Here is a 230686-nt window from a genome sequence, read left to right as displayed (position 1 = left end):
GCAAACATAAAGCCATAGTAGGCACGTAAATTAGCGAATTGCTGCCAATCGTCTCCTGGCATTTTGCTTAGTAGCGCACCTTTGCCATGTACCACTTCATCGTGACTTAATGGCAAGATGTAATTTTCAGAATAGGCGTACACCATCGAAAAGGTCATTTCATGGTGATGGTACTTGCGGTGAATTGGGTCTTTGGACATATAGTTTAGCGTGTCATTCATCCACCCCATATTCCACTTATAACCAAAACCCAAACCATCGTGTTCAACACTGCGGGTAACACCGGGCCAAGCTGTGGATTCTTCAGCGACCATCATAATACCTTCGTCAACACCATAGCATTTGGTATTGACTGATTTGAGGCACTCTATTGCACCTAGGTTTTCACGACCGCCATATTGATTTGGCACCCACTCCCCATGTTTACGGCTGTAATCCAAATAAAGCATCGATGCCACAGCATCCACTCTTAAACCATCGATGGCGTATTCTTTTATCCAATACATTGCATTAGACAGCAAAAAGCTTTTTACTTCAGCGCGATCGTAGTTAAAAATATAGGTGTTCCAATCTGGGTGAAACCCTTGACGCTTATCAGCATGTTCGAATAGATGTGTGCCATCAAATTTATGTAAACCATGGGGATCTGAAGGAAAATGTCCCGGCACCCAGTCGATAAGTAACCCGAGTTCTTCACAATGACAGCGCTCAACGAAGTAAGCAAAATCCTCAACGCCACCAAAGCGACTGGTTGGCGAGAATAGCCCGACAGGTTGGTAACCCCAAGAGCCATCAAAAGGATATTCACTGATAGGCATAAGTTGCAGATGGGTAAACCCAAGTGACTTTACATAGGGGATCAGATCATCCGCTAACTCCCGATACGTGAGATAGCGATTGCCTTCTTCCTCTCGGCGCTTCCAAGAGCCCAAATGCACTTCGTAAATACTAATTGGCGCATCAATTTTATTACGCAGCGCCTTTTTAGTATGCTCAACTTGGCTCAATGTGAAAGGGGCTGGTCGCGCCTGAGTTATACTCGCAGTGCCTGGTGCTTGTTCCATTTTAAATGCAAAAGGGTCTGCCTTTTCTATACGCTCACCCTCAAATGTGGTGATTGCAAATTTATAGCAGCAGTCAACATTCAGTGCAGGTATAAATAGCTCCCATACACCACTGGCTGGATGTAAACGCATCGGATGCTGCACGGCCTGCCAATGGTTAAACTCTCCTATCACCGAAACAGACAACGCATTTGGTGCCCAAACACCAAATCGAAACCCTGTTACACCATCTATCTCTACTTGATGTGCACCTAAATGCAAATAAGCTTGGGCTTGTGTTCCCTCATTAAATAAATACAGAGCATCATCAGCCAAACAACTATCAAAACTATATACGTCCCTCGCAGTAACTGTCTGCTCTGGATAATGCACTTCAAGCTGGTAATCTTTGCTGATGTCGTCCGTTTTAAAATCTAATGTGAATAGCGCACTTTTGCGAAACCGTTTAAGAACATAGCTGCTATTGTTTGTAAGCACCTTAATTTCTGTCGCGCCTGGGATAAAACAGCGTACGACTGAGCGCTGCGGATCTAGCTGGTGTAGCCCTAAAAAGGAAAATGGGTCGCGACATTTACCCGCTTCCAAAGCGGCTAATTGACTGATGTAGTCATTTACTTGGGCGTCTTCTATTTTTGCTTTTGTATTCATCTATTCATTCCTGCTGCTTACTGCATCTCGGATCAGCGACCGAGATCTTGCAATAATTTCATCTGATGTCTGATTAAGTCGCCTTCTCCAATTTGGATACTCTTTGTCGGTGCCAGGAATATTCACTGGTAACTTCTGTTCGTTGAGGTCATCAAACTGAATTGTCAGCATTTTTGCAGGCGACTTTGCAAGCACATTGATTAGCGCTTGATACACATCACGCGCTTCGCTCTGAAGACTCACACTCACATCACCATAACGACTGAGCCAATGACAAAGCTTCTCTCGCTCAGATACTCGCTCTTCATCCGCTTTTGCTAGTTTTGGTTCGCTCAATAACAGGTATTCACGCTTCAATCTAAGATCATCATGGTTCCACCAACCAAAAAATGGGGGTACGTCATGGTTAGCAACCATCAGTAAAGCGTTTTCCTTATAATGCATGGGTGGTAAAAACTGTCCGTGATAGTCTTTCTCGAAGTAAAAAAGAATATTGCTATATATGTGAGACTCAGACATTGCCGCTTTGATTTCTATTGGAACAACCCCTAAGTCTTCACCAATTATCATCACTTGATGTTTGACGGACTCAATTTTGAGGATCGCTAAGAGGTACTCAAATGGATAATATACATAGCAACCTGTTTGCTGCTGGTCTTGAAAAAAGCACCACCACAACCTTCTTAGACCCATCACGTGATCAATTCTTAACGCCCCGACACCGGTTATGTTCGCTTGAATCAACTGTTTAAAAAATGCAAAGCGCTGCGCTTTTAACTTAACTGGGTTTAACGCTGGTAGTCCCCAGTTTTGACCGAGCTCTGCCCAAGGGTCTGGAGGCGCGCCCACGCGAGCATGTTTGGTATACAAACTTTTATTGCTGTTATATTCACTTGAGCCGTCGGCACAGCCAACGGCTAAATCGTTGATTAAGCCTACAGCCATACCGGCATTCAGTGCCGAGGATTGGCATTGAGTGAGTTGCTCAAACGCAAGCCACTGCAGAAACTTTGCAAAGTCATCCTCCTCAAATGTCCTAAGCTCTTGCTGCTTATTCTGGCAAAATCGGGCAAAGTCTGTACGCCAGGCTCCACTTTGTTCACTCAATAACTGCCACGCAAACCGTAACGCGTTAAGCTTGTTTTCCATACAGTGAGTCATATCAAGATATGTCGAGTTTAAGTTACGCTTTGAGACGTCTAAATAGTCGGCGAACACACTCACATCTAGGCCAAATTGTTCACACAAAAGCTCTATAGAAATGTAAAAAGGGTGCAGTAGGCGGCGGTCATTTGGGCTGTACGGGCTTGCTTTTTCAGGTTCATCAACAAACAACAAATGCAGTGGGTTTAACAAAATGTAGTCAACTCCTTCAGCTGCACTTGCCTCAACTAATTGCTTTAGCTCATAAAAATCCGCACTTAGCTTGCTGCCAGCAGGCTTTAACGAATATAGCTGAATAGACAATCCAAGGAGCTTTTTATGTTGTTCAATCGGGTCATAACACTGCCTAGGGGTAACCCAAAGCTCTGTCTCAAACCGCACACCATTTAACATTACCTCAGCGCTATGATAACCGACTTCAATCACGTTTATTGGCACTTCAAGTTGTACATAACGTGTATCTTGATAGAGGTAGTCTCCAATCACTACTTGCTTGTTTGGATCGCAAACACAGTAATAACATAAAGCGGGGATCGACACAGTTAATTCGTTAATTTGCAGACCAGCATCCACTCTTATTGTGATCTTTGGCGCCTCTTGGCAAAGCAAAGTTATGGCTTCGACCGGCGTTAACCACTTGGCAATATCCAGCTCAAAATTGAGTGTATCTATTGCATCTGGGTTACTGACATCAACACCGCACTCCTGCAGAGCCTGTAAGCGAGTTTGGTGATCAAATACCACGTGATCACCGGTGTATTTATGGTACTCGTAACCAATACCATAGAGATAAAGAAGCTGCGCAATGTTGTCCATTTATAATGTTACGCTCTCGCTGTGGACACAACGCTGTTATCTTCTCCAAAGCCGTTTGGCACATAGTCATCCGCTTGATGATCATTGTCCCAAACTTCACCATCAATCAAATATCTGAAGTGGTAATCTTTATCAGTTGGTAAACGGTGTTTAAGCTTAAATGCACAATCTTTTTTGATGAATTTCATCGGCTCTGGCTGCCAGTCATTAAAATCACCAGCAAGTTCCACCGTTTTCGCTTCTGGGTGTGAAAATGAAAATGTAATTTCTGCTTCGTCTTTTGTTTTAAAAAACCGTTTAGTGAGCATATAACCCCATTTACCTTTTGTGAGTCCTTATTTCACAGTGACGTACGCTAATACTGCAAACGACTGGTAACTGTGTACGATTTATGTCGAGCCTATTGAGATTTAAGTGAAATTTAAGTGAAATTAAATTGCAAGTAGATGGCAACTTACCGTTCGCTTTCAAAATCAACAGCTCTAAGTACAGCAAACAAATATTGAGTTTGTATGACAGTACAAATTTGGTGCAATTTTGCACCGTTTTGGCGCAATCTAAATCAGATAAGCAGTGATTTCGGTTTGCTATGAGTTCCTTGCAATCACTGAGCCAATCACATGAAGAATCAACAAGAAAGCTAGTTAAGAATGCTTATCATGTAAAGTGAATTTAACTAATAATTGATCCCGCTCATATAAAGCAGTTTGCATAGTGAAATTTTTAGTACTTTTGCATGACGAAGTTTGCAACTAAATGCTAAAGTGTGTAAAAAACTGGGTTAGCAACTAAAATTTCAGATTACATTTTTTACGATGAAGATGTCATCTACGTACTATTACTTCGTAATATGCAAGAGTCTGAATTACTAAGGAAAGCCTATTCATGCCAAATGCGATAAGACTAACAAGTACCCTACTTATGGGCACATTATTTGTTGTCATATTGCTGCACCTGTCTTTTAAAGCCCATGTGCTTGAGCTGCTCGCAACAACCTCGGCAAAAGAAAACCTTACAGCATCAATAGTATCACCTTGGTATTCCTCACTACTTCACGGTTTGAACTTTGCCGCAAGTGGAAGCCACACCTATGTTGCAGTTGAGTCAACGCTCGGAATCCCCAAATATCTGGATGTAAGTACAGTTTGGTATGCCGTGTTCACCTCTCCAATCACACTGATTGCAATCACAACGTTACTCGCGGTTATTGGATATCTTTTCAAATCAGAGCGCAGATATCGTAATCAAGACGATGACATCAGCGAGGTGAATAAGGACGTTGGAGGAATATTGACGCGTTTAGAAGTCGACAGTGCGCCACTGCATCACAAGTCTTCTCTTGCCAAGCTCAGCCATGCGATCCACGATTTGTCTAGCCATCTTGCACGAGTAAAACGCCATTCAGAATCACAAATTTTTCAAGATAAGCTCACTAAGCTAATAGATAGACATGCGTATATTGACCATATTGAAGCAAAATTAAAGCAAGCGGAATTAGCGCGACAAAAATGTGGACTGCTATTTATTGATTTGGACGGCTTTAAACAGGTCAATGACTCCTTTGGCCACAGTTTTGGCGACGAAATTCTGATCCAAGTTGCCGCTCGGCTCTCAAAAGTGGTTCGCCAATATGGTTTAGAAGATTGCCACCCTATTCATGGCCTTGAACAAAACCTTTCAAGACTCGGCGGCGATGAATTTTCGCTGTTTATTCCCGAATTAAACAATCCAAGTTTGTGTATAGAAATCGCACAGTCCATTCTTAGTGACATAGAGCGTGATTTCTTGCTTGGCAATAAGCTTGTCAAAATTGGGGCAAGTATCGGCATCGCGGTATACCCAGATAGTGCAGCAACACCGAACTCGTTATTGCAGATGGCTGATGTTGCCATGTACAGAGCAAAAACGGATGGTCGTGGGATTTTTAAAGTTTATTCCCCGAAATGGGTTCGAAGATGCGACGTTATCATTACCTCTTAGAAGAGTTACGACTCGCCATCTCTGCGCAAAGCTTTTATCTGTCATTCCAACCGATAGTGCATGTTGAAGATTGTGCTATCGACTATTTTGAGGCGCTTATTCGTTGGAATCACCCTATAGAAGGGCAAATTCCACCGGCCGAATTTATTCCGATCGCAGAGGAATCTAATTTAATTTTAGAGCTTGGTGATTGGATCCTACTTGAGTCGTGTAGGCAAATGTGTGCATGGCATAATGCAGGGATGAAAAAGGTAAAAATCTCAGTTAATGTTTCTGGAATACAATTAAAACACAGAAAGGTCTTTGAATGGGTAAATGCGGCCCTAGAAAAAACCGGCTTACCAGCCACTGCTTTGATGTTGGAGATCACGGAGTCCACTCTTATTAAGGCCAGTGGTGAAACTATTTCACAATTGCAACAATGCCGAGATGCTGGAATAAGTGTCGCAATTGACGACTTTGGCACAGGTTTTAGTTCACTAAGCACCCTCGCCGATTTACCTATTGATGTGATAAAAATCGATAAGCTGTTTATCACTCAAGCCAATAGCAACCCCAAGTACCGAAAAATCCTCAATTCAATCAGCGAACTTGGACAGCAGTTAGAATTAAAGATTGTTGCCGAGGGCGTTGAACAAACCGAACAATTTGAGTTAGTTAAAAACTTAGGGATCAGCTGTGTACAGGGGTATTTAGTTAGCCGACCCGAAAGCTCAAATAATGTGGGTAGCAAAGTGCTAAATGGCAATGTGAATCATATCGCAGCCACCGGCACCAGCATTTGGTTACCAGAACAAGTTGGATAGGTGTTGTTAATTGTAAAGCGGAGTACTTAACAAGTCGTGATAAACACCCAAAGTATTTAGCCAGAACTCGAGGTCAGGTTATTTATCGCTTAAATTTGGTCTCTAGGATAACTGACGAGTTGGTACGCTCAATCCCTTCTAAATTACCGATTTCATCTAGCAGATGGCTCAATTGCTCCAAACTCTGCGCTTCAACAATGGCAATCAAATCATACTCACCACTAATGGCATAAAGCGCAGAAACATTTGGCAACTGCTGCAATGCCAAATTAGCCTTTGTAGTGAGTTTTTGTTTTACCTTAATAGAAACGTGTGCCGCTACTAAATCGTCCATGTACTGTTCAGCGAACTCTACGCGATAGCCTTTAATTATGCCATTTTGCTCTAATTTTGCGATACGATTTTGTACTGTGGTCCTAGAGAGATCTAATTTACGTGCCAACTCAGAGATGCTCTCTCGTGCGTTATTACGCAACAGTGCAATCAGCTTTTCGTCTTGTGAACTAATCATTTTGCAATTTAACCATGTTAATTTGACATAAATGATAGCAAATATGTGAATTATTGCACTGCAAATTATTGCAAAAGCGCGTAATAATGAAGAAATAACAAGTTGGCTGTGGGCAGAACAACAAATAATCAGCTCCTGCCCGACAGTAAGTAATACCGCACAATGATAACAATTTAGGAGAAAGCGTCATGCAAGCAAATCGCGAATTATTCGATGAAGTCATGGTTCCAAACTACAACCCGTCAGCCGTTATTCCAGTTAAAGGTGAGGGCTCTCGTGTTTGGGATCAGACAGGTAAAGAGTTCATCGATTTTGCAGGCGGTATCGCCGTGAACTGTCTAGGACATTGTCACCCTGCGCTTGTCTCTGCACTTAAAGAGCAAGGCGAAAAGATTTGGCACCTATCAAATGTGATGACCAATGAGCCGGCGCTTCGCCTGGCAAAAAAATTAACGGATGCGACATTCGCAGAAAAAGTCTATTTCGCAAACTCAGGCGCTGAAGCAAATGAAGCGGCACTTAAACTTGCGCGTCGTTGGGCACTAGATAAGTTTGGTGCAGAAAAAACGCAAATTATCGCATTCAACAAAGGCTTCCATGGTCGTACTTTCTTCACGGTAACGGTTGGTGGTCAAGCTGCCTATTCAGATGGCTTCGGCCCTAAACCTGCTGATATCACTCACATCGACTACAACGATTTAGCTGCTTTTGAAAAAACAATCTCAGACAACACTTGCGCAGTCATGATGGAACCGCTCCAAGGTGAAGGCGGGATCATTTCTCCAAATGCTGAGTTTGTGCAAGCTGTGCGCGAACTATGTGATAAGCATAACGCGCTACTTATTTTTGATGAAGTACAAACGGGTGTTGGCCGAACTGGTGATCTATATGCTTATCAAGGACTAGGTGTAACGCCTGACATCCTAACTAGCGCAAAAGCACTAGGCGGCGGTTTCCCGATTGGCGCGATGCTAACCACCACAGAAATTGCAGCTCACCTTAAAGTGGGCACCCATGGCTCAACTTATGGCGGTAATCCACTAGCCTGCGCGGTGGCAGAAGCGGCATTTGACACGGTAAATACAGAATCGGTGTTAGCTGGCGTAAAAGCCAAAGAACAACTATTCAGAGATGGCCTAAATGCTATCAACAACAAATACAATGTATTTTCTGAAGTTCGCGGTAAAGGTCTGCTTCTTGGTGCGGTACTCAATGATAAATTTGAAGGCCGTGCACGTGACTTTCTTGTAGCAAGTGCAGAGCACGGCTTAATGTCGTTAGTTGCCGGTACCAACGTAGTTCGTTTTACGCCTTCTCTAGTGATCACTGATGAAGAGATCCAAGAAGGTCTAGCACGCTTTGAACAAGCGGTTGCTGCAGTAGTAAACGGCTAAGGAGCTGGGGACCTCGGTCTCCTCTTTCTCATGTTAGTATTAAGACCAATACAAAAAACTGACTTCGACGCGCTAAAAACCATTGCGGTTGAATCTGGCCATGGGTTTACCTCACTGCCAGTAGATGACGAATTGTTGTCTAATAAAATTAACCGCTCAGTTGAAAGCTTTGCAAAGTCAGTGTCAAAACCATACGACGAAGGCTATTTATTCGTTCTTGAAGACACACGCACGGGCGAAATCATAGGCACCACTGCGATTGAAGCTGCGGTCGGTATGTCTGTGCCGTTATATCACTATCATCTTGGCAAAACAGTACATCACTCAAGAACTTTGGGTGTCTATAATACCGTTGATATTCTGTCGATGTGTAACGACTACACCGGTAGCTCTGAGATCTGCACGCTATTTTTACGTGAAGGTCATCGTCAGGGATTAGCTGGTCGCTTTCTTTCAAGAAGCCGTTTCTTATTTATGGCAGAACATGCAGAACGCTTTAGCGATACCGTTATTGCAGAGATGCGTGGTGTAAGTGACGAACATGGCCATTCGCCATTTTGGCAGTGGCTGCAAGAGCACTTTTTTAGCATCGAATTTCCGCAAGCAGATCACTTGGTCGGTCTCGGGGACAAAGTGTTTATTTGTGAACTTATGCCCAAGTATCCAATCTATGCAAACCTACTAAGTCCAGAAGCACAAGCTGTGATAGGTAAAGTGCATGAGAAAACCAAGCCTGCTTTGCGTTTGTTACAAAAAGAGGGGTTTGAACACCGTGGCTATGTTGACTTGTTCGACGCAGGTCCAACGGTGGAAGCCAAACTAGACAACATTAGAACGGTTAGAGAGTCGTTTAAAGGTGAAGTTGAAATAGTCGCTTCACTACCTGACAAGCTCCCTAGTCTCGCTATTTCAAATGGTCGATTAGACGCGTTTAAAGCCACGTTTACCGATCAGGCTTATCTGTGCGAAGCGGAAGAAAAAATTCAGCTGACCGCAGAGGTAGCCAATGCGCTTGATGTCACTCAAGGTGAACTGATAAACGCATTTAAACTATAGATTTCAATGTCGTGCTGATACCAATTGGTATAAAGTTTAACAAACTGTCACCAAGACAAAAAATTAGGAAACCATTATGCACAGCAACGTAGATACACTATTTGAACACCTGTGGGATAACTACCTAGAAGTAACACCTTCTGCCGTTAAAGTTCATGAACTACTCGGCTCAACGCAAAAAGACGACGTGATCAATGACCACATTGCATTGCGTACCTTTAATATTGAAAAAGTAGGCCTAGAAAAGCTCGCTGCACATTTTAAAGCAGTGGGTTATACAGAGTGTGGCGAATACCATTTTGAAGCGAAAAAGCTATATGCTAAGCACTATGAACACCAAGATCCAACTAAACCAAAGGTGTTTATCTCTGAGCTGCTCGTTGAAAAATGTTCAGAAGAACTACAAGCTATCGTTAAAGACATGGTTGAGCAAATCGACGAGTCAGCAGTAACAGCTGAAAACTTCCTGTATTCTGGCACCCACTGGCGTGTTTCTCACGAGACATACAAAAAGCTACTCGCTGAGAGCGAGTATGCCGCATGGATGTCTGCATGGGGCTACCGTGCAAACCATTTCACGGTAAGCATCAACTACCTGAAGAACTTCACCACAATTGAAGCTGTAAACCAAGCACTCAAAGACAATGGTTTTGAACTAAACACCTCTGGCGGCGAAATCAAAGGCTCTCCAGAAGTGTTACTGGAGCAATCTTCGACGCTTGCTGATCACCAAAACGTGCAGTTTAACGACGGTGAATTTAGCATTCCAAGCTGCTTCTATGAGTTTGCTCTGCGTTATGCCAAGCCTGACGGCGAGATCTATACTGGTTTTGTTGCAGCTTCTGCTGACAAAATCTTTGAAAGTACTAACGCAAGATAATCGCGTTTAAAATCAGTGCTCGCCAAAGCACTCTGCCTAAATTGTAAAGCAGCCTTACTGGCTGCTTTTTTATACCAATTTGCTTAATTAAGTGAGCTATTTTGAGGCGAGAAAATCTTGTCGATAACTAGGCTAAAATTTTGCGATTTAGTTGTTCTAAATAAGAAATTTTTAACGCCGTTAGCGTCAGATTTACTCCTTCAAATTGAGCAAGTATTAAGATAAATTGGTATTAGTTAATATTAGCCACAACCCCAATCAAACTCGCGGTTTACCAAATCAAGCATACCTATCCCTCCGGCAAAGTTATGCCCACCTAAGATCTCTTCGAATTCAATGTAGTAAGGGGTAAGAAAATCCGGGATCCCTTGACCATTTAAACTCGTCCCGTCCAAATGATTTGGCGAAATACTCTCTAACCACTCAGGGTCGCCTTCGTACGGATCAATATAACCTGTATCTTCATATTCGCTTGGCGTCTTGCCCGCATTAGGATCACTAGGGTTGGCGACAAGCTCAATTGCACGGTTAAAACTCAGTGCTTGTGGAGGAATACCACCAAGCTCACGATCTATTCTGTACTCTTCAGCAGGCAAACTTAGATACTGGGTATAATTCATTTTCCAAAAGCAATAATTTTGGCAGTAGACACCGCGGATATTTTCACTCCAAAACTGGAGATATTTGGCAGTGTGGCATTATGATGTATTCTTATTTGTTCACCTGACATGTGCTTTTTGCAATGTGTGGTATGGGCATCCGCCACTAATGTAACTGCATAACCCAAACCCGCGGCTCGCCGACTCGTTGTATCAACACAAAACTCTGTAGCATAACCACAAACATAAATATGTTGAGCTCCATGTTCTTCAAGTATGTTAGACAGATTTGTGTTTAAAAATGAATCAGGGGTGGTTTTACGCACGAACAGATCATTGGCGTCAACTTGAAGTACCGATTGTAATTGCCAACCTTCACTACCATACTCAATCGCAGTACCGTTTTGCTCATGTTGAATATAGATCACTGGCACGCCTTGCTTTCGAGCCCAATCTGTCACTAAGTTAATTTGGCTTAACACCTCTTCACTTGCATACGGTTTGGGCTCTGGGTCGAATAAAAGGCTCTGTACATCAATTACCAATACTGCAGATTTCATAGCATACTCTTTTTGGGCATAATCTTGCTTATAAACTCAAAAGCCGCCAACACCTTGAACAGCATTCATTCTTTCAAGGGTTGTAGTGCCCAAGCAATATAAATTACAAGCGTTATATTGTCATTTTAATATTTATACATTGGTCTTACTGCCACATTAGCTATGTCTCAATACAGCTAAACAAGTTATGATAAATGTGTATGCAAAGACCTTATGGATAGCACACTTATGGACAAGATTGATCATCAGATAATACCCCCTTTAGCGACATTACTATGCTTGGTCATAAGCGGGTGTGACGACCTTGGCCAACAAATAGACGCGCTTACTGGCGAGCAAGACAAACAAGTGCAAGCACTTATTGAGCGCACTAAAGCCCAAATGGTGTTTGTTGAAGGCGGCAGCTTTATGATGGGCGATGGTGGAGGTCCTAATAACTTGCCTTGGACCATAGCCCGCGATAATAAACCCGCTCATAAGGTGACCCTTACCAGCTATTCGATGGGCGCTTATGAGGTAAGCTATGGAGATTTTGATTTATATACCGCGGTAAACGACCTACCAAGAACCATGTGGACAAAATGGGATAAAGATGAAATTTGGCGTGCACCTGAATTCCCTGCTGGAGTGAGTTGGTATGGCGCAAAAAACTATTGTTTATGGCTCGCTGAGTTAACCCAGCTACCCTTTGATTTACCCACAGAGGCGCAATGGGAATTTGCAGCACGAAACCGTGGCGAGAATATTCTTTTTGCCACAGATAATGGGTGGATAGAAGAGGGTCGTAATTATGAACTAAACACTGATTATGCGGAACCTTCTGGCACATACCCCTCTAACCCATTGGGATTCTATGATTTAAGTGGAAACATGATTGAATGGGTCAATGACTGGTGGGCTGAGGATTACTATCAACACTCACCAGAGCAGGATCCTAAAGGGCCAAACGAAGGCAGAAAAAAGGTTATGCGAGGAGGAAGATTTTTAGAGTCTCCTCGCGGTAGTAATGTATATACACGGCAAGAGTCAGATGAGCTTGATGAAGCGTATCGTGCTAAAGGATTTCGCTGCGCGCTAAATCAAGCGAAGCCACTTCCAGTTCAATCTGTTAACTAGTGCATTATCATCACATTTATCACCGTAAAAGTCAGCGTTTATTCAAGCTACTTACTTTATGCTGTGGCAATTTTGATTTCGCCTGTACGCTTGGTATGCTTGAGCAGCACTAAGGATAAATAACATACGGAAAGTCACCATATGGAAAATAAACGGATACATTCACTCTCCCACTTTGCCAACATTAACCGGCGCAATATTATCACCAATAAATACGCAACCGTTCCCAGCCTCGCAGTACTGTGTTTGGTAATGACCGGGTGTGACGACCTTGGCCAACAAATAGACGCGCTTACTGGCGAGCAAGACAAACAAGTGCAAGCACTGATTGAGCGCACTAAAGCCCAAATGGTGTTTGTTGAAGGCGGCAGCTTTATGATGGGCGATGGCGGTGGTCCTAATAACTTGCCTTGGACCATAGCCCGCGACAATAAACCCGCTCATAAGGTGACCCTTACCAGCTATTCGATGGGCGCTTATGAGGTAAGCTATGGCGATTTTGATTTATATACCGCAGTAAATGACCTGCCAAAAACCGTGTGGGAAGAATGGGATAAAGATGAATTCTGGCGCGCTCCAGAATTTCCGGCAGGCGTGAGTTGGTATGGCGCAAAAAACTATTGTTTATGGCTCGCTGAGTTAACCCAGCTCCCCTTTGATTTACCCACTGAGGCACAATGGGAATTTGCAGCCCGAAACCGTGGTGAAAACATTTTGTTTGCCACCAATACTGGTATGCTTGAACTCGGTGTAAATTACTCTCTCGCCGAAGAGCCTGAACCGCATATTAGTGGCACCTATCCACCTAACCCATTGGGGTTTTATGACTTAAGCGGCAACATGATCGACTGGGTCAATGACTGGTGGGCTGAGGATTACTATCAACACTCCCCAGAACAGGATCCTAAAGGGCCAAAAGAAGGCACAAAAAAAGTGATGCGTGGCGGAACTTTTATGGAATCTCCACGTGGCAGTAATGTTTATACACGGCAAGAGTCAAATGAGCTAGACACTAGCTACAGGGACATCGGGTTTAGATGCGCACTAAATCAACCTACACCACTAGACATGCAACCAAAGTAGCTAACCTTGGTTGCTATTACGCTGTTATGCCAGTGCAACAAATGGACTAATATTAAGCATTGCGACGGCAACCGAGCCGGAGCGTGCTCGGCTTGGTAGTTGGCGCCGCCATGCGTCAAACTCATGCTGCTGAGCGCCTTCTAAAATACTATTAAGCTGAGATAAGCCCTCTTCTCGGCTACATTTTTCGCCGCCCTCCCCCATATGCTGCAATACTTCGTCTAATTCCTCAGTGCAAAGAATATGCTTAAGTATAATAATAATCGCATTTTCACGCCGCTCATTTAAACCAGACCAACTGTAGGTACCCGAGTCAATTAAACTCGCTAAATTAGGATTAGCAAGTAAATTTAACATTGCTCCCTTAGCTTCAGGCACCGTAAATTTTAACATTTCGGGCTCTTGTAGAATATTATCCATCATATCTTTCGCGCGTTCATGGATTAAAACAGTTCCCCGCCACCATGTATCGACTTGACGGGCGCTAGAGCCCACATAATTAATTATCTCATTACCTGTTGCTATATGCATGGCTACTGCTTTATAAAGCACGTTAAATGCCAATGGCTGTATAAATTCAAGGTAATCATAATCATTATTTTTAAGCTGGTGATAAACAAATTGGGCAAGCGTGACAATTTCATCTACACCTATCTCACAGACCAACTCTCCGCCAGCACCTACGCCCCAGATAAGTCCCAACTTCGCGCGAAGTATAAACTTTCCGTCTTCATAACCAATATAACATCCTGCGTGTGCACCGGCGCCAAATGCACCCTCTGCCTTTCCACCTAGTTTAGCTAAATCACAAAAACTAGATTTACCAGATTTTTCTGGGTTATCCCATTGCAAAGCACCTGTTAACTCACAGCCTGCGGATACCCCAGCAAATGCACTGAGCTCACCTTTTACAGGTTCAAACTTGCGATCAGCGCGGCTAAGTGCTTTTACTTGTTCAGGGGTTAATCCCTCAAGCATCATTTTACCTTGCTTTACTGTACAGCCTACATTTGCCGCTGCTTGTAATTTAGCGCCTGCATAGCCAAAAAAGGCAATGGTCGCATTTAATCGGAGCGCGCCTAAGTTTATCTCACGCTCTTTGGTCGTATTTTTAAGCGGCATCATAAACTTAAATTCATACCCATTTTTATTAGGGTAGTAACCACTCATTGCAGCTTTTGCTTCACCGACAGCAAAATCGACTTTGGCATCAGCTTGAAATGAAAAGACACCATCCTTTGGGCTAAAGTTTGCAGCAATGCCTGCACCATGGGTGTAGCGCATTAATCGCGCATCTGCACTGGCATCAAAATAGTCGCTTTTTTCAAACCTTTTTATATTTAGATCTTTATTAAGCTCCCGAGCCCATTCGCCCCATATGGTTGTATACGTGTCGACAAGCTTCTTATCATACTTAAAATTGACCTTTAGCTTGCTCAAATCATTTTTAAGCGCTTTGTTCAGTTTGCTACGGTCTAAGTTGCCATTCGCATCGCTAAAACGACGACCGTTTCGAATGTCCGTATCAATTTTATAGCGTCTAGTATGATTGGCGATTTTATCACTCCGCACATAGGTATACTTTCGGCCTTTAAAGCCAATGACTTCGGTAATTTTATTAGCGGTAGGGCCTGAAACAAGTGGTTTTAGGGTCTCGTTTAACGCCTTTTTTGCGTCAATTACTTTATCATCTTGCTTCGAGAGGTCTTGTTGTCCAGCCAGCGCTTGCTTTAGCTGCTCCATGGGAGGGTTAAGTACTTCCATTTCTTGCTCTAAAATATCGGCAAGTGACTGGGTGACCGCTATAAAGCTGTTATCTTCTGGAATATATATAAAATCAATAATTTCCTGTTGGTCTTCAGATTCTTCAACCGAAAAACTCACGGAGTGCGTCGCACCTCCGGCTTCAGCGGTTAATGTGTATTCCCCCGCCACAAGCGGTAGCGCCAACTCCCAATCGTAGCCTCTGTCTGGTAGATATTTGCCATTCACTTGCTCCAATATGGCTGATTTTGAACCCGACGTTGGCCCTTTCCAGATTAGGTTAACGCTATTGCTGTTATAAAATTGCCCTTTAACGAGTACATCAAAGCCGGTATTCACCCTGACTTTATCACCCGCTTTGGGAGGATTTTTTATAGTAAACTGAGGATGGTTGAAGCCATATATACGGCTTTCATTCGGTGTGCCAGTATACTGCTCGACAACACTCGCAGCAGTTTCTCCCGGCCCTAATACATGATTTGCAAAACGTCTTTTAGTGGCTTGGTTTTGCTCTAGTTTTACGATTTGCTTTGGGTTTGGTTGACCAATAATGACAGATGGCGCAATAGTATCTATGGGTTGTGCTGTACTTTCTAGCTTAGTGGGTGTTTTTTTAATGCCAGCGTTATTCTTACCCATTGACGGTCGCGTTGTACCTACTCCTTGGCTACTATTGAAGCCCACACCATCATTTTTTGAGGCATCGCTTGTAGCAGCATATTTAACTGCAGCACCTAAATGTGCACCGTTTTGGCTTAACTCTCCCGCCCCACCCGAGAAGCCTTTACTGCCACCAGAAATGAGCTGACCTTCCACGTTAGCCTCAAGCGTTGACTTTTTAATAAACGCAAAGATCTCCTTTATATTGCCTTGCGAAACCGTTTTGAGACGTTGTGCTTGGTTATTTGAAATAACAAGTAGTTGTCTATCGTCATGATGATGAAGTCCACCATGCCAGTAACGAGCGTCTTTTGGATCAATACGTATATAGTCAGTGTGATGGGGGTTAAGTGCTTTAAGAATGATGGTGGGCACTTTAGCCATCGGCAACCTGGTTGGTTGTGCCAAATTTTTTACGTCTGAATCTGACTGAAAAAGTGAATCATCGAATGTACCTTGCTGTGCGTCTTGCACAAGCGCAGGCCACTTGTCAAAAGGCTTCATGCCAATCCTTCCTTGTTTATTCCGGTTGTTCCTCATCAATGCAATTTGCTACTCATCAATGAGCGCGAGATATTATTCGGGGTAGATTTTATACCGATGGAGTCAGTTATTCAATCAAGGAAAAATTTTGCTATTTGCCTGTTCTAAATGATGAGAAATTTTTAACGCCGTTAGCGCCTGATTAGCTCCCTCAAATTAAGGAAGTGTAAGACAAAATGGTATGACATATCATTGTCAAAAAGTCCCTGTAGAGTTTAATCTAGGTTACTCTAACACGCTCAAAAGTTAGTTGGTGCGGTAATATTTTCGCGTTGAAAAGCACTTTGATAGCAACAGGGCCAACTTAACCAAAGGCGATTAAAGGAGTTAGCATGACCAGTTATGTATCAGAAATAAAGGCGCTAAATCGTGGGCTAAGTGTAAAGCCTCCCATGACACACCCCGCTATTGATTCAAAAAAACACTACAAAAGCGAGTTAAAGTACTGGCAAACCCAACTATTACATGTGCAACAAGCCTATTTTCATCAAGGGAAGCGCGCTATTTTAGTGTTTGAAGGCTGGGATGCGGCTGGTAAAGGAGGCGCTATTCGCCGCATGACAGAAAAGCTCGATCCGCGGGGCGTTAAGGTCTACCCAATCGCAAAACCAACGCCTGAGGAACAAGGCCGGCATTACCTTTATCGGTTTCAAACAAAGCTACCTCCTCGGGGTACTATGACTATTTTTGACCGTTCATATTACGGCCGAGTGTTGGTAGAGCGGGTTGAAGCATTTGCTAGTGAGCAAGAGTGGCGCCGCGCCTATCAAGAAATCAATGAATTTGAGCGTCTGCTGACGGATGATAATGTCCGCATCGTTAAGCTATTTTTACACATTAGCGAAGACGAACAACTCAAACGCTTTACAGAGCGTTTAAATAATCCTTATAAGCGCTGGAAACTAACGGAAGAAGATATTCGCAACCGCCAAAAGCGACAAGATTATGAGCAAGCAATTGATGATATGTTTGCTAAAACCGATACGAATTTAGCGGGATGGCATTTGATCCTCGCGGAACATAAATGGTATGCCCGCGTACAAGTGATGAAAACCATTGTCGAAGCGTTAAGCAGGGGGGTTGATATTAGTCCCCCACCTATCGATAAAGCCGTTGTAAAACTGGCAAAATCTCAATTGGGTATTGTTCAAAGGGGGGACTAATCCATGAATCGTCACGACTATCTTGCATCTTACTTTAATGAGCGTGAAGGCATTCACGTAAGCAATGAGTGCAGTAAATTTGACAAAATGAGACTCAGTCCATTTCGGTTCTTCCGTGGTAGTGCCGCGCTTATGTATAAGGACTTACTGGAGCAACAACTGCAGTTACCTGAAGCGGCCACCAGCCTGCCACTCACCTACGTAATGGGCGATTGTCATACGGGCAATTTTGGCTTTCATAGTGAAGAAGGCAGCCACGGCGATACCTTAATCTTTGAACCTAATGACTTCGATGATGCCTGCGTCGGACACGCAGTGTGGGACCTGTTTCGCTTTTTAGTGAGTTTACCGCTTACCCAACTAGAAGGTGGGCGTATTCAAGAGCAAGCTCAGGATATTAAAGACCGAAGTAAACCTCTGGTCAGTAAAGAGCTGGTTGCCCAAGCACAATTGGACTTTTTACACAGCTATCTAAAAGCTTGTCAGTTGTCGCTAGAACATAAGGTCGATAGCAACACTGGCTTAACCGAGTTTGATAATAACCATATATTGCATAAACGATGGCAAAAAGGGTTACAAAGAATGTCGGGTGGTGCCGCGTTTACGATAAAAAGCACGCTCGCAAAGGAAATCGACCTCAGCATTAAGCCGCTACGTTTTCGCGAAGACAAACTGAAGTTTAAGCAACTTGACCCCGATTTAAAAGAAAACCTTATTCATCACTTTGCGCCCTATGTTGATGACGAAGTTTTAGATTGTGTTGAGCGTATAGACCAAGGCACAGGCTCACTGCATCTAAGCAGATATTACTTGTTGGTTGGCCCAAACGTACAAAAGCCCACTAAAGATATTTTGCCGCTATGCCACATTGTTGAGGTAAAACAACAACAGCTCGCTTCGCCTCTTGCTTACTTTGCAAATCTAAGCCCAGTGAATCGCTTAGATCCCGCACACTTAACCGTCAACAGTCAAAGAAAAATGCAGCGCCGTACCGATCTCATTTTAGATAATGCACTGTGGCAAGGCAGTCACTGGCTGGTACGCTCGCGCCATCATGCTCGCGTTGGTATAGACCCAGAAGACATCACCATTGGTAAACGTGCAGCGACTAAGTCGGGCTTTAGCCAATATGCAGAAGCTTGCGGTGAAGCCCTTGCCCTTTCACATATGCGAGCAGATAGACGATCCTTACAATTTCAAGAGGATGCCGTAGCCATTTTACCTAGTCTCATTGATGAATTGGTCAAATCGGCCAATCATTACAGCGAGCAAGTCGTAGCCGATTGGCGTTGGTTTTGCGAGCAATGCCAGAGCTAAGCGGTTGCGTACTCAACTTGCTTTTGCTTTGGCATGTCTACAATGAGGCCATCCTCTGCGATGATGAGTGCATTGCTAAAGTGCAACTTAGCCTCTTCAATAAGAGGCTGCAGCATGCCCTCGCCATGATAGCGCACGCTAAAATGAGTGAGCGCGAGCATGGGCACTTGATGTAATTGTGCAAATTGAGCGATGCGCTTGGCATCGCTATGCCCTGTATGAAAGCCCACTTTATGAAGATCTGCAGCGGTAAAGGTAGCTTCATGAACAAGCAAATCGACCCCTTTTATCATCTGCGATAGCAAGCCGGGCTTTTCGTTATCACCACAAACTATTGCAACACGAGGTTGCCAACTATAAAAACTGTAGTCATCCGAGGTCAAAAGTCGGCCTTGGTATTCCACATCTTGGCCCTTTTGCAACAGGTTGTAGTGGCCGCCAGACGCAATGCCATCTTGCTGAAGTTTGTCTATTTTCAACTTGCGAGGAATGCACTTTTCCGTGAGTTTATAGCCAACACTGGGCACTCTGTGTTGTAGCGCTATGATGTCGATGTCGCAACATTCAAGTTGTAACTTAGCGTTTATTTCTTCAAGGGCAATGGTAATTAGGTCAAAACTCAGCCTCACCTCTGTCAGTGTAAAACAGCTTTGCACAAACTGAATAACAGCCCTCGGCGCAATTAATTTTAGCGGCGCTTTGCGAGAGTTTAACGCCATGGATGAAACGAGTCCGGGTAATCCATAGCAATGATCCCCATGAAGGTGAGTAATACAAATTGCTTCGAGATGATATAGGGTTAACTCACTGTGTAGCAGCGCATGCTGGGTCGCTTCGGCGCAGTCAATTAGTACCCAGGCTTTGGTATTTTCAAAGCTTACTGCCGCTGCCGACATATTACGTTGCTTAGATGGGCTACCTGAAGAAGTGCCAAGAAAATGTACTTTCACGCCAAAACCGTTTACTTTTTAAGTGTGTATGCCATTGTAACGAATAAATAATGTAATAGCGAAGCGCCAGTGCTCGCCTTGCAACGTAATCTCTAAGGAGAAGATGATGAATTTGATACCTTCGGACAGCATGATCTTGGTAATTGATATCCAAGAAAAATTTCGCTCTCATATTGAAGTATTTGGCGATGTCGAGCGCCAAGTAAATACTTTGCTACAAGCCGCAGAACATTTGTCTATTCCTGCATTAATCTTTGAGCAATATCCAAAAGGGCTCGGTCACACTGCGCCAAGTTTACTTGATTTCAATCTACCGGTTATCGAAAAAACCGCGTTTAGCGCTTATCACGTTGAAGCATGCAAACAAGCTGTTCAAGAATATAAACGTGACACCATCGTCGTGGTTGGCCTCGAAAGTCATATCTGTGTACAACAAACCGTCAACGACCTGCTTGCGGATAATTTTAACGTTGTGATAGTTGCCGATGGTATTTGCTCACGTAATCCAAAGCACACTGATTGGGCCTTAATGCAAATGCAGGCAGATGGCGCACGCTTTTTGGCTTTAGAGTCTATTTTATTTCAGTGGCTAAAATCGGCCAAGAATGAGCAATTTAAGGCAATTTCAGCGTTAGTTAAGTGATCGGCTATCACAGTGAAAGCGTATTCCAAGTATCGAGGTGAACAATGAAAAATGAATTAGATAGCAAGTTATTGTTAACGGTGTTCGAGCACATCCAAAAGCACGGTGAAGTAACCGAAGAAGGCAAACGCTATGAGGGCATAGTGGCCTATTCAGATCCAGATGGCTACACCATATACCTGCAAGGCAGTGGCGTGTTGCTGCGCTCAGGGTTTCACAATACTTATCACTTGGACTATGAACACGATAAGCACAAAGACGATTTTATCAAGAAGCTAGATTACATTTTTAAAGAGGCGAATGAGTAGCTTATATCCAAATACCAACCGAGGACGTCGCGTTAGACGTCCCCGCCCCGAAAGCAAACAAACCCGCGCATACGTAAACAAGGTAGTCGAAGCGCTTAGGGAAAATCCTAACAAACTTCAGATAATCAAACATAATTGTGATGAATTTCGCCAGCAACGCTTTTTAAAACGTGGCTTTTTGGTCGCCATTGAACGCTTTGATTGGGTGTTTGCGGTAGACGATGATGTAGAGCGAGTTTGCCAGCAGATCCTCGCCGACGACTACATAGGCAAACGCCTACGCCGTTACCCTTTATTGTTTAAGGGTGTGTTAGATGATTAATCTCGTTTGGCTCAAGCGTGACTTAAGAGTGTTCGACCATAGACCACTTTACGAAGCGTGTAATAATGGCAGACCAACCCTGATCTTGTATGTTGTTGAGCCCGAATATTGGCAACTCCCCGATACCAGCGAAAGACAATTTCAATTTGTGAAGGAGTCGCTGCTAAGTCTTGCTGAGCAGGTGCAGCTTTTAGGTGGCACGCTGACGGTTCGTCAGGGCGATATCATTGAAATACTTGAAAAGATCCATCAGCACATCGCGGTCGCAACCCTTTATTGCCATCAAGAAACGGGGAATACATGGACATTTGAGCGCGATTTGCGTGTTATTGCTTGGTGCAAAGAAAGACACGTGTCATATGAAGAATATCGCCAGCAAGCCGTATTTAGGGGAAAAGTTAATCGTGATAAGTGGCATCAGCAAGCCGAAGACTGGTTGCAAAGCGACTGTCTACCAACCCCTTCTAAAATCAATCCTCTGCTGCAACAGCATAGTGGCATTGCACTTTTAAATGACTACCCAGGGAATGACAGCAACTCAGCCCCAAAGCCACAATTAGGTGGACTCAAAGCCGCGCAGCAAACCCTGAATAGCTTTTTTAACCATAGGATAGACAACTACCTATTTGGTATCTCAAGCCCGGTAAAAGCTGTAAACAGTAGCTCCAGACTCAGCCCGTATTTGGCCTATGGCGTGCTAAGCCTCAGGGATGTTTTGCAACAAACTCTTGCATTAAATGTTGACTCAAAACGTAATAAGAACGGTTTTTTATCAAGGCTTTACTGGCATAGCCATTTTGTGCAAAAGCTCGAATCAGAGCCGCTTTATGCAGAGCGTGCTGTGCATGCATCCTTAATTGATATGCGGGCTAGTGAATTTAATCCACAACGTTATGAACTTTGGGCTCACGGCAACACGGGCGTTCCCTTTATTGATGCCTGTATGCGAATGCTGATCACCACAGGCTGGATAAATTTTCGCATGCGCGCCATGTTGATGGCGTTTTCGAGCTATCACCTATGGCTTGATTGGCAACAACCAGCCGCAAGACTCGCCACTCTTTTTGTCGATTATGAACCTGGGATCCACTATCCTCAGGTACAAATGCAGTCAGGCACTACTGGGATAAATCCGTTTCGTATCTATAACCCCATAACTCAGGGGCAAAAATATGATCCTGAAGGCCAATTCATTCGCCGCTACATTCCTGAGCTTGATCATGTTCCTACGCATTACTTGCATACACCTTGGCTTTATACTGGTTTAAAAGAAGACCAATATCAGCGCCCTGCCATATTACCCGATGACGCAGCAAAAATTGCCCGTGAAAAAATCTCTACGTTTTATAAACAGCATCTAGATAAAGATGAAACAGGCAGAGTGCGTCACACTCACGCTTCAAGACGTCGTTCATGGCGTGGGCGCAAAAAACAAGCAAGTTCTGATAAAAATCAGCTTAAGCTATTCTAACTGATCCGTTTTTGCACAATATTCCGCCTTTCACCCTAAAAAGAGGACAAATAGCCGCTTAAGCATGACCTCATATAAAAAAAATGCTAAGGTTGCGCCATTTTTTGGAACTGAGAATTTAGCTATGTCAAATGCTGTAGAGACGCAAGCTGATAGTCAGGACCAACAGGGGCAAAAAGGGGATTATTTAATCGCTTCTTGGCAACTGTTGAGTTCTTAGGGAATATGCTTCCCCACCCTATTACTTTGTTTGCAATGTTTTGTATCGCCATCGTGGTATTTAGTGGTATTGCCGATTGGATGGGGTTATCTGCCATCGATCCTCAATTAGAAGGCTCCGCTGGTCGCGATCCCGACGGTGTCATTGAAGTCGTAAGCTTGATGAGTGCTGAGGGCTTGCGATGGATAGTTACCCATCTTGTCACTAACTTTACTGGCTTTGCACCACTTGGCACCGTACTTGTGGCACTACTTGGGGTTAGCGTTGCTGAACACTCAGGTCTGCTATCTTCAGCAATGCGTGGCATGGTTATGGGCGCTTCAAAACGTCTTGTAACATTTATGATTGTATTTGCCGCTATCTTATCGAACACCGCTTCAGAACTCGGCTACGTTGTACTTATTCCGCTCGCCGCAATGATTTTCCATAGCCTTGGTAGACACCCTCTTGCTGGTTTAGCAGCCGCATTTGCAGGCGTATCTGGTGGCTACAGCGCAAACCTATTGCTTGGCACCATCGATCCACTATTAGCTGGTATTACCACGCCTGCAGCGCAGATGATAGACCCAACATACCAAGTTGGCCCAGAAGCAAACTGGTACTTCATGATAGTCTCTGTATTCCTAATTGCCATTTTAGGCACAATAGTTACTGAGAAAATCGTAGAGCCACGTTTAGGAAAATATGACCCGAAGGAGGCCAGTGTTGATTTAAGCGAAAACAATATAGAAAAGCTTTCTGCAAAAGAAAAGTCAGGTCTTAGATGGGCTGGTTTATCGCTACTCGTAGTGAGTATTCTACTTGCATTAACCATAGTACCTGAAGATGGTATTTTACGTCATCCTGAAACAGGCGAAGTGGCAGGCTCACCATTTCTAAAAGGGATCGTGGTATTTATCTTTGTAACTTTTGCAATTCCCGGTTTCGTGTATGGCCGCGTAGTTGGCACCATGAAAAATGACCGCGATGTTATTGATGCAATGAGTAAAAGCATGAGCTCTATGGGCATGTATATCGTGTTGGTATTCTTTGCCGCCCAATTTGTTGCCTTCTTTAAATGGACAAACCTAGGTACCATCCTTGCCATTAATGGCGCAGCACTATTACAGGCGCTAAACCTAACTGGCCCTGAAGTATTCGTACTGTTTATATTCATGTGTGCACTCGTGAACCTAAGCCTTGGTTCATCATCAGCTCAATGGGCTGTCACGGCACCGATATTTGTTCCAATGCTGATGCTTATCGGCTATGCGCCAGAAACCATACAAGCAGCGTACCGAATTGGAGATTCAGTTACTAACCTTATCACTCCGATGATGAGTTACTTTGGTTTGATATTAGCGGTTGCGACTAAATACAAAAAAGACATGGGTATAGGTACTCTAGTGGCCACGATGTTGCCGTACAGCATGTTCTTCTTTATCGGCTGGGTTGCACTATTCTACGTGTGGGTATTTGGCTTTGGTCTACCTGTTGGACCTAACTCTCCTATCTACTACAATCCGTAGCTAATACTTTAAAATTATCTAAATGCCAGCATTTGCTGGCATTTTTATTTGTGAAAACCTCAACCCTCACCTAAGGTTGAATAGGAGACAGCGAAGAAGGAGCCGATTTTGGATACCAATAACGTTGCACTTATTACATTGGTATTAAACTAACTTCACGTGATCACTGTTATTTTATGCCCTGTTCCTGAGTGATACACGTGACCTAACATTAGGTGAATTATGTATACACTCTTTTACTATCCACAAAGTGCGAGCCTTGCGCCTCATATTTTATTAGAGCTCATCGGTGAGCCTTATCAACTTGAACTGGTGGATATCAAAAAAAATGGCAACCGCAGTGCACAATACTTAAAACTAAGCCCTGCCGGACAAGTACCAGCCCTCGTTGACGACGACTTTACCTTATTTGAAAGCGCTGCAATTTCTCAGTACCTTGCTGAAAAGCACATCGACAAGCAGCTTATCCCAACTGAACTAAAACTAAAATCACAGTGCCTGCAATGGATGCATTTTATGAGCGCTTCTATTCACAGCGACTTATTGATGTACACCTACCCAGAACGACACACCCAAAGTGCTTTGATGTATGACGACCTTATCCGCTCGCAGCAAGGCCGACTAGAACAAGGGTTTGGTATTATTGATACCTTACTTGCAGACAATCATTATCTGTTTGCAAATCAATTTACGCTATGCGACAGCTATTTATTTATGCTTTGTGAGCGTGCGAAGACATTTTTAGAAAAAACGCCTTCGCTTAAGAATTTACGCCGCTATTATCGCCAAATTGCGGCAACACCAGCTATTAGCAAAGCCTTAGAAATGGCTGAGTTTTAGCCTGAACGATTAACGTTAATAAGTACAATACCGGTCAGCACAGCAATCACGCCCACGACTTTTTGCAGGTTAATAGGCGTATAAGGTACACCAAAGAGACCAAGCTGACCGATCGCCATGGCAACCACCATTTGACCACACAAGTAATAAGCCATTAGATTACCTATACCCATTTTAGGAATTAAAAAATAACAGAGTCCCACCCCAGTTGCACTTAACACCCCACCCAAACACCACAAGTACCAAGGCACCGCTTTTAGCTCTGAGGTGGCTGGCAGCACGTTATCAGATACCCGAAAGGCAATAAAGGCATATAATGCGCTGACGGTAAACGCCACTCCTGCAGCCAGTAGCGGACTTTTTAATAAGCCGCCAAGTTGTGCATTCATGCTTGCCTGCACCGCAATTGCACCACCTGCGAAAACGGCTAATATGGCAAAAATCATCGTCACACCTCAATATGCAGCAAGTCTCTAGACTTCCTTACTTTGCTTGTATTCGCGTTCACATCCGTACTGTCACGAATGCCAATTGGCGCAATTAATACCGTGCGTAAGTTTAAGGATGAAAGACCCAACACGCCATCGAAGGCAACCTTATCGATGCCGGTCATCGGGCAAACATCAATTTCCATACTGGCGGCTACCAGCAGTAATGTACCGAGGGCCAAGTGAGCCTGCTCAGAACACCAGCTATATTGAGACGCACAGTCCATGGTGTGTAGCGCGTCTTTCATACCCAATTCCATCTGTGCATAGATAAGCTCATCAAGGTTTCGATTCGCCTGAAAGTCTTGAATGTAGCGCTCTACTTGGCTATCTAAAGGTGACATATCCGCAGCAAAAACCAATAGATGGCTATTTTCAAGCACTTTTTGTTGTCCATACGAATGCGGTAGTAATGCTTTTTTTATCGATTGCTTGGATATTTGAATAATCTTATAAGGCTGTAAGCCAAATGCTGAAGCACTCAACCCCGTCAGTTCGATTAACTTATCGACTTTGTCCTGCGCAATGGTTTGCTCAGAAAATTTGCGAACGGCGTAGCGCCAATTCAATAACGATTCTAGTTGTGACGTATTCATAAGTTGCTCTCCATTATGTGTGAGGCAACTTTAACAAGGTGGAGAGCTTGGCTCATTTACCTATGTAAACGAACCCGAATTTTTTAACGATTTTCTTATTCGGCTTAACTGTGTAGGAGTGATCCCAAGGTGTGACGCTAAATGGTATTGCGGCACACGCTCAGCAAGTTCTGGCTGCTCTTTTAAAAATGCGAGATAGCGCTCCGTGGCATCTAACTGCACCATATAAAGCTCTCGCTTATCCTTTTCTAACAACCAGTTCTTTTCAAGATACTGTATTTGAAATCGCATTAATTCCGGATTATCCATTAATAGTGCTCTAAACTGTTTAAAATTGATTAGGACTACCTGTGATGTTTCAAGCGCTTGGATCCCTTGATTGGCAGGCTCTTGGCGATGTAGCGCACGCATTACACCAGGAAATTCCCCCGCCACAAAAAAACGCTTATTGTATTCCTGCCCAGCAGCATTGGTGTTTACTAATCTAACTAACCCTTGATGTAAAAATGCAAAAGTAGTCAGATACTCTCCTTCTTTGTAAAGCCACTCATTTTTCACAAGTAGTTTGATGCTCGTGATCGCAGCAATAGCGGACCAGGTTTCTTGAGAAAGTGGATAATAGGCGTCTACCGCTTGTTTTAATCTTGTTAGTGCATCCATGAGTTCTAGCTTTATGATATTATTCGGATTAACTATTCCTATTTGCAGTGTCTATGTCAATCTCTAGCCATTACCAAGCACAAATTGAATGTGGAAATCTTACTCCTGACGCAGCGCAGCAAGCTGCAATTTCAGCCTTAGATGCCCTTTCTCATTCGCTCGCTAGTGGTCACTCGAATAAAGGCATATACTTTTATGGCCCTGTCGGGCGTGGCAAGACAATGCTGATGGATTGGTTTTATGAATTCACTGACGTCACAGACAAAACTCGCCTACACTTTCATCACTTTATGCAACAGGTGCATAAAGAGCTCAATCAAATTCAAGGTGTGAGAGATCCTTTAAAGCGCATCGCCCAAAATTGGGCAGAGCAAACATCGTTATTGTGTTTTGATGAATTTTTTGTCACCGATATTGGCGATGCCATTATTATGGCGAGATTGTTTGAAGCCCTTTTTGAAGATGGCGTGACCTTAGTTGCAACCTCCAATTGCCACCCAACCGAGTTATACAAAGATGGACTACATAGAGACCGTTTTGAGCCAACAATTGCGCTGCTTATAAGTCACTGCGATGTCATATCTGTATGTGGTGAGACGGACCATCGATTTAGCAAAGGTACAACGGCAAACCACTACTTCGTCAACGATAAACAAGCGTTTTGGAACGCCTTTACTAATGTAGGTGGCATATTCAAACCGGGCATCCTTGAAATTAATCATCGTCTAATTAAAGTGCTTGGCGCAAATGAAAGTGTAGCATGTTTTGATTTTATGGAGATCTGCTCAAGCCCTCGCGCAATCAATGACTATATTGAGCTTGCAGAGCAATTTAGCTGTATTTTCATCTCAGAGTTACCGCTACTGGGTGTCACCCCTGAAAACAGAGATGTAGCACAAGGGACAGAGGAAGGCTATATCCGCCCAAGTGATACAACACAAACCAGAATTGGTGATGATGAGGCCAGACGCCTGATTGCGCTTATCGATGAATGTTACGAAGCCAAAGTACTGGTTGCTTTTTTGGCCGCTGCGCCCATATCGCAAATCTACCAAGGTGAGCAACTGGCATTTGCTTTCGCTCGCTGCATTAGTCGAGTGACAGAAATGCAAAGTTGGTCTCTTTAAGCTTAAGCTTGCTAGCCGTTATGGTGCGTGTTGTAGCTCAGCGCGACTCTACTGCATATAATCTGACGGTCGCATTGTGCTATGAGCGGACGGTGGTAAAGCCGCATTAAGCGGAAATGACAGTTGGCTTAAATGTTTAATGAACGAACAAAGCCAACTATTTTTTGTCTGCCCTTTTAATTTGCTTTCTTAACTAGCTATTAGCGATTTACTGTAATTTACTTAAAAAGGGTTTCTACTCAGGGTGAGTAGCTGGCTTTGTTTTGTTTTGTTTAAAAATAAATGGACTGCTTGAGTAGCGTCTCGTAGTCCATCTTTACATGACAAAAAATCAAAATGTAAATATCAAAATTATTGTCAGTTTGGCATATCTCATACACAAACCGATAGTCACCCTTAACTATTTCTCTGTATTCAGGAACGTCGAAGTATTGGCACGCTTTACCGCATTCAGGAAACGTTTTCAACTGAGTTTGAAAGTCTGTTATTGTCGACTTTATTTTGTCCCTCGCTATCTGTTCACACTCATTATGAGCGCGCCATTTGATTGCGTCTTTAATTTGGAATTGTGCGTTTTCAGTAATTTTAAAATTTACATTCTTCATAATCTACATGTTTTATATTGAACTTAAAAAGTCATCTAGCGGCGCGGTCTTACCTGCTTCGATGTCTTTTCGCGATTGTAATAGTAGCGTCATGAATGCCATCTTTTCTTGCTGATGCTGGTAAGCCTCATGTGTTTGCACCACTAATGACTCTTTGCCATTTTGTGTTACAAACAACGGACTAAAACCAAGTTCATCGGGCAAGTTTGCCGCATTGGCCTTCATTTGGCTTATGGTTGCTAGTTTCATCTATCCAAATCCCAAGTTGCTCATAAATGTACGTTGTATTTCCTAATAATATCGGTCTATATTTAGACCGCGAACTAAATATAGACCGATATGGTTTAGATTGCAACCTTCGAACCAAATTTAGACCGGTTATTTCATTCTGATATTTGCGCCTGTTCTAGTGTTTAATTTCAAGCTCAAGCGAAGAGGTGTAACCGGCACTGCTGAGTGAATGGGTAACTTGCACTAGTATCCAATTACTATTATCGACCTGTGACTTAAAGCCGCTTACTGTTATTGGTATTTCTGGGAAGAGTGTTGAGTTGCCTTCAGCTAGTATGAGGCTAAATGTGGCGATGCCGCGTTGAATACACTCCCACATGGCTTTGGCAGCTCAGGTGGCCGTAATTTAACCCAGACACCCATCACTAATTTGCACCTTCCAAAGATCCCCCTTAAGCTTTTGTTCTGCACTCAAAGGATTGAGGAAACCAAACTATGGCAACTGCCCTTAAAAGACAAATCAGTTTAACCGACACCAAATACTACCACTGTATCTCCCGTTGCGTAAGGCGCGCATTTTTATGCGGTGAAGATAAGTTTACTGGCAAATCATACGAACACCGACGGGATTGGGTTGAAGAAAAGCTCCTAATGTTGGCAACCGTATTTTGCATCGATGTCTGTGCTTATGCTGTGATGAGTAATCACACCCACATTGTTTTATATGTTGATGATAGAAAGGCTAAGCGCCTGTCTGATAAAGCAGTTGTGATACGATGGCACAAGCTATTTAAAGGCAATTGGATAAGCCAAAAATTTATCGAAGGTGAGCCACTCAGTGAATCGGAGCAATTTATACTCAATGAGCTGGTTGATAAGTACAAAGAAAGACTGGCAGATATTAGCTGGTTTATGCGAGTACTCAACGAAGACATCGCCCGCAGAGCAAATAAAGAAGATAACTGTACAGGTCGGTTTTGGGAAGGACGATTTAAATCCCAAGCGCTGCTGGACGAGGCGGCATTGGCTGCTTGTCTCGTTTACGTAGACCTAAACCCCATTAGAGCCAAAATCGCAGCAACGCCTGAGACCTCAGACTACACCAGCATCAAAAAACGCATTGACCATACGAAATTAGGTAAACAACCAAAAAGCCTACTACGCTTTGCTGGCAGCCCACGAAAACATATGTCTAAAGGCCTGCCTTTTGAACTCAAGTCCTATATTGAGTTGGTTGAACTCACAGGCCAATGTATTCGCGCCGATAAACGCGGGTATATCAATGAAGCACAACCCATTCTTACTCGATTAAATATAGAGCCTGAGAACTGGATAAAACTCACCACACAATTTTCTCGGGTATTCCATGGTGCAGTTGGTCGAGAGCGAACAATAACCGCTTACTGTGAAACACTGCAAAAACGACGACGGACAAACCTAACAAACTGCGAGCGCTTGCTGACTTAGCAAGACGAACACGATTAACTCGAAAATCCATAACTGTTGTATTTACAGATCTCTGTGGTGCCTAGCGAACAGGCTTTGATGTAAAGTAGCACCAAAAGGTCCAAATCAACGTGCTTCTATATGCGTTATGCGCCCGTTGTTACATCGTTTACAAACAGCAAACTGTTCTAGCTATGTTCAAAATAGCAATGGGTGTCAGCGTTGTTGCATTAGCTGATATTTTTTAGTATTAACTAGTTCCTTTTCCTTCACCTACCTCAAAGTATACTTTTTCCCCAGCTGTAAATATTACTGTGATTTGGTGAATTCCTTCCCCTATTGATACAGTTTTACTTTGACCATTTGAGATTTGGCATCCATAGTTGTGTACATTTTTGATATGATCTATTAGTTCCTCACCTTCTCCATTCGCTTGATCTCCAATCCAATTACCTTGGCTCAAACTTACCCCTGCGTAATAATCCCCACCGGGCTTTTTTTTAAGATAGCAAGCAACTGACAGTTGATCACCATACTTATCTTCATCAATATCGAATACCGCGAGCGACTCGCCACCAATTCCATCTCCTTTCAAATTAAAAACACAAGAAAGGCTCTCTTGGTCAGCTTTAGACGCATTAACTATCAGAGCAGCTTCTAGAGGAGTTTTTCCATCTTCTATTAATTTCTCCAATGTTGGTCCAGCAGATTTTACACTACTTGGTGTTTCTCCCCAGTGGCCATGAACTGGCAGATTGCAGTTGTTCCTGGGTGAAAAAGACCATTGTGTTCTATTAATAAATACACCTGTCGGTTCCCCACTAACTGACGATGCTGCACTTTCAGCGATACCTTTTGCAGCCTCAGTTGCTGAAGCTATAATTGCTGCGATAATAGCAGGATTAACTGTTTTAGTATTTTCAGAGTTCATAACAATCCTTTGGATAAGTTAGTATATAAGTCAGCTCATTGATGATGTTTAGTCATCCCTTTTCCCGACTCATTTTAGGCTGTTATAACTGGCAAATACATTACAACACATTACGACTACTTTCTTAATAAAGAGCGTTAACATCCAAATTGAGCCGCTTTGCAAACTAAATATTATTTATGTTTAAATCAGCCGAAGCCTTGTGCGCAGGTGAGTATTGTAGACAAAACAAGCTATTTAGCCCTATCATGCGTGTTCCTTTATAGATTACTTTCTTTTTTGGTCGATAGATCTGATCTTGAAACAGGCTTATAGTTCCCTAGTTTTTAAATTCTTATCCCGAGCCGGGGTTAAATTAAGGAAAATCATAATGAAAGTTCGATATGCACTGCTGCCACTCATGCTGGTTTCAAGTCTTTGCTCTGCAGAAGCACTGAGTAACAAGGTTAACGCTTACTTCGAGGCACAAAAAGCCGTTGAACACCAATATTCAAAAGAGTCTGATGTTACCCACCTACTGACGCTTTTAACGCCAGACGCCTCATTCGAGCATCCTCGCTTTAATGCCGTGTTGTCAAAAGAAGAATACAAAAAAGGCCTACTCAGTTATCTGGGCCAATATGGCAAATGTGATATCCAAATAACAAACATCATTGAAGGCCTTAATGCCGTGACCGTTGAGTATTTGCATCCTTGCGTTGATCAGCAAGGCAACAAGGATGAAAAAGAAAATAAGCAAAAGCTTATGACACTGTTTGAGTTTAACGGCGAAAAAATAAAGCGTATTCGCCACTATTTTTAAGTGGCATTAAATACCCAACAAATAGACCACATCGATTACCTCAGTGGTCTATTTACACATGTTGATTATCACTCACCCAGTAATTTAGTTAGCCGCTCTTTACGAGCAACAAAGACATCGTAGCCACCATCACCCTTCGATGACAATGCCAGCGCTTTGTTTACTTGCTCTAAAGATGCTTGGTATTGTTTGTCGGTTTCATAGCCATATGCTAAGCCGTTGTAGGCATCTGCATTATTTGGATAGCGTGAAACGCCAAACTTAAACAACTTAATTGCTTCTTTCACGTTACCCATGCTTACGTGGTAATAGCCAAGTTCTCTGATCACTGCTTCCTGTGGCTCAAAAACCTCGCCATATTGAGCAGACAGTTGTTGATAATACTTAGTTATAGAGCTCAATTCACCGGTATACGCTCGAGCAGGCATTTGGGTTGGCAAAAACAGCTTTTGATACGCGCTAAAAATACCAGCTGCAGACACAAGTCCATGAGGAACATTGTCGTAAGCCTCGCTGAAAAATCGCAAATCATGTGGTTGATTTTCTGCTAGAAAGCGCGCCATATCGTCATATCTTTCGCGCATCACGCCGCCTTCCTCACCAATTGTTATATATAGAAAGTTATCTAACTGCTTCGTTTTGGAAATAAACGCTTTAGTACTCTTTGCTGTCGCGCCAAAGTTCCACCATACCGCTGGACTATAAGCAATATGCGCTTGAAATAGCTCAGGCTTTGCCTGCAAAGCATAAAGAGCAAAAGTACCCGCTGCAGATGCACCGGCAATGACTTTAAAATCATGAGTGCGGTAGGTCTGGTTCACATAAGGAATAAGCTCAGTCTCGATAAACTCTAAAAACTTGGGTGCCCCGCCGCCGATATCCATAGGTCCAGCAGGTTCTTTATTCTTAGTTGGATAGAGATCTCTTAACCTGTCAGTATTTTCGATTGCAACAATGATAACTTCAGGTGCCGCAGAAACGTTTGCTTGTTGCAAACGCTCAAGCACTGCGGTCATCAACGGGAGATTGCCTTTACCATCAAGGCGATAAATAACAGGGTATTTTTTATTGGTGTTTGAGTGATAATTTTTGGGTAGTTGAATTGTAAAAGTTCTCTTTTCATCAAGCACTTTTGACATCAAGGTTTTTGTTTGTTGCTCATATCCTTGATTTGTCTTTCCTTCGGACTCTGCCATTGCTGAATCCGAAAAGAAAGCCGCTAAAGTCACAGCAAACAAACACTGAACTGCCTTACCAATTCTCATTATTATTATTCCATTTAGTTGATTTCACTAACAAAACTAGCATACTGGCTCAGGAATTGATAGCACCACAAGTCCCTCTTTTTGCTAGCTTACTTTCTAGATAATCAGTGCATACTCTTAAACAGAGAAATACAGCAATGCGGCAATCGCAAAGAAAACAACCCAATCATCACGCTGCTGCAACTATCATTTATGCCACTTCCTTTTATGATTTGACTTAAAAAAGCGCTCAACTAACGCGATAGTTACTTAACTAAACCATCGATGTTTTTATCCAATACACTATAAATGGCCTTAATAGCGGGATCGACACCATTGAAGTAGCTTGTAGCGTCTGGCAATACCGGCATATGTGGTGCAATCCAAATACGGTGGTCTTCCGCGCGAGAAGTTTGATGAAACTGCGACGAAACGAGTCCAAACACCCCACTAAACGGTAAACGGAACCTTCCAGCTTCACCAATATGGTTTGGCCGAGAACCACTTGGCTCTCCAACCAATATGGCATTGGTAAAACTATCAATATTGGTTAAGAGGTTTTGCGCTGCTGAAAAGGTATTGCGTCCCATCACTACAAATAACTTGCCTGCAGGCTTTGCCGCTTCAAAATAAATCAGTGCCTTTAGTAATGGAGGTAAGATGGATCCATTGCCGCCACTATTGTGTCGTAAATCCAGCACCAAGTGGTTTACTTCACCGTGTTTTATTGTCTCTATCAACTCAGCACTAAATTGCGCTAACGACTGCGTTTTCATCTGTGCAACGGCATTAAATTGTACGTACAAAACCCCATTGCTTTTATCCACTTCGTACCAATAAGGTTTGGTGGCGTTTTGCAGATATTGTGGGCTTTTTTTATGATTTACTGGCAAGGTCGGAAAGCCGCGAAATTCAAATGTTCGACCACTAAGGCGAATGGTCTTTTGCATGTTCTGTGCATTATCTACAGTGATAGACACTTCATTTGACGCATCGCTCAACTCTAGTCCAGCGAGTACTTCGGGCATAGCGAGATAATAAGGCGCAAGCCAAAGCTGCTGCATTTCATTATCTCGCGGATTAATCTTGGCAACTTTCGCCATTGCTTGTGCGGTTGGTGTTTGCCCAAAGGCTGTGACTTTATAGCCGATTAAATCACTAAACTCAGCTTCGGCGTCAACAATATACAGACCATCGGTAAAGGCATAAAACTGCACTGGCAAACGAGTGAAATTCCCTTTTTCTCCGAAAGTCGGCACGATAAAGTTATGTCCGTTACCAAGCGTGCCTATCATTCGCATCATACCGAAGACAATTTGCTGATCAGTTAACTTGGGTATATCTGAGCGCAAATTATCTGCCAACGTAATTAAATCGGGGTTGTGACTTGCCTGCTCGTTAACATGTAACCGCTTAATTTCTGAGAGCAAGAAATCTAAATCAGCGTTCCACTGTTGATCTCTGGTGAGCGAAGTGTCTTTATAACTACCTGTAAGTATCTGAAATTGCAGATTATCTTTAATGGAGTCGAAAACACTTTTAGTTGCTAAGCTACTGCGTTCGTCGTACCGCGCTGACAAGGACTTACTCAGCCACTCATTAGCTTCATCCACTTTACCCAGTGCAGCATACGCGCCTGCAATTTTTATCATAATGTCATTTGAGGGGCGCGAACCGGTAGGAATATTGGTTAGGTTAACACCCAGTGACAACGCCTTTTTCAACGCAATGATAGCTTGCTCATAATGCATTAATTGTATTTGCGTTAATCCCAATAAATACCAAGTATCTCCGTCATCTTGATACGATTTAGTAAGCTTTTGCAGTTGTGGTAACGCCTGTTGCCAATTTTTGCTACGTACCAACGCGAGTGCGTTGATCCGTGTATTTAGGTAATCCACTGGGGATTTAACAGTTAGTTGCTGTGCAACATGCGCTTGTTCGCTCGTTGGCGTCAACACCCGAATAGGCTCTGCAACTATGGTTTGTGCAACAAACACACAGCCCAAAGTTAAGCTTGTTCTCATGTGGACTAAAAAACTGAGATACGTCATCATTTTCCCTTTTTGTTGATTTAGCGCTGGGTTTTGCATAAGTTAAGATCAGCATGCATGTTTTAGCTGCGAAAAGCGTCGAAATAATATATGTACCTTATCCTCGTTTGAGCTATAACCCCTATAAAAAGAGCTCGGTTATGCTCGCTTTTTTCTACTATATGTTGGTTAAGAATAATACTTAATTGAGTTCTACATACCTAACAAGTATTAACAAATTTAACTCCACACCCTATTACTATTTGCTGTATCTATTGGATAGATTCACAGCTCTAAAACATACAAACCGAGATACACCATTGATATTGAGCGCTTTGCTTAGCAAGATAGCTGTTGCTGTATGATCGTATTATGAATTGACAGAAATACTTAGTTAGGTTTTTACCCAATTAATTTAACATTACAACGTCTCTTAGCTATAGCAAACCTTGCCCATGTATACTTAAACAAAGGTTTAACTATAAACAGTCTACGTATTGATCTCAGCCTTCTGTGTCTTTGAAATAATCAAAAAGTATCGTAAGAGTAGAGGCTAATAGCTCTAGCTTACTGGAACTCAATAACTGTACGCCACATTCGCTAAAAACAACAACGCCAGCGTGCTAGCTGGCGTTGTAAATAAAGCAAAAAAACAATTTTACTTCTTCTTTTGCTGCTTACGTACATTTGCAATACGAGAGCGGTTTTTTAATCTTGCTTCTGCACTTGCTTGATTCGAAGGCTTATTCACCCGCGCCTTACGACGTTGATGCGCAGGTTTCTTCTGGATAGTTTCAACCAGTCTTTCACGATTTGCCACTTCGTAGCCCGGCAGATAATAGCGTGAAATTTGCTGCTCAATTAACTGTTCAATATGAATAAGATCAGATTCTTCTTCGCGGCTTACAAAAGTGATCGCATAACCAAACTGACCTGCACGACCAGTTCTTCCGATGCGGTGAACATAATCTTCGGCAAGATAAGGCACATCGTAGTTAACCACGCGTGGCAGGCCAACGATATCCAATCCGCGAGCTGCGACTTCGGTTGCAACCATAACGCGTACTTTGCCTTCGGTGAACTCTCTTAAAGCGCGACGACGAGCGCCTTGCGTTTTGTCACCATGACATACATTTGCATCTATGCCATCAAGCTTTAACTCTGCAACTAGCTTGTCTGCGGTTTCTTTCATATTGACGAACACCAGCACTTGTTGCCAATTTTTGGTTCCGATCAGCTCAGATAGTAACTCACGCTTACGTTCTTCCTTAACAGGATAAACAACGTGGCGAACCGTGTCGGCTGTACTATTTTCTGGCGCAGCTTGAATCAACTTAGGATGATTCAACACTTGTTTCGCGAACTGCTTCATTGCCGACGGGAAAGTTGCAGAAAACAACAATAGCTGCTTTTGCTTATCCACCAGCTCAATGATTTTTTGCATGTCGGTGATAAAGCCCATATCTAACATGCGGTCAGCTTCATCTAACACTAAGTGTTTAACGTTACTTAACGTGACATTACCTAAGCGGATATGATCTAACAAGCGTCCAGGGGTCGCTACTAAAATATCCACGCCCTGCTTTAAGCGCTCAGCTTGGCCATTGGCGTTAACCCCACCAAACAGTGCCTGCACTTTCAAGTCTGTGTACTTAGCAAATGTCGCACAGTTGTTGGCGATCTGCTCGGAAAGCTCACGCGTTGGTGCCAAAATCAACGCTCTTGGCGTCGACTGCGCTTCAGCCTCAAGCAATTTTTGGATGATAGGTAATGCAAAAGCTGCGGTTTTCCCTGTTCCAGTTTGCGCTGTTGCGAGCACATCACTACCTTGACGGACAGCTGGGATAGCCGCCTGTTGAATTGGCGTTAATGTATGAAAATTGATGTCTTGCAGCGCATCTAAAAGAGGCTGTGCGAAACTAAATGAAGAAAACGTTGCCATAATAACCTACGACCGAGTCAAAAACGGTCGCAGATTATAAATGACAAACCGACTTTTAACAAAACTTAAGCAAGGTTTCGTCAATTAATTTTGGTGTCGAGCCGACAAAGTCACTTTCTTTTAACTGAGAGAGGAGTTCAATTCCCTCTTTTTGTTGAGCTTGCGACAGTGGCACATAAGGTAATCTAAATACCGGTTTGACCGCACCGGTCATAATCAAAGCCGAATTGATAGCGATTGGATTTGGTTCGCAGAAGAGCCAGTTCATTAACGGTTGCAATGACTGGTTAAGCGCTTGGTTAGGCGTGTCCATCAATTGTCTGAATAAGCCCGGAATGATGTTTGAAGCAACAGAAATAACGCCATGAGATTGGCTGTTGTGACGGCTATCGTGGGCTTGATCATCGTTGCCGGACCAACAGGCAATGCCTTTCGCTTCATAGTGCGTGATACGCTCATCACCCGCACATTCTTTCATGCCAACAAAATACTTGTGGCTGGCCAGCGGTTCAATGATATCAGGCGTAATGTCTTGTCCTGTTCTACCTGGCACGTTGTAAATAAAGCCGGGACCGATTTCTAATACTTCTTTCAGGTGAGCCTTTACACCCGCAATTGACGTTTTGCCATAATATGGATTTATTTGTAGTGCACAGTGCATACCCGATGCAAACCCATATTCAGTCGCTTTTATTGCTTCTCTGGTGTTATTGCTGCCAGTGTTACCAACAATGAGCAATTTATCGCCAAACTTATTCGCAGAATGGGCAATGAGCATTAAGTGCTCTTCCCAATTCATCAATTGGCCTTCACCTGTTGTGCCACCGACAACAATACCATCGACACCGCCTGCAATTTGCGCTTCGACTAGCTTGTCGTAAGTATCTAAGTCAATTTCACCCGCCATTGTGTAAGGGGTTTTAATAGCGGTAATTAAGCTTGCTTTTTTTATTGATTGGATCTGATGCATGGTCTTTCTATTACTCTTCCAGTTGACAGCCATTTTTACCATAAATCTGACTGAGATCCGACCCATAAACCTGAGTAAATCGGTAAAATCTAATGAAATTTAACTTTAGTGCTTGTTATTTGCGTAAAGATCCAGCAAAATCCAAAACACTGTATATTTATCCAGTTTAATTTTATGGGACTGACACATTTTCTAAATACGCACTTTTATACCACTTTGGAGCTGAGCAGGAGCTTAAAGATACCTGAAGAACAGCTCTTAGAATGGCAACAAATGAGCCTATTCCCAAATCCGAGTTATAGTATTCAAAATCAAATTAAGTGTAGTTCATACTTTGGCCTGTACGAATGTGAAGAATATACTGATTTTTATGCCCGAGGCCTACTCAATTGGGGGCAACTTTTACTTAAACATAAAGTAGATCAATCAAGTAGTGCATTTGAGTTATTTCAACAGCGGTACTGTGAAGCACTTGCGAAATGTATTGAAAAAGGCTTTTACACCGAAGACCCAAGCTTTAGTGATGACCTTACGGAACATGTACAACAAGTTTGGCAACAGTTTTTATGTGGAAAATATGGGGTGATCAGCCAAAATGGCCTTGTAGAGGAAGCGCTTTATATCGACCTCGGTCGCGCGATTATCGACGATATAACAGAAGCAAGAACCGCCACTAGCATTGCCCCTGAGCAACGCAGTCAGGTTCACAGCGCCATGAAGCTACTAAACAAAGCACTAGCAGCCAATACCCAAGCGGAGCAAACAGAGTCGTTACGCACTCGATACATTGACCAATTGATTAGTAAGTACGACTTATCAATCAAATAATCTGTTGTCTGGCGCACAGCGGTTCTGCCAGACAATCTATACTAACTATCTGCGTATTTATATTTGCTGTTCAATGTGCGCACGTATTATCTCAAATGCTTTTAAGACCTTTAACTGATCTTTACATAAGCTGTCGTACCAAGCATCGAACAGTTCATCATCTTGCTCACTAAGCGTTTGGTACTGCGCCAGTAGTGTCACTATGTCACTATGTGTACAAGAGAGTGTATCTAACTCTTGTTGTAACGCGCTGTCATCGCTGCTGTGAAGCTTAGCCAAAATTGAGTTATCTAACTCAGCATGTTTATCCATAATAAATGCTCTATATCTGTATTGCGTTGGCGAACAAAATACTTTCGCGAACGTACTAGGTTTTAATTATTTGCTAGGCCTCTCTCATTTAGTGAAGATTATTAACCGTTAAACCAGCCTCAATTGGATCTCACTCTTTTATCTCATATCTATCAAGCCAACAGGCTTACATCGATAGTTATATTCCAAAAAAGTCTATTCGCTAATATTCAGGTTAAGTGCCAACACCAATATGACTACTTGAGAAACTATCTAGAACTAGTTATATCAGGCAATTTTAAGGAAAGTAAGCCCCTTTTAATCAACTGCTCAAGATGCATTCAGTTTAGTTCCGCATGCGTCGACAAATTAGGCGTATCGCGCAAAATAGCGGCAACAACAAATTAGTTGTTGAGAATAGTTTTTATTTGATTTATATTTACGCAAGTGTTGATACAATATAACAAAACAATTTTAGGAGTCATTGTTGTGAAACCCAATATCCACCCTGATTATCAACTTGTTGCCTTTCATGATACATCGGTTGATAAGTACTTTATTGCCGGTTCAACCATTAAATCGGATAGAACCGTTGAATTAGATGGTAAGACTTACCCTTACTTCCCAATTGACGTCTCAAGTGCGTCTCACCCTTTCTACACTGGTAAACAGAAGCTGGTGGCAAGTGATGGTCGCGTTGCGCAATTTAACCGTCGCTATAAAAATCTTGCGACTAAAAAAGGATAAACCTGATGAAAGTACTGAGCTCGCTGAAAAGCGCTAAAAATAGACCTGGATGCCAAGTCGTAAAAAGACGCGGTCGGGTTTATGTAATTTGTAAATCTAACCCGCGATTTAAAGCGGTTCAAGGTAAGAAAAAGAAACGTTAAAGGTCAAAATGAGTACGTTTTAAAGGTGGGCATTGCCTACCTTTAGTCTATTTAAGGCTAGGACCTGTTTATCTTTCAAGTTTGTTTTTGCAGCAGTTTGATTGGTATTTATACAAGGCGGAGCCTGCGTAGCATAGTTGTTCTATGTGAGCCAGGCGATAAAGACTTTGTGCTCCTGGAAAGTCACCTTACCCCCTCATCCTTGTGGGGTAACACAGAAGAAATGCCAATCAAGCGCTGCCCTTTGGGTTCACCTGAGTGCGCTTTGTTCATTGTTGCTCAACTTTTACCTAGATTACTAGGCGGCAAGTCGAGCGTCGCGGCCAAAACACACTTAGGGGAACAAAAATCAAACAGCAAAGGTCAACAGGCCCTATTCTTTTGCTTCCCACAATGAGAATTCGCCTAGTTGAATTAGGCGTCCGCTAGCGCCGCCAATTCCACCGCCTTCACGGGTATGCTCAAGTTCCAACCGATACTGGGTATACGCATTTGGACTCTCGATAGCAAAGCTATAGTATTCCATCGTATTAGGTAATTCGCTGAACTGTTGAGTATCTAGCGTAATCCAATTAATGCCGTCATTTGAGCCCTGTAGCTGCCACGCATTAGGAAAGCGATGAGGGTTGTCTCCCGCTGTCGCTAATGAGTAGTATTTTGCTGTTTTAGCGCTGTCGAACACATAGTTAACCTGAGCCTTATTAATCTGTTTTATCGGCAACAAGTCAGGCGCATATTGTGCAAGCCAAGCGGGGGCTTCCAACACCACATTAAATTTAGAGGTAATATTTCTATCGTTAAGCTTATCTGCTCCCTCATTAAAAGGCACAAGTGCAGTACCGTTTGTTGTTACCTGAGTGCTAGTGGGTGCAAAGTTCTGATACCCAAGTGGTACTGGTGGTAACTTACCGACGCTTGCAAGATAGACTTGATACTCTTCAAATACCGCATCAATCCCACGCTGTTCACCAAATATGGATTTAAAAGCTTCGTCCAAACTCCACGCTTCAAGTGTTTTTGCTGCCGCGTTAAACTTGCGGATAAAATCCGTGTTACGATGACTTTTTTCTACCCACTCAAAGAAGAACGCCGTTTGATCGTAAGCATCAACATTGTAGTGTTCCATCCAGCGAACTCCACCGCGTCTATGCTCTAAGTAACCAGCATCTACTCGAATAAAGTTAGCCAGCGCTTCAAGATAGGTATGATAATCTGTGCCCGGACGATATTCTCCTTCAGCTGGAACATTATTGTAACCATGGGTCAGCTCATGCCACAGCACGCCAATGACTTCGTTACGGATAGCCTCATCTCCAAGACCCTCTAGGTTGGCGATGTGCTTAACATCAAACCTAAGCTCCATAGATTTGCCTTCACCCGCTTTTGATGCAGGCGCATCAAAGTCTCCAGTGATAAAAGTAACATGCTCAAAAATGTTGATTTCGGTTACATTATTAAATAAGCGCTTGGCAATCTTCAAAGAGATCTCATGAACAAGGGCATTTAGGTCTGGGACCGCACGTTCAAGCGCCAGCTGCCCTGGGTGCTCTGGTAGTTCCTTTTTCACTTCAATTATAGGCTCTGGAAACCCTGCCCATGGCGAGGCCGGGTCCCACACACGGATAAAGTCTTGCTGAACTAATGTCGCTTCCCCTTTATCGTTACTCGCAACCAGTGTAATGGTTTTTGGCCCTAATGCTTCAAACTTAACTAATGGATTTTGCTCTGTACTTGTCGCAGGAATACCACCTTCAAATGTCCACTGCCAGTGAGTCGGGTTAACTAACGACTCATCTCTAAAAACAATATACTCAGAAACTTCAGGAGTCGTGTTTGTCGCATTAAATGCGACGATAGGAATATCCGATATCGTTTTGATTTCGAGTTCCGCTAGTTGCGTAATATCAGCACCATAACTATCTGTACCACCATGTACTAAATCAAATTTGAAGTAGCGATACTTTTCGCCGCTTTCGGCCAGTTCAAAATTGCGAGTCAGTCCTCGAGCAGAGAATACTTCGCCCGCTCTCGAGTCCAGTTCAACCCACTCTTCTTTATCATTTGAGCCGTATACGACCCACTGTTTAGGATCTCGGTTTGCTTCGTCATTTGCTGACGTAAAGCTATATTCTCTGAGTTCAATCTCTGTCGCTGCTTTAAACACTACAGAGACGTTTGGCGCAAAAGCGAGGAATTTTGTGCTCGTGTTAGCGTCGATAAGTTTATCGACACTTTCACCTGCGGGCGACGCCTGCACACCATCCGCTAAGATAGCCTCTATTTCAACCCCAGTATCTGTGGTGATATTACGCAATGCACCAGAATCTAGCTGTGCAGATGATTGTGTTTGTTCAGGCTTATCACGTTCAACAAATTCAGAACCATCATTACAGCCTAGTAGTGTCGCAGCGACAGCCATTGCCACCGCTGATAGCATTAATTTTCTCATTTCGTTACCCTTTATTATTAAAATTGGTAGTTAACTTTTATTAAGAACTCGCGACCGTTCGTATCATAGTTACCCGCCTTGTAGAATGGGTAACTTCTGAACGAGTCGTCCTGAGGCGGCATCGCATTTAATAAGTTTTGTACCGTAAACATCACTCGAGTGTTGTCGTTGATATAATGACCAACGGTTAGGTTATGTTTTATCCATGCAGGTAACTTTTCTCTCTGACCAAAATCAGCACCGTTCCAATTTTTTCCTTTATAATTTACTTGCCATGAAATTGCGGTCTTTTCCAGTTGCCAAGTCAGGTTGAAAGATGCCATATCTTTGAAGTTATAGTTGTCTTGGCTGTCTAACACATCTGCAAGCGGATCTTCGGGACGAAGCTTTTCTTTTTTCTTTAAAACATGGCTGTAATCAAGCTTATAAATAAACTCGCCAAGTTCTGATTCAAGCGTTCCCTTGACACCAAAATTGACGCCGCCATGCTGCCTTTCTGCGGCATTTATATAACCTTCTCTGATAATGGCTGCGGTGTACGGTAATCCTTTTTTAGTGTTGCCTAACCAGTCTGTTGCCAAACCATCTTGATCGAAACGCTGTACTCTGTCTTGCATATTGGCGCATTTGGCTGAGGAAGGATCAATTAAGCCGTTTTCACACTTCCAGACATTATCAAGAATTTCGCCAGACCCAAGTCGAGTAATTTTGTCTTTCAGAACGATGTCATAAACGTCAACATTGAATGACAACTCAGGGGAGTACTCATACACAAGACCAAAGGTTAATGAATGACCAGATTCTTCTTTTAATGTTGGATCGCCCGCTGAAATCGTCTCATAATCGGCATTTAGCTTTGGCTCATTGATATTTGTTGTGTCTAAGTCTGCGCAGCTGATAGTTAATGCATCAGCATTATATTGAGCAGGATCTCCTGTGGTTTGGAAGCGTAGACAAGCATCGGCAATCACTCTGTCTGAGCCGCGTCCAAAGTTACCAGCAAACCCTTGATATACCGAGCTCATGCTTGGACCACGGAATGTTGTTCCATAGGCACTTCTTAGCATCAACGCGTCAGTGGGAGAATATTTAAAACCAACTTGATAAGTGAATGCACCACCAACATCAGAAATATCATCATAGTGGTCATAACGCAGTGCAATTTCACTAGAGATCTGTTCAGTAATTGGGATCATAAATTCTGTCGCCGCCGCATAACGGTTACGCTCACCATCCGTGATAACACCAGTCAGACCAACGAATTCTTTATTTAAAATACGACTATCCGGCGTTGCTCTTGTCCCTTCTTTCATCAGCTCAATATATGCTGCAAAAGACACAAAGCCAGCAGGGAGTTCAAATAAATCCCCAGACAAATCCGCAGTCAATGTTTCATTGAACGATAACCCATCATAGGTTGCCCAATCAGCCATGTTATACATATTGTCTTGAGTTAGAGGCGCGAAAAAGGCTTGGTAATTTGGACGGTAGATTGGCATGCCATCAACCTCACCCAACTTAGGCCCTTTTAGCCAGTTATTCCCCTCAACCGTGTGATGCAAGTATCTATCAGAGAAATCATATTGAGAGCGACTGAATCCAACGGAGTAATAGTAATCCGCTATCTCCCCTTCAAGACCAAAACTATATGAATAAGATTTATCGTCGTATACTCGACCTAAGCCATCATCCGTATATTCTGAATCATTCACTATCCGCCACATATACTTAACGGGTGCGCCGTATCCGCCGGCATTATTTTTGATATCAGGATCCCAAAACATAGATCCGTGAATGGACTCTGCATGAGCAAAGAAGAATGGATTTCGTGCGCCCTTTTTCTCTTGATCGATATAAAATCCGTTAACAAAGAAGCTGTGCTCGTCGTTAATGCTGTAAACCGAGTTAATATACAAACTCATGGTTTCGACTTGGTTACGTAGCAAATTGTTGCCAGTTTCATCCCAGCCACAGCTTAGGCCGTAATCATTACGGCTAATAAAGTGTTGAACTGCTGTCGGGTGTGGGTTGTTATCGGTGTTGCAGTACTGTGCAGAATATTGATTTTTGAACTCGGTGTTCTCGGCCCATACGGTAATCGAGCGATTTAGCTCTCGCTTGTTCGTTGGATCTGGATTATCCCAAACACTATCATGAAAAGGTCTGTCAGCACCGGTAAGCGCTTCTTCAGTTTTATATTCTAGCGAGTAGTCAAACGTAAAGTCGTCTTGCTCAAAACCACCAACAAACGACAAGCCTTTCTTATCACCCGTACCATAGGTGTCTTGGCCGTAGAATGCTTCAACAACATGCTCGTCCATCCCTTTTTTGGTGATAATATTTACAACCCCAGCCATTGCATCTGAACCGTAAATTGCTGAGCCACCGCCAGATTGAATATCGATGCGCTCAACCATTGCAGTTGGTAACATATCTAGATTAACAAAATTAGTTTGACCACCGTAAGGCATTGGGTAATAAGCCAAACGCTTACCATTAACAAGAATAAGAGTGTATTCAGGTCCAACACCTAATAGGTTTAACTCTTTCGCCCCCGGTGTATAGGAGCCTGTTTCTACTTCACCGAGAACGGCACCACTAGCGGCGGAAATACTACTCAGTGCATCATATACTGTGTTGAATCCACTTCTGACCATATCCGCAGAAGAGAGGCTTTGAACATTGGTAACGCCTTCAATGGCGATACGTTTAATACGAGAGCCTGTCACCTCAACACGTTCTATTTCTTCTACTTGCTCATCTGTTGCGGCTGTTACTGAATTGGTTGCTACTGCTGAAAGAACAGCGGCTGCAATAAGGCTATGTTTATACATTATTGTTGTCATAAGACCCCCATGATTTAAAGGAACGTTCCAATTTATAATTAAAATGTTATTCCACCTTTTGCAAAACCAACAAAGCAATAGGCAAAAACAATAAAAGGGAACGTTCCAATTATGAGCAATAAAACTATCCTGTCAACAAATTATGTACATTTATGGCATAGTGATGACAGATTGTAATCATCTAGTTCTTGCTAGTTAACTGCAATTTCTTGGCATTTAGTTCACTTTGGTAGCGAGACCAGAGCTTATTGAGAGACTCGCCGGTAACCGCTTTTATTGCATCTTCAAATGACCAGTTTTCTATTTCTACCGCAGTTTGATTAAAACGATAGGCAAAATCTGGATGAGACTCAGAAAGCCATGCGAGAAAGAATCCCGTGTTCGTGTATCCACCAACCCAAGAGTCCGACGGCTTAGGTGAGCGCGTTTTATGAAATCCAGCTTGAATGCGAATAAGATCCGCCATTCCTTCAATAAACGCATGTACATCGGGCTCAGAATAACTTCTCTCTTTTGGGAATAGCTGATACCCATGGGTAAGTTCGTGCCAAAGTACACCAAGGAGTTCGTACTCAACCTGCTCGTCTGGTTGTGCGGCCAGTTTTTCAGTGATGTACTTTGAGCTAAACACGATTTCCATATTCGTTTCATCCCCAGAGCGGTACGCTATTGTGTCCATCCACTTTAGCCTGAATGTGACTTGCTCAAACTCTGGCAGCTCTGCAAAGTGTTTATACAGCCTTGGTGCCAGTTGACGAGTAACTTCATTAACTGTACTGGCTATATCAGGAAATAACGCTTGAAGGCGTTTCGAACCTGCCGACTCTGTATCTTCAATAACCACCTTGACCTTTGGTGGCTCAAAGCCTTTCCAAGGGTGATTTGGATCATAGATTTTTAAATAGTTCGCACGGGTTTTAAGGTCCGAACCATACGCATTTTTAGTGGCTAGAGTGACATCATAGTTACCAGGCTTGTCATAAACTACTTCAACACTTTTTGTGGTTGGCAATATTGCTTTGCCCTCAGCCTTCCAACTCAATTTTGTCGGTGAATTTTCAGATATCGACTGCAGAGAAATTGGCTCATTGATCTTGGCAACCGTTTTATCTGCAGTAAAATTCGCCAGAGGTAAGTTTGTTTGTGCATAGAGCGCCAAATCAGCGATTTGCAAAAACCGGTCGCCCCATTGAGTTTTACCTTCTTGTGCCACAGTAAAGCGCACGTACCTCGCATCCGTTGTTTTGGGTAGGTCGAAAGCGAGCGTTTCACCCCGCCTTGAAAATACGATATTGTTGCGTTTATCAGCCTCTTGCCAAAGCTTACCATCTTTAGATACGGCTACAGTCCAATGCTTAGGGTCTCGGGCGGGGGCATCTTGCGCTGAAGTGAGACGATACTGTCTAAGCGCTTTTACGTCTTTCAGATCAAATACAATCTCTGCGCTAGATTGCTTAGATAAGAATTTGCTTTTTAGCGACCTATCAACAAGTTGCTCTATCCCCTCTCCTTGGATTTGCTCCTTTACGTCACTCGTTACAGAGAATACATCGCGTTCGGTGATGTCGTAGAGTGCATTGGCATTCGCCAACGAGGAGCCACAAAGTGAAAGTAAAATTAGACTAGCTATTGAGGAGGTTTTCATCGAAATTTCCCAGATTAAAAACAGATATACTGGATCGTTCCAATTGATAATGCAACTTCTTTTGAGCAGATTTTTACGTAACTTCTAAATGCGAAAAAGGATATCGCTATTTCACCGCTTTTGGATCTTATGGAGAACTAGCGAGCTTGAAAGGTCAAGCCACGACTCGCTAGTCTTTTGTCATGCTCAACTAAAGCCAAGACAGATGAGCAAAGCCGCTGTGATAGAACAAGGAGTAACCACAGCGATAGGATAAGTTAACTACCAAATAGTAATTCCCAAAAGCTCGGTGGCTCGTGTAATTTGTGGTATTGCTTTCTCAACTCATCAATTTTTAATAGCATTTCACGGGCTTTCTCGACCCTTCCCGAGTCTATTTCATGGCTCGCCTTAGTAATGGTTTCGAGTACTTTATTCAAGCCCTCAACTGACTCGGCTGACACCTTTTGCTTAAACTTAAATTGTTTGCTTTCTTTAACGAGTGTTGTCAGTTCGGTTAAGTACGCTTGCATTTCTTGAGCAGATTGAGATTTCACAGCCAGCTTATAGATATGGCCCATTTCCTTCATGGTTTTATTCAGTTCGCTTGACTCTTGCGCAACCCCTGACATCGAAAACAACAACACGAATATAAATACGATTTTTCTCATCAAAGTCCCCTTACTATTTGCGCGCTAGTATAAAGCAATTAACGCATGAGCTAAATTCAATGCTATGAAAAATATGCTAGATCCGAATAGCAACCAAAAAACAGGCAGATAGCGCAACGATTCTAGCGTAAACTATACTTATAATTAACGATGTCGCGTAATTAGCAACACACTTTTTGAATATCAAAAATGTAGAGACTTATGATCCGAAAATTGTTGTTCATCTTTTTATTTTTATCGCCGATGGCCGCGCTATCTGCACAACGATTCAACGTTCAATTTGTAAACCCCGGCTTTGCAACAAAAAACCCTACAGGGGACTTTTGGTATAACGTCAGCAACGTGATGATTGCGGCCGCTAATAACATGAATATTTCTCTCAAAATTAGTTATGCGCAGCGCAACCATATTTTGATGAAGTCGCTCGTAGAGCAAGCCTTGAAAAGTGATGCTGATTACCTTGTGCTGGTTAACGAAAAGTCGAGTGTCATTCCCTATTTATTAAACACCAAAGCCACCAACATTAAGATTATTTTCTTGCTCAACGGACCGACCAAAACAGAGGAGGTGGCTTTGTTAAAGGCAGGACACCAAATCATTGGCACCATTGAGCCAGACAATTTCCAAGCCGGTTTTAAATTAATGCATCAACTTGCGCGAAAAGCGCTTAGATCCTCCAATCCATCGCAACATGTATTAGCTTTGCTAGGTGACGTGGCGACGACTGCGGCATTGGACCGACAAAAAGGCATGCGTGCTTATCTTGAGCACCATAAAGAGCTGGAATTAATTGCAGAGGCAAATTGTCAATGGTCTCAGAATGAAGCTTATCGCCTCACTAAAGCGTGGTTACAGCGAGATCCCGCAATCACAACAGTTTGGGCTGCCAATGATCCTATTGCTTATGGCGCATTACTCGCTGCTAAAGAGTTAAACCATAAGATCGTCATAGGTGGGATTAATTGGGATGAAGGTATTGCGCCTAAGTTAGATGTTTCGATTGGCGGGCATGTGTTGCTTGGCGCCTACACCTTAGCTCGGCTAGCACAATATCATAGAGACTATACGCCAATAGACAGTGTGACCTTGCCTATTTTCGAATCGCTGGATGACGCAAACTTATCTTTGTATCATGCCATACATGGAAACTTTCCTGAACACCTGGACTTTTTACGTTACATTAGCGATCCAGCACAATTTACAATTACAGAACTAACTCACTCACTTAATGAAAATAAATACAATAATAATATAAAGAATTGAAGATTTAAGAAAAATTAATTAATGCATTAAATAAAACCCAGAAAGATAATGCAATTTAAACCTGTCTAAACTTTACACATTGACAGCGATGTCAACACCTGTTTTAGTAACAAACGTAAACAACATGTAAAACAGGTGAAATATGAAAAACAGAAATACAGTAGCAAAACTTCTTAAACTTTCGACCCTTAGCGCCTGCGTTTGTGCAAGCCTTTCAGTTGCTCATGCAGATACCCAGCGCGTTATTGTCACGTTAAAAGACAGTGCGACACCAAAAACTCTGCCAGTGCGCTTAAATCAAGCAGAAACAGCACAATTTAAAGCACAGGCTTTGTCTGAAGCAGCCTACTCAACCTTAGGTACTTCTGCTGTCAACACATTGCCAAGCATTAATGCATATGTTGCCGAAGTTTCTACTACACAAATGCAACAACTACAAACAAGCGATAATGTTGCTCACGTAGAGATTGACCCTAAACGTTATTTGCCAAGTGTGGAAACCTCTGCAATTGATTTACTTGCTGAAACCACACCTTACGGTATTAATATGGTGCAGGCTAACCAAGTGTCAGACAACTACAGCGGTAACCGTAAAGTATGCATTATGGATACAGGTTATACACTAGGTCACCAAGACCTACCTAGCACAGGCATTACTGGTAATGACGGCTATGGTAACAACAACACAGGAGTATGGAGTAACGACGGTAACGGCCACGGTACTCATGTTGCCGGCACAATCGCCGCTTTAGGTGGTAATGGCACAGGTGTAGTCGGGGTAAACCCATCAGGTCAATTAGGTCTTCATATCGTTAAAGTGTTTAATGACCAAGGCCGCTGGGCTTATGGTTCTGACCTCATTAAAGCAATTGAACAATGTGAGCAGGCTGGTGCCAATGTGACTAGCATGAGTTTAGGTGGTAGCGGCAGCTCAACAGCAGAACGCAATGCGTTTGAGCAGAGTTATCAGCGTGGCATGCTTCATATTGCAGCCGCTGGTAATGCGGGAAATAGCTCTTTAAGCTACCCAGCATCGTATAACGCAGTTGTGTCTGTGGCAGCGGTCGATAGCTCTGAGTCAAAAGCCTCTTTCTCTCAATACAACAGCCAAGTAGAAATTGCAGGCCCAGGTGTTGGTGTAAACTCTACATGGAACAATGGCGCGTATCGCAGTATTAGTGGCACTTCAATGGCGACGCCGCATGTCTCTGGTGTTGCTGCATTAGTGTGGAGCCATTTCCCGCAATGTACTGCTCAGCAAATTCGCCAAGTGTTGAATACAACAGCAAAAGACAAAGGCCAAGCAGGTCGTGATACTTCTTACGGTTATGGTATCGTGCAAGCAAAAGCAGCAGTTGATTATCTAACAAATAATGGGTGTGATACGTCAGGTGCAGTCGATGCAAACTTTAACTTCAGCGTATCAGGCCTCACTGCGACATTTAACAACCAATCAACCGCAGGTAGTTATCAGTGGGAATTTGGTGACGGTGCGACAAGCTCACAAACCAACCCATCACACACCTATGCTAACACTGGCACGTATCAAGTGACACTCACCGTCACAGCTTCAAATAACAAAACTGCATCTAAGACATTAGCAGTTACCGTTAGTGATGCGCCAGCTGGGTGTAATGGTATTCAAGAGTGGAATGCAACTAAGTTCTACAATACGGGCGACCGCGTTTCATACAAAGGCTTTGAATATCGTGCTACGTTCTGGTCACAAGGTGCAAATCCTGAGATCTACTCAAACGTTTGGACTAAAGTCGCGCAGTGTAAGTAAGTTAGTCATTTTCAGTGGCGCTTAAGCGCCACTATTTAATGCCAGCACTGCACTACAACACAGAATAACAGTGATCATCAGCCATTCTTTTGTTGAAATTGCCTCTTTAAAAAACCACATCCCAAGCATACTCGCACTGACTATCCCAATGGCCCTTTTCAATCCTTCAACAAGCCCCGGTTGAATTTCAGTCAACGCCTGCATTTGGAAGATGACGGCAGCGGCGAATACCACAGAAGAAGTAGCCCAGAGTAGCCAATGTGCGCGAAAATTTTGATTTTTAAACTGCGGTCGCAACAAGATTAGATTAACAAAAAATACCATAAAGGTTAGAAACCCAGCATGAAAAGACAGCGAGCTGTATTGCAAAGCCTGCTTATCGAACACGATACAAAGCCCCAGCAAAATGAGGTGATTACAACTTGTTTTGCGCCAGGTTCTTGAAAAGAGAATCTGCCTCCTTGCAATAAAAACGAAGCGAGGACAATAGCGGCGATCAGCATTGACTGCAGTGTGGTTAAGCGCTCTCCGAGTAGCAGCCAAGCAAACACGCCTGCAAGTGCTGGTGTGATGGATAAAAGAGGTAGGATCACTGCCATTCGTCCAAGCGCAAGCGCCTGAATAAAGTTTACGCTACCAATAGCAGCCAAAATTCCGCTGGCTATTGCTGGAGCAAGATAAGCGGAGCTTGGTAGTTGTTTGTCAACAACCAGCCAATAGCCAATGTATGCAGGTAAGACTAGCAGGCTAAATATCACCGACATTTGCGCGGCTGAATAATGGCACGCTAGCCTTTTTCGTAAAAAATCAAATACCGCCCAATTTAACGCACTGAATAAGGCTATGGCCATTTATTATCCCTGTTGTAGTGCAATTTCCGTTTGAAACTTCATGTAATCATTGATTTTTACATGGTCCGATTTCCAGCCGAGCAGAAAGCGATAAAAGTCAGCCCACACCACAGGCCACAACGATTCCCACTCAGAAAGGATCTGAGCAATATCAATAGAGGCTGCTTTGCCCAATAATTCTATTCTCAACATATCTAAATACAACTTGAGATACTCGTCGGCATGCAGGAGCTGTTCTTTTTCGTCTAAAACCGACGTTATAAACAGCATTAAGTCTGACACACCAATACCCTTTCCGACATACTGAAAATCGAATCCCAGTGCTTGGTCGCCATTAAAAGCAAAATTAGCTAGCTTGGCGTCGCCATGGATCCAAGTATGCCAATGGCTATTCTTGATACGATCTCGTAATCGAGGCGCCGCTTGTTTAATGCTACTGTTTTGCATTCGCTCAAGCTCATCTGGTCGGGTATCCAAGTGCCAATAGTTTCCTTGCTCCCAGACGTGCTCTGCGGGGCTTTGTAAAAAGTGAGCATGAAATTTAGCTAACCACCCTATCACCGCTAATATTTGTGATTCGGATGGATTAGCGGTTTGCGAAAAACCTTGAGTTGAGAAGTCTCTGAAGACGATGTATTCCATTCCTTCACTTACCCTTCTCCTAAATAACTAGGTGTGTTACAAGGTGAAAGTAACTCGCATGCATGATGCTTGTAAAAATGACGTTCTACTTGATAAGACTTAACCTTACGCGCAAGCGCCACTGAGGATTGCTCAATTCGCCGATGTACAATGTCACTAGGCACTTTGGTGCGCTTAATTGCGAGCTTCCCAGCATCATGATTGATAAATAACATATCACCACAACCGCTCCATAATTGTTGCTCTTGCTGTGTTGACATAGGCGCAGAAATTACATCGTTCGGAATACTTATTTTCACTGTGTTACACCTTTTTTGTTATTTAACCTGAAATAGGGATGAGCAGTTTTGAAAGCAGCCGTCACATAACATCATTCAACTCTAGCTTGATGTCTTTTAATTCAGGTTATAAGCACAGTACAACGCTTTACTTACTTTTACGAATACCAATTTGCAGACCGTTTTACAGCGCTCGATAATTATAGCTGCTGTTATTATCCTTACCCAACATGAAAAAGCCCTTAACCAAATGGTTAAGGGCTTTTACTTTTACAGAAAAGTTATCTGTTTAACTCACTCATTCACGGCTTGCTTGACTGTTTCTTTCGCGCTTTGTGCATCTAACAAGTTTAAATCGAAGTCGAACTCATCCACTCGGATTGCTTTTTCACGCTTGCGATTGTAATCAACCAGTTTTGCGTACTCTTCTTCGTTGATAAGGTTACCAACGAGTGCATTATCTAATGTTTGCTCGAAACGAACACCAGGTTGGATCTCGCGCTTACGAACTGCCTTTTTAACTTTGGCAAGTAGGTCAAGGCAACCCATCTTAGCTTTATATGCTTGCTCATTGATATCATGACCATCACCTGCGGTAGGCTTCACAAGATGAGTAAGCTGCGCTTTGATTGGCGTATCCATTTGCGCTGCGGCGGCTAACTCTCTGATCATATCATCATTAATTTTAGGCATTTGTTTGCCACTAAACTGCATCGTGATCAAACGCATAAATTTACGAGTACCACTTGCCGGGAAGTTATCTAAGAACTTATGGAGCGCTTCTTCTGCACTGATAAGTGCATGCCTTGTCGCATAATGGAAATAAGGCGCTGCTTGCTCACGCTCTGCTACCGCTACTTTTTGCTCATAATATTTGATTGAAGCCATCGCTGCATATAAGTGACTCATTACATCACCCAGGCGTGCTGACAGCATTTCTGCTTGTTTCAGTTTTCCACCTAACACGAGCAACGAAAAGTCTGCGTATACCGCAAGCTTAGCTGCTAATCTATGCGCGGCTTTTTCATACGCACGCACTTCAGGTAATGGTGATTTTGCATCCGCGGTGAAAGGCATAAGGCCATATTTGAAAGCACGCAAACTATTTGCAACGCTGTAGCTAACCGTTTTTGTCAAAATACCACGGAATTTACTGTCGGCGTCTTTCTCTTCGCTGTGAATAGATTCAACCATCGACTGTAAATATGGGTGACAACGCATTACACCTTGACCAAAGATCATCAAGTTACGCGTTAGAATGTTTGCACCTTCTACGGTAATCGCTATTGGCTGGGCAACATAGCCGCTTGCAAGGGTATTCTGAGGACCATTTTGAATAGCCTTACCTGCTAGGATATCCATTGCAGAGTCCAATACATCACGCCCAGTTTCAGTCATGTGGTATTTTGCGATTGCTGTTACAACTGATGGCTTAAGGCCCATACCTAAACCTTCTGTTGTTAATACCCGCATCGCCTCTTGCATATAAGCTTTACCTGCAATATCCGCAAGCTTTTCTTGAATACCTTCAAACTGGCCGATCGAAAGGCCAAATTGCTCACGTACCGCTGCATATTCAGATGCCGACTTCAGTGCGACTTGGCTAGTTGATACACCTAGTGCTGGTAAAGAAATACCACGTCCAGCACCTAAGCAGCTTACCAACATCTGCCAGCCGCGACCGATATTCTTCTGGCCACCGATGATAAAGTCCATCGGAATAAAGACTTTCTCACCACGAGTTGTACCATTATAAAAACGGATCCCCATCGGGTCGTGACGGTTTCCAAGTTGTACACCCGGATGGTCATGTGGAATTAACGCACAGGTGATACCGAGCTCTTTCTTACCGCCCAGTAACCCCTCAGGATCCAATACTTTAAATGCTAAACCTAGTACCGTCGCAATCGGCGCAAGTGTGATATAACGTTTGTCCCATGTTACTTCAAGACCAAGTACTTCTTCACCGTTGTGCATGCCTTTTTTAACAATACCTTGGTCCGGAATGCCACCGGCATCAGAACCAGCTTCAGGGCTTGTTAGCGCGAAACACGGAATATCACGACCATTTGCTAAGCGAGGAAGGTAGTGTGCTTGCTGCTCTTTAGTACCATAATGTAACAATAACTCACCCGGACCCAAAGAATTAGGAACCATCACCGTTACCGCTACCGCAGAGGATTTAGTCGCAATCGTACCTACAATCGTCGAGTTTGCATAAGGGCTAAACTCAAGACCACCGTACTCTTTTGGTATGATCAAAGAGAAAAATCGCTCTTTTTTCAAAAATTCAAGCACATGCTCTGGCAGGTGTTTACCATTTTGAATTTCCGAGTCATCAATCATACCCATTAATTCTTTAACTGGACCTTCTAAAAAGGCTTGCTCTTCTGCACTGAGCTTGGCTTCAGGTACAGCACGTAGCGCCGAAAAGTCAGGCTTACCTTGATAAATTGACCCTTCTAACCAAACATCTCCAGCATCTAATGCTTCTTGTTCTGTGATTGAAATGCTTGGGAGGATCTTTCTTAAATTCGTTCTTAGGCTCATAATTAACTCATCCGACCAGATAGATATACCTACATTACGGCATAAAAATTCGTTTAGATCAATTACTCTACTTAACTTTTTAACGGCTTTTTTATTGAGTTATCGAGTGATTAATATAAATGACTGCGAAATTAATGGCTTACATCTGTAAGTCGAAAAAAGTAAATTACTGTTCTTAGGGGAAAAATAGGAGTGAACGAGGAGCTTTGACAGCCTGAACAGTTCTAGACTGACATTTTATCTATAATCAAGATGATTCTTTGACGCGAGCACTGCCTTTAAAACAGTGCGATTTTTGCTTTACATAACTGTTCTATCGTAGCCGGTGAAACAGCGACTTCGACTCCGCGTTTGCCTGCACTAACGTAAATTTGCTCAAATGCTAAAGCACTTTCATGTAATAATGTAGGCAGCTGTTTTTTCTGCGCAAACGGGCTTATGCCACCAATTAAATAACCGGTTACCTTTTGCGCGTTCTGCTGATCTGCAAGCTGTGCTTTTTTACCCTTACATGCTTTAGCAAAAGCTTTTAAATCCACTTGTTGTGTGGCAGGAGAAACTGCTACATGCAATTTACCATCAACTTCAATCAACAGTGTTTTGAATACTTTTTCTCGCTCTAGGTTTAGCTTTTTCGCCGCTTCATTAGCAAAGTCTTGGTCGTTAGGGTCGTGCTCAAATTGCAGCACTTGGAACGCCACTTTCGCCTTTTTAAGTAGGTTAATTGCAGGTGTCATTACAAACTCCTTTTACCAGAGATCGGTTTCAGTTATATCAAGAAACAAACGCTTATGCTATCGCCTTACGATGAAACCGAACACTCGCCAAAACAAAAATGCCCGCTATCGCAGCGGGCATTTTCAAACAACCTCAGGTTACTTAGTTAAGTCATCAAAGAACTTCTTAACACCGTCAAAGAAGCCTTGTGCTTTAGGACGGTTCTTACCATTGTTTTCACCCATCGACTCTTCAAATTCCTGCAGAAGCTCTTTTTGGCGCTCGTTTAAGTTTACTGGCGTCTCAAGGACTACTTTACAAATTAAGTCGCCTACAGCACCACTACGCACAGACTTTACGCCTTTACCACGCATACGGAACATTTTGCCTGTTTGGCTTTCTGATGGAATTTTCAGTTTTGCGCGGCCATCTAGGGTCGGCACTTCAATCTCGCCACCGAGTGCTGCCGTCGTGAAGCTAATTGGCACTTCACAATATAAGTTATTGCCATCACGTACGAAGATTGGATGCTCTTTTACACTCACTTGTACGTACAGGTCGCCGGCTGGAGCACCATGCGCACCCGCTTCACCTTCGCCAGACAAACGTACTCTATCACCCGTATCAACCCCAGCTGGGATCTTAACATTGAGCGTCTTGGTTTTTTCTACGCGGCCTTGTCCATGACAGCTGTTACATGGATCTGAAATAATCTGACCTGTGCCCTGACAAGTTGGACAGGTTTGCTGTACCGCAAAGAAGCCTTGGCGCATTTGCACTTGACCTGCGCCATGACAGGTTGTACAAGTTTTAGGCTTAGAACCGGCTTTCGCACCACTACCATCACATGGTTTACAGCTCACCCAAGTTGGTACTTGGATATCAACTTCTTTACCTCGGACTGCTTCTTCTAGGCTTAACTCTAAGTTATACCTTAAATCTGCACCACGCTGTTGTCTTGATTGACGGCGGCCACCGCCACCAAAGATATCACCGAATACGTCCCCGAAAATATCGCCGAAGTCGCCAGCACCGCCAAATCCACCATGACCAGCACCACCGCCTTGTTCGAAAGCTGCATGGCCGTATTGATCATACATCTGGCGTTTTTGACTATCAGTCAATACCTCGTAAGCTTCTTTTACTTCTTTGAATTTCGCTTCGAGCTCGGTGTTACCTGCAGTACGATCTGGGTGATATTTCATTGCAAGACGTTTATACGCCTTTTTAATGTCACGTTCACTGGCGTCTCTTGCAACACCTAATACTTCATAATAGTCAGGTTTAGACATTTTTATCACACTACTCTTTCTTGGCAACTTATGTTGTTGCAAACTCTGCTGAGTTCTGTCGCTTGCAAATTAATGCGAGACAACAGTCTAATTTATAAACACGTAGGGCGCGACAAGCCATACAGCCAGCGCGCCCTCCTTCAAGACCTACAATTACTTGTCGTCTTTAACTTCTTCAAATTCAGCGTCAACTACGTCGTCGTCTTTTTTCGCTGAACCTTGTTGGGCACCTGCATCACCACCAGCTTGTTGAGCTTGCGCTTTAGCTTGAGCGATTTCCATTAGCTTTTGAGATTTCTCTGCTAGTGCTTGTGTCTTAGCATCGATTTCGTCTTTGCTGTCGCCCTTAATTGCCGTTTCTAGCTCGCCAAGTGCAGCTTCAATCGCTGTCTTGTCGTCAGCTGGAAGGTCGTCACCGGCTTCTTCAACCTGCTTACGTGTAGCATGAACAAGTGCATCAGCTTGGTTACGAGCGCCAACTAGCTCTTCAAACTTCTTATCTTCTTCAGCGTTTGCTTCTGCATCACGTACCATTTTTTCTACTTCTTCGTCGCTTAGACCTGAAGAAGCTTGGATTGTGATCTTCTGCTCTTTACCTGTGTCTTTGTCTTTCGCTGACACATGTAGAATACCGTCTGCATCAACATCAAAAGTAACTTCGATTTGTGGAACACCACGCTGCGCTGGGCGAATACCTTCTAAGTTGAATTGACCTAGAGACTTGTTATCGCTTGAACGTTTACGCTCACCCTGTAGTACATGAATTGTTACTGCAGACTGATTGTCTTCTGCTGTTGAGAAAGTTTGCGACTTCTTAGTAGGGATAGTCGTGTTTTTCTCGATTAGCGCAGTCATTACTTGACCCATAGTCTCAATCCCTAGAGATAGAGGACAAACGTCAAGTAGTAGTACGTCTTTCACGTCACCCGCAAGTACACCACCTTGAACCGCAGCACCAACTGCTACCGCTTCATCAGGGTTTACGTCTTTACGAGGCTCTTTACCGAAGAACTCTGCAACTTTCTTCTGTACAAGTGGCATACGTGTTTGACCACCAACTAAGATGATGTCATTTATGTCGCTTACAGAAAGATCAGCATCAGCAAGTGCACGTTTTAGCGGCTCAATTGATTGCGCAACTAAGTCTTCAACTAGTGACTCAAGTTTTGCACGAGTTAGCTTAACGTTCATATGCTTAGGACCTGTTGCATCAGCAGTAACATAAGGTAGATTTACCTCAGTTTGCTGTGCAGATGAAAGCTCGATTTTCGCTTTTTCTGCCGCTTCTTTAACACGCTGCATCGCTAGCGGGTCTGTTTTCAGGTCGATACCTTGGTCTTTCTTAAACTCTGCAACTAGGTAGTTGATAACGCGGTTATCGAAGTCTTCACCACCTAGGTGAGTGTCACCGTTAGTTGCTAGAACTTCAAAGGTGTGCTCGCCTTCAACTTCATCAATCTCAATGATTGAAATATCGAATGTACCACCACCTAAGTCGTATACCGCAACTACGTTGTCGCCTTGCTTCTTATCCATGCCGTAAGCAAGTGCTGCTGCTGTTGGCTCATTGATAATACGCTTAACTTCAAGACCTGCGATACGACCAGCATCTTTTGTTGCTTGACGCTGTGAATCGTTGAAATATGCAGGAACTGTGATAACAGCTTCTGTTACAGGCTCACCAAGAAAGTCTTCAGCTGTTTTCTTCATTTTCTTAAGAACTTCAGCTGAGATCTGCGGTGCAGCTCTTTTCTCGCCACGCACTTCAACCCACGCGTCACCGTTGTCCGCTTTTACGATGTTGAAAGGCATGATGCTAAGGTCACGCTGTACTTCTTCATCTTCAAAACGACGACCAATTAGACGCTTGATCGCATAAAGTGTGTTTTTAGGGTTGGTCACTGCCTGGCGTTTTGCTGGCTGACCTACTAGTGTTTCACCATCATCTGTAAATGCAATAACAGAAGGAGTAGTGCGGTCGCCCTCGGCATTTTCAATAACGCGCGGCTTATCACCATCAAGTACCGCTACGCAAGAGTTAGTAGTACCTAAATCGATTCCAATAATTTTACCCATGAATCATCTCCGACTTCAAAATTCGTTGTTCAGTTAGTTGATTTGATAAATAAGGTCACCGATTTGTAATTCAAGCGTCACAACTAAAAAAAATGAAAAAAATTGAAATTTTTTTTGCTTTTCGAACGTTTCGGTCAAAAAAACGCCCTTAATTGCTTATTTTGAAACAAGTGGAGAAGAAAATACGACGCACTTGACGCTTGATTACCTGGTTAGACCAGTTATGCTAAATGCAACATAATAAGTAATGAGAAATGACAACATGACATTTGATGAAATTATTCAGTCGGAGCATTTACAGCAAGCGCAAACACAAATGACTTTTCCTGCAAGTTGGTGTCAAGGCCGTACTGCGTTTGGAGGATTGTCTGCAGCAATAGCGGTGCAAAGCATGAAGCATCAACTGACAGAGCCTCGTCGACTGCTCTCTGTGAGCGTTAACTTTGTCGGGCCACTACTAGAAGGCGCACCATTTACAGTTGCAACAACCATTTTGCGTAGCGGAAAAAATGCGACCCAAATGCAAACTCAACTGATCCAGTCAGGTGAAGTTTGTCTTATTGCTATCGGTTGCTTTGGCAAGGATAGAGAATCCGCTATCCAAGTTGCAAATGCGGATAGCCCTACTCTTTCAGATGTCAATCCAAAGGCAGTTCTTCCATACCAAGAAGGTGCGATGCCCGCGTTTTTCCAGCATGTCGCGCTCAATGCACAACAAGGTGCTTTGCCATTTTCAGGTGCCCCGTCATCAAACCTTGGTGGCTGGATGCGATTTAAAGCACAAACCACATCGGTAAATGAACTACATACCTTGGCACTTGCTGACTCATGGCCGCCAACGTTACTGCAGATGTGTAAAGCACCAAGCCCTGCCAGCAGTATGTCTTGGTACATAGAATTTTTGTGTGATATTTCACTCGACTCAGAGTCTTGGCTTGGCTTTGAAGCCGTAACCCACCATAGTCAAAATGGTTATGGTATTGAAGATGCAAAAATTTGGTCTCAAGATGGTAAGCTGCTCGCCCTGAGCCGCCAAACCGTCGCCGTATTTGATTAGCATTGATAAATTTGGGCGCATCAAGCAAACTAGCATAAAAGGAAATCAACGGATTTTTGTGTGATTACAGCTTGCCCTGAATGCGATACACTTGTTGAAATAGACTCTATCGAGTCCCAAAAGCGTGCGGTGTGCCCAAACTGTCGATGCGTGTTGTGCCATGTACAAGGACACCAAAATCAATTAGTGCAGGCCTTCAGCTTTTCTGCGTTACTATTTTTATTCGCAAGCTTATTTCCAGACTTTATTTCCTACACGCAACACGGTATCACTCAAGTTGTGAGCCTCTGGCAAGCGCTCATATTATTAGCTGAACATTACAGCTATTTTCTAGCAGGGTTATTTGCCTTTACTATTTTAATTATGCCTGTCGCCGTATGCTCATTACTATTGCTCGCGCACACCGAATATTGGCAAATCATCAATGCGCACAATGCCCGGCATTTAGCAAAATTACTCTCAGCACTGAAACCGCTTAACCTCACAGATATCTTTTTAGTGGCCGTGCTCGTGAGCGCGTTCAAATTAATGTCTTTCGCTGAATTAGAGATGGGCCTTGGGTTTTGGGCCTATATTTTGTTCGTTTTGTGTTTTATTGAAGCCCTCTCACTCTTCGATCATGAGTACATGTGGCGTAATCAGACCCAGTTTAATCGTCACTTGGTCGAGCCAAAAAATTTATCTACTATGCTAAAACGTTGCAAGGTTTGTGGCTATTTAGGTGAAGGTGAAAAGTGTCAGCGCTGCTACGCCAAACTAAAGTACCGAAAGTCTCAATCCACACAGAAAAGCTTAGCTTGGATGCTCACCAGCGTCGTGCTACTTGTACCTGCTAATTTTCTACCCATCATGGATACCATTAGTCTTGGGCTCCATACGCCTGCGACGATTTTTTCAGGCGTTCAAGTGCTTTGGGAAGGTGGTTCTTATCCCGTAGCAACACTTATTTTTCTCGCAAGTATATGTATTCCTATCGCAAAAGCGTTACTATTGAGTTACTTACTTGTACGAGTTAAAAAACCCAAAGACCCAATCACAGCAACAAAGGTGTACCGCTTGCTCGAATTCATTGGCCGCTGGTCCATGATTGATGTGTTTGTGGTGATTATCTTAGTGTCTTTGGTGCAGCTTGGTACGGTGCTAAATGTCGAACCAGAAATTGGTATCGTGTTTTTTACTTTGATGGTGCTTTGCCAAATCGCAGCCGTTAATAGTTTTGATCCAAGATTATTGTGGGATAAAAATAATCAATGACTACTCATGCTGATATAGAAGACAAACCAAAGTTTTCAGTGATATGGATTATTCCAATTATCGCGTTGCTCATCACAGGCTGGATGTTATATCAACATCAGGCAAATAAAGGCCACACCATTTTTATAAAAATGACTGACGCAGATGGCATTATTGCTGGCAAAACCGAGGTGAGAGTAAAAAGCGTTAAAGTCGGATTAGTCGAGTCATTAAAGCTTGAATTAGCGCAAAATGCAGTGGTTGCGAAAGTCAGAATTTTGCAGCCCTATCGTGATTTATTGGCTGAAGATTCATCGTTTTGGGTGGTTAAACCTAGAATTGATGAATCCGGAATCTCAGGCATGAATACGCTACTCTCTGGCGTATATATAGAACTTTCCCCCGGTGAAGCAAAAACACGTTCAAGCATCTTCACCTTGATGGATGAACCTGCATTAATCGGTTCAGAGGTGCAAGGAAAACGCTATCAACTCGTGGCTTCAGATGCCGAAGTTTTAGATGTTGGCTCTAGTATTTTCTTCCGTAATTATAAAGTGGGTCAAGTTGAGTCTGCGCACTTTAGCGTCGAAAGCTTGAAAATGGAGTACGGTATTTTTATCTATTCGCCCTACGATACCCTTATCACAGACAACGCTATTTTCTGGATTAGTTCAGGCATTGACTTTAAGCTATCAACGGAAGGTGTTGAAGTGTCGACAGGCTCTCTTGCAAAAATGATCAAGGGCGGGATTTCTGTAGACTACCCACCAACCATCCCAAGCGGCACAGTAGCGCTCGAAAATAAAACCTTCGCCTTACACAAAAATTTTGCAATGGCCTTAGAACAACGCTTTGATCACTTCGATTATTATCTCATTGAGTTTGAGCAATCAATTCGAGGACTTCGAGCTGGCGCACCAATTGAGTACCGTGGTATGCGAATTGGTACAATAGAACAAGTACCAGCAACTGGTGTTAGCGATGATAGACCATTATACTTTCAACAAAATAACACCTCTGTGCCTGTATTGGTTAAAATTGAGTACGGCCGAATTTACGAAGATGCACAGCTTGCGCAATCATATTGGTCAGAAAATATAGACAAATGGATTAGTAGTGGTCTAAGAGCATCACTAAAAAGTGGCAATTTGTTAACAGGTGCGGTATATATAGAGTTAGACTTTTATCCAAGTGCGGAAGTCGTGAGTTCAAACAAAACGACTATTTACCCAGTATTGCCAAGCGTTTCGAGCGGTATTACAGCACTTTCTGAACAGGTCACAAACTTACTGAACAAGTTAAACGGGTTACCTCTTGAAACAACGGTTAAGGAACTAGAAGGTACTCTTCAGCAACACAGGTTACTAGCAATGGAAATGAATCAACTCGTAGAGTCTATCAATAACAACAAGATAACAGACAAGGTTGGCGGTAATTTAACGAGCTTAAAAGATACGTTAAGCCAGCTCACTTCAAGCTTAAAGCAATTTGAGCAAACCATGACTCAGTACCAAAAAGGTTCAGGCGTTATGGATCAGCTCAATAATACCCTAGAAGAGCTTGAAAGCTTGTCAAATCGCTTAAAGCCCATTTCTAAAGGGTTGAATGAGCAACCTAACATGCTTATTTTTAATAAAGCGAGTGGTACAGATCCACTTCCAAGGAAAAATAAATGAAAACTGGCTTAGTGACATTTTTGCTTCTATTTTGTTTGACAGGCTGTATAACGAATCCACCTCAGCCGGTTAGCTATTATCAGTTAGAAGTAAACAGTGTCGCGGACGAAAAGCAAGCTGAGCTCAATCGCGTTCTCTTGGTTGATAAAGTGCAGCTAATCGAACTGTTCGATCAACAAGCATTAGTGCAATTTCAACGAGATAGTAAAGTAAATATCGCTAATTTTCATTTTTGGGCTCAGCCGCCTTCCGATATGTTGACTTGGAACTTAATAAACGCATTGAATGCAACCGACAAAACCACTGCAATTAAAAGTGATAAGTTTTATCGCAATGCGCAAGAACATCAGCGCCTCGTTTTAGAAATTAATGAGTTTGCAGGGCACTTTGAAAAAGGTGCTGTCATGAGTGGAACTTGGTATCTTTATCAATACAAAGAAGGGAGCTATCAACTAACTCAAGTACAACCATTCCAATTTGAAACAGCTCTTGAGCAGGATGGTTTTAGTGCTCTTGTATCTGCACATCAAAGAAACTTTAATCAACTGACTACACAAATAAGTAAACAATTATAGTTGGCACTCAAACACCACTACGGGTGTAAAGTCGCTCTCAATTATTATTTTGCCAATACGACTAAATCCCACTTTGCTAAGTAGGCTCATGCTACTGCAGTTACTTTCCAATGTAATAGCACCTAATTTGACGTAACCTTCTTCTAATTTAGCATATTCCATAAGCAATCTAGCGGCCTCGGACGCATAACCTCTTCCGGTAAACTCATCTAAAAGCGCGTAACCTAAGTCTGGAATGTTAAAAAAAGGTCTTTGATATAAGCCGCATAACCCAATACTAATATTACTGCTTGCTTCAACTACAATGTAAGCTGCAGGCGCACCGATTTGATAGGGAATAAGATAAGCTTGCTCGATATGCTCCTCAGCTTGTTGTTGCGTTTTTATGCCTTTATCCCTGATATTATCGATAAAGCTTTTTTGATTCAAAAGCCTGAGTAAAAAGCCCGCATCATTCAAATTTGCCTTTCTTAAAAAGATCCGTTTTCCTGCCGCAATCATCATCTAGCCTCCGAACATATTGCAAATAATTTCCCTCTATACTCTAGCATTTGCATTAGTTAATAAAAAAGCTGGGAAACGAATTTGCCCAGCTTTTAATTACGACTGAAATACCGACAGATTACTGTTGGAATTTGACGTTTTTATACATTTGTTCAACCGAGTCTAGCTTAGTTTGCTTCGGTAAATCTGCAAAAGGCTCAGCTTGGAACTTAGCGCCACGTAATTGAATATTTAGTCTAGCAGCATCTTTGTTCATTACAGTTTGCTGATAATAAGCTTTAACATCGTCTAATGTGACCGCTTCAACTGCAGCAATTAACTTAGCTTCTGAGTCAAACGCCATATTTTCTTTGAACCAATCACCAATTAATGGTTGTAGCTCTTCAGAAAGATTTTTTGGCTCTTCGGTTAATGAGACTAACACTGCATTTTTTAACTGCTCGAATGTTGCCTGATCTAACGCTTCTAAATCTTTCGCGTATTCATCTTTATAGGCGTCAAATCGAGCCTGCATGCTCTTAGCATCTTTTACCGGTGTTTGAATATAGAAGCCTAGCGCTGAATATTCGTCAATCGCGACACTCGTTGCACCGACCGCATATGCCAGCTGCTCTTCGGTTCTAAGACGTTCAAAGGCCGCCGTCCTTAAATGCCCTTGAAGCACCATCGCCGCCGCCTTTTGCGCATAGCCTTTGATTGGGTGCACTGCAAAATCGATTACAGCAACATCTGCAACATCAATGTCTTGTTGCCACACAAGTGTCTGCTTTTGCTCTGGTTGCCAATATTTAGCACGCGCGTACTTGGTCACTTTTTGGCGTTTAGGCAGCGCATGATCTAGCGTCTCTTTTAGTGTTTGTAAATCCGTTTTATCGTAGTTGCCATAGGCAAAAACACGAACTTGGTTATTCGTTAGGATTTGATTTTGCACTTTATCTAGATCGGCTAGAGTCAAAGACTTCGCTGCTGATATCAATGCGGAATCATCATAGCTTCCTGAACGGATGAGTTTCTGATAAACACCAAAAGCTTGTCTGAATGGGAATTCTTTTTCTTGGTTTTGAATGCCACGTACGTAACGATCTATGGCCTGATCAAATGCTCGCTTATTCGTTTCTACACGAACACCAGAGAGCGCATCCTTTAGCAATAGCGCTTGTTTATCAGTAAAGCCTGAAATATCTAGCATGACCCCATTTGCAGGAGTCAGCCCTAGATGCATACCAGCGACGCTCGCTTCCGTCATCAGCTTTGCTTTATCCAAGCGGTATAAATCAGCCCAAATCGACAATGCAACCTCGGTTTTGATGTCTTTCAATGCACTTGGGTTATTTAAGTAGATTTTCAGACTACCTTTGGGCTGTTGATAGAATCGCTCACTTGCGGCATGCCAAATCGTTACGCCATCAGCATCAATAACCTTCTGAACGCCCTTTTTCGCATCATCCGCAGATGTTTTTAGTGCGAAGTTTTCAGGTAGCAAGGTATTTACACTAGGAAGTGCTAAATCGAAATTTGCTTCTTCTTTCCATTTATCAAAATCGCTACGCTTTAAGTCTACAATCTGATATTCACCATCATAGAAGTGTAGTTTTGCATCAGTAGGTTCATCTTTACTGATATACCATACCCGCATTTGCTCAGGTGTTAATTGCTTCAAGACGGTATTAACAGCATCAGCATCAAACTGCGCATAGTAGTAGCTCGCATTGATAGCGTGGTTCATTGGGTAATGCTGCATGCTATCCGCAAGGTTACTGACGTAACCAAACTCATCGCCTTTTTCTAAAAACCTAAATTGATTGTTTAGTGACGTTTGGATTTCCTTGAAGTAGCGGCTATCAACCCCTTTATCACGGATCATATCGATATAATCAAGCACTGTACCAGTAATTAACTCGCGTTGCTTCAACCCCTCATCAGTAAGCTGAATATCTATCTGCAATGTCCCGTAGTTGCCGTAGCTGTTTGGTGTCGCAAATGCGCTCAATGATGAAATTAAGCCTTTATCTTTTAGTACTTGAGCTGGACTACCAGCCATTTCATTGCTTAGAAGGTAAGTTATGAAATAGTTTGGCTTAACCGCAAATGCGTTTGCATTGTTTTTGATAGTGAAATCAAGCTGCAGCGTCTTTACGTCTTCATTTGGTTTATAATGGACCAACTTTTGCCCAACGTTGTCGAAGTTAAGCGATTGCTTAACCTCTGGTTTCTTGATATTTTTATTCTTAATTGTTGTAAAGTGCTTTTTCGCCTTTGCCACCATCTGGTCAATCGGCTCGTTAGAAATCATGGCTAACTTCATGATATTCGCAGAGTAGTACTTATCATAAAATGCAACGGTCTCTTGATGTAGCTTACTTCCCTCTTTATCACCTAACGTTTCTAGGTTACCTATTAGAAAGCGGTTAGCAGGATGATCTCCCATCATGTTTCGTGCAAGTTTAAATTGACCAAAAAAATCCATTTCACGACGCATAGACCATTCTGCGTTTACTGCATTTTTTTCCTTTTCCGTGTACTCAGGGTAAAGCTTTGGAGATTTAAAGAAATCAGAGAATCTGTCTAACGCCTCGTCATAGGCGTCGTTGTTCACTTTGAACATATAATTAGTAATATCCAACCAAGTGTAAGCATTGTGTGCCCCACCGTTTTTGGTCATGAACTCAGAATAACCTTTGCTATCTGGATACTTTTCTGTACCAAGGAATAGCATATGCTCAAGATAGTGCGCCATCCCTTGCTGAGACATAGGATCGTGTAGTAGACCAACGCCAACACTCAGCGCTGCCGCTGATTTCGATACAGAAGGATCTGATACCAAAATGACTTCAATGCCATTTTCCAAGGTTAACGTTTGATATTGTCTATCATCATTAGGACTTACAACCAGTTGTTCTGAAAGAAGATTCTCAGTAGTGCCTGAATGATTCATTGAAGAAGTTGTACCACATCCAGTCAAAACTGCTAAGGTAAGTGTGCTAATTGCGAATAGCTTTTTCATAAAACAATCCATTATTGTGATAATTACTTTTTGGAATCAGACTATCATCGTCATTCAACTAAGCTTTTGCAATATAGAAATTTTTTGTTTTGTAACACTTCGTAAACTGAGGAACCTATGCCAACATCCATTTATTTACTGCTCGCCGCGCTACTTTTACAAACTTTACTCACCTTAGTCATTATGGTCATTATGGGAAAACGTCGATTTAAAGCGGCGCGAGAAAAACAGATCCAGTTTGACCAGTTCAAAACCATGGCGCTGGATAAGGCGCCTGAAGAAGTCATTCTGGCGTCTAGAAACTTTACTAATCAATTCGAAATTCCCGTGTTGTTTTTTGTTGTTTCTCTTGCTGCACTCGCAATGAAACTTGTCACATTGTGGTTCAGTATCTTCGCCCTACTGTTTGTTATTAGCCGTACCGCTCATGCTTATGTTCATATCGGTAGTAATCACGTTAGAACACGTTTTCGCCTTTACCTTGCCGGTTGCATCTTTATTGTACTCCAGTGGCTCACATTAATTTTAACACTTATATAACTAAATATAATAAAAACACCATCCGTTTTAGCTAATTATTCTTTAATCTCTGACTCAATTTGTTAGCATGGCGATGGCAAAAAGAACAACAGGGGCAAATAGATGAAACAGGATAATGATATCTGCGATTTTGGACTTCATGCAGGAGAGCCATACTCCACGCTACCAGCTAGCTTTTTAAACTGGATGATAGAAACAGGTCATGCAAAATGTGAGTTAGCAAAGTTTGAACTGGACAGAAGAGTATCTGCGGTTGTACAAAACACCAGAAAATATAGTAATTTTGAGTGTTAGCACTATTAAAATAATTATAATGTTCTAGAATACGCGCATAATTTATCAAATAGCTTCTAAATTATGCGCAACTTACTTATTCTTTCAACGGCTTTGCTATTATCAGCATGCCATTTCTCCTCCCCTAAGCAGTCGCAACAAGCAGAATACCTAACCGTATTACACACCAACGATAATCATGGTCGTTTTTGGCAAAATGAAAAAGGTGAATATGGTATGGCTGCCAGAAAAACCTTAATTGACCAATTAACGAGTGATGCCGAAAAAGCCGGACATGCCGTTATATTGCTTTCTGGAGGCGATATAAACACGGGTGTACCTGAATCTGATTTACAGTTTGCTGAACCTGATTTTAAAGGAATGAGTAAACTCGGATATGATGCCATGGCGATTGGTAATCACGAATTTGACAACACCCGTGATGTGCTAGCGAGACAAATTGAGTGGGCAAACTTCCCTGTACTGTCAGCAAATATTCTTGATAATACAAATCAAATGCCTGCATATGAACCTTACACCATCATTGAACGCGCTGGGCTAACCATTGCTGTCCTTGGGCTTACGACAATTGATACCGTTAAAATTGCCAATCCCAAGCATGTTCACGGTTTGACTTTTATTGAGCCGTTAGCAGCCACAGAAAGCTGGGTTCCTAAAATTAAAGCCAAATATCACCCGGATATGATGATAGCAGTCACACACATGGGCCACTATCACGGAGCCAACCATGGTATCAATGCACCTGGTGATGTAACGCTCGCGCGTCAACTTCCTATAGGCACACTTGATTTGATTGTTGGTGGACATTCTCAAGAGCCGGTATGTGTCGATGACAATGGTAACGAGGATACAGCTTTTGCTCCTGGCAAAACATGTAAGCCAGACAATCAAAATGGTGTTTGGATTATGCAAGCACATGAATGGGGTAAGTATGTGGGTAAAGCCGTCTTTAGAATTGATGGTGATACAAAAACCTTGATTAGCTACAACTTAATCCCTGTAAACTTAAAAGATAAAGGCGGCTCCGTGATTGGTGAAACGATTCAAGAAGATCCGCAAATGCTTGCTTTTTTAAAGCCATATCAAGAAAAAGGACAAGCGCAAATTGCGGGTGCGGTAGGATACGTGGATAGCTTCTTAGATGGCCGTCGCAGTACGGTTAGATTTAAGCAAAGTAACCTTGCCGATCTTATCATTAATGCACAAATGGCAGCTGTTGAAGCTGACTTTGGCATTATCAGCGGTGGCGGGATCCGTGATAGTATTGAGCAAGGCGATGTCAGCTACAAAGATGTACTGAAAGTGCATCCATTTAAAAATCGTATTACTTATATAGACTGGAAAGCCAGCGATCTTATTGACTATTTAAACATTGTCGCTAAGTTCCCACCAGACTCTGGTGCTTACTTACAGTTCCACCATATTACGTTTGATATCAAAAACGATAAGGTAACCAATGTTAGAATTGCGGACGAGCCAATAACTAACGATAAGACCTACCGTATGAGTTTGAATAGCTATAACGCATCTGGTGGTGACGGTTATCCAAAGATTAACCACCTTCCTGAATATACCGCCACCGATCTTACTGATGCACAGGTCCTAAAAGATTACTTCCAAAAGAATAGCCCAATAAAGGCTATTGATTTATAAGGCAGCAATTCTGTAAAGCGATGTAAGTCATCGCTTTACAGAAACCTATTCTATTTACCAATAATATCAATATCAGACTTTTTCACACCGCTGAGTCCGTAGCTGTGCAATTTCGAGCGAGATCCCTCACCGTGCGCTTTTGGCGGATAAAACAACGCCTTTTTCTCTGGAAATGCTTCCAATACCTCATCAAGTGCAGCCCTAATTTCACTTAATGTTTTTTCTAAGCTATTAGTGAAGTTAGGTCTTTTTCTAATGGTATGACCAAGTTCAACTAAACGGTAAAAATATTTATCCGCGAGATCCAACAACTCTTTTGGCATCTCTTTGTTTTGATTAAGAACGGTATCGGGGTTTACATCGCAAAACTCAACTAAAGCTAAGTAAAAGCATAATGGCTTGTTGGCAAGCTGAACGCTTACTAGCTTATCTCTATTCGTCGTTACTGTTTTTGAATACAAATCAATAACGAGCTTAAATTCTGGTAACTTTTCTAGCGCATGGCTTGAACTTACGCTTGCCTCAATACCTTTTCTTCTCACCCAGTTGAACACCGCAACCCCGATTAGCGCCATAATCAGAGGAAAAATATAGGTAGACTTTGGTTTGGTGTCATCTAACGAAACCGCGACATAGAAGTTTCTGTGCGGCGCAGATAATGTTAGTACCTCACTTTTTTCACCCTGCCCTGCTCCAGACGTATTGATGTCAAGGACGGTCAAACGGGCATCTTGAGCGTCTAACACAGTATTTAGTGAGTTTATATACTCTCTTAACTCAGTTTCATTACCTGCGTAATGTAGAAAAGGATCCGCGACAGGTAAACGATTCATGTCAATAGCAACACGAAGCGCCACAGCTTCTTTTTGTTGCTTCAAAACACGTTTAGTTTCGATACTTTGAGAAATGTAGAAAATGCTGCTAAACAATAATGCCAAAGCAATAAAAACGGATATATTACGCTGGCTAACGTCCACTTTCTTCTCCAATAAAGCTATAAGGTAAAGTTTCACATTGCCAGTATCTATCTACCTTATCAAAGTAACTAGATGTTCTTAATTGAGCAACTTGGTTAATAATTTCCTGCATTGCGCAAGCTAAATCGGTGTTATTGTTGTTCATTTTTAAATACCATTTACTGCCACTGACATTATTTGCAATTGGCGTAATGTAATTCTTCGAAAACCGTTGCTCATCTTCTTCGGACCAGTAAGATGCAATAATATCAACCTCGCCAGCAGCTAACCGATTGCGGAGCGCTTGATGCGAGCTTAAATAGGTAATATCGAGCGCGTTAATATCGATATCTAATTCTTTAAACGCACTTTTTGGTAATATGTGGCCAGAGCGACTTGTTGGATAGTCAAGCAACCCTATTTTTTTATCTAAGAAATAAGATTTAGATAACTTGGGTTTTTCTGTGTTTGATATGAAAAACGCGGAATAAGCCGGATACCCTATAACAGGCCTATAACTATGCGTTGATTCAGCCATCAAAGCCGACATGATATTGTCTTTCGTTAAAATAAGATCAGCGATCCCCTTTGCAAGAAACTCTATTTGCTCAGCGAGACTTCCTCCCCAATACACTTTCACTTGTCCATATTGCCTTGTGACCACTTCATCTTCACATGCTCTAACTAATACGTCTAACGCGAGACTTTTAATCGGAACATGTATTTTTAACGTGTTGATATTGGACACTGAACGTGTTTTACAGGTATTTGAGTACTGGACGACAGGATCAAGAATGAGAGGCTTAACCGAAATTAATCGAGCCCCTAAAATCCAGCACAATAATGCGCTTATAAACAACAAAGATACAATTGTTGATTTACTAGTCAAAATGTTACTATGTATCACTAATTGGAATAACCTATCCTTTCAAGACCACTATTAGATCAATTTTCTTTACTCATTGCAATAGGTAATTTTACTAATAACCCATAACCATATGAATTTAAAACTTTATTGACAAGAAATTATGAATCTTATTGAGTCCTTTTATTTTGTTGAAAAATACGGACAATTGGCCTCACTTTTCGGTTGGGAAGATTGTTCCCTTTTCTACAAGAGATACAAATGTTACGTAAAAGCTTGTCATTACTTTTCGCTGTAGGGATGACTATCACGACGTCAAGTGCACACGCCTGGGGTCAAAATGGTCATAGGATCATTGGCGAATTGGCCGAGGCACATTTAACCGAGCAGACTCGCGTTGCGATTCAACCTTTATTAGAGGGTGACTCTCTGGCTGAAATTTCGAATTGGGCAGACGAGATGCGTTCGGATCCAAGCACATTTTGGCGTAAACAATCTTCGAAGTGGCATTACATCAATATCGACAACCCAAAAGCAATGCACGAGCATGTCCATGCCGATCTGAATGACAGAGAAAAAGTAAAACACATCCTAGATGGCATCTACTACTCCATCAATACATTAAAGTCAGAATCTAAATCAATCGATGAAAAGCGTTTCGCGTTCCGTTTCCTAGTCCACCTTGTTGGTGACAGCCATCAGCCATTTCACGCAGGTCGCGGCAAAGACCGTGGCGGTAACATGATTAAAGTAAAGTTCTTTGGCAGTGATTCAAACTTACACAGTACTTGGGACACCAAATTAATCGAAAATGAAAATCTTTCATTTACAGAATTTACACGTTTTATTCAAACCACAAATAATGAAATAATTGCTGAATACTTAGACAGCTCGCCTGCAGATTGGTTGCTTGAGTCAAATAATATTGCTGAAAAAGTTTATAATAGCAATGAAACTGAAATAAGTTACGGTTACATTTATAAATATATGCCAACAATCAAATTTAGGCTTCAACAAGGTGGCATTAGATTAGCTGGCTTATTAAACCAAATTTATGATCCTAATTCTAAACCGCTGGTTTCATCACTGAAATCAGCAAATAAAATAACAGTTAACCATTAGTTTAAAATAACCTACTAACACGGGAAACAACATAATGAAAATCCAACTTCGCAAAAATGCACTTACGCTTGCTATCGCTGCAAGTTTAGGCATGAGTGGCATGGCGGTTGCGGCAGATACATCTTCGTCTATAAAAGGACAGATCGTAGGACCTCAAGGTAATCCAGCTGCAGACACTAAGATTATCATCGTTCACGAACCGACAGGTACACGCCGCGTTGTTACAACGAATGACACTGGTACGTACAACGCATCAGGTCTTCGCGTTGGTGGTCCATACACCATCACTATCGACTCAAACAAATTCCGTGACGCTGAGCTGCGTAACATTTACCTATCTCTAGGTGAAGCACAAAAGATCGACCAGCAGCTAAGCGAATTGCAAATGGAGTCTATCGTAGTTACTGGTACTCCAGTACTATTTAACTCTTCTGCAAACGACACTTATTACGGTGCTGATGCAATCAAGAGCACGCCTAGTATCAACCGTGATATTAAAGACGTAGTAAGAAATAACCCGCTAGTTGTCATCCAACCTGGTAACGACAGTGCGATGACAATCGCAGGCTCAAACCCGCGTACAAACTCTATTACTGTTGATGGTATTCCGCTAAACGATGACTTCGGTCTTAACTCTGGTGGCTACCCAACACAGCGTAACCCATTCCCTCTGGACGCGCTTGACCAAGTAACCGTTCAAGTAGCACCAACAAATGCTAAATCAAGTGGCTTTACTGGTGGTAACGTTGATGCGGTATTTAAGTCTGGCACTAACGAAATCACTGGTAGCGTTTTCTATGAGAAAATGACTGACAGCTGGGCTGGTACGCCTAAAAACGAAGGTAAAGAAGTTCCACTAGAGTTTGAAGAAGAGAACTATGGCTTCTCAATCGGTGCTCCTCTTATTGAAAACAAACTATTTTTCTTCGGTGCATACGAAAAGTATGAATCTCCTCAGTCAATTGAATGGGGTCCAGCAGGTTCAGGTATCGGCGCCAACGAAACTAATATCACACAAAGCGATTTAGCAGCTGTACGCAAAATTGCTTCTGAAGTATATGGTGTCGATAACATCGGTAGCGCAGACGCACAACCACAACTAGAAGATGAAAAATACATCATCAAACTAGATTGGAACATCAACGACTATCACCGTGCAAACTTCGTATATATGTTTAACGAAGGTAACCGCACAAACAACATGACTCAGAAAGCTAGTGAGCTTCACCTAAGCACTTATTGGTATAATAAGTCAGAGAAACTAAATAACTTCAGCTCAACACTATACTCTGACTGGACGGATGATTTCTCAACGCAAATCAGTATTACGAGCAAGTCTGTTGAAACCGGTCAAATCTCACTAGACAGCGCTTTAGGTCTAGGCGATATCACAATTGACAATATCGATGTTGATGGAGATGGTACTAAAGGCACAATTAACTTCGGTTCAGATGCTAGCCGCCACTCAAATTCACTAGAAAACGACCTCACAACATTCAAGTTTGACGGTACTTATCTACTTGACGAACATACACTAGAGTTCGGTATTAAGTACGACATTCTAGACGTTGAAAACCTATATTTAGATGGTTCTAAAGGTGTTATCACATTTAACAGCCTAGAGGACTTTGCCACACGTCAATTATCAACATATTCATATAGTAATGGTATTGGTAATAATCCAGATGCAGTTGCAGCAGCATTTAAACGTAAAGACCTTGCCCTATACGTGAACGACCGTTGGGATTTCAGCGATGAACTAGCATTTAGCTTTGGTCTTCGTTACGAGCGTCTAGGTTCTGACGACAAACCAGCGTTCAACCAAGACGTATTTGATAGAACGGGTTTTGATAACACTTATAATCTAGATGGCGCTGACATTTGGTTACCTCGTGCAGGCTTTACATACTACATGAACGAAGACGTAACTATCCGTGGTAGTGTAGGTCGTTATGCTGGTGGTAACCCTAACGTTTGGATCTCAAACTCTTACTCAAACGATGGTTTCAGTCGTCAAAACTTCTCTGCTAGAGGAGTTACCGCACCTGCAAGTATCCTAAATACTATTCCGCAAGAAGCTATCGACGGTATTAACAATGCGAATCGCGGTTCGGTTTCTAACTTTATCGATCCTAACTTCGATATTCCATCGCAGTGGACATATATGCTAAATGCTGATGTAACACTTGACATCCCAGGCCTTGGTGACGGATTCGCGTGGACTACGACTGCTATCTTCACAGATAAAGAAAATACCGCTGAATGGGTGAATGCAGCACTTCTTCAAGAAGGCGATGTAGTAGGTTCTACTGCTGATGGTGCATTACCATTCTACGATACCCGTGAACTTGAGATTATGCTAACGAACGCAGATAAAAACGGTCGTTCAATTATCCTAAGTACTGGTCTTTCTAAAACGTGGGATAATGGCTTCAAGTTTGATATGTCTTATACTCATCAAGACATCACTGAAGGTAACCCTGGTGGTTCCTCAACTGCCCGTAGTAACTACCGATACGGTCACTTCTTAGACCACCAAGAAACACAAATCGGTACTTCTACCTATGAAACTGAGCACCGCTTTGTATTTAATCTAGGCTACTCAACTGAATTTATTGAAAACTATAAAACGAATTTCAATCTATTCTTTGAGCGTCGTTCAGGTTCAGCATATAGCCACCTAACTAAATGGCAGAACCTTACTGGCGGTAAATACTTTGATCAAGACCTAATTCAACCTTCAGGCTTTGGTTCAACGTTCGGCGGTAACTACCTAGCTTATGTACCAACTGCCAACGATCCTAATGTACTTCGTTATGAAGGTGTAACCGAAGCGGAAGTATTAGCTCATTTCGAAGATCTTGGACTCTCAGGTTATGCGGGTGGTTTTGTAGACCGTAGCGCTGGAAAGTCACCTTGGACAACCTCTATGGATCTGTATATTTCTCAGGAATTGCCTGGATTTACTAAAGATCATAAAGGTGAGGTTTACTTCGTAATTAACAATCTTATTAACCTGATTGATTCTTCAGCTGGTAAGGTTTATAGACAAGACTTTGGTACAAACAATGTAATAGAGATGGATATTGACCCAGCAACTGGTAAATACATCATCGGCGAAACTACATTCGACAAGAGTAAGTTTGAAGCAGAAGACTCAACTTACCGTATCAAGATCGGCGTACGTTACAACTTCTAATATCTAACACGTAATTAGATAATCTCCCAAAGGCCAACGAAAGTTGGCCTTTTTTATATTTAATCCAGCTTAAGGTTATTTTCCACCTATTAACCACAACTAAGCCTTTATAAATTCCTGATATTAAATATAATAGAAACAGGACAAGTCATTGTTTCTGAGCAATAAACCATACTAAATGTAAAAATGAATGGATTATAAATATGATAAGGGATAAATCATGTTAAGACGTAAAGCTTTTATCGGCTTTCTAGTCACAATGCTGGGTATAAGTATTGATTATTTAATCATCTCTCTATCTAATCATTTACTTAAAAGCAGCGCATTTGAAATATCCATGATCTATATGACTATAATATCATGTACAGAAAACCGTACGAGATAACATTCAGTGGTACTTTACTATATAGAGCTTGTTCTAAGCGAGTGTGCAAGCTCTTTTTCATCTACTGCGGACTGTAATAATTTCAGTAGTTGTACTAAATTCTCTTTCTGTTCATAGCTAAAACAACTGAGTAGTTCAGCTTCCCATGCCAATGCAAGCGGCGTTAATGTTTGATAAAGCGCTCTTCCTTGCTCTGTCACTGCAATAGTTTTTGCACGTTTATCACTTGGACTCACTAACATCTCAATCAACTCTCTGTCTTGTAACTGCTTAATTGCTCTTGAAACGGTTGATTTATCCATGCTTGCTAATTCGCATATGTGCTTAGCAGTGAGCCCCTCATTCTGTATTGCGTGAGATAACACCCGCCATTGTGGCTGTGTTAATTCTCCCTTTTGTTCATAGACGTGCGCAAAGTCATTGCTCACTTTTGTTGACAGTGAAACGAGCTGATACGGTAAAAAATCGTTTATATTCAGCAGTTTTTTATGATTTTTAGACATTATTCCACACTCCCAACTGTCACTATAGCTTTACAGAGCGACTAGATGACAAACATTGAAAATACTCTCACATGAGAGTATCTTACTATAAAACACAAAGGAGTCGAGACACATGAGCCAAGAATTTCAATATTTAACTGGGTTTGGTAATCAATTTGAAAGTGAAGCACTACCCGGCGCTTTACCTATTGGTCAGTTTTCACCGCAAAAAGTAAAATACGACCTCTATGCAGAACAATATAACACCACCGCTTTTACAGCGCCTCGTGCTGACAATCGTCGAAATTGGTTCTACCGTATTCGCCCTTCCGTTTTACAAGGTGAATATGAAGCGATAGATAATGGCCTACTGCGCACAGCACCAATAACTGAAGCCGTTACCCCTCCTTCCATGTTGCGCTGGAATCCTATCGATATACCACAAGAAAAAACAGACTTTGTCGATGGCTTAGTAACGATGGCAGCTAACGGCAGTGCCAATGGCCAAAGCGGGATTGGTATTCATGTATATGTTGCTAACGCATCAATGGAAGGCCGCTACTTCTATAATGCGGACGGCGAGCTGTTGTTCGTCCCACAGCAAGGCGAACTCATTTTACACACAGAATGCGGTAAACTCGCAATTAAACCGGGAGAGATTGCCGTTATCCCTCGTGGTATCAAATTTAATGTAGAGCTTTTAAGCGATACGGTACGTGGTTATATTTGTGAAAACTACGGACACCCTTATATTTTGCCTGAGCGAGGCCCTGTTGGTGCGAATGGCTATACCAACGAACGTGACTTTCAATACCCGGTTGCCGCCTTTGAGGACAAAGAAGGTGATTTTGAACTCGTTGCAAAGTTTAATGGTAATTTGTTCCGCTGTGAGATTGGCCACTCACCGCTTGATGTGGTTGCATGGACAGGTAACAGCGCCCCATACAAATATGATTTAGCACGATTTAACGTAATGAACACCGTAAGCTTTGATCACCCAGATCCGTCAATCTTTACTGTACTTACTTCTCCATCAGGCACACCTGGTGTTGCAAACGTAGACTTTGTGATCTTCCCACCGCGCTGGATGGTGGCAGAAAATACATTCCGTCCACCTTATTATCACCGTAATATCATGAGTGAATTTATGGGACTGATTGAAGGGGTTTACGATGCTAAAGAACATGGTTTTGTGCCAGGTGGTATGAGTCTACACAACTGTATGTCTCCACATGGACCAGAAGCGGATGTATTTGAAAAAGCGAGTAATGCAGAGCTTGCACCACAGCGCTATGAAAACACACTCGCGTTTATGTTTGAGTCACGTTACATTATCTCTCCAACTAAGTATGCTTTAGAAGGCAAAGCGCGTCAGCCTAACTATGCTGATTGCTGGAAAGGCATTAAAAAGTACTTTAAAGGAGCATAAAGATTATGTTGAAACTCTATACTTATTTTCGCTCATCTGCAGCCTATCGTGTGCGTATTGCTTTAAACCTTAAAGGATTAGACCACGAGTTAGTCCCTGTAAACTTGCTTAAATCGGAGCAAAGCGGCGAGGCATATTTAAGTAAAAACGGTCAAGGGTTACTACCGGCTCTTGAAACTGAGCATGGCATTCTTGCACAATCTTTAGCGATATTGGAGTGGCTGGAAGAAACCCAAACAGGCCAAGCATTGCTACCACAGAATCCTTGGCAAAAAGCGCAGGTAAGAAACTTTTGCTACGCCATCGCCTGTGATATCCACCCTATCGATAACTTGCGGGTACTTAAATATCTCTCAAATGAACTAGGTGCATCTGACGAGCAAAAAAATGAGTGGTATCGCCACTGGGTTATCGAAGGCTTTAAAAAGCTAGAGCCTATGATTGGCGACGGTCAATTTTGCTTTGGCACGGAGCCCACGCTCGCGGATGTTTGTTTAGTACCACAAGTGTTTAATGCACTGCGTTTTAAAGTAGATATGACTGCATTTCCTAAGATCAGTCGAGTGTACGAATATTGTAATACGCTTAATGCGTTTTCTGATGCGGCGCCTGAAAATCAATTAGACGCACAATAGGGCTAGTAAACGATAAGCCAATTAAAAGAGTGGTATGCTAAGCGTACCACCCTTTCAATCAAACGAACGTTTGTTATTTCAACGCGCTATAGACATGATCAAAATGGCCAATAAGGTCGTGACCAAGATCAGTCAAATAACCCCCATCGGGGCTGTCAATGACCCCTTTTTCAAATAGCCGCATCGCTGCACCTTGTATACCTTCTGGCGCACTCCTATGAATTTTTATCCCCTGATGCAAACTATGTCTTGGAAATCTAGCTAGTAAGGTCAACTCATCCAACAATTTTTGGTCTAATGCCATTGTCATTTTTCCTTATTCTTCTATAGTCATCTAACACTCTAGTTCAAAAAACTAAATTTGATGAAGTTTTTAATTTGTTTAATCACTGTTAATTTGATCTCACTGCCTGTTTTGGCTGCAACGCCCGCTAATTTAAGGTTATATGGAGAAATACCAAAGCAAGTTTGTTGGTATGAAGGAAAGTCATATAGCGAAGGCTCGCTATTGCAACAGTTTGACATGCTGTTTGTCTGCGCAACAAAAAAGTACAACGAAGACAATAGTAAACTGGTGTGGGTCAAGGCAGATGCGTCTGGTGCGCCAATTAGACCTGAAATTTCGGATAAAATTAGGGTAAACTAGGCGTAATATCTAAAGTTATATAGAAGTAAAAGATGACAACCCAAGCGAATAACCCCTTCACGGTATCAAGTTAGAAGAGATTATTGTAAAACTTGAGCAGCAACTAGGCTGGAAAGAAATGGCAGCCGCCGTAGATATTAACTGCTTCAAAGATAATCCAAGCGTTAAATCTAGTCTCAAATTCTTGCGCCGTACACCTTGGGCAAGAACCAAAGTGGAGCAACTGTATCTAGATACCTTCCACGGCTTTCAGTGGCCAGACATAAAAAAGTAACCCGTTTTCTCCAAGGTTATTTAACTGCATAAAGCGCGTTGTAAGTGTCCTTAAGCTTTTCAAGAATATGCTTGGGAACATTTTTATTACAGGCTAGATAAAGTGACGTATTAAACTGATCTAATGTATATACCGGCTCAAGTAACTGAGCCGTTTGCTCTTTTGCACTTCGAAACCTAAACTGAGCATCGCTGAGTATCACCAATTCAACAAAGTCTTTTCGCGTTTTGAGTAGTTCAAAAACCTTATCAAAAGAATTAATAAGAACCATCTGTTTCCCCTCTTGAAAACCATGTTCCATTAAAAACTGGTGGCTAAAATTGTCTCGGATCACCGCAGTTCGATAAGCTTGCGCATCTTCTAATTTGTTCAACTTGATTTTGCTCTCACGTAGCGCGTAGAAAGAGGTGGTAAAGGTATCAATGGGAAATACCCAATTAAACTCATTTTCGCGAATAGTATTTCTCGCTGTTGAAAAGACACAGGTATCGCCTTTTCTTAATGCGGCATTGTAGGCTGCTGGCCATGAAAGTACGCTGATGGTGTAATCAAGGCCGGAGTCATCAAGCACTGTCCTGACTTTATCCGCAGCGCGTCCAATTAACTCTCCTTTGTCATCAAGATATTGGAAGTCAGGAAAATTCTCAGTGACAATATTTAGCGTATAGGCAAGCGCACTGAAACTCATCAGTAAAAGACAAAGGCCAACTGAGTAAGCACCCTTCATAAAACTCTCCCCATAGCTACTTGAATAATATAGTCTTAACTTAAGGGTTGAGCAATTTTTAAAGAGAAAGAATAGATTTTTGTTAAAGCGAGTTATGGGTAACTTACTAAAGTGCGTTAGTAATAGACGAGAATGGCCTCGCCTATCACTTAGTGCTGATTTCAGGGGTTATTTAGCTACTTTAGCTATTGTTGATAGCATCAATTAAAAACGCACTCAGCTTAGCACCTTCTTTAAGCGTCGTTTCTGAGCTAGTTTGTCCAACAAGAGAGCTGTCGGTAAATGGTGCAATTTCCATCATGTCTGCGCCTGTAATTTTAAATTCACCGCGCAGTGCTTGTAGAATTAACATCGCTTCGTCCGGAGTCATGCCGCCCGCTTCAGGGGTACCTGTTGCAGAAGCAAACTCTTCATCAAGTGCGTCAATGTCAAAGCTAACATAAAGTTCTTCAACACCGTCAGCCTTTAGCTGCGCAATAACTTCATCTACAATCGCTTGTGCACCACGCTCTCTGATCTCATGAGCCCAATGCTGCTTAATGCCGAATGTAGACTCCCAATGAGATTTAGGTTTACCGCTAGAGCGGATCCCAAATTGTACTAAATGATGTGGTGCAGGTAAAAACTCAAGGATATGCGTACACCAAGAGCCAAAACATAAATCGATACCTAAGCGCTCAACGAGTAAATCTGTATGGGCATCAAAGTGAATAATTGCTGTTTTTACACCGCGAGCACGCTTTGCTTTAAGATACGCTTTTGTTAGTGGATAGCTGATTGAGTGGTCGCCACCAATCCCAAATACGCCTTTATCTGGATAGTTTTCGTAAAAGCCATCACACACATCTTCTGTAATAGATAATGGTGACACGTAATACTCACTCTCAGGGTCAGCATAAAGTGCCTTTTGACAGTTACTGATCGTGCTCTCGTTTAAATATTTGTCATGTAGTAAATGTGGAATAACACGCACATCGCCAAGGTCAAACGCGCTCGTTTGTGGCTGTTGCTCAATTAATGTCGAACGCAAAAATAACGGACCCCAGTTCGCTCCGCGTAAAATACCACCGCCACAATCTGAACTGATCCCAAGAATTACCGCTTTATGTTCACTTTCGCCCAATTTTTCCAGTGACGCTTTCCATAAAGTATCGACACCTTCTGTTTGTCCGTATAGCTTTTGTCTTAGCGCGTCTTTTCTTTCTTTCGCTGTGTTTACTGTAAACACACCATCTCCCGGTGGGCATAAACAGTGCTCAAGTTTTTTATGGAATTGTTTTTTGCTCTCAGACATCGCTATCCCCTCTTATATGCATAATCATGCGACCCAGAAAAATCTTCCCTATTGCGCTTTATATATTGCGAAACACTCAAAATACGATTGGCTTAAAATGAGTAAAAACGACAAATTAAAAATAAAAACCTTATAAATCAAAAAGATTTCTTGATCTCTAACTTCGTTTTCGGAAGACATTGACTGTTCATTAGGTCGTTGTTGCAGCACATATAACAGGTTCAAATAGGAAGTCAACCGCAGTACCAACAATGCTCGTTAATGCTCGTTGATGCTGCGGTTGTTTATTCATAGAGGGTGTTTAGTTATTCGTAGTGGCGTGGCACTTTTGTTTTAATTACAGCGATATAGCCATGCCAACTTGCGTACGCTAGCAGCGGCATAATAACGATAAAGCCAGCCGTTCCAGTTGCAAACCCAAGCATCACCAAGAACACTAAGATCCCACACCATACCACCATGGCGCCGATATTTTCTTTCACTGCATGCATTGAGCTTATTACCGCAGTCATGATATCCACTCGGCGCTCCATCATTATTTGTGGCGTAAACGCTGAGATTGCGAATACACACACCAATAAAATGCCTCCCACTATCGAGCCGAGTGCTAAAAACGCCGAAAGCTGTTCAAACGTTGGGTTTGGAACATTTGGGTATAGCGCGTGGATAAGTGCTGCCAAGCGCATCCAAACAATCATAATCACCATCAATAGCACCGCGAACCCCCATTCACCAGCAGGATTACGAAACATTGATTTAAGACTGTGCGTTAGCGTTGGTTTGTGGCCCTTTTCCAACTCCCACGCAACATCATACAAACCAGCTGCGAAAGCGGGCCCGATCAGCGCAAAAGCGACGGCTGCTGGTAGAATTACCAAGTGAGTACCCGATTGGTATACTAACCACATGATAAAGGCAGGTATAAGAGTAAAAATAAGTCCATACACTAGGCTAAGTAGGGCGCATTGGCAATATCTTTAAAGGCTAATGCAAGCCAGTGAAACGGTGCCATGGCCGGGACTTTGTTGCACTCAAAGCAACGCGCAAATTCATTTTCTTTATTTATAGAATGTGTAGCAGGCATAACCATTCCTCATTGTTGCTCTCATGTTAAGGTTTAGTGGAACATCGACAATCCCGCAAGCTATCCCGAGCTATAATTTAAACGCCTATACTAAAATAGGACATCTGTCCTGTACTTGATAGGCATTAACGATAAACATTACGCTTTAATTATTACTAAGGTTTACTATGGAAAAGGTATTTCACTTAGGTCTTACAAAAGCCGACCTACAAGGCGCTTCACTGGCAATTGTTCCGGGTGATCCCGAGCGCTCAAAACGCATCTCTGAATATCTAGACTCTCCCGTCTGCTTAGCACAAACTCGTGAATTTCATGTTTACCTTGGCTTTTTAAATGAAAGTCCTGTGGTCATTTGTTCAACAGGTATAGGCGGTCCGTCTACGTCAATCGCAGTCGAAGAATTAGCACAACTTGGTATCACCACCTTTTTACGCATAGGTACAACTGGTGCTATTCAACCACATATCAATGAAGGTGATATTTTGGTGAGCACTGCATCAGTGCGTTTAGATGGCGCTAGCCAACATTTTGCACCTATCGAGTTTCCTGCTGTTTCTGATTTTTATACTACTTCGGCAATGGTACAGGCATGTGAATCATTGGGCATTACTCATCATGTAGGTATCACCGCGTCTAGCGATACTTTCTACCCAGGACAAGAACGCTACGACACATACTCAGGCTACGTCAGAAAAGCGTACCAAGGTTCGTGTGCAGAATGGCAAAAGCTTAACGTGATGAACTATGAGATGGAGTCTGCTACGTTATTTACCATGTGTGCAGCACTTGGGTTGAAGGCAGCTTGTCTTGCAGGCGTTTTGGTAAACAGAACACGCCAAGAGATCCCTAATGTCGACCATCAAGCGGTTGAAAAGAAAGCAGTCACTGCAGTATTAAAAGCGGCTGAACTCTTACTTTCGAAATAAAAGCAGTAGATGTAGAGATTGAGTGATTACTCAATCTCTACATGTGTAAGCAAATGCTCGGCATTGTATGCCTTTAAAACTGCTAAGCTTACTTGCAACTGGTTAGCACAGCCCTGCTTTTCTAGCAAAGTGATCCCTACTACATTTACCTCTGATAATACTTTACCCGACATCGCTAGTTGACTTAATGCACTTTGTAGCGGCGATAAGCTTGGATTATAAGCCGCATTTTCAGCATAACGCCCATAAAAGCACTCGCCAGTGTCTAATTTAATTTCCACCGCACTTTGGTTATGTGTGTAGGGACAATAAGCACGCAGATAATGCTGATAAAGCGTAGCACTGATTGATTCAGGCAATATTTCATTCTCGGCTAAATGATGCACTTGAGAAAAGAGCTTTTCACTATTGCCCAGATCATCCGGACCAAACGAAGTCGGCAGCAAATCACACAACGAAGTTTTTCCTGTTGGCAATAAAATTTCAAGTTCCCTTGCAGTGCTTAGCTCATTCATAAATTGGCGACAAAATCCGCAAGGCGCAGCATTAATCGTCATTTTAGTGATTTCAGTTGCACCATTTAACCACGCATTGTTAATTGCCGCTTGCTCGGCATGAACAACTAAAGAAAGCGCCTGATGTGAGAACTCTAAATTCGCGCCTAAAAACGCTTGTTGAGATTTATCATCCCAAGCAATGGCACCAACATAAAATTGTGAAATAGGGGCGTTGCAAACTCAGCCGCGACTTCAAGTAAAGCAGCTTCAAGCTCTGATCGAGATAGTTGAAAGCGGTTTTGATATTGTGCAAGCTGGGAATAACTCAATATACCACGATGGGCGATAGCGTACTGCGTTAACGCACTTTTTATTGATGGTTCTATCTTTGCCATATTGTTGTCATGTTTATCTATGGCAGGATAGTTTACGCAAGAGTTACAGCCGACTCAACCATTCTCTTGCAGATTTAAAACACTCAAAGTTTTCAGCGCTGATATTAAAACGCTTAATTTTTTGTAGAAAAAGGTCATGCATATAACCTTCAAAACCAACGACGCGCGCGATATGCAGATTGCCAATATTGTGCGCAACTTTCGGCATTATGTTCACAATATCAATCGCTGCGAAGCGGTGCTCGAGTTCACTCACATCTACTAACACTTTGCTACTATTATGTTTTTTAGCATATAGATTGGCTTTCTCGTATGCCGAGACCACATCGTTTGCATTCGCAATGCCTCTGATCTTCATCATAATCAGATCATTACACTCATCAAATGTGACGCTAGTAGAAATTTTGTGCATGTATCGTAGACCTATCAACCGACAATTCTTGAATAAAACAAATAAAACGACTGGTAAAACCAGCCGCGCATTTTAAATCAATGAGAATTACTGTCAACAAATATACTAATAAAAAACCAATCAAAATAAAAAAACCAATCCATTGGGATTGGTTTTGTAGCTATAATGCTTATAAATGTAAAATTTTACAAAGAATGATTATTCCAATTGTTGCACTAACCAGTATTGCGCATCCCCGCCGCTATCCCTGTCATCGTGATCATAAGTGCCAGTTCCAAATCGTGACTGGTTTCTTCACGAACCCGCTTTAACAACTCAATTTGTAACAGATTGAGTGGATCAGTATATGGGTTTCTCAGCCCGATTGACTCTTTGATCCAAGGTTGCTGCGACAACAACGATGACTCTGGCGCAAGGCCGCGAATAAGCTCGATAGCTTGCTGTAGATTGTCTCTTAATTCATCCCCTAGACCTTTATACTCATCACTGACTAAACTTGCGTCATACATTTCGCTGAGCCAAAGATCGGCTTTGCAAAATACCATTTCGAGCATTTCTAAACGGGTTCTAAAAAATGGCCATTTTGCGCTCATTTCTTGAAGCATGTCTTTACCAAACGTTTCCACAGCGGCTTCTAGGCCTTCTTTCGCTCCCAGCCAAGCGGGTAACATCAAGCGGTTTTGGCTCCATGCAAAAATCCACGGAATGGCCCTCAAACTCTCCACACCACCGTTTGGATTACGTTTAGAAGGCCGCGAGCCTAGCGGTAATTTAGACAGTTCTTGCTCTGGCGTCGCCATTCTAAAATAAGGAACAAATTCAGGGTTTTCTCGAACGATACTGCGATACTTTTTACATGAAGCCTCACTAATCGTCTCCATTACCTCAACCCATTTAGGTTCAGGACGAGGAGGTGGTAACAAATTACTTTGTAAAATCGCACCGGTGTAAATAGATAGACTTTGCATGGCGACTTTAGGTAAACCAAATTTAAAACGGATCATTTCGCCTTGTTCGGTTACTCGCAAGCCACTTTTTAGTGAACCGGGGGGCTGAGATCTTAGGGCTTGTGCTGCAGGCGCACCTCCGCGACCGATCGTGCCTCCACGGCCATGGAAAAGCACCAGCTCAATGCCCTTAGCATCAGCAAGGTTAACTAGTTTTTCCATTGCATCATACTGCGCCCATCCTGCCGCCATCATCCCCGCGTCTTTTGCAGAGTCGGAATAGCCGATCATGACATATTGCTTGGCGCCAATCGTGCCCTTATACCAAGTGTTATCAAATAATCCGCTGATCACTGATTGTGCATTATTTAAATCATCCAGCGTTTCAAATAGCGGGGCTACCGGTAAGCTGAATTTACATCCACTTTCTTGCAGTAATAAATGTACAGCGAGAATATCTGAGGCACTTTGCGCCATCGAGATGATATAAATGCCAAGCGCATTTTGGTCTTGCTCAGCAATCGTTGCAAATGTCTCTAGCACCTCTTGAACATTAGATGAAGGTTGCCAGTGACGCGGCAATAAAGGCCGTCTCGAGCTTAGCTCTGTTAATAAGAAGGCCTGTTTGTCTGCTTCTTGCCACTGGGCATAATCGCCAAGGCCCAAATAACGCGTTAATTCGGAAAACACTTCGGTATGTCTGGCGGAGTCTTGACGAATATCTAACTTACATAAAGACACACCAAAGCAGTCGATTCGTCTTAAGACATCCAATAGCAAACCATTGGCAATATTAGCCATGCGACAATCAACCAGTGAGCGATAACATGCCTCAAGCGGCTCTCTTATCTGTGAAACCTGTTTAATCTTGTCCTGATAATGAGAAGGCGTGCCTTTGATTTTATATTCCAATGCTGCAATGGTTTCTTCTACCTCTGCTCGTATTTGCTTTAACACATGGCGGTAGGGTTCATTGCTGCCATCCGCTCGCGCTATAAAGCTTGGAGATGCATTACTCATAGAAAGCTCTGCACCCAAGATCTCTAGGTCGCGACGATATAAATCAAGCGCCATCCAGCGGCCATGTTCAAGAACTGATTGCGTAACATGAGAAGTAACAAACGGGTTTCCATCTCTATCGCCCCCATCCAAGAAGTAAGCTGGATGGGACTAAAATTAGCCGGTAGCTGTAAGTTTAATCGCGTTTTAACTTGAGCATTAAAATACCGAACAAACTTAGGCACGGCTTCCCATAGGCTATTCTCAATAACCGCGAACCCCCACTTTGCTTCATCCAGTGGTGTAGGTCTCTTTTCTCTAATGTCGCTCGTGTGCCACGCTTGCGAGATCAACTGCTCAATACGGTCAATGACCTCATCATAGACAGGATCCTCACCTGAAGTCACCTCAAGCACTTTTAGACATTCACTAAGCTCAACGTGTTTATTGATGATGGTTCTTCGTGTTACTTCCGTCGGGTGAGCGGTTAGCACCAAATCTATTTTCAGTTTGCTTATCACATCAGCAACTTCGTTTAGTGTAAGTGCGCCAGCGTCAACTTTACTTTGCAATTCATCAAGCGCCCTATCGACCTCAATCATAACACCGTCAGGGGAGCCAGATTTTGAAATGGTGTGGAACTGTTCTGCGACATTGGCAAGGTTTAAGAAGTGATTAAATGAACGAGCAACGGGAAGTAACGCTTCATCGCTTAGGCTACGTAAGGTGTCTATGAGCGCTTGCCTATCTGAATCATTACCACTCCTCGAGGATTTTGCTAGGTGCCTAATTTCTTCAACTTTATCTAGCGTCTCTTGACCCTGCGCTTGTTGAATAATTTGCCCTAACATCTGCCCCAAAAGGCTCACATTACTACGTAGGCTTGCGTATTGCTCTGTCATACAATCTCCTTGATGAAAAGATACTCGAACTCCACTATACCGAGAATAAATTGATTTGCGAACGATCTATTTTCAAGACGTTAACGTAATAACATGACAAAGATAAGTATTATTCAAGTGAACGAATGATTGTATTTTACGATGGCAACTGTCCGCTTTGTGTGAGGGAAATGAACGAACTCAAGCGTTTTGATAAACACAATAAAATTGATTTGGTGAACATTCACGATAATCGCTTCTATTCTGAGTTTCCTGAGATAAAGCGTGAAGCGGCAATGGCAAAGCTCCACGGCTATGATAACCAAGGCAAGCTAATTTTAGGGTTAGATGTTACTGCAGCGGCTTGGGGTCAGGTTGGCAAACATCGTTGGATTAAGCTACTTAGGCTCCCTGTAATTAAAACAATTGCAGACCGCGCTTATCTGTTTTTTGCAAGGCATAGAATGAAAATTTCTAAACTTCTGGCCCCAAATCAATGCAGTGTGCAAAATAGTGGAGACTGCAACCGTGACTAATCTCGCGATCATAGTGATTGGTGCAAGTTCAGCAATTGCCCGTGCATTTGTAAAAATCCAAGCTAGGCATAACCCCAACGTAAAAGTAATCACAGTGTCTAGGCAGGCTAAAGAAACTTCACAAGCTAGCAATCTACATTTTCAGTGTGATTACTCAAAGGCACAAATTCGTCAAGTTGCGATGCACATTCTTGAGTTAGGCTTTGAAGTGAAAAGCGTCTCTATTTTTAATGGTCTTCTCCATGACGAGATTGATAAGTTCCCAGAGAAAAAGCTTGAGGACATTGATCTTGACTACAGCATGGCGCTTTTCAACATCAACACCATGCTCCCTATGCTTTGGTTGCAAGCCTTGCTACCAGCCATAAAAGGTAAGCAGCCATGCATAGTTACGGCACTCTCTGCCCGTGTTGGAAGTATTAGTGATAACCGGATTGGAGGCTGGTACAGCTACCGCAGCTCAAAGGCAGCGCTTAATATGATGTTTAAATCTGCGGCAGTCGAGCTGGCGCGTCGAGCAAAAAACGTTAAGCTCGTGTTGTTCCATCCAGGCACTACAGACACGCCACTTTCAAAACCTTTTCAAGCCAACGTCCCGGAAGACAAACTCTTTACGCCGGAATTTGTGGCAAACCAACTTAGCGGCATCATCGCAAATTCCCCCCCTGATGGCACGGTGAGCTATGTTGACTGGCAAAATAAACCAATTGAATGGTGATCACATCATGAAACACTTCTCAAGTGACGATATTAAAACCTTAGACGAACGTTATCGTGCATTGATGATAAATTCGTTGTCGGGCTTCAAAAGCGCGAACTTAATTGGAACGGTTGATGACGCGGGTCAAGAAAACGTGTCTATCGTCAGCTCCGTTTTCCACCTGGGCGCTAGCCCCGCGCTCGTAGGTGTTATTTTTAGGCCACATAGCGTACCTAGGCACACGCTAGAGAATATCTTAGCGACTGAAAAGTACACCATTAATCAAGTTAACGTTCAAATTTATATGGCAGCCCATCAAACCTCCGCCAGATATGAAAAAGACCAATCTGAGTTTGAACAAACAGGGTTAACCGCCCAGTATTTAAATAGTTTCCCAGCTCCTTTCGTCAAGGAAAGCAGACTAAAATACGGACTTACACTCAAAGATCATCAAACCATCAAGCTTAACGATACAGAGCTAGTAATAGGTGAAATTGAGACGCTCCACGTTGATGAAACCGCTTTGCTCGAAGACGGTTACATTGATATCGAGGCACTCGACAGCGTTGCGATTTCCAGTTTAGATGGGTATCACAGCACCAAACGTATCAATCGTTTAGAGTATGCCAAACCAAACAAGCCAACTAGAATTAAGCTGCTTGGCTAAGCGCCCTACAGTGATTCCAAGAGCTCAAGCAACGCTTCGAGCTCTTCTTTAAAATGTTTCTTTTGTTCGTCGCTCATCGTGCCTTTGAGTTTAACTGCTAAACTTGCATACTCTTTTATTCGCCTTGCTTGAATATCTAGGATGCGCTCAGGCAGCGCTGCGGGTGTAGTGACTATTGCCTGCTGCAACAACTCAGGTGAAACTTGCTCGGTTCCGCTTAGTAACATGGCTTGTTTAAACTGACTAAATCGCCTTTGTTCATGTGCACGCCAAACCTGACGTGCAAACTCGCCTTGCTCATAATATTCATTAATAAGTCCCTTTTGTTTATCACTCAGATCCCCAAGCCAACGTTCATAGCGGTTGAATTGGTCCCCCTCGTCCCAATCATCGACCAACATTTCTTTTTCTATGTTGGCTATCAGCATTTCTCGCTGCTCGCGATTCAATGAGTTTAGATGAATTTCTAATGTGGGGTAGATTGCTTCAACGACTGAATACCAGTAAGTTCGTATGGTATACACCATATGTACCATGTCACTCTCAGTCATGGTTTGCCAATGTTTTAGTAGTGCTTGGATATGCGCTTTGTATTTTGGTAGCTCGGACTCCCGATGCCACGCAACCAAAGATTCTACATCAACCTCCAGTTTTTCCTCTTGCTCATCCGTCAACTCAACATAATCGGAAATATAATAACTCGCTAACCATCCTAAGTTGTTGTAAGCCAATCTTTGACTACATCCAACCAAACAAAGTAAACACAGCGCCAGTGCTACTAATTTCTTCATCCTATTGCCTCAATTTTTGTTTTTATTACCTTATATTAACGTAGTGTCTGCTATTTTAGATTTGTATTTTGTAAATCTGTGTTACTGGGATTAGAATAACTATCAACATAGTTAGCATAGCTACCTTAAGGAGGTCTATGATGTTAGGCAGGATTTCAAAAGCATGTATCGCCATTGCGCTATTAAGCCAAGCACCTCTGGCAACAGCAGGATTGGAAGAAGGCATAGAAGCACTCAATGCTGGCAGGTTTGAAGAAGCGCTACAAGAATTCAATTATTTAGCTGAAATGAACTATGCCCCCGGCATTTACCAACTCGGAGTGATGTACGAAGGCGGCTATGGTGTCGTAAAAAATTCACGAAAGGCAGCAGAGCTATTTCAACAAGCCGTTAAGCTCGGTGAGGCCGATGCAATGTTTGCGCTAGCAGTCATGTATGACGAAGGTCGCGGCGTTAAAAAAGACCGTTCTAAATATGTTGAGTTAATGACCAAAGCGGCAAACAAAAACATGCCAGCCGCGCAATTTAACGTCGCCTTAATGTATGCAAACGGCGACGGTGTGCCGCAAAGCTACCGCCACGCTCTTAACTGGTATGAGAAAGCCGCTGCAAACAACTACACCTTAGCCATGTTTAATTTAGCACTCATGTATTTTCAGGGCTTAGGAGTCGAGAAAAATATTGAACGCTCGTACGTGTGGAACACGTTAGCCGAGTTTAATGGCTATGCTGAAGCCACAAAGAGCCGAGTGCTCGACGAAAAACAGCTTTCCCCTTCACAAATAGAACAAGCAAAAGAACTCGCTAATAGTATTTATGAGCGAATTCAAGCCGGTAAATACGTAGCTGAAACACGTACTAAATAACCTAAACTTAGGTTAAGTAAAGTGGTAAATAATAAAGGTCTCATGTAAGGCCTTTATTATCTTTCCTTGCTAAGCGCTTGGGTCATTACTGTTACACCTAGGTAACTGTTACGATCATTGTTAACGGTGATTATCTTTTATCATTGTTGAACCCACTAACACTAAGGTAAACTAGCGTTTCATTTATTATGAGCTGTGAAAATGAATCGCAAAAAGAAAATTTACGAAACCCTTAAGAAAAAAGACAAACGTGCAAATGCTAAACTTCAAAAAAGCAATAAGCCGCGCTACATCTCAAAAGCTGAGCGTGAGAAAATCGCGGCCCAGCAGCAAGACAATGAGGAATTAAATAGGACAAACACCGAGCATTAATTGCCCGAATTTTTTATCATCTCGGCCTGTAGTCCGTCATTAACGGCATTATTTTCAAATACAATAAGTACCAACACGCAATGACTCTTTGTTCAACAGGTTAATACTACTTTTTCCTCAAAAAGAGCCACTCTAAAGGCTTTGTAAGTAGCTTTGAATGACCAAGCAGCATCTTGTTGCGCCATTTGGTATTATTGGATTGGAGAACGGATTTTTTATGGCTAAAGGTATAAAAGCCCTCCTCGCCGTGATATTGCCCCATGCCGGAGTGACCTAGACCACCAAAGGGTAAAGACTCAACAACCACGTGCACTATGGTTTCGTTGATCGCTAAAGTCCCCGTTGCGAGCTCTTTTGACACTTTATTCATGGCGACCTGAGATTGCGTAAACAAATAACTCGCAAGCGGTGTAGTGTCTTCTCTTATGTAGCTAATCGCATCACTTAAGTTGGATATTTTTAGGATGGGCAAAATCGTTCCAAATAATTCCTCTTGCATCACCCTCATGCTTTTGTTGACGTGAGTAATGATATGCAAAGGAAGCTGGCGATTATCGTGTGAGGGCTCTGCTTGCCATACATTCGCGCCTTTGCTTGTAGCATCAATAATAATGTCGTTTAAGCGCTGAAATTGCCTGTCGTTAATAATTGAAGTTTGGTTTTTTACACCCACTTTTGATTTGTATGTTTTTTCGTAGTGCTGTTTCAACTTAGCAATGAATGCCTCGTATATTTCTTCGTGCACTAACACATAATCTGGTGCAACACAAATTTGCCCCGAATTTGAAAGCTTACCCATTAACACACTCATTGCAGCGGCGCTGATATCAGCGTCATCAAGCACAATAACTGGTGATTTCCCCCCTAACTCTAAGGTGACCGGCGTGAGGTTTTTAGCCGCGGCTGCCATCACCTTTTTGCCAACTGCCGTTGAGCCTGTAAATAGCAAGTGATCGAATGGTTGATCAGTAAACGTCGAGGCAATATCAGGTCCACCTTCAATGACGCACACTTCATTGTCCAATCCTTTAAAAATGGCTCTTATCACCGCATTCACCTTGGGAGTGAATTCGCTCAGCTTGAGCATGACTTTGTTTCCAGCGGCAAGGGCGGTAATAACGGGAACAATCGCCAGCTGAATTGGATAGTTCCAAGGAGCGATCACGCCCACTACGCCTTTTGGCACAATCTCAATCTTTGCCTTTGACGGAAGCCACTGTACACCGGGTGAACGTTGCTGCACTCGGCACCATTTACGCAGATGCTTAGCGATATAATCAATGGAATTAATGCAAGGCATGATGTCTGCAATCACGGTATCGAATCGACTCCGTGTACCAAAGTCCAGATCCGCTGCCTCGACTAATTGATCTTGCCGCTGCAACATACGTGCTTTTATTTCAGCTAATAGACGTAAACGCTTCTCAAGCGCTGGGTAAGGATCTTGGTTAAAGCGACTTTTTAACTGAGTAAATGTAGCGATTAAGGTGCTGGTATTATCTTCAATCATTATCGTGCCCTGCTAATGTCCAATTCGAATATAGCAAGGAAAAAACAACGGGTCTATCTTCAAAAAACTAGGTTTTACAACAATTGTATTTAGTAAATGAACTATTTTGAAGCGGAAAAATAGCTTTAGTATCTCCGCTCTCGCGTCCTGCTACCGCCAAGGTACCTATATCCATATAGGCAAGGCAAAAATTTTGCTATTTAGTTGTTCTAAATGAGAAGTTTTTAACGACGCTAATATGGTATTTAGCCCTTCAAATAGGTTGGAGAATTAACACAATTGGTATTACTATAGAGACAGGCTGCGTATGACCGAGTTGCCTTTCGATGGACACAGCCTGTGGAGAATGGCAACTTTAAAACCCTAGTATGCTCCTTGCCAAAGTCAAGGTCACAATTGTAATTAACCCTATCGCGACTAAGTTCAAAACAAACCCAGCTCGGATCATGTCTTTAATTTTTATTTCACCCGAGCCAAATACGATGGCATTTGGTGGTGTTGCAACAGGCATCATAAAGGCACAACTGGCCGCAATTGCAGCTGGAATAACCCAAGCTAGAGGAGAACCTGTAATTGATTCAGCGACTGGGCCAAGTAAAGGCAAAAAGCCTGCTGCCGTTGCGGTATTGCTAGTAATTTCCGTTAAGAACGTAATAAGTGCAGCAACAACTAACACGCCAAGCACTAAGCCCATGGCATCCGCCCCTGCAAGTAAGTTAGCGATGTAATCGGCAAGTCCCGAAGATTTGATCTGTGCCGCCAGTGATAAGCCACCACCAAATAGTAGCAAGATACCCCAAGGTACCTTAGCTGCGCTTTCCCAATCTAAAATACGCTCGTCACTTCCCGACTTGGCAGGAAGAACAAATAGTAACAGCGCGGCTGCAATGGCAATGCCGGTATCTGACAATTTAAGGCCAGTAACATCGCCAATTAGCGGTCTAAAGATCCAGCATACCGCTGCTAAAATAAATACCACAAACACCCCTTTCTCAGCACGAGACATTTCACCTAGTGCTTTTAATTGGGAAGTAAATAACGACTTAGTATCAACATTAATTTCTTCTTTATCGACCTTATAAGTCACTTTGGTCAACCAGAACCAAGCAAACACCAGCATCACCAAAGATAGAGGCACACCAATCATCATCCAAGTGGCAAAACCAATCTCAATTTGATAACTGTCGGATAAATACGCAGCCATTAATGCATTTGGTGGCGTACCGATTAAAGTTGCAATACCGCCAATACTTGCACCATAAGCGATAGAAAGTAAAAGCGCTTTAGCAAAGCTTTGGCTATCTCCCCCCTGCTCTTTTACCAAGTGAATAACCGAAAGTGCAATCGGTAACATCATGACTGCCGTTGCCGTGTTTGACATCCACATAGATAAAAATGCGGTCACGCCCATCATCGCTAAGATCTGTATACTCGGTTTAGTGCCGGCAAACAACATGGTATTCAGCGCGATGCGTTTATGCAGCCCCCACCTTTCCATGGCAATCGAAAGCAAAAATCCTCCCAAGAATAAATAAATCAAAGGATGCGCAAACGGTGCAGCAACCGCTTTAATAGAGGCAATCCCGACTAAAGGCGAAATAACCAAGGGTAATAACGAAGCTGCCGGAATAGGCACTGCTTCGGTTATCCACCAAGAAGCTAGCCAAAACGCTAAGCCTGCGGTTCTCCATGCCTCAACCGACATGTCAGAGGGTGGCTCAACCAAACAGATCAGTAACATTACCAAGGGACCAAGCCACAGAAACAGCTGCGTTTTTATCGTTTTTTTATTCTCTTCTGTCATTATCTTGAACCTTTAAAACTTGTATTTTAAGCCAACTGCGATGCTAGTATCGTCTTGCGTTTCAAGGTCGAGCTGCGTTGCCATCAAATACAAGTTAGTTTGTTTATCAAAAATATAGTCTGTACCTAGCGTCCACTGCGTTGCATCTTCACTGTGGCGTAATCCGCTTGAGTCTTTGGCAAACTGTAGCTTCGGACGCCAATTATCGTCGAGTTGGTAACTTACGCTTAGGACATAGCCATTACCCGATTTGTCTTTCGCTAGATTTTCACTGTCTTGGATAATGGCACCAAGTTGTAGCTTTTGCCACTTGTAAGCCAACGCGATACGCGTAGCAACTAAATTACCAATACTGTCAGTATGGCTTAAGGCAACATAGTAATCTTTATTTTTTAATGCTCGGTCACCATAAATTGCGGTTGCTGCAAACCCGGTTTCGTCATTACTCGCGTCGTCTTTAGGTGTGTAGGTCAGAGAGAAAGAAAAGTCGTTCCATTTAGGTGATGCATACGTGACGGAATCACCAACTCTATCTTGACCTGCTAGCACTTGGGCAATATCACTTTGAGTTTCATTAAATTGATCGATTTTACCTTCACTGAACTTAAAACGCGTGTCGTTTCTGCCCACTAAAACGGTACCAAATTTACCTTCAAGGCCGACATAGGTGTTCCTTGCTGAAAATGGCTCGGTGGTATCGTCGTGTTCAAAACCTTTGACTTGTACTTCGTATTTGTAGACGAGCTTTAGATCGCTTGATAAGCCGTGAGTGCCTTTTACACCAATTCTTGAAAATGGTGCGTCAATTTGTGTGCCCTCTTTGGTATAGCGCATCACGCCTTTATCTGTGTTGGCAATTTGAACTTCAGCTTTACCATAAATGCTGTAGTCTGCGGCTAGCGTAGAGGCTGATAACGTTGCACTGGCAACCGCCAACGCCACTAAAGATTTACTTGCTGTCATAACTTGTCTCATTTTTTAATTATTGTCGCTTAAGACAACGCAATTCTGAGACCAAAGTTTATTTTTTAATATAAATCAGATGGATAAATTAAAGTTAAAGGTTAATGGCAGTTAAAATGTGCGGATTTCCACACACTTAAATCTATGCGGTGTCACTAAACTCACCCATCATCATTGGTGAACATAGTGCGATTTAAACCATACTTACTCATCTTGTCGTACAAGGTTTTTCTCGGCACTTTTAGCAAATGCATCGCATCTTTTATGCTGCCTTGGCTTTGGGCCAGTGCTTCTTCAATTAGCGATTGCTCGTAGTAGCTCACCTTCTCAGCCAAACTCAACGTTTCGTCAGACAAATTGCTTTGCATGTTACTCGCAGTCATCGCACCACCAAGTAAAATATGGCGCTCCGCATGATTTCTCAGCTCTCGCACATTTCCAGGCCAATCTTGTGCCAGTAGCTGTGCCTCTAGTTCCGGGCTAATTGGCTGCATGGGTTTATGAAAGCGAGTCGCGGCAATGGAGCTAAAGTGTTTATATAACAGCGGAATATCAGCTTTTCTGGAACGAAGTGAAGGGATCATCACTTTGACAAGGTTAAGTCGATAAAATAAATCCGAGCGGAATTTACCTTGCGCGACTAAGGTTTGTAAATCCACTTTGGTCGCTGCAACCACCCTAATGTCCAGTGCTATCGCAGTGTTGCTGCCAACAGGCGTCACACTTCTTTCTTCTAAAACGCGCAGCAGCTTCACTTGTAAAGCCGCAGACATGGCTTCGATTTCATCCAAAAATACCGTACCGCCTTGGGCAAAAGAAAATTTTCCCTCGCGAGACTCTTTGGCGCCAGTAAATGCACCGCTTTTGGCACCAAATAATTCACTTTCAATCAGTTCTTCTGGAATTGCACCGCAATTGATAGCGACGAAGTTATGATTTGAGCGCTCGCTATGGTCATGTAAGTATCGTGCCACCAATTCCTTTCCTGTACCGGTTTCACCTTCAATCAGTACGTCAGCTGGGGTATCAATCACAGCATCAAGCAAATGCAGCATTTGCTGCATTTGTTTTGTCTCACCTAAGATCCGTACGCCCGGCGCAGACTTTTTCTTAACTTGCGCTTTTAGCTCTCGGTTTTCCATCACCAACCGGCGTTTATCAAGCGCCCTTTCTATACAGTCAAGTAGCGGCTCTGATACGGGCTTTTCAAAAAAGTCGTAAGCCCCTTTTTGGATGGCTTTTACCGCCACTTCCACATCCGCAAAGCCGGTCAGAAAGACCACAGGCAACTCAGAGTCAAACTGCATTACCTGCTCTAAAAATTGAATACCATTCAGGTCTGGCATGTTGATATCACAAAGCACAACGCCTTGAAACTGACGAGAAAGCTTTTTTAATGCAGGCGCTGCACTAGAAAAGCACTGCACCGAGTAACCTTCTATTTCAAATAGTTGCTTTAGTGCATCGCGTATACTTTGCTCATCATCGATGATTAATAGTGTTTTCTCTTCAGTCATGTTGGGGATTCTTTGTATGTAAACTAATTAAAAACTCGGCACCACCTTGCGGATGATTGTGCGCACTGAGTTTGCCTTGAAAGGATTCAATGATCTGCTTTGAAATAGATAAACCTAAGCCCAAGCCATTACCTGATTTAGTGGTGTAAAACGGTTCAAAGATGTTGGATAAGGCGTGTTGCTTTATCCCTTCGCCCGAGTCGATGATAGACAGCTGGATCTTGCCCTCATGTTCTGCGGCGCGAATATAAATACACTTATTATCTTGATCAACAATGGCTTGGCACGCATTGCTAATAATATTCACCAGTACTTGCTCAAACTTAAATGGATCGACCCATATATTGCACGCAAGCCCTTCACTTTGAATCTCTACGCCGTAACGTTTGAGCTCAGGTCCAACTATAACTAAGGCGTTATCTACTGAGTGCTTAAGGTTAGCCACCAGCATTTTATTATCATGATGCTGACTAAATGACTTTAGCTGCGCCACGATTTTATGCACCCGAGTGATCAAAGATTGGATCAGTACCATGTTTTCAATTACTTTGCTCACTTCTCCTTTTTGAGCCAACCGCTTGGCGCTGGCAACATACGCACTCATTGCACTAAGCGGTTGGTTTATTTCGTGGTTAATGCTGGCGCTGAGTTGCCCTATGGTTGCCAGCTTGGCAGTGCGAATGAGCGCATCTTGCGCCTGCTCTAACTCTAGCCTTCGGCTTGCGACCTCAGCCTCTAAACTCTGCTGGCTAAAAAGCAGTTGTCTGTATCCAGTAAGTTTACTCAAGGTATACTCAACAACAATAAAGATTAAGATCAACACTAGTGCCGTTACCCCAAGCCGCGACCACTGTGCCGCTTTGATAGGCGCAATTTCGTGAAGCAAATAAAGCGTATATTGCTTGTTAAGCGGCCTCTTTTGCATCAGCGCGTCACTGCCATGATCAGAAGTTTTAACTCTGGTTGGTGAAAGCACGCGCCAATCAATCGGGAATAGAGGTTGGCTTTCAAATTGCCTTGAGGATTCAATTTCTTTGCGCTTTGCAGGTGACAATCCCCCTAACGATGCTAACCGCCACTGCTCAACATCAGAAGCCAGCACAATATGATTGTTGTCCACGATTAAAAAATGGCTATCGGTCCCTGTATCAAGTTGCGCTTTATCAGACTCAAATTTACTGGCATTTACCTTCATCACCACTACACCCACAAGTGTCTCATCTTTGTAGACAGATTTAGCAAAATAAAAACCGCGAGTTTTGGAACGTAAACCGAGCGCAAAAGAAACATGTTCATTGCCTTCGATTGTTTGGTAAAAATAGGGTCGAAAGGCAAAATTGCTGCCTTTATAGCTATGGGGTAAATACCAGTTACTGCTTGCGACCACAGTACCGCTTAGGTCTAGTAGGTAAACGTCTGACGCACCACTTGATATCTGAATATCCTGTAGGTATCTGTCCAATTCATTGGAGTCTATAGCGGTTGTTTGCTGTAAGCCTGATTGCACCAAATTGCTTAAGCTCAATTGCGTTTGGATAGCTTGATAACGAGTAAATTCAGCCTGGATATAACTATTGAGCTTCTCTAGGTTGGTTTTAGTCTGACCAAGGACATTTTCCTCATCCTGTGCCACATTGAACAAATAGCTTGCCCACAGCCCACAAAATAATAATAAAAGATAAATTAATATCTTAACTGAGAACTTATGTGACACACGCAACTCCTAATTGAACTCATTGAGTCTATCAGAAGCAGAATATCAATTAAATCAAATCTCTTTAAATCAATGTATCACTAAGCGCCAAGACCGGAGATAAGCAAGATTATATCCCCAGTCTTAATTTTAAACGCGTATTAATTCGCGCTAATATTTAGCGTTACATTGCTCGCTGCTTGGTAGCCTTGCAGGCCGATATGCCAAGTGCCTGCCTGAGGGTTGGAGATTGTACATACCTCATTATTGCCATTTTTGTACGGCCGACATTGGTAGGTGCTGGTATTTGGTTGCGTGCCAAAATTAACATAAAGATCCGCATCTCCCGTGCCTCCCGACGTCGTAATTGTCAGGGTTTGGTATCCCGCGGTTAGTGCTTGACTAAAATACTGCCACTGTCCGCTGGCGACAGAAATATTATTGATAGTTTCGTCAATAGGCGTATTGCCACTTGAGGTATCGTATTGCCCTACCAAACTGACCCCCGAAATCGCGTTCCATGCTTCTACCATCACGTAATACGTGCCAGTTTGCACAGCGGAAATATTGCATTGCTCGTTACTAGACGAGTTGGTGCTCTTGCAGTCATGAGTATCCAAAGTAGGTTTGGAGCCATAGCGAACGTAGAGATCGGCGTCACCAGTACCACCTGACGTGGTAAAACTTAAGTTAGTTGCACCTTGTGGTACTTCCATAGTGAAAAACTGTTGGCTTTTAGAAACGCCAGAAATGCCCGTTTTAGTCACGCCATTTTCAAGCTCATTGTTTGGCGGTGGCGGAGGTGTATCACCCGCATTTTTGCCAAGCTCAGCAACAAACGCCAGCGCGAGTTTTGCAAATTTTTGTGCATGTGTTGAATCAAATTCGGTATCGTTGGTGGTATGAATTTTTCTGTTGATATCAGACATTCTTGATTCAAATGGCATAGAAGCTGGGAACCCTTGCTGATACCAAGATGCATGGTCGGAGCAGCCATAGCCACATTGGTCATAGGCATAGCTAAGGTTTGGCAAATAAGTTTCAATTAATTGGCCTAAGAACTGATTCTGTGCGCTGTTTGTATAGTCTGTCATCATCACAATATCCGCACTACTACCATTGCGTCCAGTCATATCAAATTGTGTCATACCGACTACGTTTTTTCCCTGAGAGCTGTACGACTGAGCGATAGCTTTCGAGCCTCGAAGCCCAACTTCTTCTGCCGCAAAGCCCATGATTTGGATTGTCCGCTGAGGCTGATAACCATCTTCAACAATAGCGCTTAGCGCTTCGGTAAGCACAGCTATCCCAGAGGCATTATCATCCGCACCCGGCGCAAGCCCACTCGAGTTAGATTGGTTAATTGAATCAAGGTGCCCGCCGATAATAACGATTTCATCGCTCAGTTCACTACCTGGAATGGTGACAATCACTGAAGACTGAGCCCAAGAATGGCTAAAATATTCAACACTAATATCTGAGCGACTTGCTGCAATATCACTCCATGTTTGCTTGACCCATGCAGCAGCATCAATGCCTGTTTGCGAGGTATAATAGCGGTTATAAAAACTGGTTAGCGAATTGACACTGCTGTCTAAGCTCACTGTACTGACTTTTGAGATTAAGCTGTTAACCCGTGTAGGATTATCGATGCTGTAGTTAACCAGAGCTGCACTTGGGTTTACGCTTTCTAACTGTGCAAGATAGCTTTGCGCCTGCTCTAAGGATTCATGGGCGACAAAACCACCACAGCGGTGATATTCGTCGTGCATAAATGCACTTAAGTGCGAATGTAAGTTTGCAGGTACTTTTAGCGCTTTGATTTCACTGTTTGGTAAAGAAAACTGCTCGAAGTGAGTACCGCGAATAGAATTATGGACTTGGAAATGCTGGCTAGACTTCGCATCCATCGTCACCCAAACCTCTTCAGACGCTTCAGAAAAGCCACTCAAACAGGCAATGCTCAGTAGCATAGGTGTAGTTAATTTCATTGTTGTATCCTCAACTCATTTGAATAGCAACATGATTTAAGCTGTGAGCAAAATAAGAAGGTTATTCAAACGAGATAAATTTCTAAATCTAATAAAAAGGGAGCTTACGCTCCCTTCAAACTTTTACTTAGTTCGCCTTGATATTCAGTGTTACGCCACTTGCTGCGCTGTAGCCACGTAAATCTACATGCCAAGTGCCTTGCTGTGGATTTGCAATCGTACAGGTTTCGTTGTTGCCGTTTTTAAAAGGACGACACTGATAGCTTGATGTTGTAGACTGAGATCCAAAGTTTACGTATAGATCCGCATCACCTGAGCCACCTGAAATACTCACTTCAAGGTTGCTGTAGTTGGCATTTAGGTCTTGCGTAAAACGTGCCCAACTTCCAGATGCAACACTGATATTTGACTCAGTGCGGTCAATTGGTTGAGTTCCACCTGTTGAGCTGTAAGTACCCGTCAAAGTCACGCCAGAAATCTGATTCCACGCTTCAACCATCACGTAGTACTTACCAGCTTGAATGTTACTAATATCGCAGCTTTCGTTGCTTGTAGACGTTGTGCTATTGCAGTCATAAGTGTTTAGTGTCGGACGAGAGCCATACTTCACGTAGAGATCCGCATCACCGCTACCACCAGAAGTTGTGAAGTTTAGGCTAGTCGCATCAGCTGGCACATCAAGGGTAAAAAACATTTGCTCTTTTGCCGCGCCACTGATCCCAGTACGAGGCTGACCGTTCGTCAACTCTTCGTCGCCACCTGGAGGTGGTGGAGGATTGGTATCACAGCTACTGCCAGAACTTAAGCTAGAGTTAACGCCAACCGCTGCTAACGCCGCTTGTACATCACCCGGCTCATAACCTAGATCACATGCTGCATCCATTACGCCATTACCCGCTAAATCCCAATCAGTATTAGCTGTCCAATACATTTGGTTGGCTTTTGCCATTACGATGAAGGCTTTTTTCGTATCCCAACCAGCTGTTGTGGCTAAGTTATAGAAAGCTTTGTTGAACACCCCAGAGGTGTGGTGAACATCCATGCTTGACGTATAATTGGACTGATGATCGATCGAACGGCCATCTTGTGTTGGGTCATTCATGTAACGCAGCGCGCCGCTACCTTTGAAGATATCTCGACCAACTAACCAGTCATTGCTTCCTTTCATAAAGAACTCAGCAGCTTCACCCGCCATATCAGAGAACGCCTCATTCAAACCACCAGATTTGTAGCGGTATACTAGACCAGAGTTTTGTTCTGTGAAACCGTGACTTACTTCGTGAGCAGATACGTCAAGACTTACCAACGGATAGAATGTGTTCGCACCATCACCGAATGTCATCGCGCTGCCATCCCAGAACGCGTTTTCGTAATTATTGCTATAGTGCACACGCATTTTAAGTTGGAACGACAGTGGTGCAGTACCTAACCAATCGTTGTACATATTGAATACAACATTACCAAAATAATGAGCATCGTTCAGCGGTGAGTACGCACCGTTAATTTCTTTCACTGTATTTTCTGGGCACGTAAAGCTATGTGCTGTCGAGCCGCTACTACCGTGATTTAAGTTGATTGTCTTAACATTCGTATTAGTCATGGTACAAGTATTACCCGACTGTGCCACATCTAGATGACCATAATCAGTACCATACTGGTAACGACCTGTTTTTTGGTTACCACCTGGGCCTGTCGCATTTGCATGCTGCAAATTGTTGAAGCTTTCTAACACTTCACCGGTGTTTGCATCAATGATCAAATATGGGCGCTTAGGCTCATCACCATAAGTAACAAAAGTGATTTCATACACTAAACGTGCCGTTGAATTGCCATCAAGCCAAATCGCAAGGCGAGATTTTTCGTTATGCTTTTTAAGCTTTTTGCCTGCACTAAGCGATTGCTTTTCAAACTGATGCATCGCCATTTTGGCATTTAGTTTTGGTTTTACTGAACCGATGTCTGCAGCAATGTTGTATACTGCCGCGCCGTGAGCCTTTTTAAGCGCACCGGCATCGTCAAATGTTAAAATGACCGAATCGCCAATCACTGGCAATCCTTGATACATTTGTTGAAAACGCTTAGTTACTTCACCTTTCTTACTATTGAAGCTTTTAAGCTCCTTTAGTTGGCTCGCATTTTCCAAGCCAATCAGCACTTCCGGTTGTGTACTCAACACAGTTTGAGAAGCAGATTTAAGCATAGTATTAATGTCAGCTTGCTGGTTTAGGTATTGTTTTGTTGCAGCTTGAGCACTGAGCGAAGTAAACGCAATCGCACACGCCGTAGCCATAGTTACTGTAGATAATTTCACGAATTACACTCCTAGTATTGTTGTTTTATTGTCCTTTTCATCATTGCTCAACAAAAAGCATTAGATGAAATGTGACTGTTTTCTCCTTTAACTGCAGAAGACGTGGCAAGCCCATTTCCACTTCCCACGCCTAATTAGACTAGGCAGCAATTCAAATAAATAAACCCCAAAGTTAACATTTTAATAATATTTAATTTACTTTAAATATTTATGCAATGCTTTCATGCATTTGTTCAAAAAACAGTCGCACACTAATATCTTGAATTAAGTAACAGAATACATATTTGTAAATTTTTTGATACGATATGAGTAAATATATCAATTTCTTCCCCAAACTAACTTTATAATCATTATGTTGTATCAAAACATGTAGTAACTACTCGGTAATTCTTTCCTGTTTGTGCTTCATTTGTTCAATACCACAACTTTTACCATTTAAAATTATCCTTAAAATTCAATATATTAAAGATATAGTTCTCTCGGTATGACACTTGCAGATTGAATAATTACAAGCTGCAACGAAATTAGGAGGAGTAATGGATACTTATGAAATATTATCCTACGCAGATCATAGAGTTGGGGCCGTTCTAACAGGGAAAGCAGCCGCAGAAAAATTGCAAGGTGAACTGTTAAATAGCCACCTTGTTCAACGTGAGCATCTGGAATTAGTCAATCCATATGATAAGGATGCAGACAAAAAACTTGAGCCTAAGAGTGAAAGTCGTCTTGCCAAAAACATGCTTAATTGGCACTTGTACCTTGGCAGCATGGGGGTGATATTAGGCTTTCTCATCGCAGGGCTATTAGTAAGTTACGGTCCGGCTTTTACACAAGCGAATCCTTACTTGACGTTTATCGCTTTACTAAGCCCTGGCCTATTTTTAGGGCTATTTGCTTCAGGGCTTATTTCTCTGCGTCCAGACAAAGATGCGTTTAATCAAGCGGTGATGAATAAAATCGCAGAGGGCAAGTGGCTGCTTATCATTAAAACGAACAATGAGGCGCATCGAAGCAAACTCATGACGTTTTTCAAAAACAGCTCCAAAACAGACGTTTTAAACTAGACCTTGAGGTAACCTACATGGAAATTTTTAATGCAATAAAGCAAGATCATGATCATCAACGCGCCCTTTTGAATATGTTGGCGGAAACGTCTGGTGATTCAAAGGTCCGCGAAAAGTACTATAAAGAGCTGAAAGACGCGCTAGAAGCACATGCTATCGCGGAAGAAAGGTACTTTTACGCCCCGTTAATGGAAAGTGATATGACGATAGAGGACTCTCGCCACGGTATCGCTGAGCACCACGAGATAGACGAGTTAATTGAGACACTAGACAATACTGAGTTTTCCGATCCTAGTTGGCTTACTAAATTGAAAAAGCTCAAAGATAAAGTTGAGCATCACTTGGCCGACGAAGAGCAAGCGTTTTTCCAGCGTGCAGGTAAGGTACTTGATAAAAATGAAAAGTCGCAACTTGCAGACGAGTATCAAAAAGAGATGGAAGAACAGCTATAACTTTCTATGCCCACAATATATTGTGGGCATTTACTTTGCTAAATGATGATAACACTATACCATCACAGCAACTTGCCAATTAGTATCAGTCCGAGTATAAGCAGTAGCCCATTCATCACCAGCAAAAATTGCTTTTTAGGTAATCGCTTCGCTAGGCGCACGCCGAGTCTATTACCGATTATAGCTACAGGAGTAAAGCAGATAGCGAGCAGTACATGTTGCCACTGTAACAGCCCAGTTGCAGAGAAGGTCATCAACTTGATCACATTCATCAGTGCAAAAAGTACCGCAACTGTCGCGATATAAGCCGTTGGATCCAATTTTCGAGCGTTAAAATACACCATGAGTGGTGGACCGCCCGCATGAATTAAGGTGGTGGAGATACCAGCCGCGGTAGAAGTGCTCGCGGCCAGTAACCTTAAGTGCCCAACACTCTTAGGTGAATTTTTAATCAGCAAACTTTTAAGCGCAAATACTATACTCATCGCTGCAATCACAACCGTCAGCCAAAACTCACTGACGCCTTGAAGAAAAAGCGTTGCTAAAGCTATCCCGACTAGTGTACCTGGCAATAGCCGCTTTAGTTCCGACACATTCCATAAGCGCCAATAGCTTTTCAGGCTAAATATGTCCGCGACGATAAGTAGCGGAAGCATCAACGCAATGGCGTCTCTTGGATTCAACACCATCATCAAAATTGGAACAGAAAACGCCCCTAACGCGCCTGCAAAGCCAGACTTTGAAATACCACTTAGCAAAACGACAAAGGCAATTACTGCAAGTTGTATTGGTTCTGTCATTCCTCAATTCCTTTAATTTAACAGCAAGCGTTCTGTTAAATAGAACCTTCTAGCTGCAAGCACTGATACCTTAACTCACCAATAAATGCGCGTGCGGCAGGTCCTAGCCTGTCGCCATCTTTAAAAATAAGATGAAGTTGTGCTTTGCGCTGACTATGTTGTGATAGCTGCAATGGTTTCAACACGCCTGAGTCCAGTAGTGTTTTGATAGCTGGAATGGGTAACCATGCAAACCCCAACCCTTGCGCTATCATATCAATCGAGGTTGTCATATGGCTCACCGTCCAACGTTGATGCGCACCTAACCAACCTTCATCTTTTTTACGTGCAATAGCGGAGTCTCTTACGACGATTTGACGATGGGACTTTAGATCCTCAAATGTAAGCGCACGACCAAATTGATGTAATGCGTGACTGGGGTTTGCCACTGCAACAAACTCTATTTGGCACAACTCTTCACTGAACCCTTCTTGTAAAGTAACCGGAGAGATGGCGATATCTACGTCGGTATTTTGCAAAAGCTCAGAGGCACCAGTTAATACTGACTCAACCAACTCGACACGCAGCAAAGGATATTGCGCAGAAGTATTTTCGAGTACCTTATAGAGCACTTGCTGAGGGAAAATTTCATCGACCGCAATGCGTAGTTGGCTCTCTATTCCCTTACTCAGCGTCTGTCCTACTGCTTCCACTTTTGCTGCTTCTTCCAATAGATAGTTGGCGCGGCGCAGCATCATTTCGCCCGCTTCGGTTAACAGGGTTCTTCGCCCTTCGACTCTAAAAAGTTTAACACCGAGGCCTTCCTCAATTTTATGTACCGCAGTGTGGATACTTGACTGGCTTTTATGTACTTCCTTGGCAGCTTGATTAAAACCACCGTATTCGACGACGGCTCTAAACATTCGCCATTGCTCTAATGTCACTCTCAACATGCTGATTTAATCCAATATTTATACATTATTGCTCAATGGCTGGTGGCTTATCTTCGCAATTTTCACCATGGCAGGTATTGCGTCTTATTGCGCTTTCTCGTCTGCCTGAAGCACCAGTTTGAGGTCAGCCACACGCTGAGAAATCGCAATGCCATAGCTTTCTGCGTATCTACGAGTAAAGTTGGCCTGACGTTCAACCATGTTGCCGTACAGAATAAAGACACTTGTTATTATCACCTTTATTATGTTCAGGGTAAGTGGATTTATCTAGTCTTCGTTCTAAAAAACAAAATATAAATGCATAAAAAAATCCACAATCAATCTTGTGATTGCGAATATATATTGGGGTGGCAGATCTGCATTAAAATGCTTGGATCTGGCACCGCTACAAAGCCGAATTTTTCATATAAAGTATGCGCATCAAACGTTGCCAGCATAAAGCGCCTTAAGCCTTGTAGCTCTGGATGTTCAACCACGGCTTGAACAATCGCTTTGCCTACCCCTTTACCTCTGGCACTTTCATCAACAATCACGTCGGCAAGGTAGGCAAAGGTGGCATAGTCGGTTATCACGCGACAAAATCCCTGAAACTCGCCTTTGTCATCCAAATACATAAAGCTCAGACTATTTTGAATGGATTTTCCGAGCAATCTTTTAGGCATTTGTTTTGCCCAATAAGAATTAGAGATCAGCTCATGAATAATATCGAGATGGCGCAAAATAAGAGGAGTATCATTGGTTATCATTATTGTCCCGGTTAACGGCAAGAATAGAGCTAAAAATTAAGCGATTATTAGCAAGAAGCAAAGTGAAATTTTCACAGTCATAAACCTTTCATTGTTGCGTCACCCTTCCGTCAATAAAGCGGCGTAATCTCCTTTTCGAAGACTCCCCTTGATTGATGTAGAGTTGTTGGCAGTGCTGACTCAGTTAGCACTGTTTTTTTTGCTCAATACCAGATATAGAAAACGGCGCTCTAAGCGCCGCTCAATTAACCAAACTTTTGAATAATTAACCTAGATTTATTTGATAGGTTGGTGGTTGATTAAGTTTATTACCAAGTCGAGATAACCCTTTCCACCACACAAACCCAAACATCAACATCGCTACAATCCAAAGCAAAGCACTCGTTGGCGAGGTGCTTAACTGACTAGCTTGGTAGACTAAAGTCGCCATGATATACGCAATTGAGGTCGTCCAGCCAATAACAAGCCACATCCACTTACCGCCAGATTCACGTTTAATTGCACCTAATACTGCTACACAAGGGGTATAAAGTAAGATAAAGACAAGATAACTAAATGCACCGATTTGACCATTAAATTTCGCGGCCATTGCGGTAAGTAGCGCAGTGCCACTTTCAGCACCGGATTCTAACTCATTAAGTCCTAATGGGTCGCCAAGGTTTGCGATGAGATCTTTACTATTGTCTACTATGGTCATCAACGCTTCTTTTAACGAAGCCAACAATGAAAACTCTCCCCCTCTTCTTCAGCACCGGTATAAAGCGCATCTAAAGTACCGACGATAGCTTCTTTGGCGAACATACCAGTCACAACACCAACCGTAGCAGGCCAGTTTTCTTCTTTTAACCCAATTGGCTCAAAGAGTGGCGTGACCACCTGCGCAGCCTTAGCCAAAAGTGACTTATCGGTATTCTCATTGCCAAACGAGCCATCTGTACCAATCGAATTTAATGCACTGAGTAAAATAACCACCATCACGATAGTTTTGCCTGCGCGTTTGATAAAACCGCTCAGACGCTGCCAAGTGGTAATGAAAATATTGCGCCAAATTGGCATATGATACGCTGGCATCTCGGTAAATGAGGGTAATTTTTGCGTTTTAAATACTTGCTTTCTAAATAAAAAACCAGAACCTACCGCGACGACTATACCAAGCAAATACAAACCAAAAACGACATTGGCACCGTTCGTTGGAAAGAAAGCCGCGGCAAATAAAGCATATACCGTCAAACGCGCGCCGCAAGACATAAATGGCGCCATAATAATCGTCAATAATCGATCTGACTCTCGGCCCATCGTTCTTGACGCCATTACCGCAGGCACATTACAGCCGAATCCAACAATCAAAGGAACAAAAGCATTACCGGGTAAACCAATTGATGACATCAAACGGTCAATAACAAATGCGGCCCGAGAAAGATAACCACTATCTTCCAAAATGGATAAGCACAGATACAGCACCGCAATCACGGGAATAAAGGTCGCCACTAATTGAATACCGGCACCAAAACCATCAGCCAACAACACACCTAGCCATTGAGGTGCGCCAATATCTGCTAGCAAGATTTTCACACCATCAATGAGTAAGGCACCCACAGCGATGTCAAAAAAGTCGATAAATACAGCACCAACGTTGACCGCAATGGTAAACATTAAATACATCATGGCTAAGAAAATAGGCACACCAAGCCAGCGGTTGAGCACAATTTTATCGAGCGTTTCTGTCGTATCTGCACGTTTTGGCGTAATGATACTGACGCCGTCGGCCAATTTTTTTACGGCTTGGTGACGAGCAACCGCTTTTTCGAGCGGATCGCTGCTGACGCTTTGGGTGTCTGCAGCCGCAGGGGCCTTTGGAAAGCGAGTGATCAGTGCGAGTTGCTCCAACAGCACTTGTTGCCCGGTACCTTTAGCACCGTGAAATGGCACTACAGGTAGACCTAGCTGCTCAGAGAGTCTTTCTAAATCTAACGTTCTCCCGCGCTGTGTTGCGACATCAACCATATTTGCAACAACGAGAATAGGTTTGCCTAGTTCTTTCAGCTGGGAAGTTAATACAAGGTTTCGCTGCAAGTTAGCAGCATCTACGATGTTAATGATGACATCGGCTTCATTTTGCTTTAGGAAGTCACACGCGATTTGCTCATCTTGGCTTGGCTCAATTTGCTCCATGCTATATAACCCGGGCAAATCTACCAATTCTACGTTTGTGTTTTCTAAAACAAAATAGCCGAATTTTTTCTCGACAGTTACCCCTGGCCAATTCCCTACTTTTTGTTTAGAGCCGGTCAGGCGGTTAAATAACGTGGTTTTCCCGCAGTTCGGGTTGCCTACTAACGCAATTTTCATACGTGAGCCCTTAATAACTATAAAACTTCAATTTCAACGAACTGTGCGTCGGCCTTACGCACGCTCACGAAGGTGTCGCCAATTTTCACTTGCATCGGGCATCCAAGTGGTGCGACATTAATGACTTCTATTTGCTCACCTGGAATAATTCCAAGTGCCATTATTCGACTCAGTAACGCAGTATCTGGATGGGTAAGAGAAGTGATAGTCGCTGCGCTATTTTTGGAAAGCTTATCTAATGTCATTGATTATGAGAACAATTTGCAATAAAAGTAGGGGACATCATACCTTATTGACTATTTTCTTTAAACTAGATTGCGACAATAATCTATTATTGGCTGTTATTTGAGGCGTTTACTAGTTAAGATGGTCTAAACCATTGCCAAATGCCTGACTGTATTAAGGGGTCCTGCCAATGAGTAATGACAAGAAAAAATGGACGCTCAAAAGTATTGCTGCGGAATTAGGCGTGTCAAATGCAACCGTATCGAATGCTTTTAACAGACCAGATCAGCTCTCTAAATCCAAGCGTGAAGAAATCCTAAAAGCTTGCAAAGAGTTGGGTTACTTTGGACCTAACAAAGCAGCCCAATCACTACGTAAGGGCTCGTTTAACATTGTCGCGCTAGTACTGCCCGATAGCGTTGAATATATGGTCTCAGATCCCGTTGCAAGTAGCTTTATGCGAGGGGTTGCAAGCGTTTTAGAAGCTCAGCATATCAACCTACTACTGTTCTCAGGCACCGCAGATAACGTCGGTGACATCGTCGATTTTGTCGATGGCTTAATTTGTTATGGTCGCCCGCGTAATCCCAAATTAATCGATCACCTTGCGAATGTTAGCAAGCAGGTTGTGACGGTTGACTTTGATTTGCCCGCGCATGCCAGCATTAATATCGACAACCAACAAGCTGCCTTTGATGTGGCAAGTAAAGCACTGAATAACAATAGTGATGTTGCTATTTTTGGTTTGAGATTATTAGACACGGATTTGCTATGCCGTGTCTACGAGCAGAACTTAACTGACATAGAAACTTCTGTTGCGCATCAGCGTTATAGTGGATATCTCAAAGCCATTGAAGAGTTTGGATTAATACTGGGCGAAGACAGAGTGTGGAATATTCCAGAGAGCAGCGAAAGATTCGCGAGTATCGCAGCAAAAGAGCTACTACACCTCTCACCAAGGCCTAACACTGTACTGTGTATGAGTGACTTGATTGCGCTACCGCTGTTAAGAGAAGCCAAAAAACTTGGCGTAAAGATACCACAGGAACTTAAAGTCGTTGGTTTTGATGGCGTTGATGAAGCACTTCGCTTTAGCCCTAGTCTCACAACTATTCATCAAAATAGTGAAGAAAAAGGCCGAGAAGCGGCCAAACTCTTCTTAGATAAGAGCGAGGATAAAGTAATGCTTGGCTATACCTTAAAAGTGGGGCAAAGCTGTTAATTGCCCCTATCAATTAGATACGACTGGGTAATCGGTAGGAAATGATCGCCGCCAGCAGCAGCATCACACTGGATACCACTAAACAAGCCGCCAAGCCATACACCAAAAAGATCCAACCTGACAATATAGTACCGAGTAACCGTCCGATGGCGTTCGCCATATAATAAAAGCCAACATCAAGTGACACTCCATCACTATTAGCCAAACTTACAATAAGGTAGCTATGAAGGGATGAATTGATAGCAAACACAATACCAAAGAGTAAAAGTCCACCTACTACGGCTAAGCTTGTAAAGAGCTGCGCTTGAAGTAAGATAGCAATCAACAGCGGAATAGCCGCTAAATACAGCGCCCATCCGCTGACTTTACTCGGGGTTGAAACAAACTTATCACGACTAATAAATCTAGGTGTTGTTGATTGCACGATGCCATAACCGATAACCCAAGTAGCCATAAAGCCACCAACCCACCAATGATCCCAACCAAACTGCTGCGATAAAAAGACCGGAAGCGCCACCACAAACCAAACATCCCGCGCGGCAAATAAAAACAATCGCGCGGCAGACAGAATATTAATTGCTCGGCTTTTTGAAAATACATCACTAAATTTAGGTTTGTTTTTTGCCTTACCTAGATCGCTTTTTAAGCTGGTAAGGCTAAATAACCATACCAATAGCAACATGCTTGCCATCAACCACATCGCGCCGGTAAACCCAAGTATGGTCAGCAGTAGCCCGCCGAGAAAAAACCCGACGCCTTTTAGCGCATTTTTAGAGCCGGTAAGTATTGCTACCCACTTAAACAAGGTCCCTTCTTCACCCGATTTGACGATGGCCTTTATCGCACTTTTTGCACTCATTTTATTGAGATCTTTGGCGATACCTGAAAGCGCCTGCGCAGTCATAACGTAAGGCACGGTGAGCCAGTGCGTTGGTGCTACTAACATCAATAATGCCACTATTTGTATGCCTAACCCGATATTCATAGTGCGGTTTAAGCCAATGCGTGCGCCAAGCCATCCCCCGATTAAATTGGTGACAACACCAAAAATTTCATAAAAGAGAAATAGCATGGCGATTTCAAGCGGATTATAACCCAGTTGATGAAAGTACAGCACCACCAACATTCTGAGCGCACCGTCCGTCAAGGTGAACGCCCAATAGTTACCAGTCACAATGAGATATTGCTTGATATCCTGAGGTAAATTGCGCACCTGCATAATGTCTTATTCGCCTAACGACAATCCGACTTTACGTACTAATTCGGCTGTACGATTTGCATAGCCCCACTCGTTGTCATACCACACATACAACTTAACCTGAGTGCCATTAACTACCATTGTAGATAGCGCATCGACGATGCTAGAGCGAGGATCCGTTTTATAGTCAATAGAAACTAATGGTCTTGATTCATAACCTAAAATTCCGTTAAGCTCAGTAGCAGCAGCTTGCGCCATCCAGTGGTTAATCTCTTCCACTGTAGTTGGCCGCTCGACCTCGAAAACGCAGTCTGTTAATGAAGCATTCGCCAACGGAACACGAACAGCGTGACCATTTAGCTTACCTTTTAATTCTGGAAAGATATGGGTAATAGCAGTCGCTGAACCCGTTGTTGTCGGAATTAAACTCATGCCACAGGCCCGCGCGCGACGTAAATCCTTATGTGGCGCATCCAAAATGGTTTGCGTATTGGTAATGTCGTGAATGGTCGTCATTGAGCCGTGCTTTATGCCGATGTTTTCTTGCAGGACTTTTACGACTGGCGCTAAGCAGTTAGTGGTACAAGAAGCGGCCGTAACGATTTGGTGGGGCATGTCGTCGTATAGATGGTCATTCACTCCCATCACAATATTCAATACTCCTTCTTCTTTTACCGGTGCCGTAACAACAACACGCTTAACGCCTTGAGCTAAATACTGTTGCAGCAAAGCTTTGGTTTTCATTTTGCCGGATGCTTCGATCACTACGTCACATTGAGACCAGTCGGTTTGCGCAATCTCTTTGTTTTGAGTCACCGACAACACAGTTTCACCTATTTGGATCTGTTCACCTTGAAAAGACACACTGTGATGCCATTTACCATGGACAGAATCAAACTCTAGCAAGTGTGCCAGGGTTTCTGCATTGCCCGCAGGATCGTTAATTTGTACAAACTCGATTTCAGGCCAGTCAAAGCTAGCGCGAAGCGCCAAACGCCCCATTCGACCAAAACCATTGATCCCTACTTTAATCGTCATAAGAACTCCAAAATCTCATTATTAGTTACAGCAAGTTGCCATGCGTGTTGGCCGTTCGCCCATCGCATTTAGCCTCACTAACTCAGCTTTTATATAATCTGGTTGATGCATAACCGTGGCGTTTATCACCGCCTTCATCCATAGTGGTAGCGTTGGGTTTATAGAATAAAACACCCATTGTTTTTGCTTGCGATCACATAGAATTCCAGCCTTCTTCAGCTGCGCTAAATGCCGTGAAACTTTGGGTTGGCTATCTTGTTCAAGCGCAACCATTAGCTCGCAAACACATAGCTCACCTTCCACCATCAACATGGCAAGCGTTTTTAAGCGGATCTCATCCGCTAGGGATTTATAAAACTGCAAGGGTGTAATTAGCGTATGTTGTGGCTTACCTTCGCGTAGTAGGGAAATAACTTGTTCATTGATGTCGAACAAGGTTTGCTCATAAGCATTATTGCGACTTCGCTCAGCTGGACTCGCAATATCCCACGCAAGGACATGTTCTCCTTGCAGTTTACCTTCGCATTCAGATTGCACTTCAGAGCATAAGGTTACCACCACATCAAAGTGTTCGTCCTTGTACTCATTGAGGTGTTTACTGTACAGGTTGTCCGTATTAATCCCTAAACGGCGTAGCATTGAAAGCGTAGTCGTATTCACGGTGCTTGGCTTAGTGCCTGCACTATAGGCATGAACATCCGAACCGCCATGAAAGTTAGCTAGCGCCTGTGCTAAAATTGACCGCGTTGAATTTCCAGAACAAAGAAAAAGTATCTTCATTAGTACATAATAAATTAATTATATAAATTTATTGTTATATAGCTAATCGGCGATGTCAATTACACTTTGATGATATTTATCTGTTCATGACAGCTCATTAAAGATGACGAGCCGCTACCAAGAATAATTGACTTAATCAATGGTGAGGTATTTAAAGCCAGCTTTCTTTATGCAACTTAGAAGCTGGCTCCTAGGTGTGATTAAAAGAGCAGCGACTGAATATTATAGTCCTGCTTTGTGTCGTTTTCAGAAAGTGTAATCACCGCTTCATCTCTTGTGAGATCAACTCGTAACTCCGCTTTTGCATTATTGCCCTCCCAAGTTATAACCAGATTTGATCCTTGGCATGTTAATGCGAAGTCACCATCAAATGCGTAACAACTATTACGCAGTTTAATTAGTGTCTGTAGGCCCGTTACAACTGGTTTATCGAGAGCAGCTTCCACCATAGCTACGTCTAAGTAAGGGCGATTAATATCGCGTCCAACGTTACTTTCTTCGAGGAGCGTCATGTCATTTTCCATCGCCAACAAACCACCATAGTAAACCTGCGGTACTCCGGGACAGAAAAACTGAATTGCCCTTGCTACCAAATAATAAAAGTCATGCTTCCCTAAGGCTTCGTAATAGCTGCAATTGACTTGGTACAAGTCGACATTACTTGCCGCAGCGCCTGTTGCTTTGCGACTTAGGCCTTTACTGTTGCTATGGATCTGCTCAACCAAAGCATCAATTTGATTTGCATCGAGTAACCCTGGTTTATCCCCTTCTGGCCCCGCGTCAATAATGCCAATACCGTCATGAGTATCCAGCACGGTTAGACAATTACGCGGCGCAATGTCCAACCATTTAGCCAAAGCCGAGAAATCTTTATTGAATAAACTATGTAAAATAAGCGGCGGGAGTGCAAAGTCATAAACCCGATCGACTCTGCTGGCAACTTCTACTTGGGTCTTATAATAACTGTGAATTTCAGCAATGGTTTCCATCCCGAGTTCATTGGCACGCTGAGATAATTGATTGATAAAAGAAAAGGCCTCATCAGTCATAAAACAGCTGGTGTTTGCACGTTTGATTGCATATCCAGCGGCATCTAATCGAATAATTTTCACTCCACTGTCTGCAAACAATGTTAAGACTTTCTCTAAATAAGCGCGTCCCGCTTCTGACTCAACATTAATATCAATTTGGTTATCAGTAAAAGTGGTCCAAAAGTCTACAACTTCGCCACTCGCTAACGTCTTTTTAGAAAAGCAACTTCCCGGCCTCGGACGATAAATTGCTTTTGCTTGCGCTTGCGTTATGCCATCTGGAAAGACATCTTCCTCTTTTAAAAACATCGACCAAAACTGTGATTCTCGGCCATGAGCCAACACATCTAAAAATTCCGCAGACTCCCCTGATGCATGATTGACGATAAGATCCGCCATTACCTCACAGTGCTCAGCTATCAATTTGATATGTTGCCAATCACCTAATCGCTCGTCGACTTTGGCATGGTCAATTGGGTCAAAGCCCGCATCACTGCCATCAATGGGATAGTAAAAAGGCAAAATGTGGACACCACCAAATAGTCCAGCTAACGGGCCCGTTAGCAACGTATTTAATTGTGCAAGGCCACCGCCAGAAAGGCGATCAGCATACGTGATCAACTGAACTTGGTTTTTCATAATTTACTCATTAAAAAAGTTGAGACTTAATCGATTAAGATATATCTTTAATCATGAACAAACAATAATCAAGTTTTATCGTGGCGTTCTACTAAAAATAATTCGCTTAATGCAGATTAGTATTACACTCAGTCTAATGCAAAGAAGTAGACCAGCTACATAATCATGCCCTTCAAGAGGTGAACAATGAGCAGCAAGTCGAATCAAACTCAGCTCAACACGTTGCGCTGGTTAACTTATATGATGTTTTTGATGTTTGCGATGACATCAGACGCCGTAGGCGTGATCATTCCAACACTGATCAGCGAATACCAACTTAGCATGACCCAAGCAAGCGCCTTTCACTATGCCCCAATGATCTTAATTGCCTTTAGTGGTTTATGTTTAGGGTTTTTGGCAGATAAGATAGGTCGTAAACTCACCGTGTTAATTGGCCTAATGCTATTTTCGTCAGCATGTTTCTTGTTTGCATTGGGTGAAACCTTCACCATGTTTTTAGTGCTTTTATGTGTCGTTGGGTTAGCCATTGGTCTATTTAAAACTGGGGCTCTCGCCCTCCTTGGCGATATTTCTGACGGCGCACAGGAACATACTCAAACCATGAATAAAGTCGAAGGTTTTTTTGCCATTGGCGCAATTATCGGCCCTGCAATTGTCAGCTATCTGTTGGTGCAAGGGGTAAGTTGGACCTATCTTTATGTGCTAGCTGGCGGGCTGTGTTTATTACTTGGTGTCGTGACTTTAAACACTGAATTTCCCAAGTTCAACGCTGCAAGTGCACAAAACAATGCGGGTCTATCTCACACCGCAGCAATGCTCAAGAACAAGTATGCACTTGGCTTTTCCCTTGCCATTGCACTCTACGTTGCAACTGAGGTCGCGATTTATGTCTGGATGCCCACTTTATTGCAGGATTACCAAGGTAATTTAACTTGGCTTGCAACTTATGCGCTAACCATCTTTTTTATTTTACGTGCAATCGGTCGCTTTATGGCTGTATGGCTACTCGCTAAGTATCGTTGGCAGAGCGTAATGCTAGCGCTGAGCTTCGCTATATTTGTATGCTATTTTTTGACTTACCTTTATGGTGTTACTGCCGCCATATTTACGCTCCCTCTGAGTGGTTTATTTATGTCGATGATTTACCCAACCTTAAATTCCAAAGGTATCTCGTGTTTTGACAAGGCTCAGCACGGTTCCGTCGCTGGTGTGATGCTGTTCTTCACCGCGCTCTCAGCAGCCGTAGCACCACTTCTGATGGGAATGGTGAGCGATTACTTTGGCCATGTTAGCTATGGTTTTGTACTCGCGACTGGGTTTGCGTTTTTACTCTTTGTGGCCATGTTGTACAACTGGGTAAAGGATCCAGCCCGCTTGCCACTGAGCAAAAACGCTAAGTTGCAGCGAGTGTAACACTGCCAACCGCAAATTTTTTGCTGATTAAAATTCATAAAAACCAAAGAGTTAAAATTTTGTTTGAATTATTGATTAATTTTTAATTGCAACCAACCTCAATTGTGCTAAAAATAAACTTAATCGATTAAGTTTATTTTTAATAGACCGTACGAGTTTGACAACGACGACAAGAGGCAAATGATGACAACAATCAAAACCACCCTATTTACACTCAGCGCACTCACGCTTGCAATCTCTCACTCTGCGGCCGCTGAAGACAAAACACAAACTAAGCCTGCCGATGGCTTTGAGAAAATAGTCGTAACGGGTGTACCAAAACGCACCACAATTATGGAATCGAGTGTTTCTGTTAGCAGCATAGGATTGGAGCAAATCTCTGTTGCAACGCCCAGAACTTCCGCTGAAGCATTCAAACTAATCCCAGGAGTAAGGTCCGAATCAACGGGTGGAGAGGGTAATGCCAATATCGCTGTACGTGGCCTTCCTGTCGCATCTGGTGGCGCTAAGTTTTTGCAGCTACAAGAAGATGGCTTGCCAATTTTACAGTTTGGTGACATCGCTTTTGGTAACGCAGATATTTTTATGCGCCTTGATAATACCGTGGAATCAATAGAGTCCATTCGTGGTGGCTCGGCTTCTACTGCCGCCAGCGACGCTCCGGGTGGTATTATCAACTTGATTTCAAAAACGGGTGAAAATGAATCAGGCAGCGTTGCCACCACATTTGGTTTAGATTATGACGAATTTAGAACCGATTTTGAGTATGGCAGTTATTTAAGTGACGACATAAAGTTTCATATTGGTGGCTTTGTACGCCAAGGTGAAGGCCCGCGTGACACTGGCTACACCGCAAATAAAGGCGGCCAAATCAAAGCCAATATCACCAAGGAATTCGAAAATGGCTACGTTCGTTTATATGTAAAACACCTTGATGATAAAACAGCGGGCTACCTCCCTATGCCAATGTACTCTAATGGCGACTCCATAAGCGGTTTTGATGTACTGTCAGACACGCCCCACTCTGTCTATTTCACCAAAACGCAAGGGTTAGATGGTAACAATCAAATTCGTCAAGGGGATATGCGAGACGGGATGCACCCAGTTGTTGATAGTATCGGTTTTGAAGCGAATTTTGACTTAGGTAATGACTGGCAAATCGAAAACCGATTCCGAAAGGCGAGTATCTCAGGTACATTTATGTCACCTTTCCCTGCCGAGGTTGCAAATAGCCAAGCAATTGCCGAGAGCATAGCGGGTACAGGTGCAACTCTTTCCTTCGCCAACGGACCAAAAGCAAATCAAGCGTTCGATCAAGCACTTCTTATGCGCGTTCATACCTTTGAAGTGGAAATGAATGATTTTGACAACATCATGAATGATCTAAAGCTCACCAAGTCATTCGGTACTGACACGTCACTCACTCTCGGCTACTTCATGTCGTCTCAAAATATCAACATGTCTTGGTTATGGAATTCATACTTGCTCGAAGTAAAAGGAGATAATGCAGCGCTTGTGGACGTCGCCGCAGCAGATGGCACGGCATACTCTGAAAGCGGATTATATGCATACGGTACGCCCTATTGGGGAAATTGTTGCCAGCGCAACTACGACACCGAATACGATACCCGTGCCCCATATATCGCCTTTTCGACAAAACTTGGCGATATATCTGTTGATGCGAGTGTGCGTCATGATTCAGGTAAGGCTACGGGCACATTTGCTGGCGCGGTTACTTCTCGAGTGGATATCAACCGCGACGGCACTATCTCAAAGCCAGAAGAACAAGTTGCGGCCATCGATCTCGCTAATCCCAATATGGTTAATTACGATTGGAGCTACACGAGTTACTCTGTCGGCGCTAATTATCAAATGACTTCGGACAGAGCCATTTTCGGCAGGTTCAGTGAGGGCGGTCGTGCAAATGCAGATAGGTTGTTGTTCGGTAAAATTAATGTTGATGGCAGCGTTGCCGATGAAGATGCTGTAGATGAAGTGACGCAATATGAATTTGGGATCAAACAGAAGTTTGAACAAGGTCGTCTTTTTGCAACTTTATTTTACGCCGAAACAGAAGAGCAAAACTTTGAAGCGACCAGCCAAAAGTTCTTTGATAGACAATATGAAGCACAAGGTGTTGAGCTTGAAGGTGTCTATTTTATTGGTTCCTTTGACTTACGAGGAAGCTTGACTTGGACTGATGCTGAAATCGCAAAAGATGCACTCACTCCTGAAGTCGAGGGCAACACGCCAAGACGTCAAGCTGACTTTGTGTATTCCTTATTGGGTAAATATAACTTTGAACAAGGCGCTATCGGTTTAAGCTTAATCGGCACCACTGATGCGTACGCACAAGACAACAACGAATTGAAATTTGACGGTTACACGCAACTCAACGCCTTCGCAAGTTATGATCTTACTGAGCGCTTCAATATTGCGTTAAACGTTAACAACCTTTTTGATACCACTGGGCTAACAGAAGCCGAGGAAGGTGTTATGCCAACAAACAATATTATTCGCGCCCGCAGTATTAACGGCAGAACCACTTCCATCACTTTAAAATACCGTTTCTGATCAGAGGTAGTAGTTATGCAATTAACGTGTTTTGGCGAGATGCTTATCGATTTGTTACCTACGGGAGACGGAAGCCTTAAGCCTATTGCAGGCGGAGCTCCTGCGAATGTTGCTGTAGGCTTTGCTAAACTTGGCGGTAGTACTAGATTTGTGGGAGGCTTTGCTGAAGACCCATTTTCGCTGCAATTAAAATCAACCTTGGCGGTATATGATGTAGGGACTGAATATTGCATCACTATAAGTGGAACCCAAACGGCTTTAGCCATCGTCCACCTAGACGCTCAAGGTGAACGAAGTTTTTCGTTTTATCGTGACAATACCGCAGATATCGCAATCCGCCCAAAAGACTTTATTCATTTGCAATGGCCCGAGCACGGAATATTTCATTTCTGCTCAAACACACTTACCGATGCTGAAGTTGCAAGTACCACCGTGACATTACTAAAGTCCGCTGCGGCCCATAATCAATTGATTTCATTCGATGTCAACCTACGGTTGAATCTATGGCATGACTTGTCTTGCCTATCCGAGCGTGTAGAAGCCTGTTACCCCTATGTCGACATATTGAAAGTGAGTAGAGAAGAGTTGAAATATCTCGCTGAAGAAAAGGACATGAGAGAGGCAAGCTATTTAGATTGGTTACTTAGTGTCGGCGTACAAGCTGTGATCTCAAGCGATGGACCAAACCCTTGCAGCGTATTAACAACTAAAGACTTTTATTCCGTCGCTTCACCCACTATTGATGCAGTTGATACAACAGGTGCTGGGGATAGCTTAATGGCAGGGTTTCTATTTCAACTCAGTCAACATGGGATCTCAAAAGATACGTTAGTGCAAAACTTCTCAACCCTAAAAAAGGCACTGAGCTTTGCCGTGAAATGCGGTGCGTTTACCTGTGAGTACAAAGGAGTTATGCCCTTTATGCCAACGCTTGCAGGTGTGTCTGACCGATTTTCTTCCTTCGACCCTGAGGCTTTGTTGGGTTAATACCTAAAGCGGGAAAAGGCATTCCCGCTGTTTTATTATCATAACCGAGGCTTAAAACCCTGTTTCATAGTCAATATGAGCGGTGTTTGTCGTCTCGTATGTACCGTCAGTGTATAGAATGGTTGCGGTAGCATTGTACTGACGATAAGCACGAATGGTCATGTTACACGTCGTACCGCCGCTGCAGTTAGCATCACCATTCCAAATTACTTTACTAATCGCTTTAGTGGCATTGGCGATATAAAACTTACCAGAAGTTGAGTTTCCAAAAGAAAAATCAATTCCTGAACAATAACTGGTGTTGTTACCCCACACATTACCGCCTGATTTCACGTTCAAAGAGCACTTTAAATCTGCCGCTTGCGAACTAAAAGACAGACCACCTAGTACAACCAATACTGAAGCAATTAATGTTGATTTCATTATTATTTCCTTTAATTAAGAATGAGTTAAGTAATATTTAGTGGCCAGTTTCATACGAAATACGTGATACATTCGTTTCTTCGTATGTGCCATCTTTGTATAAGATAGTCGCCGTTGCCGTGTGTGTCTGATACGCATAAACCGTCAGCCCACATTCAACACCACCAGAGCAGTTAGCATCACCATTCCAAATCACTTTGTTAATTGGTTTGCTGATATTCGTTAAGTAGAATTTACCTGTTGTTGAATTACCAAATGAGAAATCCACACCAAAGCAGGTTTGTCCGTTACCGATGACGTTACCACCTCTTTTCACTTGTAGGTCGCAATTCAGCTCCGTCGCGCCAGCGCTACAGGTGCCTACTAATGCAATAGCCGCAAGTATCTTAGTTACCTTTTGTTTCATCTTACTCTCCTTATATTTATTATGTTTACAACCAAGAAACCTTGGTTAAAAAACAAACTACACAAAAAACATAAAAAATTCAATTGTTTTTACTAATGAAAAACATAAAATTCACAAACAATTTGGAATGCATTAAATTGACTAAGTTCATGGGAAGTAATTTAAGCGATTGAGACAAGCTGTAGAAATTAACGAAATAATCGGCTGAATAAAAAAAGGCCGCAGCGGCGGCCAAACACATCATGGGTAAAACAATGAAGGGATGTAAGTGTGAATTACACGAGCTATTCTATGCGAATAATCATAAATTAAAATCATATTATAAAGATTGTTATCATCGCTTTTTTCGAACGGTCTATTTCTGCGATGCTCGTGATACAATCGCGAAATTAAAAACTACAACGAATTGTCTATGCAATTACTTTGGATTGTTACCTTACTTTGGGCCTTCTCGTTCTCTTTGATTGGTGTCTATTTGGCAGGTCAGGTTGATGCTTGGTTTAGCGCTTTATCCCGAACTTTGCTTGCGGCAATTGTGTTTATGCCATTTTTGAAATTGAGTTCGGTGAATAAAGAATTGATAATCAAGCTGATGGCAATCGGTGCCGTGCAGATCGGTCTAATGTATGGCTTTTACTATCATTCTTTTTTATACCTAAACGTACCTGAAGTGTTGCTATTCACTGTGATGACACCCATCTATATTACTGCACTTAATGACTTACTAAACCGCTCGTTCAATGCCACCTTCTTGCTGTCTGCGCTCATAGCTATTGCTGGCGCAATCACCATTAGATTTACTGAGCTTACTAGCGACTACCTTTTTGGTTTGCTACTAGTGCAAGGCGCAAACCTTTGCTTTGCGATAGGCCAAGTAAGTTACAAACGTTTAAGTAACCATTACCAGCTGGTACACCACCAAAACTTCGGCTTTTTCTTTATTGGCGCCTCCCTAGTGCTCGCCATTGGGTTTATGTTATTCGGCAATCCCCAGCAGCTCCCAAGTACTAATCTACAATGGGGAATACTGATTTATTTAGGCTTAATTGCTTCAGGCGTCGGATATTATGTCTGGAACTTAGGACTGACCCGCGTCTCGGTAGGTGAACTCGCGGTAATGAATAATGTACTGATCCCGGCAGGGATCATTGTCAATTTGCTGATTTGGAACCGCGATGCTGACCTCGTTCGTCTTGGGATTGGCAGTACCATTATTTTTGCGGCTCTTCTGTACAGCAAACTCGGAACTAAGGGCGAAAAATGAGTAAAATAGTACAACTTTTTCCATTTTGGGCCATGTTGTGCTCCGCTGTTGCCTATACCATTCCAAGTCTATTTAGCGCGTTTAAAGGCAGTATTATTCCGTTATTAATGTTGATCATGCTGACAATGGGTTTAACCCTGACTACAAAAGATTTTTTACGCGTGCTCGACAACAAAAAAGCCATTTGCATTAGCGTGCTGCTTCAATTTACTGTGATGCCGAGTGTTGCTTACTTGATTGCAACCACAATGAGCTTAGAAACCGACCTATTAATTGGTATGATTTTAGTGGGCACGGTTGCTGGCGGCACGGCAAGTAACGTTTTGTGTTATCTCGCCAAAGGAGATGTCGCGTTATCGATTTCTATGACCGCGATTAGTACTTTACTCGGCGTGTTCTTAACGCCACTACTAACCACATTGATGATAGGCCAGGTGGTTGATATTCAGTTTTCTGATATGTTGATCAGCCTGCTAAAGATTGTGCTACTTCCTGTGGCTGTGGGCGTTGCTTTCAATACCTTGCTTGCCAAACCACTGGCGCATTCTGTTATCAAAACAACTCCGATACTACCTTTACTTTCAATGCTTTCAATCGTTTTTATCATTGCGGTGATCGTTGCTCTTAATCAACCTAAACTTGAAAGCATCGGGCTCGTTATGCTGGTTGCAGTGATCCTGCACAATACCGCAGGGCTACTTTTAGGCTATTTCATTCCAAAACAGCTCGGTTTTGACGAAAAAGTATGTCGCACCATGGCCTTTGAGGTGGGCATGCAAAACTCGGGGCTTGCTGTTGCGCTTGCCATGAAGTTTTTTACTCCTGCGGCGGCCGTAGCAGGTACCCTATTTTCTATTTGGCATAATGTCAGTGGCTCGATATTAGCAGGAATATGGCGACGAAGCGCCACCAGCTCATCTGATAACAATAAAGCCTAACATCAAATGTTAGGCTTTTGGTAATTGCTTATAAAAGTGAATTTTGCAATCCGATGAGCCGTTGATTTGTTCACATTTTACAATCTGGTAATCGCGGCTTATTAGCATCAATAGCATGTTTTTAAATAGATTTCTCGACTTTACTCTGATAGCGCTATAGCCTTGCGTTTGGCACCACGTTTCTTGCATCAATAACAGCTGCTTGGCAATACCCTTACCGCGATATTCTGGCACTACCGCACCTAACCAGCTATAAAACTCGTCATTTGGTAGTTCGTGACCTAGCTTATACCCTACGGGCTTGCCTTGAGCATACGCCACCAGCAACAAGTGCTGTTTATCTCGCAGTTTGTCTACGACTTCCTCGCCCTTTCTTGGTGTGGCAAATTCAGGAATTTGGTTTTCTATCGCTAGGAGGTCATCAATCGAGCCGACTTTATATTCTAGATTCATATTAATGTCTGTGTAATTGAAAAGGTATCGCCAACAGTCACTTCGGCATATGCGCCGTTAATCAGCGTCAAATTCGGCGCTTGATGGCCTATATCCACATCGTATAGCACAGGGAAATCGCAACCAGTAAAGACGTTTTGCAATGCATCTACATGCGTCCAGTCGCTATCTTTTGCCAGCGGCTCTGGATTTCGACCAATCAAAACTCCAGCGACTTTCGAAAACCAACCTCGTAATTTAATACTTTGCAGCGCACGATAGTATGCCGCTGGCGGCATTTCGCCATTTTCAAAATATAAGATAATCGACTCATCAGGGTGCGCCTGTGAAAAAGCGTCCAGATCAAAATATTCCGTACCAGCCAATAACATGTGAATATCCAAACAGCCGCCCAATAATCGACCAGCAAACTGCTGACGGTCGTTGCCATTAGCCAAAATACGCCATTGAGTCCTGGTGGATAAGTTAAATCCAGCATCGGGAAAATCAACAAAGTTGAGTGGCTCAGCTTCAAAATGTGTCGAGGGAAATTGCGTAAAGGAATCATTAGGTGCGCGCCTCAAATGGTCAAAAAGTCCAACCGTTAACGCGTCTTGTTGATGGGCATTTAATTGCATAAGGTTAGTCGCATGCACGCTTGCCCAGCCTAGTTTGCAAGTCACTGCGCTCAGCAAAGTGCTGACGTCAGAGAAACCGATGATCCACTTTGGCTGTACTTGTGCTAACTGCTCCCAATCAAGTTTGCTCAGTAAATCCATTGCAATTGCACCGCCCCATGGCGGCATAATCGCGTCTATTGTGTCATCGAGTAAGTATCCCATAAGCTCATTAGCACGGGTTTTGACATCCGCGCTAACGTAGTTGTGATTAGCTCGCAGGCATTTACCAACCACGAGTTCAAAACCTTGTTGCGCTAAGTAATTCAAAGCGTTGTCTAATCTCGCGTGCATAGCAGCAGGTACGCCCGCTGAGAATGCCGTGATCGCAATTTTACTACCCGCTTTCAACGATTTGGGATACTTCATCGTGATTTCCGTTATTTTTTGCTTATCCTACCTGAATTTCCGCTTTTGCATACTTTAAATTCTCCCGTTTCGGGCGAGCTATCAAGTATAGAAAGGTTAACGGCCCCAAGCGTCCAATCAGCATTAAAAAGATGATTACCGCTTCACCGGGTTCAGACAATGAGCCGGTGATCCCTCGAGACAAGCCAACCGTGCCTAATGCCGACACCGCCTCAAACGTGATATCCGTTAAATTTGCCTGCTCGGTGATCGTCAAAATAAGGGTTGCGAGCATCACGGTAAAAAAGTACACCACGGTGAGACTAAGCGCCTTAAATACCGTTTCAGGCGAGATCTGTCTGTGTCCGATAGCGACTTGATCTCTGCATCTCAGATAAGCGTAAGTTGCCATTAATAGCACCACCACTGTGGTTATTTTAAGACCACTGGCGGTACTCATAGAGCCGCCCCTATTATCATTAACCAAATGGTCAGCACGGTACTTTCGTCATTCACCAGCGCAAAGTCGATACTGTTAAAGCCCGCTGTCCGTGGCGTCACCGCTTGCATCCAGGCAGTGATAACTTGCTCGGACAACGGCAAGGTTCCAAGGGTCTCTGGGTTATGTGCTTCAAAAAGCCAAAATAAGCTAAATGCCAGCACATTTAACACCGCGGTTGCTATCAACACTAACTTAGTGGCAGATCCAAACCGGCTCCAACGGCGTCTTTTCACTATATCCATCAACACCACAAATCCAAGTCCGCCAATCACAAATAACCCTGATATCACAAGATTAACGACCCAATCACCACGAAAACTGGTTAGGCTGTCATCATGCAATGCAAATCCCGCATTGTTAAAGGCCGAAATAGTGTAGAAGAAGCTTTGCATTATCGCATCACCAAGCGGTAGCGTTTGATACCAATGAGCAAGCAAAATGGTAAACCCAATTGATTCGATGATCAGCGCATAAACTAACACGCATTTGGCTGTATCAACCAACTGATCAAACCGAGCAATGCCAAAGCTTTCTTTTGCGATAAGTTGTTTACTAATGTCCATTTGCTGCCCCATCCCCGCAGCACAACAACCGTAATGGTCATAAACCCCAGTCCACCGATTTGAATAAGACTGGCAATAACGAGATGGCCAAAGGTTGTAAAATCATTTGGCGTACTCAATACGGCAAGTCCTGTCACCGTAACCGCGGAAGTTGCTGTAAATAACGCTTGCATCACTTTGATGTCTTGAGTGTGTGCTACCGGTAGCAATAGCAACATAGTACCTAAAGCTATCAGCCCACAAAATCCAATAAACAGAACTGCTGGGGGCTTAACCTCAGCGGCTTTTTGTGGGCTTTGGGCTTGCTACTTGGATAGGGGTAATAATGGGGACTCCATGTTTTCATTACGCCCCCAGTTTTTGCGCAATAGAATTTAACGCTTTTAACTGACCGTTGAGGATCACTTTATCATCTTCGTTGATCAGAAATGACTCGGCCGGATTGCTATAACACGCTTTGCCGCGCTGCACTAACACAGCCTTGATTTCGCCCTTTGCACGCTTTAATAGCGTTGCCAAAGATTGCCCGCAGCTTAATTTATTCACGATGACTTCCACCATGTAAAAGCCGTGCCCCAACTGCATATATTGATTGACCATAGGGTAATTCAGTGTTTGTGCAACCTTGATCCCCATTTCTTCTTCAGGGTGGATCACACGTGTTACGCCCAAGCGGGATAAAATTGTATGATGCGCTTCTGAGCTGGCCTTAACCCAAATTTGCTCAACGCCTAAGTTCTTTAGCGAAAGTACACATAAAATGCTCGCTTCTAGGTTTTCACCAATGGCGACCAGCACTGCTTTGCTTCTCGTAATATCTAGTTGGCGTAATGCCGTTTCATCGGTCGCATCCAAAGAGGTGGCATAATCAATATGCTCAACAACTTGGTTCACCACACGTTCGCGACTATCTACTCCTATCACTTTGTTTCCAAGCCGCTTTAATTCCAAACAAGCCGCAAAACCAAATCGACCTAAACCAATTACTACAAATTGTGCCATAACAACCTCGATATACTCCGTTATGAGAAATGCTTATTGAGCGGTAAAAGTAAAAACCGATAACCAACCCCGGGCTCAGTTTCTATGATTTTTGGTGTAGCAGCATCGTCACTAAGTTTCTTACGTAACTGGCTGACCACAATCCGTAAATAATGACTATCTTCCACATGGCTTTCGCCCCAAATTTGCTTTAATAAGGTTTGCTGACTGACTAATTCTTGTGCTCTTTGTGCAAGCATACTGAGTAGTGCAAATTCCTTTTTCGACAATGCTAGTGGGGCGTTATCCATAATGACTTGATGCTTTTGTAAATCTATCATCAACTTGCCATAGTCAATGGCGAGCAAGCGTTTGTTCGGTACTAAATCTCGTAATAGCACTTTGACGCGCACCACCAGCTCTTTGATGCTAAAAGGCTTCGTCAGGTAGTCGTTTGCGCCGCCCTCCAGCAGTTTAATCTTCTCAGCCTCTTGATCTCGCGCAGTTAAGATCAATACTGGTAGCTTGCTGGTTTCTCGGATCTTCTTTAAAATGCTATATCCATCAAAATCTGGAAGCCCGAGATCTAAGATTACTAAGTCTGGCAGCTCACCTTTTAGCACCGACATGGCTTCCTTTCCGGTGCTGGCTTCCACATAATTCAGCCCTTCAGCTTTCAATGCTAAGCGGATAAAACGACGGATCTCTTCTTCATCGTCAATCAATAAAATGGTGTGAGTCATCAATGCGCCTCCTCTTTTGGCAAACTAACTTCCATTGTGCAGCCTTGCGTCGTCGGCAAAATGCGAATATCACCGCCGTGCGCACGAATAATACCTCTCGCCACACTCAGCCCTAAGCCACTGCCACCGTCTTTACTGGCGCTTTGTCGAAACGAGCTAAAGGCGCTAAAGACTTCTTTTTGCCGAGCGACGGGGATCCCGGGACCATTATCCTGAATAAATATCAACAACGCTTGCTGCGTTTCTCCAAAGGAAATCTCAACTCGCTCTCCATCGGGACTAAAAGTGACTGCGTTTTCGATTAAGTTAAACAGGGCTTGCTCAATGAGTGCAGCTTGTATCGTGAGAATTGGACTTATGTTCTGTGGCATTCTCGAGACGCATGGTGCGTCTAGCCGCAAAATCACGTTATCGATCAAGACATCAATTGATGTTGGTTGCTTAAAAAGCGAAAGCTCATCCCCCTGATGCTGTAACTTGGTAGCTTGCAAGATATTTTCGATATAGCGAAACAAACGGTGGCTTTCAGACCGTGCCGATCCCAACAACTCGTTTTGCTCGTCTTGGTCTAACTTATCGCGGTAGGTTTCTAGCGTTTCGAGCGCGCCCATCACCGCAGCGAGCGGTGTACGTAAATCATGAGAAACCGACAACAAGATATTGGAGCGTACATTCGCAACTAAAAGCTGCTGCTTTTGCTCTTTGATATAGCTCGATAAATAGCTGGTAGCTAATGCCACCACGATAAATACCACTAAATTGACCACGTCTTCGGTGTTATTCATATGAAGCGTGTATCTGGGCTCTGTGATAAAAAAGTTGAACACTAGACTGCTAACAATCGCCACCCCCAGTGCCATCCAACGTTTTGCGATGAGAGAAACAACAACAACGCCCAACTGTAATACCAGCAGTACACTGATCGCCGAATGTAGCAACGAGTCTAAGGCAACGGCAAAGGCGCTGGTTAACAGCAAAACCAGAAAACTAACGAGATACTCATTCTTGGCAATAAATCCATTCTCGGAAAACATAGTGACTCCAACTTGCGCTATGTCTTTATTCTATCCTTGCCGAAATTCCGTTGCCGTATAATTTGCGTAAAATTTACTTAGCTTTAGGCTATTTAGCTCAAGAGCCTGTTTATCTATCAAGTTTGTTTTTGCATGTTGATGATAAAAAGGCTAAGCGCATATCTGATAAAGCCATTGTGATACGCTGGCACAAGCTGTTTAAAAGCAACTGGGTAACTTAGAAATTCATTGAAGAATGGCCGAGAGCGAGTACTGACCACTTATTGTAAAACACTCAAAAAACGACGGCGCACAAACCTAGCAATTGTGAACGTTTGCTGGCTGGACCAAATAAAGGCTTTAGCAATAACTCCTCAAGCTGCGCTAACCGTAGCCTCTCCCATGCCGTGCACGATAAGCTGATTTTGACGTCGAGAAATACGTAAACGCCAATAACTCGCTTATTTTAGAAACACTTTTGATATGAGTGGTGAACACTTTTTTGTAATTCTAAGTCGAAACTGCCGTAACTATGGTGAATAGATAACAGTGGGTGTCTGTATTGTTTCTTCAGAATCACGATAGATAAAGCGGCATTTGGGAGTTCTATTCCATTTGTCTTTTAACACCTCAAGACTTTCGAGTTCGACTAGCAGATAGACCTCTGATTGTAGTTTTAGTATTTCAGGCCACGCTGCTTCCCTGATTATTTCTATCAACATACTCTACTCTAAAAGACTCTTGACCTGACGCCCCACCTATAATTGATTCATTATGTGTTTATTTCCTCACTGCAACCAATTTATCTTATTCGAATTTAAACGCGATATTTTCAAAGATCACGACATCACCTTCATCAACGAGAGTTGCTTCGGGCTTGGCTTGCCTTAATAGAAATAAAACATCTTTTTTGCTTTTACCTTCAATTCCTTGGACAATTAATTTACCCATATCGGTTATTAACTGGTCTTGATGATGCAAATTAATAGACTGTTGTGGTTCAATAAACCCGGACACTATTTTAGGTGGTATCATTACCACTCAACTAGAGGTGTCAAATGGCAAGAAAACGTCGAACATTTAGTAAAGAATTCAAACTTGAAGCAGCTTGTTTAGTTTTAGATAAAGACTACTCCCTCCAAGATGCATGTCACTCTTTGGATATTGGTGAAACGCCTACGTCTAACGCGTTGACCCCTGAACAGCAAAAGATTCAAGAGCTTGAAGCCAGGATCAATCGCTTAGAGCGAGAAAAATCGATACTAAAAAAGGCTACAGCTCTCTTAATGTCAGAAGAAATGAACAATATTCGTTAATAGACCAATTAAGTGAGCACGAACCGGTAGAAATGGTCTGTAACGTCTTTGATATTGCTCGTTCAAGTTTTTATGACTATAAAAGACTGTAACTCCCCCAAAAAATGAAACAGTTTATAAGTAGAATTTTCCATTAACTAAAATAGGAAAATTTACGATGAGAAAAAGCAAGTTCACCGAAACCCAAATTGTCAGCATGATCAAGGAAGCTGAGTCAGGTATTCCTGTGCCAGAAATTTGCCGCAAACATGGTATCGGCCAAAGTACGTTTTATAAATGGCGCTCAAAATATGGCGGGATGGAAGCTTCAGACGTTAAGCGACTTAAAGAGCTTGAAGAAGAAAACCGTAAGCTAAAAGATATGTTTGCAACGCTTAGCCTAAAGCACTCGATGCTTGAGGATATCATCGCAAAAAAGCAGTAAAAACAAGTAGGCGCAGAGCTTGGGTAGAGCATTTAAGAGCTCAATTTAACGTCAGCGTCGCATTTGCTTGTGAAGTGGCAGGGCTAAGCCGCTCAGCTTTTTACTACAAACATAAACGGCCGTTAGATGATGACGTTATCGACGCATTACTTGCGCTGGTAGAGCGTCATCCTAGGTGGGGGCTGCCTAAGCTATTCAAAAGGCTTCGCAATAAAGGTAAGCCGTGGAATAAAAAGCGTGTTGAACGCGTTTACAACATGCTAAAACTAAACTTGAGACGTAAGGGAAAGCGCCGTGTTCCAACAAGAACACCTGAACCATTAAGCGCACCGACACAACATAATGAATCGTGGTCAATGGACTTTATGAGTGACGCATTAAGCTATTGACATCGTTTTAGAACACTGAATGTGCTGGATGATTTCAACCGACAAGCACTGGCGATTGAGGTCGATACAAGCTTAACTTCTGAACGAGTTATTAGAACGCTACAACAAATTATTGCTTGGCGCGGTAAACCAAAGCAGATTAGAGTGGACAATGGCCCAGAATTTACTTAACGACACTCGAAGATTGGGCAATGAAAAATGACATCAAGTTGGAATTTATAGAGCCAGGCAGTCCTTACCAGAATGGTTTTGTGGAAAGGTTTAACCGAAGTTATCGTGAAGAAGTGCTCGATTTATACTTGTTTGAGTCACTGCAAGAAGTACGTGAAATGATTGCTTATATCTGGGCAATCGCAAAACAGATTGTGCTCTTGCCAGTAAATCCCAAATTAAGATTATCCAGAGTACCAGCTTAAAATGAACGAATTAGAGTTAATGTATTGGGTCAAGCATCGGGTGTGGCACAACCACCGATGGCGTTAGGATGGCAATGCTGCTAACGCAGCATTGAACCACGAACATAGACTGAAAACAGGCGCCACGTCGAGTTAAGTAAGGCCTGCTCTGCTCATGAAAATGAGTAACCAACGAATACAAGCAAGAAAACCGACGAAATTACTTGCTTCATCCTATGCATTAACTCTCTCTAATTCGAGTTAAGAAATTATGGCTTAAAGTTAGGCAAGGATCAGTGTGTTTAACTTGACAGTGGGAGTCATACCAACGCATAATTCACCGGCAGCAAAAGCAGAGCGAGGTAAGAGCGACGCTTTTGCTGCCGGTGGAATTAATTGTTAGAGCCGCCCATTAGTTTTGAAAGAATTTCAGCCATTTTCACCTGCTCACCACCATTCTCTTCGCTTATGCCATCAGGTATTTTCGCAGCTTGTATTAGAGAGTTGCATATGCTTTCATCGATACACGGAGAAACGAAACCTATTCTACCAGTATCTCCATCATTGCTGATTTCTGGTAAAAGAAAGAGATCAACTTTCTCGGTTATGCTCGCACCAATAACCTGCCTCATTCTAAGCTTTAGCAAGCTTTTTACTTCATCCACAGACTTTCGGGCTAGCCCGGTATACGTTCTCATGTACCCATCTTGTGATTTATTTAAAAAGCCAAAAAATGCGCTTAAAAAATATGTACTTCTCTTCCACATGAATGATCTATGCTGAACATTCTTCATTTCAAAATTATGTGCTGTAGGATCGAACCACAATTCATCACACACACTTTTTTCATCTAGCTTTGCTAGAAAAAGCCCTGATGTCCAGTCATAGTGTGACCCCTCTGTAATCAAAATCCGTTTCTGAATATCTAGCCCATCAAATATGTCTTTTATGGCGTTTTCAATCTGTTTATGTCTGGAGTGTAGATACTCAATTAATATCGCCGCTTGCTCATGCGCGTCATAATTATCTCCATCGAATGCTTCAAAACCTTTTAGCTTACTAAGACCAATTATTTTTTCTGGCGAAGTATTCCACTCAATATCATTGATTTGCCCAATACCTGTGCCCGTATCTTTTAACGCCATATTCCAAGGATTTGGGAATGTTTCGAAGCGTTCAAACAGTTTCTTTCCACGTTTAGTGAAACTAGACAATTGATCGCGACATTCGCTACAGAAGCATGTAAGCTCAATGCGTTCATTTGTTGCTCCCATTGGCAGTATATTTGTAAGATCAAGAGCTAAACCTACAATTTTAGCTTTAGTGTTTTCACATTGCTCCTTTCCTATTTCAATAGCTTTTTCTGCAACATGCTTGACTAATTTTTTTGTTCCCTTTTTTGAAAAGCATGCTTGAGCAGAACTATCCCCGCTGATATCGATTATGTGCAAAGAGTCGCTTCTTATAAAACTAAGCGTTGGATCTAGCGTGAAATATATATCCAATTCAATCTGTAAAAACTCTGCAACAATATCAGAAAGTGTTAACCCATCAGCCTTTCCTTTATATCTTATTTTTTCCGCTTTCATGAAGTCATTTTCAAATGGAATTCCTGTAGATGAACAAATCGGTAACACCACGCCCTTAGCATTAATACCCCACCTTTCGTAATGCTCATCTTTTAGTTCTTTAGCGTTCCGCTGTGATAAAACGGCTAAATCTGGAAGATATACAAGTGATTGTTCATTCATTTATTCATTCCCCTTCGGTTTGTTAAAATAATCCCGCCATCAGCTCTTCGTTTTAACTTATTCGATTCAAGCAATATCTCTACTGCATTAGTCGAAGATTCTCTAGTGAGCCCCCGTTCGATTAGTATATTTAATACTTCGTCAATGCTCATTACATCATGAGAATCAAAAATGGGATTTAAGTATGAAAATGCGATCTCTGCTTGTTCTGATAATGATTGTTTCTCAGATCTCCGCGCTATAATTTTAATGAGGCGCAAGCTACCGACTCCTAATAGGAGTGAAGCAATCACGTGAATTCCATATTTGGTTACCCATAATATCAATTGTGACCAGCTTGTCAGTAAAGCTAGAAAAAGTCCGAAAAAACCAAGAAATAGTCCTATTGTTCCAAGTGGACTTTCTTCGATTTCTCTTTCTAGTCGAACGAACCATAGTCTGAGTTGAGTTAAATATTTCATTTAGATTATTTCCAGTGGCTCCCTCATGCTCTAACAATTTAATATCGACCCTATGGGGCGTTTTTCTACCGAGTCATGGGTCATTATTCTCATTGTACCAGCTTTATCACAATAACTAACTTGTTGCTACAAATATATTTTTAATCATTATAGAAACTATGAAAATGATAAAAAACGACCCAGTGAGTCGTTTTCTTGACTATAGAAGAAACACAACACTGTATATAAATACAGTCATTAGTTGGAGCTAACTCAATGAGAACTCGTTCACCATTTTTAAACCACATCGCAGAGTTTATGCTGACTAAGCAATACTCGCTCAGAACCGTTGATACATATCTTAAGTGGATTTCTTCCTATATTCATTTTCATGATAAGCGTCACCCAGCTTCAATGGGCGATAACGAGGTTGTCGAATATCTCAACTACCTTGTACTTAAACATAATGTGTCGCCTAAAACACAAGCGACAGCGTTAAATGCATTGTCTTTTCTGTATAAGCAAGTCATTAAACAGGATTTTTGCCCCAATCTAACGTTTGTCAGAAGCAAGCGCCAATCTAAGTTGCCAATTGTTATGACCCCCGAGGAGGTTAAACGTCTCATGTCGTTTTTAAGTAAACGATATTATTTAATTTCAGGTTTAATGTATGGTAGCGGCTTACGTGTAATGCGTGTAATGGAAGCTGTTCAACGTAACCGTCGCCTAAACCACACCTAGCAGCAGGATGTTATCAACTTATAAAGTAAAGCTCTGATCTCAATTCGGAGTTGAACATGCCTAAACACAAGACCGCGCAGCAATGGCTGCAACTTTTCGAACAGCAGGAGCTCAGTGGGTTGTCTGTTAGTGACTTCTGCACGCAACACAACCTCAGTATCAAGTCTTTTTATAATCGCCGAAGCAAAATTCGTAAGCAAACACCTCCTCAGTCATCTTTTGTTGCCGCTAAGCCTGCAGCACCTGAGTCAGTTTCCCCACCTGAGTTGTTGCAACTCAAACATGGCCAGAGCACGGTATTGCTGCCATCAACAACAGATACCCTTTGGCTCGCAGCACTGCTGAAGGCATTGTCATGATCTGCTGGCAAAATGAAGTGCTTTACTTACATCGCTAGCCGGTCGACTTTCGTAAATCCATTAATGGACTTGCGGCGATTGTTGAGCAAGCAATGGCAACGTCCGCAATGACGGGTAACGTCTTTGCCTTTTGCAATAAAAGTAAGGACAAGCTGAAGGTACTTTATTGGGATAAAACCGGTTTTGCACTGTGGTACAAACGCCTCGAAAAAGACAAGTTTAAATGGCCAGACAAAGAAGACGATGACGTCATTACGCTGACTGCCGAGCAGTGGCAATGGCTACTGTCAGGCTTGTCCGTCATTGCTCATAAGCCACTCAGTTATGGTTATAACGTATGATCATAACAGCGACTTTTTGAACGTAAAATAATCTAAGTTATTAATTTAAAAACAGTTAATCTGCTGGTAAAGTAACACTCATGCAAAACGAACTTGATGTATTACGCCAGCAGTTAGCGAAGCAAGAAGAGATCATTGCTCAGCTTCAGGCACGTAATAACTACCTCGAAGAACAATTCATACTGGCCCAGCAAAAACGCTTCGGGGCCAGCAGTGAGTCGCATCCGGCGCAAGCTGACTTGTTCAATGAAGCCGAAACGCTGGTTGAAGAGGTGCCAGAGCAAGACGTTGAAACCATCGAATATCAGCGTAAAAAGCCAACGCGCCAGCCTCTGCCAAAAGACCTCCCCCGCGAGCGTGTTGTCCATGACATCGACAACAAACAGTGTGGCTGTTGTGGCGGTGAGCTGCACAAAATGGGCGAGGATGTGAGCGAAAAACTGGAGTTTATCCCGGCCCAAGTCAAAGTCATTGAACATGTCAGGCCAAAATATAGTTGCCGACAGTGTGAAAAAACGCAAACCCAGATCAGGATAGTGCAAGCACCTGTACCACCTAGTCCAATCCCGAAAGGCATTGCCACGGCGAGTTTGCTCAGCCAGATCATCACCAGCAAATATCAGTACGGTTTACCGCTGTATCGGCAGGAAAGCCTGTTCAAACAATATGGTATCGCGCTTTGCAGACGCACCATGGCAGACTGGATGATCCGCTGTGCCAGTTTATTCAAACCACTCTACGACAGGCTGCACGACGTGTTGCTACAGCAACCGGTGATACAGGCCGATGAAACCACGGTTAAGGTGGTGAAAGAAGACAAACAAACTAATTACATGTGGCTGTATTGCAGCGGCACGGACTCGCCTGCGCCAGAGGCAAGCATCCCCAATATCGCCCTGTTCGACTATCAGAATAGTCGCGCGGGTCGCTGTCCTGTGGCATTTTTAAAGGGCTACAACGGCTATCTGCAAGTTGATGGTTATGCAGGTTACGAACAAACACAAGCGACACTGGTTGGTTGCTGGGCACACGCAAGACGCAAGTTCAAAGAAGCTGCGGATGCGCAGGCCAAAGGTAAAACCGGCAAGGCGAACTGGGCGCTCAACCATATTCAAAAACTATATCGGGTTGAAACAGCAATAAAGGGCATGAGTCTTCAAGAAAAACAAGCAACGAGAGAAAAACAAAGCACACCGCTGCTGGCACAGTTTAAAACCTGGTTAGAAAAATCAGCACAAACAGTGGTACCGAAATCGAAGCTAGGCGAGGCTATCCACTACACGCTAAGACAATGGCCGAAACTTATTCGCTACCTCGACGACGGACACCTAAAGATAGACAATAACCGGGCAGAACGCGCTATTAAACCGTTCGTCATAGGCCGAAAAAACTGGCTGTTTAGCTTCACCACAAGTGGCGCTGAGAGTAGCGCAATCCTTTACAGCGTGATCGAGACAGCCAGAGCAAATGGCCTCACGCCATTCGACTATGTGATGCATTGTTTAAACGAACTTGCTCAACCAGACTGTGATATCAACAGTTTACTGCCTTGGAATGTTAAGCTCTAGGTGTGGTTCGCTGCACGCTCACTGTTCAACTACGAGTTCAGGACATTGACTTTGACTACAAGTGCATTCGGATCTGGAATGGAAAAGGGAATAAACATCGGGTGGTTACTCTCGCCACAGAACTTATACCTTTGCTAAGAAATCAAATTGCTCAGGCTGATGAATACTTAAAATTAGATTCCCAGAATGAACGATATGCAGGTGTTTGGATGCCAAACGCACTAGCAAGAAAATATCCTAGCGCCAATAAGTCAATTGCTTGGCAGTATCTATTTCCCTCATATAAGTTAAGTGCAGATCCTGAAACTGGGGAGATCCGCCGACATCATTTTCATCAAACAGGAGTACGTAAAGCGGTTAAAGAGGCTGCCAAAAAAGCACAAATAACAAAACCTATAACGCCCCACACTTTTCGCCACTCTTTTGCTACACATCTGTTACAAAGTGGGGCAGATATTAGAACAGTACAAGCTCAGTTAGGCCATTCAGACGTTAAAACCACTCAGATTTATACCCATGTTTTACAGCAAGGCGCAAACGGTGTTGTTAGCCCTTTGAGCAAAATTTTCTAGCTTGTTTTGGGACATAAATAAGTTAATGGAACGTGCGCTTTGTGGAACAAAAGTAACGTTGACGACCGTCTTTTGTTCGCTCAAAACGCATTTCAGGTAAAGTCTAACCCCGTTCTTTTTAAACGGTGAGATTCGGGTATGGGCTACTACATTTTATACCTGGTAAAAAGTGCAGATCCCAGCAAACAATAATGATCACGGCAATCAAGTCGCGCCAGTTACTGGCATATCCGAATCAAAGCCAACACTGGTAAACAGGCTATCTAATTCAAGCTCAAAATCTTTGCGATTAACATCCAACGCTTTTAATGTTGTTCCGCCAAGTAACGCCTCTTGGCCCTTCTCTAGGCGTGCATGTAAACTGGCAATTACCGCACGAATGCGATCTCTATCTTGCTGTGCCAATGCTTTTTGACTTTCAGTTTCATGGTCAAGCTTTGCTAACATTTCCAACCGCTCAGAGAGCTCCTTGTACGCTAAAAAATCTAGCTCTAAATTTTTAAACAGTAATTGCTGCGCTTGGTCTTTACTGCTGATATCAACCTTTACGGGTCTTGTCATCATATCAGCCAGCAACGCTCGGAGCTTTTCGTAAGCGGCTTCATCTTGAGACGCGATGCTTGTATGGTCGAATAGTACTTCATGATCCGCAAATTGGAACTGCAGTAACGCTTCATTTTTGTCATGTTGCGACGTTTCGCCAGACGAGCCACTACTCATGGCACTCATAAAGTTTTGCTTAAAGGTGTGAGCACGACCCCCACCAGCAGCATGGTGATTGTCATTTGCTGTAAGCTGATTATGAGCGCTCGGGATCACTAATTTCTCTCGCTCTACAGGTGATAAGTTCAGTGAAGTAGGCTCTATGAGCGATACTTGATGTCCAGTTAAAAACGTTGGCATTGGGCAAGTCTAAAAAACAATCTCGGTGCTAGACCTTTGCAAGCATTATTCCAAATAAATATTTTCAACAATCAGCCGATGAATTGATATCAATAGCCACTGAACACGGAAATATTTCATTTTCTTAAATAACTCGTACAACTTCATGGGCAATTCATTGCCGCTTAGGTACGTTAGATTGCCCTAATTGATGGCTAGATGGCAACGAATCTAATACTAAACAAATTTCAAAATCTGTATTTAAAAAAGAAACGCCGTAGTAGCAACGAAAGCGGAATTTGGTACAAACCTTGCTGTACAAATATCAACCACTTAATGGATGTGCTTAATCATGAAATTGACGAAGGAAGAATTACAATTCATTAACCGAACGCTAGCCGGTAATCGCGTTGCAGGTCCGCTATTGCCGGAAGCTAGGGACCAAAAACAGCAAACTCACAGTGAGATTAAGAAGTTACTTGCGAGTATTTCTAATAGCTCTCAGTTTAGTCTCGTTGCCAAAAATGCCAACGAGCAAGTCGAGTTCCCACTTAGCGACTTGTCAGCATTGATGGAGATTTTAGACAACAACTTAGAAGCGCCTAATATCGTGGAAGCCGCTAACTCTTGTGCACCGCGTAGCTGGCGCACCTGCCCCTCAACGCCAGTTAGGTTCAGATTATCCCTCAAATGATGCCGTTTAACATGGTCTCCATATCCCAGTCCGGCGGACTGATTAATACTTTTCCCTATCAAGCAAATGCAATCCAAATTAATCTGATCAGCCGGATCGCTAAATTATATCTTGCCGACCCTATTCCACTGTTTGCAAACGTCCACTCGATAAAAGTGGCAAGCCCGCTGGAACTCGCCGTGTCCTTTGCGATGAATAAAACCGATAACGAAAAACTCAAAGCATTCATTCTTCATAACTACATACAGCGCAAGGGGTTAGATTAGCGCCTGATAATCGCGAACTCGCGCTACCTGCTCCCTATGCATATTATGCAGCCGTTCCTGATAGCCGCAACGATAGAATGGCTATAAGGATTGGTAAATCACTCGCATGGCGAGCAGTAAAAAGGCACAGCCCAGTATTTTATCAATCACAGCTCGCTTGGCCGTTAAATCGAATTTATCTCTTGCTGAAGCACTCAAAATTGAGACAATAAAATACCATAACGCATCAATCGTTAGCACGGTGATACACATGATAAACCCTACCGTTAAAGTCATCTTTTCTGGGTCGATAAACTGCGAAAAGAGTGCGACGAAGAAAATAGCTAACTTCGGATTCAAAAATGCAATTGCAAAACCATCCTGCGCTGCTTTGGCATACGACGTTGCCACTTGAGACTGTAATACCGCCAACCCTTGGCTCTTACTCATTAAGATTTTTATCCCCATCCATGCCAAGTAGGCGGCACCACCGTAAACCAAAAATTGGTATACAATCGGAAATTGATGAATAAGCCCTGACAACCCTAAGATTGCTAGGCTGGCATAAATTCCAACTCCCAAGCCATGCGCAAGGCTTGCGACGATACCATGTTTGGCACTATGAAATAGGCTATAACGCAAGACAACCGCTAAACTTGGGCCTGGTGACATCGCACCAAAAGCACAAATAGCAGCAAGGCTTAACCAGGCTGTAAGCTCCATAATTTTTCCGTAGAGGATTGCAAAACGCGTAGGATAACAGATTTGAAAAAATAGATGATACTTTGTAAGTAAAAAGGAGCTACTCGCTCCTTTTTACGTGTTTGTTATGCAGACTGCGTTCGTAATTCACATTCGGTTTGATGCCGACCAATAAACCAAATACTATTGGCTTCGCCATAGTAAGCTCTATGCTGTGTCTTATCTGCCATTCGCCAAAAAATAACACCTAGGATCATAGCGGTTAACTCCAAGCCAATAGAGGACCAATCTGTCGCTGGCCAAATACCTAGACTTGGGATTACCAAAGCAATGACTGAAGTCAGTGGCAACGAGAAGCACAAAATGGCAATCGCCCTTTGTGACCAAATTGCCGTTTTACTCATGCCAGTAATAAACGCCGCAATCAAGGTAAAACCAAAACATAGATAATAGACCCACATATATACAACATTGATGTTCATCTCGGTCAAGGCTGTCCATTTTGTTACAGCAAACGCCGCGGCTACACCTAACAATGAGCCCATTGCCACGCCAATAGTTAATTTCCCCATCACTCGGCTTGATTTTGATTGCTCCGGCTGCTTTTGCTTACGGCGCTTCTCAAGCCACAATAAATTACCCGTATAGAACAACACTGCGCCTAAAATACCCATAATAAAATAGGCCCAGCGACCAAATTCACCGCCATAACTCCCAAAATGAAGACCGAATAACGTGGTAACCACTGCACCCCAGATACCTTGGTCGCCATTCATGACACTGCTTGTAGAAATCTCAAACGTATAAGGATTCATAAACAAGAAGTCAGTTTTAGGTCCGCGCATTAAGTGCTCATCACTTACGAGTTGTATAGAAGCTGAAGGTCCTTTGCTATTTAAGCGACTGAGGGTAATTTCTTTAATTTGATGTTCAGGTGCATAAGCATGTGCCTTTGCCATGATTTCTTCAATGCTGGGTAAGTTCTCAACTTTAAACTCAACCGCTGACGGCGCTTCACGCCCAAATAGTGGTTTATCACCGTAAAGTTTACCTAGACCATCGTATAAGAAATCATGAAATGCGAATACAATCACCGTAATCGCGATAATAATATGAAACGGTAGGCTGGTGATCCCAATTAAGTTATGCGTGTCTAACCAAAAACGGCTAGTCCCTTTTTTGTCTCTTAATGCAAAAAAGCTCTTCACTAGGGTTGGCAATAAGAAGATCACCCCTGATACCAATGCTACGAAATACAAGATTGCAGCGATTCCAAGCACATAAACTCCAGCTTGGTCGTGACCGATTTCACCTACAATACCAGCGCTTCGGTGAAGATAATCAACCAATGACGACAACTCATTGATATAGCTGGTATGGGCTTCAAGCTCACCGGACTCATTCAATGTGCCATGCCATAGCTGCTTATCTAAGCTTAACCCTCTCGCATTACCTTGTTGGTACCATGTAATGGGAGATTGTCCTTCCTCAAAACTGACTTTAATCCCGTTTTGTGACTCTGGATATTGTACGAAAGCACGTCGGAGCAACTCATCATACTGGGTAGTTTCTACTTGCGACAATTGATGAGATGGGGGAGTCGCCCATTTATCGATACTGCTCGCAAACATCGTAATAGCACCAGCAAAGAATCCGATAAACAGCAGCAATCCTGTGGTGATCCCCGTCCAAGTATGAACGCTCTGGTAAATCCTTAAAATATCAGCGCGGATCTTCATGCCATCCCTCTTACAAAATACAATAATACATACACAACGATATTCGCCCCACCCAACCAAAGTACTGCTTGTTTATAATTTTTAAACATAAATACAAAGCTTAAAATTAACAGCCAAATAGGTGAAACCATCCACATATTGAACTGGGTGCGCCAACTGTGCTTCTCGACACTTATCGTTTGGGTTAGGCCGTCGCTACCAAGCCAAGCGAAAAGGCCAACTAGACCAAAACTCAACGCTAAGCCTAAAATAATGCCTGCCAGCGTTTTACCTAACCAATCGGGTTGAACCTTTTCGGCTTGTGACAACCGGCTCATTGTGATTTCCTAAAAAGTATTAAGATGGTGAAGGGAATAAGCGCGGTAAGCACCATGACACCGATAAGCCAACTAAATACGACCGCTGCACCTGAAAAAAGCTGCAATGCTAAAATCATGCCGCTCGCTAATAAAACATATCCGCCGATTCTGGCACTAATTGGCAAACGTTGCTTCAGCAAGCGCTGATTTTTATTGGTGCTATAAATCAGAATAATTGCAACACTTAAAAGAACAACAAAAGACACACTTAGCAAAGTAAAACTCCGTTTCACATTAAAATATAAAATTAAGGGCTGGTTAAGATTATAACGAACGTTGAAATTTCAGCAACACAAAAAATAACTCATATGATAATCATTTCTATTAGAAAGATTGTTTGGATTGTTTTCTTAGGTAATGACAATGATCTGGCAAGCCAATCATTGATGCTTCTGAACTTCGGAGTTACGGTTACATAAAAATATATAATGATTAAGCTGTGCTCCCCTCTATACTCATTATTAGTTAAGCACTTAACTATTTTCGAAACGCTCATAATATGTTCTTTTGTTGCGCTTTTTCCAATCTATCATTACGCTTAGAGAAGGTAATTTAGGATAAACGCACTGATGCAAATTGTTCTCTTATTGCTACTCGCCCTACTTAGTACCAACGCGCTGGCAAAAACGGATAGTCGTGCGGTACACATTTGCTTTGAGCGGTGGTGGCCTTACAGCTTTGTTAATGAGCAAAAACAAGTTCGGGGCATAGAGGTTGATATAATTAAATCAGCACTTATTGGCACTCCCTATCGAGTGACATTTCATGAACTTCCTTATCGTCGCTGTTTAGCAGGCGTTGCCGATGGTACTTTTGATTTTACTTTACATGTGGATGAGGCCGATGGCTTTCCAATCATTGATGTGTCATTCACCACTTGGCTGCTCTCTCTTGCGGTAAAACAAGGTCGCTTCAGCAACCCTGATGACTTTTATCAACTTGCCGCCCCAAGAGTCATGATCTCAGAGGATTACAGCTACCCGGAAGCGGCTGTACAAGGGCTGAAAAAAATCAACGCAGCCATTGTCAGCCGTTCGTTTTATGAGCAAAACCATGACGACGGCAAAAAGTTTTTTAGCGTACTCAATAACAACAGAGTTGATGCAATTTTAGTCGATAAAGTGTGGGCTTTAGAGATGATCCGCCGCCATCAACTCGAAGTCACTTTTCTACCGCGTCCTTTTCATGCTGAGCAGCAATTTATGGGATACAACATCGCTAACCAAGCGATGGCGAAGCGTATCGAATCGCTCTTAGAAAAGGTTTCGGATAAAACAATTAAAACTATTGAGATTAAATACTTAGGCGATGATTTTTAATTCCTAACGCAATAATTTCATGTTCAAATAACAAACAAATAACCACACTGCGATGATCTAGTCCTACACTTATAATATCCGTTTATCCATTTGCCTCGCACTCGAAGGAGCTCATATGAAGTCCTTATTTTCTTGGCTCACCGCATTATTATCTTTGATTATTCTTGGCGCTTGTGGTTATTGGTTTTGGCTAACGAGTGAGCAAGCAGAAATATACAGTGTAGAAAAAATAGCAAACAGCGAAAGCAATCCTATCATTGAGTTTTATCCGCATATTTCAAAAGTTACAAGGCCCGTCGATACCTTCGTATTTCCGATTGCGATAGGAGATATTGGTCCTAATACCAACCTATACTCTGGCCCTAACCAATATCCTTTTTACTGTATGACTCAGGACTCCGGCCTTGGTCAGCCAGAGATAGATAACCACGCGGGACTCGGAGTGCCGGTGATGGATGAGCAATCAAACCAAGTACTTGGTTTTAGTAAAGATTGCATGGCAAAAACGCGGTTACGCTACTTTGCGATAACCTCTGACAATCAAATCAAGCAGTTAGACAAGGGAAGCAAAGCGATAGACACAAACTTACTGTTACGCGTTGAGCAAGGCACCATAAATCGCTTCATTTATACCATAGTAATGCCAATCACAGTTGACGAAATGGGTGATAGACAGGCAAAGTCTCAATGGAATAACCGACTTATCTACCAATTTAATGGTGGTTCTGGGATTGGCTTTAGACAAGGCAGGCAAAAACCAGAGCGTGTGATAGATAGACAGCTTGAGCAGTTAAAGCTTGGCTACGCAGTTATAAGCTCTAGTGGCAATAAAACCAGCTACACCTACAACATGTTACTGGCCGAAGACACCGCAAGACGGGTGAAAAAGCAATTCACGAGTTTGTACGGAGAGCCGCTCTATACGGTCGGAATTGGCGGCTCTGGCGGTGGACTCGCACAATATTTGATTGCACAAAATAGCCAAGAGATCTTAGACGGCCTTATCCCACTTTATAGTTACCCTGATATGATCACCCAAACCACTTACGCGTTAGATTGTGATTTACTAAATAACTACTTTACTTTTAGAGCTAATGACAGAAAAGCATGGCGTGATTGGACCCGCCGCCGTCATATTGAAGGCATGAATGCAATTAACGACTTTCCGCAAAGGGCTGGTTTTTTGCAACCACTCAACCAATTAATGTCAGGATTTGTGCCCTCCTTTCCTGATGGTAATAGTGAATGTATTAATGGCTACTTTGGATTATCTACTTTTATTAATAATCCAAGGCAAGGGTTTTTAAGGGCCTTTTTTGAGGATGAGGTAGTTGAGAGAACAAACTGGAGTTACTGGCAAGACATGGCCAACGTATTTGGCACGGATCAATCAGGCTTAGGATTAAGCACTTGGGATAACGAAGGCGTTCAATACGGGCTCGAAGCATTAAAGGCTCAGCAAATCACAATGGCTGAATTTATTGATCTCAACAAAAAAATAGGCGGATGGAAGCCCCAAAACCAAATGCAACAAGAAGAAATTGTATTACCATTTGGCCACAAAGTACCTATTTGGCTCACTCTTTGGGGCAATCATAATATCACCACGCCAGATGATAATGGTGTAGCACCGAGGCACAGCGGTAGCCTCGCGGCGATGGAAAAAGCATATCGCTCTGGACAGGTATTTATTGGTAAGGTTGATATCCCCATTATTGACGCCAGACATTATCTTGAGAATGAGCTAGATATGCATCATATGTCTGCTTCATTTTATACTCGATTGAGAATGTCCGCCGCAGATTCAAACCCAGAGAATCAAGTGATTTGGGTCGCACATCAAGCGTTTAATCCAACTCAACTCGCATTTGAAAAAATGGATGAATGGTTACTCAACCTCAAAGCACAGCCAAATTTATCCGTTGCAGACGCAAAACCGAAGACACTTGCTGATACGTGTTTCGACGAACAAGGTAAAGTCATCGCAAGCGGCAACGCAGTGTTTAATGGTATCTGGAATAACCAGCCGCAAGGGACCTGTACTGCGAGATATCCGATGTTTTCTACCAGCAGAATTCAAGCCGGTGCGAACTGGGCTGGTGATATATTTAAGTGTCATAAAATATCGATTGAAGAGGCGCTTGCCAAAGGGGTTTACGGGAATGTAGATATCTCAACGCAACTCACCACACTTAAACAAATTTATCCAAAAGGCGTATGCGATTATAGTCAGCCCGATATGGGTAGACCGCAAGATCTTGATTGACAGAGAAAATATCACAGCTTAGACTTGGACCTAATAGGAGAACAATGGATTAGAATTAAGTGATGCAAGCATTATTTTCGTACGGCACATTGCAACAGGAGCAAGTGCAACTTGATACATTCGGCAGACGATTAGAAGGCGAGAAAGCGGTACTTTGTGGATTTAAAATTGGCCAAGTTAAAATAACAGATCCCACTGTGATTGCCAGTAGCCAAAAGGACATTCATCCCATTTTAATCGCGACAGGTAATGTAGAGGATGAAGTCGAGGGCACTGTATTTTTAATCACTGAAGCTGAATTAGCTCATGCAGACGAGTACGAAATGGATGAATATCAGCGCATTTCGGCAACTGCTGTTTCTGGACAACAATGCTGGATTTATGTAGCAAACCAAAAAGCTATTCTCGTAGAAAGTCTATAAAATGATAGAGCTTTCCTAGCTCTATCATTAGCTACTACATATATAAACTACTCACACGCCTTACCGCAGTTACTTATTGTGACTTGTTTCTGGCCCATATAGCTCGCAACGCCATATACTCGATTAAACGCAATCGCGCCGATAAACTGCCCATCATATAAAATACCTGGAATCCAATCACTGCTAAGCCAGCGACCGCTTGTTAACACGTATTTATTTATACGATTCGCACCGTTGGCAGCAACACTGAAGTTACCTCCCGAGAAGAATTTATAGTCGGAGTACTCTGGTACACTCCAATTTGAGCAAAATGTTTGCCATAGCCATTTGCATCACGCTTTAAATCAATATAAATATTCATACCTGTAACCAAGTTAGCGATAGTCTCTTCAATATCGATATTTAACGCTCGTTCAGCACTGCTAATATTTGCAGATACGCGCCTATCCGCTAAAATTTTCTGCATTCCAAACAATGCTCCTGGCTGCTCTAGCTCACTGAACTTTCTTAAATTACTTTTGATCAAATCATCAATTTTCGCTTTTGCGTAATCACTTGCAAAGTAATCAACAAATATACTTACGCCTGGTATGGAAAATAATCCCGTTGAGCAACTTGCATCAACCTTTCGATTGTAGTTAATCGCAAGGTCTTCCAAAGCCCCTGTATAGTAATTATATGTTGCGGTAGGAGCTAAGTTATTTAAACGTGCCGTCACAGTTACGCTGGGGCAAAGGATATCAATGCCGGAAAATTTGACCTTGGCATATAAGTTTATATTCTTGAGCGTCAACTTTACTTTGTAGTTAGTTGTTCCCGAAAAGGTTGCTGATACTCGCTTGGCATCAACGTCTATCGCATAAATACTTTTTACTTTACTCATGCCTGCAATATCACGACGCATACCCGATTCAGTTTCTAGCTCAAAGCTCCTCAGATCAGAAAACAAATTGTCGGCTACTGAGCCAATATTTATTGAGCGAGCAGACTCCACTGGTGAGGGCAGGCCGCTTGGTTTTGATAACTTAAGTGTTGTCTCTCCGGCATTAACACTTAGTGTGGTAATACCAATCAAAATCAAACCAGCAAGTTTACAGATGTCTTTCACGTTCACTTTCCTTATTATGAGTTGAATGAACCCATATTGTGTACAAATAATGTAACAGAAAAATGATGTGTTTATGTCGTTACTATTAACACAACTGAGCTGTTTCACATTCCGATACTGAATTAAGCCAACCCATTTGATTTAAGTCGTATCGTTTGCAGCCTCATCCTTTTTACATACACAATTGCGACATAGTATATCGGCGTTTACTAGAGACATGGACGTCTCCTTTACATAGTTTCTTTTAGATATCCACTTACCTAGTGCTTCATACATTTAAAAAACAAATTGTTATAATTTGTTAAACCCTATTCTAGAAACATTAAAATAGCGCTACACTCTTTTTGCACATATTGAAGAAAAGGAAATATTCGTGAAACGAGCCAGCGTTTTATCGTGCTGCATTGCTTTAGCATCACTAATTGGTTGTTCAACTGAATCAACACAATCAGATGTAGTAAAAACAGAAGGGATTTGGGCGGATATTCGTGTTACTTCAAATGATGAAGGCTCCCGAGTTGTTACTGAGTTCAATTTAAACAGTAGTTCTGGTGCGAACGTCATTCTTTCTGATGGTGATAGTGTTAGAGCAACACTCGGAAATGAAAGAAAGATATTGGTAAAAGATCACGACCTATTCGATGTCGATTATCAGGGTTATTTTACAGCAACTGCAAAAAATTCTGAGCTAACACTTGAGTTCATTCGTGATAAAGAGAATGAAAAATTAACCTCTAGAGTGAAACTTCCTGCACCAATAAAGCTTTACGCTCCAGTTTCTGAACGATTCAACCGTAATGATGACATTTTGGTCGAGTGGAGAGAAGAAAGTGACATCACTACCAAGCTTTTTCTCGAATTTAAATCGTTTTGTACAAAGACGACTGGCGAATCAAGCCTTATAAGCTTCGAATCTGAGATACTAGAGTCTGGTGGGCAATATAAAATTCTATTGAGTGAATTAACAGGCTTTGATGATGACGCACTAGATAAAACAAAGCCATGCGACACGACAGTAACATTGTTCCGTACCCGAAAAGGCGCTATCGATACCAAATTTAAAGCTGGCAGTCGAATAAATGCCATCCAGGAAAAACAATCGGAAAAGTTCCAAATTACTCTTAACTAGTTAATTACTATAACTTCCCCCTCTTCTAAAAGTTATTTTAAAAAACTAATTAAGAGTAAACATAGCCCAAAGCTCTCGAAAGAGAGCTTTTTCTTTATAGGTATCCCACTCCTTCTAAGTACTTTCCAACTTTAGGGAGTATCTCCTGCTTACTACATTAAAGCTTTACGACTCAAAACAAGTGAAAGTTTCCAATAAGTTATTGATAAGGTTTCCCTTTAAAAGTTAGCCTCATAATGAAGCACACCTGCATCGACAGGACATCCGATATAAAAAAGCCTCAACATGTAGTTGAGGCCTTTTCAATGCTATAACTGCAGTTAAACTTAAAAGCGATAGCTCAAATTCAGTGCTAAATCGTTTACATCATTGGCAGAAATGAAATAGTGGCTAAAATCTACTCCTAATGTTAACCCTTCACTGAGTTGATAGTGAACACCACCGCCTATGTAACCACTAGTACCGCTGTCTTCGTAACGAGTGGAAAATCGACCATCCCGAACACTGTTAATCTTGTAATCCCAATTAAACGCACCCAAGAACATTTTACCAACAAATTTATCTGCAAATGATTTTGAGTAATTGAATTGCAATGCCAGACCTTCAGGCAAAACCGGAGCGACTCGCGCCAACGCCATTTGGCTTTGCTCAGGATCCGCACTCATGCCGGTAAAATCGACGCTTCCTTGACCAAGGTCAATATAGCGAAGACCGACTTGCCAATTAGGGACTAATTCATAAAACGCCCCTATTGACCAACTACTGCTGTCTTCATCTAAATTGACAACACTTAAATCCCTAGAGCTGATTTCACTGTCAGCAGTTGATTGTCCTAGGGTTGCTTCCAATTGCCAATTGCTCGCCTGTGCCTGCGTGCTTAATAAACAACTCGTACTTACCAACGCAAAAGCGGGTAATAGTGATTTTTTACGGCGCAGTACCACTGCGCTGATTAATAATAACAACATGCCTCCCATAGTCCCTGAGGACTTGTTGGTAATTGATGTAACTTGTTTAACGGATACCGTGACGCTAACTTGACCCTCAGCCATAGCGCCAAATTCATCTTTAACTGTATAGATAATGGTATCAACACCTTCAAACCCTGCTTTTGGTGTGTAGCTCAAGGTGCCATCGATGTTGATGGCCACAGTACCTTGGCCTGCAGTTGCAGAAACAACACTTAACACGCCACCTTCAGGGTCGCTATCATTTGCAAGTACATCAATAATAATTTGCGCTCCATTTGAGGTTGCAGCGTCGTTCGCAACTTGTGGTGGCTGGTTGGCGATAATAGAAACCGTCGCAGTACTGTTACTCGACCCCCCCTGCCCATCAGTGACACTATATTGAATAGTCGCATTACCGATAAATGCAGCAGGTGGCGTGTAGTTTAATTGATTATTGTCAATACTAACTGCACCGAAATCGACACTCGCACCCGTTATGGTAAGTGCATCATTATCACTGTCCGTATCATTTTCGAGCACGTCAATGACAATAGTTTGCCCCGACACAATTGTCACACTGTCGGCGTTAGCTACAGGCTGCGCATTATTCGTAATCGGTACCGCAATGCCGCCAGGGTCGACAATACTGCCGTTAGCAATACCATCGTCATCATTTGGACCACCATCAACAATACGTAGTTGCACACACCAATCACCGTCGCTAAGACCCGCGTTCCATTCGTTACTTCCAGGAGGTGGACAGAAACCCGGCTCACCTTGAGTTGAGAGTAACTCGTTACCTTCTCCAATCACAAAGTCTTGCCACTCACCGCCAATCAATTTGCGATAAACCGCATTAAGTGGAATAGGCTTGCGTTGTGGTAAAACAATACTATATACATCACCGGGTTGTGGTAACCCCGTCGCAATAAAGTCAAACAAACCACCTGCATTATTGGCATTGGGATCTGAAGGCAGCTCTGATTCCAACAGCTGTAGACCACCCGTATTATTTTGTGGCACGGTAGCGCCTTTACGTAAACATACACCTGGGTCGCCTTCAACTAAGAACTGGCTAGATTCTAACGCTTGCTCTTGCACCACATTACAATCAGTGATCGCATCCATGAAATCAGGAATACCGTCTTCGTCCTCATCGGCGTAGCCTTCTTGATCGTCAGGAATTAAATCACCGTCACTATCCTCTCCGGTCAACGGTGCTAAAGAGTCAACAATTTCTATAAAGACATTGCGAGATGTTGACAGACTTGGCGTCGCATTATCTTCAGCCGTAACCCTTACTTTATAAATACCCGCAGCGACATTGGCAGGGTTAAACTCAAAGATAAATGGATCATTCGATGTATTGACTAACGCCGCATCCGGCTGCCAGCTGACACTCACAAGATCATTCGGGTTAGGATCAGCGACTATAGCTTCTATGGTAACCACTTCATTAGAGGCGGTAATTAGGCTACGCTCTTCACCATTTTGCTGCACAACTGCCGATAAACTTGGTGCCACATTCTGCTCAACAATTGTTACTGTTGAAGTCGATTTAGCGCCTCTATTAACTGAGTCACTAAGTGAAATCACAATGGTTTCGTTATCTTCGCTTATACCATCAGCAAATATATTAAAGCTAATGCTAGCACTCGTGCCTGAGTTTATTACTACTTCACCCGACTGTAAGTCATGATCACTGCTATCCGCTGAACCCGAAACGGTATAAGGTACGGTTACGGGGTAACTTGGTGCAGGGCCATTTAGATACACCTTAATCGAGTGACTGCGATCTTCTGCAACTCTACTATCTTTTTGCAGTGACACCAGAGGGTTGACGTTAAGATTCTGGCTCGCAGTGGCTTGTTGTCCTTGATTATCCGTTGTCTGCCAATAAACAATGTGTTTACCAGGCGCAAAGATAGGAATTCCTCTAACTAAAGATACCGGTAGTGGATTCCCTGAGCTATCTGATGCAACCGCGGTACCAAGATTCACTTTGGTGAATAAGCCTGTAGCGTTCACGGTTAAGTCACTCGGTGCAGTAATTGATGGCGCATTGCCCGTACTCGTACCATTAATCGTGATACTAGCATTTGCCTTTGCCCTCGCTTTACTATCATCTTCAATCAAATAAGTAACGACTATTGGTACTTGTGAGTTTTGCACAGCTTGGTAAGTCAAGGTGTTATTGGCTATGAACGCAGAACCAATTGAGGCTTTAGCGCCAATAATTCTGAGCGTTCCGCCATCAGGATCACTGTCATTGCTCAACACAGGAAGCACATACTGATTGGAAGCTACTGCATCGAAGGTGAAGCTGTCATCAACGGCAATAGGTGCATCATTTACGGAAGTTACCGTCATCGCAACAGAAGCCGTATTTGACTTAAATTCACCATCCGACACAGTGTAAGTAAATACATCAGAGCCATTAAAGTTCGGCAATGGTGTATAGCTAAATACAGTGCCTTGAATTTGAACTACCCCATTTTGTGGCTGCGACACTAACTCCATTGTCAATGCATCACCGTCGGCATCACTAACATCTGCAGAGAAGCTCGTGGTCCCGTCTTCAAGCACGCTTCTTTGCATATTGTTTGCAATCGGCGCGGCGTTAACTGGCTCAACGTTAATTTCGAATGCTGGTAAGCTGGCTTGTAATGCACCATCACTAACACTGATGATAACATTGCTATAGGTACCCACATCCTCCCTAGTCGGCGTACCCGCTAAACCACCAGAAGAGGTATCAAAGCTAGCCCATGCTGGTAGGTTGGTTACTGAGAACGTCAACGTTTGAGAATCTATGTCAGATGCTGTCGGTGTAAAGCTATATGCTTCGTCTTGTTTGACACTTGTTGTTGGCGTGCCTGAGATAATTGGTGCGTCGTTAACCGCATTGACTAAAATGCTAAACGCTGGCAGCGATGCATCAACTTGGCCGTCTGACACCGTTATAACAATCCCGCTGTATGTACCGTCTTGCCCCTCGGTTGGTGTACCAGTAATAGCACCTGTGGTATCGTCAAAACTTGCCCAGACAGGAAGATTTGCAACACTGAATGTTAAGCTATCACCATCAGTATCCGATGCAAAAGGCGTGAAGCTGTATGCAACATCTTCATTAACCGAAGTCGCAGGGGAGCCAGAAATAACCGGTGCATCGTTTACCGATGTCACTGTAATATTCACAGTCGCCGTATTCGACGCTAACCCTTCGGCATCTTGTACCGTATAAGTAAAGCTATCATTCCCGAAGAAGTTAGCATTCGGCGTATAAACAATATTACCTGTCGTTAGTATTTGCAGTGAGCCGCCCTGAGGCTGACTGACAATTGCAACACTTGCGGCATTGAGCTGACTGTCTACGTCTGTATCATTACCCAATACGTTGATTTCAATATTACCATCTTCGAGTAATTGAGCTGTATTGTTAACAGCAACTGGCGCATCATTAACCGCGGTGATATTGACTGTAACCGTTGCAGGGTCAGAGCGTAATCCTTCACTATCTTCGATAGTATAAGTGAAAGTCAATGTACCATTTTGATCTTGTTTAGGTGTAATCGCTAGCACACCATCTGAACCAACCGTAACGGTGGCAAGGTCGTAGTTGCCCGCACCATCCCCTTTATCTTCAAGCACAATATCCGAACCATCAAAACCTTGATCTTCAACATCAGAGTCATTTGCAAGAATTGCCAATGTTGTTGCAGTATCTTCGTTTGTTGTTACCGTGTCATTTCCTGCCACAGGTCGGTCGTTTACAGCACCAATATTAACGGAAATCGTGGCAATATTTGACTTACCACCTTCACTGTCAAGAATCGAGTAAGTAAAGCTATCACTCCCCGTCTCATTGGCATTTGGCGTATAAGTAATGGTGCCATTATTCAAGTCTATTGCCGCTTGGCCTTTACTTGGCTGCGACTCAAGCGCAATAGTACCAGTTGGGTTGGTATCTTCGACATCCGTTGCACTTGCTCTAATCGCCAATGCTGAAGTTGGCGTGTCTTCGTCTATATTCGGTGTAAAGTTAGCCGCGACTGGTAAGTCATTTACCGGCGTTATAGTAATACTAACCGTTGCCTCATTTGATTCAGCCTGAGTTGAATCTTTAACCGTATAAGTAAATGAGTCAGCACCATTTGCATTGGCAGTTGGCGTAAAGGTGACAATGCCATTGGTCACACTGACTTGGCCTTTTGTTGGCTGCGTTTTAATCGTGACCGATGATGCTACCATGTTGTTTTCAGGGTCACTATCATTGACAAGCACATTCACCGAGTTAGAAGCATCCTCCAGCGTAGTGAGCGTGTCATTTGCTGCTGTTGGTGCATCTTCAACCGCATTCATGTTGATTGTCACGGTATACACAGGCGAACTAGCATTCGCACTGTCTTCAACATGATAGGTAAAGCTATCGGTATGATTCTCGCTGCCCCCATGAACATAGCTAAAGCTACCATCTGTATTGAGCGTTAACGTGCCGTATTGCGGATCTGTGTCTTTCACTATCGTTAGGCTATCGTTTGAATCAAGGTCATCATCACTCGCAAGTGACAGCAGGCCATTATTAAAGTCCCGCGTTAGTGTTGCGCCTTCATCTATAGTGAAGCTAGTATTTTGCCCCGTTGGAGCATCATTGGTATTCACTACTTCAATATTAAATGCTGTGAGCGTATCGCTATCCGTACCATCGCTTACTGAGATTTCAATATTAGAAGTGGTGCCAACGTGAGAATCATCAGGAGTACCTGACAGCTTACCTGTTTGAGGATCAAACGTTGCCCAACTTGGCCTATTCGTAATACTAAAGGTATGTGTATCGCTTGTGTCAGAATCAGTCAAGGTCGGCGTAAAGTCGTATTCACTGTCTTCATTGACGCTCGTTGCCGGTGTGCCTGTAAGCACAGGGGCAACATTATACTTTTTAGTGACGGTGTCAGTTACTGCGCTCGATTTATTCCCAGCGTTGTCAGCTACAGTTACAGACAACGTCAATGTTCCCTCGTTTAATGAGGTGACATTAATTCCGGTCTCTTGGTGGGTAGTGCCCGTTATAGATATCGCACTTGAGCTAGATACTGAACTGCTACCGTCTGATATTTCATAGGTAAAGCTGCCCGCAGATTCCAAGCCCGTTAATGTGAAGCTAAATGCAGTTTCATTACCTGCATTGATTAAATCTTGGTCAATCGCAGCTGAAATCCCACTTGGTGCTGAGTTATCTAGCGTGACTGTCGTGCTCGCTGCGCTTGAGGTATTGCCAGCAGCATCACTTTGCGATGCTGTTACCGTCAATGTGCCATTGTTAAACGTGCTAACATCAAATTCTGAGCCACTTATTGTCCACCCGCCAGAGCTATCCGCAGTCACTGTACGATTCAAACTATTTATACCGTCATGGATAGTAACGGTTACACTATTGCTTGCTTCAGCCCCGTCCCCAATATCAGCACATCACTATCTTCTGATGCATTTATAAAATCATCACCTTCGATAGGCGTTGTGATCGCAGGTGCAGACGGTGCAGAGTTATCCAATGTGATCGTGGTACTAGCTGCACTTGAGGTATTACCTGCGGCGTCACTTTGAGTAGCTGAGACCGTCAATGTGCCATTGTTAAACGTACTGACATCAAATTCCGAGCCACTTATTGTCCAAGTCCCCACACTGTCCGCAGTGACCGTTCGACTCAGGCTATTTACACCGTCATGAATAGTAACGGTTACACTATTACCCGATTCAGCACCCGTTCCCACTATCAATACATCATTATCTTCCGCTGCATTTACTCGGCCATCACCTTCAATTGGTGTCGTAATTATCGGTGCTGAAGGCGCTGTATTATCTAATGTAACAGTGGTATTTGCTGCACTAGAGATATTTCCTGCTGTATCTGTCTGCGTCGCCGATACAGTCAATTCGCCATTGCTAAACCCACTAACATTGAACTCACTGCCGCTAATAGTCCAGTTCCCGCTACCATCGGAAGTTACATTTTTACTTAGCGTCGCTGAGCCGTCAGTTATACTCACACTAACAGTCACGTTAGCATCCGCACCAGAGCCAACAATCAAGACATCATTGTCTTCAGCGGCATTAATTTTACCATCTCCCTCAATTGGAGTCGTAATACTGGGCGCTGAAACATTCGTATCAATGACCATTGATAAGCTATTACTATTGGTAATATTACCAGCGGTGTCCGTCGAACGTGCTGTGATTGCGTGCGTACCACTGGTCATCGCTGAACTTGGAGTAATAGTCCATGCACTTCCCGCAGCTGTGGCTGAGCCAACAACGCCATCAAGATCAGAAATTAGTGTCACTGTATCGCCAGTAGTTGCACTTCCTGTGAATGTGGGCGTTGTATCATTAGTAATGTTATCTGCATTTGAGGAGCCGGTATCACTCCCAGCGGTCAGATCTGGCGTGCTTGGCGCAGTAGGGGCTGTATTATCGATCGTTACGCTTAAAGAACTAGAGCTAATACTTACGTTCGTGCTCGTATCCGTGGCAGTCGCAAAAATCGAATGTGATAACCCTGCAGTCAACGGATCCGTTGTAATTTGCCAATTACCACCTGTTGCTGTGCCAGTACCAATGACCGTGGTGCCTCCACCTACTTGATTACTATATAATTTAACCGTCGCCCCGCTCTCAGCAGTACCACTGAAAGTTGGTGTGGTGTCATTGGTAATGTTGTCTGAGCTTGAAGCCCAGAGTCTGAAGCCGCATCCAAGTCTGGTGTCGATGGCGCATTTGGGGCCACGTCATCGTTGACTGTTATCGTGAATGACTCTTGATAACTTGCGGTTCCATCACTCGTTTGAATACAAATAACATAGTTACCCGGAGATGTTGATGCTTGCGTTTGTAACGTATCACCTGAAAATTGGAAACTGCCGTTACCCGTATTTGCGCTACACGTGCCACCATCGCTACTACCAGCCGTAACCAAGCTATAGGTATGACTGTCACCACTTTCCACATCTGTGGTGCTGGCTGTCGCCACGTCCGCAGCAGTTCCGGTATTCGATTGGTCTATGCTTGTTGCTGTCAATGCAATATCGGTAGGGGCATCATTTACGGGAGTAATAGTAACTGCCGCCTGATTTGTGCCAACACTGTCTGCCGTACCATCATTAAAGGTATAGTTGAGTGTTACAGACGAGCTTGGATCCTCGGAGCTGTTACCGTAGCCAATTGATTGCAGCACATTATTCACTAGCACGGAAGTAGCACTGCTGTTGAAAGTAAGTACCAGTGTGCCTGCAGAGTTAGTTGTTACTGTACCGACCTCAGTGCTATCGTAACTTAACGTGCCTCCCTGAGTCAGCGTACCAAGCAACCCTGTGTTACTAAAGATATCTTGACTGTTAGCGCCACCTGAGCGTGAGATTGTTAGCGACGCACCATCATAGTTACCATTTCCGCCATTAAGTGCGTCAAGTTCAGTATCCGAAACGGTCATATCTGAATCGATAACAGTAACTGCCCCACCTTCAGTGAAGGTATTACCACCATTTAAATTACTAAAGATGGGCTCGTCATTCGCGGCTTCAAAGGTGATCACCGTATCACTTCCAGAGTCAGCTACCGTGAATGCAAGATCGTTTCCAGGAGCATTCGTAAGTGAAAGCGATACTTCTACACCTGAGAAATCGGTTGCATTGGTATCTACCTCCAACGTGCTAGTGCCGTTGAAACGAATATTGCTAGTCGATAATCCTGTGACGCCTGTAATGGTTATCTTATCTCCGATACCAAGATCGGCTATTGTGTCGCCGTTTAAGGCACTTTGCTCACCGACAAAATTATCGTTACCATCGTTACCTGTCATGGTATCTGTACCACCACCAGGACGTATGACGTCTGCGCCACTGCCACCTGTAAACGTATCAGAGCCATCCAAGTCGGTTGCCGTTATTTCTAACACATCTCCCGAGAATGCAGAAGCGTCTATTACCAAATCTGCAGTGATTGCACTGCCATTATCGTTGCTAACCGATAGAGTTTGACCATCAGCGTTAAAGTTATCAGTGAGCTTAATTGTCGCTGCGTGATTTGTGCCAATTGAAATGCCATCAATAGCAGAAACTGAAGTGGTTGAGAAATCAAATGTTCCGCCATCCATGAGTTTTAATGTCTCACTGCCTGAAGCCCCTGAAATTGCCGTCGCAAAATCACTCAGATTGGCTGTATCAATCGCGACAGTTGCACCACTGGATAGACTGAGGTTTCCTATATTAAGGAACACACCTCCGGTTACATCCGCACCATCTGACGCTAAAACCAAATCCGCTACATTAGTGTCACCAGTTAAATCGCCATAATAGGTGCTACCACCAATATTGAAGGTAACTGCATCATCATTAGCAGTTGCTGAAACATCAGTGGTACCGTTACTGATGGTAATAGTCCTAGTATTGCTAGAATCGTCACCAACACTATAAACTTCAACCGAAGAGAAAGTTGTGATATCCCATCACCAGAAATATTAATAGTTTGCGTTCCAGCTGCTGAAATATTACCAGTAAAACTTTCATGTTGAGCTACTGTCATGGAAACAGACGCGCCGGAGGCTATCGTTAAATTACTGACCGCGTTTATACTTGCTGCCGTAATATCAGCACCAGAACTTAACGACAAAGTATCGGCAGTGGTATTTTCGCCAGTAATTGTTCCAGTATAGGTAAGCGAACCTAAATCGAAGGTAATTGCATCTGAAGTTGAAGTACCAGTAACAGAATGACCCGCACTGCTCACGGTCACCGTTCTTGAATTGGTTGAATCATCGGATAAAGTATAATTTTCAAGCGCTGAGACCGTTGTAATATCGCCATTGCCAGAGACAGTTAGAGAATTAGTGCCGCCGCCGGAAACCGTACCAGTAAATGACGACAACTGAGATACTGAAACTGTTGCAGAGCCACCAGTTGCTACAGAAAGGTTTTCAAAGCCACTCACTGTCGCCCCAGATATACTTCCCCCATCACTAATTGAAAGCGTATCTGTACCACTGCCTCCTGCTAGAGTACCGGTAGCTGTGAATGTACCAACATTTACAGTGTCGTCACCACTGCTGCCTGTTACACTTTGCCCAGCAGCGCCAAGCGTAAAGGTATTAGCCGCTGAAAGTATATAATTTTCAATTGCACTGTTACCCGTTAAACCATCACTCACATCACTGATTGTAATCGTCTCGGTTGCCGCTGCTGTGATTGTTGAGAAGCTGTCATGCTGAGCTTCCGTCATAGTGACTGACGCATTATCACTTAAGGTCAGTGATTCGAAACTGCTGAGCGTAGCGCCACTGATGTTTGCACCATTATCTGCTTGTAGAGTATCTGTGCCTGCGCCAGCTGCGAGCATACCTGACGGCGTAAACCCGGTTACATTAACCGTGTCATCCCCGCTGCTACCCGTCACATTTTGTGCTGCTGCTCCCATGGTAAAGTTCATTGCAGCACCTAACACATAGGTTTCAATATCGCTATCACCGGTTAGGGTTTGATCTCCATCGGCGCTAGATATTGTAAATTGGTTCGTGCCTGAACCATTGATGGTAGTAAACGCATCATGCTGCGCTTCGGTCAGCGTTAAAGAACCGTCATTGTCTGGGGTTAATGTTTCAAAATTAGCTAGCGACGTAAAGTTAGCTAGATTAGAGCCCGTTACTACAAATAGTGTATCGGTACCTCCGCCCCATCCGCAGTTGAACCAGCAATGTGGCTAGTATCAGCAATAGTCAGTGTTTCATCGTCACTGGTAAAGGTAATTGATGGAGATAAGTTTGTGCCGTTTGTTGTATTAAAACTGGCTGCGGTACTGCTTGCTGCAGTGACATTATTCACGGAAATAGTAGCAGTGCGAGAAGTACTATTCACCGTACCGTCGTTGATCACAACAGTTACGATTCTTGCGGTTTCATTGGGACTACTGGAGGTATTGTTGTAAGTGATCGCCTGTAGGAAGGTTTGCACTTCTGACGCTGAAGCAGTTGCACCAGTTATAGAAATTGTATCTTGTAGCGAAATATCAGATGAACCCGAAATTCCCGTCAATGCATCTTGAGCCGATGCACTGACATTCAGGCCTTCAGATGCACCGTCTTGATCGTTAGTAAGACTTACTGTTATGGTGGTAATTGTGTCGCCATCAGCTTCCGTCACAGCAGCATTCGCGGCGATATTTACCGCACTACCACCTTCAGAAAATGAAGCACTACTATTATCGCTACCACTCGTTGAATCTAAATCAACTGCAGGAGCGGTGTTGGCCGTCGAGAAATTAAAGGTAGTATCGTCACTGATCCCCGCAAAACTGTTTCCCGCAGAGTCATCAACAGCAGTTGCATCAATACGAATGGCGTAGTCGCGATTACCTGTTAGGTCATTAGTAGGGTTTATATAAATTTTATCATTTGTAATGCCAATACGACCTGCACTTGGGCTAGTCGTCGTACCGTCGCTTTCTGTCGCGACATCAAACACTTCAAAATCACTACTACCACTGACGTCACGAATAGTAATGTTACCAGTTCCAAGGACTATATTTTCGTTGAAGTCAATAGTAATACTACTACTTCCTGAGACCCCTGTCGCATTGTCATTCGGTGTTGAGTTTCCACCATCGAACGTAGGTGCAACCTCATCGATATCTGTAACCGTAATGGTAATGTTTTGTGTAGCCGTGTTGTTGCTACTTCCACCGTCATTGGCAGTAACCGTAATATTGTAAATATTGTCGCCGCCGTTGTCTCCCGGCGATTCATAATCCGGTGCAGTCTTAAACGTGATGACACCAGAGCTTGAGTTAATACTGAACTGCGAAGCGTCTGTACCAGATAAAGAGTAAGTGATCCCTGAGTCATTGCTACCGCCATCACCGTCGACAGCATTAACATCAAGCACTGTGCCTGTGCCATTTTCTGCAAAGTTAGTCGATGCGCTGCTGTTAAAGGATGGAGGATTATTACTAGGCGTTCCAGGATCCCAACTACAAAGCGGAGTTAGCATTTCGCAATCGCTCTGGTTATCTAAAGCACTACATTCAGGAGCCCCTGTACACTGCAAAAACTCAAGCCGACCCCAGTTTGGATCGCGCGTGACCGTAATGGCTTTGCTAGTTAATCTTGACTGCACGTACTCTAGTGCTTGCTGATGAACACTGGTATGAGCCGCCCCACCTTGTAATGCCTCTGCATTTGCTAGCGTTGATGAAGCCACTGCCACAGGTAATTGAATGGCTGCACTGCATAACAATGCGGCCTTAATATGGGTTTGTAGTTTACTGTGCCTAAATATCACTGCGCTGTTATGTTCTGTATCCATAGTTTTATCCACATTTTATACCCAGAAGCTCATTTCCGAGGTAGAAACGACCTTTATCCAACTTGTTGTGTTATAAGTAGCTAACACAGCCGTTTAATCACTTTGCTTACTCTGGTTGTCCAACACTAAACCAGACACTTGAGCCAGCTTTTGCTTGACTTTATTTACCGATAATTCAGGTTCAGCGGCCAACAGTAGTGCAATCATGCCTGTGCCATATGCCGCTGCGTAAGAAGTACCACCAAAACCACTGTATGCATTATTTCTTGCGATACCCCTAGCACTGTAACCTGGCATCCAAGCACTTACCGATTTACCAAAGCCGCTAAAGCTTGCTGGCATACCGCTGCTATTCATTGCGCCCACCACCACCGCAGATGCAATACTCGCCTCTGTACTGTTTGCTTTAATCATCTTCCCGCTGTTTCCGGCGGCTATTACTACTAATACCCCTTTCCCGCCCCGGCCGGTTTGTGCTAAGCCATCAATGGCATCTTTTATTGGTTCCAGTAGCAACTGCGTTTGCCAACTCATGTTAACAATGTCGGCTTGCGCTAGTTGCGCGATATGTAACGACTCCAATGTATGGCTTGTCCAGCTTTTTGTTTGTCTAATTGCAATAAGCCCTGCGTCGATTGCAAGACCCGCCATTTCAGCTGGCAAAGCGTCATTTGCTCTGGCAAAAATCACTCCAAGTACCTTCGTACCATGGATATCAAAACCGCTTTGCGGCTGTACGTCCTTGACTCTTCTTTCTATATCGTAGGTGAGTAATACCTTAGTTTTACTTAAGGCCTCATGTTTTAAATCAAAGCCATCATCGATAACAACGATTTTTACTCCCTCGCCTTGAGTCAATTGTTGTAGTTGTATTTGCCATTTCTCTAACTGAAATAAACGAAAAGGTAAGCTTCTCATTGAACCTGATTGCGACAAGGTTTTTGTTAACCATTGCGCAGCGTTATTGTTTTCAACTTCGAGCTTACTTTTTATTTGTAAAATATCTGGTTGAGCATATATTACCCCCTCCAAACCACTGGCAATCGCTAGTGCAGCAGTTAAGCGCTTGGCGGGTGCGTCTTTTAGCGATACCACCACAAACTCGTGCTCTGCAAAGGGCCCAAAGGCGGCTACCTGGCCTACCTCTATTTTTTGTTTTAAGGCGTTTGTAACGCCACTGCCCATCCCAGCCTTTATTTTTATGATTATTCTGTTGCTCAGCTCCACCAAGTGTTCTGAGTTAGCAAACTTATACACTCTCTTAGGTTCAGCGCTGCTCCGTTCAAGCTTTATCTTGTTGCCAAAATTAACAAACTCAATTCCCTGCGCATTCGTCGTACCAATAGATAAAACAACAAATATAAAGCACAGCACCAGCTTTAATCTTGTTAGATAAAAAAGCTGACATACCTCTTTTTTACACATTGGTTACCACTCTTACAAACACCACAGTAAGTTACTAATTTAAAAGCGATAATAACACTCAATTACCGCCGTAAAATATAAGTATTAGTAAGGACCAGCGACAACAAGCCAATCTCTTACCAATACTTTGCGTCTTACTAAGCTAGTTCCTTGGTGGAAATGTGCCATCTAGTGCCAATGCAAACTGAATCGCCAAAAATGGTTGGCGGTTTTCATGCCCAGCATTTGCCATGCCATTAGTACCAAGCGCAGCATAATCCATCGCTATCTGATTTTGTTCATCAGGAGCTTTATCATAAACGTTACCGCCTGAAGATTGCGCGAGTAGATTCCCCTGCCCCGTATCAACCGTTCCGCCTAGTGAAGTCGTACCATAAAAAGTATGGGTATGAGCAGGTAAGTTCGACTCATATAACACAACTTCATTGTCGCCTTGCTGTTCGGTTAACATATTTGGTGTCAGGCCTGGACCAGTGCCCGTCCCCATCGGAACTCTACATTCTAAATTTGGCACCCCCATGGTGGTGCGACAATCACCACCAAAGTTACAGCCTATTACCGCAAAAAGTGCTGAATTTTGCGATATAGGTAATAGTTGTCCTCTACAACTGGCCCACCACTCAGGTGTAAAATTGCAAACAAACATTCGAACTTCACCTAAAAAACAATCAGCCATTATTCTTCTCCTTAATTTCTAGGTGGATACATGCCATTTAGGCATATGATAAAATTAACCCCAAGGCTAGGCATTTTGTTTTCATGAGCATGATTGCTTCCCGCAGAGGCAATAATGTCGTCATACATAGCTGAAGGACCATCATTATACTGGGTCGTTGCTGGTTCACAGTACATATCAGCTTTACCCAACACTTGTCCACCTGGGTTTGTACCCGTCGCGGTATTGTTACTTACCTGAAAATTATGGCTATGCGATGGTATTTGATTGATATCTAAGGTAACCGTTTCTACCCCTTTCATTGTTCCTATCTGTGTTGGCGTTAATCCGGGACCACTGCCGAACCCCATAGGTAATCGACCTCGCATATCGGGAAACCCAAAACTACTTCTTCCATCACCACCATAAGTATTTCCAAGCAAAGAGAATAACGCTTCATTCCCCGTAATTGCGGTGATCTGCCCATAACAAAACGCCCATTTAAATGGCGAGTAATTGCCGGCAAACATCGTTATCTGTCCAATAAACCCTTCCATTTACGACCTCCTTAGTTTCGGCTTGGATAAATGCCAGTTAGTGCGATGGCAAAGTTAAGAGATAAGCTGGGCTGCATATTATTGTGGCTCTGACCGCCGCCAATGCTTGATACCGAGGAGTCAGAGGTATTTACCAAACTTGTAGCTGCGGCATATATAGGCACTGCCGTCTGCGTCGCCATTTGGTTTGATGTGGGAAAATTTGCATATGGAAAGTCAGCCGTTTTCGTACTTGCTTGCATGCTGTGGGTGTGTGCAATATTTGCTAAGGTTAACGTTACGTTTTCAGCGCCACCAGCATTGCCTCTATCGTAACTAGCGCTTCCTAAGTTACCAAGCCCCACCGGCACTCTGCCACGAAAGTCTGGTAGACCAAAGGTTGTTCTACCATCACCACCATACGCGGTGCCGGTGAGAGAATATAGCGCTGGATTTTGGCTAATTTGAATTAGTTGACCGTTACATAAAGACCAATTTTTAGGTGCCCAATTGTAGCCATAGAGGGTAACCTGTCCAATATAGGGTTCTGACATTATTAAACTCCTTTATGCTTCTTTTTTTATGCTGATAATTATTTGATACTTGTCTTTTTCGTATGCAGATAAAAACAGTGGCATTTCACCCAACTTTTGATGCTTTAATGTATACGTATCATCAGTAAGCGGAAAATTTGATTTGGCGGTTAACGTTACAGAAAATCCTTCAAATTCATTACTGTTTAGCTTGCACTCATCAATAGCATCAACTTGCAACTCGTTTAGCTTATGCTTGCCATCGGCCGTAAAAACTTCAACATCCTGACCGATTAAGTCTTCAAATAAACTACTAGTTAGTTTCACAACACTTGCTCCTTTGCTCATTAAGTTAGACTCGCTCTTGTTAACTAAAAAACAGTTATTAATACCAATGATCAAGCGAGGCGCTTTATTACCTTTCGTTCATTACCTCTCTTTTTTAAATTAACCTAAAACTATATTCCTCAACGCTGGCGGATACCAAATTAGTAACTCATAAGGAGCCTTAATTGATTCAATTTTAAAGCCTAGCTTTTGATATAAACGCTTTGCATCGTAATTATTTTGCAATACCGACAAAGTCATCGGCACGCCGGATTGAGCAGCAGCTTGCTGGAAAGATTGAACAACTGCTGCACCGAGCCCTAATCCACGAGCTTGAGGTATTAAAGCAATTTCTATTAATCTCACTTCATTATTACCAAAGTCAATTGTCGCCTTGCCTATTCGCTCATGGTGTTTTTCAATAATGAAATACATAGCGTTTGGAAATTGATCTCCATAGCCATTACTTTGCGCTTTAAACTGCATTTCAATAATTGACTCAATAAAATCCTTATCTCCATCAATCAACTGCAAATCTTGCCGAGTGCTATGGTGTAAGCTTTCCAGAAAGCCTTTATCTTCTGGTTTTGACGGTCTAACATATAAACCATCTGGAGGCGTAAACTTCATCACTCTTACCTTTATATTTTAACGATAAAAACCGACTACTTTTCGATTAATAGCACCAACTAATTTATCATCAAGTCGATTACCAATTTTATCAAGCAGCCAAAACTCAAATTCCTCAAACAACCTAAACCGATACAAGGCTTCTAAAACCAATTCTAAACTTAACTCAAGTTCACCCCATATTTGTGTATCCAAAGACCACTCACATTCATGGTTGTTAATATCAAGCTTATTTACTTTATTTAATTGGCATTTAACGAAGATACGTTTAATTTGGAAAATTCCAGACTCACCCACCTCATGATAGGCGGGAAGATTTGGTAAACTTTCATCAGGGAAGCTAAAGATGAACTCAGGTATTGGATCGTTAATATACTCAAAAGTAATCCGATCACCGGCCTTTAGATTTTTATCTTGATATTTAATTGGTAAATTCAAGCTGCATTGGTTTTCGGTGAGTCTATGCTCCCTATAGACTTTGATTTCCGTTTTCAATTCCAGTGTATGATAAACTTTCCCGCAATCCGGTACCTCAAACGAACCAGATAACACATCTAGGTTATTCTCATTGAGTGCACTTGCCGTGTTTTTATCGAGACGGAAAAACGAACCAAGCTCAGCTGGGTTGACTCTTTGCTCACTTTTCGTCAGAGAGCTTGGATTGCATAGCCAAGCAGTAAGCTCAATTTCTTGAGGTATGAGCTCTCCATCTGGTTTTAAAAACTGTTGAAGGTGACTAAAAATCCATACTTGAGGCTCTCTGCGTAATAAGGTATTCATGGTCTCGGAAATAATGAGATCAAACTCTATTGGTTCTTCAGGTAGCCAAGTTGTTGCATCTGCGTGCACTATACGTTTCACCATATGAGCGATATCAAGTTTAGTTACCAGCTCATGTATTGCTTGCGTATTTTCTGGATGAATATCTAAAAGTGTTACTGAGACTGGACTCGTTTTGTGGAGCGCGAGAAAAGGTAATAGTAATACACCATATGGCCCGGTCCCTGCGTAGAGGATATTTATATTATCTTGCTGATTGATTTTATCTCGTATCGCGCTCGCAACGCCCTGCATAAATATCTGACTACGTAGCGTTTCTAGTAAACATTTAGCTGCCTGAACAGGTGAAATCGCGACCCCTTTGTCGGTGTTTATATCAGACCAATCATTCATATCGAAGTCAGTGGATACGCCAGTTAGCTCAGCTAGAGCCTCAGACATAGATAATGCGTGAGGTCTATTTAACCCAGCATCAATATCATTTAGGAGCAAAGCTTGAGAGTGCTCTAGCAATTTTTTTACTTGGTACACGCTGCCAGACGTCATTACAGATCCTTCAACCTATTATTTTTAAATCGCTTGCTAACGAAACACACTGCATTTTTTTAGCTTGTATACTCTTCACAAGGAACGCCCATTGACCCTGACTGGCAATCTAATAACCAATCATTTACTTTGCAATCAATAACGATATTGACTCTATCAAGGTTTCCTCGGTTAGCGACACTGTGTATTTTGTCCGCATTTATGTACCACACCTCTCCTTCTTTCATTGGTACTTGCATACCATCAACAACAAACTCAAGAGCAGTGTCGATGACCAAAGGTATATGAAGTCTTGCTTCACCATTTTCGATACAAAGGCCGCCATCTCTGTGAGGTTTTATAAAAGCACCGGCTTTCAATCGCATTATTCTTACGGAGAGAACTTCACAAGGGAAATTATCAACAAATGATTTAAGTAGCGGCTTTTCTTCTAATATAGGTAGGTTTTGCCAGTGAGTGCCTGACTCAATCGCAAAGTTTTGTAAGATCGGGTGAGCAGATAAATGCTCTGACAAACAACGCAACGCAACTACGTCCCAGCCGCCGTCGTAATTTGCTTTATTTACATGGTCAGTCCAGGCCAGCTCATTCAGCGTCCCTAGCTCGTCGAGTACTTGTTGATGTTCAAGAAAAATTGGAAGCTTAAAATAAGCTAACCGTTCCTTACTATATGGCATAACCATCCTTAAGTTCACAGATAACTAACGTAACTCAAGCTCCAAACTGCTTAAGTGGCAAAAAAGTAAAATCCGATCAAGCCCTTACTCAGCTTAGTCCACCTCGATAAAATTGCGAATATTTTGATCTAATTTCCATTGGCGATCTGAAAACTTCCCACCATTGATAATAATCTGATTAGCGCCATCGATACTTGTAACTGTGCGTTTTTGCTTTTGACTCAATGTATAGTTTTTTAAAAATACTCCATTGCTTTCAAAAACTTTGATACTAGAACTGCCAGAATTCAAAACAAATAACTGATTAGACTTACCAATGGTGATGCTCTTTGGACCATTAAGTTGATAGTCTTGCTCAATTCCGAACTCACCAAAAGTGCCCACTATTTCACCGCTAAAGTCGGCTAACACTATGTGGTGCTTTCCAGGTTGCAATAAATAAAGCTGTTGTTGTGTCGGATCTACAGCAAAATCTTTAAGATCGCTAATGTATTTAGGTAAAGGCAATTCATTGGAAGCAGGGTTACCCTGGGTATCAAAAACCCTGATCACCCTCTCATGCTCGAAGTAAACGTAGAGAGAATCTCCGTAACGCCTAATTATATTGGCTCTTTTTTTAAAAGAAACTCGTTCCCCTGAAGGGCTTAGAACATCCCTGATAGGTACTTGAATACCGAGTTCATTCAATAGATTTTCAGGAAGCCTTTCCGTTGTATCTATAGATACTCCAGAAGCAGTGAAGCTTTGTCTAGCAAAGCTAACAGGAGGTAAGACTGATGCAACCGTGAGTGCTGCACCAGCAAACATAAACGTTCGGCGTTTCATTCATTTTTCCTTTTTATTCTTATAACTAAAGTATGCCAACTTTTTCGAGCAGAAGGAATTACACTCCATTACAAGCAATATTCCAAAAAACACACTCAAATAAAAACAAAATATTTTCAAACACTTACAAAAACACACTGTCAACCCTACCTGTTAATTATCCAATTTTAAAAAATAATTAAAATTCTCATGCTAGACAAGTATTTACATTCCAATTACCCTATACCATTAACAAAAAATAAGAATTAGTAATCATATGTCTCTGACACAGTTTTCGGATAGCCATATTGTCGACGTTTTCCAGTCTGACAAATACCAACTACTTGAAAAAATTGGAGAAGGTGGATTCGGTAAAGTTTTTAAGGCGCGCCAAATAAACACAGGGCAAATCGTTGCACTAAAATTTTTGGCGTTAGAACCACAACTGGAAGCGACGAAAAAACATAGATATGCGGAACGTTTCAATCGTGAAACCTTACTTTGTAGTCAATTAAATCACCCAAATATCGTACGATTATTAGATAAAGGACAATTAAATGAAAATTTAATGCTCGGGGTATTCGAGTATGTGGAAGGACAAACATTAAGGGACTATCTAAGTCAAAATGGCGCGATTGATTCTGTGTATGCAACCGACATCATGTTGCAGGTGCTAGACGCACTTATTCATGCCCATCAACAAGGCATCATTCACAGAGACATAAAACCAACCAATATTATGCTTAGCCAGTCTGGTGCAAAGACTTATGCCAAAATACTTGATTTTGGTATTGGTACACTTGCGCAAGAAAGCCGCCAACATGACTTTGAAACAATCACGCTTACACAAGAGACATTGGGCACGCCTTCTTACAGCGCACCAGAACAATTACGTGGTGAGCCAGCCTCAGCTAAATCTGATCTGTATGTCTGGGGTTTGGTATTTTTAGAATGTTTAACCGGCGTTCCTGCGGTAACTGGCACAAGTGTCGCATCGATTTATCACAAACAATTAAGCGATGTACATATTCCCATTCCAAGCGCCCTACTTGGCCACCCCCTTGCGGGACTGCTTAGGCGTGTACTTAATAAAAGTGCGTTGGAACGCGTGATCACCGCAACCGAGGCATTCTCTGAACTAGCTCGGATGAACGTATCGAACCTTGTTGGTGTGCTAAATGATGTTAAAGCCCAACATGGTTACGACGAAACCACAGTAATGATCCGTGATGACGATCCTAATCATCGCGCCATTCAAGAATACACCGCGCTTACAGAACGCAAACAGCTCACCGTTCTTGCTGTAAGGTTAAGTGTCAAAGCACTCGACAACAACGAAAAAGACTTCGATGTCATCGACACCGTTTATAAATCTCAACGCAATCACTTTATTGATATCGCGACTCGTTACGGCGCTTATCATGTGGGTAATCTCGCCGATACCAGCTTGTTTTATTTTGGCTACCCCGTTAGCAGCGATAATGATGCGCGATTATCTGCCCGTACCGCGCTTGAAATGATAAGCGAGCTTGCCAAACGTAACGCGCTAATGCAAGAAGCTCATAGAGTCGCGCTTAATGCCCATATAGGCATTCACACTGGGATATTTATTACCTATGCTAATGCCGTACCTGAAGGACATCACGCGAATATTGCAGCAGCACTATCCCGTGAAGCTGGCGAGCGCCAAATCTTATGTAGCGCAGAGTCACGCTCACTCCTTGATGCTTTTTCAGAGTTTAACCTTTACGGTCAATTACAAATAGGCCCGTTATTTGAACTAACGCCGGTTTATAACTTGCAGGGAGAGCGTCGCATCGAAGCATTTGGCTTTATGCGTGGTACAAAGAACCAGCACGAACTTGTTGGTCGTCACCTAGAGCTTGAACAGACACTATCAATCATTAATAACGAAGTCGAAGGCGCAACCCGCATCGCCCACATTCATGGCGAAGCTGGCATAGGTAAATCTCGGCTGCTGCAAGAGATTCGTGCTAATGCACCGCAATATCAGCATTTAGTCGCCCAGTGTTTACCTGAGCATCAAAATAATGCTTTGTATCCAATTTTAACGCTGGTCAAGTACCTATTTAACACCGAGCAGCTTGACGCTCATTCAGCCAATACCGTTTTTAGTTATGTATTATCGAACATGGACAGTAAGCTCGATTTAGCGCAGGCTATCCCTGTGTTGCTAGTTTGGCTCAATATTTCACTTGATGATGAAATTACGCCTTCTACACTTTCTCCCGATGAGCAAAAGCAAGTGTTGTTTAAAGGACTTTGTACATTGTTATTGTCAAACCGCCATGGACTCAGCAAGTTTAAGCTCTACATTATCGAAGACATTCACTGGGCAGATAGCACCACCTTAGAGTTTTTACATCACTTTGTCGGCACGCTAGCTTCAGGTGATGTTTTACTAAGCACTTCAAGACAAGCGGTGCCAACTCAATTAAAAGACCTCACCTTAGTCGATGTCTGCCTGAAAAAACTAACCGAAAAAGCCACCGAAGATTTTATCATTAACTTGTTTGATGGCCGCCGAGTGTCAGAGCAAGTTCTCAAATTACTTACCAGTCGCACCGACGGGATCCCGCTATTTATTGAAGAACTCGTCAACATGCTTAAGCAAAAGGCATTAGTTGGAGATAAAGGCGGAGAGATTGACTTTCTCGCACCAGATAAACTTGACCAAGTACCTACGAGTTTAAGAGAGTCATTACAACAAAAACTAGATAGTCTTAGTCACGCCAAAGAAACTGCCCAACTAGCAGCCACAATTGGCCGAGAGTTTGAATATGATTTACTCGTTGCGGCGTCATCCTTAAGCGAAAACCAGATTCAAAACGACTTAAATGAGCTGATAGCAAACGACCTTATCGTACACCAACGCCGCGTTGATAACGATAGCTATATCTTTAAGCATGCGCTGGTGAGGGATGCGGCTTACGAAAGTGTTAATCAAACCAGCATACGTTTGTTACATTCAGTGGTTGCTCAAACACTAAACTCATACAAAAGTGAAGATTACACATTAAGAGCAACTCATCATGAAAAAGCGCTTGAATATACTGACGCAACCGTGCTTTGGAAACTCGCTGCAGAAAAAAGTACACAGTTAGCAGATATAAATTCTGCAATACAACATTACACCTGCGCACTTAATACTCTCACGCAATGTACAGGCAGTTACGATAACAAGCTCACAGAAATTCTAATAAGAAATGCGCTAGCACTGCACTTGGCTACCACATTAGGATATGCAAGCAGCAGTATCACACCTCATATTGACCGTTCCCGAGCACTTTGTAGCGAGCTCAACAACCCCCCAGAGCTGTATTCAGCTTTTTGGAGTATTGCATTAATTCAAGTCGTTAAAGCCGAGCATATCGAAGGGTTGAACACGATACAGCAACTACTTGAAATGGCTAAGCAGCAGAATTCTTCAGCATTGGAAATAGCAGCTCTACATTTGAAAGGCGGGATCGAATGGGCTAAAGGTGATCTGCTATTAGCAGACAAAACCTTTACTCAGGCATTGGCACTTTATAGCTATGATGAGCACCACGAATACTTCAAAAACTACCCATTTCCATTTGACTGTGCAATATCCTCACTGCCAATTCATGCCGGTGTTTCTTGGCTCATGGGTGATTACGAACGTTCTGATCAACAGCGAATCGAAGCTGATAGACTGACTGAGTTAGATGATATTCCCGCATATCAAGTACACGTTTACGCCCGTCATGCCTACATTGGAGTAATATCCAGAAGACTCGATCTGGCCGAGTATTACGCTGAAAAGGTCATTTCACTTTCTGAGAAGCATGGATTCGCCCTTTGGTTATCAATTGGCCATGTAATAAAAGGCTGGCTATTGTGCCTTGATCACAATGTATCTGAGGGTCTTCCCCTCGTTCGTTCTGGTTTAGAGGCTTACCTGTTAACGGACTCTATCGGCCATGTTGCTTGGCTACGAACAATGTATGGTGAATGCTTACTGCTTGCAGAAGATACTCAAGAGGCTTCAGAACAGTTAAATATTGCTATCAATATTGCGCATGAAAAACTTGATACGTTTTACTTACCAGAAGCTTATCGACTTAAAAGTATGCTGTGTACTACAGAATCCGCTCGTAAAGAACAATTAAAAAGTGCTAAAGAAGTCGCCGAATTGCAAGGGGCACTTGGATATATCAACAAGTATTTACAATAGGAAATTAGGAATGATAACTAGAACATGCTTACTGATAGCATTGGGCTGTTCAGGGGTTGCGAGTGCATCAACAACTTTGCTTCCTGCGGACGTTTCATGTGATTTGGCCACGAACAATGCCATTGCCAATTTTACGTTTACATCAGAACATTTATACGAATACTCATGGCAAACTTTTATCGCGATAAACCAACAAAAACAATTCGGCAAGCTTTCACTACCCGCTTGGGCTGACTGGATTAATACCGCAACACTTGCTGAGGTCAATTACACAAATGGCTATTTAAAGGAGTTCAATACGCCCGTTTCTGTTGAAAGCAAAGATACTCGAAAAAATATTACCACGGCAGATAGCTGGCAATGTGACTCTGGTTGTTTAGACTTAGATATGTCGTTAAAGCTAGATGGCGATGAAATCAAAATGCTGGGTCTGAGAGATAAAAATAACAACCCTGTATTTTTTGAAAGGCGTGTAAATGATCAATGGATGGAAGCACTATGGGATACCAAAGAAAACCTGAACGAAATTGATAACAATCCTGCTCTTAAAGACCTTGCGGGTTTCGCATTTAGGTGGGGCAGTTGTGGGCAAGGGAACACGTCCGCTAAATTGCCTCAGATTGCGTTAAAATTGGGTTGGCGCATACTCACAAACAAAGATGATAAACTGAGATACATCACCATGGAAAACATTAAGTTGCATGGTTTTGCGGAAAAACAAACACTCGGACTTATTGCCATGCATATCGGGGTTGGCACCAGTTCAAACCTATTAGTAGGTGATAAACCGACTTGGACTTGGTTGACATTTGAGCAGGTTGATACGCTTGAAAGTGAAACCCCAAAAACGATTCAATATAGCTTTATTGCTCAGGACGAATATAGCTGTTCCAATATATATACAGCCAATAGACCGACACCTCTTGTTCGAGATGAACCAATTCCCACTCTAGCAGCAACATATAATGATCAATATCGCTCTGAGCTAAAGAAACAAAACTCAGTATTACAACATTACCAACTGATTGGCTCACAATATCCACACATTGATAACGCGGGGTCATACCAGCGCTTTGACAAAAATGTGAGAAGTGTGGTGTTTGAGCCTTTCTTAGCTCAGGTTAATAGCAAATGTGATATTCCCAAATCACAGTGGACCGTCTCTCAGAGTATCAGAAATAAAGGGTCTGATTGCGCAAGCTGCCATAACAATCTAAATTATTATTACAATGAAAATAAAATAAAATGGACAGAAAGATTCAAAGATTTCACTTTAATAAACAGTGGAATACCTGGTATCCCAATGAAAGAAATAACATTAAACCCTAAGGAAAAGTAAAATGGCTAACAATGCATTCATAGATTATCTAAACAGATTAAATATTGATTTAGACTTCAGATTAAATAGTCAAGACAACCCAATAAAATCATTGAATGGTTATGTAGAAAACAAAGATATCACCGAAGAATGCTTAACGATTGGTGGTAATAGTAAACTTTGCAAACAACCTGAAGAAAATCAACTTATCAAAAGCAACTTTTCTGCTGCACTAAACAATGAAGATTTTATCAGTGACTACCTTTCTCACTTCGAGGGCGAGAAAGTAAGCAGTAAAGCTTCTATCAGCGAGGGAGTTGAAGTCGTAGCATTACTTAATTTCTTACGTTCGATAGCATATGAAGAAACGTCTCACAGTGAATTTATTCAATCTCCAAGTGACTATATATCAAACTTCAGCGTAGAGTATGGCAATACCAAAGCGGAGCTCTCTGCAGACGTAAAAGATGAACTACTTTCGTTGGTCTCTCAGTTTGGAGATATAAAAGGTAATGAGGAGAAATTTGTACGTGAATTATTCTCTCTTAAAATTATCTCGCAAAATTTAGCTGATAACGCAAATATTATTTGGTAATACGGTGAATACTATACTTAACAGAGTGTTAGATGAGTCTCTCCACGAATTGTTAGGTAAGAAAACAACTGAAGGCTTGCAAGAAATTGCAAGCCTTTTTCCTCAGCTGTTTTCATCCTACTATTTAGAAATAAGAGATCTAGCTACCCATGAATTAAGTCGATTAGATTTACTCTGTGCTATCGATCACCAATCCCCTAAAAAACGTACAAACACTATCGATAATCGTTGGCTTCCTTTAATAGAAAATTTACGAAGCACCTACGCTAAATTGAAATCCCTTGACGAATTTACTCCATTTTTATGGCTTGAATTTGATAATGTTCTGGTAAACAAGCCAGAAACCGTCGCAACTCCCGGTGTGCATTACTGTCTAGAGTCTGGGTATCCGGAACAACTCGCAAAGAAAAATGCACAGCTTAGCCACTATAAACCATATGTTTTTTCTATGGGTCTGTGCCAACAATATCACTCAGAAGCGAGTTTGACGCTATGCCGATTATTCAAACACTTACCGGTTTCGGGTCATATCATACACATCTCATTTATGCAGCAGCGTAAACCCGCCACAACAAAACTATATATTTCTATGCATCAGGATGAAGTTATAAAATACTTGGAAAAAGTGCATTTTCCTGGAGATGTAAAGGAAGTAGAGAAGATGCTACTGTTTTGGCGTGATATAAATGATAGCCCCTACTTATTTTTTGACTTAGCTATCGGAGATCAGCTGTTTGACCATTTCGCATTGGTCAGCTCCCCCGTATATTTTGATGAGCTCAACAACAAGTTTTCATTCCTACGGAATAAGGCCGAATTATCGAATAAACTATGTAAGAAACTTGCATCATCGGGACTAATTACTGAACAGAAGTCGTCACTGATACAGCAATGGTCATCGTCAAAATTTGAATTAGCTTGGACTTGGGTAGATTTTAAGCTGGTTAAAGAACCGAATAAAGCGGTTTATTCAAAAGCTTACTTAGGCCTGCAATCATGTGTAAATTAGAGCGCGCTTTGCGCCCTAATTTACAATATTCTATTACAAAGCGAATTTGCCTCTTGCACTATGTAGCTTCTTATAACTTTCAATAAGACGGAGGTGCTTATCTAAGCCTTCCAACTTCATGTTTGTCGGAGTTAAGCCATAGAATTTCACATCACCATTAATTGAACCAATAACCGCATCCATCACGTCTTTTGAGAACATACGAGTAAAGTTATGAATGTAATCTTCAATTTCTAGTTCTTCATCCAATGCAATTTCAAGTGTGGCGTGCATTGCTTGGTAGAATAAGCCACGCTCTACAGTGTTGTCATTAAACTGCAAGAAGGTTTCAACTAGTTCAATGGCCGCTTCGATATCGCCAAGCGCTAGATAGATTAAAATCTTAAGCTCAAGAATTGTAAGCTGACCCCACACCGTATTTTCGTCAAACTCAACGCCAATTAGGGTGATAATATCGATATAATTATCAAGCTGGCTGTCTTCTAAACGCTCAACCAAGTTAGCTAATGCTTCGTCATCTAGAGAATGGATGTTGAGAATATCTTCGCGATATTGCAGTGCTTTATTGGTGTTGTCCCAAATCAGATCTTCAGCTGGATAGACTTCAGAAAAACCCGGTACCAAAATACGACAAGCGATCCCTAAGTCTGTAAATTCGGCAATATAGGCTTCTTTACCTAACGCCTCTAGAATGCCAAATAACTTATCGCACTCTTCTTCATTCGTGCCTGTGAAATCCCACTCAACAAAGTCGTAGTCATGCTTCGCACTAAAGAAACGCCATGAGATCACACCCGTTGAATCGATAAAGTGTTCAACAAAGTTCTCCGGCTCAGATACGGCCATGCTGTTAAACGTAGGTTTTGGTACATCATTTAAGCCTTCAAAACTGCGACCTTGTAACAGCTCAGTCAAACTACGCTCAAGTGCCACTTCAAAACTTGGGTGCGCACCAAAAGACGCAAATACACCGCCCGTTTTAGGGTTCATCAACGTCACACACATCACAGGAAATTGACCGCCTAGAGAGGCATCTTTCACCACAACAGGGAACCCCTGTTCTTCAAGCCCTTTGATCCCTTCAACAATACCTGGATATTTAGCCAGTACAGACTCAGGTACATCAGGCAACACAATTTCTTGTTCGATGATTTGTTTTTTCACCGCACGTTCAAAGATCTCAGATAAGCACTGCACTTTCGCTTCAAACAAGTTATTACCAGCACTCATACCGTTACTTAGGAATAAGTTTTCTATTAGGTTTGACGGAAAATACACCGTTTCACCATCTGAATGGCGAGTATACGGAATAGAACAAATACCGCGCGCTACATTACCTGAATTCGTGTCGATTAAGTGAGAGCCACGTAGTTCACCTTCTGGGTCGTAAATTTCACGAGTGTAGTCGTCTAAAATTTCGGTAGGAAGCGCATCATCAGCTTCAGGCTTAAACCACTTTTCGTTCGGGTAGTGAACAAATTCAGCATTTGCAATTTCTTCACCAAAGAATTGATCATTATAAAAGAAGTTGCAGTTTAAACGTTCAATAAACTCACCAAGTGCTGAGCAAAGCGCGCTTTCTTTCGTTGCCCCTTTACCATTGGTGAAACACATTGGTGAAGCGGCATCACGAATATGCAAAGACCAGACGTGTGGCACGATATTACGCCATGACGCGACTTCAATCTTCATGCCTAAATCCGAAAGGATCTTAGTCATATTTGCGATAGTTTGTTCAAGCGGAAGATCTTTACCTAGGATAAAAGTGCTGTCGCTTTCGCTGGTATCAACCATCAGCATCGCCTGAGAGTCATCTTCAAGGCTTTCAACCGCTTCCACTTGGAATTCAGGTCCCGTTTGGATCACCTTTTTAACGGTACAGCGGTCAATTGAACGCAAGATACCTTGGCGGTCTTTTTCAGAAATGCTTTCTGGTAGCTCCACCTGAATTTTAAAAATCTGGTTATAACGGTTTTCAGGATCAACGATGTTGTTTTGCGCCACACGGATTCCATCCGTTGGAATATCACGCGCATTACAATACACCTTCACAAAGTAAGCAGCACAAAGCGCTGAAGAAGCTAAAAAGTAGTCAAATGGACTTGGTGCTGAGCCATCGCCTTTATAGCGAATTGGCTGATCCGCAATGACAGAAAAGTCGTCAAATTTGGCATCAATTCTGAGATTGTCGAGGTAATTTACTTTGATTTCCATTGGAAGGTTCCGGTGTGTTGCAAACGAAAACGCTAATTGTACTTGAGGATGAAGAGCCGTGCCAATGGAAGTTTTTGTTTATTCGGGTTGAGTTAGTATAAACAAACTCCACAATGTAACCCACCGTAATTGCGCTAGGTATCGTTTTACGTCACTATGGCCAGTATTGCAGCTGAGACTAATTCTATTCGATGGGCAAGTTAATATATTCAACAAATAACAACTCTTCAGTCTGACAAGCAACAAAATAACTGGGAAGTACACGCATGACGATTGTGAGCAAAAGCAAACTCGATTTTTACAAAAACAACGGCTTCGTTTTATTTGAACAAACTTTACCCGACACGCTGCTGGAAAAACTGAAGCGACTATCTAATGCGCTTGAGAGTAAAGCAAAACAAGCACAGCAAGAAGGAAAGGTAGCGACTCAATACCATTTATCAAATGAATCAGGTGAGCCAAAACTCTTTCGTTATAATGATTTGCTTTTTGAAGCGCCCGAGTTAATTATCGAACTACTCGCGACACCAGCAATGTTAGCGATCAGTGAGCATCTTTGCGGTACTGGCTGTGTCCCATTGCAATGTGACTTAGTCTGCAAATATCCACACCCACACCCTCATATAGCCTGGCATCAAGATGCCCCCCATTCCCGTAATTTTGCTTATTTAAATGTCGGTATCTACCTTGACGATGCGAATATAGATGATGGCTGTTTACGCTACTTGCCTAACTCTCAACACCAACTCTTGGATATCTATTCACTCTCAAGCGAATATGGCTGGAACATTCCAGGGGTTGTACAGCAACCAGCTAAAGCCGGAGATATTTTAGTTCAAGACATGATGGTTTTACATGGCTCAGAGCCGAAACGCAGTGAAGGTCCGAGAAGGACAATATATGTAGAGCTTCGACCACTTACAGGTGTCAATGAGAATCAAAGTAGTGAATGGGCTGAGCTTAGAAAACAGTGGATGGCACACGTTATTCAGGCTGCAGACCCAGAAGACGTACCTGATAATTGGCTAACCGTTTATGGTGAACCCAATTATGATTTAAATACGCTAGTAGAGCGTATCAAACAGAAACGAGAGGCCGTAATTCCAGCTGTTTGGGCACCCAAAATTGTTGAGCACCCAGACTACCCTACACCCGCCGACTTACGTTAGTCTGTATGAAGTAATTGTCACCGCTTATCGATGACAATTACCTCTGACCATGCCGTGTTTGAAATCTTCTCTCACTCCACCTTAGCTAAAATCAAAAACACGATTCACTTCAATGCCATAGCACACCTCTTCAAACATAAATCGTTTCATTGTTACCCCTTGGGCTTGGTCGAGGTTAACCGCCCCATGCTTTTCGTAAAAGCGTCTCGCTTGTTGGTTTTGCTCATAGATCCAGGTATAAGCAGTTTGACAGCCTTGCTCGTAAAGTTTTAATAAGCGCGCTTTCAACAGCGCTTGACCCAACCCGCGGTTTTGGTGGCTCGGTAAAACATAACCGCGATACAATTCACCCGCATTTATTCTCGACACTTTTTGGCTAACCGGGTTATACATTCGACGGTAATTACCCGCCGCACCGCAGCCTACTATTTTTCTGCCATCAGTCACAAGTAGTGCGCTTTGGGTTGCTGAATTTTTGATAATCTCAGACCAAATGGTGGCGAAAAATTCGACGGTCCCCCCTTTGAGCACGTGTTCTGGTAAAAACCCGCTAAAGGCCGCCTGCCAACTCACCTTGGTCACTAAGGCCATTTCCTCTATATCCGCGGTACTAGCAACCTTTATGGTAATTTTTTCCGGCAGGTTAAATACGTCAACAAATGCCTTTTCATCTAACTCAATGATATCCATATAAACACTCAAAAGCTCTTTTACGTAACAATTAAAACATTATTATTACAATTTTAGGTTTATACAAATATTTATTCCAACTTTCTTCTTGCCGTAATGTTTCATTTTTCTCACAAAGCGACGTCATATCAGAACGTATACCCAAATTGATAAATATCATCTAGGAAAAGCTCCTCAGCCAATTTTAACGCTAAGTCTGAGTAGTAATGACGGTAGTGCCTACTTGAAGCCTGATTATAATAAGGCAAATGATAATCTTTGCACCCCAACTTCCTTAAAATTCGATCACTGTCTTTTTGATAGTTTTCAAAGCGGCAAATTTCATTGACGAGTGAATTTCCCAAATGGTCGGATAACTGGGACCATTGACTCCACGCCATTCCGCTGTGCTGATCTGTAACCATTTCTTGTACAAATAGTTCAAACTTTTCTTTCTCATCATAATGACGTTTCTCAGATACCACTTCTGAGTGTAGACTCTTACCTTTCTCTAATAGTGAATACCAAGAAACAAGTCTTTCCCATGGGTTACGTACAAAAGCAAATTTAAACGTACTCTCAAACTCATCCGGCAATGCCGCTCTAGCCTCTAGAAGCGACGCATGCTGGCTGCCTATCATCCTTAGGTCTGGCGCCGTTTTCCTGAGGACACTACATAATGACGTACCGCCAGAGCGACTAATGTGGCAGAACAAAAAATTGTACTTTTTAGAATAAAACATAAGCCTCAATCATTTCAGACTACAATATGCATTTTTCTTCACTTTGTTAAATTCTCCATAGTCAATGATAACTACAAAGTCGAAATCAGGTCTCGCTGACTTACATTCCCAAGCTTAAGTTGCTCATAAGCGCTATAGATTGCCTTTTTGCTGTCTTGCAGTCGCTGAGTAATATCTTCACCTTCAAGTAACGCAGCTTGTGTCTCTTCTAGCCTGTCTTGCGTATCAGCGATAATTGCTGTTAATTTTGCTTTATCTGATCTGATCAGTGTACTGTCCTGCTCGACTTTTTGCTCAAGCATAGTTAACAACTCTGAACGCACTGAAACGGTTTTGTACTCTTTAAAGTCCAATCCCAGATGATTAAATAACAGCGCTTGGTTCATCTCTTCTGGTGCAATTTCTACTTCAATTGGCATCTCTACAATGTTCGTCATCATTTCACGATACATCTCGATGTTATATTCACGGCTGCCTATTTTGTGATTCGAACTCACCAGCGATTCATGGGCTCGCTTTTCAGCTTGCTCAAAATGCTTGGTAAGGTAAGTCGATTGGATGTTGTTAGGCGCTTTTTCTTGTACAGCCTTTGCGGCTTCCATAAACGAAGGTGTTTCCGAATTTTTTGCCGCCGAATTAGAAACACCTTGATCACTCACAACATTATTGTTCTTTCGACCATAAAGATCGTTCGAATTATATTGTGAATAGGGTGAATTTTGAATGTACATACCCGCTCCTTGTTGCATTAGCGGTTCTAGTACAGCAATAATTGCGCCAAGGAAGTGTGGTTAGGAACTTTAAGGCCTTAACCACTTTTTGGATTTAATTGGGTTGTGCCAACCCAAACTTTGCCGTTCAAGTGCTTAATATTACGGCGCTTGAGGCAAACTTTTTCCGCTATCGATTAATTAACCTGAGATTCGGATAATTTATTATCCAAACCTCGGGTTAGTTAGCAACTTTCTCACGCCAACGGATCATCAACATATATGCTACGGGTAACACGACTAAGGTAAGTAGTAGTGCGCTTGCCATGCCGCCCACCATAGGCGCGGCTATGCGGCTCATTACCTCGGAGCCTGTGCCTGAGCCATAAAGGATTGGTAATAGCCCGATGATAATCGTTGCCACCGTCATCATAACAGGCCGAATACGTTTGCCCGCGCCTTCTAAAATGGCACTGTTTATGGTCTCAGCAGTCATGAACGGTTGTTTTTCCTTAAGCTCGCTTATGGCTTGGTTGAGATACACGAGCATAATTACGCCTATTTCGACGGCAACACCTGCCAGTGCAATAAAACCAACGCCAACCGCGACCGAAAAGTTAAACCCCTCAAGGTATAGTAACCACAGTCCACCAATCATCGCCATGGGTAACGTCGCCATGATGATTGCCACTTCGCTAACACTTCTAAAGTTCAAATAGAGTAAAACGATAATGATCCCAAGCGTGAGCGGCACCACATAAGTCAATTTAGCTTTAGCACGCGCCATATACTCGTATTGACCAGCCCAACTGATGGAATAACCTGCAGGTAACTCCAGCTGCTCGCTCAACACTTGTTTAGCGGCTGCCACATAGCTGCCAACATCGACACCGTCTAAATCGATAAACGTCCAACCATTAATGCGAGCATTTTCACTTTTAATGCCCGGTGGCCCGTTTTCAATATAGATAGTTGCCACATCGCCTAGGGCAATATTTAACCCCTCAGCGGTGACTATCGGAAGCTTTCGCAGCGCTTCTGGAGAATCGCGTAAGTCTTGCGGGTAGCGCAAACTAACTGGATAGCGCTCTTGTCCCTCTATGGTTTGCGTGACATCCATACCACCAATTGCGGTCGCCACAACTTGTTGAACGTCGGCAATATTGAGCCCAAATCGCGCGGCTTTATCACGTTGAATATCGACCTTAATATAGCGCCCCCCAGCTACCCGCTCTGAATAGACCGAAGCCGTACCCTCGACCTTACTCAGAATGCGCTCAACATCTTGACCAATCTTTTGGATAGTATCTAAATCTGGACCTGCGACTTTAATCCCAACAGGCGTTTTAATTCCCGTCGCGAGCATATCAATACGCGTTTTGATGGGCATCACCCAAGCATTGGTTAAGCCCGGAAACTGCACTAGCTTATCGAGCTCCGCTTTGAGCTTTTCAGTGGTCATTCCCGCACGCCACTGATCTTTAGGTTTTAATTGAATAAAGGTCTCAATCATCGTCAACGGGGCAGGATCGGTTGCCGTCTCAGCGCGACCGATTTTACCAAAGACATTTTTTACCTCAGGCACCGTCGCTATCAACTTATCGGTTTGCTGTAAGATTTCTCTGGCTTTACCAATCGAAATACTTGGATATGTAGTCGGCATGTACATTAAATCCCCTTCATCCAAAGGTGGAATAAACTCACTGCCAATTTTATCCATTGGATAAAACCCAACGACTGTGATAGCCGCAGCGGCCAGTAACGTCAGCTTTGGAAAGCGTAATACTTGCTTTAATAGCGGCGTATACGCGCCAACCAACATTCGATTAATTGGGTTTTTATGCTCAGGCACAACTTTACCGCGAATAAAATACCCCATCAGCACAGGAATAAGCGTAATGGCAAGCCCCGCCGAGGCGGCCATCGCATACGTTTTGGTGTATGCCAGAGGGGCAAACATACGCCCTTCTTGCGCCTCAAGAATAAACACAGGTAAGAAGCTTACGGTAATGATCAATAAACTAAAAAACAACGCAGGACCTACTTCAGAAGCCGACTTTGCGACGATTTCCCAGCGATTTTCATCATTGAGTGGCGTTCTTTCCATGTGTTTGTGCATGTTTTCAATCATCACGATTGCACCGTCGGTCATCGCCCCGACAGCAATGGCTATGCCACCAAGAGACATGATATTTGCGTTCACCCCTTGAAAATACATCACGATAAAAGCAACCAGAATGCCAAGTGGCAAAGTGATCACGGCAACCACGGAAGAGCGAATATGAAATAAGAACACCACACACACTAATGCCACCACCACCAGCTCTTCAAGCAGCTTAGACCAAAGGTTATCAATGGCTTTGGTGATAAGCTCTGAGCGGTCGTAAACCGTCACCACTTCTACCCCTTCAGGTAAGCCTTGTTGGAGTTCGGCGAGCTTTTGCTTCACGCCATCGATGGTTTTTTGCGCGTTTTCTCCAAAGCGCATGACCACAACGCCGCCAACGACCTCTCCCTCGCCGTTAAGCTCGGCAATGCCACGACGCATTTGCGGTCCAATATTGACAGACGCAACATCTGCTATCGTTAATGGCGTGCCTTTGACAGCTTGCCCAAGTGGGATAGCTTCAATATCTTTAACGCTTTGAATATATCCCGTACTTGTCACCATATATTCGGCTTCAGCCATCTCAATCACAGAAGCACCCGATTCTTGGTTACCGCGTTGTAACGCCTGCTGTACATGCGTAAGTGGAATGCCGTAAGCGCGCAGTTTATTGGGATCAACTTGTACTTGATACTGTTTCACCATACCGCCAATCGGCGCCACTTCTGACACGCCGGCAACCGATTGCAGCTCAAACTTTAAAAACCAATCTTGTAAGCTGCGTAACTGGCTAATATCGTGTTTACCGGTTTTATCAACTAATGCATAAAGATACACCCAACCCACTCCAGTGGCATCAGGGCCCAATTGTGGCTTTGCCGCATCAGGTAATTGTGGTGCGACTTGACTGAGATATTCGAGCACCCGACTGCGCGCCCAGTAAAGATCCGTTTTATCGTCAAAAATAACGTAAACATAGGAATCCCCAAAGAAGGAATAACCACGTACGGTTTTTGCGCCCGGCACGGAGAGCATTGCCGTTGTCAGCGGAAATGTCACCTGATCTTGCACCACTTGTGGTGCCTGTCCTGGATAAGGTGTTTTGACAATGACTTGTACATCAGACAAATCCGGAATGGCGTCGACAGGCGTGTTTTTAAGAGTAAATAGCCCAGCCCCCACCAGCATAAGTGTCAGCAGTACCACAAAAAAACGGTTGAATACTGACCAGCGAATTATTGCTTGGATCATTGTAAACGCTCCTTAGTGACTTGAGTGCATATTCATCGACATCTCACCTGCAGGTTTGATATCAGTCACCACAAATTCGTCACCCACTTCAAAGGTGAAAGTCACCTTCATTCCTGTCTTAAGCTGGTTTAAATCAATGTGCTCAGCTGCAACAAAGTCCATCGTTGTTGCGGGACGATCCCATTTTTCAATGGCGTCGCGAGAAATATTAAGCACTCGGGTGTCAGGGGTGATGGTGTTTATCACGCCACCCACTGTAGCTGTGGGTAAGGTATTTTCGGTCGTACTTCCTTCGGACATAATGTGAATGCCAGTCAGTAATACGCTGCCATCATCTTGTTTAGTGGCTTCAAAATGCAACGTCTGTCCAGCGTTTAGTGCGTCAACATCGACACTTTCAGCCACGGTAAAGTCCATCACCATTTCAGGCCATTCCCACTCAGGTACGGGTTGATGATCGATATTCACCACTCGACTTTGGTGGTTCACGCTTTGAACTTCTCCTTCAATCCAGACTGACTTAGCCTCAGTAACTGGCGCCATACGCATAAAGTCAGAAGTAATGCTCGATTGAGAATCAATAAGGAATTGGGCTGACGTAACTATCTTGTCTCCTTCGTTAAGACCATTGAGGATTTCAATGTTTTCATCGCCAATTTGACCCAGTTCAACAGCAACTGATTTAAAGCTACCAGGTGCAACTTCAACGACAACGCGATTTTGTTTGGCAGTGCGGATCACAGACTCACTCGGTACTTGCAACACATCGTCACGAGAATCGGCATGAATGTTCACTTGCGCAAACATATTCGGCTTTAATAGTGCGTCACGGTTGTCAAACCTAAGCCTCACTCTGAGTGTCCGTGTTTTTTCATTGAGTGATGGGTAGACGTAATCGACTTGCCCTCGCCATGTTCTACCTGGTAGAAAATCTAACCTCATGGAAACGGCTTGACCCTGAGCGACCAGCATAGCATCACGCTCAAACACGTCAGCTTCGACCCAAATTTCGTCAAGTTTGGCGATACTCATGAGCGTTGTGCCCGGCTTTACATAAAATCCTTCTCGGATCTGGAGTCCATCCAAGACTCCAGATTGACGCGCATAAAAGGTGATGCTTTGATGCACTTCAGCCGTTTTTTTAAGCGTGTTGATGAAGTCATCACTCAGGTGCAATGCCTTGAGCCGTTCGTGCGCTGCGTTTATCAGCGCCTGATTATTACGCTTTCTAGCGATAAGATATTCTTCTTGCGCATTGACCAGTTGCGGCGAGTATAAGGTGTACAGAGGCTCACCCTGCTTCACTGGATCTCCTGCAGCTTTCACGTAGAGCTTTTCAACCCATCCCTCAACTCGGGGGTGAATGTGAACTAAGCTATCTTCGTTGTACTGAACATACCCAACCGTACGGATTTGGTGAGACATCGCTTGACGCATGGCCACCGCTGTACGAACGCCCAAGTTGTTTTCAACGTGAGGCGCTATTTCCACCACCCCCTCACCAAATTTTGCATTCGTGGACTCTTCTTCGTACACAGGCACGAGATCCATTCCCATCGGAGACTTACCTGGCTTATCACGACGATAGTTCGGATCCATTGGCGCAACCCAATAAAGCGGCGCTTTCTCAGCGTTTTGCGCTACCGCAGGCTCGTTACTTGAAGAGAGGTTCATCCCAACTAGCACGCCTGCCGTTAATGTCGTGACGGCAACCAGCGCCATTTTTAAGTTGTTATTCATGGCTTGCACCCTCTTCAATTTGAGCCAAATAGTAGTTACTGCGTACCACCGCTTTTAACAATGCAATATCAATGGAAAGCGCTGATAACTGCGCATTCAGTTTCGCGATGCGTGCCCTCACTACCTCGGAAAAGTCGCCATCATCATTGGTATAAGCAGTCAATGCAGCCTCGGCCTGTTCAGCGCTTTGTGCCACAATTGATTTTGCGTATAGCGATTGCCGCTCTTGCAATCGTTGGATAGTTTGAATTTCTCCATTTAAGTTTGAAAACAGCTGCTTTAGCACCAGCAACCGGTCGGTTTTACTCGCCTCAACTTTTGCAGTTGCTGCCGCTTTTTGCTGATCTTGTTTTCCATCTGTGAATAACGGAACGTCGAATGACACACCAACGCTAAAAAAGTCGGTGCGAGACATTTGATTTGGTGCATCATCTCGATATGCATAACTCGCATTGACGGAAAACTGTGGTTTATATGCCTGCTCAGCTAACTTTACCCCTTGATTGGCGCGGTATGTATCAACGTCGGCTGCAACAACCAACGGGTGATGAGTCAAATGTTGTACTACAGCTTGGCTATCAACTGGGCGTTGCTGCATTAACTTTGGCGCAATTGAGCGGATCAACGGCAGTGTCACTTTGCTTTGATTAAGGACACTCAGCGCATTTGAATTAGTGAATGCATCATTTAAAAGCCATTGCGAAAGCTTTGCCTTAGCGGTATTAAGCTGCTGATAAGCCGCAGAACGTTTGTCGTCTAACTGCATCACCTCAAGCTGAGCACGGATCACATCCTGCTGGCGTGTTGCACCCAGCGCATTGGAGTAGCTGGCATTTGCAATTTCTACCATTTGGTCGAACAGCACACTATCACGCTCAATCAATTCTAAGGTTTTTTTGGCTTGTACAATATCAAGCCACACCTGAGAAACGTCGCGGCGGACTTGGGCTTTTCTGTCCTCTTGTAAAATCGGTTGCTTTTTAGCATCAAGCGCTAACTGCTGGCTCTTAATTTCGAGGCTATCTCCTCGCGGCAACATCTGCATCACGCCAACTTTAAGCTGGGTCATCCCCTCTTGGTTAAATTCCCAACTATCAACAGGCAGGTTCATCATGCCGATGGACACCTGGGGATCAGGATAGCTCAGTGCTTCGCGGCTCATAGACTGCATCGCAGAACGCTTGTATTGGCTAGATTTAAGCCAAGGATCGTTGCTGATGGCGGCATCTATCGCTTGCTCTAACGTTGCAATATTGGCCTGTGCTATCTGTGGCAGTATCAGTGTCGCGATAAACAGGGAAACTTTGATTGTCATTAGAATTGCTCCTCATAGCTGTCGATTTCAGCAAAAACCTCATAGCTCCCATCTTTTTTGAGTAGCAATACTTGATAAGGCATAAAACGCTCGCCAACTTCCATACCGGGTGATCCAAGTGGCATTGCTGGCACGCTCAAGCCGATATTTTGTGTGTCTTGAGTTAGCTTTTCGTCTTGCAAGAACTGTTTAATAAACTTGGCAGGAACATGCCCTTCAAAAATAAAGCCATTTTTAGAAATCCCTGTGTGACAAGATTGATAATTTTGCTTAATACCAAACTTACTCTTGAGTGAGCCAAGATAATTTAGATCGGTAGCTTTATGTACGATACCCTGTGCAGTTAAATGATTTAACCACAGTTCGCAACAGCCGCAAGTTGGAGATTTAAAGACTTCCAACTCGACGTTGGATTTACCGTATGCCATGACACTCATTAGCCACAGCGTCACCACTAAATAAAACTTTTTCATGCTAACCTCGCATGCAATACCAATTGGATTACTACAACTGGTATCAATCAATTCGTTGAAAATTACGCCAAAAACGGCGGTTAATCATACAAAACTTTGAAATTAAGGCAGATCTGCCCTGAGGTTAGGCGAGTATTGGGGGTTTATAAAGAGAGCGAGGGTAGTCGCTAAGCTGACCACTTGTGAAGCTTAATTTATCGTTTTTCAGTACAATAGCCGCGAGCCAATCTCTTAGTGGAAACGCGGCAAGATTTGTGGAGCACATATGTGTGGGACAAGTACAATCGCTGCATTGTGCTGTGTTCTGAGGGTCACAGCATTCCATCTCTACCATCAATTCATGATGATGTGGATCAGCAGATTGAAAGTTACTTTGAAGCATTTGATGACTTGTTTCATGACTGGTAGCACCGTGCATTTCACATGCTGCCATAGAGGCAGCCGCGTTTTGACCACTAAGTGTAGCCACCACGAGCAATGTGATAAGTAAACGTAAGAATACTTGCAAAGTACTTTTCCAAATCAAATAAGCGAAGTAATAATAAAAATCTAACCAAAGAAATGCAAGTAAATAGACCAACCTCGTTATTATTTTCTTTCATCATTGATATACTTAGGCTCAAATCTAAAAAATTATTCCAACTCAAGGAAATGAACTTTATGAAAGTAGCTTCATTGGTGACTATTTTGGCGTTAGTTGTTTCAAGCAACGTCAGTGCCGCAGATTACGGAGATTTTGGTGTTTCAATATATGGTGGCAAAACGTACAGCAGTGACATCGAAACTTCTCGCCACCAAACATACGAATTAGAAGACGACTCGCATTTTGGGGTGAGCTTAGACAAGTATATATCAGAAGGCCGTTACGGATTTTACTATGGTAAAACAGAGACCCAACTTACTGCTTACCCACTAAACAAAGTGGAAATGGAATACCTACTATTTCAAAGCGCAGTAGTGCGTCCTCTCACAGACAACTTAGATGTTTATCTGGGTGCACAGCTTGGTGCGACTTTCATTAACCCCAATTTTATTGACTCAGATACTTTCTTCGCGACTGGTTTATACACAGGCCTTGAATATAATATCGGCGCGGGCTTCCACCTAGGTGCCGAAGTGCGTTGGATTGTGAGCCTTCTAAACAATGATTCAGAAGTTACTTGTGATATTGACCCTGCAACTCAAAATACCTGCAGCTGGCACTTTGATGATGAACAGTTGAGACAAGTTCAAGCAAGTGCAACATTAAGTTATCGCTTTTCGCTCTAATTGTTAGAATTAATTGAGCTCTTAATATTACAAAGATCAGTAAGTCTTCATCAGTCGCTGTACGATAAAGTCAGCAAAAACACTCTCCTTTGCAGGAATATGGCGGGTAGCTGGATATCGCATCCACAGCTCGCCTGAATAGTGAGTCTCAAAATGCCATTTCGGTAATACCTGTATCAACTCTCCTTACGCTAACGCATCTTTAGCTACAAACATAGGTAAGCCTGTGTTCCCAGCCCTTGCAGCGCAGTGTCTAACCTTACTCGAGTGTGATTTGCCTTATAGCGTCAGTTCTCCCATAGCGCTTCAGCTGTGTTGTACTAATGCTTTGGGGTGAGTAGTAATTGAATGGGTCGCAATATATGTTGACGCCGCCACTAAATGCTCTATCTTCATCACGCTTCGAGCTATAACGCCTTGCGGTGGCTCGTTGGAAATTTTAAATAGAGTATCTATTTCATCACGGATTAAATCCAGCACGTTGCCGCACAGCACCAAATGAATATCAATATTTAGAAATTCGCGCTCGCGCGCTCTGTTAAGTTGCCAAGCCCATTTATCCATGCTCGGAAGGTTGACGCTCATAGCATTTACAGCTTCTCTGAAGCTGTAGTTCAGGTCGACGACTAATTGCGCTGCTTCAAGCCAAAATTCAGGACTGAAATTGCGTTTTGGTCTTTTGTTCATATTGTCACCGAATAGTCTCTTTGTGCATGATAGTACCCGAATTAGGTGGCCAAATTTGGTTTATCACACCATTCCAAAATAATAAATAATACAAGTATTTAAAGAAATCTCTTTCAAACTTGCACAAGGCTATATTTTAAACAACAAATTTCCCTGATATAGTTACTCTCACGCTAACAAGAGCAAGGAAATCAGATGAGCGAATTAATTGCAATTGGTAAAAACATTTGGATCCACAACGGCCCCGCGGTCCCATTCTTTGGCATGCCGTACACTACCCGAAGCACCATAGTAAAGCTTTCCACTGGCGCATTGTGGGTCCACTCTCCCGGCAAACTAACAGATGGATTGCTTAGTGAGTTAGCCCAACTCGGACAAGTCAAATATCTAGTTTCTCCCAACAAACTGCATCACCTGTTTATGGGAGATTGGCAGGAAAGGTTTCCAAATGCGGTTATGTTTGCCTCTCCTGGTGTCGACAAAAAACGTCCTGACCTCACTTTTCAGCGCCAACTGGGTGATATTGCAGAATTCGAGTGGCAGGACGATATTGATCAGCTCATTTTTAAAGGTAGCGCGGTAATGGAAGAAGTGGTGTTCTTCCACAGAGAGAGTAGTACATTAATTTTGACGGATCTTATCGAAAACTTTCACCCCAATCACTTTACTGGGTTTAAAAAAGTATTAGCGAAAATTACGGGAATTATCAGTCCTAACGGTAAAACGCCCATAGACTGGAGAACTTCATTTATGTTTGGGAAGCAACAAGCCCGAGCATGTTTTTCAAAGATGGCTGCTTGGCAACCTCAATATATTATTATTGCCCATGGTGAATGCATTGAAACAGGCGCTGAGGCGTTTTTAAATCGTTCATTTTCTTGGCTGGGTATCAATGAAGCGGCATAAAGCACGGTACAAATAACAGAATATAAAAAGCGCTGTCATTTCACTGAACAGCGCTTTTTATTACTAAACCTCAAATTACATACCAGCTGGATATGCATAACTCGCTTGTAGACCTAGCGGAATACCAAGCATCCAGTAGATCAATAAGAAGATGCTCCAACCAATCAAAAAGGCAATTGAGTAAGGCAACATCATCGCTATCAATGTACCTATCCCTGTCGACTTAACGTATTTCTGACAGTAAACCACAACCAGTGGGAAATAAGGCATAAGTGGAGTGATAATATTTGAGCCAGAGTCACCAACACGATATGCCGCTTGTGTTAAATCAGGTGAAATCCCCAATTGCATTAGCATTGGAACAAAAATCGGCCCCAGCAACGCCCACTTCGCAGAGCTTGACCCCACAAATAGGTTTACAAATGCAGTCAGGAAGATAATACCAACCACAGTAACATAGCTTGGCAGCGCCAATGCTTTTAATACTTGAGCCCCTTCAATGGCAAGCAGCGCGCCCAGATTTGAATGGCTGAAGGCACTAATGAAAAGCGCACAGAAAAATGCCATAACAATATAGTAAGACATGCTATTCATGGCTTTAGTCATGGCGTCAATCATGTCTTTTGAGGTTTTGAATGTGCCGACAACGAAGCCGTATACCGCACCTGGGATCCAAAACAGTAGGAAAATAAGTGGCACAATTGATTGCATTAACGGCGCACTAAAATCAGTTAAAGCGCCAGACGGACTGCGTAGTGCAGAGTCTTCACCGCTTGATGCATAAACCAATAACGCGATACCTGCTAGCATCACCGTTGACGCTACCACAAAGCCCTTTTTTTCTTTACTAGTGATCTCATCAAACGAAGGTAAACTCTCTGTATCGCCGTCAATTTCTGTTGCTTTTAATCTTGGCTCGATGATTTTATCGGTGATATACCAACCTAATAAAATAATGAATAAGCTCGATGCTGAGGTGAAAAACCAGTTGTTGAGTGGGTTAATCGCGATTTCTGGGTCGATGATCTGTGCTGCACTTTGCGTAAAGCTTTGTAGCAAGGGATCAATACCTGACGGAATAAAGTTCGCACTAAATCCGCCACTCACACCAGCAAATGCCGCAGCGATACCCGCAAGAGGGTGTCTTCCCATCGCATAGAAGATAACACCTGCAAGTGGTATCACTAATACGTATCCAGCATCAGTTGCGGTGTGGCTTACAATTGCGATAAGAATAATAGAAGGAGTTAGTAGTGCCTGAGGTGTACGCTTAAGCATAATTTTCAGGCCAGTATTAATATAGCCAGAATGTTCAGCAACACCCACACCTAGCATAGCAACTAGCACCACGCCTAATGGCGCAAATCCAGTGAAAGTTTTCACCATCGTCGCCATAAATCCGGCAAGCGCATGTGGGTCTAGTAAATTGTGGACGACAATCGCCTGATTAGTTCTCGGATCGATAGCGCTAAATTCTACGCCAGAAAATAACCAAGATAGCAACCAGATCAGCAACATTGCTGATAAGAAAATGATTGCAGGATCAGGGAGTTTATTCCCCACCCGCTCTATCCCGTTTAGAAAACGGGTGATCGCAGAGTTTTGCGAGTTCGCTTGTTGTGTTTCGTGCATATCATTGCCCTAAGAAAAAAATTGCTTAACCATAACTTAATATTTACATGTTAAGCAAGAAAACGTGCCTATTGGCGAGACACTTTGCCGAATTAGTAGTCGAGTTGGCACTTTTTTGTCTCAAGTCAGTGTTCAACAAAGAATTTACGCTATGCTTTTTATATGTCTGAAATGAAGGATTTTTAGATGATAGATCTAGACGATAAAGTGTTAGCTGACGTCAAACATGGTTTTAATTTACCACCTAAACCCGCGCTGATAAGCGAGCTACAAGCAGCACTCGCTGCATCAGATCCAGATCTAAACGATGTTGCTACAATCATCGCTCATGATGTCAGCACCTCGGCCGCGGTGTTAAAAATCATCAATTCGCCCCTATACGGCTTGGCTAGAACGGTAACTGATGTAAAACAAGCCGTCGTCTTTCTTGGTCTAGACTCTATCAGTAAATTGGTAACAGGCTTTTTGCTCAAACAAACTTTTGACCAACGCAAGTGTTGTATCAGTTTGGAGCGATTTTGGGATAATGCTTCTGATATCGCGGATAGCATAATGGTAATTGGTAATAAACTTAAATCACGTGTCCCTATCGAAAACCTGCACCTACTTGGTTTATTTCACGACGCAGGGATTGCTGCTATGGCAGTAAAATACCCCGATTATATCGAAACGCTTATTGCCGCCAACAAAGATTATGACAAGTTGTTAGTCGAGCACGAGGAAGAAAAGTACGAGACCAATCATGCCATTATCGGCTATTTCCTGGCAGCTTCTTGGAATTTGCCGCAAAGTATTTGTCAGATGATTTTATGCCATCATGACCCAGAGTTTTTGGGTAACTGTAAAGACGAAGAACAGAGATTAGCGTTTGCAGCGTTAAAAATGGCGGAAAATTTTGTTCACATCAATAAACGGTTTGTTGCAGCGCCTGATTGGCACTTAATGAAAGCGGATGTATTGAGGGTATTAAATTTAGATGAAGATGATTATCAGGACATCAAAGAAGACCTAGATGAATACTTCTTAGAGCAGGATGAAGCAACGGGTTAGCGTCCTGTTTTTCACACCCAAAACAACTTGTAAATGCAACTTAACGACAGTGTTGCGGCAATTCTTAAAACTTCGTAGACTGGCAGCAAAATTATAATAACAACGAGTTAAGGAATTTACATTGCCAGCGCTGCTATCTCTTAAAAGCAAATTTTCCATATTTGGGCCTGGAATATTAATGGCAACTGCTGCGATCGGCGGTTCACATTTAGTTTCGTCAACTCAGGCTGGAGCGCTATTTGGTAGCCAATTGATTTGGCTAATTGTTGTCGTTAATTTGCTCAAATACCCCTTTTTCAAATATGCTGTAGAGTACACAAGCCACTCGAAGCATACGGTCGCCGAAGGTTATCAAGCGCATTACCGCTTTGGATTTAAAGTTTTTGTAATGCTCAATATTTTCGCAGCTATCGTAAATACCGCGGGCGTGCTATTACTTACCGCTAGTCTCTTGAACTACTCGCTACCATTTTCGATTAATATTGAATTGTTAAGCTTTATGCTTTTGGCTAGCTGCTTGGCGATCTTACTGATTGGGCATTACAAAATACTTGATGTGACTAGCAAATGGGTGATGATAATTTTGACCATTTCCACGGTCATAGCACTCGCCATTGCGGCCAATAATGGACCTGCTCACCCTGCACCCATTAATCCAACTTCCCCCTATGACATCGCACTACTGGGCTTTTTAGTTGCCTTAATGGGTTGGATGCCTGCACCAATCGAAATTTCAGCCATTAATTCCGCTTGGCTAAAAACGAAGCTGGCCAAACAACAATTAACAAGTAGCCAAATTCTACTGGATTTTAAGGTAGGATATTTTGTTACACTGGGTCTTGCAGTCGTTTTTTGTTTACTCGGTATGCTAATGCAATATGGCCAAGATAAGCCGGTGGAGCTTGCAGGTGTTGCCTTCTCACAGCAGCTCATAGATATGTATGCAAATACGATTGGTGAGTGGGCCAGATGGCTAATTGCAGGCGTCGCATTTTTGTGTATGTTTGGAACAACGATCACGGTGTTAGACGGATACTCCCGAGTGCTAAGTGAATCACTTGAGCTGTTACGACCTAACACAACGAAAAAGAGTTATAGGTTCATACTATTGCTACAAGCAACGCTTGGTATGGCCGTGGTGCTGTTTTTTAAAGCCGACTTAAAGAGCATGCTGATGTTTGCCATGAGTTCAGCGTTTGTCACTACTCCCATCTTTGCTTGGATGAATTTAGGATTAGTGAAAGGTGAGATCTATCGCCGTCAACCAATGTACACCAAGATTTTAACGGGACTGGGGCTGGCTTATTTAGTGGGCTTTGCACTGTTATTCATCTATTGGCGATTTTTGCTGTAAAGCCAAGCGAGGCTGAGTAGCAGATGCAAATTAGACTTCTAGGGCCTGTTTATCTTTCAAGTTTGTTTTTGCAGCAGTTTGATTGGTATTTATACAAGGCAGAGCCTGCGTAGCATAGTTATTCTATGTGAGTCAGGCGATAACACAGTAGAAATGCTAATCAAGCGCTGCCCTTTGGGTTCACCTGAGTGCGCTTTGTTCATTGTTGCTCAACTTTTGCCTAGATTACTAGGCGGCAAGTCGAGCGTCGCGATCAAAGCACACTCAGGTGAACAAAAATCAAACAGCAAAGGTCAACAGGCCCTAGCATCTGCTACACTCAGGTGAGGAGCGGTTATTTTAGATTTTGCACCTGCTCCCAAATAGAAACCACATGCGCTTTATCATCGTCATTTAGCTCACCATTTCGGTATGCTTTTACTAAGCTGCTTTCAACTTTGGCATTTAACTCTTCAATCGAAAGATCTGCTTCTTCTACTTGTGCATAACCTACCGCTAAGTCAAAGTGACCGCGTAAATAGCCGCCGGCAAATAGCTCATCATCACTCGCTCTATCTACAAGCTCATCGAAAAACTGCTGCGCTTTCTCTACATATTCTACTAATGACATATTTATTCCTAAATTATTCTTGATGGCCTATGGCGTACATTACATGGTCATTGAATCCGGTGATCACCTTAATAAACCCAGCTAAAGACTCATCAAGTTGTTCGTCACCGGTATCAGCAATTAAAGGACGACCATTTAAGGCCTTTAATTTCGATTTTGTGGCGATGAGGATAATATTATCTTTGCCGATTTTTTTAATGAGGTTGGGACTTAGCTGCTGATTACCGCGGCCAAAAATATGCCCTTGCCCACCAATTAACGTGATCACTAGCTTTGTTTTATCACCTGCAAGCGACAATAGTTGCTGCGCGGTTTGGTCTTGTGCGATCAGCGCTTGATCCTTCACCACATCAACACCTAATAGCGTATTATCAAGTCCCATTTCTTCCATTACTGCCGCAACGGTAGAACCAGACCCCATAATATAGGTTTCGTCTTCTTCCATTTCGGCAACCACATAGGCGGCGATATCTGCCAACACCAGCTCATCGCTTTCTTTGCCGCCGTTTTTCACCGCCTGCACATATCTCAGCTCGGTCGGCACTTGCATTTCACCATATCGCTTGGCGCGCACTGTCCCGTCACGAAATGCAGCTTCATCGATGTCCATCACATCGGCTTCACCAATGGAGACAAGCTCTCCGGTAACCAAAAGTTCAACGACTCTACCTGCCGCTTTTGGCGTTATAGCGTATACGCCGCTATGAATTTTGCACCCTGCTGGGATCCCAAGTACAGGACACGAATCACCCACCGCATGGCAAATGTTGCGGGCAGTACCATCGCCACCAGCAAACAAAATCAAATCGACACCGAGCTGTTGCATTTTTTGCGCTGCAGTCTCTGTATCTTCAGGACGAGTTGCTGTGCTTTGAGTTTGGTAAATCACTTGGGTGTTAAAACCCAGCTCTTTTGCCGTACGCTCACCCATCTCACCGTTAACAGTAAAGATTTCAATGTTATCTTGATGTGGAAGCAGTTGTGTCAAAGCCGTTTTTGCTCGCTGATTAGCGCGAGGCTCTGCACCTAACGCCAACGCGTGTTGGGCTGTTTCTAGGCCGTCGCTACCTTTTAGTGCAACGCTCCCACCAAGTCCAGCCAAAGGGTTGATAATAAGTCCAAGCTTAAATTGCATTGTCAAACTCCATGCTTAGCTCTGTGGGGATATCCCAGTTAAATTGCTGCTGGCGTAACGGCCAAGGTGTATTATAAAAATTGCTTAATGCGTTGAGCAGTTGAGTCGTTCTGGTATTGAATCCGCTTTCTAATAAAGCTAGCACTTGCTGATGCACCCGTTGTTGAAAGCTGAAACGGCAAGTTTGTTCACCATTGAGGTTATCAACGGAAACATTAAATGAAAAACCAGCCGCGACACTTAACGCCCACTCAATCGCTTGTGGTTTCACTTCCACTTTTTCAAATTCGAGCTGCTGCGCTTTATCTCGTCCATCGGGACAATACCAGTAGCCGTAATCTTCGAGTTGCCGACGTGCTTCACCCGCAACGAGCCAATGTGCAACTTCATGCAAAGCACTAGCATAAAAGCCATGAGCAAAAATAATGCGGTGATGAGGGTGTGATTCATTTGCAGGTAGATAGATAGGTTCATCGTCGCCCACTACCAGCTCCGTGTTGAGCGTGTGCAGGAATAACCCATTAAAAACAGCAATGAGGTCTTCTATTTTATGCATCAACATCCGCCACAAGTCTAAACTGGGCGCAAATTGTAAAGTTTTTAGCGGCTAAAGTAAAAGATCTCGTTTTAGACTATGCCTTTTTGTCTAAAGAACTGCGCGGGGCAATATAAAGCGAAGCACGATCTCGACCTGAATTTTTCGACTCATAGAAGGCTAAATCAGCTTCTTAAAAACACCGATTGTGATTAAAGCTTTCACCGATAAGCTCATATCCTGTCACGCCAATGCTGAATGTCAGTCCAAACACAGCAACCCCTAGGCCGCAGTAAACAAAAGATAAAATTATACCAATTGAATTAATTGTCTAATCAATTTGAAGGGTGAAATAGCATATTAGCTTCGTTAAAAACTTCTTATTTAGAACAACTAAATAGCAAAATTTTTGCCTCGCCTATATGGATATAGGTACCTTGGCGGTAGCAGGAAGCGAGAGCGGAGCTACTAAAGCTATTCCTACGCTTCAAAATAGTTCATTTACTTAATACAACTGGTATTAGAGGCTGTCTAGGTGCTGTAGAATCCATGACGATGGCACGAAAATTACATACCATTACAACTATTAATTTTTGACCTAAGAACGAAAAAAAAGCCGCATTACAGCGGCTTACAGATAGGATATTTTTAAGCGAGTATTAGGGCCTGTTGATCTTTCAAGTTTGTTTTTGCAGCAGTTTGACTGGTATTTATACAAGGCAAAGCCTGCGTAGCATAGTCATTCTATGTAAGCCTGGCGATAACACAGTAGAAATGCCAGTCAAGCGCTGCCCTTTGGGTTCACCTGAGTGCGCTTTGTTCATTGTTGCTCAACTTTTGCCTAGATTACTAGGCGGCAAGTCGAGCGTCGCGATCAAAACACACTCAGAAGAACAAAAATCAAACAGCGAAGGTCAACAGGCCCTAGATAAATTGGTATCGTTACTCGTAATAAGCTTTGCCTTCTTCAGCCATTGCAAGTAGCGGCTCCGCAGGGGTAAATACAGGGTTGTCAGCTGCGTATGTTGATAGCTCTGAACACACCTTGCTAGCGCCTTTTTTGTCCATATAACTAAATGGACCGCCCAAGAATGGAGGGAAACCAATACCAAAAATAGCACCGATATCACCATCTCTTGCATTACGAATGATACCTTCGTCAAGACAGCGCGCTGCCTCATTGAGCATCTGTGCAACGCAGCGGTTCGCGATTTCTTGTTTATTCAACTTAGGAGAAGGCCTAACACCGAGTAACTCATAGACAGAGTCGTCCACTTGCTTGCCTTTTTTACCTTCATAGGTATAGAAACCACGACCAGATTTGCGACCTAGGCGTTTGCTATCTATCATACGTGCAAAAGCATCTGGCGCCTTAAATCTAGAGCCTAGTTCTTTTTCTAGGATTGGGGCAATCTTAGAGCCAATGTCTACACCTACTTCATCAAGAAGCGCAAGAGGACCAACAGGGAAACCAAACTCAACCAAAGCTTGATCGATTTTCTCTATCGGCTCACCGGCAAGCAAAAGATTTGCCGCTTCGTTAACATAAGGTGCCAGAATACGATTTACGTAAAAACCCGCTTTGTCTTTTACTACGATTGGTGTTTTCCCCTGCTTACGAGCAAAAGCCACCGTGCGCGCAATAACCTCATCACAGGTGGTGTCGTGCGGAATGATCTCCACCAGCGGCATTTTTTCTACTGGCGAGAAATAATGCAAACCAATTACGTTTTCAGGACGCGTCGCTTTTGCCGCGATTTGACCGATTGGTAATGATGACGTGTTGCTCGCAAATATCGTATTTTCACTACATTCGCGCTCGATATCCGCCACCATCGACTGCTTAAGGTCTAGATCTTCAAATACAGCTTCAATCACCATATCTGTGTGTTTAAAACCAGAGTAATCCGTTGTTCCCGTGATCATATTCAAAGTTGATTGCATCTCTGCCTTTGAAATAATACGGCGCTTCTGGCGTTTGGTAAGAATCTTATAGCTGTAATTTAGTGCGTTGCTAATACCCTGATGCGCAACATCTTTAATACGTACCGGTGTACCTGCTTTAACCGCACTAACATGGGTAATACCAGCGCCCATTAAGCCACCACCGAGCACTGCAACACGCTTCACAGGAGCAAGATCTTCACCTTGGAAATCCTTTTTCATTTCCGTTGTCGCAAAGAAAATCCCACGTAGCGCTCGCGAGACTTCAGACATCACTAAATCAGCAAAACCCTCGGCTTCGGTTTTATAACCTTTAAGCTTGTCCAGCTCTACAGATGCACGTACCGCTTTGATGATAGCGATAGGCGCAGGATAGTGACCACCCGTTTTCTTCTCAACATTTTCTTGTGCTTTTTTGAAAATGATATTGCGTCCGAACGGGTTAGACTCTAGCAACTGGCTAATTTTGTCTAAATTCGGCTTGCGAGGCTTAGGCTTACCTTTTCTGGCAAGCTTCACCGCAACGTCAAGTAAAATACTGTGCGGTACGGAATCGTCAACTAGACCCGCTTTTTTCGCTTGCTTAGGTCTAACTTGTTTACCAGTTAGCATCCATTCAAGTGCTTTTTGAATACCAACTAATTTCGGTAGACGCTGTGTACCGCCACCACCTGGTAATAGACCAAGCTGTACTTCAGGAAGACCCAGTTTAGTCTTGCTGTCGTCAGTACAAACGCGGTAATCACAAGCCAGCGCAAACTCCAAGCCGCCACCCAGTGCTACACCGTGGATCGCCGCAACGGTTGGGAATGGTAAATCAGTCAATTTAAAGAAGGTTTTATGACACATTTCCGAAATCGCTAACGCATCTTCACGCGTTTTAGCGCTGTCTAGCATTTTAATGTCTGCCCCAGCGATAAAGTTATCGTCTTTACCACTGATAAAAACCATACCCGTTACGTCGTCTTGCTTACTCTTTGCGATGATCTCTAATAATTCATCAGCAAATGTATCACGTAGAGTGTTCATTTTTTCGCCCGGTACGTCGATTGTAACGATGGCGACTTTATGGTCGTTTAATTCATAAGAAAATACTGACATTATGCGCTCTCCAATACGAATGCTGCTCCAAGACCACCTGCAGCACAGGCAGTTGTCAATGCAAGACCACCGCCGCGGCGCTTAAGCTCATGTAGGCTTTGCGTGATCAAGCGTGCGCCGGTTGCTGCGAATGGGTGACCATATGCAAGTGAACCACCAAGCACGTTAAACTTATCCATGTCGATTTCGCCAATTGCTTTACTGCGACCAAGTTTTTCTTGCGCGAATTTGTCTGAGCCAAACATTTTCATATTGGCCAGCGCTTGCGCTGCGAAAGCTTCATGCATTTCTATCAGATCAAGATCAGCAAGTGTAATACCCGCTCGGTCAAGTGCTACAGGTGTTGAATGCGCAGGACCCATCAACATATCTTCGTGTACGCCGATTGCAGAGAAGGCGAAACTACGCACATAACCTAAGATGTCGTAGCCAAGCGCTTTGGCTTTGCTTTCGCTCATCATTAATACTGCCGCCGCACCATCAGTAAGTGGCGTTGCATTTGCTGCAGTTACCGAGCCGTGCTGTCTGTCAAATACAGGCTTTAACTTGGCGTAGCTTTCCAAGGATGAGTTTTCACGGATGTTATTATCTTTATCAATAAAGCTTTTGTATGGCTCAACATGGGCAGCCATCACTTCGTTATTTAACAGGCCTTCTGACCATGCTTTTGCAGCTAAGGTGTGTGAGCGGTGCGCCATCGCATCTTGATCTGCACGGCTGATGCCGTGAGTCTTAGCCATTTGCTCAGCGGTTTGCCCCATTGATAAGCCAGTCGAGTATTCTGCAACTGCCGGTGGCACTGGTAATAAGTCTTTGAGTCTTAGCTTTGAGAAAATCTGTAAACGCTGCTTAAGCGTACGTGCTTTGTTCAAGTCAACAAGGCTACCTGCAAGCTTTTTGCTCACGCCAATCGGTAACACAGATGAAGAATCTGCACCACCAGCAACACCGACACTCACTTGGCCTGAAATAATACTCTCTGCAACGTTAGCAATCGCTTGGAAACTGGTTGCGCATGCACGTGATACAGAGTAAGCGTCAACAGAAACTGGCATGCCAGTGCCAAGCACAATTTCACGCGCAATGTTCGGTGCTTCAGGCATTTGTACAACTTGGCCGAATACCAGTTGGTCGATTTCTTTACGATCGAAGTTCAAACGCTCAAGCATTTCGTTGACGACGATTTTACCTAAATCTAAGGCTGGAACGTGGTGAAAAGCGGTAGCTTGCTTTGCGAATGGCGTACGCAGGCCGCTCACGATAGCGATTCGGTCGCCTTTTGATGTTTTTAGTATGTTTTGTTCAGACATGAATTTTGCTCTCCCGCTGACAGGTCTGACCTGTTAATTTCCTCCGATTCTAAACAACCAAATCGAAGTTGCCAATAGCAAAGCACGAAATGGCCGCTTTTTAAACCGTGAAAACCAACTTTAGATGTTTTTTCAAGCAATCTCAAAGTATTTGAAATTGTTATTTAAAATTTATGAACTTTTCTAAAATTATGGGTCTAATCAACTTGATTATTCATTCAGCGTCCATATAACTATTTTTATTTTTGTCGGCTTAAAAGGCAGTCTCATGGCAGTAAACGAGTTTTCTCAACTAAAAGAATATTTAGATACCCAAATTTTAGGACAAAGTGCACTGACCGAATCCTTGCTTATCGCGCTTTTAGCAGATGGTCATTTATTGGTGGAAGGCCCCCAGGTCTCGCTAAGACCCGTGCAGTAAACGCACTGGCTAAAGGCATTGAAGGTAGCTTTCAACGGGTCCAATTTACCCCCGACTTATTGCCTTCTGATGTAACTGGTACAGATATCTATCGCCAACAAACCAACGAATTTGTGTTTGAGAAAGGCCCGCTTTTTCATCATTTGATTTTGGCTGACGAAATCAACCGAGCGCCAGCCAAAGTGCAATCAGCGCTACTAGAAGCAATGGCCGAGCGCCAAATAACCGTTGGCAAAACAACGTATCCGTTACCTGAGCTATTTATGGTAATGGCAACGCAAAACCCGCTTGAACAAGAAGGTACATATCCGCTACCTGAAGCGCAGCTTGACCGCTTTTTACTCCATCTGAATATCGATTATCCGGATGCAGAAACCGAGGTCGATATTTTACGCCTCACTCGTGGCGAGGCGTTAGAGGAGTACCAAGCAACCTTCACACCAATTAGTCAAGCAACCCTATTTGAGGCCCGTAAAACCGTACTAAGCATGCATCTTGCTGAGCCACTAGAGCAATATCTTGTGCAATTGATTATTGCGACCAGACAGCCACAACGCTTTGATGCAACGCTTGCGAGCTGGATTGATTACGGCGCAAGTCCTCGAGCAACGATTGCCCTTGATAAATGTTCTCGCGCTCATGCTTGGCTACAAGGCAGAGACTTTGTCACACCTGAAGATATTCAAGCTGTGGTGCATAACGTGCTACGCCACCGTATCGTGCTGAGTTATGAAGCACAAGCGGATGGGATCACCAAAGATCAGGTGATCAGTAAGATTTTAGAATTGGTTGCTGTTCCATAAGACTATGAACGACATCAAGCAGTTTAATTCAGCCAGCTGGTTTAATGAAAGCCACAGTAATGGTGTCGAACTCGGCCTGAAAGAGTTACTTTTTTATAAGTCAAAAGCGCATTTACTTTCGCTAAAACCGAGAGGAAAAGTGAAAAGTGCTCAATCAGGTCAATACCTTGCACCGCATAAAGGTCGGGGTATGGAGTTTGCTGAAGTCAGACAATACCAGTATGGTGATGATATTCGTGCCATTGACTGGCGAGTTACCGCACGTACCGGTGAAGCACACACGAAACTCTTTCAAGAAGAGAAAGAGCGCCCCGTTTTTGTATTTTGTGACTTTTCCTCGAGCATGCTATTTGGTTCAAAGCTGTTACTTAAGTCAGTGCTTGCGGCGCACTTAGGCATTTTGGTGTCTTGGGCTGCGTGCCAACGCGGCGACCGTGTTGGTGGTGTAGTATTTAATGACAGCAATCACCACGAGCTCAAACCGATTGCTCGCGACCGTGGGGTGCTTGCACTGGCTCACCAATTTTGCGCGCTACATGAGCAAGCGTTGATTCAAAAAGAGATCCAACCCTCAGGGGATCGCTTCAATGAGAATTTAAAACGACTTGTGCACCTGGCCAAACCCGGCAGCCTGATTTACCTTATTTCGGACTTTACGGAATTAAATGATGAAAGCTTTAAATTGCTAGAGCGTGCCACTCGCCATAACGAAGTGATTGGCTGTATGGTGAGTGATCCTTTTGAGCATCATCTTCCTGAATACAATCAAGCGATCGAGGTCTCAGCAGGTGAACAAAACTGGACACTGCCCTTGATGGACAAGCAATTTAGAGACAAATTCTCGCAAAATGCGTCTGACTTTTTCAATCGAAGATTAGCGCTACTTAAGCGCTCTGGTATGTCGTTACAAAAGTACGACGCGTCTTTACCAATCGAATTACAAATCATGAGGGGTTAAATGCAAGTCAATCCACTCGACCAGCTTAATGATGTGGTCATCCCTCAAAGCGTGAGCTGGTGGCCACTTTCTTATCCAATGTGGGGAGCCGTTTGTGTGCTACTCGCAATATTTGGGGCTACGTGTTGGCTATTGTATCGTCGCCAGCAATTTTTAAAGGCAAAAAAGGAAGCCGTAAAACTGAGTCATTCGCAGGATAATGCCCAAACATTACACACCATACTCAAACGTTTAGTAAAACATTATTACGGTGATACCGCTGCGAGTAAGTCGGGCCAAGAATGGTTAACTCTGCAAGCAAGACTCACACGCGTTGAACTCACTCAGCAAGAGCTCGACTCGTTATATGCACCGACTCAAGACCCCGCACTCAGCGATAAACTATGTCGTGCGATTAGTACCTTCAAAGTGAAGGAGCGTCTCGATGTTTGAATTTAGCTGGCCCCTTGCCTTTTTATTGTTACCTCTGCCTTGGCTAATTGCGAAGTTTAAACCAAGTATTGCGCAGACGAACATCAATATTCGAATGCCAAGTGCCGCAAAGTTGCAACTCGCGAGCACAAATCAACTCAATAAGCGCGCAAAAGTAAGCCTAGTGGAGACACTCATCTGGCTACTACTGGTAACCGCTGCGGCAAACCCGACTTGGCTTGACGACCCAATCGTTGTGCCAAATGAGGGACGAGATATTATGCTTGCCGTCGACTTGTCGGCTTCAATGACTGAACAAGATATGGAATACCAAGGTCGCTTAGTGGACAGATTGTCTGTTGTCAAAGCCGTTGTTAGCGACTTTATCGAAGCGCGCCAAGGAGATCGTCTGGGACTTATCCTGTTTGGTGACACGGCGTTTTTGCAAACACCACTCACCCGCGATTTAGCAACGGTTAGTCAAATGCTTAGTGAGGCACAAATTGGTTTAGTTGGACGCGCCACAGCGATTGGAGATGCTATCGGTTTGTCGGTAAAGCGTTTTGGTGAACGTGAACAAAGTAACAAGATTTTGATTTTGTTGACCGATGGTCAAAATACCGCTGGTAACCTTCAACCAGAAGAAGCACTGATCTTGGCCCGTGAAGAGGGCATTAAAATTTATACAGTTGGCGTTGGCTCTGATGGTAGACGTGGTTTTGGTTTATTCGGTTTTAACTCCATGGCTGGTAGTAGTATCGACGAGAAAACATTGCAGCATATCGCCAAAGAAACCGGCGGGCAATATTTTCGTGCAAAAGACGTGGAAAGCCTACAACAGATCTACGCGATGCTTGATGAGCTAGAACCGATAAGTGATGAAACACAGACTTTTCGTCCTAAGATTTCACTGTTTTATATTCCTCTCCTTGCGATACTCTGCTTGCTTTTTATGGCTCGGCTAAGTGTCGTATTAAGAACAAAATTAAGAGGGTAAATATATGATGGAATTTGAATTTATTCGCCCACATCTGCTTTGGCTGCTTATTCCTTGGGTGATATACAGTGCATTGCAATGGTCCAAAAAGTCCAATCAGCAATCAGCACAACTTATCGCGCCGCACTTGATGAAGGTGGTGATGGCAGCCGAAGGTCAAAAACACCAAAACCAAAGTAATTCTTGGCTTGGTATTGTGTTCTTTTTGTTGGCCATTATTGCGGTTGCGGGACCGAGTATTGAAAAACAAGATGTTCCGGTATTTAAAACGCAGGCACCTAGAGTATTAGTGCTCGATATGTCTTATTCTATGTACTCAACCGATCTCACGCCAAACCGCTTAACGCAAGCTAGATTTAAAACTTTAGATATGCTCAAGCTATTTAAAGAAGGTGAGACGGGTTTAGTTGCCTATGCAGGCGATGCCTTTACCGTGTCACCACTCACAACGGACGTCACCACACTTGAGAATTTGATCCCAAGCCTTCGTCCAGAGATCATGCCCTCAAAAGGCTCTAACGTGTATGCAGGCATCGAAGAAGCCGTTAGCCTGTTAACAGGTGCAAGTGCAACATATGGTGACATTATTTTGGTAACCGATGGACTTGAACAAGAAGACGCTGAAGATGTACAAAAACTCCTTTCTGACAGCCCATTTAAGCTAAGTATCTATGCCTTAGGCACGGCGCAAGGTGCACCAATCAAATTACCTGAAGGCGGATTTTTAAAAGACCAATATGGTCAGATAGTCGTACCAAAGTTATTCCCGACTCGACTTGAAAAACTCGCGAGAGTAAAGGGTGGAAAGTTTGCCAGCTACACAGCCGACGATAGCGACATCGAGACATTTAAGCCTAACTTGGGTGCAAATACATCGGTGGTTAAACGCGACCAAGAAAGTGCAAAGTGGCGAGTAGATGCTGGAATATATCTACTGATTGCACTTATTCCACTCGCACTGCTACTGGTTAGAAATCACGCCGTTATGCTCAGTGCTTTGATTGTTTTTGCTATGTTGCCGCAGCAAAAAGCGCTGGCGAATGAATGGACACAGTGGTTTAAAAATACCGACCAAAACGCACTACAGGCCTATCAAAATAATGCGTTCGATGAGGCTGCGCTTGCCGATAACCCGGTACTAAAAGGCGCCGCCCTTTATAAAGCCGGAGATTATGAAAGCGCGGTAAAAACACTTCAACAAACAAGCTCTGCAGAGGGTCAATACAATTTAGGTAATGCGCTAGCCAGGCTTGGTAAGCTAGATGAAGCGATTTCTGCCTACGAAAATGCATTGTCTCAAGACCCCGAGTTTACACAAGCAAAGGACAACAAGGCCTTAGTCGAAGCGTTATTAAAGGATCAACAAGATCAGCAGAACCAACAAGGTCAGCAAGATCAACAAGGTCAGCAAGATCAACAAGGTCAGCAAGACCAACAAGGTCAGCAAGACCAACAAGGTCAGCAAGACCAACAAGGTCAGCAAGACCAACAAGGTCAGCAAGACCAACAAGGTCAGCAAGACCAACAAGGTCAGCAAGACCAACAAGATCAGCAGGACCAACAAGGTCAGCAGGACCAACAAAGTCAGCAAGACCAACAAGGTCAGCAAGACCAACAAGGTCAGCAAGACCAACAAGGTCAGCAGGACCAACAAGGTCAGCAAGACAAGCAGACTCCACAAGCAGGAAGCGAGTCAGAACAAAACAATAACGAACCAGAGCTAGATGCTGCTCGCCAAGACCAGCATGCAGCCGAGGAACAAACTCAAGAGCAAGCACAAGCTGCGCCAATGCCAGATCCCGAACAATCACCGCAGGATGAAGAAAAAGCACAGGCAGCAATGATGCAAGATAGTCGGCCACTTACCCCTGAAGAAATTGAAAAAGCGCAGCAGCTTAATCAACTTCTTAGAAAGGTGCCTGATGATCCAGCCATATTATTGAGAAATAAAATGCAACTAGAAGCACAACAACGCAAGCAAAGACGTCTACCAAGAGGAGCTGAAAAATCATGGTAAAACGCATTCTATTTTTTCTGTCTTTGTTGATATTAAGCCACGCCTCGTTGGCATTGGAAAATCTCACAGCAAGCGTAGACAAAAACCCGGTGCTCGCAGGTGAATATTTCACGTTGTCGATTATCGCTGAGGGCAAAGTCAAAGGCACCATTCCTGATGTTTCAGTCCTTAGTAACGACTTTATCACCAGCCCTGTGAATACCAGCTCTAGAACCAGTATCATTAATGGAAGCGTCTCAAGCTCTACTACCTGGCAAATGCAGCTCGTTGCTCGCACTCCGGGTACTTACACCATTCCTGCGTTAGAGGTAGATGGTGAAACGACCCAGCCGATTGAAATCAAAGTTGTCGCTCGTGATGATAAGCAGCAAAGCGAAGATATATTCGTAAAAACCGAACTCAAGACAAAAAACCTATATGTCCAACAGGCTGCCCTTTATACTGTTAAGCTCTATGTGGGAAAAGAATTACTAGATGGTCAATTGAGTGCCCCAATCTCGGATGGCGCTAATTTCACACAATTGGGCAAAGCCAATGAAGAATACGAAGTTATTGATGGCCGACGCTACATGGTGCTCACCCGCGAATATATGATCCAACCACAAAAAAGTGGTGACTTCAGCATAGAGCCGCCGATCTTTAACGGCCAGATCAGAGATGGCTATCGTAGAATGGCGACTTCTGCGGTTGGCAATACCATCGACTTTTCAGTGTCCCCTATCCCAGCTAGCGCTGCTGACAACTGGTTACCAAGTGAGTATTTGAATTTTTCTGAAGAATGGCAGCCCAAAGATGCCGAGTTTATGGTTGGGACGCCCATCACGCGAACACTAACACTCACTGCAGTAGGTGTTACTAAAGAGCAGCTTCCTGAGATTCAGCTTGAAGACGTTAATGGGTTTAGAATTTATCCAGACGCGTCAGAACGTAAGCAAATTACCCGAGATGGTAAAGTCATCTCACAGTTAACTATTTCATTTGCCTACCTACCGCAACTTGCAGGTGATTTTGCACTGCCCGAAGTAAAACTACCTTGGTTTAATACCATCACTAAACGTGAAGAGATTGCGACATTACCAAGCAAGTCTGTCAGCGTGATTCATGACCCAAATCAGCCAGCCTTACCACAGGCCGCTCCGATCCCGCAGCCGCTTTCAAGTCCAAGCGTAAATCCATCAACGGCTACGCAAACCAACGTGATCACAGAGCACGTTATCCCGCTGTGGATGTGGGGACTCGCCACTGGTGGATACACATTATGGCTAATAACATTACTAGTATGGCGTCTTAGATCAAAACCGGCCGCAAACCCGATAACAACTAAGGTAACTGATGAAAATCCAACACCTTTAATTTCGTTTGCAGAAGCGGTTAAGCAAAATAATCCAGCAGGCTTTTACCAAGCGCTACTGAGCTATACCAAAAAACAAAATATCACCATGACACAATGGCTAGCACTCCAACCTGATTCATTGCGAGCACAGGTACAAACGCTACAAAGCTCGCTGTATGGAGGCAATAACGCAAAAGTAGACTTGGCTCAACTATATGGTGAAATTAAAACCAGTGTAAAAAGCATGGTTCACACAAATGAAAGCCAAAATTTAGGCAATCTATACCAATAAGCGCCTCAGGGCGCTTTTTTATTGCAATAAGAACTGGATTTGTTAGTAACTAATTAACAGATCATTTATGCTGGAGTGAGATGCACTCCCTAAATCAACTAAAATAAAATGAGTTTTTGTTGAAATAAACCTGCAAAAAGATAGGTCTCATAGATATGGCCAGTAAACAACATCACTACGAGTCACTGGTTCGGATGTACCACAAAGAGCTATATAAGTTCGCTTATTGGTTGTCTGGCGATCCGACAATAGCAGAAGACTTAGTACAAGAAACTTTTTTGCGGGCTTGGCGCGCACTTGATTCATTAAAAGATGAAAATGCAGCAAAGCCTTGGTTATTAACTATTTTAAGACGAGAAAATGCACGTCGTTTTGAGCGCAAGCAATTTGACTACGCGGAGGTTGAACAAGATACGCTGGTCGACGATACCAGTTCAGCTTTGGATGATGCAATGGAGCAAACCGTTGTGCAGCGACAAATAGCCAACTTAGCACCAGAATATCGTGAACCACTGCTACTGCAAGTAGTGATGGGATGTTCTGGGGATGAAATCGCCGATATACTTGAGCTGAATAAAAACACGGTGATGACAAGGTTATACCGTGCTCGCAACCAGCTGAAAGACGCTTTAATGACTGAATATGAACCAATAAAGGGGCATCAAACTGATGGATGAACTCGAATTTCGACGCCGCCTCGTTGCTGATCCTCATGATGAAGAGGTCAAAAAACAGGCCGAACAGCAACCAGAGTTGCAAGCATTGGTAGATGAAATGCAAGCCTTTGACGATTTCTTGGGAAAATCACTCGATATAGATGTGCCTGAGGGGTTAGCTGACAAGATAATTACAAAGCAAAAGGAGCTCGAAACGGAAGAACACAGAGTAGTGAAAATGTCTTGGTTTAGACGCGCTACTGCACCATTTGCAATTGCAGCCAGTGTATTTTTTGCCGCCGTGGTCTTTTACTTTGGTGGTTTTGGACACCCTGTCGATACCGGTGAACATGCGCTTGCTCATGTGTATTACGAAGAAAATGCACTGCAAAAGCAAGAAACGGTGTCACTGCAAACCGTGAACGAGAAGCTCGCGATGTTTGGGGTAAGTTCGACAACTTGCCGGGTAAAGTGGTTTATGCGACATTTTGTAATTTTAAAGGCCAAAAAAGCCTTCACTTGGTTATGCAATCCGAGTTTGGTCCACTCACGGTTTTTGTCGTGCCAGCTGGTCAACAAAGTACGATTGACGGCAAAGACAGTTTTGGTGATAGCCGATTTGAGGGCTTAATTGCTCATGATGGTAAAGCAAACACCATATTGGTGGCAAACCGAGGCACGCCGATTGAAACCTTCCAATCAGAAGTGACAAGCTCACTACGCTGGTTATAACGCCACCGCCCCACTCTTTTGGGGCGGTGTCTCAATATCCTTACTAAACCTCACAAACTACAAATTTAATTGAGGTACATACCTATTTAAATAGCCATGTTAGTTCTTTACAATGGCGGCAGTTATTTTGGTATATAGGAACTTTATGAAACATTTCATTGTGTTACTTTCCCTTGTTTCTTTTTTATTTACAGCCAGTTTTAATGCTGAAGCGAGAAAGAAGTTTGGTAGTAAGAGCTCAGGTAAAACGCAGCAAACGCAAACGACTCAGCAAAAGCAACAAACTGATACACAAGCATTAAATGCAAAATCTACAGCAAAGCCTAAATCGAGTAAAAAAGGTATTATGGCCGGTGTACTCGGCGGCTTGCTAGCTGGTGGTCTAATTGCCGCGATGCTTGGCGATGATTTTGAGGGTTTTCAATTCCTTGAAATGATTTTGCTTGCAGCTGCTGCCTTTTTAATTTTCAAATTGGTTAAGGGCATGCTTGCAAGAAAACAGCAGCCAAGTTATGCCGGTGCTCCGCCTATGGGTGGCTACAACAATACTCCACCACCCCAGCAGTTTCAAAGTCAAGGGCCAATCAGCGGCGGTTTTGGCGCAAGTAGCGTGCCTATGAATCTGCCTAAAGATTTTGATATTAATGGCTTCCTACAAGGTGCCAGACAACATTATCACACCATCCAAACAGCATGGAATAACAACGACTTTTCGACAGTTTCTGAATATTTGAGTCCAGAGCTAGTTGAAGAGTTCAAGCGTGAGCGAGAGCAGCAAGGCGACGTTAACACTGAAGTGATGTTTGTTGACGCTGAGTTAGTCCGTGCAGATACACATCCTGACGTCTGGGAAGTAAGCATTAAGTTTACTGGTAAATATCGTGACCTAGGCGACATGCAAGAAGAACCTATCCACGAAATATGGCATTTAGAGCGTAAAACGACAGGAGATGCGCCTTGGCTAATCGTAGGTGTTGAAGAGCTAGCAGCCTAACTCGTCAATTTTAGCAAAATTACACTCAGCTTGTTTATTCACCAAGCTGAGTGTTTATTTTCAGCACTTCTCTACCCTCTCCCAAACACACTTCAATATCTGCGATTTTTGGTAAGCTTTGCATTCCCCACGCAGATAGGCGTTGAAATGGCTGAATAAATTGTCTAACTTGCTCATCACTCATCCCTTTTCCTGTCGATGCTTTGAGCATATGCTCTTGTTGCAGGCGCCACTGATATACTCTGTCGAAGCTCATTCCATTTAAATAAATGAGACTATCTAATTGTGAAAAAATAGCTTGATACTTTTCACATAAAATTTGGTTCACTTTTAGGCGAAATGAACCGTCTTTATCAAATTCTTGCTCAAATTGATTAACGGGAGATGCTAACTCATCGTTAGGCTGCGGCTCCACACCAATACACCACCCCTCGATAATAAGTACCTGTAAACCCGCATCAACTTTTCGCCATTTTGAATTTGGCAACTTCCTATCTACTGATTTATCAAATGCAGGTAAAGTGAATGCTTCGCCGCGTTTAAATCTGTCTATAACATCTTGTAATAGTTGCAGATTGTGAGTACCAGGCAAGCCTCTTTGCTGAAACAGCGGATGAAACTTTGAAGCAAGCACTGCCCGCTCTTCTGGGTCTAAATAAAAATCATCAAGCGACACACACTTACAGGTAATGCCAACTTCCCTAAGTTGCTTACAAAGAGAATAGCTTAGTGTTGATTTACCAGAGCCCTGAACGCCAGAAACTCCTACTAATAAAGGGTATGAGAAGCTTCCAGTTGAAATCATCTTGTCTATCCTATTCTTTAACTTATAAGCCAAAGCCATTTCGATCACCACTTTATAAAACCAGAAAATAAAGACACTAAAAATTTACAATTAATAAATAAGAATATATCTTTTGTATGTAATATAAAAACAACAAGGAAAACGTATGAAAGCAATAATCTATTCAATTTTAATGTGTGTTTCATGCCTCTCAAATGCCGTAGAGTACGAACCGGTTAACTGCAGAAGTGAGCAAACAGGTACTAAAAATTTTTATGAAGGTGAAGCTTCATGCGTAGGTGAATATGCCTACAGCACATGTCCCTCTGGAATTGGAAGTTGTCATGTAGTGGAGGATAACTTCGTTACAAATCGCAAGTATATACCATTACAAACTTCAAATAGCGCTCAGCTACGAGAATTAGTAGAACAGTGGGTTACCGGAATTACTGGCGCACGCTTACGAGAAACTCACTTAGTATCTTGTACAGCACATAATGTCCCTTTTTCTCATTCGGAAGCCGTTTTTGAAACTGTATGTGACTATAAGCCATCGGTCGAAATTTGGCATAGTGCCATAGCTGGCAGTGCTAATAAACATGTTTATATCGTTGCCAGAGATAAAGATGGTTCGATTGACTCTCAGGAGCTTTGGGTTAATGGCGTAAAACAAAGTGGTTCATCCACTGAGCTTGAGGGACAAGATGGAGACTCTTTCAATGTAATGGCTAAAGTTCGTGATAACGATGGTTATTCATCCTCAACATCGCGAAATATCATCCTAAGATGGAATGGTTACCCTTGTAAAGGAAAATGTCCTGACCCTTTCTAAAACAGCAATAAAACCACCATTAGTTCATAAATGGTGGTTTTAATTATCATTTAAACCCAAAGCGATATTCAAACAGAATCATGACATTTCTGCCCTGTTGTGGCACATGACCATCAATCAATCTTGGATCAAATACGGTGTATTTTTTATCAAAAAGATTTTCAGCTTTCAGTTGAATTTTAGCATTATTATCCAAATTGAAAGAAACGGTGCCGCCGATGAGGTAATAACTTGACTGCTCGAAATCATCGACAATTGACTCAGGGGGAGCAGGTATAAATGTTGTGTCTCGCCAAATTGCATTTAAAGTTACTTCTACCGCCTCTCTTTTATGAGTAAATGCAAGTGCAGCAAACTTTTTAAAACTGCCATTTAATGGCTCGTCAAATAACTGGGTGTATGCGCCTTGTATCCAAGTTGTGCCACTCAGATTAAAATTAGCATTAACTTCAATACCCTGCATGCTCGTCTCAAATACGTTATCAAATGTAAACTCAGCTTGTTCATCATCTATTGGTACTAGATTAATGAAGTCCTCCAGCTCATTGTCAAATAACACAACATCAAACTGTTTAGACTCATCTTGATAGTGCCAAACAAGCTCTGTCGTTTTTACATATTCTGAAGTTAACTCCGAATTACCTGACGTAACATCATCGTTTGAGTTAAGTTCATTGCTAACAGGGGTACGAAAAGACTCCCCATATTGCAACTTAAAAGTGTTAGCCTCATCGTAACCATAAACGAACGCGAGCCTAGGCGATAACTTATCATCTATGTCTTTCACTTCATCATATCGTGCACCCGCGAACATACTCAGTTGCTCGCTAAATCGATACTTTGCTTGAACGTACCCAGCATATGAATCAAAGTCTTGTCGCAGCGGATAAAAAGGAGCGTAATCAGATATGGTTTGAATGCCACCTAAATAGGTGTGGTTATAGATGATAATATCACCGGCACTTTGATCGTAATATGAAGTTCTAACGCCTGCTTTACTTTGTTCTTCTTTGGAGAGCTCAACGCCAAAATTCCACTGTAAAAGGTCATTTTGTTTATAACCGCCATCTAGGTTATAAGTTAAGTCTCTAGATTGCCAAGCAGGGCCAACTAAGAAGTCTCCGCCTTGCGTTATACCAATTTCTTCTGCTGTAACAATGAGTCCTGCACTTTCAATATTATGTTCAATAAAGCTTAGCTTATGCGTTAATTCAAGTTGCTCAGTAGCTTGCCAATGATACTCAAATGTTGTCGCATAGTTCTCACTTTTATGCTCGTTTTCAGGGGAGTAACGGGAAAGATTTAAAAACTCATCAAGTTGAGTGCGGTTAAATCTCACTTGCCATGTTAACGCTTGATGGCTACCTCCAAATACAACAAAAAGTGATTCTAACGGATCTTTTACTATGCCTCCAAAATAGCTATCTCCTGAGCGTTTATTAAATGCTAGATTGGCATAGAGGCGAGTCTCATCCGACACTTGCCTTGAAAGATTCAATGCTGCTTGCGCACTGCCGTGCTCACCATAACCAACAGAAAGCTGATTATTACGTTTTTTGGTAATAATATTCATCACGCCAAGAAAGGCGTTACTACCATAAAGGGCGGAACCGGGACCTCGGATAAATTCAACTTTATTGATAATCTCAATAGGAATGTGTGGTGTATAGACTGATGCTTTACCAAATGAGGACTCATTCAGCCTTTGGCCGTCAATCATCACTAACACGTGCCCAGTATCCAAGTACACACCGCGGGTATGCTCTTTTGGCACAGCCCCTACCCAATCGCCTCGAGTGGATTGAAAGCCGGGTACAAAGTTCATTAAATCATAAACATTGTCTACCCCTAGGCTATTTATTTGTTCTGAATTAAAAACAGTAATACTGGAGGGAACCGATGCTCTCGTTTCGTCGGTTTTGGTTGCGATAGAGACATTTACATTCAACAACTCCTCAAATGAAAGCTGATAAAGGTCGGAGTCCGTAGCTTCTGGTTCAGCGACTACCGCAAAAGGAATTAATAATGGCGTGACTTTAATTAAAGCGCTTAAGTTTTTCATATTATACGAGCTCTATGTTCCCACACTTCACTCGTAGTGTTAGATTACTCTAAACTACGTAGCAGCATATGATTAACTTAATAATACTTGCTCCTAGCCACTACGCAAGTTTTTGATTAGCCTTTTCTTTTAGACCCTAAGCAGATGCCAACCTTCTCGCTTTGAAATATTTAAATAAACCAATTAAAGACGCTGCGATCCAAAATAGCTCAATCACAAAGCTGGCAAGGTTAAAGTTATAACAAAGACTGATCAGTAGCAGGATCGCACCGCTTAAATTCATTAAGTTATACGTTAAACTATCGGGAGATGCCTTTTCCAGCTGTAGCATAAAGAATGCACCAACGACCAAGAAAGTGCCTGTCATACCGATGATATCGAACATTAAATCGATCATGTTTTTTCCATTTTGCGAGACCCAATAGGCTGGCCCAGCTCCATGGGAAGGGTCATTTTCATTCATTGAAACAGCAAAGCCAAACGGCGAGATAGTAACAAACTGGAAAATTCAAGACAGGACATTTGTCTGATAACAACAAAAGGTGAGCAAGGAAAGTTGAAGTAATAACTACTTGAAGGTGACCTTACCACCGATTATTTTCAGTGCTGGCGCACCTTTCACTAATGTATCGCGAGCAAACTCTTGCTCACAATGAGGGCAGTTTATTTGGTTCGTAGTAAAGTCTTTGGTGATCCGTTCTTTAAAACATTTAACTAGGCTGCCCTTGCCTCCCTTACGATACTTAAATAGCTGTTGGCGGCATCCAGCACAATAGATATCGACAGTTCTAACAGGGCCTTTTTTATTGGGTTTTGCCATACCGAATTAACTCATGATCCTTAGTACAAATGCAATGAGCGTAAACTGTAACACGTGATAGCCACCGTTGACTAAAAACAGTTTCATCGGGCGCTGCTCAAATATATAGCTTATTCCTAACGAACAGGCGACAAAGAAAATCCCCACACCAAAACCAACTCCCGTAGCCGCTAGCAAGGAGAGCGATAGATCAAGCATCACCGCCATAAATACTGCAGACAACAAAGACAACAGAAATGCGACGCCAAAAGTCATCTTGGGATCACTAGTTTGTAAGTCAAGTTCTGTCAGTCCACACCCCTCCATCCATGCTTTTTGAAACAGCATAGGAGAATACCAAATACCACCCAACATAAAAGAAGACAAAGCGGCGAGAATAATTGCCCAAAGGTTTAATGCTTCAAATGTGAGTATCATCGACTAACTCAGCATATTTCATTTTATTTAATAATGAGTATAAGTGAAAACCTATTTATAAACAGGTTTCTTTTGTAATTTCCTCTGCAGCGTTCTTCTGTGCATATTAAGTTGCCGTGCAGTTTCAGAAATATTGCCTTCATTTGCCTTGAGAACTTGCTGAATGTGCTCCCACTCTAGCCGTTCTGGAGACATGACTTCTTCCACGATTTCTTGAGTTTTCTCTCCCAGTAGCGTTTGTACTATCAAACTGGTGCTTGCAGGCTTAGTTAGGTAGTCATCAGCGCCCAACTTTATCGCCTCAACCGCAGTTGCAATACTGGCATAACCTGTTAATAAAACAATTCGAGCACTTGAATTAAGCTGTTTAATTTGTGCGATGAAGTTTATTGAGTTGGCCTCGCCAAGCTTCATATCCAACAATATATAGTCGAAAACCTCTTGTTTACAAGCCACCTGCATATTTTCAATTGAAGTGACGTGTTCAACACCAAAACCTTGCTTTTCCAAGCGTCTCATCAATGTTTGTGCATAAGGCACATCATCTTCAACAAGCAGTAACTTCATCATTCACCCTTGGTAGTTTAATCGTACATTTTGTGCCATAAGTAAGGTCGCTTTCGATGAGTAAATGTCCACCAAGTCGTTCAATTGTCGCATGACTAAGTAACACCGCCATACCAAGCCCTGACTCACTACTCACCACACTGTGCCCCAATTGCTCTAGCCTTTCTTCTGCGATTCCCTCTCCTCTATCTAGAATGGTGATCACATGTTCATTCGACTTTGTGCTCATCACCACATCTATGTCATCTTGACTAGCTTCTTCATTCGCTCGCACGCTATTGCTGATGAGGTTCAAGATTGAAGGCATTAACATGGGATCATCGCTCAGTGATCCCTTTATATTGTTGATATCAAATTTAAAATGCTGCTGAGGAAATTGTAGGCTTGTTAGCCCTTTTAGCTGCTCAGCAAAATGTTCCGCAGTTATCACCTGCTTTGACGCTGATTTCAAATACTCTGTAAATTCTCTAAAAACGTTAAGCTGCTCTTTACATTTCCCAAGAGGCTCCGACATTTCTTGAACACATGGTTCCTTTGGGTACGACTCCTCAAGCTCTTCGTGTAAGAGAGCCAAGTGTGCGATTGGCGTGGCAAGCTGATGAGTCGCTTGTGCGGCCGCACTGCCTAGCGCAATTAATTGCTCTTGTTGTAATTGCTGCTCTCGTAACATGGCAATTGCCCGCTCTTTTTTTCGATTTTGCTTTACCAATATGCTCACCACGGTAACAACGACTATGATAGTGAAAGTGAAGTTAACTAACATCCCGAGTAAGTGAGTGCTCATGTCCATATGGTGGACATGTTCATGAGACATTTTTATATAAAGATAGAGATAAGCCCCTATCGCCCCAGCCGACACCATCAGCATATTAATAGTAGGAATAGTTACTGCAGCGATAACCGTTGGCAGTACCAACAAGGACACGAACGCATTGGTCGCTCCGCCGGTCAGGTTCAACAAAACCGTAAGAAACAAAATGTCCGCTAACAATTGCATTGTCATACCAATAGACGCGGCTTCTTTTGTGTTACGGTAAGCGTAAATACTTAATAGTTGGAATACCGACTCCGCAGCTACCACCCCAACCACCGCAACAAAATTAAATTGTTTACCAAAAACGACAGCGGCTATCGCAAGCATCAATATTTGAATAACGATTGCCACAGAGCGCAACATCAAGAGTTGGCCCAATGCTGAGCTGGGAGAAAAAGCAATTTTCATGAGAATATAGAACTAAGCCAAGATAAAAGAATTATACCTAATCTAGCAAAAATAGGTGTGATCGAGGTCAGTTATATCCTCCTATGCAAGCCACCGCTTCGCTTTTATGGCAATACTGTGAAGGATTTGGTATAAATAAAAGATTGGCCAACTGGTCGGATTAGATTAAGAGACACTATGGTTTATGCAAAAATCACGGGCTGGGGAAAGTGTATTCCACCAGCTAGCATCAGCAATGATGAAATTAGTACTATCGTTGACACCAATGATGAATGGATAAGTACAAGAACAGGTATCAAATCCAGACGCGTTAGCCATGTTAGCACAGCCGAACTTGCAACAGTTGCAAGTCAACACGCGTTAGCATGTGCAGGACTTGAAGGTAAAGATATCGATCTTGTTCTGCTTGCAACCTGTACACCGTCAACTATGGTGGCAAATACCGCTTCTTTAGTACAAAAGAATATTGGAGCTGTTGGTGCTGCAGCATGTGATACCAATGCGGCCTGCTCGGGCTTTTTGTATGCATTGCAAAATGCTACTGCACAGATCCAAGCAGGTATGATTAAAAGAGCCGTTGTTGTCGCTGCTGAGCGCATGACATGGTACGTAAACTGGGCAAAGCGTGACAGCGCGGTATTATTTGGCGACGGCGCTGGTGCGGTTGTGCTTGAAGCAAGTGATGAACCAACCGGACTATTAGGCACGAAGACTGGCTGTGATAGCACAGATAGAAGTATATTACACATTCCAAACTATGGTACTGATATGGACCGATGTGCAGGCACCGGACCTTCTGACCTCTCTTTCGAGGGACGTGAAATCTTCAAGCGTGCTGTAAAAGGTATGAGTGAAGCTTGCGATGATGTGCTTAGCCAAGCACAGCTATCACTAGAAGACATAGATGTACTTATCCCGCACCAAGCTAATCTTCGCATCATTCAAGCCATCCAAAATCGCTTGGAAATTGAAGATGATAAGGTCATGGTTAATATCGACAAATACGGTAACACCTCAGCTGCAACAATCGCAATTGCACTGTGTGAAGCTGTAGAAAATGGTCTTATTAAACCGCACGCTAATATTATGTCAGCAGCATTTGGCGCAGGCTTAACCTGGGCTGCTAGCTATCTAAAATGGGGCGAGAGAACAACCCCAATTACGGTGTCGGATGCATGTTTGCCTGATTGCGATAAAACAGGCCTTGAATTGATCGCACCGGCAGTTGCTGCAAGTAAAGCTCAATAAGTAGCCCATTCCCCCGAGTTAGGGTTAATTACTCGATCTTGCCCTTGGGTGGGTGGTAATATTGCAATATTATTATCGCTCATCCAAGGAGTTTACTGTGCTCAAAGCGCATACCGAGATCAGTCAATTAGAACCACAAGCAATTTGGAAGTTTTTTGACCAAATTTGTGCCATTCCCCATCCTTCAAAACACGAAGAAGTGCTAGCAAGCTTTATTGTTGACTGGGCTAAAAGCAAAAATTTAGACGTACGTCGTGATAAAACAGGTAATGTATTCATCAAAAAACCTGCGACAAGTGGCATGGAAAATCGTAAGCCCGTTGTATTGCAAGCGCACATTGATATGGTGCCACAAAAAAATGATGATACAGCACACGACTTCGTTACCGATCCAATCAAACCATATATTGATAATGGCTGGGTAACTGCAACCGGCACTACGTTAGGTGCAGACAATGGTATCGGCATGGCCTCATGTTTGGCTGTATTAGACGCTGACGACATTAAACACGGTCCACTTGAAGTTTTGCTAACCGTTGATGAAGAAGCAGGCATGAGCGGCGCGTTTGGTTTGCAATCTGGCTGGTTAGAAGGTGAAATCCTGCTCAACACCGATTCAGAGCAAGAAGGCGAGATCTACATGGGTTGCGCAGGTGGCGTAGATGCATCCTTGACTCTAAAATTAGAGCGAGAAGCGTTGCCAAAGCACCATCAAATCTTTGAGCTTTCTCTTAAAGGGTTACGTGGCGGACATTCTGGTGTAGATATTCACACCGGTCGTGCCAACGCCAATAAATTGCTCGCACGATTCTTAAAGCACCATATCGCAGACTTTGATCTAAGACTTATCGAGATCAGAGGCGGCTCCCTGCGAAATGCAATTCCGCGCGAAGCATACGCAGTCATTAGTTTTGATGAGACGCAAATAAACGAGTTCCAAACGCTGATTGAAGCTTATGAAACCATTGTTAAGCAAGAGTTATGTGCCATAGAAACCGGGATCACATTTGCACTCAGCACTTCAAAAAGTACCACATTACCAATGAGCCAAGCTTCTAAGAGTAGAGTACTAGCGCTTCTCAATGCTTGCCCTAATGGTGTTGTACGCATGAGCGACGATATTCCTGGAGTTGTTGAAACCTCTCTTAATATGGGCGTAATTTCTACTACAGACAACAGTCTAGAAGTCCTATGTTTGATCCGTTCATTAATTGATTCTGGTCGCAGTGATGTCGAGGGGGTGTTGCGTTCACTGGCTGAACTGACGCAAGCTAACATTGAATTTAGTGGTGCTTACCCGGGCTGGAAACCTGATCCAAGCTCAGAAGTATTAGCTATTTTCCGCGACATGTATGAATCAATCTACGGTGAAAAACCGCATATTATGGTTATTCATGCTGGTCTTGAATGTGGTTTGTTCAAAGAACCTTATCCGAACATGGATATGATTTCTTTTGGTCCAACCATCAAATTTCCACACTCTCCTGAGGAGAAGGTTGAAATTTCAAGCGTTGGTCTGTATTGGCAGCAAATGAGAGGGATCTTAGAAAATATTCCTGAAAAGTAAGAGAACTAATCAAAGTTTATTAACCTGAACTCAGGTTAATAAACAAAAAGCCCAGCTTATATACAACTGGGCTTTTAAATAGATTTCAGGTTTAGCGATTAGCCAAACTTTTTCTCAAGATAGCTAAACATAGTTCTAAGGCCCAATGCTTCACCACCAAGAGGTCTACCCGGCAACGCTCTAACGTTCCACGCCATTACATCAAAATGTAGCCAAGGTGTAGTAGCTGGCTCAACAAATTCTTTTAGATAAAGTGCGGCTGTTATTGACCCGCCAAATGGTGTCGAACCACAGTTAGCAATATCGGCAATATCACTCTTGAACAGCGCCTTATACTGATCAAACAAAGGTAGTTGCCAGATAGGATCCGCGTTACCCAGACCGATTTCCATTAGCTCAGAAGCAATAGCTTGATCTGTAGAATAAAAACCAGGCAGTTCAGTGCCAAGCGCGATGCGGCACGCACCGGTCAAGGTTGCAAAATCTATCAGTAGCTCTGGCGCTTCTGTTTGCGCTTCAGCCAATGCATCACATAAAACCAAGCGTCCTTCAGCATCAGTATTGTCAATTTCAACCGTAATACCTTTACGTGTTTTGATCACATCGCCTGGTCTGAAGGCGTTGCGAGACACCGCATTTTCTACCGCTGGGATAAGTACGCGTAACCTAACTGGCAGCCTTGCAGCCATAATCATGTTGGCCAACGCGATAACATGTGCCGCTCCGCCCATGTCTTTTTTCATATTGCGCATACCGGACGCTGGCTTTAAGTCCAGACCACCAGAGTCAAAACATACGCCTTTACCAACTAAAGTGACTTTTGCATGGTTTTCATCACCCCAGCGTAAATCAAGCAAACGAGGAGCATTATCACTCGCACGGCCCACCATGTGGATCGTTGGATAGTTTTGCTCTAATAACTCATCACCAATGATTTGCTCAAATGAAGCCCCATATTGCTCAGCGAGCTCTTCCATTACTTCAGCCATGTGCTGAGGCATCATATCGGCTGCCGGTGTGTTTACAAGATCTCTTGCAAGATTAATAGACTCGACAGCCGCTTTCACTTTGGAATATGTCTTAGCATCTTCAATAGCAAGCTTTGCGACAATCGCCGTCAACTCTTTATACGCAGAGAATTGATACGCCCCCAGTAAAAACGCAATAGCGTGGCTCTCAAGGTGCTCTGAAGCGATATCTATAAAATAAGTGCCTTTTGGTAATTGCTTTGCAAGGTCGCCCAATAACCAAAAATCATCTTCTTCAGCAATAACAATAACTCGCTCTACTTCTCCAGAATCAGCATTCGGAATAAGAATGTTTTTTTGCGACTGAAGTTGCGCGGTTTTTACGAAAAGCTGTGTCGTGCTTGACTGCTGCGCTTGCCATGACGCTAATTCTGCAGCGGAGAAGATAGAAATGGGTGTACCCATAGCAGAGTGAACGAGTAAGTTGTTCATGTAGGCCTCAAATTTATTAAGTTCGTATTTAGATTACCAAGGCTAAAAAGAAAATTCACTGATCCTTGGTTTTTGTTGGCTTTTTTTTCAAATTGAATGAGCTCGGTAAAACATCCACGCCCACTAATTGACCAACCTTTACGATTATTGGAATGGTAATGGGGGCAAAAGGTAAAACCGCGAACACACCAAGCCCTAACCCTTTGAGAATATCCACAAGTTGAGCGTTTGCTGTTTTGAGCTCTGCCTTATGCGCTCGTCCTAAAGTATATCGCTTGTATATCTCAAGCATTTCTTTAGTTTCTTGTTTCTCTTGTTCTAAAGCGCATTTGAGCGCAATCATTGCCCTGCGCAATCTTATTTGCTGTCTGCGTTTACTGATCCGAGCAACGCGCATCGGTGCTTTATGGACAACTTTGATCAGTTTCATTAATAAACTCAAAGATAGTAGTACCCAGAGTCTATCAAAATTATTAGTACTTTAGCTATTAGCCATTGGTACGAATTACCCGTTCCACCGAGCAAAATTATAAGTAAAGTGTGCAAAACAATAAACTAGAATAAAACCAACTCCAATGACCGCACAAAACTGTACAATAATCACTCACACAAAGGCCAGCAATCAGCGTTGCTTAATTAATCTACAAAAACTGAACAATGAAATTTCAGTTATCTCGCTAAATTTTTTAACAACAAATTTTAGGCAGCTGGGTGTTTGTCTCAAAAAGCAGTTAAAGTGCTCAAAAGTTCATCTTCAACAATAACTTACCATTCAATTTTTGCAATTCTTCTTAGTCTAAACAAAAAGTTACTAAGAAAGTTGCAGTTTTAAAAATCGCTGCTAATTTTAAAAAAGCGCTTGCCAACACATAGCAAATTAAATTATATGTGTATTAAAGGTAAAAATATTATAAATGGCCTTTTTTATTGGTATGACAACAACAATCAACTGGGGAAACAGGATGAAACTAAAAAGTAACACGCTGCGCCGTGCAATTCGCTTCGCGCTCGCTTCAGCAGCAACTACGTCACTTCTTACCACTACCGCAATGGCTGAAGAAGCCAACCAAACAAAAGTTAAAACAGACGAAAAAGTCGAAAAAATCGCCGTTGTAGGTTCTCGGGCAGCGCCTCGCTCTGTTGGTGAGTCACCGGTACCTATTGACATCATCGGTGCAGAAGACATGTCAAAGGCGGCAGGTTCTGACATGCTTGAGTTACTGAAAGGGTCTGTACCGTCTTTGAACGTACACGCGAATCCAATCAGTGATGCAGCAACGTTAGTAAGGCCAGCTAACTTACGCGGATTGCCTGCGGATAGTACGCTGATTTTATTAAACGGTAAGCGTCGCCACCGTTCGTCGGTTATTGCCTTTTTAGGCGGTGGGATTAACGATGGTGCTCAAGGTCCTGATATTTCAGTGATCCCTAGTATCGCGCTTAAACAGGTGGAGGTACTTCGCGACGGTGCTGCCGCGCAGTACGGATCAGATGCTATCGCGGGTGTAATGAACTTTGTACTAAAAGACGCAAGCGAAGGGGGCTCGTTCTCTATTCGTCAAGGTGAATACTACGAAGGTGACGGCGATACAACGGTTATCGAAGGTAACGTGGGTCTACCATTTACGGATGATGGCTTTGCTAACCTAAGCTTTCAATATAAAGAGGCCGATGCGACTAGCCGCAGTGTTCAGCGTCCTGATGCAGCAGCATTTGCGGGAGCTGGCTTAGAAGGTGTTGCAGATCCAGCACAAATTTGGGGAGCACCCGAAATCAAAGACGACATCAGTATTTTTGGTAATGTTGGTGTAGACGTTACAGATAACGCCCACTTCTACATGTTCGGTAACTACTCAGAACGGGATGTAAAAGGTGGGTTCTATTATCGAAACCCAACCACTCGCCCCGGAGTTTATGGCGGTACAATCAGACTCGTTAATGGCGTACCGATGAGAAGGAGTGCAACAGACGAAGCACAGCAAAAATTGTGGGATGCGGCAACACCAACGGTGTTAGTAGGTGCGTTAGATGGTGGCCTTGATGCACAATTAGACTGTCCAGTAGTCGAACTTCAAGCGAATGGATTGCCAGATCCAACGGCATTAGGGCAGTTGGATGCTGCCAACTGTTTTGCATTCAACCAAATCCTTCCAGCAGGATTTACACCAAACTTCGGTGGTAATATAACAGATACATCTTTAACTATGGGTGTGAGAGGTGAATTTAAAGATGGCTTCTTAGAGGGAGCCTATTGGGATTTGAGTGGCTCTGTTGGCCGCAACGAATCTAGATATTTTATTACTAACACGGTGAATGCCTCATTAGGTCCAGATACTCCGATGGACTTTAGTCCAGGTAAGTATATTCAGCTAGAAAAGAACTTTAACTTTGATGTGTCGAAAGGCTATGATTTTGACCTAGCTTACGATGTAAACGTTGCTGCAGGTCTTGAGTGGCATGAAGAAACATTTGAAGTACTTTCGGGTGATGAAGCGTCATTTATTGCAGGACCGCTAACAGAACAAGGCTTTGGTATTGGCTCGAACGGTTTCCCTGGATTTAAACCTTCTGCAGCAGGTGAGTACACTCGCCGTAACTATGCCGCTTATGTGGATATTGAAACGCCATTTACTGAAGACTTTATGATGGGCTGGGCGCTGCGTTATGAAGACTATGATTCATTTGGCTCGACTACTAACTTTAAGATCACGGGCCAGTACCACGTTACAGAGGACTTCTCAGTTCGTGGTTCAATCAGTACCGGTTTCCGTGCACCCACAGTAGGTCAAGCTAACGTATCTAACGTACAGACAAACTTAAGCAGTGGTGTATTGGTGGATTCAGCACTATTACCACCAACAAACCCTGTTTCAGAGCAGCTTGGTGGTACTGAATTGACTCCTGAAGAGTCAGAAAGTTATACACTAGGTGCGGTATACCGCTCTGGCGACTTATTTATTACGTTAGATTATTACAACATTGAAGTAACTGACCGCCTAAGCCAGTCTGAAAAAATCGTTTTAAGTGATGCTGACAAAGCAGCCCTTAAAGCGGCGGGTGTTCCTAACGTTGACAACCTAGCACAGGTGAGCTTCTTTACTAATGACTTCGATACCACGACTCAAGGTATCGACTTAGTTGGTAACTACTCCATGGATATGCTGGGTGGTTATGCCACATTCAGTGCAGCATACAACTGGAATGAAACTGAAGTAGACCGCTTCTCTGCTATCACAGGTGACTTCAAGGTATCTCGTTTAGAAAACGACTTACCGAAGCACAGAGGTACATTAACTTGGGCTCAGCAATGGGATAACTTCTCAGGTTTTGTTCGTACGAACTACTTTGGAGAATACCAAGGCGTTCACGTAGATTATGATGCAACGGCAAAAACAGCGGATGCAACAATCACATTTGACGCAGAGCTTACCTACTTTGCAACAGATTCAATCAGTCTATCTGTGGGTGCAAATAATATCTTTGACCAAGATGCTGAAGAGCTAGACTTCTTTGACGCTACAGGTATCCCAAATAACAACTGGGGTGGCAAATACTACGAAACTTCACCATACGGTATTAATGGTGGTTTCTACTATGTGAAAGCAACCTATACGTTCTAACTTTTACTGTAACCCAGAAACAAAGGCGAACTAGCATTAGCTATTTCGCCTTTTTATTTTTATCCTATATAACAAAGCAGTTAATTTTGAATACAAACATGTTGTTATTAAAGCGAGCCAACGAATTATTAGCCGAAAACAAGCTTAGAGAAGCAGAGTTTATGTACAAGTCTGTACTTAAACAGTCACCTAACAACGGTCCTGCTCTATTTGGTTTAGGCCGCATTTGCATGCGTTTAGAGCAGTACGATAACGCAATCTACTATTTAAAAAGAGCATGCGAACATTTACCAAAAATGCTTGAGCCGCTCTTCGCATTGGCCGATGCGTTTTTAGCCGTAGGTTCACCGGTTGACGCAAAAACCGTACTTGAATACACCTTAAGCGTGGCAAAACATAATGCCCAAGCCCATTACCAACTCGGTCAATTTTATCTGGACTATGGCTTTATTGAACAAGCTAAAAATGTCTTTAAAGCGGGGTTAGATTGTCCTCGTAGTACAGTGACTGCCTTTATGCTGTACGAACTGGTACAGATGTCCTCAGCCAAAGAATTACCTGCATACTTAGCGATTTTAGAAAAGTTGAAAAATGAGTTTGAAGCACCGAGACTAAAAACCGTGATCCACTATGCGCTTGCTAAGTGTCATGAACAATTAGGTAACTTTAATGCAGCTCAAGATAACTATGCTTTAGCGAATGATACACAGCTGCTGATGAGCGAGTTTCGTACTGTAGACATGCTGCCATTTTTTGAATCAATCAAACAGCATTGTGGCAAAGCGTTTTTTGATAAACCTAGTGATAGGGTTAAGACAACATTTACGCCTGTTTTTATTGTTGGTTTGCCAAGAACTGGTTCGACTCTCCTAGAACAAATGCTAGTGCAACATTCACACGTTGGTACACTAGGCGAGAATACCGTGATAAGCGATAAAATTGTCCCTTACCTCAGTAAACGCAATAATGCAGAGTTCCCTGCTTGTTTAGACCAACTAAGTAACTCTATGTTAGATCATTGCCGCATACTCTATGTCGACGAGATAAAGCGGCATCGAGTGCCGGAAGAAGTGGTGATCAATAAACTTCCAGCTAATTTTCAAAATCTGGGGTTAATCCACAAGCTCTTCCCTGAGGCACGAATTATTCGTTTAACTCGTAATCTCAATGCGACAGCGTGGTCTGTCTACAGTAATCATTTCGCCGAAAGCGAGCCCTACTTTTGCTCCTTAAGTGAATTTGCCTTGTATGCGCAAGCGCAAAGCGACTTGATGTCACATTTTAACCAATTTATGAAAAGAGATATTTTTACGCTCAGTTACGAACAACTTATTGCAGAGCCTGAAAAGACTATTAAACAATGCTTAAGCTTTTTATATCAAAAATACGAGCCAGAATGCTTGGAGTTTCACAAATCTAAAAAGCCGGTGCATACCTTAAGTAAGGCGCAGGTCAGAAAGCCAATCAGCACGCAGCCACTAGAAAAGTGGCAGCGCTATGAAGCGTTTATTGAGAAGATGATTGCTCAACCGCAAAGCGATCAAACCACGCCAGCAAATCTTTAAACTGATCATCATGTGCATGTTTATGGGTTAACATGTCTATGTGCCCATAATTGTGCCGATGGCCGTGCTTTTTCCCATAAATTCTGAGTTCTTGCATCCCCTTTCCAGATTCACCAATAAATGCTTGAATATCGACAGGTTGTGCCAGTGCTTTATCTTTAACGCCCGCAATGTGCAAGATTGGAGGTAACGTCATGTCTTGTAATACTGCGGCATAATTAAAACCGTCGTCGGAGTCAATCCATGGGTGCTTCTGTGCCCAGTCAGCGCTTTGAGCATGAGATTTTAAAGACTCATCATCACTCCCCCAACCAAGTCTTTTCGCAGGTAAGTATCCATGCTTTTTCGAATAATAGTGCGCAACGTTAAACCATATCAGGTTTGCTTTCAGTAATTTACTCGGATGATTGTTATGTAAACTACGCTTAGAGCCAAAATAAACACATGCATTAACATACTGAATTTCTTCAGGAAAGCGTGCAAAAACACTATTCATCAATACACCTCCCCAAGAATGTGCAATCCAATATTGTGCTCTAGATCCGGTATATCGCTCGATAAAATTCAGCATTTCAGGGATTTCGTGCAAGATTGACTCAGTTTGACCATAATCCGCTTCAGCGTCGATTTTAGGTATGCTCCCCCCTCGTCCACGAAGATCACCAACAAAACAGCGATAGCCGTGCTCAGCTAAAAAAGGCGCTAGTCCTTTATTACTTTCAGTATAAAAAATTTTGCCATTTTCAACCGCACCATGCATGAAAAATACAACGGGGCCGCTACTATCCGGTTTCGCTATATATCTGAGGTGGAGTTTATGCCCATCTGCTATATCTACTAATAGTGATTTTTGCTCTATCATTTCTTTGTTTTTTCTTTGAACACTAACCTCATCGTACCAGTTGACTGATTGATAAGTAAACGCTTAAACGAGGCAAATAAAAAGGCTGATATGCCTCTAATATAAAGCCTGTATTCAAGACTTAAGCGTTCGATTAAAAGTGTTATAATCCTTTTTATTTATTCGAAGAATCCTGTGCATCCAAGAAACAAGCATAACTCTGGCTATGATCTAGACAAGCTGATGGCGATTGAACCCGCTTTAAAGAACTTTACTTACAATCGAGCTGATGGCATAAAAAGCATCGACTTCACTAATCCAGATGCCGTAAAACTGTTGAATAAAGCACTGCTTAAGTCATACTACAATATACAAGTTTGGGATATCCCCACACAGTTTTTATGCCCTCCAGTTCCGGGCAGAGCAGACTATATCCATGCGCTGAAAGATCTATTAGATGAAAGTAACTTGCCCGATAAGGTGCAAGGCGTAGATATTGGCACTGGTGCTAATTTGATCTATCCCATCTTAGGATCAAGAGAGTATAACTGGCGCTTTGTGGCCTCTGATATCAATCCTCTTGCTGTGAAGTGTGCCAAAACCATCGCAGAACTAAATAGGTTGCCGGTAAAAGTGATGCAACAAAAGCAGCCTAATCACTTTTTTAAAACGATAATAAAAGCAAACCAGTTTTATCATTTTTCAATGTGTAACCCGCCCTTCCATGCCAGTGAAGCAGATGCAAACAAGGGCACGCAAAGAAAGTGGAAAAACCTAAACAGAGCACCACAAGCGTCGCTAAACTTTGGCGGCCAAGCTCAAGAGTTATGGTGTAAAGGTGGGGAAAAGCGCTTTATACTGGATATGATCTCTGAAAGTGTCACTTTCAAAGAGCAAGTTTACTGGTTTACTTCCCTTATCTCGAATAAAGACAACGTAAAACCACTTAAACAGCAACTTAAACAGGTCGCTGCAGAGCAAGTGAAAGTGATCGAGATGGAACAAGGTAATAAGACAAGCCGTTTTATCGCCTGGAGTTTTTTCAAACCCTAGCAATGTGTATATGGTGGGAGCGAGTTGACCTCGCGAGATTTTCTATATCCCAAACAGCAAAAAAACCATTGTATTACTGCAACGGGTTTTGATGTACATGTTTTTTTGCTGGAACTTCATAGCCCCTATCGGCGGGTAAACCGCCTCACACGATACATGTTTATACAGTGGTGCGAGCGAGTTTAACTCGCGATGTGTTGATTGGCTTGAGAGGTTTTTTATATCTCAAATTTCTATACCCCAAACAAAAAACCCGTCGTATTGCTGCAACAGGTTTTGGAATACATGGTTTTTTGCGGGAACTTAATTGCAAGCCATCGACGGATAAACCACCTCCTACCATGTTGCGCTGTGCTGATACTGTGGTAGGAGCGAGTTTACCTCGCGATGTGTTGATTGGCTTGCGAGGTTTTTTTAATCGCACATAGCAAAAAACCCGTCGCATTGCTGCAGCGGGTTTCTCTAATTGGCCCTGACGATGTTCTACTTTCACATGGGTAATCCACACTATCATCGACGCTGTTTTGTTTCACTTCTGAGTTCGGCATGGGGTCAGGTGGTTCCAAAACGCTATGGTCATCAGGAAAATACTGTTTTTAGTTTTTATTTTTATATTAAATTTGGCCCTGGCGATGTTCTACTTTCACATGGGTAATCCACACTATCATCGACGCTGTTTTGTTTCACTTCTGAGTTCGGCATGGGGTCAGGTGGTTCCAAAACGCTATAGTCACCAGGAAAACTGGGGGCAAATGTCTAATGACATCGTGCCTCGCACGAGCATTCCATTTGCGCAAGGTGAACCGATTTCGCGATACCGCTGAGGTTGGTCACCTTGTTTAATTCTTAAATCCGGAAAAAGCTTATTAAATTCTTTTGTCTACTTTAGTCTATTAACTTCTGTCGCTTATAAACCACTTTGGCGTTGTATGGTTAAGCCTCACGGGTAATTAGTACGAGTTAGCTTAATGCCTCACAGCACTTCCACATCTCGCCTATCAACGTTGTAGTCTTCAACGGCCCTTCAGTTGACTCTAAGTCAAAGTGAGAACTCATCTCGAGGCTCGCTTCCCGCTTAGATGCTTTCAGCGGTTATCGATTCCGAACGTAGCTACCGGGCAATGCAATTGGCATCACAACCCGAACACCAGCGGTTCGTCCACTCCGGTCCTCTCGTACTAGGAGCAGCCCCTCTCAATTCTCAAACGCCCACGGCAGATAGGGACCGAACTGTCTCACGACGTTCTAAACCCAGCTCGCGTACCACTTTAAATGGCGAACAGCCATACCCTTGGGACCGACTTCAGCCCCAGGATGTGATGAGCCGACATCGAGGTGCCAAACACCGCCGTCGATATGAACTCTTGGGCGGTATCAGCCTGTTATCCCCGGAGTACCTTTTATCCGTTGAGCGATGGCCCTTCCATTCAGAACCACCGGATCACTATGACCTACTTTCGTACCTGCTCGACGTGTCTGTCTCGCAGTTAAGCTTGCTTCTACCATTACACTAACCGTACGATGTCCGACCGTACTTAGCAAACCTTCGTGCTCCTCCGTTACTCTTTGGGAGGAGACCGCCCCAGTCAAACTACCCACCAGGCACTGTCCTCAACCCCGATTCAGGGGCCTAAGTTAGAACATCAACACTACAAGGGTGGTATTTCAAGGTCGGCTCCACACAAACTAGCGTCTGCGCTTCAAAGCCTCCCACCTATCCTACACATGTAGGGTCAATGTTCAGTGCCAAGCTGTAGTAAAGGTTCACGGGGTCTTTCCGTCTAGCCGCGGGTACACAGCATCTTCACTGCGATTTCAATTTCACTGAGTCTCGGGTGGAGACAGCGTGGCCATGGTTACACCATTCGTGCAGGTCGGAACTTACCCGACAAGGAATTTCGCTACCTTAG

194 protein-coding genes, 3 rRNA genes and 12 pseudogenes (2 of these 209 running past the window's edge) are annotated in these 230686 nt (G+C 42.9%); 88 read left to right on the top strand and 121 right to left on the bottom strand.

The window, feature by feature from the left end; all coding sequences use genetic code 11:
* The 3 genes and pseudogenes from glgB to B1L02_RS20110 form a co-directional block, all read right to left on the bottom strand.
* Positions 1-1712 (bottom strand): annotated as a pseudogene (gene glgB, locus B1L02_RS20120) (1,4-alpha-glucan branching protein GlgB) (it extends 528 nt beyond the left edge of the window).
* Positions 1713-3692 (bottom strand): 4-alpha-glucanotransferase, encoded by a 1980-nt coding sequence (gene malQ / locus B1L02_RS20115; RefSeq protein WP_088532560.1) that lies wholly within the window; start codon positions 3690-3692, stop codon positions 1713-1715.
* Positions 3693-3700: 8 nt separating this feature from the next.
* Complete coding sequence (locus B1L02_RS20110) at positions 3701-4000, bottom strand: isoamylase early set domain-containing protein (protein ID WP_088532559.1); 300 nt, start codon at positions 3998-4000, stop codon at positions 3701-3703.
* Positions 4001-4577: 577 nt separating this feature from the next.
* Here B1L02_RS20110 and B1L02_RS20105 point away from each other — a divergent pair.
* A pseudogene (locus B1L02_RS20105) lies at positions 4578-6478 on the top strand (putative bifunctional diguanylate cyclase/phosphodiesterase).
* Between the two features lie 82 nt (positions 6479-6560).
* On the opposite strand, the gene B1L02_RS20100 reads toward B1L02_RS20105, so the two are convergent.
* Entirely contained in the window at positions 6561-6989 is a 429-nt protein-coding gene (locus B1L02_RS20100) for an Lrp/AsnC family transcriptional regulator (RefSeq protein ID WP_088532558.1), read from the bottom strand.
* 188 nt (positions 6990-7177) lie between these two features.
* Here B1L02_RS20100 and B1L02_RS20095 point away from each other — a divergent pair, with 188 nt between their 5' ends.
* From B1L02_RS20095 to B1L02_RS20085, 3 genes are all read left to right on the top strand, one after another.
* Positions 7178-8383 (top strand): aspartate aminotransferase family protein, encoded by a 1206-nt coding sequence (locus B1L02_RS20095; protein WP_088532557.1) that lies wholly within the window; start codon positions 7178-7180, stop codon positions 8381-8383.
* Positions 8384-8413: 30 nt separating this feature from the next.
* On the top strand, positions 8414-9439 hold the full coding sequence (gene astA / locus B1L02_RS20090) for an arginine N-succinyltransferase (RefSeq protein ID WP_088532556.1): 1026 nt from the start codon (positions 8414-8416) through the stop codon (positions 9437-9439).
* Between the two features lie 76 nt (positions 9440-9515).
* Complete coding sequence (locus B1L02_RS20085; protein WP_088532555.1) at positions 9516-10319, top strand: DUF1338 domain-containing protein; 804 nt, start codon at positions 9516-9518, stop codon at positions 10317-10319.
* 242 nt (positions 10320-10561) lie between these two features.
* Here B1L02_RS20085 and B1L02_RS20080 read toward each other — a convergent pair whose 3' ends face one another.
* Together B1L02_RS20080 and B1L02_RS20075 are read right to left on the bottom strand one after the other, a co-directional pair.
* Positions 10562-10939, bottom strand: a complete 378-nt coding sequence (locus tag B1L02_RS20080) for a hypothetical protein (protein ID WP_223229950.1) — start codon at positions 10937-10939, stop codon at positions 10562-10564.
* Positions 10936-11478 carry a cysteine hydrolase family protein gene (locus B1L02_RS20075; protein ID WP_088532554.1) on the bottom strand — a complete coding sequence of 181 codons (543 nt, stop codon included), beginning with the start codon at positions 11476-11478 and terminating at the stop codon, positions 10936-10938. The genes B1L02_RS20080 and B1L02_RS20075 overlap by 4 nt, the downstream gene beginning before the upstream one ends.
* Positions 11479-11706: 228 nt before the next feature.
* On the opposite strand from B1L02_RS20075, the gene B1L02_RS20070 reads away from it, so the two are divergent.
* Positions 11707-12594 (top strand): formylglycine-generating enzyme family protein, encoded by an 888-nt coding sequence (locus B1L02_RS20070; protein ID WP_223192189.1) that lies wholly within the window; start codon positions 11707-11709, stop codon positions 12592-12594.
* A gap of 141 nt (positions 12595-12735) precedes the next feature.
* On the top strand, positions 12736-13677 hold the full coding sequence (locus B1L02_RS20065) for a formylglycine-generating enzyme family protein (protein ID WP_088532552.1): 942 nt from the start codon (positions 12736-12738) through the stop codon (positions 13675-13677).
* A 24-nt stretch (positions 13678-13701) separates the two neighbouring features.
* Here the strand turns inward: B1L02_RS20065 and B1L02_RS20060 are convergent, their stop codons facing one another.
* Positions 13702-16605: a hypothetical protein gene (locus tag B1L02_RS20060; RefSeq protein ID WP_088532551.1), complete on the bottom strand. Its 2904-nt coding sequence runs from the start codon at positions 16603-16605 to the stop codon at positions 13702-13704.
* 371 nt (positions 16606-16976) lie between these two features.
* On the opposite strand from B1L02_RS20060, the gene B1L02_RS20055 reads away from it, so the two are divergent.
* On the top strand, positions 16977-17807 hold the full coding sequence (locus B1L02_RS20055) for a polyphosphate kinase 2 family protein (protein ID WP_088532550.1): 831 nt from the start codon (positions 16977-16979) through the stop codon (positions 17805-17807).
* Positions 17808-17810: 3 nt separating this feature from the next.
* Positions 17811-19124, top strand: coding sequence for a DUF2252 family protein (locus B1L02_RS20050; RefSeq protein WP_088532549.1), 1314 nt, complete (start codon positions 17811-17813; stop codon positions 19122-19124).
* On the opposite strand, the gene B1L02_RS20045 is transcribed toward B1L02_RS20050, so the two are convergent.
* On the bottom strand, positions 19121-20074 hold the full coding sequence (locus B1L02_RS20045) for a ribonuclease Z (protein ID WP_187305603.1): 954 nt from the start codon (positions 20072-20074) through the stop codon (positions 19121-19123). The two genes, B1L02_RS20050 and B1L02_RS20045, sit on opposite strands and share 4 nt — an antisense overlap.
* A 103-nt stretch (positions 20075-20177) precedes the next feature.
* Between B1L02_RS20045 and B1L02_RS20040 the strand changes: the two genes are divergently transcribed.
* From B1L02_RS20040 to B1L02_RS20015, 7 genes are all read left to right on the top strand, one after another.
* Positions 20178-20717, top strand: coding sequence for an isochorismatase family protein (locus B1L02_RS20040; RefSeq protein WP_223192193.1), 540 nt, complete (start codon positions 20178-20180; stop codon positions 20715-20717).
* A gap of 44 nt (positions 20718-20761) precedes the next feature.
* Positions 20762-21025: a DUF3081 family protein gene (locus B1L02_RS20035; protein ID WP_088532546.1), complete on the top strand. Its 264-nt coding sequence runs from the start codon at positions 20762-20764 to the stop codon at positions 21023-21025.
* The gene (locus B1L02_RS20030) at positions 21018-21347 is read left to right on the top strand and encodes a hypothetical protein (RefSeq protein WP_088532545.1); all 330 of its coding nucleotides are present in this window, start codon (positions 21018-21020) and stop codon (positions 21345-21347) included. The genes B1L02_RS20035 and B1L02_RS20030 overlap by 8 nt, the downstream gene beginning before the upstream one ends.
* Complete coding sequence (locus tag B1L02_RS20025; RefSeq protein ID WP_088532544.1) at positions 21340-22818, top strand: FAD-binding domain-containing protein; 1479 nt, start codon at positions 21340-21342, stop codon at positions 22816-22818. The genes B1L02_RS20030 and B1L02_RS20025 overlap by 8 nt, the downstream gene beginning before the upstream one ends.
* Positions 22819-22882: 64 nt before the next feature.
* Complete coding sequence (locus tag B1L02_RS25060) at positions 22883-23038, top strand: hypothetical protein (protein ID WP_232003230.1); 156 nt, start codon at positions 22883-22885, stop codon at positions 23036-23038.
* Positions 23039-23043: 5 nt separating this feature from the next.
* A complete protein-coding gene (locus B1L02_RS20020) occupies positions 23044-24546 on the top strand; it encodes an AbgT family transporter (protein ID WP_117333163.1) in 1503 nt (500 codons plus the stop codon).
* Positions 24547-24768: 222 nt separating this feature from the next.
* The gene (locus tag B1L02_RS20015; protein ID WP_088532543.1) at positions 24769-25386 is read left to right on the top strand and encodes a glutathione S-transferase family protein; all 618 of its coding nucleotides are present in this window, start codon (positions 24769-24771) and stop codon (positions 25384-25386) included.
* On the opposite strand, the gene B1L02_RS20010 is transcribed toward B1L02_RS20015, so the two are convergent.
* Genes B1L02_RS20010 through B1L02_RS20000 form a run of 3 tightly spaced genes read right to left on the bottom strand, consistent with a single transcriptional unit; the run spans position 25383 to position 27130 of the window.
* Positions 25383-25832 (bottom strand): DMT family transporter, encoded by a 450-nt coding sequence (locus B1L02_RS20010; protein ID WP_088532542.1) that lies wholly within the window; start codon positions 25830-25832, stop codon positions 25383-25385. The two genes, B1L02_RS20015 and B1L02_RS20010, sit on opposite strands and share 4 nt — an antisense overlap.
* A 2-nt stretch (positions 25833-25834) precedes the next feature.
* Positions 25835-26470 carry a nitroreductase family protein gene (locus B1L02_RS20005; RefSeq protein WP_088532541.1) on the bottom strand — a complete coding sequence of 212 codons (636 nt, stop codon included), beginning with the start codon at positions 26468-26470 and terminating at the stop codon, positions 25835-25837.
* Between the two features lie 60 nt (positions 26471-26530).
* A complete protein-coding gene (locus B1L02_RS20000) occupies positions 26531-27130 on the bottom strand; it encodes a Crp/Fnr family transcriptional regulator (protein ID WP_088532540.1) in 600 nt (199 codons plus the stop codon).
* Positions 27131-27183: 53 nt separating this feature from the next.
* Here B1L02_RS20000 and zapE point away from each other — a divergent pair, with 53 nt between their 5' ends.
* Positions 27184-28257, top strand: a complete 1074-nt coding sequence (gene zapE, locus B1L02_RS19995) for a cell division protein ZapE (protein ID WP_088532539.1) — start codon at positions 27184-27186, stop codon at positions 28255-28257.
* Between the two features lie 272 nt (positions 28258-28529).
* On the opposite strand, the gene B1L02_RS19990 is transcribed toward zapE, so the two are convergent.
* From B1L02_RS19990 to B1L02_RS24740, 3 genes are all read right to left on the bottom strand, one after another.
* Positions 28530-28862, bottom strand: a complete 333-nt coding sequence (locus B1L02_RS19990; protein WP_088532538.1) for a type II toxin-antitoxin system RelE/ParE family toxin — start codon at positions 28860-28862, stop codon at positions 28530-28532.
* 12 nt (positions 28863-28874) lie between these two features.
* Positions 28875-29111, bottom strand: coding sequence for a type II toxin-antitoxin system Phd/YefM family antitoxin (locus tag B1L02_RS19985; RefSeq protein WP_088532537.1), 237 nt, complete (start codon positions 29109-29111; stop codon positions 28875-28877).
* A 157-nt stretch (positions 29112-29268) separates the two neighbouring features.
* On the bottom strand, positions 29269-29472 hold the full coding sequence (locus B1L02_RS24740) for a hypothetical protein (RefSeq protein ID WP_088532536.1): 204 nt from the start codon (positions 29470-29472) through the stop codon (positions 29269-29271).
* Positions 29473-29588: 116 nt separating this feature from the next.
* On the opposite strand from B1L02_RS24740, the gene B1L02_RS19975 reads away from it, so the two are divergent.
* Positions 29589-30560, top strand: a complete 972-nt coding sequence (locus B1L02_RS19975; protein WP_088532535.1) for a transposase — start codon at positions 29589-29591, stop codon at positions 30558-30560.
* A gap of 229 nt (positions 30561-30789) precedes the next feature.
* Here B1L02_RS19975 and B1L02_RS19970 read toward each other — a convergent pair whose 3' ends face one another.
* Complete coding sequence (locus B1L02_RS19970; RefSeq protein WP_088532534.1) at positions 30790-31470, bottom strand: hypothetical protein; 681 nt, start codon at positions 31468-31470, stop codon at positions 30790-30792.
* Between the two features lie 370 nt (positions 31471-31840).
* Here B1L02_RS19970 and B1L02_RS19965 point away from each other — a divergent pair, with 370 nt between their 5' ends.
* A complete protein-coding gene (locus tag B1L02_RS19965) occupies positions 31841-32272 on the top strand; it encodes a nuclear transport factor 2 family protein (RefSeq protein WP_088532533.1) in 432 nt (143 codons plus the stop codon).
* A 68-nt stretch (positions 32273-32340) separates the two neighbouring features.
* On the opposite strand, the gene B1L02_RS19960 is transcribed toward B1L02_RS19965, so the two are convergent.
* The 4 genes from B1L02_RS19960 to dapA all read right to left on the bottom strand — a co-directional run bounded on the left by B1L02_RS19960 (position 32341) and on the right by dapA (position 38461).
* Positions 32341-33537 (bottom strand): alpha/beta hydrolase-fold protein, encoded by a 1197-nt coding sequence (locus B1L02_RS19960; protein ID WP_088532532.1) that lies wholly within the window; start codon positions 33535-33537, stop codon positions 32341-32343.
* 245 nt (positions 33538-33782) lie between these two features.
* Entirely contained in the window at positions 33783-35543 is a 1761-nt protein-coding gene (locus tag B1L02_RS19955) for a TPR end-of-group domain-containing protein (RefSeq protein ID WP_232003229.1), read from the bottom strand.
* 664 nt (positions 35544-36207) lie between these two features.
* A complete protein-coding gene (locus B1L02_RS19950; protein ID WP_088532530.1) occupies positions 36208-37491 on the bottom strand; it encodes a DEAD/DEAH box helicase in 1284 nt (427 codons plus the stop codon).
* 55 nt (positions 37492-37546) lie between these two features.
* Positions 37547-38461: a 4-hydroxy-tetrahydrodipicolinate synthase gene (gene dapA, locus B1L02_RS19945; RefSeq protein ID WP_088532529.1), complete on the bottom strand. Its 915-nt coding sequence runs from the start codon at positions 38459-38461 to the stop codon at positions 37547-37549.
* 174 nt (positions 38462-38635) lie between these two features.
* On the opposite strand from dapA, the gene B1L02_RS19940 reads away from it, so the two are divergent.
* Positions 38636-39289: a DUF6058 family natural product biosynthesis protein gene (locus tag B1L02_RS19940; RefSeq protein WP_088533133.1), complete on the top strand. Its 654-nt coding sequence runs from the start codon at positions 38636-38638 to the stop codon at positions 39287-39289.
* Between the two features lie 57 nt (positions 39290-39346).
* Here B1L02_RS19940 and B1L02_RS19935 read toward each other — a convergent pair whose 3' ends face one another.
* Positions 39347-39601 (bottom strand): hypothetical protein, encoded by a 255-nt coding sequence (locus B1L02_RS19935; RefSeq protein ID WP_010373062.1) that lies wholly within the window; start codon positions 39599-39601, stop codon positions 39347-39349.
* 468 nt (positions 39602-40069) lie between these two features.
* On the opposite strand from B1L02_RS19935, the gene B1L02_RS19930 reads away from it, so the two are divergent.
* Together B1L02_RS19930 and ykgO are read left to right on the top strand one after the other, a co-directional pair.
* Positions 40070-40327, top strand: a complete 258-nt coding sequence (locus B1L02_RS19930) for a type B 50S ribosomal protein L31 (protein ID WP_088532528.1) — start codon at positions 40070-40072, stop codon at positions 40325-40327.
* A gap of 5 nt (positions 40328-40332) precedes the next feature.
* Entirely contained in the window at positions 40333-40470 is a 138-nt protein-coding gene (gene ykgO / locus B1L02_RS19925; protein WP_088532527.1) for a type B 50S ribosomal protein L36, read from the top strand.
* Between the two features lie 373 nt (positions 40471-40843).
* On the opposite strand, the gene B1L02_RS19920 is transcribed toward ykgO, so the two are convergent.
* The 4 genes from B1L02_RS19920 to B1L02_RS19905 all read right to left on the bottom strand — a co-directional run bounded on the left by B1L02_RS19920 (position 40844) and on the right by B1L02_RS19905 (position 48060).
* Positions 40844-42919 carry a basic secretory protein-like protein gene (locus tag B1L02_RS19920; RefSeq protein ID WP_088532526.1) on the bottom strand — a complete coding sequence of 692 codons (2076 nt, stop codon included), beginning with the start codon at positions 42917-42919 and terminating at the stop codon, positions 40844-40846.
* A gap of 17 nt (positions 42920-42936) precedes the next feature.
* The gene (locus tag B1L02_RS19915) at positions 42937-45765 is read right to left on the bottom strand and encodes a TonB-dependent receptor plug domain-containing protein (RefSeq protein WP_088532525.1); all 2829 of its coding nucleotides are present in this window, start codon (positions 45763-45765) and stop codon (positions 42937-42939) included.
* 181 nt (positions 45766-45946) lie between these two features.
* Positions 45947-47410 carry a basic secretory protein-like protein gene (locus tag B1L02_RS19910; protein ID WP_088532524.1) on the bottom strand — a complete coding sequence of 488 codons (1464 nt, stop codon included), beginning with the start codon at positions 47408-47410 and terminating at the stop codon, positions 45947-45949.
* 257 nt (positions 47411-47667) lie between these two features.
* Positions 47668-48060 (bottom strand): cytochrome b562, encoded by a 393-nt coding sequence (locus tag B1L02_RS19905; protein WP_088532523.1) that lies wholly within the window; start codon positions 48058-48060, stop codon positions 47668-47670.
* 201 nt (positions 48061-48261) lie between these two features.
* On the opposite strand from B1L02_RS19905, the gene B1L02_RS19900 reads away from it, so the two are divergent.
* Together B1L02_RS19900 and B1L02_RS19895 are read left to right on the top strand one after the other, a co-directional pair.
* On the top strand, positions 48262-49323 hold the full coding sequence (locus B1L02_RS19900; RefSeq protein WP_088532522.1) for an ABC transporter substrate-binding protein: 1062 nt from the start codon (positions 48262-48264) through the stop codon (positions 49321-49323).
* Positions 49324-49465: 142 nt separating this feature from the next.
* The gene (locus B1L02_RS19895; RefSeq protein WP_088532521.1) at positions 49466-51109 is read left to right on the top strand and encodes a S8 family serine peptidase; all 1644 of its coding nucleotides are present in this window, start codon (positions 49466-49468) and stop codon (positions 51107-51109) included.
* Between the two features lie 21 nt (positions 51110-51130).
* On the opposite strand, the gene B1L02_RS24735 is transcribed toward B1L02_RS19895, so the two are convergent.
* From B1L02_RS24735 to dnaK, 8 genes are all read right to left on the bottom strand, one after another.
* On the bottom strand, positions 51131-51433 hold the full coding sequence (locus B1L02_RS24735; RefSeq protein ID WP_232003228.1) for an SMR family transporter: 303 nt from the start codon (positions 51431-51433) through the stop codon (positions 51131-51133).
* 5 nt (positions 51434-51438) lie between these two features.
* Positions 51439-51960 (bottom strand): EamA family transporter, encoded by a 522-nt coding sequence (locus B1L02_RS24730; protein ID WP_232003227.1) that lies wholly within the window; start codon positions 51958-51960, stop codon positions 51439-51441.
* Between the two features lie 3 nt (positions 51961-51963).
* Entirely contained in the window at positions 51964-52602 is a 639-nt protein-coding gene (locus tag B1L02_RS19885; RefSeq protein WP_232003226.1) for a phosphotransferase, read from the bottom strand.
* An 8-nt stretch (positions 52603-52610) separates the two neighbouring features.
* A complete protein-coding gene (locus tag B1L02_RS24725; RefSeq protein ID WP_232003225.1) occupies positions 52611-52901 on the bottom strand; it encodes a hypothetical protein in 291 nt (96 codons plus the stop codon).
* Between the two features lie 273 nt (positions 52902-53174).
* A complete protein-coding gene (locus tag B1L02_RS19880) occupies positions 53175-55430 on the bottom strand; it encodes an acyl-CoA dehydrogenase (RefSeq protein WP_088532520.1) in 2256 nt (751 codons plus the stop codon).
* A gap of 278 nt (positions 55431-55708) precedes the next feature.
* Positions 55709-56167: a Cys-tRNA(Pro) deacylase gene (gene ybaK / locus B1L02_RS19875; protein ID WP_088532519.1), complete on the bottom strand. Its 459-nt coding sequence runs from the start codon at positions 56165-56167 to the stop codon at positions 55709-55711.
* A gap of 138 nt (positions 56168-56305) precedes the next feature.
* Positions 56306-57439, bottom strand: coding sequence for a molecular chaperone DnaJ (gene dnaJ / locus B1L02_RS19870; protein WP_088532518.1), 1134 nt, complete (start codon positions 57437-57439; stop codon positions 56306-56308).
* A gap of 153 nt (positions 57440-57592) precedes the next feature.
* Entirely contained in the window at positions 57593-59515 is a 1923-nt protein-coding gene (gene dnaK / locus B1L02_RS19865; protein WP_088532517.1) for a molecular chaperone DnaK, read from the bottom strand.
* A gap of 262 nt (positions 59516-59777) precedes the next feature.
* Here dnaK and B1L02_RS19860 point away from each other — a divergent pair, with 262 nt between their 5' ends.
* The 4 genes from B1L02_RS19860 to B1L02_RS19845 are packed head-to-tail and all read left to right on the top strand — an operon-like array spanning position 59778 to position 64056.
* Entirely contained in the window at positions 59778-60572 is a 795-nt protein-coding gene (locus B1L02_RS19860) for an acyl-CoA thioesterase (protein WP_088532516.1), read from the top strand.
* Between the two features lie 60 nt (positions 60573-60632).
* On the top strand, positions 60633-61826 hold the full coding sequence (locus B1L02_RS19855; protein WP_088532515.1) for a PqiA/YebS family transporter subunit: 1194 nt from the start codon (positions 60633-60635) through the stop codon (positions 61824-61826).
* Complete coding sequence (gene pqiB, locus B1L02_RS19850) at positions 61823-63481, top strand: intermembrane transport protein PqiB (protein ID WP_088532514.1); 1659 nt, start codon at positions 61823-61825, stop codon at positions 63479-63481. The genes B1L02_RS19855 and pqiB overlap by 4 nt, the downstream gene beginning before the upstream one ends.
* Entirely contained in the window at positions 63478-64056 is a 579-nt protein-coding gene (locus tag B1L02_RS19845) for a PqiC family protein (protein ID WP_088532513.1), read from the top strand. The genes pqiB and B1L02_RS19845 overlap by 4 nt, the downstream gene beginning before the upstream one ends.
* Here the strand turns inward: B1L02_RS19845 and B1L02_RS19840 are convergent.
* Complete coding sequence (locus B1L02_RS19840) at positions 64051-64560, bottom strand: GNAT family N-acetyltransferase (RefSeq protein ID WP_088532512.1); 510 nt, start codon at positions 64558-64560, stop codon at positions 64051-64053. The genes B1L02_RS19845 and B1L02_RS19840 overlap by 6 nt on opposite strands.
* A 118-nt stretch (positions 64561-64678) precedes the next feature.
* Positions 64679-67564 (bottom strand): insulinase family protein, encoded by a 2886-nt coding sequence (locus tag B1L02_RS19835; RefSeq protein WP_088532511.1) that lies wholly within the window; start codon positions 67562-67564, stop codon positions 64679-64681.
* 117 nt (positions 67565-67681) lie between these two features.
* Here B1L02_RS19835 and B1L02_RS19830 point away from each other — a divergent pair, with 117 nt between their 5' ends.
* The 3 genes from B1L02_RS19830 (at position 67682) to ushA (ending at position 70051) form a co-directional block, all read left to right on the top strand.
* A complete protein-coding gene (locus B1L02_RS19830) occupies positions 67682-68104 on the top strand; it encodes an MAPEG family protein (RefSeq protein ID WP_088532510.1) in 423 nt (140 codons plus the stop codon).
* Between the two features lie 102 nt (positions 68105-68206).
* Positions 68207-68398, top strand: a complete 192-nt coding sequence (locus tag B1L02_RS19825; protein ID WP_088532509.1) for a hypothetical protein — start codon at positions 68207-68209, stop codon at positions 68396-68398.
* Between the two features lie 63 nt (positions 68399-68461).
* A complete protein-coding gene (ushA, locus tag B1L02_RS19820) occupies positions 68462-70051 on the top strand; it encodes a bifunctional UDP-sugar hydrolase/5'-nucleotidase UshA (RefSeq protein WP_088532508.1) in 1590 nt (529 codons plus the stop codon).
* Between the two features lie 50 nt (positions 70052-70101).
* Here ushA and B1L02_RS19815 read toward each other — a convergent pair whose 3' ends face one another.
* Complete coding sequence (locus B1L02_RS19815) at positions 70102-71028, bottom strand: hypothetical protein (RefSeq protein WP_088532507.1); 927 nt, start codon at positions 71026-71028, stop codon at positions 70102-70104.
* Positions 71018-71755 (bottom strand): PhnD/SsuA/transferrin family substrate-binding protein, encoded by a 738-nt coding sequence (locus tag B1L02_RS19810; protein WP_223192099.1) that lies wholly within the window; start codon positions 71753-71755, stop codon positions 71018-71020. The genes B1L02_RS19815 and B1L02_RS19810 overlap by 11 nt, the downstream gene beginning before the upstream one ends.
* 378 nt (positions 71756-72133) lie before the next feature.
* On the opposite strand from B1L02_RS19810, the gene B1L02_RS19805 reads away from it, so the two are divergent.
* Positions 72134-72994: a S1/P1 nuclease gene (locus B1L02_RS19805; RefSeq protein ID WP_088532505.1), complete on the top strand. Its 861-nt coding sequence runs from the start codon at positions 72134-72136 to the stop codon at positions 72992-72994.
* A 34-nt stretch (positions 72995-73028) separates the two neighbouring features.
* Positions 73029-76193, top strand: coding sequence for a TonB-dependent receptor (locus B1L02_RS19800; protein ID WP_088532504.1), 3165 nt, complete (start codon positions 73029-73031; stop codon positions 76191-76193).
* A 402-nt stretch (positions 76194-76595) separates the two neighbouring features.
* Here the strand turns inward: B1L02_RS19800 and B1L02_RS19795 are convergent, their stop codons facing one another.
* Positions 76596-77081 (bottom strand): MarR family winged helix-turn-helix transcriptional regulator, encoded by a 486-nt coding sequence (locus B1L02_RS19795; RefSeq protein WP_088532503.1) that lies wholly within the window; start codon positions 77079-77081, stop codon positions 76596-76598.
* A gap of 112 nt (positions 77082-77193) precedes the next feature.
* Between B1L02_RS19795 and hmgA the strand changes: the two genes are divergently transcribed.
* Positions 77194-78489: a homogentisate 1,2-dioxygenase gene (gene hmgA / locus B1L02_RS19790; RefSeq protein WP_088532502.1), complete on the top strand. Its 1296-nt coding sequence runs from the start codon at positions 77194-77196 to the stop codon at positions 78487-78489.
* A gap of 8 nt (positions 78490-78497) precedes the next feature.
* The gene (gene maiA, locus B1L02_RS19785; protein ID WP_174694593.1) at positions 78498-79124 is read left to right on the top strand and encodes a maleylacetoacetate isomerase; all 627 of its coding nucleotides are present in this window, start codon (positions 78498-78500) and stop codon (positions 79122-79124) included.
* A 73-nt stretch (positions 79125-79197) separates the two neighbouring features.
* On the opposite strand, the gene B1L02_RS19780 is transcribed toward maiA, so the two are convergent.
* A complete protein-coding gene (locus B1L02_RS19780) occupies positions 79198-79428 on the bottom strand; it encodes a TIGR02647 family protein (protein ID WP_088532500.1) in 231 nt (76 codons plus the stop codon).
* A gap of 60 nt (positions 79429-79488) precedes the next feature.
* Between B1L02_RS19780 and B1L02_RS19775 the strand changes: the two genes are divergently transcribed.
* Complete coding sequence (locus B1L02_RS19775) at positions 79489-79770, top strand: DUF1496 domain-containing protein (protein ID WP_088532499.1); 282 nt, start codon at positions 79489-79491, stop codon at positions 79768-79770.
* Positions 79771-79834: 64 nt separating this feature from the next.
* On the top strand, positions 79835-80044 hold the full coding sequence (locus B1L02_RS19770) for a VF530 family DNA-binding protein (RefSeq protein WP_088532498.1): 210 nt from the start codon (positions 79835-79837) through the stop codon (positions 80042-80044).
* A 16-nt stretch (positions 80045-80060) separates the two neighbouring features.
* On the opposite strand, the gene B1L02_RS19765 is transcribed toward B1L02_RS19770, so the two are convergent.
* From B1L02_RS19765 to B1L02_RS19755, 3 genes and pseudogenes are all read right to left on the bottom strand, one after another.
* The gene (locus B1L02_RS19765; RefSeq protein ID WP_088532497.1) at positions 80061-80771 is read right to left on the bottom strand and encodes a transporter substrate-binding domain-containing protein; all 711 of its coding nucleotides are present in this window, start codon (positions 80769-80771) and stop codon (positions 80061-80063) included.
* Positions 80772-80952: 181 nt separating this feature from the next.
* Entirely contained in the window at positions 80953-82065 is a 1113-nt protein-coding gene (locus B1L02_RS19760) for an arginase family protein (RefSeq protein WP_088532496.1), read from the bottom strand.
* A 305-nt stretch (positions 82066-82370) separates the two neighbouring features.
* A pseudogene (locus B1L02_RS19755) lies at positions 82371-83149 on the bottom strand (DUF2189 domain-containing protein).
* Between the two features lie 167 nt (positions 83150-83316).
* On the opposite strand from B1L02_RS19755, the gene udp reads away from it, so the two are divergent.
* Positions 83317-84075 carry a uridine phosphorylase gene (gene udp, locus B1L02_RS19750; RefSeq protein ID WP_088532495.1) on the top strand — a complete coding sequence of 253 codons (759 nt, stop codon included), beginning with the start codon at positions 83317-83319 and terminating at the stop codon, positions 84073-84075.
* Positions 84076-84101: 26 nt separating this feature from the next.
* Here udp and cdd read toward each other — a convergent pair whose 3' ends face one another.
* The 4 genes and pseudogenes from cdd to ppc all read right to left on the bottom strand — a co-directional run bounded on the left by cdd (position 84102) and on the right by ppc (position 88227).
* Positions 84102-84773: a cytidine deaminase gene (gene cdd, locus B1L02_RS19745; RefSeq protein WP_232003239.1), complete on the bottom strand. Its 672-nt coding sequence runs from the start codon at positions 84771-84773 to the stop codon at positions 84102-84104.
* Positions 84737-84967: a hypothetical protein gene (locus tag B1L02_RS24720; protein WP_232003224.1), complete on the bottom strand. Its 231-nt coding sequence runs from the start codon at positions 84965-84967 to the stop codon at positions 84737-84739. The genes cdd and B1L02_RS24720 overlap by 37 nt, the downstream gene beginning before the upstream one ends.
* Before the next feature lie 43 nt (positions 84968-85010).
* Entirely contained in the window at positions 85011-85379 is a 369-nt protein-coding gene (locus B1L02_RS19740) for a hypothetical protein (RefSeq protein ID WP_010605328.1), read from the bottom strand.
* 215 nt (positions 85380-85594) lie between these two features.
* A pseudogene (gene ppc / locus B1L02_RS19735) lies at positions 85595-88227 on the bottom strand (phosphoenolpyruvate carboxylase).
* A gap of 125 nt (positions 88228-88352) precedes the next feature.
* Between ppc and B1L02_RS19730 the strand changes: the two are divergent.
* The 3 genes from B1L02_RS19730 to B1L02_RS19720 are packed head-to-tail and all read left to right on the top strand — an operon-like array spanning position 88353 to position 90109.
* Entirely contained in the window at positions 88353-88742 is a 390-nt protein-coding gene (locus B1L02_RS19730) for a thiol-disulfide oxidoreductase DCC family protein (protein ID WP_088532494.1), read from the top strand.
* Positions 88735-89460, top strand: a complete 726-nt coding sequence (locus tag B1L02_RS19725) for an SDR family NAD(P)-dependent oxidoreductase (protein WP_088532493.1) — start codon at positions 88735-88737, stop codon at positions 89458-89460. The genes B1L02_RS19730 and B1L02_RS19725 overlap by 8 nt, the downstream gene beginning before the upstream one ends.
* Before the next feature lie 7 nt (positions 89461-89467).
* On the top strand, positions 89468-90109 hold the full coding sequence (locus B1L02_RS19720) for a flavin reductase family protein (RefSeq protein ID WP_088533132.1): 642 nt from the start codon (positions 89468-89470) through the stop codon (positions 90107-90109).
* A 5-nt stretch (positions 90110-90114) separates the two neighbouring features.
* Here the strand turns inward: B1L02_RS19720 and B1L02_RS19715 are convergent, their stop codons facing one another.
* On the bottom strand, positions 90115-90900 hold the full coding sequence (locus B1L02_RS19715; protein ID WP_088532492.1) for a DUF6279 family lipoprotein: 786 nt from the start codon (positions 90898-90900) through the stop codon (positions 90115-90117).
* A gap of 140 nt (positions 90901-91040) precedes the next feature.
* Here B1L02_RS19715 and B1L02_RS19710 point away from each other — a divergent pair, with 140 nt between their 5' ends.
* Positions 91041-91766: a tetratricopeptide repeat protein gene (locus tag B1L02_RS19710; protein WP_088532491.1), complete on the top strand. Its 726-nt coding sequence runs from the start codon at positions 91041-91043 to the stop codon at positions 91764-91766.
* A gap of 201 nt (positions 91767-91967) precedes the next feature.
* Complete coding sequence (locus B1L02_RS19705; RefSeq protein ID WP_088532490.1) at positions 91968-92138, top strand: DUF2986 domain-containing protein; 171 nt, start codon at positions 91968-91970, stop codon at positions 92136-92138.
* A gap of 106 nt (positions 92139-92244) precedes the next feature.
* On the opposite strand, the gene B1L02_RS19700 is transcribed toward B1L02_RS19705, so the two are convergent.
* The 7 genes from B1L02_RS19700 to B1L02_RS19670 all read right to left on the bottom strand — a co-directional run bounded on the left by B1L02_RS19700 (position 92245) and on the right by B1L02_RS19670 (position 103927).
* Positions 92245-93648, bottom strand: coding sequence for an aldehyde dehydrogenase family protein (locus tag B1L02_RS19700; protein WP_088532489.1), 1404 nt, complete (start codon positions 93646-93648; stop codon positions 92245-92247).
* 355 nt (positions 93649-94003) lie between these two features.
* Positions 94004-95452, bottom strand: a complete 1449-nt coding sequence (locus tag B1L02_RS19695) for an SLC13 family permease (RefSeq protein ID WP_088532488.1) — start codon at positions 95450-95452, stop codon at positions 94004-94006.
* A gap of 12 nt (positions 95453-95464) precedes the next feature.
* Positions 95465-96415 (bottom strand): porin, encoded by a 951-nt coding sequence (locus tag B1L02_RS19690; RefSeq protein WP_088532487.1) that lies wholly within the window; start codon positions 96413-96415, stop codon positions 95465-95467.
* A gap of 161 nt (positions 96416-96576) precedes the next feature.
* A complete protein-coding gene (locus B1L02_RS19685; RefSeq protein ID WP_088532486.1) occupies positions 96577-97932 on the bottom strand; it encodes a sigma-54-dependent transcriptional regulator in 1356 nt (451 codons plus the stop codon).
* Positions 97925-99646: a sensor histidine kinase gene (locus B1L02_RS19680; protein WP_088532485.1), complete on the bottom strand. Its 1722-nt coding sequence runs from the start codon at positions 99644-99646 to the stop codon at positions 97925-97927. The genes B1L02_RS19685 and B1L02_RS19680 overlap by 8 nt, the downstream gene beginning before the upstream one ends.
* Positions 99647-99786: 140 nt before the next feature.
* Positions 99787-101616, bottom strand: a complete 1830-nt coding sequence (locus B1L02_RS19675; RefSeq protein ID WP_088532484.1) for a M28 family metallopeptidase — start codon at positions 101614-101616, stop codon at positions 99787-99789.
* Positions 101617-101743: 127 nt separating this feature from the next.
* Positions 101744-103927, bottom strand: a complete 2184-nt coding sequence (locus tag B1L02_RS19670; protein WP_088532483.1) for a M4 family metallopeptidase — start codon at positions 103925-103927, stop codon at positions 101744-101746.
* 536 nt (positions 103928-104463) lie between these two features.
* On the opposite strand from B1L02_RS19670, the gene B1L02_RS19665 reads away from it, so the two are divergent.
* On the top strand, positions 104464-104991 hold the full coding sequence (locus B1L02_RS19665; protein ID WP_088532482.1) for a hypothetical protein: 528 nt from the start codon (positions 104464-104466) through the stop codon (positions 104989-104991).
* Positions 104992-105008: 17 nt separating this feature from the next.
* A complete protein-coding gene (locus B1L02_RS19660) occupies positions 105009-105443 on the top strand; it encodes a hemerythrin domain-containing protein (protein WP_088532481.1) in 435 nt (144 codons plus the stop codon).
* Between the two features lie 62 nt (positions 105444-105505).
* Here the strand turns inward: B1L02_RS19660 and B1L02_RS19655 are convergent, their stop codons facing one another.
* From B1L02_RS19655 to B1L02_RS19635, 6 genes are all read right to left on the bottom strand, one after another.
* Positions 105506-106243: a sulfite exporter TauE/SafE family protein gene (locus B1L02_RS19655; RefSeq protein ID WP_088532480.1), complete on the bottom strand. Its 738-nt coding sequence runs from the start codon at positions 106241-106243 to the stop codon at positions 105506-105508.
* A gap of 35 nt (positions 106244-106278) precedes the next feature.
* Positions 106279-107175 (bottom strand): LysR family transcriptional regulator, encoded by an 897-nt coding sequence (locus B1L02_RS19650; RefSeq protein WP_088532479.1) that lies wholly within the window; start codon positions 107173-107175, stop codon positions 106279-106281.
* A 317-nt stretch (positions 107176-107492) separates the two neighbouring features.
* Positions 107493-107921, bottom strand: coding sequence for a GNAT family N-acetyltransferase (locus B1L02_RS19645; protein ID WP_088532478.1), 429 nt, complete (start codon positions 107919-107921; stop codon positions 107493-107495).
* A 265-nt stretch (positions 107922-108186) separates the two neighbouring features.
* Positions 108187-108645, bottom strand: coding sequence for a nucleoside recognition domain-containing protein (locus B1L02_RS24975; protein ID WP_250644918.1), 459 nt, complete (start codon positions 108643-108645; stop codon positions 108187-108189).
* Positions 108630-110270, bottom strand: coding sequence for a ferrous iron transport protein B (feoB, locus tag B1L02_RS19640; protein WP_250644917.1), 1641 nt, complete (start codon positions 110268-110270; stop codon positions 108630-108632). Before feoB ends, B1L02_RS24975 begins: the two co-directional genes overlap by 16 nt.
* Positions 110271-110287: 17 nt before the next feature.
* Positions 110288-110515: a FeoA family protein gene (locus B1L02_RS19635; RefSeq protein ID WP_010605304.1), complete on the bottom strand. Its 228-nt coding sequence runs from the start codon at positions 110513-110515 to the stop codon at positions 110288-110290.
* Between the two features lie 170 nt (positions 110516-110685).
* Between B1L02_RS19635 and B1L02_RS19630 the strand changes: the two genes are divergently transcribed.
* Positions 110686-111717 carry a LacI family DNA-binding transcriptional regulator gene (locus B1L02_RS19630; RefSeq protein WP_088532477.1) on the top strand — a complete coding sequence of 344 codons (1032 nt, stop codon included), beginning with the start codon at positions 110686-110688 and terminating at the stop codon, positions 111715-111717.
* A gap of 13 nt (positions 111718-111730) precedes the next feature.
* Here the strand turns inward: B1L02_RS19630 and arsJ are convergent, their stop codons facing one another.
* From arsJ to gtfA, 4 genes are all read right to left on the bottom strand, one after another.
* Entirely contained in the window at positions 111731-112936 is a 1206-nt protein-coding gene (gene arsJ / locus B1L02_RS19625; protein WP_088532476.1) for an organoarsenical effux MFS transporter ArsJ, read from the bottom strand.
* A 6-nt stretch (positions 112937-112942) separates the two neighbouring features.
* Entirely contained in the window at positions 112943-113953 is a 1011-nt protein-coding gene (locus tag B1L02_RS19620; protein WP_088532475.1) for an ArsJ-associated glyceraldehyde-3-phosphate dehydrogenase, read from the bottom strand.
* 21 nt (positions 113954-113974) lie between these two features.
* Complete coding sequence (locus tag B1L02_RS19615) at positions 113975-114733, bottom strand: metalloregulator ArsR/SmtB family transcription factor (RefSeq protein ID WP_088532474.1); 759 nt, start codon at positions 114731-114733, stop codon at positions 113975-113977.
* A 200-nt stretch (positions 114734-114933) separates the two neighbouring features.
* On the bottom strand, positions 114934-116403 hold the full coding sequence (gene gtfA, locus B1L02_RS19610; protein WP_088532473.1) for a sucrose phosphorylase: 1470 nt from the start codon (positions 116401-116403) through the stop codon (positions 114934-114936).
* A gap of 186 nt (positions 116404-116589) precedes the next feature.
* Between gtfA and B1L02_RS19605 the strand changes: the two genes are divergently transcribed.
* The 3 genes from B1L02_RS19605 to B1L02_RS19595 all read left to right on the top strand — a co-directional run bounded on the left by B1L02_RS19605 (position 116590) and on the right by B1L02_RS19595 (position 121377).
* The gene (locus B1L02_RS19605; RefSeq protein ID WP_088532472.1) at positions 116590-117816 is read left to right on the top strand and encodes an MFS transporter; all 1227 of its coding nucleotides are present in this window, start codon (positions 116590-116592) and stop codon (positions 117814-117816) included.
* 183 nt (positions 117817-117999) lie between these two features.
* The gene (locus B1L02_RS19600) at positions 118000-120390 is read left to right on the top strand and encodes a TonB-dependent receptor domain-containing protein (protein WP_088532471.1); all 2391 of its coding nucleotides are present in this window, start codon (positions 118000-118002) and stop codon (positions 120388-120390) included.
* Between the two features lie 15 nt (positions 120391-120405).
* Positions 120406-121377 carry a carbohydrate kinase family protein gene (locus B1L02_RS19595; protein WP_088532470.1) on the top strand — a complete coding sequence of 324 codons (972 nt, stop codon included), beginning with the start codon at positions 120406-120408 and terminating at the stop codon, positions 121375-121377.
* 51 nt (positions 121378-121428) lie between these two features.
* Here B1L02_RS19595 and B1L02_RS19590 read toward each other — a convergent pair whose 3' ends face one another.
* Positions 121429-121800, bottom strand: coding sequence for a hypothetical protein (locus B1L02_RS19590; RefSeq protein WP_088532469.1), 372 nt, complete (start codon positions 121798-121800; stop codon positions 121429-121431).
* Positions 121801-121837: 37 nt separating this feature from the next.
* A complete protein-coding gene (locus B1L02_RS19585) occupies positions 121838-122206 on the bottom strand; it encodes a hypothetical protein (RefSeq protein ID WP_088532468.1) in 369 nt (122 codons plus the stop codon).
* A gap of 412 nt (positions 122207-122618) precedes the next feature.
* Between B1L02_RS19585 and B1L02_RS19580 the strand changes: the two genes are divergently transcribed.
* Both B1L02_RS19580 and B1L02_RS19575 read left to right on the top strand, forming a co-directional pair.
* Positions 122619-123470: a DMT family transporter gene (locus tag B1L02_RS19580; RefSeq protein ID WP_088532467.1), complete on the top strand. Its 852-nt coding sequence runs from the start codon at positions 122619-122621 to the stop codon at positions 123468-123470.
* Positions 123467-124408 carry a bile acid:sodium symporter family protein gene (locus B1L02_RS19575; RefSeq protein ID WP_088532466.1) on the top strand — a complete coding sequence of 314 codons (942 nt, stop codon included), beginning with the start codon at positions 123467-123469 and terminating at the stop codon, positions 124406-124408. Before B1L02_RS19580 ends, B1L02_RS19575 begins: the two co-directional genes overlap by 4 nt.
* A gap of 9 nt (positions 124409-124417) precedes the next feature.
* Here B1L02_RS19575 and B1L02_RS19570 read toward each other — a convergent pair whose 3' ends face one another.
* The 8 genes from B1L02_RS19570 to B1L02_RS19545 all read right to left on the bottom strand — a co-directional run bounded on the left by B1L02_RS19570 (position 124418) and on the right by B1L02_RS19545 (position 129688).
* Positions 124418-124861: a GNAT family N-acetyltransferase gene (locus B1L02_RS19570; RefSeq protein ID WP_088532465.1), complete on the bottom strand. Its 444-nt coding sequence runs from the start codon at positions 124859-124861 to the stop codon at positions 124418-124420.
* Positions 124858-125886, bottom strand: a complete 1029-nt coding sequence (locus B1L02_RS19565; protein ID WP_088532464.1) for a S66 family peptidase — start codon at positions 125884-125886, stop codon at positions 124858-124860. Before B1L02_RS19565 ends, B1L02_RS19570 begins: the two co-directional genes overlap by 4 nt.
* Before the next feature lie 22 nt (positions 125887-125908).
* The gene (locus tag B1L02_RS24970) at positions 125909-126325 is read right to left on the bottom strand and encodes a potassium transporter TrkG (RefSeq protein ID WP_250644916.1); all 417 of its coding nucleotides are present in this window, start codon (positions 126323-126325) and stop codon (positions 125909-125911) included.
* Entirely contained in the window at positions 126322-126930 is a 609-nt protein-coding gene (locus tag B1L02_RS24965) for a potassium transporter TrkG (protein WP_250644915.1), read from the bottom strand. Before B1L02_RS24965 ends, B1L02_RS24970 begins: the two co-directional genes overlap by 4 nt.
* Positions 126843-127148, bottom strand: coding sequence for a potassium transporter TrkG (locus tag B1L02_RS24960; RefSeq protein ID WP_250644914.1), 306 nt, complete (start codon positions 127146-127148; stop codon positions 126843-126845). Before B1L02_RS24960 ends, B1L02_RS24965 begins: the two co-directional genes overlap by 88 nt.
* A 127-nt stretch (positions 127149-127275) precedes the next feature.
* On the bottom strand, positions 127276-127932 hold the full coding sequence (locus B1L02_RS19555) for a potassium channel family protein (protein ID WP_017216668.1): 657 nt from the start codon (positions 127930-127932) through the stop codon (positions 127276-127278).
* 20 nt (positions 127933-127952) lie between these two features.
* Positions 127953-128654, bottom strand: a complete 702-nt coding sequence (locus tag B1L02_RS19550) for a response regulator (protein ID WP_010373790.1) — start codon at positions 128652-128654, stop codon at positions 127953-127955.
* On the bottom strand, positions 128654-129688 hold the full coding sequence (locus B1L02_RS19545) for a sensor histidine kinase (protein WP_088532463.1): 1035 nt from the start codon (positions 129686-129688) through the stop codon (positions 128654-128656). The genes B1L02_RS19550 and B1L02_RS19545 overlap by 1 nt, the downstream gene beginning before the upstream one ends.
* Positions 129689-129810: 122 nt before the next feature.
* Between B1L02_RS19545 and B1L02_RS24715 the strand changes: the two are divergent.
* Positions 129811-129906, top strand: a pseudogene (locus tag B1L02_RS24715) (transposase); the annotation flags it as partial.
* Positions 129907-130474: 568 nt separating this feature from the next.
* On the opposite strand, the gene B1L02_RS19530 reads toward B1L02_RS24715, so the two are convergent.
* The gene (locus tag B1L02_RS19530) at positions 130475-130702 is read right to left on the bottom strand and encodes a hypothetical protein (RefSeq protein WP_088532462.1); all 228 of its coding nucleotides are present in this window, start codon (positions 130700-130702) and stop codon (positions 130475-130477) included.
* A 23-nt stretch (positions 130703-130725) separates the two neighbouring features.
* Here B1L02_RS19530 and B1L02_RS19525 point away from each other — a divergent pair.
* Positions 130726-131063 (top strand): annotated as a pseudogene (locus B1L02_RS19525) (transposase); the annotation flags it as partial.
* A 77-nt stretch (positions 131064-131140) separates the two neighbouring features.
* Positions 131141-132212 (top strand): annotated as a pseudogene (locus B1L02_RS19520) (IS3 family transposase).
* A 371-nt stretch (positions 132213-132583) separates the two neighbouring features.
* On the opposite strand, the gene B1L02_RS19515 reads toward B1L02_RS19520, so the two are convergent.
* Positions 132584-133942 (bottom strand): hypothetical protein, encoded by a 1359-nt coding sequence (locus B1L02_RS19515; protein WP_088532461.1) that lies wholly within the window; start codon positions 133940-133942, stop codon positions 132584-132586.
* Complete coding sequence (locus tag B1L02_RS19510) at positions 133939-134403, bottom strand: hypothetical protein (protein WP_088532460.1); 465 nt, start codon at positions 134401-134403, stop codon at positions 133939-133941. Before B1L02_RS19510 ends, B1L02_RS19515 begins: the two co-directional genes overlap by 4 nt.
* A gap of 255 nt (positions 134404-134658) precedes the next feature.
* On the opposite strand from B1L02_RS19510, the gene B1L02_RS19505 reads away from it, so the two are divergent.
* The 5 genes and pseudogenes from B1L02_RS19505 to B1L02_RS19485 form a co-directional block, all read left to right on the top strand.
* Complete coding sequence (locus tag B1L02_RS19505) at positions 134659-135123, top strand: phage integrase N-terminal SAM-like domain-containing protein (protein WP_223192105.1); 465 nt, start codon at positions 134659-134661, stop codon at positions 135121-135123.
* A gap of 56 nt (positions 135124-135179) precedes the next feature.
* Positions 135180-135482 (top strand): IS66 family insertion sequence element accessory protein TnpA, encoded by a 303-nt coding sequence (gene tnpA, locus B1L02_RS19500; RefSeq protein ID WP_088530887.1) that lies wholly within the window; start codon positions 135180-135182, stop codon positions 135480-135482.
* A gap of 50 nt (positions 135483-135532) precedes the next feature.
* Positions 135533-135823 (top strand): annotated as a pseudogene (tnpB, locus tag B1L02_RS19495) (IS66 family insertion sequence element accessory protein TnpB); the annotation flags it as partial.
* Between the two features lie 80 nt (positions 135824-135903).
* Positions 135904-137391, top strand: a complete 1488-nt coding sequence (gene tnpC, locus B1L02_RS19490) for an IS66 family transposase (RefSeq protein WP_088530886.1) — start codon at positions 135904-135906, stop codon at positions 137389-137391.
* Positions 137392-137408: 17 nt separating this feature from the next.
* Positions 137409-137963: pseudogene (locus B1L02_RS19485) on the top strand (integron integrase); the annotation flags it as partial.
* Between the two features lie 204 nt (positions 137964-138167).
* Here the strand turns inward: B1L02_RS19485 and B1L02_RS19480 are convergent.
* Positions 138168-138866: a hypothetical protein gene (locus B1L02_RS19480; RefSeq protein ID WP_088532458.1), complete on the bottom strand. Its 699-nt coding sequence runs from the start codon at positions 138864-138866 to the stop codon at positions 138168-138170.
* Between the two features lie 331 nt (positions 138867-139197).
* On the opposite strand from B1L02_RS19480, the gene B1L02_RS24710 reads away from it, so the two are divergent.
* Positions 139198-139539 carry a hypothetical protein gene (locus tag B1L02_RS24710; RefSeq protein ID WP_232003221.1) on the top strand — a complete coding sequence of 114 codons (342 nt, stop codon included), beginning with the start codon at positions 139198-139200 and terminating at the stop codon, positions 139537-139539.
* 11 nt (positions 139540-139550) lie between these two features.
* On the top strand, positions 139551-139805 hold the full coding sequence (locus tag B1L02_RS24705) for a hypothetical protein (RefSeq protein ID WP_232003220.1): 255 nt from the start codon (positions 139551-139553) through the stop codon (positions 139803-139805).
* Positions 139806-139886: 81 nt separating this feature from the next.
* On the opposite strand, the gene B1L02_RS19470 is transcribed toward B1L02_RS24705, so the two are convergent.
* The 4 genes from B1L02_RS19470 to B1L02_RS19455 form a co-directional block, all read right to left on the bottom strand.
* Positions 139887-140507, bottom strand: a complete 621-nt coding sequence (locus B1L02_RS19470; RefSeq protein ID WP_088532457.1) for a LysE family translocator — start codon at positions 140505-140507, stop codon at positions 139887-139889.
* Between the two features lie 104 nt (positions 140508-140611).
* Entirely contained in the window at positions 140612-142225 is a 1614-nt protein-coding gene (locus B1L02_RS19465) for a PepSY-associated TM helix domain-containing protein (protein ID WP_088532456.1), read from the bottom strand.
* Complete coding sequence (locus tag B1L02_RS19460; protein ID WP_010377819.1) at positions 142222-142542, bottom strand: hypothetical protein; 321 nt, start codon at positions 142540-142542, stop codon at positions 142222-142224. Before B1L02_RS19460 ends, B1L02_RS19465 begins: the two co-directional genes overlap by 4 nt.
* Entirely contained in the window at positions 142539-142790 is a 252-nt protein-coding gene (locus tag B1L02_RS19455; protein WP_223192213.1) for a hypothetical protein, read from the bottom strand. The genes B1L02_RS19460 and B1L02_RS19455 overlap by 4 nt, the downstream gene beginning before the upstream one ends.
* A 363-nt stretch (positions 142791-143153) precedes the next feature.
* On the opposite strand from B1L02_RS19455, the gene B1L02_RS19450 reads away from it, so the two are divergent.
* The 3 genes from B1L02_RS19450 to B1L02_RS19440 all read left to right on the top strand — a co-directional run bounded on the left by B1L02_RS19450 (position 143154) and on the right by B1L02_RS19440 (position 146591).
* Complete coding sequence (locus B1L02_RS19450) at positions 143154-143903, top strand: substrate-binding periplasmic protein (RefSeq protein ID WP_017216652.1); 750 nt, start codon at positions 143154-143156, stop codon at positions 143901-143903.
* Positions 143904-144018: 115 nt separating this feature from the next.
* Complete coding sequence (locus B1L02_RS19445) at positions 144019-146169, top strand: DUF6351 family protein (RefSeq protein ID WP_088532454.1); 2151 nt, start codon at positions 144019-144021, stop codon at positions 146167-146169.
* A 62-nt stretch (positions 146170-146231) separates the two neighbouring features.
* A complete protein-coding gene (locus B1L02_RS19440) occupies positions 146232-146591 on the top strand; it encodes a gamma-glutamylcyclotransferase family protein (RefSeq protein ID WP_174694586.1) in 360 nt (119 codons plus the stop codon).
* Between the two features lie 217 nt (positions 146592-146808).
* On the opposite strand, the gene B1L02_RS19435 is transcribed toward B1L02_RS19440, so the two are convergent.
* Positions 146809-147666 carry a hypothetical protein gene (locus B1L02_RS19435; protein ID WP_232003219.1) on the bottom strand — a complete coding sequence of 286 codons (858 nt, stop codon included), beginning with the start codon at positions 147664-147666 and terminating at the stop codon, positions 146809-146811.
* Positions 147667-148072: 406 nt separating this feature from the next.
* Here B1L02_RS19435 and B1L02_RS19430 point away from each other — a divergent pair, with 406 nt between their 5' ends.
* The gene (locus B1L02_RS19430) at positions 148073-148828 is read left to right on the top strand and encodes a hypothetical protein (protein ID WP_088532452.1); all 756 of its coding nucleotides are present in this window, start codon (positions 148073-148075) and stop codon (positions 148826-148828) included.
* Between the two features lie 326 nt (positions 148829-149154).
* Here B1L02_RS19430 and B1L02_RS25230 read toward each other — a convergent pair.
* From B1L02_RS25230 to B1L02_RS19380, 10 genes and pseudogenes are all read right to left on the bottom strand, one after another.
* Positions 149155-161126: pseudogene (locus B1L02_RS25230) on the bottom strand (Ig-like domain-containing protein).
* 93 nt (positions 161127-161219) lie between these two features.
* On the bottom strand, positions 161220-162551 hold the full coding sequence (locus B1L02_RS19420) for a S8 family peptidase (protein ID WP_088532451.1): 1332 nt from the start codon (positions 162549-162551) through the stop codon (positions 161220-161222).
* A gap of 142 nt (positions 162552-162693) precedes the next feature.
* Positions 162694-163227 carry a phage tail protein gene (locus B1L02_RS19415; RefSeq protein ID WP_088532450.1) on the bottom strand — a complete coding sequence of 178 codons (534 nt, stop codon included), beginning with the start codon at positions 163225-163227 and terminating at the stop codon, positions 162694-162696.
* 11 nt (positions 163228-163238) lie between these two features.
* The gene (locus B1L02_RS19410; RefSeq protein WP_088532449.1) at positions 163239-163763 is read right to left on the bottom strand and encodes a phage tail protein; all 525 of its coding nucleotides are present in this window, start codon (positions 163761-163763) and stop codon (positions 163239-163241) included.
* Between the two features lie 11 nt (positions 163764-163774).
* Positions 163775-164296: a phage tail protein gene (locus tag B1L02_RS19405; protein WP_088532448.1), complete on the bottom strand. Its 522-nt coding sequence runs from the start codon at positions 164294-164296 to the stop codon at positions 163775-163777.
* A gap of 12 nt (positions 164297-164308) precedes the next feature.
* Entirely contained in the window at positions 164309-164602 is a 294-nt protein-coding gene (locus B1L02_RS19400; RefSeq protein ID WP_223192109.1) for a DUF6916 family protein, read from the bottom strand.
* A gap of 120 nt (positions 164603-164722) precedes the next feature.
* Entirely contained in the window at positions 164723-165232 is a 510-nt protein-coding gene (locus tag B1L02_RS19395; protein ID WP_039494928.1) for a GNAT family N-acetyltransferase, read from the bottom strand.
* 18 nt (positions 165233-165250) lie between these two features.
* Positions 165251-166558, bottom strand: coding sequence for a class I SAM-dependent methyltransferase (locus tag B1L02_RS19390; protein ID WP_088532447.1), 1308 nt, complete (start codon positions 166556-166558; stop codon positions 165251-165253).
* Between the two features lie 59 nt (positions 166559-166617).
* The gene (locus B1L02_RS19385) at positions 166618-167235 is read right to left on the bottom strand and encodes an aspartyl/asparaginyl beta-hydroxylase domain-containing protein (RefSeq protein ID WP_010377783.1); all 618 of its coding nucleotides are present in this window, start codon (positions 167233-167235) and stop codon (positions 166618-166620) included.
* Between the two features lie 93 nt (positions 167236-167328).
* Positions 167329-168060, bottom strand: coding sequence for a hypothetical protein (locus tag B1L02_RS19380; RefSeq protein WP_088532446.1), 732 nt, complete (start codon positions 168058-168060; stop codon positions 167329-167331).
* Between the two features lie 256 nt (positions 168061-168316).
* Between B1L02_RS19380 and B1L02_RS19375 the strand changes: the two genes are divergently transcribed.
* From B1L02_RS19375 to B1L02_RS19360, 4 genes are read left to right on the top strand one after another with little or no spacing between them, the layout of a single operon-like run.
* On the top strand, positions 168317-172258 hold the full coding sequence (locus tag B1L02_RS19375) for a TOMM system kinase/cyclase fusion protein (RefSeq protein WP_088532445.1): 3942 nt from the start codon (positions 168317-168319) through the stop codon (positions 172256-172258).
* Positions 172259-172268: 10 nt separating this feature from the next.
* Complete coding sequence (locus B1L02_RS19370; protein ID WP_088532444.1) at positions 172269-173597, top strand: hypothetical protein; 1329 nt, start codon at positions 172269-172271, stop codon at positions 173595-173597.
* 1 nt (position 173598) lies between these two features.
* Positions 173599-174171 carry a hypothetical protein gene (locus B1L02_RS19365; protein ID WP_088532443.1) on the top strand — a complete coding sequence of 191 codons (573 nt, stop codon included), beginning with the start codon at positions 173599-173601 and terminating at the stop codon, positions 174169-174171.
* 4 nt (positions 174172-174175) lie between these two features.
* Positions 174176-175180, top strand: a complete 1005-nt coding sequence (locus B1L02_RS19360) for a hypothetical protein (protein WP_088532442.1) — start codon at positions 174176-174178, stop codon at positions 175178-175180.
* A 33-nt stretch (positions 175181-175213) separates the two neighbouring features.
* Here the strand turns inward: B1L02_RS19360 and B1L02_RS19355 are convergent, their stop codons facing one another.
* Complete coding sequence (locus B1L02_RS19355; RefSeq protein ID WP_088532441.1) at positions 175214-177394, bottom strand: OsmC domain/YcaO domain-containing protein; 2181 nt, start codon at positions 177392-177394, stop codon at positions 175214-175216.
* Between the two features lie 266 nt (positions 177395-177660).
* Here B1L02_RS19355 and B1L02_RS19350 point away from each other — a divergent pair, with 266 nt between their 5' ends.
* Positions 177661-178563 (top strand): phytanoyl-CoA dioxygenase family protein, encoded by a 903-nt coding sequence (locus B1L02_RS19350; RefSeq protein WP_088532440.1) that lies wholly within the window; start codon positions 177661-177663, stop codon positions 178561-178563.
* A gap of 81 nt (positions 178564-178644) precedes the next feature.
* On the opposite strand, the gene B1L02_RS19345 is transcribed toward B1L02_RS19350, so the two are convergent.
* From B1L02_RS19345 to B1L02_RS19310, 8 genes are all read right to left on the bottom strand, one after another.
* Positions 178645-179253, bottom strand: a complete 609-nt coding sequence (locus B1L02_RS19345; protein ID WP_088532439.1) for a GNAT family N-acetyltransferase — start codon at positions 179251-179253, stop codon at positions 178645-178647.
* A gap of 128 nt (positions 179254-179381) precedes the next feature.
* Positions 179382-179975 (bottom strand): sulfotransferase family 2 domain-containing protein, encoded by a 594-nt coding sequence (locus tag B1L02_RS19340; protein ID WP_088532438.1) that lies wholly within the window; start codon positions 179973-179975, stop codon positions 179382-179384.
* 71 nt (positions 179976-180046) lie between these two features.
* Positions 180047-180706: a hypothetical protein gene (locus B1L02_RS19335; protein ID WP_088532437.1), complete on the bottom strand. Its 660-nt coding sequence runs from the start codon at positions 180704-180706 to the stop codon at positions 180047-180049.
* A 220-nt stretch (positions 180707-180926) separates the two neighbouring features.
* Positions 180927-184043 carry an efflux RND transporter permease subunit gene (locus tag B1L02_RS19330; protein ID WP_088532436.1) on the bottom strand — a complete coding sequence of 1039 codons (3117 nt, stop codon included), beginning with the start codon at positions 184041-184043 and terminating at the stop codon, positions 180927-180929.
* Positions 184044-184055: 12 nt separating this feature from the next.
* The gene (locus B1L02_RS19325; RefSeq protein WP_088532435.1) at positions 184056-185783 is read right to left on the bottom strand and encodes an efflux RND transporter periplasmic adaptor subunit; all 1728 of its coding nucleotides are present in this window, start codon (positions 185781-185783) and stop codon (positions 184056-184058) included.
* The gene (locus tag B1L02_RS19320; RefSeq protein ID WP_088532434.1) at positions 185776-187098 is read right to left on the bottom strand and encodes a TolC family protein; all 1323 of its coding nucleotides are present in this window, start codon (positions 187096-187098) and stop codon (positions 185776-185778) included. Before B1L02_RS19320 ends, B1L02_RS19325 begins: the two co-directional genes overlap by 8 nt.
* The gene (locus B1L02_RS19315) at positions 187098-187571 is read right to left on the bottom strand and encodes a DUF411 domain-containing protein (RefSeq protein WP_088532433.1); all 474 of its coding nucleotides are present in this window, start codon (positions 187569-187571) and stop codon (positions 187098-187100) included. Before B1L02_RS19315 ends, B1L02_RS19320 begins: the two co-directional genes overlap by 1 nt.
* A gap of 124 nt (positions 187572-187695) precedes the next feature.
* Positions 187696-188079, bottom strand: coding sequence for a hypothetical protein (locus tag B1L02_RS19310; protein ID WP_223192111.1), 384 nt, complete (start codon positions 188077-188079; stop codon positions 187696-187698).
* 152 nt (positions 188080-188231) lie between these two features.
* Between B1L02_RS19310 and B1L02_RS19305 the strand changes: the two genes are divergently transcribed.
* On the top strand, positions 188232-188840 hold the full coding sequence (locus tag B1L02_RS19305; protein WP_088532431.1) for an outer membrane beta-barrel protein: 609 nt from the start codon (positions 188232-188234) through the stop codon (positions 188838-188840).
* 306 nt (positions 188841-189146) lie between these two features.
* Here B1L02_RS19305 and B1L02_RS24675 read toward each other — a convergent pair whose 3' ends face one another.
* Positions 189147-189527 (bottom strand): hypothetical protein, encoded by a 381-nt coding sequence (locus B1L02_RS24675; RefSeq protein WP_223192112.1) that lies wholly within the window; start codon positions 189525-189527, stop codon positions 189147-189149.
* 195 nt (positions 189528-189722) lie between these two features.
* On the opposite strand from B1L02_RS24675, the gene B1L02_RS19290 reads away from it, so the two are divergent.
* The gene (locus B1L02_RS19290; RefSeq protein WP_088532430.1) at positions 189723-190433 is read left to right on the top strand and encodes a DUF4336 domain-containing protein; all 711 of its coding nucleotides are present in this window, start codon (positions 189723-189725) and stop codon (positions 190431-190433) included.
* A 75-nt stretch (positions 190434-190508) separates the two neighbouring features.
* Here B1L02_RS19290 and B1L02_RS19285 read toward each other — a convergent pair whose 3' ends face one another.
* The gene (locus B1L02_RS19285) at positions 190509-192065 is read right to left on the bottom strand and encodes an AbgT family transporter (protein WP_088532429.1); all 1557 of its coding nucleotides are present in this window, start codon (positions 192063-192065) and stop codon (positions 190509-190511) included.
* A 186-nt stretch (positions 192066-192251) separates the two neighbouring features.
* Between B1L02_RS19285 and B1L02_RS19280 the strand changes: the two genes are divergently transcribed.
* Both B1L02_RS19280 and B1L02_RS19275 read left to right on the top strand, forming a co-directional pair.
* The gene (locus tag B1L02_RS19280) at positions 192252-193115 is read left to right on the top strand and encodes an HDOD domain-containing protein (protein WP_088532428.1); all 864 of its coding nucleotides are present in this window, start codon (positions 192252-192254) and stop codon (positions 193113-193115) included.
* 121 nt (positions 193116-193236) lie between these two features.
* Complete coding sequence (locus tag B1L02_RS19275; RefSeq protein ID WP_088532427.1) at positions 193237-194469, top strand: NRAMP family divalent metal transporter; 1233 nt, start codon at positions 193237-193239, stop codon at positions 194467-194469.
* Between the two features lie 334 nt (positions 194470-194803).
* Here B1L02_RS19275 and B1L02_RS19270 read toward each other — a convergent pair whose 3' ends face one another.
* The 5 genes from B1L02_RS19270 to fadI all read right to left on the bottom strand — a co-directional run bounded on the left by B1L02_RS19270 (position 194804) and on the right by fadI (position 201104).
* On the bottom strand, positions 194804-195079 hold the full coding sequence (locus B1L02_RS19270) for a YfcL family protein (RefSeq protein WP_088532426.1): 276 nt from the start codon (positions 195077-195079) through the stop codon (positions 194804-194806).
* A gap of 13 nt (positions 195080-195092) precedes the next feature.
* A complete protein-coding gene (locus tag B1L02_RS19265; protein WP_088532425.1) occupies positions 195093-196214 on the bottom strand; it encodes an ATP-NAD kinase family protein in 1122 nt (373 codons plus the stop codon).
* On the bottom strand, positions 196204-196770 hold the full coding sequence (locus B1L02_RS19260; protein ID WP_088532424.1) for an elongation factor P hydroxylase: 567 nt from the start codon (positions 196768-196770) through the stop codon (positions 196204-196206). The genes B1L02_RS19265 and B1L02_RS19260 overlap by 11 nt, the downstream gene beginning before the upstream one ends.
* A gap of 921 nt (positions 196771-197691) precedes the next feature.
* The gene (gene fadJ / locus B1L02_RS19250; RefSeq protein ID WP_088532422.1) at positions 197692-199794 is read right to left on the bottom strand and encodes a fatty acid oxidation complex subunit alpha FadJ; all 2103 of its coding nucleotides are present in this window, start codon (positions 199792-199794) and stop codon (positions 197692-197694) included.
* Entirely contained in the window at positions 199794-201104 is a 1311-nt protein-coding gene (gene fadI, locus B1L02_RS19245) for an acetyl-CoA C-acyltransferase FadI (protein ID WP_088532421.1), read from the bottom strand. The genes fadJ and fadI overlap by 1 nt, the downstream gene beginning before the upstream one ends.
* A 268-nt stretch (positions 201105-201372) precedes the next feature.
* On the opposite strand from fadI, the pseudogene B1L02_RS19240 reads away from it, so the two are divergent.
* From B1L02_RS19240 to B1L02_RS19200, 9 genes and pseudogenes are all read left to right on the top strand, one after another.
* Positions 201373-202328: pseudogene (locus B1L02_RS19240) on the top strand (AAA family ATPase).
* 4 nt (positions 202329-202332) lie between these two features.
* The gene (locus B1L02_RS19235) at positions 202333-203286 is read left to right on the top strand and encodes a DUF58 domain-containing protein (protein ID WP_088532420.1); all 954 of its coding nucleotides are present in this window, start codon (positions 202333-202335) and stop codon (positions 203284-203286) included.
* Positions 203287-203718: a DUF4381 domain-containing protein gene (locus tag B1L02_RS19230; RefSeq protein ID WP_088532419.1), complete on the top strand. Its 432-nt coding sequence runs from the start codon at positions 203287-203289 to the stop codon at positions 203716-203718.
* A complete protein-coding gene (locus tag B1L02_RS19225) occupies positions 203711-204694 on the top strand; it encodes a vWA domain-containing protein (protein WP_088532418.1) in 984 nt (327 codons plus the stop codon). The genes B1L02_RS19230 and B1L02_RS19225 overlap by 8 nt, the downstream gene beginning before the upstream one ends.
* 7 nt (positions 204695-204701) lie before the next feature.
* Positions 204702-206711: a vWA domain-containing protein gene (locus B1L02_RS19220; protein ID WP_088533131.1), complete on the top strand. Its 2010-nt coding sequence runs from the start codon at positions 204702-204704 to the stop codon at positions 206709-206711.
* On the top strand, positions 206705-208336 hold the full coding sequence (locus B1L02_RS19215; RefSeq protein WP_088532417.1) for a BatD family protein: 1632 nt from the start codon (positions 206705-206707) through the stop codon (positions 208334-208336). Before B1L02_RS19220 ends, B1L02_RS19215 begins: the two co-directional genes overlap by 7 nt.
* Before the next feature lie 155 nt (positions 208337-208491).
* Positions 208492-209013 (top strand): sigma-70 family RNA polymerase sigma factor, encoded by a 522-nt coding sequence (locus B1L02_RS19210; RefSeq protein ID WP_088532416.1) that lies wholly within the window; start codon positions 208492-208494, stop codon positions 209011-209013.
* Positions 209006-209724 (top strand): annotated as a pseudogene (locus B1L02_RS25225) (DUF3379 family protein). Before B1L02_RS19210 ends, B1L02_RS25225 begins: the two are co-directional and overlap by 8 nt.
* Before the next feature lie 145 nt (positions 209725-209869).
* The gene (locus tag B1L02_RS19200) at positions 209870-210718 is read left to right on the top strand and encodes a Tim44 domain-containing protein (protein WP_088532415.1); all 849 of its coding nucleotides are present in this window, start codon (positions 209870-209872) and stop codon (positions 210716-210718) included.
* 34 nt (positions 210719-210752) lie between these two features.
* On the opposite strand, the gene B1L02_RS19195 is transcribed toward B1L02_RS19200, so the two are convergent.
* Positions 210753-211523 carry a kinase gene (locus tag B1L02_RS19195; protein WP_088532414.1) on the bottom strand — a complete coding sequence of 257 codons (771 nt, stop codon included), beginning with the start codon at positions 211521-211523 and terminating at the stop codon, positions 210753-210755.
* Positions 211524-211668: 145 nt separating this feature from the next.
* Here B1L02_RS19195 and B1L02_RS19190 point away from each other — a divergent pair, with 145 nt between their 5' ends.
* Positions 211669-212334 carry a hypothetical protein gene (locus tag B1L02_RS19190; protein ID WP_088532413.1) on the top strand — a complete coding sequence of 222 codons (666 nt, stop codon included), beginning with the start codon at positions 211669-211671 and terminating at the stop codon, positions 212332-212334.
* A 46-nt stretch (positions 212335-212380) separates the two neighbouring features.
* Here B1L02_RS19190 and B1L02_RS19185 read toward each other — a convergent pair whose 3' ends face one another.
* The 6 genes from B1L02_RS19185 to B1L02_RS19160 all read right to left on the bottom strand — a co-directional run bounded on the left by B1L02_RS19185 (position 212381) and on the right by B1L02_RS19160 (position 217422).
* Complete coding sequence (locus B1L02_RS19185; protein ID WP_088532412.1) at positions 212381-214396, bottom strand: TonB-dependent receptor plug domain-containing protein; 2016 nt, start codon at positions 214394-214396, stop codon at positions 212381-212383.
* 136 nt (positions 214397-214532) lie between these two features.
* Positions 214533-214793 carry a CBU_0592 family membrane protein gene (locus B1L02_RS19180; RefSeq protein ID WP_088532411.1) on the bottom strand — a complete coding sequence of 87 codons (261 nt, stop codon included), beginning with the start codon at positions 214791-214793 and terminating at the stop codon, positions 214533-214535.
* A 171-nt stretch (positions 214794-214964) separates the two neighbouring features.
* The gene (locus B1L02_RS19175) at positions 214965-215216 is read right to left on the bottom strand and encodes a hypothetical protein (RefSeq protein WP_088532410.1); all 252 of its coding nucleotides are present in this window, start codon (positions 215214-215216) and stop codon (positions 214965-214967) included.
* A gap of 6 nt (positions 215217-215222) precedes the next feature.
* Positions 215223-215633, bottom strand: a complete 411-nt coding sequence (locus B1L02_RS19170) for a DUF1761 domain-containing protein (RefSeq protein WP_088532409.1) — start codon at positions 215631-215633, stop codon at positions 215223-215225.
* 51 nt (positions 215634-215684) lie between these two features.
* Complete coding sequence (locus B1L02_RS19165; RefSeq protein ID WP_088532408.1) at positions 215685-216200, bottom strand: response regulator transcription factor; 516 nt, start codon at positions 216198-216200, stop codon at positions 215685-215687.
* Positions 216181-217422, bottom strand: a complete 1242-nt coding sequence (locus B1L02_RS19160) for an ATP-binding protein (RefSeq protein WP_088532407.1) — start codon at positions 217420-217422, stop codon at positions 216181-216183. The genes B1L02_RS19165 and B1L02_RS19160 overlap by 20 nt, the downstream gene beginning before the upstream one ends.
* Before the next feature lie 177 nt (positions 217423-217599).
* Between B1L02_RS19160 and B1L02_RS19155 the strand changes: the two genes are divergently transcribed.
* A complete protein-coding gene (locus B1L02_RS19155) occupies positions 217600-218670 on the top strand; it encodes a ketoacyl-ACP synthase III (RefSeq protein WP_088532406.1) in 1071 nt (356 codons plus the stop codon).
* 97 nt (positions 218671-218767) lie between these two features.
* Positions 218768-220237, top strand: coding sequence for an aminoacyl-histidine dipeptidase (locus B1L02_RS19150; RefSeq protein ID WP_088532405.1), 1470 nt, complete (start codon positions 218768-218770; stop codon positions 220235-220237).
* A gap of 98 nt (positions 220238-220335) precedes the next feature.
* On the opposite strand, the gene B1L02_RS19145 is transcribed toward B1L02_RS19150, so the two are convergent.
* Positions 220336-221697: a leucyl aminopeptidase family protein gene (locus B1L02_RS19145; RefSeq protein WP_088532404.1), complete on the bottom strand. Its 1362-nt coding sequence runs from the start codon at positions 221695-221697 to the stop codon at positions 220336-220338.
* A 55-nt stretch (positions 221698-221752) separates the two neighbouring features.
* Complete coding sequence (locus B1L02_RS19140; protein ID WP_088532403.1) at positions 221753-222127, bottom strand: hypothetical protein; 375 nt, start codon at positions 222125-222127, stop codon at positions 221753-221755.
* Positions 222128-222659: 532 nt separating this feature from the next.
* On the opposite strand from B1L02_RS19140, the gene B1L02_RS19130 reads away from it, so the two are divergent.
* Positions 222660-225317, top strand: coding sequence for a TonB-dependent receptor plug domain-containing protein (locus B1L02_RS19130; RefSeq protein ID WP_088532402.1), 2658 nt, complete (start codon positions 222660-222662; stop codon positions 225315-225317).
* A gap of 98 nt (positions 225318-225415) precedes the next feature.
* Positions 225416-226882, top strand: coding sequence for a tetratricopeptide repeat-containing sulfotransferase family protein (locus B1L02_RS19125; RefSeq protein ID WP_088532401.1), 1467 nt, complete (start codon positions 225416-225418; stop codon positions 226880-226882).
* Here B1L02_RS19125 and B1L02_RS19120 read toward each other — a convergent pair.
* Complete coding sequence (locus tag B1L02_RS19120) at positions 226824-227744, bottom strand: alpha/beta fold hydrolase (RefSeq protein WP_088532400.1); 921 nt, start codon at positions 227742-227744, stop codon at positions 226824-226826. The genes B1L02_RS19125 and B1L02_RS19120 overlap by 59 nt on opposite strands.
* Positions 227745-227918: 174 nt before the next feature.
* On the opposite strand from B1L02_RS19120, the gene rlmF reads away from it, so the two are divergent.
* Positions 227919-228776, top strand: coding sequence for a 23S rRNA (adenine(1618)-N(6))-methyltransferase RlmF (gene rlmF / locus B1L02_RS19115; RefSeq protein WP_088532399.1), 858 nt, complete (start codon positions 227919-227921; stop codon positions 228774-228776).
* Between the two features lie 470 nt (positions 228777-229246).
* Here the strand turns inward: rlmF and rrf (B1L02_RS19105) are convergent.
* The 3 genes from rrf (B1L02_RS19105) to B1L02_RS19095 form a co-directional block, all read right to left on the bottom strand.
* Positions 229247-229360 (bottom strand): 5S ribosomal RNA (gene rrf / locus B1L02_RS19105).
* A gap of 40 nt (positions 229361-229400) precedes the next feature.
* Positions 229401-229514, bottom strand: a 5S ribosomal RNA gene (gene rrf / locus B1L02_RS19100).
* A gap of 191 nt (positions 229515-229705) precedes the next feature.
* Positions 229706-230686 (bottom strand): 23S ribosomal RNA (locus B1L02_RS19095); it runs 1902 nt beyond the window's last position.

This window comes from Pseudoalteromonas piscicida (assembly GCF_002208135.1).
In the GTDB taxonomy this organism is placed as follows: domain Bacteria; phylum Pseudomonadota; class Gammaproteobacteria; order Enterobacterales; family Alteromonadaceae; genus Pseudoalteromonas; species Pseudoalteromonas piscicida_A.
Note: the sequence above shows the minus strand (reverse complement) of the source record. Positions and strands in the feature narration are given on the sequence as shown.

Bases quoted from the DNA above. Each gene is read 5' to 3' on its own strand.
- malQ (WP_088532560.1), bottom strand. From the start codon at position 3,692: ATGGACAACATTGCGCAGCTTCTTTATCTCTATGGTATTGGTTACGAG.
- B1L02_RS20110 (WP_088532559.1), bottom strand. From the start codon at position 4,000: ATGCTCACTAAACGGTTTTTTAAAACAAAAGACGAAGCAGAAATTACA.
- B1L02_RS20100 (WP_088532558.1), bottom strand. From the start codon at position 6,989: ATGATTAGTTCACAAGACGAAAAGCTGATTGCACTGTTGCGTAATAAC.
- B1L02_RS20095 (WP_088532557.1), top strand. From the start codon at position 7,178: ATGCAAGCAAATCGCGAATTATTCGATGAAGTCATGGTTCCAAACTAC.
- astA (WP_088532556.1), top strand. From the start codon at position 8,414: ATGTTAGTATTAAGACCAATACAAAAAACTGACTTCGACGCGCTAAAA.
- B1L02_RS20085 (WP_088532555.1), top strand. From the start codon at position 9,516: ATGCACAGCAACGTAGATACACTATTTGAACACCTGTGGGATAACTAC.
- B1L02_RS20080 (WP_223229950.1), bottom strand. From the start codon at position 10,939: ATGAATTATACCCAGTATCTAAGTTTGCCTGCTGAAGAGTACAGAATA.
- B1L02_RS20075 (WP_088532554.1), bottom strand. From the start codon at position 11,478: ATGAAATCTGCAGTATTGGTAATTGATGTACAGAGCCTTTTATTCGAC.
- B1L02_RS20070 (WP_223192189.1), top strand. From the start codon at position 11,707: ATGGACAAGATTGATCATCAGATAATACCCCCTTTAGCGACATTACTA.
- B1L02_RS20065 (WP_088532552.1), top strand. From the start codon at position 12,736: ATGGAAAATAAACGGATACATTCACTCTCCCACTTTGCCAACATTAAC.
- B1L02_RS20060 (WP_088532551.1), bottom strand. From the start codon at position 16,605: ATGAAGCCTTTTGACAAGTGGCCTGCGCTTGTGCAAGACGCACAGCAA.
- B1L02_RS20055 (WP_088532550.1), top strand. From the start codon at position 16,977: ATGACCAGTTATGTATCAGAAATAAAGGCGCTAAATCGTGGGCTAAGT.
- B1L02_RS20050 (WP_088532549.1), top strand. From the start codon at position 17,811: ATGAATCGTCACGACTATCTTGCATCTTACTTTAATGAGCGTGAAGGC.
- B1L02_RS20040 (WP_223192193.1), top strand. From the start codon at position 20,178: ATGATGAATTTGATACCTTCGGACAGCATGATCTTGGTAATTGATATC.
- B1L02_RS20035 (WP_088532546.1), top strand. From the start codon at position 20,762: ATGAAAAATGAATTAGATAGCAAGTTATTGTTAACGGTGTTCGAGCAC.
- B1L02_RS20030 (WP_088532545.1), top strand. From the start codon at position 21,018: ATGAGTAGCTTATATCCAAATACCAACCGAGGACGTCGCGTTAGACGT.
- B1L02_RS20025 (WP_088532544.1), top strand. From the start codon at position 21,340: ATGATTAATCTCGTTTGGCTCAAGCGTGACTTAAGAGTGTTCGACCAT.
- B1L02_RS25060 (WP_232003230.1), top strand. From the start codon at position 22,883: ATGACCTCATATAAAAAAAATGCTAAGGTTGCGCCATTTTTTGGAACT.
- B1L02_RS20020 (WP_117333163.1), top strand. From the start codon at position 23,044: ATGCTTCCCCACCCTATTACTTTGTTTGCAATGTTTTGTATCGCCATC.
- B1L02_RS20015 (WP_088532543.1), top strand. From the start codon at position 24,769: ATGTATACACTCTTTTACTATCCACAAAGTGCGAGCCTTGCGCCTCAT.
- B1L02_RS20010 (WP_088532542.1), bottom strand. From the start codon at position 25,832: ATGATTTTTGCCATATTAGCCGTTTTCGCAGGTGGTGCAATTGCGGTG.
- B1L02_RS20005 (WP_088532541.1), bottom strand. From the start codon at position 26,470: ATGAATACGTCACAACTAGAATCGTTATTGAATTGGCGCTACGCCGTT.
- B1L02_RS20000 (WP_088532540.1), bottom strand. From the start codon at position 27,130: ATGGATGCACTAACAAGATTAAAACAAGCGGTAGACGCCTATTATCCA.
- zapE (WP_088532539.1), top strand. From the start codon at position 27,184: ATGTCAATCTCTAGCCATTACCAAGCACAAATTGAATGTGGAAATCTT.
- B1L02_RS19990 (WP_088532538.1), bottom strand. From the start codon at position 28,862: ATGAAGAATGTAAATTTTAAAATTACTGAAAACGCACAATTCCAAATT.
- B1L02_RS19985 (WP_088532537.1), bottom strand. From the start codon at position 29,111: ATGAAACTAGCAACCATAAGCCAAATGAAGGCCAATGCGGCAAACTTG.
- B1L02_RS24740 (WP_088532536.1), bottom strand. From the start codon at position 29,472: ATGTGGGAGTGTATTCAACGCGGCATCGCCACATTTAGCCTCATACTA.
- B1L02_RS19975 (WP_088532535.1), top strand. From the start codon at position 29,589: ATGGCAACTGCCCTTAAAAGACAAATCAGTTTAACCGACACCAAATAC.
- B1L02_RS19970 (WP_088532534.1), bottom strand. From the start codon at position 31,470: ATGAACTCTGAAAATACTAAAACAGTTAATCCTGCTATTATCGCAGCA.
- B1L02_RS19965 (WP_088532533.1), top strand. From the start codon at position 31,841: ATGAAAGTTCGATATGCACTGCTGCCACTCATGCTGGTTTCAAGTCTT.
- B1L02_RS19960 (WP_088532532.1), bottom strand. From the start codon at position 33,537: ATGAGAATTGGTAAGGCAGTTCAGTGTTTGTTTGCTGTGACTTTAGCG.
- B1L02_RS19955 (WP_232003229.1), bottom strand. From the start codon at position 35,543: ATGAGAACAAGCTTAACTTTGGGCTGTGTGTTTGTTGCACAAACCATA.
- B1L02_RS19950 (WP_088532530.1), bottom strand. From the start codon at position 37,491: ATGGCAACGTTTTCTTCATTTAGTTTCGCACAGCCTCTTTTAGATGCG.
- dapA (WP_088532529.1), bottom strand. From the start codon at position 38,461: ATGCATCAGATCCAATCAATAAAAAAAGCAAGCTTAATTACCGCTATT.
- B1L02_RS19940 (WP_088533133.1), top strand. From the start codon at position 38,636: ATGGGACTGACACATTTTCTAAATACGCACTTTTATACCACTTTGGAG.
- B1L02_RS19935 (WP_010373062.1), bottom strand. From the start codon at position 39,601: ATGGATAAACATGCTGAGTTAGATAACTCAATTTTGGCTAAGCTTCAC.
- ykgO (WP_088532527.1), top strand. From the start codon at position 40,333: ATGAAAGTACTGAGCTCGCTGAAAAGCGCTAAAAATAGACCTGGATGC.
- B1L02_RS19920 (WP_088532526.1), bottom strand. From the start codon at position 42,919: ATGAGAAAATTAATGCTATCAGCGGTGGCAATGGCTGTCGCTGCGACA.
- B1L02_RS19915 (WP_088532525.1), bottom strand. From the start codon at position 45,765: ATGACAACAATAATGTATAAACATAGCCTTATTGCAGCCGCTGTTCTT.
- B1L02_RS19910 (WP_088532524.1), bottom strand. From the start codon at position 47,410: ATGAAAACCTCCTCAATAGCTAGTCTAATTTTACTTTCACTTTGTGGC.
- B1L02_RS19905 (WP_088532523.1), bottom strand. From the start codon at position 48,060: ATGAGAAAAATCGTATTTATATTCGTGTTGTTGTTTTCGATGTCAGGG.
- B1L02_RS19900 (WP_088532522.1), top strand. From the start codon at position 48,262: ATGATCCGAAAATTGTTGTTCATCTTTTTATTTTTATCGCCGATGGCC.
- B1L02_RS19895 (WP_088532521.1), top strand. From the start codon at position 49,466: ATGAAAAACAGAAATACAGTAGCAAAACTTCTTAAACTTTCGACCCTT.
- B1L02_RS24735 (WP_232003228.1), bottom strand. From the start codon at position 51,433: ATGGTATTTTTTGTTAATCTAATCTTGTTGCGACCGCAGTTTAAAAAT.
- B1L02_RS24730 (WP_232003227.1), bottom strand. From the start codon at position 51,960: ATGGCCATAGCCTTATTCAGTGCGTTAAATTGGGCGGTATTTGATTTT.
- B1L02_RS19885 (WP_232003226.1), bottom strand. From the start codon at position 52,602: ATGGAATACATCGTCTTCAGAGACTTCTCAACTCAAGGTTTTTCGCAA.
- B1L02_RS19880 (WP_088532520.1), bottom strand. From the start codon at position 55,430: ATGAGCCTAAGAACGAATTTAAGAAAGATCCTCCCAAGCATTTCAATC.
- ybaK (WP_088532519.1), bottom strand. From the start codon at position 56,167: ATGACACCTGCAATTAACCTACTTAAAAAGGCGAAAGTGGCGTTCCAA.
- dnaJ (WP_088532518.1), bottom strand. From the start codon at position 57,439: ATGTCTAAACCTGACTATTATGAAGTATTAGGTGTTGCAAGAGACGCC.
- dnaK (WP_088532517.1), bottom strand. From the start codon at position 59,515: ATGGGTAAAATTATTGGAATCGATTTAGGTACTACTAACTCTTGCGTA.
- B1L02_RS19860 (WP_088532516.1), top strand. From the start codon at position 59,778: ATGACATTTGATGAAATTATTCAGTCGGAGCATTTACAGCAAGCGCAA.
- pqiB (WP_088532514.1), top strand. From the start codon at position 61,823: ATGACTACTCATGCTGATATAGAAGACAAACCAAAGTTTTCAGTGATA.
- B1L02_RS19845 (WP_088532513.1), top strand. From the start codon at position 63,478: ATGAAAACTGGCTTAGTGACATTTTTGCTTCTATTTTGTTTGACAGGC.
- B1L02_RS19840 (WP_088532512.1), bottom strand. From the start codon at position 64,560: ATGATGATTGCGGCAGGAAAACGGATCTTTTTAAGAAAGGCAAATTTG.
- B1L02_RS19835 (WP_088532511.1), bottom strand. From the start codon at position 67,564: ATGAAAAAGCTATTCGCAATTAGCACACTTACCTTAGCAGTTTTGACT.
- B1L02_RS19830 (WP_088532510.1), top strand. From the start codon at position 67,682: ATGCCAACATCCATTTATTTACTGCTCGCCGCGCTACTTTTACAAACT.
- B1L02_RS19825 (WP_088532509.1), top strand. From the start codon at position 68,207: ATGAAACAGGATAATGATATCTGCGATTTTGGACTTCATGCAGGAGAG.
- ushA (WP_088532508.1), top strand. From the start codon at position 68,462: ATGCGCAACTTACTTATTCTTTCAACGGCTTTGCTATTATCAGCATGC.
- B1L02_RS19805 (WP_088532505.1), top strand. From the start codon at position 72,134: ATGTTACGTAAAAGCTTGTCATTACTTTTCGCTGTAGGGATGACTATC.
- B1L02_RS19800 (WP_088532504.1), top strand. From the start codon at position 73,029: ATGAAAATCCAACTTCGCAAAAATGCACTTACGCTTGCTATCGCTGCA.
- B1L02_RS19795 (WP_088532503.1), bottom strand. From the start codon at position 77,081: ATGTCTAAAAATCATAAAAAACTGCTGAATATAAACGATTTTTTACCG.
- hmgA (WP_088532502.1), top strand. From the start codon at position 77,194: ATGAGCCAAGAATTTCAATATTTAACTGGGTTTGGTAATCAATTTGAA.
- B1L02_RS19780 (WP_088532500.1), bottom strand. From the start codon at position 79,428: ATGGCATTAGACCAAAAATTGTTGGATGAGTTGACCTTACTAGCTAGA.
- B1L02_RS19775 (WP_088532499.1), top strand. From the start codon at position 79,489: ATGAAGTTTTTAATTTGTTTAATCACTGTTAATTTGATCTCACTGCCT.
- B1L02_RS19765 (WP_088532497.1), bottom strand. From the start codon at position 80,771: ATGAAGGGTGCTTACTCAGTTGGCCTTTGTCTTTTACTGATGAGTTTC.
- B1L02_RS19760 (WP_088532496.1), bottom strand. From the start codon at position 82,065: ATGTCTGAGAGCAAAAAACAATTCCATAAAAAACTTGAGCACTGTTTA.
- udp (WP_088532495.1), top strand. From the start codon at position 83,317: ATGGAAAAGGTATTTCACTTAGGTCTTACAAAAGCCGACCTACAAGGC.
- B1L02_RS24720 (WP_232003224.1), bottom strand. From the start codon at position 84,967: ATGGCAAAGATAGAACCATCAATAAAAAGTGCGTTAACGCAGTACGCT.
- B1L02_RS19740 (WP_010605328.1), bottom strand. From the start codon at position 85,379: ATGCACAAAATTTCTACTAGCGTCACATTTGATGAGTGTAATGATCTG.
- B1L02_RS19730 (WP_088532494.1), top strand. From the start codon at position 88,353: ATGATTGTATTTTACGATGGCAACTGTCCGCTTTGTGTGAGGGAAATG.
- B1L02_RS19720 (WP_088533132.1), top strand. From the start codon at position 89,468: ATGAAACACTTCTCAAGTGACGATATTAAAACCTTAGACGAACGTTAT.
- B1L02_RS19715 (WP_088532492.1), bottom strand. From the start codon at position 90,900: ATGAAGAAATTAGTAGCACTGGCGCTGTGTTTACTTTGTTTGGTTGGA.
- B1L02_RS19710 (WP_088532491.1), top strand. From the start codon at position 91,041: ATGTTAGGCAGGATTTCAAAAGCATGTATCGCCATTGCGCTATTAAGC.
- B1L02_RS19705 (WP_088532490.1), top strand. From the start codon at position 91,968: ATGAATCGCAAAAAGAAAATTTACGAAACCCTTAAGAAAAAAGACAAA.
- B1L02_RS19700 (WP_088532489.1), bottom strand. From the start codon at position 93,648: ATGATTGAAGATAATACCAGCACCTTAATCGCTACATTTACTCAGTTA.
- B1L02_RS19695 (WP_088532488.1), bottom strand. From the start codon at position 95,452: ATGACAGAAGAGAATAAAAAAACGATAAAAACGCAGCTGTTTCTGTGG.
- B1L02_RS19690 (WP_088532487.1), bottom strand. From the start codon at position 96,415: ATGACAGCAAGTAAATCTTTAGTGGCGTTGGCGGTTGCCAGTGCAACG.
- B1L02_RS19685 (WP_088532486.1), bottom strand. From the start codon at position 97,932: ATGACTGAAGAGAAAACACTATTAATCATCGATGATGAGCAAAGTATA.
- B1L02_RS19675 (WP_088532484.1), bottom strand. From the start codon at position 101,616: ATGAAATTAACTACACCTATGCTACTGAGCATTGCCTGTTTGAGTGGC.
- B1L02_RS19665 (WP_088532482.1), top strand. From the start codon at position 104,464: ATGGATACTTATGAAATATTATCCTACGCAGATCATAGAGTTGGGGCC.
- B1L02_RS19660 (WP_088532481.1), top strand. From the start codon at position 105,009: ATGGAAATTTTTAATGCAATAAAGCAAGATCATGATCATCAACGCGCC.
- B1L02_RS19655 (WP_088532480.1), bottom strand. From the start codon at position 106,243: ATGACAGAACCAATACAACTTGCAGTAATTGCCTTTGTCGTTTTGCTA.
- B1L02_RS19650 (WP_088532479.1), bottom strand. From the start codon at position 107,175: ATGTTGAGAGTGACATTAGAGCAATGGCGAATGTTTAGAGCCGTCGTC.
- B1L02_RS19645 (WP_088532478.1), bottom strand. From the start codon at position 107,921: ATGATAACCAATGATACTCCTCTTATTTTGCGCCATCTCGATATTATT.
- feoB (WP_250644917.1), bottom strand. From the start codon at position 110,270: ATGAAAATTGCGTTAGTAGGCAACCCGAACTGCGGGAAAACCACGTTA.
- B1L02_RS19635 (WP_010605304.1), bottom strand. From the start codon at position 110,515: ATGACATTAGATAAGCTTTCCAAAAATAGCGCAGCGACTATCACTTCT.
- B1L02_RS19630 (WP_088532477.1), top strand. From the start codon at position 110,686: ATGAGTAATGACAAGAAAAAATGGACGCTCAAAAGTATTGCTGCGGAA.
- arsJ (WP_088532476.1), bottom strand. From the start codon at position 112,936: ATGCAGGTGCGCAATTTACCTCAGGATATCAAGCAATATCTCATTGTG.
- B1L02_RS19620 (WP_088532475.1), bottom strand. From the start codon at position 113,953: ATGACGATTAAAGTAGGGATCAATGGTTTTGGTCGAATGGGGCGTTTG.
- B1L02_RS19615 (WP_088532474.1), bottom strand. From the start codon at position 114,733: ATGAAGATACTTTTTCTTTGTTCTGGAAATTCAACGCGGTCAATTTTA.
- gtfA (WP_088532473.1), bottom strand. From the start codon at position 116,403: ATGAAAAACCAAGTTCAGTTGATCACGTATGCTGATCGCCTTTCTGGC.
- B1L02_RS19605 (WP_088532472.1), top strand. From the start codon at position 116,590: ATGAGCAGCAAGTCGAATCAAACTCAGCTCAACACGTTGCGCTGGTTA.
- B1L02_RS19600 (WP_088532471.1), top strand. From the start codon at position 118,000: ATGACAACAATCAAAACCACCCTATTTACACTCAGCGCACTCACGCTT.
- B1L02_RS19595 (WP_088532470.1), top strand. From the start codon at position 120,406: ATGCAATTAACGTGTTTTGGCGAGATGCTTATCGATTTGTTACCTACG.
- B1L02_RS19590 (WP_088532469.1), bottom strand. From the start codon at position 121,800: ATGAAATCAACATTAATTGCTTCAGTATTGGTTGTACTAGGTGGTCTG.
- B1L02_RS19585 (WP_088532468.1), bottom strand. From the start codon at position 122,206: ATGAAACAAAAGGTAACTAAGATACTTGCGGCTATTGCATTAGTAGGC.
- B1L02_RS19580 (WP_088532467.1), top strand. From the start codon at position 122,619: ATGCAATTACTTTGGATTGTTACCTTACTTTGGGCCTTCTCGTTCTCT.
- B1L02_RS19575 (WP_088532466.1), top strand. From the start codon at position 123,467: ATGAGTAAAATAGTACAACTTTTTCCATTTTGGGCCATGTTGTGCTCC.
- B1L02_RS19570 (WP_088532465.1), bottom strand. From the start codon at position 124,861: ATGAATCTAGAATATAAAGTCGGCTCGATTGATGACCTCCTAGCGATA.
- B1L02_RS19565 (WP_088532464.1), bottom strand. From the start codon at position 125,886: ATGAAGTATCCCAAATCGTTGAAAGCGGGTAGTAAAATTGCGATCACG.
- B1L02_RS24970 (WP_250644916.1), bottom strand. From the start codon at position 126,325: ATGAGTACCGCCAGTGGTCTTAAAATAACCACAGTGGTGGTGCTATTA.
- B1L02_RS24965 (WP_250644915.1), bottom strand. From the start codon at position 126,930: ATGGACATTAGTAAACAACTTATCGCAAAAGAAAGCTTTGGCATTGCT.
- B1L02_RS24960 (WP_250644914.1), bottom strand. From the start codon at position 127,148: ATGTTGCTATTGCTACCGGTAGCACACACTCAAGACATCAAAGTGATG.
- B1L02_RS19555 (WP_017216668.1), bottom strand. From the start codon at position 127,932: ATGGCACAATTTGTAGTAATTGGTTTAGGTCGATTTGGTTTTGCGGCT.
- B1L02_RS19550 (WP_010373790.1), bottom strand. From the start codon at position 128,654: ATGACTCACACCATTTTATTGATTGACGATGAAGAAGAGATCCGTCGT.
- B1L02_RS19545 (WP_088532463.1), bottom strand. From the start codon at position 129,688: ATGTTTTCCGAGAATGGATTTATTGCCAAGAATGAGTATCTCGTTAGT.
- B1L02_RS19530 (WP_088532462.1), bottom strand. From the start codon at position 130,702: ATGATACCACCTAAAATAGTGTCCGGGTTTATTGAACCACAACAGTCT.
- B1L02_RS19515 (WP_088532461.1), bottom strand. From the start codon at position 133,942: ATGAATGAACAATCACTTGTATATCTTCCAGATTTAGCCGTTTTATCA.
- B1L02_RS19510 (WP_088532460.1), bottom strand. From the start codon at position 134,403: ATGAAATATTTAACTCAACTCAGACTATGGTTCGTTCGACTAGAAAGA.
- B1L02_RS19505 (WP_223192105.1), top strand. From the start codon at position 134,659: ATGAGAACTCGTTCACCATTTTTAAACCACATCGCAGAGTTTATGCTG.
- tnpA (WP_088530887.1), top strand. From the start codon at position 135,180: ATGCCTAAACACAAGACCGCGCAGCAATGGCTGCAACTTTTCGAACAG.
- tnpC (WP_088530886.1), top strand. From the start codon at position 135,904: ATGCAAAACGAACTTGATGTATTACGCCAGCAGTTAGCGAAGCAAGAA.
- B1L02_RS19480 (WP_088532458.1), bottom strand. From the start codon at position 138,866: ATGCCAACGTTTTTAACTGGACATCAAGTATCGCTCATAGAGCCTACT.
- B1L02_RS24710 (WP_232003221.1), top strand. From the start codon at position 139,198: ATGAAATTGACGAAGGAAGAATTACAATTCATTAACCGAACGCTAGCC.
- B1L02_RS24705 (WP_232003220.1), top strand. From the start codon at position 139,551: ATGGTCTCCATATCCCAGTCCGGCGGACTGATTAATACTTTTCCCTAT.
- B1L02_RS19470 (WP_088532457.1), bottom strand. From the start codon at position 140,507: ATGGAGCTTACAGCCTGGTTAAGCCTTGCTGCTATTTGTGCTTTTGGT.
- B1L02_RS19465 (WP_088532456.1), bottom strand. From the start codon at position 142,225: ATGAAGATCCGCGCTGATATTTTAAGGATTTACCAGAGCGTTCATACT.
- B1L02_RS19460 (WP_010377819.1), bottom strand. From the start codon at position 142,542: ATGAGCCGGTTGTCACAAGCCGAAAAGGTTCAACCCGATTGGTTAGGT.
- B1L02_RS19450 (WP_017216652.1), top strand. From the start codon at position 143,154: ATGCAAATTGTTCTCTTATTGCTACTCGCCCTACTTAGTACCAACGCG.
- B1L02_RS19445 (WP_088532454.1), top strand. From the start codon at position 144,019: ATGAAGTCCTTATTTTCTTGGCTCACCGCATTATTATCTTTGATTATT.
- B1L02_RS19440 (WP_174694586.1), top strand. From the start codon at position 146,232: ATGCAAGCATTATTTTCGTACGGCACATTGCAACAGGAGCAAGTGCAA.
- B1L02_RS19420 (WP_088532451.1), bottom strand. From the start codon at position 162,551: ATGTGTAAAAAAGAGGTATGTCAGCTTTTTTATCTAACAAGATTAAAG.
- B1L02_RS19415 (WP_088532450.1), bottom strand. From the start codon at position 163,227: ATGGCTGATTGTTTTTTAGGTGAAGTTCGAATGTTTGTTTGCAATTTT.
- B1L02_RS19410 (WP_088532449.1), bottom strand. From the start codon at position 163,763: ATGGAAGGGTTTATTGGACAGATAACGATGTTTGCCGGCAATTACTCG.
- B1L02_RS19405 (WP_088532448.1), bottom strand. From the start codon at position 164,296: ATGTCAGAACCCTATATTGGACAGGTTACCCTCTATGGCTACAATTGG.
- B1L02_RS19395 (WP_039494928.1), bottom strand. From the start codon at position 165,232: ATGAAGTTTACGCCTCCAGATGGTTTATATGTTAGACCGTCAAAACCA.
- B1L02_RS19390 (WP_088532447.1), bottom strand. From the start codon at position 166,558: ATGACGTCTGGCAGCGTGTACCAAGTAAAAAAATTGCTAGAGCACTCT.
- B1L02_RS19385 (WP_010377783.1), bottom strand. From the start codon at position 167,235: ATGCCATATAGTAAGGAACGGTTAGCTTATTTTAAGCTTCCAATTTTT.
- B1L02_RS19380 (WP_088532446.1), bottom strand. From the start codon at position 168,060: ATGAAACGCCGAACGTTTATGTTTGCTGGTGCAGCACTCACGGTTGCA.
- B1L02_RS19375 (WP_088532445.1), top strand. From the start codon at position 168,317: ATGTCTCTGACACAGTTTTCGGATAGCCATATTGTCGACGTTTTCCAG.
- B1L02_RS19370 (WP_088532444.1), top strand. From the start codon at position 172,269: ATGATAACTAGAACATGCTTACTGATAGCATTGGGCTGTTCAGGGGTT.
- B1L02_RS19365 (WP_088532443.1), top strand. From the start codon at position 173,599: ATGGCTAACAATGCATTCATAGATTATCTAAACAGATTAAATATTGAT.
- B1L02_RS19355 (WP_088532441.1), bottom strand. From the start codon at position 177,394: ATGGAAATCAAAGTAAATTACCTCGACAATCTCAGAATTGATGCCAAA.
- B1L02_RS19350 (WP_088532440.1), top strand. From the start codon at position 177,661: ATGACGATTGTGAGCAAAAGCAAACTCGATTTTTACAAAAACAACGGC.
- B1L02_RS19345 (WP_088532439.1), bottom strand. From the start codon at position 179,253: ATGGATATCATTGAGTTAGATGAAAAGGCATTTGTTGACGTATTTAAC.
- B1L02_RS19340 (WP_088532438.1), bottom strand. From the start codon at position 179,975: ATGTTTTATTCTAAAAAGTACAATTTTTTGTTCTGCCACATTAGTCGC.
- B1L02_RS19335 (WP_088532437.1), bottom strand. From the start codon at position 180,706: ATGTACATTCAAAATTCACCCTATTCACAATATAATTCGAACGATCTT.
- B1L02_RS19330 (WP_088532436.1), bottom strand. From the start codon at position 184,043: ATGATCCAAGCAATAATTCGCTGGTCAGTATTCAACCGTTTTTTTGTG.
- B1L02_RS19325 (WP_088532435.1), bottom strand. From the start codon at position 185,783: ATGAATAACAACTTAAAAATGGCGCTGGTTGCCGTCACGACATTAACG.
- B1L02_RS19320 (WP_088532434.1), bottom strand. From the start codon at position 187,098: ATGACAATCAAAGTTTCCCTGTTTATCGCGACACTGATACTGCCACAG.
- B1L02_RS19315 (WP_088532433.1), bottom strand. From the start codon at position 187,571: ATGAAAAAGTTTTATTTAGTGGTGACGCTGTGGCTAATGAGTGTCATG.
- B1L02_RS19305 (WP_088532431.1), top strand. From the start codon at position 188,232: ATGAAAGTAGCTTCATTGGTGACTATTTTGGCGTTAGTTGTTTCAAGC.
- B1L02_RS24675 (WP_223192112.1), bottom strand. From the start codon at position 189,527: ATGAACAAAAGACCAAAACGCAATTTCAGTCCTGAATTTTGGCTTGAA.
- B1L02_RS19290 (WP_088532430.1), top strand. From the start codon at position 189,723: ATGAGCGAATTAATTGCAATTGGTAAAAACATTTGGATCCACAACGGC.
- B1L02_RS19285 (WP_088532429.1), bottom strand. From the start codon at position 192,065: ATGCACGAAACACAACAAGCGAACTCGCAAAACTCTGCGATCACCCGT.
- B1L02_RS19280 (WP_088532428.1), top strand. From the start codon at position 192,252: ATGATAGATCTAGACGATAAAGTGTTAGCTGACGTCAAACATGGTTTT.
- B1L02_RS19270 (WP_088532426.1), bottom strand. From the start codon at position 195,079: ATGTCATTAGTAGAATATGTAGAGAAAGCGCAGCAGTTTTTCGATGAG.
- B1L02_RS19265 (WP_088532425.1), bottom strand. From the start codon at position 196,214: ATGCAATTTAAGCTTGGACTTATTATCAACCCTTTGGCTGGACTTGGT.
- B1L02_RS19260 (WP_088532424.1), bottom strand. From the start codon at position 196,770: ATGCATAAAATAGAAGACCTCATTGCTGTTTTTAATGGGTTATTCCTG.
- fadJ (WP_088532422.1), bottom strand. From the start codon at position 199,794: ATGTCAGTATTTTCTTATGAATTAAACGACCATAAAGTCGCCATCGTT.
- fadI (WP_088532421.1), bottom strand. From the start codon at position 201,104: ATGTCTGAACAAAACATACTAAAAACATCAAAAGGCGACCGAATCGCT.
- B1L02_RS19235 (WP_088532420.1), top strand. From the start codon at position 202,333: ATGAACGACATCAAGCAGTTTAATTCAGCCAGCTGGTTTAATGAAAGC.
- B1L02_RS19230 (WP_088532419.1), top strand. From the start codon at position 203,287: ATGCAAGTCAATCCACTCGACCAGCTTAATGATGTGGTCATCCCTCAA.
- B1L02_RS19225 (WP_088532418.1), top strand. From the start codon at position 203,711: ATGTTTGAATTTAGCTGGCCCCTTGCCTTTTTATTGTTACCTCTGCCT.
- B1L02_RS19220 (WP_088533131.1), top strand. From the start codon at position 204,702: ATGGAATTTGAATTTATTCGCCCACATCTGCTTTGGCTGCTTATTCCT.
- B1L02_RS19215 (WP_088532417.1), top strand. From the start codon at position 206,705: ATGGTAAAACGCATTCTATTTTTTCTGTCTTTGTTGATATTAAGCCAC.
- B1L02_RS19210 (WP_088532416.1), top strand. From the start codon at position 208,492: ATGGCCAGTAAACAACATCACTACGAGTCACTGGTTCGGATGTACCAC.
- B1L02_RS19200 (WP_088532415.1), top strand. From the start codon at position 209,870: ATGAAACATTTCATTGTGTTACTTTCCCTTGTTTCTTTTTTATTTACA.
- B1L02_RS19195 (WP_088532414.1), bottom strand. From the start codon at position 211,523: ATGATTTCAACTGGAAGCTTCTCATACCCTTTATTAGTAGGAGTTTCT.
- B1L02_RS19190 (WP_088532413.1), top strand. From the start codon at position 211,669: ATGAAAGCAATAATCTATTCAATTTTAATGTGTGTTTCATGCCTCTCA.
- B1L02_RS19185 (WP_088532412.1), bottom strand. From the start codon at position 214,396: ATGAAAAACTTAAGCGCTTTAATTAAAGTCACGCCATTATTAATTCCT.
- B1L02_RS19180 (WP_088532411.1), bottom strand. From the start codon at position 214,793: ATGATCGATTTAATGTTCGATATCATCGGTATGACAGGCACTTTCTTG.
- B1L02_RS19175 (WP_088532410.1), bottom strand. From the start codon at position 215,216: ATGGCAAAACCCAATAAAAAAGGCCCTGTTAGAACTGTCGATATCTAT.
- B1L02_RS19170 (WP_088532409.1), bottom strand. From the start codon at position 215,633: ATGATACTCACATTTGAAGCATTAAACCTTTGGGCAATTATTCTCGCC.
- B1L02_RS19165 (WP_088532408.1), bottom strand. From the start codon at position 216,200: ATGAAGTTACTGCTTGTTGAAGATGATGTGCCTTATGCACAAACATTG.
- B1L02_RS19160 (WP_088532407.1), bottom strand. From the start codon at position 217,422: ATGAAAATTGCTTTTTCTCCCAGCTCAGCATTGGGCCAACTCTTGATG.
- B1L02_RS19155 (WP_088532406.1), top strand. From the start codon at position 217,600: ATGGTTTATGCAAAAATCACGGGCTGGGGAAAGTGTATTCCACCAGCT.
- B1L02_RS19145 (WP_088532404.1), bottom strand. From the start codon at position 221,697: ATGAACAACTTACTCGTTCACTCTGCTATGGGTACACCCATTTCTATC.
- B1L02_RS19140 (WP_088532403.1), bottom strand. From the start codon at position 222,127: ATGAAACTGATCAAAGTTGTCCATAAAGCACCGATGCGCGTTGCTCGG.
- B1L02_RS19130 (WP_088532402.1), top strand. From the start codon at position 222,660: ATGAAACTAAAAAGTAACACGCTGCGCCGTGCAATTCGCTTCGCGCTC.
- B1L02_RS19125 (WP_088532401.1), top strand. From the start codon at position 225,416: ATGTTGTTATTAAAGCGAGCCAACGAATTATTAGCCGAAAACAAGCTT.
- B1L02_RS19120 (WP_088532400.1), bottom strand. From the start codon at position 227,744: ATGATAGAGCAAAAATCACTATTAGTAGATATAGCAGATGGGCATAAA.